The 227,196-nt window shown below is 61.3% G+C and carries 211 protein-coding genes, 5 tRNA genes, 3 rRNA genes, 2 pseudogenes and 1 riboswitch (2 of these 222 running past the window's edge); of the genes and pseudogenes, 128 read left to right on the forward strand and 93 right to left on the reverse strand.

Features of this window, described 5'->3' with window-relative positions; genetic code table 11:
* From GU3_RS02370 to GU3_RS02405, 8 genes are all read left to right on the forward strand, one after another.
* A 23S ribosomal RNA gene (locus GU3_RS02370) occupies positions 1-898 on the forward strand; it begins 1,994 nt to the left of the window's first position.
* A gap of 88 nt (positions 899-986) precedes the next feature.
* Positions 987-1,101 (forward strand): 5S ribosomal RNA (gene rrf, locus GU3_RS02375).
* A 10-nt stretch (positions 1,102-1,111) separates the two neighbouring features.
* Positions 1,112-1,187: transfer RNA gene (locus GU3_RS02380), tRNA-Thr, on the forward strand.
* A 7-nt stretch (positions 1,188-1,194) separates the two neighbouring features.
* A 5S ribosomal RNA gene (gene rrf / locus GU3_RS02385) occupies positions 1,195-1,309 on the forward strand.
* Between the two features lie 121 nt (positions 1,310-1,430).
* Positions 1,431-1,844 carry a Cu(I)-responsive transcriptional regulator gene (gene cueR / locus GU3_RS02390; RefSeq protein ID WP_014290959.1) on the forward strand — a complete coding sequence of 138 codons (414 nt, stop codon included), beginning with the start codon at positions 1,431-1,433 and terminating at the stop codon, positions 1,842-1,844.
* A gap of 131 nt (positions 1,845-1,975) precedes the next feature.
* Complete coding sequence (gene ccoG, locus GU3_RS02395; RefSeq protein WP_041542862.1) at positions 1,976-3,397, forward strand: cytochrome c oxidase accessory protein CcoG; 1,422 nt, start codon at positions 1,976-1,978, stop codon at positions 3,395-3,397.
* Positions 3,398-3,458: 61 nt separating this feature from the next.
* Positions 3,459-4,427 (forward strand): serine/threonine protein kinase, encoded by a 969-nt coding sequence (locus GU3_RS02400; protein WP_014290961.1) that lies wholly within the window; start codon positions 3,459-3,461, stop codon positions 4,425-4,427.
* 42 nt (positions 4,428-4,469) lie between these two features.
* A complete protein-coding gene (locus tag GU3_RS02405) occupies positions 4,470-5,072 on the forward strand; it encodes a thiol:disulfide interchange protein DsbA/DsbL (RefSeq protein ID WP_014290962.1) in 603 nt (200 codons plus the stop codon).
* Positions 5,073-5,115: 43 nt separating this feature from the next.
* Here GU3_RS02405 and GU3_RS02410 read toward each other — a convergent pair whose 3' ends face one another.
* Entirely contained in the window at positions 5,116-5,406 is a 291-nt protein-coding gene (locus tag GU3_RS02410) for a hypothetical protein (RefSeq protein ID WP_014290963.1), read from the reverse strand.
* 28 nt (positions 5,407-5,434) lie between these two features.
* Complete coding sequence (locus GU3_RS02415) at positions 5,435-6,946, reverse strand: YifB family Mg chelatase-like AAA ATPase (protein ID WP_014290964.1); 1,512 nt, start codon at positions 6,944-6,946, stop codon at positions 5,435-5,437.
* 378 nt (positions 6,947-7,324) lie between these two features.
* Between GU3_RS02415 and ilvG the strand changes: the two genes are divergently transcribed.
* The 7 genes from ilvG (at position 7,325) to GU3_RS02450 (ending at position 15,578) form a co-directional block, all read left to right on the forward strand.
* On the forward strand, positions 7,325-8,974 hold the full coding sequence (gene ilvG / locus GU3_RS02420; RefSeq protein WP_014290965.1) for an acetolactate synthase 2 catalytic subunit: 1,650 nt from the start codon (positions 7,325-7,327) through the stop codon (positions 8,972-8,974).
* Positions 8,971-9,231, forward strand: a complete 261-nt coding sequence (gene ilvM / locus GU3_RS02425; protein ID WP_014290966.1) for an acetolactate synthase 2 small subunit — start codon at positions 8,971-8,973, stop codon at positions 9,229-9,231. Before ilvG ends, ilvM begins: the two co-directional genes overlap by 4 nt.
* Before the next feature lie 11 nt (positions 9,232-9,242).
* Positions 9,243-10,166: a branched-chain amino acid transaminase gene (locus GU3_RS02430; protein ID WP_014290967.1), complete on the forward strand. Its 924-nt coding sequence runs from the start codon at positions 9,243-9,245 to the stop codon at positions 10,164-10,166.
* 66 nt (positions 10,167-10,232) lie between these two features.
* Entirely contained in the window at positions 10,233-12,083 is a 1,851-nt protein-coding gene (ilvD, locus tag GU3_RS02435) for a dihydroxy-acid dehydratase (RefSeq protein ID WP_014290968.1), read from the forward strand.
* A gap of 3 nt (positions 12,084-12,086) precedes the next feature.
* Positions 12,087-13,643 carry a threonine ammonia-lyase, biosynthetic gene (gene ilvA, locus GU3_RS02440; RefSeq protein WP_050899352.1) on the forward strand — a complete coding sequence of 519 codons (1,557 nt, stop codon included), beginning with the start codon at positions 12,087-12,089 and terminating at the stop codon, positions 13,641-13,643.
* Between the two features lie 226 nt (positions 13,644-13,869).
* Positions 13,870-14,712, forward strand: coding sequence for an urea transporter (locus GU3_RS02445; RefSeq protein ID WP_014290970.1), 843 nt, complete (start codon positions 13,870-13,872; stop codon positions 14,710-14,712).
* A complete protein-coding gene (locus tag GU3_RS02450) occupies positions 14,709-15,578 on the forward strand; it encodes an NAD(P)-dependent oxidoreductase (RefSeq protein ID WP_014290971.1) in 870 nt (289 codons plus the stop codon). Before GU3_RS02445 ends, GU3_RS02450 begins: the two co-directional genes overlap by 4 nt.
* A 348-nt stretch (positions 15,579-15,926) precedes the next feature.
* On the opposite strand, the gene GU3_RS02455 is transcribed toward GU3_RS02450, so the two are convergent.
* Genes GU3_RS02455 through hemC form a run of 4 tightly spaced genes read right to left on the reverse strand, consistent with a single transcriptional unit; the run spans position 15,927 to position 19,889 of the window.
* A complete protein-coding gene (locus tag GU3_RS02455; RefSeq protein ID WP_014290972.1) occupies positions 15,927-17,105 on the reverse strand; it encodes a heme biosynthesis HemY N-terminal domain-containing protein in 1,179 nt (392 codons plus the stop codon).
* A 9-nt stretch (positions 17,106-17,114) separates the two neighbouring features.
* Positions 17,115-18,221, reverse strand: coding sequence for a uroporphyrinogen-III C-methyltransferase (locus tag GU3_RS02460; RefSeq protein ID WP_014290973.1), 1,107 nt, complete (start codon positions 18,219-18,221; stop codon positions 17,115-17,117).
* Positions 18,208-18,963, reverse strand: coding sequence for a uroporphyrinogen-III synthase (locus tag GU3_RS02465; RefSeq protein WP_014290974.1), 756 nt, complete (start codon positions 18,961-18,963; stop codon positions 18,208-18,210). The genes GU3_RS02460 and GU3_RS02465 overlap by 14 nt, the downstream gene beginning before the upstream one ends.
* Positions 18,960-19,889: a hydroxymethylbilane synthase gene (gene hemC / locus GU3_RS02470; protein WP_014290975.1), complete on the reverse strand. Its 930-nt coding sequence runs from the start codon at positions 19,887-19,889 to the stop codon at positions 18,960-18,962. Before hemC ends, GU3_RS02465 begins: the two co-directional genes overlap by 4 nt.
* A 196-nt stretch (positions 19,890-20,085) precedes the next feature.
* Here hemC and GU3_RS02475 point away from each other — a divergent pair, with 196 nt between their 5' ends.
* Positions 20,086-22,596 carry a class I adenylate cyclase gene (locus GU3_RS02475; protein WP_041542864.1) on the forward strand — a complete coding sequence of 837 codons (2,511 nt, stop codon included), beginning with the start codon at positions 20,086-20,088 and terminating at the stop codon, positions 22,594-22,596.
* Positions 22,597-22,621: 25 nt separating this feature from the next.
* On the opposite strand, the gene cyaY is transcribed toward GU3_RS02475, so the two are convergent.
* Positions 22,622-22,933, reverse strand: coding sequence for an iron donor protein CyaY (gene cyaY, locus GU3_RS02480; RefSeq protein ID WP_014290977.1), 312 nt, complete (start codon positions 22,931-22,933; stop codon positions 22,622-22,624).
* Between the two features lie 71 nt (positions 22,934-23,004).
* On the opposite strand from cyaY, the gene GU3_RS16965 reads away from it, so the two are divergent.
* The 8 genes from GU3_RS16965 to GU3_RS02515 all read left to right on the forward strand — a co-directional run bounded on the left by GU3_RS16965 (position 23,005) and on the right by GU3_RS02515 (position 30,657).
* Positions 23,005-23,127, forward strand: a complete 123-nt coding sequence (locus GU3_RS16965; RefSeq protein WP_148265836.1) for a lipoprotein — start codon at positions 23,005-23,007, stop codon at positions 23,125-23,127.
* An 11-nt stretch (positions 23,128-23,138) separates the two neighbouring features.
* Positions 23,139-24,395: a diaminopimelate decarboxylase gene (gene lysA / locus GU3_RS02485; protein ID WP_014290979.1), complete on the forward strand. Its 1,257-nt coding sequence runs from the start codon at positions 23,139-23,141 to the stop codon at positions 24,393-24,395.
* A gap of 3 nt (positions 24,396-24,398) precedes the next feature.
* Positions 24,399-25,232, forward strand: coding sequence for a diaminopimelate epimerase (gene dapF / locus GU3_RS02490; RefSeq protein WP_083829432.1), 834 nt, complete (start codon positions 24,399-24,401; stop codon positions 25,230-25,232).
* Entirely contained in the window at positions 25,229-25,912 is a 684-nt protein-coding gene (locus GU3_RS02495; RefSeq protein ID WP_014290981.1) for a DUF484 family protein, read from the forward strand. The genes dapF and GU3_RS02495 overlap by 4 nt, the downstream gene beginning before the upstream one ends.
* Positions 25,899-26,813 (forward strand): tyrosine recombinase XerC, encoded by a 915-nt coding sequence (xerC, locus tag GU3_RS02500; protein WP_014290982.1) that lies wholly within the window; start codon positions 25,899-25,901, stop codon positions 26,811-26,813. Before GU3_RS02495 ends, xerC begins: the two co-directional genes overlap by 14 nt.
* Positions 26,814-26,901: 88 nt before the next feature.
* The gene (locus tag GU3_RS02505; RefSeq protein WP_014290983.1) at positions 26,902-27,609 is read left to right on the forward strand and encodes an HAD-IA family hydrolase; all 708 of its coding nucleotides are present in this window, start codon (positions 26,902-26,904) and stop codon (positions 27,607-27,609) included.
* A 35-nt stretch (positions 27,610-27,644) separates the two neighbouring features.
* Complete coding sequence (gene uvrD, locus GU3_RS02510) at positions 27,645-29,813, forward strand: DNA helicase II (RefSeq protein WP_014290984.1); 2,169 nt, start codon at positions 27,645-27,647, stop codon at positions 29,811-29,813.
* Between the two features lie 103 nt (positions 29,814-29,916).
* Positions 29,917-30,657, forward strand: a complete 741-nt coding sequence (locus GU3_RS02515) for a complement resistance protein TraT (protein ID WP_014290985.1) — start codon at positions 29,917-29,919, stop codon at positions 30,655-30,657.
* A 142-nt stretch (positions 30,658-30,799) separates the two neighbouring features.
* Here the strand turns inward: GU3_RS02515 and rarD are convergent, their stop codons facing one another.
* Positions 30,800-31,702 (reverse strand): EamA family transporter RarD, encoded by a 903-nt coding sequence (rarD, locus tag GU3_RS02520; protein ID WP_014290986.1) that lies wholly within the window; start codon positions 31,700-31,702, stop codon positions 30,800-30,802.
* Positions 31,703-31,852: 150 nt separating this feature from the next.
* On the opposite strand from rarD, the gene recQ reads away from it, so the two are divergent.
* Positions 31,853-33,679 (forward strand): DNA helicase RecQ, encoded by a 1,827-nt coding sequence (gene recQ / locus GU3_RS02525; protein ID WP_014290987.1) that lies wholly within the window; start codon positions 31,853-31,855, stop codon positions 33,677-33,679.
* Positions 33,680-33,730: 51 nt separating this feature from the next.
* Here the strand turns inward: recQ and GU3_RS02530 are convergent, their stop codons facing one another.
* Positions 33,731-34,030 carry a c-type cytochrome gene (locus tag GU3_RS02530; protein ID WP_014290988.1) on the reverse strand — a complete coding sequence of 100 codons (300 nt, stop codon included), beginning with the start codon at positions 34,028-34,030 and terminating at the stop codon, positions 33,731-33,733.
* 119 nt (positions 34,031-34,149) lie between these two features.
* Between GU3_RS02530 and GU3_RS02535 the strand changes: the two genes are divergently transcribed.
* The 3 genes from GU3_RS02535 (at position 34,150) to GU3_RS02545 (ending at position 36,616) form a co-directional block, all read left to right on the forward strand.
* Positions 34,150-35,583 (forward strand): YdiU family protein, encoded by a 1,434-nt coding sequence (locus GU3_RS02535; protein WP_041542866.1) that lies wholly within the window; start codon positions 34,150-34,152, stop codon positions 35,581-35,583.
* A gap of 2 nt (positions 35,584-35,585) precedes the next feature.
* The gene (locus GU3_RS02540) at positions 35,586-35,843 is read left to right on the forward strand and encodes a DUF3630 family protein (protein ID WP_237711163.1); all 258 of its coding nucleotides are present in this window, start codon (positions 35,586-35,588) and stop codon (positions 35,841-35,843) included.
* Positions 35,844-35,956: 113 nt separating this feature from the next.
* Positions 35,957-36,616 carry a 7-cyano-7-deazaguanine/7-aminomethyl-7-deazaguanine transporter gene (locus GU3_RS02545; protein WP_014290991.1) on the forward strand — a complete coding sequence of 220 codons (660 nt, stop codon included), beginning with the start codon at positions 35,957-35,959 and terminating at the stop codon, positions 36,614-36,616.
* A gap of 93 nt (positions 36,617-36,709) precedes the next feature.
* Here GU3_RS02545 and GU3_RS02550 read toward each other — a convergent pair whose 3' ends face one another.
* A complete protein-coding gene (locus tag GU3_RS02550) occupies positions 36,710-37,291 on the reverse strand; it encodes a hypothetical protein (protein ID WP_148265837.1) in 582 nt (193 codons plus the stop codon).
* 396 nt (positions 37,292-37,687) lie between these two features.
* Positions 37,688-38,335, reverse strand: a complete 648-nt coding sequence (gene elbB, locus GU3_RS02555) for an isoprenoid biosynthesis glyoxalase ElbB (RefSeq protein WP_014290993.1) — start codon at positions 38,333-38,335, stop codon at positions 37,688-37,690.
* 312 nt (positions 38,336-38,647) lie between these two features.
* Here elbB and polA point away from each other — a divergent pair, with 312 nt between their 5' ends.
* The 9 genes from polA to mnhG all read left to right on the forward strand — a co-directional run bounded on the left by polA (position 38,648) and on the right by mnhG (position 48,517).
* Positions 38,648-41,383 carry a DNA polymerase I gene (polA, locus tag GU3_RS02560; protein WP_014290994.1) on the forward strand — a complete coding sequence of 912 codons (2,736 nt, stop codon included), beginning with the start codon at positions 38,648-38,650 and terminating at the stop codon, positions 41,381-41,383.
* 300 nt (positions 41,384-41,683) lie between these two features.
* Positions 41,684-41,786: riboswitch (TPP riboswitch) on the forward strand.
* A 35-nt stretch (positions 41,787-41,821) separates the two neighbouring features.
* Positions 41,822-42,628 (forward strand): bifunctional hydroxymethylpyrimidine kinase/phosphomethylpyrimidine kinase, encoded by an 807-nt coding sequence (thiD, locus tag GU3_RS02565; protein WP_148265838.1) that lies wholly within the window; start codon positions 41,822-41,824, stop codon positions 42,626-42,628.
* A gap of 202 nt (positions 42,629-42,830) precedes the next feature.
* Positions 42,831-45,128: a putative monovalent cation/H+ antiporter subunit A gene (locus GU3_RS02570; protein WP_014290996.1), complete on the forward strand. Its 2,298-nt coding sequence runs from the start codon at positions 42,831-42,833 to the stop codon at positions 45,126-45,128.
* Positions 45,125-45,556: a Na+/H+ antiporter subunit B gene (locus GU3_RS02575; RefSeq protein ID WP_014290997.1), complete on the forward strand. Its 432-nt coding sequence runs from the start codon at positions 45,125-45,127 to the stop codon at positions 45,554-45,556. Before GU3_RS02570 ends, GU3_RS02575 begins: the two co-directional genes overlap by 4 nt.
* Positions 45,557-45,904, forward strand: a complete 348-nt coding sequence (locus GU3_RS02580; protein WP_014290998.1) for a Na+/H+ antiporter subunit C — start codon at positions 45,557-45,559, stop codon at positions 45,902-45,904.
* Positions 45,901-47,403, forward strand: coding sequence for a Na+/H+ antiporter subunit D (locus GU3_RS02585; protein ID WP_014290999.1), 1,503 nt, complete (start codon positions 45,901-45,903; stop codon positions 47,401-47,403). The genes GU3_RS02580 and GU3_RS02585 overlap by 4 nt, the downstream gene beginning before the upstream one ends.
* The gene (locus tag GU3_RS02590; protein ID WP_014291000.1) at positions 47,400-47,873 is read left to right on the forward strand and encodes a Na+/H+ antiporter subunit E; all 474 of its coding nucleotides are present in this window, start codon (positions 47,400-47,402) and stop codon (positions 47,871-47,873) included. Before GU3_RS02585 ends, GU3_RS02590 begins: the two co-directional genes overlap by 4 nt.
* Positions 47,874-47,877: 4 nt before the next feature.
* Entirely contained in the window at positions 47,878-48,153 is a 276-nt protein-coding gene (locus tag GU3_RS02595; protein WP_014291001.1) for a monovalent cation/H+ antiporter complex subunit F, read from the forward strand.
* The gene (gene mnhG, locus GU3_RS02600) at positions 48,143-48,517 is read left to right on the forward strand and encodes a monovalent cation/H(+) antiporter subunit G (RefSeq protein WP_014291002.1); all 375 of its coding nucleotides are present in this window, start codon (positions 48,143-48,145) and stop codon (positions 48,515-48,517) included. The genes GU3_RS02595 and mnhG overlap by 11 nt, the downstream gene beginning before the upstream one ends.
* Before the next feature lie 53 nt (positions 48,518-48,570).
* Here the strand turns inward: mnhG and GU3_RS02605 are convergent, their stop codons facing one another.
* Genes GU3_RS02605 through GU3_RS02615 form a run of 3 tightly spaced genes read right to left on the reverse strand, consistent with a single transcriptional unit; the run spans position 48,571 to position 51,818 of the window.
* Positions 48,571-48,966, reverse strand: a complete 396-nt coding sequence (locus GU3_RS02605; RefSeq protein WP_014291003.1) for a response regulator — start codon at positions 48,964-48,966, stop codon at positions 48,571-48,573.
* Between the two features lie 27 nt (positions 48,967-48,993).
* Positions 48,994-50,151: a response regulator gene (locus tag GU3_RS02610; RefSeq protein WP_014291004.1), complete on the reverse strand. Its 1,158-nt coding sequence runs from the start codon at positions 50,149-50,151 to the stop codon at positions 48,994-48,996.
* Between the two features lie 8 nt (positions 50,152-50,159).
* Positions 50,160-51,818: a diguanylate cyclase gene (locus GU3_RS02615; RefSeq protein ID WP_014291005.1), complete on the reverse strand. Its 1,659-nt coding sequence runs from the start codon at positions 51,816-51,818 to the stop codon at positions 50,160-50,162.
* Between the two features lie 146 nt (positions 51,819-51,964).
* On the opposite strand from GU3_RS02615, the gene GU3_RS02620 reads away from it, so the two are divergent.
* Positions 51,965-53,749: an ATP-binding protein gene (locus GU3_RS02620; RefSeq protein WP_014291006.1), complete on the forward strand. Its 1,785-nt coding sequence runs from the start codon at positions 51,965-51,967 to the stop codon at positions 53,747-53,749.
* Entirely contained in the window at positions 53,749-56,583 is a 2,835-nt protein-coding gene (locus GU3_RS02625) for a PAS domain S-box protein (protein ID WP_014291007.1), read from the forward strand. The genes GU3_RS02620 and GU3_RS02625 overlap by 1 nt, the downstream gene beginning before the upstream one ends.
* A 76-nt stretch (positions 56,584-56,659) precedes the next feature.
* On the opposite strand, the gene GU3_RS02630 is transcribed toward GU3_RS02625, so the two are convergent.
* Positions 56,660-57,661 carry a 4-hydroxyproline epimerase gene (locus GU3_RS02630; RefSeq protein ID WP_014291008.1) on the reverse strand — a complete coding sequence of 334 codons (1,002 nt, stop codon included), beginning with the start codon at positions 57,659-57,661 and terminating at the stop codon, positions 56,660-56,662.
* 137 nt (positions 57,662-57,798) lie between these two features.
* Between GU3_RS02630 and GU3_RS02635 the strand changes: the two genes are divergently transcribed.
* From GU3_RS02635 to GU3_RS02670, 8 genes are all read left to right on the forward strand, one after another.
* On the forward strand, positions 57,799-59,109 hold the full coding sequence (locus GU3_RS02635) for an FAD-binding oxidoreductase (RefSeq protein ID WP_014291009.1): 1,311 nt from the start codon (positions 57,799-57,801) through the stop codon (positions 59,107-59,109).
* Positions 59,110-59,140: 31 nt separating this feature from the next.
* Complete coding sequence (gene nhaC / locus GU3_RS02640; RefSeq protein WP_014291010.1) at positions 59,141-60,604, forward strand: Na+/H+ antiporter NhaC; 1,464 nt, start codon at positions 59,141-59,143, stop codon at positions 60,602-60,604.
* Positions 60,605-60,671: 67 nt separating this feature from the next.
* Positions 60,672-61,547: a dihydrodipicolinate synthase family protein gene (locus GU3_RS02645; protein ID WP_014291011.1), complete on the forward strand. Its 876-nt coding sequence runs from the start codon at positions 60,672-60,674 to the stop codon at positions 61,545-61,547.
* Positions 61,548-61,557: 10 nt separating this feature from the next.
* Positions 61,558-63,042: an aldehyde dehydrogenase gene (locus GU3_RS02650; RefSeq protein ID WP_014291012.1), complete on the forward strand. Its 1,485-nt coding sequence runs from the start codon at positions 61,558-61,560 to the stop codon at positions 63,040-63,042.
* 146 nt (positions 63,043-63,188) lie between these two features.
* Positions 63,189-64,250 carry a TRAP transporter substrate-binding protein DctP gene (gene dctP, locus GU3_RS02655; RefSeq protein ID WP_148265839.1) on the forward strand — a complete coding sequence of 354 codons (1,062 nt, stop codon included), beginning with the start codon at positions 63,189-63,191 and terminating at the stop codon, positions 64,248-64,250.
* 147 nt (positions 64,251-64,397) lie between these two features.
* Positions 64,398-64,874 (forward strand): TRAP transporter small permease subunit, encoded by a 477-nt coding sequence (locus GU3_RS02660; RefSeq protein ID WP_050899353.1) that lies wholly within the window; start codon positions 64,398-64,400, stop codon positions 64,872-64,874.
* Complete coding sequence (locus GU3_RS02665) at positions 64,867-66,180, forward strand: TRAP transporter large permease subunit (protein WP_041542872.1); 1,314 nt, start codon at positions 64,867-64,869, stop codon at positions 66,178-66,180. Before GU3_RS02660 ends, GU3_RS02665 begins: the two co-directional genes overlap by 8 nt.
* Positions 66,181-66,207: 27 nt before the next feature.
* Positions 66,208-67,767 carry an L-serine ammonia-lyase, iron-sulfur-dependent, subunit alpha gene (locus tag GU3_RS02670; RefSeq protein ID WP_041542875.1) on the forward strand — a complete coding sequence of 520 codons (1,560 nt, stop codon included), beginning with the start codon at positions 66,208-66,210 and terminating at the stop codon, positions 67,765-67,767.
* Positions 67,768-67,830: 63 nt separating this feature from the next.
* Here GU3_RS02670 and rsuA read toward each other — a convergent pair whose 3' ends face one another.
* From rsuA to yihA, 3 genes are read right to left on the reverse strand one after another with little or no spacing between them, the layout of a single operon-like run.
* Positions 67,831-68,517 (reverse strand): 16S rRNA pseudouridine(516) synthase RsuA, encoded by a 687-nt coding sequence (gene rsuA / locus GU3_RS02675; RefSeq protein WP_014291017.1) that lies wholly within the window; start codon positions 68,515-68,517, stop codon positions 67,831-67,833.
* A gap of 16 nt (positions 68,518-68,533) precedes the next feature.
* Positions 68,534-69,190 (reverse strand): GntR family transcriptional regulator, encoded by a 657-nt coding sequence (locus tag GU3_RS02680; protein ID WP_148265840.1) that lies wholly within the window; start codon positions 69,188-69,190, stop codon positions 68,534-68,536.
* Between the two features lie 37 nt (positions 69,191-69,227).
* Positions 69,228-69,863 carry a ribosome biogenesis GTP-binding protein YihA/YsxC gene (yihA, locus tag GU3_RS02685; protein ID WP_014291019.1) on the reverse strand — a complete coding sequence of 212 codons (636 nt, stop codon included), beginning with the start codon at positions 69,861-69,863 and terminating at the stop codon, positions 69,228-69,230.
* A gap of 142 nt (positions 69,864-70,005) precedes the next feature.
* Here yihA and GU3_RS02690 point away from each other — a divergent pair, with 142 nt between their 5' ends.
* The 5 genes from GU3_RS02690 (at position 70,006) to hemN (ending at position 73,705) form a co-directional block, all read left to right on the forward strand.
* Positions 70,006-70,623, forward strand: coding sequence for a cytochrome c (locus GU3_RS02690; protein ID WP_014291020.1), 618 nt, complete (start codon positions 70,006-70,008; stop codon positions 70,621-70,623).
* Positions 70,624-70,780: 157 nt separating this feature from the next.
* On the forward strand, positions 70,781-71,326 hold the full coding sequence (locus GU3_RS02695; protein ID WP_237711164.1) for a class I SAM-dependent methyltransferase: 546 nt from the start codon (positions 70,781-70,783) through the stop codon (positions 71,324-71,326).
* Positions 71,323-71,868 (forward strand): Der GTPase-activating protein YihI, encoded by a 546-nt coding sequence (yihI, locus tag GU3_RS02700; RefSeq protein ID WP_014291022.1) that lies wholly within the window; start codon positions 71,323-71,325, stop codon positions 71,866-71,868. The genes GU3_RS02695 and yihI overlap by 4 nt, the downstream gene beginning before the upstream one ends.
* An 11-nt stretch (positions 71,869-71,879) precedes the next feature.
* A complete protein-coding gene (locus tag GU3_RS02705) occupies positions 71,880-72,323 on the forward strand; it encodes a DUF2489 domain-containing protein (protein WP_193372545.1) in 444 nt (147 codons plus the stop codon).
* Between the two features lie 14 nt (positions 72,324-72,337).
* On the forward strand, positions 72,338-73,705 hold the full coding sequence (gene hemN / locus GU3_RS02710; protein WP_014291024.1) for an oxygen-independent coproporphyrinogen III oxidase: 1,368 nt from the start codon (positions 72,338-72,340) through the stop codon (positions 73,703-73,705).
* Between the two features lie 55 nt (positions 73,706-73,760).
* On the opposite strand, the gene add is transcribed toward hemN, so the two are convergent.
* From add to glnL, 3 genes are read right to left on the reverse strand one after another with little or no spacing between them, the layout of a single operon-like run.
* Positions 73,761-74,765 carry an adenosine deaminase gene (gene add, locus GU3_RS02715; protein WP_014291025.1) on the reverse strand — a complete coding sequence of 335 codons (1,005 nt, stop codon included), beginning with the start codon at positions 74,763-74,765 and terminating at the stop codon, positions 73,761-73,763.
* 33 nt (positions 74,766-74,798) lie between these two features.
* A complete protein-coding gene (gene glnG, locus GU3_RS02720; RefSeq protein ID WP_014291026.1) occupies positions 74,799-76,232 on the reverse strand; it encodes a nitrogen regulation protein NR(I) in 1,434 nt (477 codons plus the stop codon).
* 9 nt (positions 76,233-76,241) lie between these two features.
* The gene (gene glnL, locus GU3_RS02725) at positions 76,242-77,291 is read right to left on the reverse strand and encodes a nitrogen regulation protein NR(II) (protein ID WP_014291027.1); all 1,050 of its coding nucleotides are present in this window, start codon (positions 77,289-77,291) and stop codon (positions 76,242-76,244) included.
* A gap of 218 nt (positions 77,292-77,509) precedes the next feature.
* Between glnL and slyA the strand changes: the two genes are divergently transcribed.
* Genes slyA through GU3_RS02740 form a run of 3 tightly spaced genes read left to right on the forward strand, consistent with a single transcriptional unit; the run spans position 77,510 to position 80,035 of the window.
* The gene (gene slyA / locus GU3_RS02730) at positions 77,510-77,962 is read left to right on the forward strand and encodes a transcriptional regulator SlyA (RefSeq protein WP_014291028.1); all 453 of its coding nucleotides are present in this window, start codon (positions 77,510-77,512) and stop codon (positions 77,960-77,962) included.
* Positions 77,959-79,008, forward strand: a complete 1,050-nt coding sequence (locus GU3_RS02735; protein ID WP_014291029.1) for an HlyD family secretion protein — start codon at positions 77,959-77,961, stop codon at positions 79,006-79,008. The genes slyA and GU3_RS02735 overlap by 4 nt, the downstream gene beginning before the upstream one ends.
* A gap of 13 nt (positions 79,009-79,021) precedes the next feature.
* Complete coding sequence (locus GU3_RS02740; RefSeq protein ID WP_014291030.1) at positions 79,022-80,035, forward strand: DUF2955 domain-containing protein; 1,014 nt, start codon at positions 79,022-79,024, stop codon at positions 80,033-80,035.
* Between the two features lie 104 nt (positions 80,036-80,139).
* Here the strand turns inward: GU3_RS02740 and glnA are convergent, their stop codons facing one another.
* Positions 80,140-81,549, reverse strand: coding sequence for a glutamate--ammonia ligase (gene glnA, locus GU3_RS02745; protein ID WP_014291031.1), 1,410 nt, complete (start codon positions 81,547-81,549; stop codon positions 80,140-80,142).
* A 519-nt stretch (positions 81,550-82,068) separates the two neighbouring features.
* On the opposite strand from glnA, the gene typA reads away from it, so the two are divergent.
* The 7 genes from typA to GU3_RS02780 all read left to right on the forward strand — a co-directional run bounded on the left by typA (position 82,069) and on the right by GU3_RS02780 (position 88,677).
* Positions 82,069-83,904: a translational GTPase TypA gene (gene typA / locus GU3_RS02750; protein WP_014291032.1), complete on the forward strand. Its 1,836-nt coding sequence runs from the start codon at positions 82,069-82,071 to the stop codon at positions 83,902-83,904.
* Positions 83,905-84,119: 215 nt separating this feature from the next.
* Entirely contained in the window at positions 84,120-84,620 is a 501-nt protein-coding gene (locus tag GU3_RS02755; RefSeq protein WP_148265841.1) for a cytochrome b, read from the forward strand.
* A 25-nt stretch (positions 84,621-84,645) separates the two neighbouring features.
* Positions 84,646-85,224: a YceI family protein gene (locus GU3_RS02760; RefSeq protein ID WP_014291034.1), complete on the forward strand. Its 579-nt coding sequence runs from the start codon at positions 84,646-84,648 to the stop codon at positions 85,222-85,224.
* Between the two features lie 149 nt (positions 85,225-85,373).
* The gene (locus GU3_RS02765) at positions 85,374-86,270 is read left to right on the forward strand and encodes a virulence factor BrkB family protein (RefSeq protein ID WP_014291035.1); all 897 of its coding nucleotides are present in this window, start codon (positions 85,374-85,376) and stop codon (positions 86,268-86,270) included.
* Positions 86,270-87,229 carry a prolyl aminopeptidase gene (gene pip / locus GU3_RS02770; protein WP_014291036.1) on the forward strand — a complete coding sequence of 320 codons (960 nt, stop codon included), beginning with the start codon at positions 86,270-86,272 and terminating at the stop codon, positions 87,227-87,229. The genes GU3_RS02765 and pip overlap by 1 nt, the downstream gene beginning before the upstream one ends.
* Positions 87,226-87,663 (forward strand): D-aminoacyl-tRNA deacylase, encoded by a 438-nt coding sequence (gene dtd / locus GU3_RS02775; RefSeq protein WP_014291037.1) that lies wholly within the window; start codon positions 87,226-87,228, stop codon positions 87,661-87,663. The genes pip and dtd overlap by 4 nt, the downstream gene beginning before the upstream one ends.
* Before the next feature lie 123 nt (positions 87,664-87,786).
* On the forward strand, positions 87,787-88,677 hold the full coding sequence (locus tag GU3_RS02780) for a bifunctional GNAT family N-acetyltransferase/hotdog fold thioesterase (RefSeq protein WP_014291038.1): 891 nt from the start codon (positions 87,787-87,789) through the stop codon (positions 88,675-88,677).
* Positions 88,678-88,715: 38 nt separating this feature from the next.
* Here the strand turns inward: GU3_RS02780 and GU3_RS02785 are convergent, their stop codons facing one another.
* From GU3_RS02785 to GU3_RS02830, 10 genes are all read right to left on the reverse strand, one after another.
* Complete coding sequence (locus tag GU3_RS02785; protein WP_014291039.1) at positions 88,716-90,758, reverse strand: AsmA-like C-terminal region-containing protein; 2,043 nt, start codon at positions 90,756-90,758, stop codon at positions 88,716-88,718.
* A gap of 117 nt (positions 90,759-90,875) precedes the next feature.
* Positions 90,876-92,948 carry an ATP-dependent DNA helicase RecG gene (recG, locus tag GU3_RS02790; RefSeq protein ID WP_014291040.1) on the reverse strand — a complete coding sequence of 691 codons (2,073 nt, stop codon included), beginning with the start codon at positions 92,946-92,948 and terminating at the stop codon, positions 90,876-90,878.
* Positions 92,949-93,085: 137 nt separating this feature from the next.
* Positions 93,086-94,435, reverse strand: coding sequence for a CDP-diacylglycerol--serine O-phosphatidyltransferase (pssA, locus tag GU3_RS02795; protein ID WP_014291041.1), 1,350 nt, complete (start codon positions 94,433-94,435; stop codon positions 93,086-93,088).
* A gap of 187 nt (positions 94,436-94,622) precedes the next feature.
* Positions 94,623-96,413: an aminopeptidase P family protein gene (locus tag GU3_RS02800; protein WP_014291042.1), complete on the reverse strand. Its 1,791-nt coding sequence runs from the start codon at positions 96,411-96,413 to the stop codon at positions 94,623-94,625.
* Between the two features lie 9 nt (positions 96,414-96,422).
* Positions 96,423-97,082, reverse strand: coding sequence for a GntR family transcriptional regulator (locus GU3_RS02805; protein WP_014291043.1), 660 nt, complete (start codon positions 97,080-97,082; stop codon positions 96,423-96,425).
* 33 nt (positions 97,083-97,115) lie between these two features.
* On the reverse strand, positions 97,116-98,024 hold the full coding sequence (locus GU3_RS02810) for a DMT family transporter (protein ID WP_014291044.1): 909 nt from the start codon (positions 98,022-98,024) through the stop codon (positions 97,116-97,118).
* A 65-nt stretch (positions 98,025-98,089) separates the two neighbouring features.
* Positions 98,090-98,278 (reverse strand): hypothetical protein, encoded by a 189-nt coding sequence (locus GU3_RS02815; RefSeq protein ID WP_014291045.1) that lies wholly within the window; start codon positions 98,276-98,278, stop codon positions 98,090-98,092.
* 279 nt (positions 98,279-98,557) lie between these two features.
* A complete protein-coding gene (locus GU3_RS02820; protein ID WP_014291046.1) occupies positions 98,558-101,635 on the reverse strand; it encodes a multidrug efflux RND transporter permease subunit in 3,078 nt (1,025 codons plus the stop codon).
* Between the two features lie 12 nt (positions 101,636-101,647).
* A complete protein-coding gene (locus GU3_RS02825) occupies positions 101,648-102,769 on the reverse strand; it encodes an efflux RND transporter periplasmic adaptor subunit (RefSeq protein WP_014291047.1) in 1,122 nt (373 codons plus the stop codon).
* Positions 102,770-102,794: 25 nt separating this feature from the next.
* Complete coding sequence (locus tag GU3_RS02830) at positions 102,795-103,361, reverse strand: TetR/AcrR family transcriptional regulator (protein WP_014291048.1); 567 nt, start codon at positions 103,359-103,361, stop codon at positions 102,795-102,797.
* 225 nt (positions 103,362-103,586) lie between these two features.
* Between GU3_RS02830 and GU3_RS02835 the strand changes: the two genes are divergently transcribed.
* The 5 genes from GU3_RS02835 (at position 103,587) to GU3_RS02855 (ending at position 106,537) form a co-directional block, all read left to right on the forward strand.
* Positions 103,587-103,663, forward strand: a tRNA-Arg gene (locus GU3_RS02835).
* Between the two features lie 26 nt (positions 103,664-103,689).
* Positions 103,690-103,765 (forward strand) — tRNA-His (locus GU3_RS02840).
* A 32-nt stretch (positions 103,766-103,797) separates the two neighbouring features.
* Positions 103,798-103,883, forward strand: a tRNA-Leu gene (locus GU3_RS02845).
* 33 nt (positions 103,884-103,916) lie between these two features.
* A tRNA-Pro gene (locus tag GU3_RS02850) sits at positions 103,917-103,993 on the forward strand.
* Between the two features lie 1,092 nt (positions 103,994-105,085).
* On the forward strand, positions 105,086-106,537 hold the full coding sequence (locus GU3_RS02855; protein WP_202798269.1) for a YfcC family protein: 1,452 nt from the start codon (positions 105,086-105,088) through the stop codon (positions 106,535-106,537).
* Between the two features lie 83 nt (positions 106,538-106,620).
* Here the strand turns inward: GU3_RS02855 and GU3_RS02860 are convergent, their stop codons facing one another.
* A complete protein-coding gene (locus tag GU3_RS02860) occupies positions 106,621-108,225 on the reverse strand; it encodes a gamma-glutamyltransferase family protein (protein WP_014291050.1) in 1,605 nt (534 codons plus the stop codon).
* 296 nt (positions 108,226-108,521) lie between these two features.
* On the opposite strand from GU3_RS02860, the gene GU3_RS02865 reads away from it, so the two are divergent.
* Positions 108,522-109,340 (forward strand): IclR family transcriptional regulator, encoded by an 819-nt coding sequence (locus GU3_RS02865; RefSeq protein ID WP_041542882.1) that lies wholly within the window; start codon positions 108,522-108,524, stop codon positions 109,338-109,340.
* A 402-nt stretch (positions 109,341-109,742) separates the two neighbouring features.
* Here the strand turns inward: GU3_RS02865 and GU3_RS02870 are convergent, their stop codons facing one another.
* From GU3_RS02870 to gcl, 6 genes and pseudogenes are all read right to left on the reverse strand, one after another.
* The gene (locus GU3_RS02870; protein WP_014291052.1) at positions 109,743-110,981 is read right to left on the reverse strand and encodes a saccharopine dehydrogenase family protein; all 1,239 of its coding nucleotides are present in this window, start codon (positions 110,979-110,981) and stop codon (positions 109,743-109,745) included.
* Between the two features lie 51 nt (positions 110,982-111,032).
* Positions 111,033-112,145, reverse strand: a complete 1,113-nt coding sequence (locus GU3_RS02875) for a carboxynorspermidine decarboxylase (RefSeq protein ID WP_237711165.1) — start codon at positions 112,143-112,145, stop codon at positions 111,033-111,035.
* A gap of 204 nt (positions 112,146-112,349) precedes the next feature.
* Complete coding sequence (locus GU3_RS02880) at positions 112,350-113,618, reverse strand: glycerate kinase (protein ID WP_014291054.1); 1,269 nt, start codon at positions 113,616-113,618, stop codon at positions 112,350-112,352.
* 186 nt (positions 113,619-113,804) lie between these two features.
* A pseudogene (locus tag GU3_RS02885) lies at positions 113,805-114,716 on the reverse strand (2-hydroxy-3-oxopropionate reductase); the annotation flags it as partial.
* A 45-nt stretch (positions 114,717-114,761) separates the two neighbouring features.
* Positions 114,762-115,544 (reverse strand): hydroxypyruvate isomerase, encoded by a 783-nt coding sequence (gene hyi / locus GU3_RS02890; RefSeq protein ID WP_014291056.1) that lies wholly within the window; start codon positions 115,542-115,544, stop codon positions 114,762-114,764.
* Positions 115,545-115,605: 61 nt separating this feature from the next.
* Positions 115,606-117,381: a glyoxylate carboligase gene (gcl, locus tag GU3_RS02895; RefSeq protein ID WP_014291057.1), complete on the reverse strand. Its 1,776-nt coding sequence runs from the start codon at positions 117,379-117,381 to the stop codon at positions 115,606-115,608.
* A 676-nt stretch (positions 117,382-118,057) separates the two neighbouring features.
* On the opposite strand from gcl, the gene GU3_RS02900 reads away from it, so the two are divergent.
* Both GU3_RS02900 and GU3_RS02905 read left to right on the forward strand, forming a co-directional pair.
* Complete coding sequence (locus GU3_RS02900; RefSeq protein ID WP_014291058.1) at positions 118,058-118,702, forward strand: phasin family protein; 645 nt, start codon at positions 118,058-118,060, stop codon at positions 118,700-118,702.
* Positions 118,703-118,837: 135 nt separating this feature from the next.
* Entirely contained in the window at positions 118,838-119,320 is a 483-nt protein-coding gene (locus GU3_RS02905) for a peptidylprolyl isomerase (RefSeq protein ID WP_014291059.1), read from the forward strand.
* A 133-nt stretch (positions 119,321-119,453) separates the two neighbouring features.
* Here GU3_RS02905 and phaR read toward each other — a convergent pair whose 3' ends face one another.
* The 16 genes from phaR to gorA all read right to left on the reverse strand — a co-directional run bounded on the left by phaR (position 119,454) and on the right by gorA (position 135,362).
* Positions 119,454-119,978: a polyhydroxyalkanoate synthesis repressor PhaR gene (gene phaR, locus GU3_RS02910; RefSeq protein ID WP_014291060.1), complete on the reverse strand. Its 525-nt coding sequence runs from the start codon at positions 119,976-119,978 to the stop codon at positions 119,454-119,456.
* 57 nt (positions 119,979-120,035) lie between these two features.
* On the reverse strand, positions 120,036-121,436 hold the full coding sequence (locus GU3_RS02915; RefSeq protein ID WP_014291061.1) for an ATP-binding protein: 1,401 nt from the start codon (positions 121,434-121,436) through the stop codon (positions 120,036-120,038).
* Entirely contained in the window at positions 121,436-122,101 is a 666-nt protein-coding gene (locus GU3_RS02920) for a response regulator (RefSeq protein ID WP_014291062.1), read from the reverse strand. Before GU3_RS02920 ends, GU3_RS02915 begins: the two co-directional genes overlap by 1 nt.
* Positions 122,102-122,135: 34 nt before the next feature.
* Entirely contained in the window at positions 122,136-122,747 is a 612-nt protein-coding gene (locus tag GU3_RS02925) for a tetratricopeptide repeat protein (RefSeq protein ID WP_014291063.1), read from the reverse strand.
* Positions 122,744-123,553, reverse strand: a complete 810-nt coding sequence (locus tag GU3_RS02930) for an SDR family oxidoreductase (RefSeq protein WP_014291064.1) — start codon at positions 123,551-123,553, stop codon at positions 122,744-122,746. The genes GU3_RS02925 and GU3_RS02930 overlap by 4 nt, the downstream gene beginning before the upstream one ends.
* Positions 123,540-124,202 (reverse strand): TenA family transcriptional regulator, encoded by a 663-nt coding sequence (locus GU3_RS02935; protein ID WP_014291065.1) that lies wholly within the window; start codon positions 124,200-124,202, stop codon positions 123,540-123,542. Before GU3_RS02935 ends, GU3_RS02930 begins: the two co-directional genes overlap by 14 nt.
* The gene (locus GU3_RS02940) at positions 124,199-125,644 is read right to left on the reverse strand and encodes an AMP-binding protein (RefSeq protein WP_014291066.1); all 1,446 of its coding nucleotides are present in this window, start codon (positions 125,642-125,644) and stop codon (positions 124,199-124,201) included. The genes GU3_RS02935 and GU3_RS02940 overlap by 4 nt, the downstream gene beginning before the upstream one ends.
* Positions 125,641-126,285 (reverse strand): thermostable hemolysin, encoded by a 645-nt coding sequence (locus GU3_RS02945; RefSeq protein ID WP_014291067.1) that lies wholly within the window; start codon positions 126,283-126,285, stop codon positions 125,641-125,643. The genes GU3_RS02940 and GU3_RS02945 overlap by 4 nt, the downstream gene beginning before the upstream one ends.
* A gap of 94 nt (positions 126,286-126,379) precedes the next feature.
* Positions 126,380-126,658: a DUF2218 domain-containing protein gene (locus GU3_RS02950; RefSeq protein ID WP_014291068.1), complete on the reverse strand. Its 279-nt coding sequence runs from the start codon at positions 126,656-126,658 to the stop codon at positions 126,380-126,382.
* Positions 126,651-127,445 carry an ABC transporter ATP-binding protein gene (locus GU3_RS02955; protein ID WP_014291069.1) on the reverse strand — a complete coding sequence of 265 codons (795 nt, stop codon included), beginning with the start codon at positions 127,443-127,445 and terminating at the stop codon, positions 126,651-126,653. The genes GU3_RS02950 and GU3_RS02955 overlap by 8 nt, the downstream gene beginning before the upstream one ends.
* The gene (locus GU3_RS02960; protein ID WP_014291070.1) at positions 127,446-128,528 is read right to left on the reverse strand and encodes an iron ABC transporter permease; all 1,083 of its coding nucleotides are present in this window, start codon (positions 128,526-128,528) and stop codon (positions 127,446-127,448) included.
* Between the two features lies 1 nt (position 128,529).
* Positions 128,530-129,672, reverse strand: coding sequence for an ABC transporter substrate-binding protein (locus GU3_RS02965; RefSeq protein WP_014291071.1), 1,143 nt, complete (start codon positions 129,670-129,672; stop codon positions 128,530-128,532).
* 54 nt (positions 129,673-129,726) lie between these two features.
* The gene (locus GU3_RS02970; RefSeq protein WP_202798270.1) at positions 129,727-131,712 is read right to left on the reverse strand and encodes a TonB-dependent receptor domain-containing protein; all 1,986 of its coding nucleotides are present in this window, start codon (positions 131,710-131,712) and stop codon (positions 129,727-129,729) included.
* 95 nt (positions 131,713-131,807) lie between these two features.
* Positions 131,808-133,178, reverse strand: a complete 1,371-nt coding sequence (locus tag GU3_RS02975; protein WP_014291073.1) for a cell wall metabolism sensor histidine kinase WalK — start codon at positions 133,176-133,178, stop codon at positions 131,808-131,810.
* Positions 133,175-133,867, reverse strand: coding sequence for a response regulator transcription factor (locus GU3_RS02980; protein ID WP_014291074.1), 693 nt, complete (start codon positions 133,865-133,867; stop codon positions 133,175-133,177). Before GU3_RS02980 ends, GU3_RS02975 begins: the two co-directional genes overlap by 4 nt.
* A 142-nt stretch (positions 133,868-134,009) precedes the next feature.
* Positions 134,010-135,362, reverse strand: coding sequence for a glutathione-disulfide reductase (gene gorA / locus GU3_RS02985; protein WP_014291075.1), 1,353 nt, complete (start codon positions 135,360-135,362; stop codon positions 134,010-134,012).
* A gap of 217 nt (positions 135,363-135,579) precedes the next feature.
* On the opposite strand from gorA, the gene prlC reads away from it, so the two are divergent.
* The 4 genes from prlC (at position 135,580) to GU3_RS03005 (ending at position 141,816) form a co-directional block, all read left to right on the forward strand.
* The gene (gene prlC, locus GU3_RS02990; RefSeq protein ID WP_014291076.1) at positions 135,580-137,622 is read left to right on the forward strand and encodes an oligopeptidase A; all 2,043 of its coding nucleotides are present in this window, start codon (positions 135,580-135,582) and stop codon (positions 137,620-137,622) included.
* 114 nt (positions 137,623-137,736) lie between these two features.
* On the forward strand, positions 137,737-140,139 hold the full coding sequence (locus GU3_RS02995) for a bifunctional diguanylate cyclase/phosphodiesterase (RefSeq protein WP_014291077.1): 2,403 nt from the start codon (positions 137,737-137,739) through the stop codon (positions 140,137-140,139).
* Positions 140,108-140,866 (forward strand): class I SAM-dependent methyltransferase, encoded by a 759-nt coding sequence (locus GU3_RS03000; RefSeq protein WP_014291078.1) that lies wholly within the window; start codon positions 140,108-140,110, stop codon positions 140,864-140,866. Before GU3_RS02995 ends, GU3_RS03000 begins: the two co-directional genes overlap by 32 nt.
* Before the next feature lie 83 nt (positions 140,867-140,949).
* The gene (locus tag GU3_RS03005; protein WP_014291079.1) at positions 140,950-141,816 is read left to right on the forward strand and encodes an MBL fold metallo-hydrolase; all 867 of its coding nucleotides are present in this window, start codon (positions 140,950-140,952) and stop codon (positions 141,814-141,816) included.
* Here GU3_RS03005 and GU3_RS03010 read toward each other — a convergent pair.
* From GU3_RS03010 to GU3_RS16970, 5 genes are all read right to left on the reverse strand, one after another.
* Positions 141,807-143,726: a methyl-accepting chemotaxis protein gene (locus tag GU3_RS03010; RefSeq protein ID WP_014291080.1), complete on the reverse strand. Its 1,920-nt coding sequence runs from the start codon at positions 143,724-143,726 to the stop codon at positions 141,807-141,809. The two genes, GU3_RS03005 and GU3_RS03010, sit on opposite strands and share 10 nt — an antisense overlap.
* Before the next feature lie 57 nt (positions 143,727-143,783).
* Complete coding sequence (locus tag GU3_RS03015; protein ID WP_014291081.1) at positions 143,784-144,782, reverse strand: GTP-binding protein; 999 nt, start codon at positions 144,780-144,782, stop codon at positions 143,784-143,786.
* Positions 144,783-145,044: 262 nt separating this feature from the next.
* Positions 145,045-146,019 (reverse strand): MDR family oxidoreductase, encoded by a 975-nt coding sequence (locus tag GU3_RS03020; protein ID WP_014291082.1) that lies wholly within the window; start codon positions 146,017-146,019, stop codon positions 145,045-145,047.
* Positions 146,020-146,120: 101 nt separating this feature from the next.
* Positions 146,121-146,987 (reverse strand): carboxylate/amino acid/amine transporter, encoded by an 867-nt coding sequence (locus tag GU3_RS03025; RefSeq protein ID WP_014291083.1) that lies wholly within the window; start codon positions 146,985-146,987, stop codon positions 146,121-146,123.
* A 204-nt stretch (positions 146,988-147,191) separates the two neighbouring features.
* Positions 147,192-147,404: a hypothetical protein gene (locus tag GU3_RS16970; RefSeq protein ID WP_014291084.1), complete on the reverse strand. Its 213-nt coding sequence runs from the start codon at positions 147,402-147,404 to the stop codon at positions 147,192-147,194.
* 19 nt (positions 147,405-147,423) lie between these two features.
* Between GU3_RS16970 and GU3_RS03030 the strand changes: the two genes are divergently transcribed.
* A complete protein-coding gene (locus tag GU3_RS03030) occupies positions 147,424-148,332 on the forward strand; it encodes a LysR family transcriptional regulator (RefSeq protein ID WP_014291085.1) in 909 nt (302 codons plus the stop codon).
* Positions 148,333-148,349: 17 nt separating this feature from the next.
* On the opposite strand, the gene GU3_RS03035 is transcribed toward GU3_RS03030, so the two are convergent.
* From GU3_RS03035 to GU3_RS03045, 3 genes are all read right to left on the reverse strand, one after another.
* A complete protein-coding gene (locus GU3_RS03035) occupies positions 148,350-148,790 on the reverse strand; it encodes a universal stress protein (RefSeq protein WP_014291086.1) in 441 nt (146 codons plus the stop codon).
* Positions 148,791-148,935: 145 nt separating this feature from the next.
* Positions 148,936-149,724: an ion transporter gene (locus tag GU3_RS03040; RefSeq protein WP_014291087.1), complete on the reverse strand. Its 789-nt coding sequence runs from the start codon at positions 149,722-149,724 to the stop codon at positions 148,936-148,938.
* 21 nt (positions 149,725-149,745) lie between these two features.
* On the reverse strand, positions 149,746-150,918 hold the full coding sequence (locus tag GU3_RS03045) for a methyltransferase (RefSeq protein ID WP_014291088.1): 1,173 nt from the start codon (positions 150,916-150,918) through the stop codon (positions 149,746-149,748).
* A gap of 99 nt (positions 150,919-151,017) precedes the next feature.
* Between GU3_RS03045 and GU3_RS03050 the strand changes: the two genes are divergently transcribed.
* Positions 151,018-152,190 (forward strand): NAD(P)/FAD-dependent oxidoreductase, encoded by a 1,173-nt coding sequence (locus GU3_RS03050; protein WP_014291089.1) that lies wholly within the window; start codon positions 151,018-151,020, stop codon positions 152,188-152,190.
* 36 nt (positions 152,191-152,226) lie between these two features.
* Here GU3_RS03050 and trpB read toward each other — a convergent pair whose 3' ends face one another.
* Positions 152,227-153,405, reverse strand: coding sequence for a tryptophan synthase subunit beta (trpB, locus tag GU3_RS03055; protein WP_041543475.1), 1,179 nt, complete (start codon positions 153,403-153,405; stop codon positions 152,227-152,229).
* Between the two features lie 134 nt (positions 153,406-153,539).
* A complete protein-coding gene (locus GU3_RS03060) occupies positions 153,540-154,463 on the reverse strand; it encodes a LysR substrate-binding domain-containing protein (protein WP_014291091.1) in 924 nt (307 codons plus the stop codon).
* Positions 154,464-154,640: 177 nt separating this feature from the next.
* Between GU3_RS03060 and GU3_RS03065 the strand changes: the two genes are divergently transcribed.
* The 9 genes from GU3_RS03065 (at position 154,641) to GU3_RS03105 (ending at position 163,442) form a co-directional block, all read left to right on the forward strand.
* Complete coding sequence (locus tag GU3_RS03065) at positions 154,641-155,342, forward strand: fumarylacetoacetate hydrolase family protein (protein WP_014291092.1); 702 nt, start codon at positions 154,641-154,643, stop codon at positions 155,340-155,342.
* A gap of 10 nt (positions 155,343-155,352) precedes the next feature.
* Positions 155,353-155,994 (forward strand): maleylacetoacetate isomerase, encoded by a 642-nt coding sequence (gene maiA, locus GU3_RS03070; protein WP_014291093.1) that lies wholly within the window; start codon positions 155,353-155,355, stop codon positions 155,992-155,994.
* A gap of 28 nt (positions 155,995-156,022) precedes the next feature.
* Positions 156,023-157,231, forward strand: coding sequence for a 3-hydroxybenzoate 6-monooxygenase (locus GU3_RS03075; protein ID WP_014291094.1), 1,209 nt, complete (start codon positions 156,023-156,025; stop codon positions 157,229-157,231).
* 46 nt (positions 157,232-157,277) lie between these two features.
* Positions 157,278-158,309, forward strand: coding sequence for a cupin domain-containing protein (locus GU3_RS03080; protein ID WP_014291095.1), 1,032 nt, complete (start codon positions 157,278-157,280; stop codon positions 158,307-158,309).
* Between the two features lie 16 nt (positions 158,310-158,325).
* A complete protein-coding gene (locus GU3_RS03085) occupies positions 158,326-159,027 on the forward strand; it encodes a fumarylacetoacetate hydrolase family protein (protein WP_014291096.1) in 702 nt (233 codons plus the stop codon).
* Positions 159,028-159,149: 122 nt separating this feature from the next.
* On the forward strand, positions 159,150-160,121 hold the full coding sequence (locus GU3_RS03090) for a TRAP transporter substrate-binding protein (protein ID WP_014291097.1): 972 nt from the start codon (positions 159,150-159,152) through the stop codon (positions 160,119-160,121).
* 45 nt (positions 160,122-160,166) lie between these two features.
* Positions 160,167-160,667: a TRAP transporter small permease gene (locus GU3_RS03095; protein ID WP_014291098.1), complete on the forward strand. Its 501-nt coding sequence runs from the start codon at positions 160,167-160,169 to the stop codon at positions 160,665-160,667.
* The gene (locus GU3_RS03100) at positions 160,664-161,932 is read left to right on the forward strand and encodes a TRAP transporter large permease (RefSeq protein WP_014291099.1); all 1,269 of its coding nucleotides are present in this window, start codon (positions 160,664-160,666) and stop codon (positions 161,930-161,932) included. Before GU3_RS03095 ends, GU3_RS03100 begins: the two co-directional genes overlap by 4 nt.
* 301 nt (positions 161,933-162,233) lie before the next feature.
* Positions 162,234-163,442, forward strand: coding sequence for a DcaP family trimeric outer membrane transporter (locus tag GU3_RS03105; RefSeq protein ID WP_014291100.1), 1,209 nt, complete (start codon positions 162,234-162,236; stop codon positions 163,440-163,442).
* Positions 163,443-163,506: 64 nt separating this feature from the next.
* Here the strand turns inward: GU3_RS03105 and GU3_RS03110 are convergent, their stop codons facing one another.
* A complete protein-coding gene (locus GU3_RS03110) occupies positions 163,507-164,385 on the reverse strand; it encodes an aldo/keto reductase (protein WP_014291101.1) in 879 nt (292 codons plus the stop codon).
* 141 nt (positions 164,386-164,526) lie between these two features.
* Here GU3_RS03110 and GU3_RS03115 point away from each other — a divergent pair, with 141 nt between their 5' ends.
* On the forward strand, positions 164,527-164,856 hold the full coding sequence (locus GU3_RS03115) for a hypothetical protein (RefSeq protein ID WP_014291102.1): 330 nt from the start codon (positions 164,527-164,529) through the stop codon (positions 164,854-164,856).
* On the opposite strand, the gene murQ is transcribed toward GU3_RS03115, so the two are convergent.
* Genes murQ through GU3_RS03130 form a run of 3 tightly spaced genes read right to left on the reverse strand, consistent with a single transcriptional unit; the run spans position 164,853 to position 167,052 of the window.
* Entirely contained in the window at positions 164,853-165,764 is a 912-nt protein-coding gene (murQ, locus tag GU3_RS03120) for an N-acetylmuramic acid 6-phosphate etherase (RefSeq protein ID WP_014291103.1), read from the reverse strand. The two genes, GU3_RS03115 and murQ, sit on opposite strands and share 4 nt — an antisense overlap.
* An 11-nt stretch (positions 165,765-165,775) precedes the next feature.
* Positions 165,776-166,873, reverse strand: coding sequence for an anhydro-N-acetylmuramic acid kinase (locus GU3_RS03125; protein WP_014291104.1), 1,098 nt, complete (start codon positions 166,871-166,873; stop codon positions 165,776-165,778).
* Positions 166,867-167,052: a hypothetical protein gene (locus GU3_RS03130; protein WP_014291105.1), complete on the reverse strand. Its 186-nt coding sequence runs from the start codon at positions 167,050-167,052 to the stop codon at positions 166,867-166,869. The genes GU3_RS03125 and GU3_RS03130 overlap by 7 nt, the downstream gene beginning before the upstream one ends.
* Before the next feature lie 100 nt (positions 167,053-167,152).
* On the opposite strand from GU3_RS03130, the gene GU3_RS03135 reads away from it, so the two are divergent.
* Complete coding sequence (locus tag GU3_RS03135) at positions 167,153-167,605, forward strand: EVE domain-containing protein (protein ID WP_014291106.1); 453 nt, start codon at positions 167,153-167,155, stop codon at positions 167,603-167,605.
* Here the strand turns inward: GU3_RS03135 and GU3_RS03140 are convergent.
* The 5 genes from GU3_RS03140 to gmk form a co-directional block, all read right to left on the reverse strand.
* Positions 167,602-168,396, reverse strand: a complete 795-nt coding sequence (locus GU3_RS03140; protein ID WP_014291107.1) for a Cof-type HAD-IIB family hydrolase — start codon at positions 168,394-168,396, stop codon at positions 167,602-167,604. The two genes, GU3_RS03135 and GU3_RS03140, sit on opposite strands and share 4 nt — an antisense overlap.
* A 17-nt stretch (positions 168,397-168,413) precedes the next feature.
* Positions 168,414-169,454 carry an alpha/beta fold hydrolase gene (locus GU3_RS03145; RefSeq protein WP_014291108.1) on the reverse strand — a complete coding sequence of 347 codons (1,041 nt, stop codon included), beginning with the start codon at positions 169,452-169,454 and terminating at the stop codon, positions 168,414-168,416.
* Positions 169,455-169,579: 125 nt separating this feature from the next.
* On the reverse strand, positions 169,580-171,688 hold the full coding sequence (gene spoT, locus GU3_RS03150; RefSeq protein WP_014291109.1) for a bifunctional GTP diphosphokinase/guanosine-3',5'-bis pyrophosphate 3'-pyrophosphohydrolase: 2,109 nt from the start codon (positions 171,686-171,688) through the stop codon (positions 169,580-169,582).
* A 92-nt stretch (positions 171,689-171,780) separates the two neighbouring features.
* Entirely contained in the window at positions 171,781-172,056 is a 276-nt protein-coding gene (gene rpoZ / locus GU3_RS03155) for a DNA-directed RNA polymerase subunit omega (RefSeq protein WP_014291110.1), read from the reverse strand.
* Between the two features lie 49 nt (positions 172,057-172,105).
* Entirely contained in the window at positions 172,106-172,735 is a 630-nt protein-coding gene (gmk, locus tag GU3_RS03160) for a guanylate kinase (protein WP_014291111.1), read from the reverse strand.
* 321 nt (positions 172,736-173,056) lie between these two features.
* Here gmk and GU3_RS03165 point away from each other — a divergent pair, with 321 nt between their 5' ends.
* On the forward strand, positions 173,057-173,371 hold the full coding sequence (locus tag GU3_RS03165; protein WP_014291112.1) for a DUF6482 family protein: 315 nt from the start codon (positions 173,057-173,059) through the stop codon (positions 173,369-173,371).
* On the opposite strand, the gene GU3_RS03170 is transcribed toward GU3_RS03165, so the two are convergent.
* A complete protein-coding gene (locus GU3_RS03170) occupies positions 173,362-175,320 on the reverse strand; it encodes a methyl-accepting chemotaxis protein (RefSeq protein ID WP_014291113.1) in 1,959 nt (652 codons plus the stop codon). The genes GU3_RS03165 and GU3_RS03170 overlap by 10 nt on opposite strands.
* A gap of 341 nt (positions 175,321-175,661) precedes the next feature.
* Between GU3_RS03170 and GU3_RS03175 the strand changes: the two genes are divergently transcribed.
* Positions 175,662-176,789 (forward strand): cytochrome P450, encoded by a 1,128-nt coding sequence (locus tag GU3_RS03175; RefSeq protein ID WP_014291114.1) that lies wholly within the window; start codon positions 175,662-175,664, stop codon positions 176,787-176,789.
* A 7-nt stretch (positions 176,790-176,796) separates the two neighbouring features.
* On the opposite strand, the gene GU3_RS03180 is transcribed toward GU3_RS03175, so the two are convergent.
* On the reverse strand, positions 176,797-177,603 hold the full coding sequence (locus tag GU3_RS03180) for a glycosyltransferase family 32 protein (protein ID WP_014291115.1): 807 nt from the start codon (positions 177,601-177,603) through the stop codon (positions 176,797-176,799).
* 166 nt (positions 177,604-177,769) lie between these two features.
* On the opposite strand from GU3_RS03180, the gene GU3_RS03185 reads away from it, so the two are divergent.
* Positions 177,770-178,696, forward strand: a complete 927-nt coding sequence (locus GU3_RS03185; protein WP_014291116.1) for a ketopantoate reductase family protein — start codon at positions 177,770-177,772, stop codon at positions 178,694-178,696.
* A 99-nt stretch (positions 178,697-178,795) separates the two neighbouring features.
* On the opposite strand, the gene GU3_RS03190 is transcribed toward GU3_RS03185, so the two are convergent.
* A complete protein-coding gene (locus tag GU3_RS03190; protein ID WP_014291117.1) occupies positions 178,796-179,659 on the reverse strand; it encodes a YicC/YloC family endoribonuclease in 864 nt (287 codons plus the stop codon).
* Between the two features lie 153 nt (positions 179,660-179,812).
* Here GU3_RS03190 and rph point away from each other — a divergent pair, with 153 nt between their 5' ends.
* Both rph and pyrE read left to right on the forward strand, forming a co-directional pair.
* A complete protein-coding gene (gene rph, locus GU3_RS03195) occupies positions 179,813-180,535 on the forward strand; it encodes a ribonuclease PH (RefSeq protein WP_014291118.1) in 723 nt (240 codons plus the stop codon).
* A gap of 51 nt (positions 180,536-180,586) precedes the next feature.
* Complete coding sequence (gene pyrE / locus GU3_RS03200; RefSeq protein WP_014291119.1) at positions 180,587-181,228, forward strand: orotate phosphoribosyltransferase; 642 nt, start codon at positions 180,587-180,589, stop codon at positions 181,226-181,228.
* A gap of 225 nt (positions 181,229-181,453) precedes the next feature.
* Here pyrE and mscS read toward each other — a convergent pair whose 3' ends face one another.
* Genes mscS through coaBC form a run of 4 tightly spaced genes read right to left on the reverse strand, consistent with a single transcriptional unit; the run spans position 181,454 to position 184,617 of the window.
* Complete coding sequence (gene mscS, locus GU3_RS03205) at positions 181,454-182,308, reverse strand: small-conductance mechanosensitive channel MscS (protein WP_014291120.1); 855 nt, start codon at positions 182,306-182,308, stop codon at positions 181,454-181,456.
* Between the two features lie 42 nt (positions 182,309-182,350).
* On the reverse strand, positions 182,351-182,950 hold the full coding sequence (gene slmA, locus GU3_RS03210; RefSeq protein WP_014291121.1) for a nucleoid occlusion factor SlmA: 600 nt from the start codon (positions 182,948-182,950) through the stop codon (positions 182,351-182,353).
* A 16-nt stretch (positions 182,951-182,966) separates the two neighbouring features.
* A complete protein-coding gene (gene dut, locus GU3_RS03215; RefSeq protein ID WP_041543480.1) occupies positions 182,967-183,425 on the reverse strand; it encodes a dUTP diphosphatase in 459 nt (152 codons plus the stop codon).
* Positions 183,409-184,617 carry a bifunctional phosphopantothenoylcysteine decarboxylase/phosphopantothenate--cysteine ligase CoaBC gene (gene coaBC, locus GU3_RS03220; RefSeq protein ID WP_014291123.1) on the reverse strand — a complete coding sequence of 403 codons (1,209 nt, stop codon included), beginning with the start codon at positions 184,615-184,617 and terminating at the stop codon, positions 183,409-183,411. The genes dut and coaBC overlap by 17 nt, the downstream gene beginning before the upstream one ends.
* Before the next feature lie 109 nt (positions 184,618-184,726).
* On the opposite strand from coaBC, the gene radC reads away from it, so the two are divergent.
* The 4 genes from radC to mutM all read left to right on the forward strand — a co-directional run bounded on the left by radC (position 184,727) and on the right by mutM (position 186,855).
* Positions 184,727-185,401 (forward strand): DNA repair protein RadC, encoded by a 675-nt coding sequence (radC, locus tag GU3_RS03225; RefSeq protein WP_014291124.1) that lies wholly within the window; start codon positions 184,727-184,729, stop codon positions 185,399-185,401.
* Positions 185,402-185,530: 129 nt separating this feature from the next.
* Positions 185,531-185,767, forward strand: a complete 237-nt coding sequence (gene rpmB / locus GU3_RS03230) for a 50S ribosomal protein L28 (protein ID WP_014291125.1) — start codon at positions 185,531-185,533, stop codon at positions 185,765-185,767.
* 11 nt (positions 185,768-185,778) lie between these two features.
* Complete coding sequence (gene rpmG / locus GU3_RS03235) at positions 185,779-185,949, forward strand: 50S ribosomal protein L33 (RefSeq protein WP_014291126.1); 171 nt, start codon at positions 185,779-185,781, stop codon at positions 185,947-185,949.
* Positions 185,950-186,042: 93 nt separating this feature from the next.
* On the forward strand, positions 186,043-186,855 hold the full coding sequence (gene mutM / locus GU3_RS03240; protein WP_014291127.1) for a bifunctional DNA-formamidopyrimidine glycosylase/DNA-(apurinic or apyrimidinic site) lyase: 813 nt from the start codon (positions 186,043-186,045) through the stop codon (positions 186,853-186,855).
* A 346-nt stretch (positions 186,856-187,201) separates the two neighbouring features.
* Here mutM and coaD read toward each other — a convergent pair whose 3' ends face one another.
* Entirely contained in the window at positions 187,202-187,687 is a 486-nt protein-coding gene (coaD, locus tag GU3_RS03245) for a pantetheine-phosphate adenylyltransferase (protein WP_014291128.1), read from the reverse strand.
* Between the two features lie 78 nt (positions 187,688-187,765).
* Here coaD and GU3_RS03250 point away from each other — a divergent pair, with 78 nt between their 5' ends.
* The gene (locus GU3_RS03250) at positions 187,766-188,785 is read left to right on the forward strand and encodes a glycosyltransferase family 9 protein (RefSeq protein WP_014291129.1); all 1,020 of its coding nucleotides are present in this window, start codon (positions 187,766-187,768) and stop codon (positions 188,783-188,785) included.
* On the opposite strand, the gene GU3_RS03255 is transcribed toward GU3_RS03250, so the two are convergent.
* Positions 188,754-189,530 (reverse strand): glycosyltransferase family 2 protein, encoded by a 777-nt coding sequence (locus GU3_RS03255; protein WP_014291130.1) that lies wholly within the window; start codon positions 189,528-189,530, stop codon positions 188,754-188,756. The genes GU3_RS03250 and GU3_RS03255 overlap by 32 nt on opposite strands.
* Positions 189,527-190,588, reverse strand: coding sequence for a glycosyltransferase family 9 protein (locus tag GU3_RS03260; RefSeq protein WP_014291131.1), 1,062 nt, complete (start codon positions 190,586-190,588; stop codon positions 189,527-189,529). The genes GU3_RS03255 and GU3_RS03260 overlap by 4 nt, the downstream gene beginning before the upstream one ends.
* An 86-nt stretch (positions 190,589-190,674) precedes the next feature.
* Between GU3_RS03260 and GU3_RS03265 the strand changes: the two genes are divergently transcribed.
* Both GU3_RS03265 and GU3_RS03270 read left to right on the forward strand, forming a co-directional pair.
* Positions 190,675-191,385: a 3-deoxy-D-manno-octulosonic acid kinase gene (locus GU3_RS03265; protein WP_014291132.1), complete on the forward strand. Its 711-nt coding sequence runs from the start codon at positions 190,675-190,677 to the stop codon at positions 191,383-191,385.
* 77 nt (positions 191,386-191,462) lie between these two features.
* On the forward strand, positions 191,463-193,493 hold the full coding sequence (locus GU3_RS03270; protein WP_050899392.1) for an acyltransferase family protein: 2,031 nt from the start codon (positions 191,463-191,465) through the stop codon (positions 193,491-193,493).
* 36 nt (positions 193,494-193,529) lie between these two features.
* On the opposite strand, the gene waaA is transcribed toward GU3_RS03270, so the two are convergent.
* Together waaA and waaF are read right to left on the reverse strand one after the other, a co-directional pair.
* Positions 193,530-194,789 (reverse strand): lipid IV(A) 3-deoxy-D-manno-octulosonic acid transferase, encoded by a 1,260-nt coding sequence (gene waaA, locus GU3_RS03275; RefSeq protein ID WP_041543484.1) that lies wholly within the window; start codon positions 194,787-194,789, stop codon positions 193,530-193,532.
* 2 nt (positions 194,790-194,791) lie between these two features.
* A complete protein-coding gene (waaF, locus tag GU3_RS03280; protein WP_041542889.1) occupies positions 194,792-195,823 on the reverse strand; it encodes a lipopolysaccharide heptosyltransferase II in 1,032 nt (343 codons plus the stop codon).
* Positions 195,824-195,895: 72 nt separating this feature from the next.
* On the opposite strand from waaF, the gene GU3_RS03285 reads away from it, so the two are divergent.
* Positions 195,896-196,975, forward strand: coding sequence for a glycosyltransferase family 9 protein (locus GU3_RS03285; protein ID WP_014291136.1), 1,080 nt, complete (start codon positions 195,896-195,898; stop codon positions 196,973-196,975).
* 21 nt (positions 196,976-196,996) lie between these two features.
* Here GU3_RS03285 and GU3_RS16690 read toward each other — a convergent pair whose 3' ends face one another.
* From GU3_RS16690 to rfaD, 3 genes are read right to left on the reverse strand one after another with little or no spacing between them, the layout of a single operon-like run.
* A complete protein-coding gene (locus GU3_RS16690) occupies positions 196,997-197,557 on the reverse strand; it encodes an acyltransferase (RefSeq protein WP_014291137.1) in 561 nt (186 codons plus the stop codon).
* A 36-nt stretch (positions 197,558-197,593) separates the two neighbouring features.
* Positions 197,594-199,363, reverse strand: a complete 1,770-nt coding sequence (locus GU3_RS03290) for a polysaccharide deacetylase family protein (protein WP_014291138.1) — start codon at positions 199,361-199,363, stop codon at positions 197,594-197,596.
* An 8-nt stretch (positions 199,364-199,371) separates the two neighbouring features.
* On the reverse strand, positions 199,372-200,325 hold the full coding sequence (gene rfaD, locus GU3_RS03295) for an ADP-glyceromanno-heptose 6-epimerase (RefSeq protein ID WP_014291139.1): 954 nt from the start codon (positions 200,323-200,325) through the stop codon (positions 199,372-199,374).
* A 403-nt stretch (positions 200,326-200,728) separates the two neighbouring features.
* Here rfaD and GU3_RS03300 point away from each other — a divergent pair, with 403 nt between their 5' ends.
* From GU3_RS03300 to glpG, 10 genes and pseudogenes are all read left to right on the forward strand, one after another.
* Positions 200,729-201,919: a glycine C-acetyltransferase gene (locus GU3_RS03300; RefSeq protein WP_014291140.1), complete on the forward strand. Its 1,191-nt coding sequence runs from the start codon at positions 200,729-200,731 to the stop codon at positions 201,917-201,919.
* Positions 201,920-201,930: 11 nt separating this feature from the next.
* Positions 201,931-202,956, forward strand: coding sequence for an L-threonine 3-dehydrogenase (gene tdh, locus GU3_RS03305; RefSeq protein ID WP_014291141.1), 1,026 nt, complete (start codon positions 201,931-201,933; stop codon positions 202,954-202,956).
* A gap of 246 nt (positions 202,957-203,202) precedes the next feature.
* Positions 203,203-204,379, forward strand: a pseudogene (locus GU3_RS03315) (IS3 family transposase).
* A gap of 206 nt (positions 204,380-204,585) precedes the next feature.
* Positions 204,586-205,701 (forward strand): branched-chain amino acid ABC transporter substrate-binding protein, encoded by a 1,116-nt coding sequence (locus GU3_RS03320; RefSeq protein ID WP_041542891.1) that lies wholly within the window; start codon positions 204,586-204,588, stop codon positions 205,699-205,701.
* An 86-nt stretch (positions 205,702-205,787) separates the two neighbouring features.
* Positions 205,788-206,711, forward strand: a complete 924-nt coding sequence (gene livH, locus GU3_RS03325; protein WP_014291146.1) for a high-affinity branched-chain amino acid ABC transporter permease LivH — start codon at positions 205,788-205,790, stop codon at positions 206,709-206,711.
* Positions 206,708-207,949: a high-affinity branched-chain amino acid ABC transporter permease LivM gene (locus GU3_RS03330; RefSeq protein WP_014291147.1), complete on the forward strand. Its 1,242-nt coding sequence runs from the start codon at positions 206,708-206,710 to the stop codon at positions 207,947-207,949. Before livH ends, GU3_RS03330 begins: the two co-directional genes overlap by 4 nt.
* The gene (livG, locus tag GU3_RS03335) at positions 207,946-208,710 is read left to right on the forward strand and encodes a high-affinity branched-chain amino acid ABC transporter ATP-binding protein LivG (RefSeq protein WP_014291148.1); all 765 of its coding nucleotides are present in this window, start codon (positions 207,946-207,948) and stop codon (positions 208,708-208,710) included. Before GU3_RS03330 ends, livG begins: the two co-directional genes overlap by 4 nt.
* Complete coding sequence (locus tag GU3_RS03340) at positions 208,710-209,414, forward strand: ABC transporter ATP-binding protein (RefSeq protein WP_014291149.1); 705 nt, start codon at positions 208,710-208,712, stop codon at positions 209,412-209,414. Before livG ends, GU3_RS03340 begins: the two co-directional genes overlap by 1 nt.
* Positions 209,415-209,459: 45 nt before the next feature.
* On the forward strand, positions 209,460-209,780 hold the full coding sequence (glpE, locus tag GU3_RS03345) for a thiosulfate sulfurtransferase GlpE (RefSeq protein WP_014291150.1): 321 nt from the start codon (positions 209,460-209,462) through the stop codon (positions 209,778-209,780).
* Positions 209,777-210,616, forward strand: coding sequence for a rhomboid family intramembrane serine protease GlpG (glpG, locus tag GU3_RS03350; protein ID WP_014291151.1), 840 nt, complete (start codon positions 209,777-209,779; stop codon positions 210,614-210,616). Before glpE ends, glpG begins: the two co-directional genes overlap by 4 nt.
* Here the strand turns inward: glpG and GU3_RS03355 are convergent.
* Positions 210,610-211,011, reverse strand: a complete 402-nt coding sequence (locus tag GU3_RS03355; RefSeq protein ID WP_014291152.1) for a flagellar basal body-associated FliL family protein — start codon at positions 211,009-211,011, stop codon at positions 210,610-210,612. The two genes, glpG and GU3_RS03355, sit on opposite strands and share 7 nt — an antisense overlap.
* A 136-nt stretch (positions 211,012-211,147) precedes the next feature.
* On the opposite strand from GU3_RS03355, the gene GU3_RS03360 reads away from it, so the two are divergent.
* The 7 genes from GU3_RS03360 (at position 211,148) to GU3_RS03390 (ending at position 217,757) form a co-directional block, all read left to right on the forward strand.
* Positions 211,148-211,726: a chorismate lyase gene (locus GU3_RS03360; RefSeq protein ID WP_083829436.1), complete on the forward strand. Its 579-nt coding sequence runs from the start codon at positions 211,148-211,150 to the stop codon at positions 211,724-211,726.
* Positions 211,723-212,595: a 4-hydroxybenzoate octaprenyltransferase gene (ubiA, locus tag GU3_RS03365; RefSeq protein WP_014291154.1), complete on the forward strand. Its 873-nt coding sequence runs from the start codon at positions 211,723-211,725 to the stop codon at positions 212,593-212,595. Before GU3_RS03360 ends, ubiA begins: the two co-directional genes overlap by 4 nt.
* A 167-nt stretch (positions 212,596-212,762) precedes the next feature.
* The gene (gene lexA, locus GU3_RS03370; protein ID WP_014291155.1) at positions 212,763-213,377 is read left to right on the forward strand and encodes a transcriptional repressor LexA; all 615 of its coding nucleotides are present in this window, start codon (positions 212,763-212,765) and stop codon (positions 213,375-213,377) included.
* A gap of 237 nt (positions 213,378-213,614) precedes the next feature.
* Entirely contained in the window at positions 213,615-214,736 is a 1,122-nt protein-coding gene (coxB, locus tag GU3_RS03375) for a cytochrome c oxidase subunit II (RefSeq protein WP_237711166.1), read from the forward strand.
* Positions 214,737-214,754: 18 nt separating this feature from the next.
* Entirely contained in the window at positions 214,755-216,347 is a 1,593-nt protein-coding gene (gene ctaD, locus GU3_RS03380; RefSeq protein WP_014291157.1) for a cytochrome c oxidase subunit I, read from the forward strand.
* Positions 216,347-216,874 carry a cytochrome c oxidase assembly protein gene (locus GU3_RS03385; protein ID WP_014291158.1) on the forward strand — a complete coding sequence of 176 codons (528 nt, stop codon included), beginning with the start codon at positions 216,347-216,349 and terminating at the stop codon, positions 216,872-216,874. The genes ctaD and GU3_RS03385 overlap by 1 nt, the downstream gene beginning before the upstream one ends.
* A gap of 13 nt (positions 216,875-216,887) precedes the next feature.
* Entirely contained in the window at positions 216,888-217,757 is an 870-nt protein-coding gene (locus GU3_RS03390; RefSeq protein ID WP_014291159.1) for a cytochrome c oxidase subunit 3, read from the forward strand.
* An 18-nt stretch (positions 217,758-217,775) separates the two neighbouring features.
* Here the strand turns inward: GU3_RS03390 and GU3_RS03395 are convergent, their stop codons facing one another.
* Positions 217,776-217,991 (reverse strand): DUF2909 family protein, encoded by a 216-nt coding sequence (locus GU3_RS03395; protein ID WP_014291160.1) that lies wholly within the window; start codon positions 217,989-217,991, stop codon positions 217,776-217,778.
* A 9-nt stretch (positions 217,992-218,000) separates the two neighbouring features.
* Between GU3_RS03395 and GU3_RS03400 the strand changes: the two genes are divergently transcribed.
* The 11 genes from GU3_RS03400 to GU3_RS03450 all read left to right on the forward strand — a co-directional run bounded on the left by GU3_RS03400 (position 218,001) and on the right by GU3_RS03450 (position 226,027).
* Positions 218,001-218,684 (forward strand): SURF1 family protein, encoded by a 684-nt coding sequence (locus GU3_RS03400; RefSeq protein WP_371245753.1) that lies wholly within the window; start codon positions 218,001-218,003, stop codon positions 218,682-218,684.
* Positions 218,681-219,112: a hypothetical protein gene (locus GU3_RS03405; RefSeq protein WP_014291162.1), complete on the forward strand. Its 432-nt coding sequence runs from the start codon at positions 218,681-218,683 to the stop codon at positions 219,110-219,112. The genes GU3_RS03400 and GU3_RS03405 overlap by 4 nt, the downstream gene beginning before the upstream one ends.
* An 8-nt stretch (positions 219,113-219,120) precedes the next feature.
* Positions 219,121-220,152, forward strand: coding sequence for a heme A synthase (locus tag GU3_RS03410; protein ID WP_014291163.1), 1,032 nt, complete (start codon positions 219,121-219,123; stop codon positions 220,150-220,152).
* Positions 220,089-220,985 (forward strand): heme o synthase, encoded by an 897-nt coding sequence (gene cyoE, locus GU3_RS03415; RefSeq protein ID WP_041542896.1) that lies wholly within the window; start codon positions 220,089-220,091, stop codon positions 220,983-220,985. Before GU3_RS03410 ends, cyoE begins: the two co-directional genes overlap by 64 nt.
* Positions 220,978-221,625 (forward strand): SCO family protein, encoded by a 648-nt coding sequence (locus GU3_RS03420; RefSeq protein WP_014291165.1) that lies wholly within the window; start codon positions 220,978-220,980, stop codon positions 221,623-221,625. Before cyoE ends, GU3_RS03420 begins: the two co-directional genes overlap by 8 nt.
* 27 nt (positions 221,626-221,652) lie before the next feature.
* Positions 221,653-223,026, forward strand: a complete 1,374-nt coding sequence (dinF, locus tag GU3_RS03425) for an MATE family efflux transporter DinF (RefSeq protein ID WP_014291166.1) — start codon at positions 221,653-221,655, stop codon at positions 223,024-223,026.
* On the forward strand, positions 223,019-223,495 hold the full coding sequence (locus tag GU3_RS03430; protein ID WP_014291167.1) for a tRNA (cytidine(34)-2'-O)-methyltransferase: 477 nt from the start codon (positions 223,019-223,021) through the stop codon (positions 223,493-223,495). Before dinF ends, GU3_RS03430 begins: the two co-directional genes overlap by 8 nt.
* A 91-nt stretch (positions 223,496-223,586) precedes the next feature.
* Positions 223,587-223,880 (forward strand): hypothetical protein, encoded by a 294-nt coding sequence (locus GU3_RS03435; protein ID WP_148265845.1) that lies wholly within the window; start codon positions 223,587-223,589, stop codon positions 223,878-223,880.
* Between the two features lie 83 nt (positions 223,881-223,963).
* Positions 223,964-224,866 (forward strand): cation diffusion facilitator family transporter, encoded by a 903-nt coding sequence (locus GU3_RS03440; protein ID WP_371245758.1) that lies wholly within the window; start codon positions 223,964-223,966, stop codon positions 224,864-224,866.
* 27 nt (positions 224,867-224,893) lie between these two features.
* The gene (gene cysE / locus GU3_RS03445) at positions 224,894-225,676 is read left to right on the forward strand and encodes a serine O-acetyltransferase (protein WP_014291170.1); all 783 of its coding nucleotides are present in this window, start codon (positions 224,894-224,896) and stop codon (positions 225,674-225,676) included.
* A gap of 141 nt (positions 225,677-225,817) precedes the next feature.
* On the forward strand, positions 225,818-226,027 hold the full coding sequence (locus GU3_RS03450) for a cell division protein ZapB (RefSeq protein ID WP_014291171.1): 210 nt from the start codon (positions 225,818-225,820) through the stop codon (positions 226,025-226,027).
* Between the two features lie 73 nt (positions 226,028-226,100).
* On the opposite strand, the gene rraA is transcribed toward GU3_RS03450, so the two are convergent.
* Complete coding sequence (gene rraA / locus GU3_RS03455; protein WP_014291172.1) at positions 226,101-226,586, reverse strand: ribonuclease E activity regulator RraA; 486 nt, start codon at positions 226,584-226,586, stop codon at positions 226,101-226,103.
* A gap of 96 nt (positions 226,587-226,682) precedes the next feature.
* On the reverse strand, positions 226,683-227,196 hold the 3' portion of the coding sequence (gene hslU / locus GU3_RS03460) for an HslU--HslV peptidase ATPase subunit (protein ID WP_014291173.1). 815 nt of this gene lie beyond the right edge of the window; only the last 514 of its 1,329 coding nucleotides appear in the window; its start codon lies beyond the right edge, outside the window; the stop codon is at positions 226,683-226,685.

The raw sequence follows: 227,196 nt of genomic DNA on the forward strand, positions 1-227,196 counted from the left end.
TCAGTGAAATTGAAATCGCCGTGAAGATGCGGTGTACCCGCGGCTAGACGGAAAGACCCCGTGAACCTTTACTATAGCTTGGCACTGAACATTGACCCTACATGTGTAGGATAGGTGGGAGGCTGTGAAGCGGTGACGCCAGTTGCCGTGGAGCCGACCTTGAAATACCACCCTTGTATGTTTGATGTTCTAACTTAGCCCCCTTATCGGGGGTGAGGACAGTGCCTGGTGGGTAGTTTGACTGGGGCGGTCTCCTCCCAAAGTGTAACGGAGGAGCACGAAGGTTGGCTAAGTACGGTCGGACATCGTACGGTTAGTGCAATGGCATAAGCCAGCTTAACTGCGAGACGGACAGGTCGAGCAGGTGCGAAAGCAGGTCATAGTGATCCGGTGGTTCTGAATGGAAGGGCCATCGCTCAACGGATAAAAGGTACTCCGGGGATAACAGGCTGATACCGCCCAAGAGTTCATATCGACGGCGGTGTTTGGCACCTCGATGTCGGCTCATCACATCCTGGGGCTGAAGTCGGTCCCAAGGGTATGGCTGTTCGCCATTTAAAGTGGTACGCGAGCTGGGTTCAGAACGTCGTGAGACAGTTCGGTCCCTATCTGCCGTGGGCGTTGGATGATTGAGAGGGGCTGCTCCTAGTACGAGAGGACCGGAGTGGACGAACCTCTGGTGTTCGGGTTGTCACGCCAGTGGCACTGCCCGGTAGCTAAGTTCGGAATCGATAACCGCTGAAAGCATCTAAGCGGGAAGCGAGCCTCGAGATGAGTCATCCCCAGGCACTTGATGCCTCTAAAGGGCCGTCCGAGACCAGGACGTTGATAGGCAGGGTGTGGAAGCGCTGTGAGGCGTGCAGCTAACCTGTACTAATGACCCGTGCGGCTTAACCATACAACACCCAAGAAGTGTGAGGCCTTGCAGGCTCAAGAGCACAACCAAATTCATCATCAAAAAGCTTTTTTCGAATTACGATTTTATGCCTGGCGGCCATAGCGTTGTGGAACCACCTGATTCCATGCCGAACTCAGCAGTGAAACGCAACCGCGCCGATGATAGTGTGGCAGCTGCCATGTGAAAGTAGGTCACTGCCAGGCACCCAATTCCGCTGATATAGCTCAGATGGTAGAGCGCACCCTTGGTAAGGGTGAGGTCCCCAGTTCGATTCTGGGTATCAGCACCAGAATTTGTTTGACTGCCATAGCGTTGTGGAACCACCTGACCCCATGCCGAACTCAGAAGTGAAACGCAACCGCGCCGATGATAGTGTGGCAGCTGCCATGTGAAAGTAGGTCACAGTCAAACACTCTATTCCGATAAGCCCGATACTGATGTATCGGGCTTTTTCGTATGGGCTGAATAACCGGCTTGACCTTGCCCAGGGGGGAAAGGTTATGGTGGTACTTTGCCGCTTACGGAGTCGGGCATGAATATCAGCAAAGTGGCCGAGTTGACCGGGCTGACCAGCAAAACCCTTCGTTACTACGAGGCTATCGGCCTTATTCCCAGCCCCGAACGGGGCGAAAATGGTTACCGCAGTTACAGTGACGCCTTGATCCGTCGTATTCGTTTTGTGAAAAACGCCCGGGAGGCGGGGTTCAACCTGGACGAATGCCGGGAACTGCTGGCGTTGCAGGATAAAGAGAGTCGGACCAGTGCCGAAGTCAAGGCACTGACGCTGGCCAAGATCAACGATATCGAGCAACGCATTGCTCATATGCAGATGATGCTGCAGGGTTTACGCCGTTTGGCTGATCAATGTCATGGAGACGCCAAGCCGGAGTGCCCTATTATGGAAGCACTGGGCGGACCCGCCGTCGCCCCTTCGGCAAAAGAGTGATTTGGATCACCTTTTCCGTTTCGCTTTTGGCGCAGAATGCGCCATAAGTCGTATTTTATCTGCATGTTAACAAGGGGTTACATCTTGTAGGCAGATTCAGGCAGCAACCAGAGCAAAGATTGTGAGCATCAATGAACGATAAAAAAAGCAGAATAGACGTCAAGGACGTTACTCCAAAACCGCGTTCTCACCGGCCCGCCGATGACGGTCATATTTACGTTAGGGCACAAACCGGAAGATGGCAGCGCCTGCGCAAGCAGATGGGCTGGCTGCTGATGCTGGTATTCCTGCTGGGTCCCTGGATCCAGTGGAACGGCAATCAGGCCATTCTGCTCAATGTGGAGCAGCAGCGCTTTCATGTGTTCGGTACCACCCTGTGGCCCCAGGATCTGACCCTGCTGGCCCTGCTGTTTATGGTGGCGGCCTTTGCCCTGTTTTTTCTGACCACCTTTCTGGGGCGGGTATGGTGCGGCTACCTGTGTCCGCAGACGGTATGGACCTTTATCTTTATCTGGTTTGAGGAAAAGTTTGAGGGCAGTGCCAACAAGCGCCGCCAGCTCGACAAGGCGCCCTGGAGTTTCAACAAGATCTGGCGCAAGGCCGCCAAACATACCGGCTGGCTGGCGGTATCGCTGCTGACCGGTTTTACCTTCATTGCCTACTTTATTCCCGCCCAAGAGCTGGCCTGGGGACTGCTGACCTTTTCCGCCAGTTTCTGGGCCGGCTTCTGGGTGCTGTTTTTTGCCTTCTGCACCTACGGCAACGCCGGCTTTATGCGCACCATAATGTGCACCCATATGTGTCCTTATTCCCGTTTCCAGTCGGCCATGTTCGACAAGGACACCTATATCGTCAGTTACGATGCCGAACGGGGTGAAACCCGTGGACCCCGTCCCCGCAAAAAGGATCCGAAGGAGTTGGGCCTGGGGGACTGCATCGACTGCGACATGTGTGTGCAGGTGTGCCCGGCCGGCATCGATATTCGCGATGGCCTGCAGTATGAGTGCATCAACTGTGGCGCCTGTATCGATGCCTGTGATCAGACCATGGAGCGCATGGGTTATGAGCCGGGTTTGATCAGCTATACCACCGAGCACAAGCTGGTGCACAAAGAGACCCATGTGGCTCGCCCTAAGCTGATTGGCTACGGCATCGTCATGGTGATCATGCTGGCGGCCTTTGCCTTTATGGCCACCCGCATCATGCCCATGGGGCTGGAGGTGATTCGGGATCGCAACCAGCTTTACCGGGAAACCGCCGAGGGCCTGGTGGAAAACACCTATACCCTGAAGCTGCTGAACAAGACTCTGGCGCCGGCCACCTACCAGCTGAGTGTGGAAGGCATGGACGACGCCGAGTGGATTGGCCCGGCGGAAGTCAGCATTGATGGCGGCGAGGTGCTGAGCCTGCCGGTCAGCCTGTCCGCAGATCCCTACCTGCTGGATTCACCGGTGCGGGACATTACCTTTGTGATGCGTCGCAAGGGCGCGAATGCCGACGAGGCCAAGTCTTCGGTACGTACCGAGAGCAAGTTCTTCAGCGCCCTGCGCTGACGTCCGGTAAAGCATGCTAGAGTAAGCCGCAGCGACCCTGCGGCTTTTTTATTGGAGATCTATGGATTACTACCAACTGACCCCGGACGTGATCGCCGATGCCCTGGCCAGCGTGGGCATTTATGTGGATCGTGGGCTGATGGCCCTGAACAGTTACGAGAACCGGGTATATCGCTTTCAGTCCGAGGACGACGGCACCCTGGTGGCCAAGTTCTATCGTCCCGGCCGCTGGAGCCGTGCCCAGGTGGAGCAGGAGTTGTCCTTTGTGTCCGCCGCCGCCGCCCAGGGCGTGCGGGTGGCCGAGCCGCTGCAGCGGGACGGTCACAGCCTGTTTGAATACCAGGGCCTGTTGTTTTCCGTATGGCGCTCGGTGCCGGCCCGCGCCTTTGAACCGGACAACCTGGAGCAGCTGGAGGCCCTGGGGGAGCAACTGGCCCGGCTGCACTGCGTGGGGGAAACCCTGTCGCTGGATCTGCGCCCGGTATTGGATCCGGCGACAGAGCTTGCTCGTTCCCGCAGCGTGCTGGAACGGCAGGCCCGCATTCCCGCGGCATTGCGACAGGGGTTGTTCAGCGCTCTGGAGCGGCTGATTGACGGGGTAAGCGAACATTACCGGAGCGCTACCCTTATCGGTATTCACGGCGATTGCCACGGCGGCAACCTGTTGTGGCATCAGGGGCCCTGGCTGCTTGACTTCGATGACTGCCGGCGCGGCCCGGCGGTGCAGGACTTGTGGATGATGCTGAGCGGCTCCCGCCAGGAGCAGCTGGTGCAGCTCGATACCCTGCTCGCGGGCTATGAAACCGTGCGGGAGTTCAATGCCGCCGAACTGGCGCTGATCGAGCCGCTGCGGGCCACCCGCATGGTCAACTACATGGCCTGGCTGGCGGCGCGCTGGGATGATCCGGCTTTTCCGGCCGCCTTTCCCTGGTTTAACAGCGAGGATTACTGGCAGCAGCAGATACGTGCACTGACGGAGCAGGCCCAGAGCCTTTCGGCACCGCCGTTGTCCTTGACCTCATGGAGCTGATTCCTTAACTTGGGTCAGCCTTAAACAAACGGGATTCACCCTATGAAAACGCTGATTTTTGCCTTTGTGACAATGTTGCTGGTACCCCTGGCTCAGGCCGCTTCCGAGTTTCAGGAAGGGGTGGAATACACCGTGGTTGCCGAGGTGCCCAGCAGCAAGCCGGAAGTAACCGAATTTTTCTCTTACGTGTGCCCCCATTGCTACAGCTTTGAGCCGCTGATGGACAAGCTGGCCGAGCGTCTGCCCGAGGCCGACATTAACAAGGTGCCGGTGGCGTTCCTTGGCCGGGACATGGGGCCGGTGCTGCAGCGTGCCTACGGTGCCGCCCTGCTGCTGAAGGTGGAAGACAAGTTGACACCGGTGATGTTTGACCGTATTCACCGCCAGAAGAAGATGCCGGCGTCTCTTGAGGACGTGAAAGAGGTGTTTGTGGCCAATGGTGTGGACGCCAAGGACTTCGATGGAGTGATCAACAGCTTTGCCCTGAATGGCATGATCGCCAAGTACGACAAGCTCACCGAGAAGTACAATGTGCGCGGCACGCCCACCGTTATCGTGCGTGGCAAATACCAGCTGAACATGGGTGAAATTGGCTCGGAAGAGCGTTTTTACCGCGTGGTGGAATACCTGCTTTCCGCCAACTGAGCACCCACACAATGACCAGGCGGCCGGTGATCACCGGCCGTTTTTATTGCTCGCCGGGTGAGTCATGGCTGAGCGGCAGGTCGATATCGTCGTGGCCCAGGGCCCGCCAGTGGGTGCTGGGCAGGTGGAACAGGTAGAACTTTTCCCGGTGGGTGTCGGTCACAAAGCCCATGCCCAGCAGGCTCAGCTCAAAGTGTACGTCCGACACGAATTGCTGGTTGAAACGCTGTCGACCCGACAGTTCGGCAATGTCGCTTCGGGTCAGGTATACCCCTTCCTGATGCCGGCCAAAACGCTCCTGCAGCCATTCGGCAAATTCCCTGGCGCTTTTCATCGCTAGCTCCTTGTCGGTTGAGAGACGGTTATTGCCGCAGCCGGGCCAGCAGCCGGTCCATGGCCCGGTAACCCAGGGCTTCCATCAGGTGAGGCCGGCCGATATGGGGCTCGCCGGCCAGATCGGCGATGGTGCGGGCTACCCGGATCAGTTTATGCCAGGCTCGAATGGACAGCTTCATGCGATGCAGTGCCTGCTCCAGGAAGGCGGCATCGTCGGCACTCAGCGGGCACAGCCGGTCGAGATCGGCAGCACCCAGGCGTGCGTTGGGTTTGCCGGCCCGGGCCTGTTGGCGTTGCCGCGCAGCCAGCACCCGGGCGCGAACCTCGGCCGTGCTGGCGGACTTTTGCCGTGGCCGGCTCAGCTCGCCCGGTGGCAGCAGGGGAATTTCCACCGACAGATCGAAACGGTCGACAAAGGGGCCGGATATCTTGCCGAGATAACGCAATATCTGCTCCGGCGAGCTGCGGCTCAGGCCGTCCTGATAGTGGCCACAAGGACTGGGGTTCATGGCGCCGATCAACTGAAAGCGGGCCGGAAAGGTCACGCTGTGGGCGGCCCGGGAAATGCTGATGGTACCGGTTTCCAGCGGTTCGCGCAGGGCATCCAGCACTCGGCGTTCAAACTCGGTGAGTTCGTCGAGAAACAGCACCCCGCGGTGGGCGAGGGATATCTCCCCCGGTCTGGGATGGCTGCCGCCCCCTACCAGGGCGGCAGCCGAGGAAGAGTGGTGAGGCTGGCGAAAGGCTCGCTGCCGCCAGTGCTCGGGGTCAAGGGGCTGGCCGCTGATGGAACGAATGGCGGCCGCCTCCAGTGCTTCGGTTTCGGTCATGGGTGGCAGCAGGCCCGGCAGGCGTGCCGCCAGCATGGTCTTGCCGGTACCGGGCGGACCGAGAAACAACAGGTTATGTTCGCCGGCGGCGGCAATCTCCAGCGCCCGTTTGCCGGTTTCCTGGCCGATCACCTCACTCAGACAGGGGGTGATGGCATCCTCATGAATGGGCACAGGCTCGGGGTGGGCCAGCTCGCCCTGCTGTTGCAACCAGGCGGTAATGGCCAGCAGGTGGGGAGCCAGCAGGGCCGGGCAGGGAGTAATTAGCCCGGCTTCGCGGCCGTTGGCGGCGGGCATGATCAGCCGGCGATCGCTGGCGCGGGCGGCCAGCACCGCCGGCAGGGTCCCCTTGATGCCGCGCAGTTCACCGGTCAGTGCCAGCTCTCCGAGGAACTCCAGGCCGTCCAGGGACGAGGCCGGGATCTGCTCCGAGGCGGCGAGAATGGCCATGGCGATGGGCAGGTCGAAGCGACCGCCGTCCTTGGGCAGATCCGCCGGCGCCAGGTTGACGGTAATGCGCCGGGCGGGAAATTCAAAGCCGGCGTTGATCAGGGCACTGCGTACCCGATCCCGGGCTTCCTTGACCGTGGTTTCGGGCAAACCGACGATGTTGAAGGCCGGCAGGCCGTTGGCCAGGTGAGCTTCTACCGTCACCAGGGGGGCGGTCACGCCCAGGCTGGCCCGTGCAAACACAACGGCAAGTGACATGGCATCATCCTTGGTTTTTTGTTTTACATTTAATTTTTTTTGCAGTTTTTATTGCTGTCAGGATACGGCGGCTGACCGGCTTTTTTTGTGATCCGGGTTTAAGAAAGTCTTGAGTAGTGTAGAACACTATGCTAGTTCTATAGGCCAGCCGCGCCGGGGACCCCGGCACACAGCACATATTTTTGGGTCGGTTTTATGAATTCCATCGTACGCATCGTCAACATTATCGTGGTCCTAGTGGTGATTATTAAATCTCCGCTCGGGGCACTGTGGTCTGACGATAGCCGATAACCGGCCGACAACAACACACAAACCCCCGAGCAAGCTCGGGGGTTTTTTTTTACATCATTTTGGCAGCAATACAGGGACAGCAAACACATGAATGGCGCACAGTACATTGTCCAGGCACTGAAACAACAAGGGGTAACCCAGATCTTCGGCTACCCCGGCGGCGCCATCATGCCGCTTTACGACGCCCTCTACGACGGCGGTGTGGACCATTTGCTGTGCCGGCACGAGCAGGCTGCCGCCCTGGGCGCAGTGGGTTATGCCAGAGCCAGTGGTCAGGTAGGGGTGTGCATGGCCACCTCCGGCCCCGGTGCCACCAACCTGATCACCGGTCTGGCCGATGCCATGCTCGACTCCATTCCGGTGGTGGCCATCACCGGCCAGGTGCCCATGGCCGCCATCGGCACCGATGCCTTTCAGGAAGTGGACGTGCTGGGCATGTCGCTGTCCTGCACCAAACACTCCTATCTGGTCGAGAACGTGGAAGATCTTGGCGATATCATCGCCGAAGCCTTTGAAGTGGCCCGAACCGGCCGCCCCGGACCGGTGCTGATCGACGTGCCCAAGAACGTGCAGGTGGCCCTGGTGGAGCCGCGTCCGGCCGTGCCCTGCACCACGGCACCCAGTACCCTCGACGAGGCCGCCCTGGCCGAAGCCAGGGCCCTGCTGGCCGAAGCGCGGCAGCCGGTGCTCTACGTGGGCGGTGGCGTCGGCATGGCCAACGCCGAGGCAGAATTACGTGCTTTTGCCGAGCAAAGCGGCATTCCTGCGGTGACCACCCTGAAGGGAATCGGCACCCTGGATCCGGACCATGAGCTGTTTTTGGGCATGCTGGGCATGCACGGAACAAAAGCGGCCAACCTGGCCGTTCAGCAGAGTGATCTGCTGATGGTGGTGGGCGCCCGTTTTGACGACAGGGTCACCGGCAAGCTGGATGCCTTCGCGGTCAATGCCAAGGTCATTCACCTGGACAAGGACGCCGCCGAATTCGGCAAGGTACGCCGGGCCCAGGTGGGTATCGACGCCGAGCTGAAAGACGTCCTGCCGCGGCTCACCGGCGAGCGCCTGGCCATCGACGCCTGGCGTGAACAGTGCAAGGCGCTCAAGGCCGAGCATCAGTGGCGCTACGATCACCCGGGCGAGGCCATTTACGCCCCGCTGATGCTCAGGCAACTGAGCGACGCTCTGGCAGACACCGCCATGGTCAGCTGTGACGTGGGTCAGCACCAAATGTGGGTGGCCCAGCACATGCGCTTTACCAGCCCGCGCAATCACCTCAGTAGCGCCGGCCTGGGCACCATGGGTTTTGGCCTGCCCGCCGCCATCGGTGCCAAGCTGGCCCGGCCCGAGCACGAGTCGGTGCTGGTCTCCGGCGACGGCTCCTTCATGATGAACGTACAGGAGCTGGGCACCCTCAAGCGCGCCCAGCTGCCGGTGAAGATGGTGCTGCTCGACAACCAGCGCCTGGGCATGGTGCGCCAGTGGCAGGAACTGTTCTTTGACGGCCGCTTCAGTGAAACCATTCTCACCGACAACCCGGACTTTGTGGCCATGGCCGCCGCCTTTGGCATTCCGGGCGAAACCATTACCCGTAAGGAGCAGGTGCAGCCCGCCATCGCGCGCATGCTGCAGTCCGACAGCGCCTACCTGCTGCACGTGCGTATTTCAGAGGAAGAGAACGTCTGGCCCCTGGTGCCGCCGGGCGTTGCCAACGATCAGATGATGGAGAGCAAAGCATGAACCAGCACAGTTTGCAGATAGAAGCCCAGTTTCGCCCGGAAGTGCTTGAGCGGGTACTGCGCATGACCCGCCACCGCGGCTTTCGCGTGGACGACATGGAAATGTCCACCTCCGCCGATTGTCAAAACCTGAGCATCAGGGTTACTGTCAGCAGTGAACGTCCCATTCAGCTGCTGAGCCGCCAGCTCGAAAAACTGATGAACGTGACCCGCGTTGAGACGCACATCATGGAGCAACCGCTGAAAAAATCGGCCTGAGGATAACAACAATGTCTACCGCCAAGTACATCTGGTTTAATGGAGATCTGGTGCCCTGGGACAAGGCCCAGGTGCATGTGATGACCCACGCCCTGCATTACGGTTCGTCGGTGTTTGAGGGCATTCGCGCCTACAACACCCCCAAGGGGCCGGTGGTGTTCCGGCTGGAAGAGCACGTGCAGCGGCTGTTCGATTCCGCCAAGATCTACCGGATGAACATTCCCTTTACCAAGGCGGAGCTGATGGATGCCTGCCGAGCGGCGGTAGCCAAGAACGACCTCGACAGCGCCTACCTGCGCCCGCTGGTGTTTATCGGCAATGTGGGCATGGGGCTGAATGCCCCGAAGGACGTGCCCTGTGAAGTGATCATCGCCGCCATTCCCTGGGGCGCCTACCTGGGCGAGGAAGGGCTGGAAAACGGCGTCGACGTCTGCGTCACCTCCTGGAACCGTCTGGCCCCCAACACCATGCCCACCGGCGCCAAGGCGGGGGGCAACTACCTGTCGTCCCAGCTGATTTCCGGCGAGGCCAAGCGCCACGGCTACAGCGAGGGCATTTCCCTCGATGTGCACGGCCACCTCAGTGAAGGCGCCGGTGAAAACCTGTTTCTGATCAAGAACGGTGTGCTCTACACGCCGCCGGTCACCGCCTGCATACTGCCGGGTATCACCCGTGATACCCTGATGACCCTGGCGCGGGACGCCGGTTATGAGGTGCGGGAAGAAGCCATTGCCCGGGAAGCCCTGTACCTGGCCGACGAAATGTTCATGACCGGCACCGCCGCCGAGGTCACCCCGGTGCGCAGCGTGGACGGCATCACTCTTGGGGAAGGCAAGCGGGGCCCCATCACCAAGGAGCTGCAGCAGGCGTTTTTCGGCCTGTTTGACGGCACCACCCAGGACAAGTGGGGCTGGCTCACCCCGGTCAAAGACTAATTTAACTTATCGAGATGGGGCGCGCTTGCGCCCCGTTGTTCTCACGCAATATCAGGAGTAAAAGGAATGCCAAGGTATCGTTCAGCCACCACCACCCACGGCCGCAACATGGCCGGCGCCCGCGCTCTGTGGCGCGCCACCGGCATGACCGAAGCGGATTTCGGCAAGCCGATTATCGCCGTGGTGAACTCCTTCACCCAGTTTGTGCCCGGCCATGTGCACCTGAAAGACATGGGTCAGCTGGTGGCCCGGGAAATTGAAGCCGCCGGCGGTGTGGCCAAGGAATTCAACACCATAGCGGTGGATGACGGTATCGCCATGGGTCATGGCGGCATGCTTTACTCCCTGCCCAGCCGGGAGCTGATCGCAGACTCGGTTGAGTACATGGTCAATGCCCACTGTGCCGACGCCATGGTGTGCATCTCCAACTGCGACAAGATCACCCCCGGCATGCTGATGGCCGCCCTGCGGGTCAATATTCCGGTGATCTTCGTCTCCGGCGGCCCGATGGAAGCGGGCAAGACCAAGCTGTCCGATCAGCTGATCAAGCTGGATCTGGTGGACGCCATGATTCAAGGGGCCGATCCCACCGTGTCCGACGCCCAGAGCGAACAGGTGGAGCGCAGCGCCTGCCCCACCTGCGGTTCCTGCTCCGGCATGTTTACCGCCAACTCCATGAATTGCCTGACCGAGGCCCTGGGCCTGTCCCAGCCCGGCAACGGCTCCCTGCTGGCCACCCACGCCGACCGTGAAGCACTGTTCAAGACCGCCGGCCACCGCATCGTCGAGCTGACCAAGCGTTACTATGAAGGTGAAGACGCCGCCGTGCTGCCGCGCAACATCGCCACCAAGGCCGCGTTTGAGAACGCCATGGTGCTGGACATCGCCATGGGCGGCTCCACCAATACCGTGCTGCACCTGCTGGCCGCCGCTCAGGAAGCGGACGTGGACTTCACCATGGACGACATCGACGCCCTGTCGCGCCGAGTGCCCCAGCTGTGCAAGGTGGCGCCGTCCACCCAGAAGTACCACATGGAAGACGTGCACCGTGCCGGGGGCGTGATGGGCATTCTGGCCGAGCTGGCCCGGGCCGGCCTGCTCAACACCGAGGTGAATACCGTGCTGGGCATGACCCTGGCCGAGCAGCTGGCCCGCTACGACATCATGGTGACCGACGACGAGGCGGTGAAAACCATGTTCCGCGCCGGTCCGGCGGGCATTCGCACCACCAAGGCATTCAGCCAGGACTGCCGCTGGGACACCCTGGATGACGACCGCGCCGAGGGCTGTATTCGCAGCATCGACAACGCCTACAGTCTGGAAGGCGGCCTGGCGGTGCTGGCCGGCAATCTGGCCATCGACGGCTGTATCGTCAAGACCGCCGGCGTGGCCGACGACAACCTGACCTTCCGCGGCCCGGCCCGGGTGTTCGAGAGCCAGGACACCGCGGTGGCCGGCATTCTCGGCGGCGAGGTCAAGGCCGGCGAAGTGGTGGTGATCCGCTACGAAGGTCCCAAGGGTGGCCCGGGCATGCAGGAAATGCTGTATCCCACCACTTACCTCAAGTCCATGGGGCTGGGCACCCAGTGCGCCCTGATCACCGACGGTCGTTTCTCCGGCGGTACCTCCGGCCTGTCCATCGGCCATGTGTCTCCCGAGGCGGCCAACGGCGGCACCATCGGCCTGGTGCAGAATGGCGATCTCATCCACATCGACATTCCGGCCCGCAAGATCGAGCTGGAGGTGTCCGATGCCGAGCTGGCGGCCCGCCGGGAAGCCATGGAGGCCAAAGGTGAACAGGCCTGGCGCCCGGTAGACCGCGAGCGCGAAGTGTCCTTTGCCCTGCGTGCCTACGCCTCCCTGGCCACCAGTGCCGACAAGGGCGCGGTGCGCGATCGCAGCAAACTGGGAGGCTGAGCCATGGCACAACCGGCATTGAAGGAAGCAAAAAGCACGCCCCGCTCGGCTACCGAGTACCTGCGCCACATTCTGTTGTCGCCGGTGTACGAGGCTGCCCGGGTGACGCCACTGACCCCACTCAAGAAGATTTCCGAGCGGTTGGGGCACCCGGTGTCGCTCAAGCGGGAAGACATGCAGCCGGTGCATTCTTTCAAGTTGCGGGGTGCCTACAACAAGATTGCCCAGCTCACCCCCGAGCAGCAGCAGCGGGGGGTCATTGCCGCCTCCGCTGGCAACCATGCTCAAGGGGTGGCGCTGTCAGCGGCCAAGCTGGGCATTGACGCCACCATCGTCATGCCCACCGTGACGCCCGATATCAAGGTGGAATCGGTGCGCCGCTTTGGCGGCAAGGTGGTGTTGCACGGCAACAATTTCGACGAGGCCTACGCCCGTTGCCTGGAGCTGGCGCAGCAGAAGGGCGCCACCCTGATACCGCCGTTCGATGACGAGGACGTGATCGCCGGTCAGGGCACGGTGGGCCGCGAGCTGTTGGAGCAGGACACCCGCCTGACCCACGTGTTCGTGCCTGTGGGTGGCGGCGGTCTGGCCGCCGGGGTGGCGGTGTACATCAAGCAGCTGCTGCCTCAGGTCAAGGTGATCGGGGTCGAGGCCGAGGGCTCCGCCTGCCTCAAGGCGGCGCTCAACGCCGGTGAACTGGTCACCCTCGACCGGGTCAGCATGTTTGCCGACGGGGTGGCGGTGAAGCGCATGGGCGTAGAGACCTTTCGTCTGTGCCGGGAATACCTGGACGGCGTGATCACCGTCACCACCGACGAGATCTGTGCCGCCCTCAAGGATATCTTTGAAGATACCCGGGCCATCGCCGAGCCCTCGGGGGCGCTGTCGCTGGCCGGGCTGAAGAAATACAGTCAGGCCGGAGACTATGCCCACGCCCGCATGGCGGCGGTGCTGAGCGGCGCCAACGTCAACTTCCATTCCCTGCGCTACGTGTCTGAGCGGTGCGAGCTGGGGGAAAAGCGGGAAGGGGTGCTGGCGGTGACGATCCCTGAGCGCAAGGGCGCCTTTCTGCAGTTTTGCGAGGTGCTCGGCAACCGCATGGTGACCGAGTTCAACTACCGCTATTCCTCGGAAGACAAGGCGGCGCTGCTGGTGTCGGTGCGGTTGACCGACGGCGATCGGGAGCTGGCGCAGATCATGGCGGAGCTGGAGCAGGCCGGGTACCCGGTGGCCAACATGACCGACAACGATCTGGCCAAGTCCCATGTGCGCTACATGGTGGGCGGCCGGCCGCCCAAGCCGCTGCAGGAACGGCTGTACGGTTTCCAGTTTCCGGAGCAGCCCGGTGCCCTGATGCGCTTTTTGCACACGCTTGGGACCCACTGGAACATCAGCCTGTTCCATTACCGCAACCACGGCGCCGAATATGGCCGGGTACTCTGTGCCTTTGAACTGCCCGACGCAGATCTGGCATCGTTCGAGCGCCATCTGGCGGAGCTGGGCTACACTTGGTACGACGTCACTCAGGATCCGGCTTACCGCTTTTTCCTGGCCCACTGACCGGGCGCCACGGTTCAACGATCAAGGCCGGGCTTGTCCCGGCTTTTTTTTGCCTGGGTGGAAGGCGAATAACGGATTAACATCATCACAACATGAGGGTTTTCTATTGAAACCCTGATAACGCGGATACAACACTGTTCACAATTATATATTGACCAGTTTTCGCTCTGCTGGTCTAATCGCGCCGTTCTCTGTGTTTCTTGCCCTTGGTACAGGAGTGTCTTTCGTGGCGCTGTTGTCTTCCCTGCTGGCCGCCATCGGCCAGATATATTTTGTAAACAACCGCCTGGCCGGTGCCCTGATTGCACTGGGGGTGCTCTGGGTGTCTCCCTGGATGGCCGCCACCATGATGCTGGCCACCCTTGCCGCTACCCTGCTGGCGCAGCTCGGCAAATGGGAGCCGGACGCCTGGCGCGACGGCCTGTTTGGTTTTAACGCCGCCCTGGTGGGGCTGGCCTTTGGCCTGTTTGCCGAGCACACGCCGTTCTGGCTGCTGATGTCGGCGCTGGGCGGCATGCTTTCTGCCTGGCTGTATTACCGGCTGCGCCGGCTGGCCGCCATTCCCTGGTATACCCTGCCGTTTAACCTGGTGGTGCTGCCCTGGCTGTATTTTGTGGGCCAGCGGGTGGCCGACGAGGTGCCTCAGGGCTACAACTTTTCGCTGTCGGCCATCGGACAGGTGGTATTTCTGCCCGATACGGTGCCGGCGGTGCTGATCTGCGCCGCCCTGCTGCTGGCCGGCATCGGCATGCTGGGCTGGGCCTTTGTGGGCGCCCTGGTATCCAGTGGCGCGGCGCTGCTGCTGCTGGTCAATCCGGATTACATCAACTTTGGCCTCACCGGCTATAACGGCGTACTGGCGGCCATCGCCATGTTCTGGCACGGCAGCAGACAGGTCTGGATGCTGCTGGCCGCGGCCTTGGCCGGGTTGATGACGGCGGTGATGCTCAAGCTGGGCCTGCCCATGCTGACCATGCCTTTTGTGCTCAGTTGCTGGCTGTGCCTGGCAATGCAAAAGGGCCTGTGTTATTACCGGGCGGCACACATGACTGACAGGGAGAAAGTATGAAACTGGGATTTATCGGCATCGGCCTGATGGGCAAACCCATGGCCGAGCGACTGCTGGCCGCCGGTTATGATGTCACCGTATGGAACCGTAGCACCGATAAGCTGGCCGAGGTGGCTGCCGCCGGCGCGCGGGTGGCCGGCAGCATCGGTGAGCTGACCGAGCAGGTGGATCTGGTGCTGCTGTGCCTGGCCAACACCGCCGTGGTGGAAAGCGTGGTGTTCGGCAAGGGCGGCGTGATCGAGCATGGCCGGGCCGGCCAGTTGCTGGTGGACTTCTCCAGCTCCGACCCGGACGCCACCCGCGATTATGCCGCCCGTTTGCAAGCCGCCTGCGGCATGGGCTGGGTCGACTCGCCGGTGTCCGGCGGTGTGGCCGGTGCTGAGGCCGGCACCCTGGCCATTATGTGCGGTGGTGAGGAAGCCGATATCGAGCGCATTCGCCCGGTGTTGGCGCCCCTGTCCCAGCGGGTGACCCGCATGGGCGGCGTGGGCGCCGGCCAGGTCACCAAGGTGTGCAACCAGATGATCGTGGGCTGCAACCTGATGGTGCTGGCGGAAATGATGGCCCTGGCCAAGGCCTGCGGGGTGGATGCCGAGCAGATCCCTACGGCACTTGCCGGCGGTTTTGCCGACTCCAAACCCATGCAGATCACCGGTCCCTTGATGGCGGAAGAGTCCGATCCTGATCCCAAGTGGCATGTGCGCACTTTGCTTAAAGATCTGGATATGGCGGTGGCCCAAAGTCTGCGCGCCGGCAGCGCGACTCCCATGTCGGGCCTGGCGGCTCAGCTGATGCGCCAGCACGGCAGCAAGGGCTTTCTGGAGCGGGATCCGGCGACCCTGATCAAGCTGTATAAAGACGTCTGATCCGCAATGTGAAGCAACAGCAGGGTTGCCTCCACCGACACGCTCCAAGCCCATCCTTGGGACGCTCGGCAAATGCCGTCCTTGGCATTTGACGGTCGGTTCCGGCAAACCCTGCTGCTGCTTCCTGAAATATCGGTTCCGTTAGCTGGTCACTGATAGACAATTCAGTTCGTGATCAGGAGGGCAAAGGGCACTGCTTCGTCGTGCCCTCTGCGCCACGGATGGCGCAGCGGAGCCCCCATGGATGGGTTCACGGCGTGCCGAAGAAGCAGTGCCCTTTGACCGACGAAAGTGCACGATCAAAAAAAGAGGAGCCTAGGCTCCTCTTTTTGCGTTTATGGCTGTGGCTCAGGCCGTGCCCAGGGCCAGACTGTGTTTGTAGTAGTCGTTGGCCTTGCTCAGATCCTTGCGTTTTTCCGCCAGCTCGGCGAGCAGCACATAATCCTGCGCGTCGGGCTTTTGCGCCACCGCCTGTTGCAGTTGCTGCTCGGCCTGGTCGTGCTTGCCGTCCTTCAGATACAACCTGCCCAGGGCCGAATGCAGCTCGGGCAGGTTTTCCTTCTTCGCCTTTTTCTCCAGCACGCTCAGTAGCGGATGGTAGTCGCTCAGCTGCAGCCGGGTGGCGCACAGCAGCAAGCCGGCATCGGTTTTCTTGTCGAGGCCTTCCAGCAGCAGCTGCTGGGCTTCCTTGTGGGCCTTGAGGCCGATCAGCCGATCGCACAGAGGCAGCAGCAATTCGGGGTGGTACTTGTCCTTGCGCGGCAGTGCCTGCCACACCTTGATCAGACCATCGCTGCCTTCATCGTGGGCGGCCTGGTCAAAGCGACCAATCCAGCATTGCCGATGCAGCGCGTCCTTTTCGTCGGCGTCGATCAGGCCCTTGTTGCTCAGGCTGTCGAGAATGCCGAGCAGGGCTTGCCATTGACCGGTAGCCACATACACGTCCTTTTGCAGCTTGAGCAGGGCCGGCTGATGACCATAGCTGGCTTCCAGCGCCTGCACGCCCGCCAGGGCCTGCTCGAACTGGCCCTGCTGGTACTGCAGCCGGGCCTGGGTAATGCCCACCGCCAGGCTGGCGGCCGGGTGCTGCTCCTGGGCCTGGCGCAGGTAGTCGTCACGTTTTTCTTCATTGCCCTGGGCCTGGGCCGCGCTGGCGGCGTTCAGGTAGTTGAGCAGGGCCAGATCGTTGCCCTTGGTGCCCTTGAGCAGCATTTTTTCGGCGGTGGCATAGTCTTCCGCCACCAGCGCCTGCATGCCGCTCTGGGTATAGTTCAGGGCCTTGCGCCGGCGCCGGCCCATAAACCAGCCGCGGGTGCGGTGGCTGAGGCCGAACACCCGGCCCAGCAGCCATTCGATAAACAGCAGCAGCAGGTAGAACAGCACGGCGGCCACCAAAAACACGGTAACCGTGGTTTCAATGGTGTAGTTGCCGGCGGCCACCAGTACATAGCCCTGACGGCCCATGAATTCGGGGCCCGCCACCAGGCCGGCGGCCAGAATGGCGATGATAATCGCAAGACGTATCATGAGTCCCCCTTACAGGCCGGTGAGCAGGCGTTGCAGCCGGTCATCCAGCAGCTGTTGCAGGCGCTCCTGAGCGGCGAACTGCTCCGGATAGTCCACGTTGATCTGCTGGCCTTCGAGCTGATTGATTTGCTCCAGCATAAACTGGCGCACGCTGTCGTCGGCAAAGTAGTCCTGCAGCCATTGTTCGGACTGGGCCAGGGCGCTGTCGAAGACTTCCTGCTGCTCCCGGTACACCGCCAGCTGGGCCTGCAGCAGCTTGCCCTTGAGGTTCTCGCTCAGGTACCAGTGCTGCTGGGGCGAGAGCAGGGCTTCCACGTTACCGTCGCGGCGGCGCACGGTCACGAAGTCGTCGGTAAAGCTGGCCCAGCTCTTTTTCAGGTTTTCCTTCCAGTCGCTCACCGACTCGGACACGGTAAAGTCGGGCTCTTCGGCCCGGGCCATGATCACCCCGGCGAGCTTAAGCTTGTCGACCTGATCGTTGATGCTGTTGAGCTTGATCACCAGGCCCTCGCGGTCGACCTTTTTCACCGACTTGATGCTGGCAATGTCGTCGGCCAGGGCCTTGCGGATGGGCACCAGGGTGGGATCGTTGAGGGCGGCCAGGCGTTCGTCGGCGTTGGCCAGCATCATGGCGGCGGACACGGCGTCATGCTCCAGCCACAGCTTGCGGCCGGCCATGCGCACCAGGTATTCGGCTTCGGCCAGCATCCAGTCGTTGGGACGTTTGCTGTCGAGATCCAGCACCTTGCGCGACAGCCCTTCCACCTGCTCGGTGACGCTGCTCTGGGCGCTTTCCAGCTGGCCGAGGGTGGCGCTCTGTTCGCGCTTGAGGGCATCCAGGCTGGCCTGCTGCTGGGCCAGGCGGGCTTCCATGGCCGCGAGCTGGCCGGCCTGGGCCACGCCCTGCTGATGGCCGTGCCAGTACAGACCGCCGGTCAGTACCACCGCCAGCACAATGGCCACCGTGGCCAGTCCCTTGCCGGAAGAAGGTTGTTTTTCCTTGGCCGGCGCCGCGGCCTGTGCCGGCTGGGCCTCGGTTACCGGGGCTTGCGCTTGGGTATCGGCGGTGTCGGCCACTTGCTTGTCGTCCTGTTGATCTTGTTTATTGTCTGTCATTCCTTTTCCTCTCATCCAGGGCGCTGAGCAACGCCGGGTTGGATGCACCTTTGGCATTGATGATATGAGTGAAGCCCAAGGCCTTCGCCTGTTCGGTCACGCGAATGCTGGGCACAATCAATAAACGGCTTAGCAGCCAGTCCTTTGCGCTGTCGGCCGCAAGCTGAAACAGGTGCTGCAGCAGGCCGCCACTGGTGATGATAATACTGTCCACCCCCTGGCGTTGCCACTCTTTCACCAGTTGTTCACCGGCATCATCACGATAGCAGCGCCGGTAGACTTCGCAGTAGGCCACCTGAGCCCCCCGCTGTGTCAGGGTGGGGGCCATCATGTCCCGGCCGCCGTCGCCGCGCAGGATCAAGACGCGGCATCCGGCCGGGTTCTGCAGCTCGGGCAGGGCCGCCATGCCCTCGGAGCGGGGGTCGTCCGGCACCAGTGCATGGGGCACGCCCACGGCGGCCAACGCCCGGCCGGTGGCTTCACCCACCGCCACATAGGTGACGTCGGGCCAGGGCTGTCCGCGCGTTTTGAGGGCATTATCGGCGAAATTCACCGCCGCTACGCTGACCGCAATCACATAATCCCGGCTGCCGAGCTCCCCCAGCAGACGGGGCGCCTGCGCCAGCTCGGCGCCGGGGGCAAAGCTCAGCAGGGGCGTGGCCACCGGCTGGTGGCCGGCCTGGCGCAGGGCCTCGCACAGGCGGTGGTTTTGCGGCTCGGGACGCACCACCAGCGGGATCACGACGAATAGACCTCGGCCAGGATTTTGTCGGCGCCGGCGGCCAGCAGGCGTTTGGCCAGTTCGGCGCCCAGGGCCTTGCCCTGCTCGGCGGGGCCACGGACTTCATCAAACAGTACTTCGGTGCCGTCGGGGCGGCCCACCAGGCCACGCAGCCAGAGCTGGTCGCCTTCCAGTAGGGCGTAGGAGCCAATAGGCACCTGGCAGCCGCCCTGCAGGCCCTGGTTCATGGCCCGCTCCGCTTCCACCCGCAGCCGGGTGTCGCGATCGTCCAGCGGCGCCAGCAGTTCCAGCAGCTCGGCGTCCTCGAGCCGGCATTCAATGCCCACGGCGCCCTGGCCGTTGGCGGGCAGGCTGTCTTCCGGGCTCAGCAGGCCGGCGATGCGCTCCTCAAGCGCCAGCCGCTTGAGGCCGGCGGCGGCCAGAATAATGGCATCGTATTCGCCGTCATCCAGCTTGCGCAGCCGGGTCTGTACGTTGCCGCGCAGGGTTTTGACCACCAGGTCGGGGCGACGGGCGCGGATCTGGCATTCCCGGCGCAGGCTGGCGGTGCCCACCACGGCGCCGGCGGGCAGTTCGTCCAGGCTTTGGTAATGATTGGAGACAAAGGCATCGCGGGGATCTTCCCGTTCGCAGATCACCGTCAGCCCCAGCCCCTCGGGGAACTCCACCGGCACGTCTTTCATGGAGTGCACGGCGATGTCGGCGCGGCCGTCGAGCATGGCCTGCTCCAGCTCCTTGATGAACAGCCCCTTGCCGCCGATCTTGGACAGGGGGGTGTCGAGTAGCACGTCACCCTGGGTGGTCATGGGCACCAGTTCGACGGTGACATCCTCATGCAGCGCTTCCAGCCGATCCTTGACATAATGGGCCTGCCACAGGGCCAGCAGACTTTTGCGGGTGGCGATACGAATGATGCGATTTGCCATATGAATCTCGTTGTTTGTCGACTATTGCTGAGAATGTTATCACTCTCGGGGGGCCATTTCAGGGGGGAAAGCGGCCGCGGCGGCATGTTACGACAATGTACACGGCGGATATTGTTCATTTACTGACTAATTGTTACCATGATCACACTTTTTGACCCGCTAGGGTCTGTGTCGGTCCAACGAAGGCCTGAACTCATTGCACGCTAATTTTCATCGGCTCGTCGAGCGGTGTGAGCAATTCAACCAGCAGAAACAAGCGCGCGCTCTGGCGGTGATGAGTCGCTATGGCCAGCAGGTGTTTCAGCTGCTGCCGGTCTTGCTGCACTACCACCACCCCCTGCTGCCGGGTTATGTGCCCGGTGACGTGCCGGCGGGCATCTGCCAGTTCACCCCCAATGGCTGCCAGCGGGAGTTTATCGACGAGTTGTGCCGGGCGGCCAACGGCCATCAGGGACTGGTGCAGCAGCAGTGCGAGATCCTGGGGCTCTATGCCATGGGCAGCACCTCGTCCATTGGCCAGTGCCGCGGCTCCGATCTGGATATCTGGGTGTGCTATTCCCATCATATGGCCCCCGAACGGGTGGAGCGGCTGCAACAGAAATGCCTGCTGATTTCCAAATGGGCCGAGCAGCGCCGGGTCGAGCTCAACCTGTTTCTGATCCCCGACAACAAGTTCCGCACCGACAACCAGCAATGGGTGGAGGGAGAAAGCTGCGGTAGTGCCCAGCATCTGTTGTTGCTGGACGAATTCTATCGCAGCCATCTGCGCATTGCCGGCAAGCGGCTGGTGTGGATGTTTGCCCCCGGCAAGCTGGGCCCCGACTACGACCGTTTTGTGGCCGAGCAGTTTGCCAACGGCACCCTCAATCACGACGAATGGCTGGATCTGGGCGGCTTCGCCCGCATTCCGGCGGAAGAGTACTTCGGCTCCGCCCTGTGGCAGCTGTATAAAAGCATCGATTCCCCCTACAAGGCGGTGCTGAAAACCGTGCTGATGGAAGCCTATTCCCACGAATACCCCGACACCCAGTTGCTGTGCCGCCAGTTAAAGAGCGTCTTTCAGAGCGCCGAACAACTGGACGGACGGCAGGATCACTATGTGCTGATGCTGGAAAAGGTGACCGATTACCTGAAATCCATCAACGATCACAAGCGCCTCGACCTGGTGCGGCGCTGTTTCTACCTCAAGGTGTCGGAAGGGCTGGATCCGGAGCAGCGTGACGGCGCCCAGTTCGCCTGGCGCCGTGACATCATGGAACGGCTGATCGGCATCTGGAGCTGGCCGGCGGAAAAGCTGGCCTGGCTGGACAACAGGGCCAACTGGAAGGTGGATGAGGTCAAGGCCGCCTACGGCGAATTGCTCGAGGCGCTGATGCAGAGCTACCGCAGCCTGATCCAGTTTGCCCGGCGCAACAACATCAGCGAGTCCATCAACCCGGAAGACATCGGCATACTGTCGCGCAAGCTGTATGCCGCCTTTGAAAACCTGCCGGGCAAGGTACAGCTCATCAACCTGCGCATCGCCCCGGATCTGAGCGAGCCCGACATCAGCCTGGTGCAGGTGCCCGAAGGCAGAACCAACCAGGCCGGCTGGTATCTGTACAAGTATGGCCTGGCGCCGGCCGACATCATTGGTCGCCGGCCATTGGAGCACAGCGGCTATGCCGCCCAGCTGGTGGCCTGGGCCCACTTTAACGGCCTGCTGACCGAGCACAGCCGCTGGCACCTGTTTAACCAGAGCACCGATCTGGAATTGCGCCAGTTGCAGGAATGCAGCCGGGATCTGGCGCGGGTGTTTCCGGTGCGCATGCCGTCTCCCACCAACCTGGCCCTGAGCCGGCCCTGCGAGGTGCGCAACCTGGCCATTTTCCTCAACCTGGAGCGGGATCCCACCGCCCTGCGGCGGGAGCGCACCATCGAATTTGGCGCCGGCACCAGTGATCCCTTCAGCTTTGGTCGTCAGCGGGAAAACCTGGCGGGCTCGGTGGACATCATTTACCGCAATTCCTGGGACGAAATCCGCACCCTGCATTTTGACGGCGACACCGCCGTGGTCGACGCCCTCACCGCCATGCTGGGCAAGATGCACCAGGGCTCCAGCCCGCCCGATACCCTGGATGTGTTCTGTTACAGCCGTCATTTTCGCAGCCTGCTGCGCACCCGCTTTGAGCAGCTGGTCAAGGAATGCATTCGGCTGCGACTGGAGCCCATTCAGGGGCATCAGCTAAAACGACTGACCCTGGGCACCGAGAAGGTTGGCATTTTCTTTGAGCGGCGGGGGGTCAGCGTGCAGCGCATGGAGGGCGAGCCGGACAGCCGGCGTCCGGCGTCCGGGCAGTCGTTTCATGCCCTGCGTCTGGAGCGGCACCAGCGCCAGCCGGTGCCCGAGGTGGTGGACACCTACGCCAGCGAGGGCCTGATGCAGTTTTTCTTTGAGAACAGCGGCGAGGGTTACAACCTCTATATTCTGGACGAAGCCAACCGCACCGAGGTCTATCACCAGATTGCCGGCAGTAAGGACGAGCTGGTGCAGAGCATCAATCGCTTTTATACCGCCAACCAGGAGCAGGAAAACGGGCAAAGCCATTTCAGCCACTTCAACCTGCCCCAGTATTACGAAATTGTGCGGGTGGACGGCGAGGTACAGGTATTGACCTACCGCACCAGCAAGGACGACCGGGACCCGCTGCGGGCGGGCCCGGCCTGAGGCCCGGGTCAACAGACCCCGACGGTTATAGCGCCAGCTCCACGCCACCCTGGCGCTTGGCCTGCAGGCTGAGCCAGCTCAGCAGCTCAACTCCCTGGCGGTTGTCGATCCATTTATCGCCCTGCAGGGCGAAGTGGTGGCCGTTTTCACGGGTAGCCAGCCAGATCTGGTGCAGCGGCTCCTGGCGGTTAATCACGAACTTGACCCCGTTCTCAAAGGTCAGGTTCATCACGCCGCCCACGGTTTCACATTCAATGTCTTCGCCGCTGTCGTCGATACGTGCCTCGATATGCTCGTAAATGGCGTCCGCCAGAGCGTGGAATTCGCTGTCGTTCATACCCGCTTCCTATTGCTTTTGAGAATGTGAATGCGATTATAAGAGCCCTGAACCATATTCACAGTCATACGATGAACAAATTCAAGCTGACCGCACTGGTTGCGCTGGTTCTGGGCCTGTCGGCCTGCGGCCTCAAAGGTCCGCTGACCCTGCCCGAGCCCGAACAGCAACCCACTCAGGTTGAGCAGTCGTAAAGGAAACAACCTTGGATTATTTCAATTATCAGGATGATGGCCGCCTGTACGGTGAAGCCTGCGATCTTTCCCGCCTGGCCGAACAATACGGCACCCCGCTCTACGTCTACTCCCGGGCCACCCTGGAGCGCCACTGGCATGCCTTTGACCGGGCCGCCGGCGAGGTAGACCACCTGGTGTGCTACGCGGTCAAGGCCAATTCCAACCTGGCGGTGCTCAATGTGCTGGCGCGGCTGGGCTCGGGCTTTGACATCGTCTCCGGCGGTGAGCTGAGCCGGGTGATTGCCGCCGGCGGCGACCCGAAAAAGGTGGTCTTTTCCGGCGTTGGCAAGCGCGATGATGAAATCCGCTTTGCCCTGGAGCAGGGGATTTTCTGCTTTAACGTGGAATCGGTGGCGGAGCTGGAGCGCATCAACCGGGTGGCAGGCAGCATGGGCATGAAAGCCCCGGTGTCCATTCGAGTGAACCCGGATATTGACGCTGGCACCCACCCCTACATCTCCACCGGCCTGAAGGAAAATAAGTTCGGCATTCCCATCGAGCAGGCCCGGAGCATCTACCGCCAGGCCGCGGCCCTGGGCAACCTAGAAATCCACGGCGTGGACTGCCACATCGGCTCCCAGCTCACCGAACTGTCGCCCTTTCTGGAAGCGGTGGACAAACTGCTGGCGCTGATTGACCAGCTGGCCGCCGACGGCATTCATATTCGCCACCTGGACGTGGGCGGCGGTCTGGGCGTGCGCTACGACGACGAAACCCCGCCGGAGCCGAGCCATTACGCCGAAGAGCTGAAAAAGCGCCTGCAGGGCCGCCACCTGACCCTGGTGTTTGAGCCGGGCCGGGCCATTGCCGCCAACGCCGGCGTGCTGCTGACCAAAGTCGAGCACCTCAAGCCCGGCGAAGCCAAGAACTTCGCCATTGTCGACGCCGCCATGAACGATTTGATTCGTCCTGCGCTTTATAGTGCCTGGCAGGCCATTATTCCGGTGGACAAGACCCTTGAGCGTGACGCCGCCGTTTATGACATCGTGGGCCCCATCTGCGAGACCGGCGACTTTATCGGCAAGGACCGTACACTTTCGATCACCGAAGGGGATCTGCTGGCGGTGCGCTCTGCCGGTGCCTATGGCTTTGTGATGGCGTCCAACTACAACAGCCGCCCCCGCGCCGCCGAGGTGATGGTGGACGGCGACCAGGCCTATGTGGTGCGCGAGCGCGAGCAGCTGGCGGATCTGTGGCGGGGCGAGCACCTGCTGCCCGAGGCCTGAGCCATGAGCACGCTTCATTTCTCCAAGATGCAGGGGCTGGGCAACGACTTCATGGTGGTGGACGGCGTCACCCAGAAGGTCTTTTTCAATCCCGAGGTGATCCGCCAGCTGGCGGATCGTCACTTTGGCGTGGGCTTTGACCAGCTGCTGCTGGTGGAGCCGCCCTATGATCCCGAGCTCGACTTTCACTACCGCATCTTCAATGCCGACGGCTCCGAGGTGGAGCAGTGTGGCAACGGCGCCCGCTGCTTTGCCCGTTTTGTGCGGCTCAAGGGCCTGACCAACAAGGACCGTATTGCCGTCAGCACTCAAAAGGGCAATATCGTGCTGCAGCTGGAAAAGGACGATCAGGTCACCGTTAACATGGGGGTGCCCGAGTTCGATCCGGCGCATATTCCGTTCAAGGCCCAGAAGGCGGAAAAAACCTACCTGGTGCGCGCTCAGGAGCAGACGGTGCTGTGCGGCGCCGTGTCCATGGGCAACCCCCACTGTGTGGTGGAAGTGGACGACATCAACACCGATATGGTGGCGACTCTTGGGCCGGAGCTGGAAAATCACGAGCGTTTTCCGGCCCGGGTGAACGTGGGCTTTATGCAGATCGTCAATGCCCGGGAAATCAAACTCCGGGTGCACGAGCGCGGCGCCGGTGAAACCCTGGCCTGCGGTACCGGCGCCTGTGCGGCGGCGGTGATGGGCATGAGCTGGGGCAAGCTGGCGGAGCGGGTGAAGGTACAACTGCCCGGCGGCACGCTCACCATCGCCTGGCAGGGGCCGGGCAAGCCGGTGTTCATGACCGGCCCGGCCAAGCACGTGTTTGACGGACAGATCAGCCTATGACCGACAAAAGCGCCCTGGCCGAGGCCGGGCTCGATGAAAGCCAGCTGGCCGATTACCTGGCCAGCCAGCCGGACTTTTTTGTTCGCCACCCGCAACTGCTGGACGCCTTGCGCCTGCCCCACGAGCAGCGGGGCAGCGTGTCGCTGGTAGAGGCCCGCATGGAGCGCCAGCGCCAGCGCATTCATCAGCTGGAAGAGGAAATCACCCAGCTGATGACGGTGGCCGGCGAGAACGAGCGCATTTTCCGCGTTTACCTGGATTTGTACCCGCGCTTGTTTGACTGCCGGACCCCGGCGGAGCTGGAGCAGCGCATTGCCCATGCCCTGAGGGAGCGCCTGCGGGTGACGGCGGTGCGGCTGGTGCCGGACGCGCGCTGGTGCGACCTGCCCCGGGCGCTGCCGGGCGAGCAGCTGGACAAGCTGTACCGGGAGCGCATGGCGGGCCAGGACGTGTACCTGGGGCGCCTGGGCCGGGAAGAAAAGCAGCGGCTGTTCGGCGATACGCTGGTCAACTCCTGCGCCCTGATCCGCATCGGGGCCAGGGGAGAAATGGGCCTGCTGGCCTTTGGCAGCGCCGACAGCAGCCACTACCGCTCGGGCATGGACACCCTGATCATTCGCCAGCTCGCCGGGTTTCTTGCCCTGCTGCTGCCGCGCATGGTGGACGATGACCACGCCTGAGCTGGCCGAGACGGTGGCCGACTTTCTCGACTACCTGCGGGTGGAGCGCCAGCTCAGCCCCCATACCCTGGATAACTACCGTCGCCACCTGAGCGCCATGGGCGAACAGCTGGCCGAGCTTCACCTGGCCGACTGGCGGCAATTGTCGGTCAGTCATGCCCGGGGCCTGGCTACCCGCCTGCACAAACAGGGGCTGTCGCCCCGTTCCATCGCCGCCAAACTCAGCGCCCTGCGCAGCTTCTGCGACTGGCTGGTGCTGACCGGCCGGCTGGACGCCAATCCCGCCAAGGGGGTGAGTGCCCCCAAACAGGGGCGGCCCCTGCCCAAAAACCTGGATGTGGACGAGCTGCACCAGCTGATGAATCTGGACGAAACTGATCCATTGGCGGTGCGGGACAGGGCCATGATGGAGCTGATGTATTCTTCCGGCCTGCGCCTGGCGGAGCTGGTGGCCCTTAATCTGGGGGATGTGCAGTTCGCCGAGCGGCAGGTGCGGGTGCTCGGCAAGGGCAACAAGGAGCGCATTCTGCCGGTGGGGCGCATGGCGCTGGACTGGCTGCAAAAATGGCTGAGCGTGCGCGGCGAGCTGGCCGGCCCCGACGAGCCGGCGCTGTTCGTGAGCCAGCAGCGCCGGCGCATCACCCCCCGCAGCGTGCAGCTGCGCCTGAGCAAGCGGGGCCGGCAGCAGGCGCTGGCCGGTCATGTGCACCCCCACAAGCTGCGTCACTCCTTTGCCACTCACATGCTGGAGTCGAGCGGCGACCTGCGGGCGGTGCAGGAGCTGCTGGGCCATGCCGATCTGGCCACCACCCAGATCTACACCCACCTCGACTTTCAGCACCTGGCCAACGCCTATGATCAGGCCCATCCGCGCGCCAAGCGGCGCAAGGATGAGGAGTAAGACCCGTCCCTAATCCCCAGTCCCGGGATTTTTCCCCGGTTTTACGGTTAGAATGCATTCACTTCAGGCTCAAAACCGGAATTCATGGATGCGCTTTTACAAACGAATGGCACCGATCAGCGTGCTCAGCTTTGATCTGGACGATACCCTCTACGACAACGTGCCGGTGATGGCGGCGGCCGAACACTGGCTGCTGCGGGCGCTGCGCGATGATTATCCCGAGTCCACCCTGCTGGGAGCGGACAACCTGGCGGCCATCAAACGCCGGTTGATCGCCGAACATCCCATGCTTGCCCACGACGTCAGCGCCTGCCGCCGGCGCGTGCTGACCGAGGGCCTGCGGCAGCAGGGGGTGGCCCCGGCGCGGGCCGGGGAGCTGGCCGAGCGTTTCTACCAGGGCTTTATCGAGCAGCGCGGCAAGATAGTGGTGCCCGACGCCACTCATCGTGTGCTCTCGACCCTGAAACAGAAATACCGGCTGGCGGTGATCACCAACGGCAACATGCCGCTGGAGCGCACCGAGCTGGCGCCCTATTTCGAGATTGTGCTCAAGGCCGGGCCCGACGGCCGCATGAAGCCGGCGCCGGATCTGTTTCAGCGGCTGGCGGAGCGAGCCGGAGTGAGTCTGAATGAGATCCTGCATATCGGTGATCACATTAACACCGATGTGGCCGGCGCCGTGCACAGTGGCTGCCAGGCGGTGTGGCTGAACGACAACGGCCGCACCGAAGCAGACCTGCAGTGCCTGCCCCAGGTGACCCTGACGCGGTTGGAGCAGCTGCTCGAGCTGTTATAATCGCCGTCATACTGTAAATATTCCCAGGAGTTGTGATGGATGTATCCAGCCTGCTTGACGGCATGAACGACAAGCAACGCGAGGCGGTGGCCGCCCCTTCCCAGAACATGCTGGTGCTGGCGGGTGCCGGCAGCGGCAAGACCCGGGTGCTGGTGCATCGCATCGCCTGGCTGATGCAGGTGGAGCAGGTGCCGGCCTCGGGCATACTGGCGGTGACCTTTACCAACAAGGCCGCCGCCGAAATGCGCCGCCGGGTAGAGCAACTGCTGGGCGGCCGGCTGTTCGGCCTTTGGCTCGGCACCTTTCACGGTCTGGCGCATCGCCTGCTGCGGGCCCACCACCTGGACGCCAACCTGCCCCAGGACTTTCAGATCCTCGACTCGGACGACCAGCTGCGCCTGCTCAAACGCATTCTCAAAAGCCTGAACCTGGACGAGAAGCAGTGGCCGCCGCGCCAGGTGGCCGGCTACATCAATGGCCGCAAGGACGAGGGCCTGCGCCCGGGCGATATTCAGGTGCTTAACGATCCGCTGCAAAAGACCTACCGGCAGATCTACCAAGTGTATCAGGACACCTGCGACCGGGCTGGCCTGGTGGACTTCGCCGAGCTGTTGCTGCGCGCCCATGAGCTGTGGCTGCACAAGCCGCACATTCTGGCGCACTACCAGCAGCGCTTTCAGCACATTTTGGTGGACGAGTTTCAGGACACCAACAGCATTCAGTACGCCTGGCTGCGCATGCTGGCCGGCGACAGCGCCCGGGTGATGATAGTGGGGGACGATGACCAGTCCATCTACGGCTGGCGCGGTGCCCGGGTAGAAAACATCGCCCGGTTTCTGGCCGACTTTCCCGGCGCCGAGACGGTACGCCTGGAACAGAACTACCGCTCCACCGGCACCATTCTCAAGGCCGCCAACCAGCTCATTGCCAACAACGCCGAACGCATGGGCAAGGAGCTGTGGACCCAGGGCACCGAGGGCGAGCCCATTGCCGTGTACAGCGCCTTCAACGAAGTGGACGAGGCCCGTTTTGTGGTGGAGCGCATCAAGCAGTGGCGCCAGCAGGACGGCAGCCTGAGCGATAGCGCCATTCTCTATCGCAACAATGCCCAGTCCCGGGTACTGGAAGAAGCGCTCATTCAGGAGCGTATTCCCTACCGCATTTACGGCGGCCTGCGCTTTTTTGAACGACAGGAAATCAAGGACGCCCTGGGCTACCTCAGGCTGATTAACAACAGAGGCGACGAGGCCTCGTTTGAGCGTATCGTCAACACGCCTACACGAGGCATTGGCGAGCGTACGCTGGGGTTAATCCGCGAGGCAGCCCGGGATCGGGAAGTTACCCTGTGGCGGGCGGCCTGGGCGCTGGTGGAAGACAAGGTGCTTACCGGCAGAGCCGCGGCGGCGGTGAGCCGGTTCATTAACCTTATCAATCAGCTGGAAGACGACACCCGCGAGCTGCCGCTCCATGTGCAGACCGACCGGGTGATCGAGCTGTCCGGGCTCAAGGCCATGTATCAGGCAGAAAAAGGCGAAAAGGCCCAGTCCCGGGTGGAAAACCTGGAGGAACTGGTGTCCGCCACTCGGCAGTTCACTCCGTCGGAAGAAGAAGACATGTCGCCGCTGTCGGCGTTTTTGTCCCACGCCGCCCTGGAGGCGGGCGAGGGCCAGGCGGATCAGTTTGACGACGCCGTGCAGCTGATGACCCTGCACTCCGCCAAGGGCCTGGAGTTCCCACTGGTGTTCATGGTGGGGGTGGAAGAGGGCATGTTTCCCAGCCAGTTGTCGGCGGAAGAAAGCCGCCGGCTGGAGGAAGAACGCCGGCTGGCCTATGTGGGCATGACCCGGGCCATGGAAAAGCTCTATCTCACCCATGCCGAGAGCCGCCGGCTCTACGGCCGGGAAATGTTCCACCGGCCCAGCCGCTTCATCAAGGAGCTGCCCGCCGACTGCCTGGAGGAAATCCGCTTAAAGGCCAAGGTCACCCGGGCCATTCCCAACGGCCGCTTCAGCCAGGACAGGGTGCAGGACACCTTTAACCAGACCGGCTTTCGCCTGGGGCAGCGGGTGCTGCATCCCAAGTTCGGCGAGGGCATAGTGCTTAACTTCGAGGGCGCCGGCGCCCAGAGCCGGGTCCAGGTCAACTTCGACGACGGCGGCGCCAAGTGGCTGGTCACCGCCTATGCCCGGCTGGAAGCGCTTTAGTACTATTCATCTTGTGCAAATTTGAATTTTATAATGCAAAAGGGTTGCATCGTTCGAGTCCGATCGGACAAAATCTGACGCTCTATCAAAAAGGAGCGAAGGGATGAAAAGCGGAATGAAAAAAATCGTTGGTATCAGCTTGCTGGCCTCAATACTGGCCTTGAGTGGTTGCTCTGCCATGCACACAGCGATAAAAAAGCGTGATCTGGAAGTGAAAACCCAGATGAGTGACACCATCTGGCTGGATCCGGTTTCCGGTAGTGCAAAGACGGTTTATCTGCAAATCCGCAATACCAGCGACAAGGATGTACAGATTGCAGAAAAGCTGCGTCAGAACTTTGAACAGAAAGGTTATACCGTTACCACAGATGCCAACAGTGCTTACTACTGGGTTCAAATGAATGTACTCAAAGTCGACAAGATGGATTTGCGCGAAGCCAATAGCTACCTGTCCAGCGGTTATGGTGCCGGGTTAACCGGCGCGGCAGCCGGTGCTCTGGCTGCCGGCTATGGGTATAACTCATCAGGTGCTGCTGTGGCTGGTGGTATTGTTGGCGGTATTATTGGAATTGCGGCTGATGCCATGGTTGAAGACGTGAATTATACCATGATTACTGATTTGCAGATTTCTGAAAAAGTAAACGGTAAGGTCAGCGTTAATAGTCAGGGAGCTCTGGCACAGGGTAATGCCGGTCGCACTAACGTCTCTTACAGTAAGGAAAGCAACCGTATGCGCTACCAGACTCGTGTAGTGAGCACAGCAAACAAGGTTAACCTTGAGTTTGAAGAGGCCAGAGTGGCACTTGAGGATAACCTGGCCCGTTCAGTGGGCGGAATTTTATAAACAAAAGGGCCTCATAAGAGGCCTTTTGTTATCGGTCGTCAACCCGGCTTTTCGTATTCCCACGTTCTGTGTGGGAATGCGTAGTCTGTTCAGCCCTGCGCTTTGCCTGACGTGATTGCACGGCCAAACATACCCGCTGGCTTCACCCCTCACCCCTCACCCGCTTGACCCGCCGTCGCTGGCGCAGGCCGTCGGCAGAGTAGATGGCCAGTGCGGTCCAGATCAGGGCAAAGGTAATGGCCTTGTCGGTGGTAAAGGCTTCTTCGTAGACCAGCACCCCCAGCAGCAGCGCCAGGCTGGGGGCCAGGTACTGAAAAAAGCCCAGGGTCGACAGCCGCAGCCGGCTGGCGGCGCCGGCGAACAACAGCAAGGGAACCGTGGTCACCAGGCCGGCCGCCAGCAGCAGCAGATTCAGGCCGGCGGGGTTGGTGGTCAGGTTGCCGGTCATGGAGTCCAGTCCCCACAGCCACCACAGGGCGGGCACCAGCAGCACAGCCGTTTCCAGCAGCAGGCCGGTAAAGGGATCCACCGGCACCTGCTTGCGAATAAGCCCATAGGTGCCGAACGACAGCGCCAGCACCAGCGCCACCCAGGGCAGGCGGCCAAACACCAGCAACTGCACCAGCACCCCCAGCGCCGCCAGCCCCACCGCCAGCCATTGCAATGGGCGGTAACGCTCCTTCAGGAACACCATGCCCAGCACGATATTGAGCAGCGGGTTGATGTAATAACCCAGGCTGGCATCGAGAATGTGGTTGTTGTTTACCGCCCAGATAAACACCAGCCAGTTGGTGCCGATCACCAGCGACGAGACCAGCAGTAGCAGCAATAACGCTGGACGGCGCAGCAGGGCCCGTACGCGGGTCCAGTAACCCAGGGCGGTGATAAGCATAAGCAGCAACAGGCAGGACCACACCACCCGGTGGGCTAGAATTTCCGGTGCCGGCACCGCGAGCAACTGCTTGAAATACACCGGGGCCAGGCCCCACAGCAAATAGGCGCACAGGGCGAGCAGGGCGCCGCGGGCGGATTGATCCTGTTCCATATTGGCTAATCAAAAGCGGGAAAAATGCAGTGTAAGCCCTGCGACCGGTACTCATCCAGTAACAGATGCAACTTTACCGGTCGGAGCCGCGGTTTATTGTTGTCGTCCCCTGTCTTACAATGCCCGTTCATTTTTGCCCGGCTGACCGAGATGAATCCCGAAACCGACGACATCGCTTCCGTTCCCATTCCCGACACTCCCCATGGCGTGCTGCAGCAGGTGTTCGGCTATCAGGACTTTCGGGATGGTCAGCTGGAAATCGTGGAAGCGGCGGTGGCCGGACGCGATGCCATGGTGATCATGCCCACCGGCGGCGGCAAGTCGCTGTGCTATCAGATCCCGGCATTGCTGCGGCCCGGCCTGACGGTGGTGGTGTCGCCGCTGATCTCGCTGATGAAGGATCAAGTAGACACTCTGGTGGCCAACGGTGTGGCGGCGGCCTACATCAACAGCTCCCTCAGCCGGGACACCATGCTGCGTCATTTCACCGCCCTGCGCCGGGGCGAGATCAAGCTGCTCTATGTGTCGCCGGAGCGGCTGCTGCAGCACGAGTTCATGGAGCGGCTGGGGGAGCTGGAGTTGGGGCTGTTCGCCATCGACGAGGCCCACTGCATCTCCCAGTGGGGCCATGATTTTCGCCCCGAATACGCCGAGCTGGGCCGGCTCAAGCAGTGGTTTCCCCATATTCCGGTGATGGCGCTCACCGCCACCGCCGACGAGGCCACCCGCCAGGACATGCTGGGCCGGCTCAACCTCACCGCGCCGCTCATTCATATTGCCAGTTTCGACCGGCCCAACATTCGCTACACCCTGGTGGAAAAGTTCAAGGGGCTGGATCAACTGGTGCGGTACGTGGCCGAGCAGAACGGTCAGTGCGGCATTGTCTACTGTTCCAGCCGCAAGCGGGTGGAAGAGGTGGCCGAGCGGCTGCTGGCCAAAGGCCACAGGGCCGCCAGCTACCATGCCGGCCTGCCCCTGGAGCTGCGCCAATCGGTGCAGGAGCGCTTTATTCGGGACGATCTCGACATCGTGGTGGCTACGGTGGCCTTTGGCATGGGCATCGACAAGCCCAATGTGCGCTATGTGGTGCACTACGACATTCCCAAGAACATCGAGTCCTACTATCAGGAAACCGGCCGGGGCGGGCGTGACGGCCTGCCGTCGGAAGCGCTGCTGCTCTACGACCCGGGCGACGTGGGCCGGGTGCGACGGCTGCTGGAAAACAGCGACAACGAGCAACAGTTGCAGGTGGAGCTGTACAAGCTCAACGTGATGGCGGCCTTTGCCGAATCCCTCACCTGCCGTCGCCAGGTGCTGCTCAACTACTTCGGCGAATACCAGCGCGAGCCCTGCGGCAACTGCGATATCTGTCTGGATCCGCCCAAGCGTTACGACGGCACCGAGGACGCGCAAAAGGCGCTGTCCTGCGTGTATCGCACCGGTCAGCGCTTTGGCGTGCTGTACGTGGTGGAAGTGCTGCGCGGCGCCGACACCCAGCGGGTACGCGAGCACGGTCATGACAAACTCTCGACCTACGGCATCGGCAAAGACAAAAGCCAGGAGCACTGGGTGAGCGTGCTGCGCCAGCTCATTCACTCCGGCCTGCTGACCCAGAACATTACCCGCAACATGGTGTTGCAGCTCACCGAGGCGGCCCGGCCGGTGCTGCGCGGTGACGTCGCCCTGGAGCTGGCCGAACCCCGGCTGGTGCGGGTAAAGCAGAAGGACAAGGCGGAAAGCGGCCTGACCCGCGCCGAAGATCGGGCCCTGTTCAAGGCGCTGCGGCAGTTGCGAAAACAGCTGGCCGAAGAGGCCGATGTGCCGCCCTATGTGGTGTTCAACGACGCCACCCTCACCGAGCTGGCCCGTTACCGGCCCAAAACCGAAGCGGAGTTGCTGGGCATCAACGGCGTGGGGGTGCGCAAGCTGGAGCGTTTTGGCGAGGCGTTTCTGGAGTTGCTGCGGCGGGAAGGCTGACGGCGTCAGCCTCTGGCGGAGTAAAGGTCCGCCGGGGCGGACCCTTCAGCCTTACAGGCTGGCGTAGTAGGCCGCCAGGTCTTCCATGTCCTGATCGGACAGGGGCATGGCCATGGGCGCCATGATGGGATCGTTACGCTCACCGGCCTTGAACGCTTTCAGTTGTTTGACCAGGTAGGCGGCTTTCTGGCCGGCCAGGTTGGGGTAGATGTCCATGGGGGAAATGCCATCGGCGCCGTGGCAGGCCGCGCAGGCGGCAGACTTGGCCTTGCCGGCGTCGGCATCGCCGGCGGCAAAGGCAGGAGTGCCGAACATGGCCACGAGGGCGGCGGCTGTCATCAATTTCTTCATTATTGAACTCCGTTGTTATCGAATTGCTAGTTGCTTCCGAGCTCAGCTTTTGAGCTGTCGCAGTATAAGTTAAGCTGTGCTTAAAAAGGAAACCCGCATGCGAGCTTCAGGGTGATAATGTGTTATTAGACAATCAATATGCAAGTTTCAATTGGGCAGGATCTTTGGTCGAACCCACTCCCCTCGATTCGCCCAGTCTGCTGCTCGTGAATTATGACCTTGCCGAGTCGCTGGGCATTTCACTGGATGATCGCCAGTGGCTGGAGATCACCAGTGGTCACCGGCTGCTGCCGGGCATGACGCCCTTTGCCCAGGTGTATGCCGGTCACCAGTTTGGCGGTTTCAGCCCGCGGCTGGGAGACGGGCGCGCCCTGCTGCTGGGGGAAGTCGTCGCCCCGGGCGGTGCGCGCTGGGATCTGCACCTCAAGGGCGCGGGCAAGACCCCTTATTCCCGCTTTGGTGACGGCCGGGCGGTATTGCGTTCTTCCCTCAGGGAATACCTGGCGTCGGAGGCCCTGCATTATCTGGGGATCCCCACCACTCGGGCATTGTGCCTGGTGGGCAGTGGCGAGCCGGTGTACCGGGAACAGGTGGAGCCCGGCGCCGCCCTGCTGCGCGCCGCTCCCAGCCATCTGCGCTTTGGTCATTTCGAATACTTTTATTACAGCGGCCAGCCCGAACACATCCCCGCCCTGCTGGACTACCTGATCGACACCCAGTGGCCGGATCTGGAGAAGGGGCCGCAGGGCTACGGGGCCCTGTTTGAGCGGGTGGTCACGCGCACCGCCGAGCTGATTGCCCGGTGGCAGGCGGTGGGGTTTTGTCACGGCGTGATGAACACCGACAACATGTCGATGCTGGGCCTGACCCTGGACTATGGCCCCTACGGGTTTCTCGATGCCTACGATCCCGGCCATATCTGCAACCACTCCGATCCGGCCGGCCGCTACGCCTACGATCAGCAGCCGGCGGTGGGGCTGTGGAACCTGCAACGACTGGCCCAGGCGCTGTCGGGTCACATTGAACTGGACGCGCTGCAGCAGTCGCTGGGGCAATATGAGCACCAGTTGCTGACCGCCTATTCCGAGCATATGCGCCAAAAACTGGGGCTTGAGCAGTGGCACGAGCAGGATCCGGCGCTGTTCCGGGACATGTTCAGCCTGCTGGCCGAGCACGGGGTGGACTACAGCTGCTGGTTCCGCCGGCTGGCCCTGCTTGACGCCGAAGGCGACCTGCCGGCTCCCCTGGCCGCGCTGCTGCCCAAACCCGATGCCTGGCACGACTGGTTTGCCCGTTACCGGGCCCGGCTGGTGCTGGAAAGCCGTACTCAGGCCGAGCGCCGGGCGGCCATGGATGCGGTCAACCCCAACTACGTATTGCGCAACCACCTGGCCCAGCGTGCCATTGAACGGGCCGAGCAGGGCGACATGGCCGAGGCCGATACCCTGCTGCAACTGCTGGCACGGCCCTTTGACGATCGGCCCGAGTTTAATGATTATGCCGAGCCGGCCCCGGCGTGGGCGGCATCCCTTTGTATTTCCTGTAGTTCATGACCATGACCCCCTTAAAGAGCCAACCACCGCTTACCCTTGACCGTTTTCCCGACTGGGCCAATGAGCTGGCTCAGGCGCTGGAGCTGACCGTGCTGGAGCGGGAGCAAGGCGCCGACTATCACCAGTGGCTGGTGGATTTTGAAGGCAGTCGGCTGCTGCTGTGTTTTCAGCACTATGCCGACTGCGCCTGGCTGCAACCCATGAGCGGGCAGGATGAGGACGTGGCCGCCTGGCTGACCGCACAATGGAACCGACGCTGAACGAAAATTTCACTTCACGTGAAGACAAGTGGTCGAAAAACGACTAGAATAGCGCCGTTTTTTATTGCTAACCCTCATGGGTTCCCTCACCCCATTCATCAAAAAGGTGATGCATGATTTCCTCTGAACAATACCGTACGGCGCTGATCCGCCTGTCGTTGTTTCATATTGCGGTGATCGCCGCCAGTAACTATCTGGTGCAGTTGCCCTTTACCCTGTTTGGTTTTCATACCACCTGGGGCGCGCTCAGTTTTCCCTTTATCTACCTGGCCACGGATCTGACGGTGCGCATCTTTGGCGCCGGACTGGCCCGGCGCATCATTTTTGCGGTGATGCTGCCGGCCCTGGCCAGCTCCTATGTGCTGTCAGTGCTGTTTTTTGAGGCCAGCTACCAGGGCCTGGGGGCGCTGTCTGAATTCAACCTGTTCGTGGCCCGCATCGCTCTGGCCAGTTTTATGGCTTATGTGCTGGGGCAGATCATGGATGTATCGGTATTCAACCGGCTGCGTCAGATCAAGGCCTGGTGGGTGGCGCCCACCTGCTCCACCATTTTCGGCAATCTGGTCGATACCCTGGCCTTTTTCAGCCTGGCGTTCTGGCGCTCGCCGGATCCCTTTATGGCCGAGCACTGGGTGGAGATCGCCTGGGTGGATTACGGTTTCAAGCTGGTGTTCAGCTTAGGCCTGTTTGTGCCCGCCTACGGCCTGCTGCTGAAATACCTGAGCCGCAAGATGCTGGGCGAGGAGCAGGCGGCGCTGCAAACCAGCCGCTAAAAATGTTTGAGGTGAGACGTTGGATGTAAAAATCTCACGTCTCACGTCTCACGTCTCACGTCTCACGTCTCACGTCTCACGTCTCACCGGCCATCACAGCGCCGACAGGGCTGCCACATCCAGGGCGCCGGCGTAGGCTTCCAGTTCGTCCATGGTGAGCTCGCTGCCGCTTCCGCTCAGCTGCACCAGGGTGGTGTTGGCCACCAGCATCATCAGCTCCTTGCTGTTGCCCTCTTCCTTGACCATGGCGGTCTGCTCATGGATACGTCGGATCTTGTAGCCACTCATGGTGGCCATGCTGGGATTGGTGAACAGCATGGCCATGGTCTGCAGCAGGGGCGAGTTTTTGGTGATGGTCATCTCCAGCCGGGCATTGTCTTTACGGTAGTGCCGGGAGGCGTGAATACCGCCGCCAAAGAGGGCGGCACCGCCGGCCTGGGTATTGGCCTCGTCGGCCTGCCAGCCGGGCAGGGGCTCGGGAAACAGCTCCCCGAGCTGGCCGGCCTGCAACTGGCGCACCAGGGTGGCGGCATAGTCAAGCTGGGCGGCGGCCCGGGACCATTCTCCGGCCTCGTAGGCCTGGGTGCCTTCCTCAATGGCCCGGCGAATTTCGGCATCATCGGCCCACAGCAGGCCTGGCAGCAGCAGGCTCATCCATAACCACGGTTTGTGCATGGGGTGCTCTCCGGTAGGGGATGGTTTCAGTGTAGCCAAGGGGCGGGGAAAGACGGCAGGGGAAAAAATGATCGAAATCGGAGCGACAGGGGTTGCAATAATAAATGATAACGATTATCGTTAACTTGCTTTCCGAACAGTGCCGCCCATTCAGACGTTGGCGCAGGCAGCTTGCGAAGGCACGACATTGCTCACATTGCTTCCAGAGTTTTTCAGGCCGGCTTAATGCCGGCCCTTTTTTTGTGCTGACAAGCGAGCTGCTGCGCTCAGCCATGCGTCGTTGAAAAGCGGCTCAAAATGCTCATGTACTACAAGTACACTCCGCTTTTTCGCCACTTTTCGCCTCGCCTGGCTTTCGCTCGCGACGCTCGTGAAACACTGGCTGTGACTGAACTTTTACATCTCCAGCAGGCGTTTCACCAGTTTGCCGATGCCGGTGTCGGCCTCGGTAATGCGCTGGGCCAGCATGTAGGCGGGGGTGGAGATCACCTTGTAGTGCGCGTCTTCCACCACGTCGGTAACGGCGCAGCCAATGTGTTCGCCCCCCATGGCGGTAAAGGCCTCGGCGGTGGCGGCGTCTGTGCCTATGGTGCCCTTGACGCCGGCCGGGTAAATACGCGGGATCAGCACCGGTGCAATGCAGCAATAGCCGGCGGGTTTGCGGGCCTGGGCAAAGGCGTGGCAGGCGGCCAGCACCTCGTTGTCGACCTCGCATTCGGCCCCTTCAAAGGCAAAATTACACAGGTTTTTGGCCACGCCAAAACCGCCCGGCAGCAGCAGGGCGTCAAAATCACTGGCGTTGAGCGCCGACAACGGCTGAATGTCGCCCCGGGCAATGCGGGCGGCTTCGGTCAGCATATTGCGCTGCTCGTCGCTTTCCTGGCCGGTGCGGTGATCGATGACGTGATGCTGGGGCTGGTCGGGAGCAAAACACTGGTAGCGAGCTCCGTGGCGGTCCAGGTGTAACAGGCAGAGCACGGCCTCGTGAATTTCCGCGCCGTCATACACGCCGCAGCCGCTCAGAATAACGGCAACTTTTTTCATTTTGCGCTCCTTGTTCGAGGATCGGGGTTGGTGATCCGGGTCGGACTGAAGGGGTCAGCGTGTGCCAGGATCAGCTGTGGTTGATTTTTATGCAAGATTCCCTTGCTGTCGATTTTCCACAATACCGGATCCCTTATCAAGATCCGACATTAAAATATAAGTTAATGATATTTAAGTGTTATTTAATCCGCACTAGATCTTGATCGGATCGCTCTTTCACAGAGTTATCCACAGGCTGGTCATGGTGCCGCCGTGGAGTCCGCCGGCCCGCTGTGGCATGCTAGCGGCCAACGCATTAACGAGAACAACACCATGGTTGCCATTCCTGCCAAACCCCTGATCCTGGTTGATGGATCCTCCTATCTTTATCGTGCTTATTTTGCGTCCCAGCAAGCCGATCTGCGCACCAGCGACGGCCGGCCCACCGGCGCCATTCGCGTGGTGACCAACATGCTGCGCAGCCTGCACAAGCAGTTTCCCGAATCCAGGGTGGCGGTGGTGTTCGATGCCAAGGGCAAAACCTTTCGCGACGACATTTACCCGGAATACAAGGCGCACCGGCCGTCCATGCCGGACGATCTGCGCAGCCAGATACAGCCCATTCACGACATCATTCGCGCCATGGGGCTGCCGCTGCTGATCGAGGAAGGGGTGGAGGCGGACGACGTGATTGGCACCCTGGCCCGGCAGGCCACCGAGCAGCGGCTGGACGTGGTGATCAGCACCGGCGACAAGGACATGGCCCAGCTGGTGTCGGATCACGTGCTGCTGATGGACACCATGAAAAACAGCTTTCTCGATCGGGACGGCGTGGTGGAAAAATTCGGCGTGCCGCCGGAGTCGATTATCGATCTGCTGGCGCTGGTGGGCGACAAGGTAGACAACATTCCCGGCATGCCGGGGGTGGGCGAGAAAACCGCCCTGGCGTTGTTGCAGGGGCTGGGCTCCATCGACGACATCGCCGCCAACACCGACAAGATTGCCAGCCTCGGCTTTCGCGGCGCCAAGTCCTTTGCGCCCAAGTTCGTCGAGCACGAGGAGATGGTGCGGCTGTCCTACACCCTGGCCACCATCAAGACCGATGTGGCGCTGCATGTGGGCCCCGCGGATCTTCAGCAGACGGCGCCGGACACCGAGGCCCTGCGCGCCCTCTATCAGGAATTTGAATTCCGCAATCTGCTGGCGGAGCTGGAGTCGGACTCGGCCGGGGAAGCCGTACCGGCGGCACCGGCGCTGGAGACCGACTATCAGACCGTAACCGGCCAGGCCGAGCTGGATGAATGGATTGCCCGGCTCAAGGCGGCGCCCTATTTCGCCTTTGATACCGAGACCACCAGCCTCAGCTACCGGGATGCCCGGGTGGTGGGGGTGTCGTTTGCGGTGGAGGCGGGCCAGGCCGCCTATGTGCCCTTTGGCCACGATTACCTGGATGCCCCCGAGCAGCTGAGCGAAGCGCAGGTGCTCGGGGCCCTCAAGCCGTTGCTGGAGGATGAAAGCCGCATCAAGCTGGGCCAGAACCTCAAATACGACATCAACGTGCTGAAAAACCACGGTATTGCGCTGAAGGGCGCGCTGCTTGATACCATGCTGGAGTCCTATGTGCTCAATTCGGTACAGACCCGGCACGACATGGACAGCATGGCGGCCTTTTTCCTCAATCACAGCACCACATCCTTTGAGTCCATTGCCGGTAAGGGTGCCAAACAGCTCACCTTTAACCAGATCCCTCTGGAGCAGGCGGGGCCCTATGCGGCGGAAGACGCCGACATTACCCTGCGGCTGCATCACCATCTGAGCGAAAAACTGGCTGCCGAGCCGGTGCTGGAAAGCGTGTTCAATGATATTGAGATGCCGTTGGTGCCGATTCTGGCCCAGATGGAATACACCGGCGTGCGCATCGACAGCCAGCTGCTGGCCATGCAGAGTGAGGAAATAGCCAAGCGGCTGAAGGAGCTGGAGCGGGAGGCGTTTGAGCTGGCCGGTGAGCCCTTTAACCTGAGCTCCACCAAGCAGCTCGGCGAGATCCTGTTCACCAAACTGGCACTGCCGGTGATCAAGAAGACCCCCAAGGGAGCGCCGTCCACCGCCGAAGAAGTGCTGCAGGAGCTGGCGCTGGATTACCCGCTGCCCAAACTGCTGATGGAATACCGGGGCCTGAGCAAGCTCAAGTCCACCTACACCGACAAGCTGCCGCTGATGGTGAATGAGCACAGCGGGCGCATTCATACCTCCTACCACCAGGCTAACACCGCCACCGGCCGGCTGTCGTCGTCGGATCCCAATCTGCAGAACATTCCCATCCGCACGCCGGAAGGGCGGCGCATTCGCCAGGCTTTTGTGGCCGAGCCCGGCTACAAACTGGTGGCGGCGGACTACTCCCAGATCGAGCTGCGCATCATGGCGCACCTGTCCCAGGATCAGGGGCTGCTGGACGCCTTTGCCCACGGCCAGGACATTCACAAGGCCACCGCCGCCGAGGTGTTCGGGGTGGCGGTGGAGCAGGTGTCTGCCGAGCAGCGCCGCCGGGCCAAGGCCATCAATTTTGGCCTGATCTACGGCATGAGTGCCTTTGGTCTGGCGCGCCAGCTGGGCATTGGCCGCAACGAGGCCCAGGACTACATGAACATCTACTTTGAACGCTACCCCGGGGTGCTGCGCTACATGGAGACCACCCGGGAGCAGGCCAGTGAACAGGGCTATGTTTCCACCCTGTTCGGCCGCCGGCTCTACCTGCCGGAAATCAAATCCAAGAACGGCGCCCGGCGCAAGGGTGCCGAGCGGGCCGCCATCAACGCGCCCATGCAGGGCACTGCCGCCGACATCATCAAGCAGGCCATGATTCGAGTGAATGACTGGCTGGGTGAGCTGCCCGAGGGCGAGGTACGCATGCTGATGCAGGTGCACGACGAACTGGTGTTTGAAATTCGTGAAGACAAGGTAGACGCCCACCGGGAAACCATCTGCGCGCTGATGCAGCAGGCCGCCAGTCTGGATGTGCCCCTGCTGGTGGAAGCCGGGGTGGGTGACAACTGGGATCAGGCTCACTAATCTGACAACAAAATAACGATAATGAAATAATATTACGTATCTCGACTTTTCTCTGCTTTCCTTCGGGAGTAGAGTGTCATCAGGTACAGAGGCAGGGTAAATCACCCTGTCACGCTTTTTGCATTTACTTCATATGCTGCTCAGGCCGCCTTCAGCCAGAATGCTGAAGGCGTTTTTTTATGCCCGCTGTTCGGCTGTACACAGGTGTTGTATACAATCCAACTCCATTTTTGTTGTTAAGTTACATTTTTGTGAGTGAATGCGTCGACTGGCATTTGGCCAGTGGGCTGGGTATTATCGTGCGATTGGTCGGGGAGCCGAAAGGCCGAGACGGCAGTGATATGCCGAACCCGTTGAACCTGATCCAGTTAACACTGGCGTAGGGAACCGATGGCCGATGGCCTTGTGGTTTTCACGCCTTACAAGGACCATAAGGACATGCACAGCAGCAAAGCCATTATTCTTTCCATTGCCGGCTCCGACAGCGGCGGCGGCGCCGGTATTCAGGCCGACATCAAGGCCATCTCCGCCACCGGCGGCTACGCCTGCTCGGTGATCACCGCCATTACCGCCCAGAACACGCAGCGGGTGACCGCCGTGCACCCGGTACCCCAGGAGATCATTCGTGCCCAGCTCGACGCCGTGTTCAGCGATCTGCCGGTCATGGCGGTGAAGGTGGGCATGCTGGGGGATACCGACACCATCAATACCGTGGCCGACGCCCTGGAACAATACCGGCCACAACACCTGGTGGTGGATCCGGTGATGGTCAGCGCCAACGGCGACATGCTGCTGGCCCCCGAGGCGGTGGATTGCCTCAAGCAGCGGTTGCTGCCGCTGGCGGACGTGATCACCCCCAACCTGCCGGAAGCCGCCTGCCTGGTGGAACGGCCGGTGCCGGCGTCACTGCGTGAGGTAGAGCCCCTGCTCACCGCCCTTAATGAGCTGGAGTGCCGGGCGGTGCTGCTCAAGGGCGGCTTTCTGCAACAGGAGCCGCGCAGTCCCGACTGGCTGCTGCACCATGGCGAGGTGCGCTGTTTCGACACCCCCAGAGTGATCACCGCCAACACCCACGGCACCGGCTGTACCCTGTCCGGGGTGCTGGCTTCCTACCTGGCGCAGGGCCTGACACTGGAGCTGGCGGTGGCCTCGGCCAAGCACTATATCGAGCGGGCCATCGAGGCCGGTGCTCACTTGAAAATCGGCCAGGGCCGGGGCCCGGTGGAGCACTTTTTCGCCCGCTGATCCCGGCATTAGTGTCCCGGTTTGCTTGCGTCCGGCCGGGGCGGCTTGTAGTATGCGTATCGCTAATAATCAATAAAAAATGGATTAACTTCCTGATAGTTAATCCAATTATGTTCACTGCTATAGTCTGCATTCAGAGTCTCTCCTTTCATCTTCGCCGATCCTGACGCCCCGTTCACGGGCATGAAAAGGAGCCTTGCGTATGCTTGTTGCCGTATTGGCAGGTTTTGTTCTGGCCGCCCTGGTGCCGCTGTTAAGTCCCCGCCTCGGTCGGCATATCGGCGGGTTTCTGGCGGTGTTGCCGGCGGCGCTGTTCGGTTATTTCGCCAGCTTCTGGCCCCGGGTCACCGGCGGTGAAGCGGTGCAGTTTCACTACGACTGGATCCCCAGCCTCAATATCAGCCTGAGCTTTCTGCTGGATGGCCTTGGCCTGATGTTCGCCCTGCTGATCACCGGCATCGGCACCTTCATTCTCATCTACGGCGGCCGCTACCTGGAAGGCAACAAGGACAGGCACAAGCTGCTGATGTACCTGCTGGCCTTTATGAGCGCCATGCTGGGGGTGGTGCTGTGCAGCAACCTGATTGGCCTGTTCGTGTTCTGGGAACTCACCAGCATCACCTCCTACCTGCTGATCGGTTTTAACCACGAGCAGGAAAAGGCCCGCAAGGCGGCGCTGCAGGGACTGTTCGTCACCATGGGCGGTGGCCTGGCACTGATGACCGGGCTGATTATGCTGGGCTGGATGGCCGGCAGTTTTGAGCTGACCGAGGTGTTGACGCAAGGGCCGGCACTGCAGCAGCACCCGCTGTTCCTGCCGATGATGGGCCTGGTGTTGCTGGGCACCTTTACCAAGTCGGCCCAGTTTCCGTTCCATTTCTGGCTGCCCAATGCCATGGCCGCGCCCACCCCGGTGAGCGCCTATCTGCATTCGGCCACCATGGTCAAGGCCGGGGTGTTTCTGATGGCCCGGCTGCAACCGGTGATGGCGGGCAGCGAGGCCTGGCTGCTGACGCTGTCGGCGGTGGGCGCCCTGACCATGACGGTGGGCGCCGTGATGTCGGTGTGCAGCACGGATCTCAAGCGCATTCTGGCCTTTTCCACCATCATGGCCCTGGGCACCCTGACCTTGCTGATTGGCATCGGCACCCCGGTGGCGCTGAAGGCGGCCATGGTGTTCCTGCTGGCCCATGCCCTGTACAAGGGGGCGCTGTTTATGGCCGCCGGCACCCTGGATCACGCCACCGGCACCAAGGACGTGCGCGAGCTGGGCGGACTGCGCCCCCACATGCCGCAGACGGCGCTGTTTTTGTGGGTGGCGGCGCTGTCCCTGGCCGGCATTCCGCCGCTGTTCGGCTTTATCGCCAAGGAGCTGATGTTTGAGGCGGCCCTGGGGGCCAGCGCCCTGTCCACCCTGCTGGTGGTACTGGCGATGATCACCGCCGTGTGCATTGTCGCCGCCAGCGCCCTGGTGGCCATCAAACCCTTCTGGGGTGACCACAAACCCACACCCAAAACGCCCCATGAGGCGCCGGCGGCCATGCGCCTGGGCTTCAGCGTGCTGGCAGTCTTGAGCCTGGTGCTGGGGCTGGTGCCCGGGCTGGCCGAGCCGCTGCTGGCGGCGGCGGTCACCGCCATTAGTGGTGCGCCGGCCGCCGACCTGGATCTGGCGCTGTGGCACGGCATCAATCTGCCGCTGCTGTTCAGCGCGGTGGCACTGGTGGCCGGTGGCTTGCTGTATCGCCGCTGGAACCGGGTGTATCAGCCGCTGGGTAACGCCATTTATCCTCTGGCTTACGGCCCCGAACGGGGTTATGAGCACATGATGGACGGCCTGGTGCGGCTGGCCCGCTGGCAGACAAAGCTGCTGCAGAACGGCTACATGACCAATTACATTCTGACCATACTGATCACCGCCATCGGCCTGCTGGTGTATGCCTTCTGGGCCCACGACGCCTTTGTGTATTCCCTGTCGTTCGAGGGGGTGTATTTCTACGAGGTGATGATTGGCCTGCTGATGCTGGTGGCGGTGGTGTATGCCAGCGCCACCCATCTGCGGCTGGGCTCGGTGGCGGCGGTGGGCGTGCTGGGCTTTGCCATGGCGCTGATCTACGTCTTCTACAGCGCCCCGGATCTGGCCATTACCCAGATGCTGGTGGAAACCTTGACGGTGATCCTGCTGGTGCTGGTGCTGTTCCGCCTGCCCGGTTTTCAGGATTTGTCGAGCCCCGGGATACGCTGGCGTGATGCCGCCGTGGCCGGGACCTTTGGCGTGCTGGTTACCATGATGGTGCTGACCGTCAACCAGTCTTCCCTGGGCGGGGGCATCAGCGACTACCTGGTGGCCAACAGCTACGCCGTGGCCCAGGGCCGCAATATTGTCAACGTGATCCTGGTGGACTACCGGGCCCTGGATACCCTGGGGGAAATTTTCGTACTGGCCCTGGCGGCCATTGGGGTCAGTGCCATGATCCGCTTTCGCTGGGAGGACTACCGATGATGTCCGGCTCTTCGCTGATCCTGCAGACCGCCACCCGTTTTCTGGTGCCGCTGCTGTTTCTGTTTGCGGTGTTTTTGCTGCTGCGCGGCCATAACGAGCCGGGGGGCGGCTTTATTGCCGGCCTGGTGGCGTCGGGGGCCTTTGCCCTGCACCTGTTTGCCTTCGATGCCAGCAGCACCCGCAAGCTGATGGGGGTGGACAGCCAGCTCTTGATGGGCTGTGGCCTGTTGCTGGCGCTGGCGAGCGGCGTGGTGGGCATGGTGCTCAACGGCCAGCCGTTCCTGTCCAGCCAGTGGTGGACCCTGTATGTGCCCGGTATCGGTGAGCTCAAGCTGAGCACGCCGCTGTTTTTCGATATCGGCGTATTCCTGGTGGTGATCGGTGTGGTCACCACCATCATGCTGTCCCTGGCCAAGGTGGAGGAATAAATGGAAAACCTGTTTGCCTTTGTGGTGGGCGGCCTTTATGCCACCGCCCTGTTTATGATGCTCAGGCGCAGCGTGGTCAAACTGCTGATCGGCCTGATTATTCTGTCGAACGCCGCCAACCTGCTGATTTTTACCAGCGGCGGCCTGGTGCGGGGCGCGCCGCCGCTGATTCCGGAAGGGCTTTACCAGCCTGCCGGGGTGATTGCCGATCCGCTGCCGCAGGCGCTGATCCTGACCGCCATCGTGATCAGTTTTGGGGTGCTGGCCTTTGCGGTGGTGCTGATCCACCGGGCTTATGAAGTGATTGGCGCCGACGATGTCAACGAAATGAAGAGCACCGATTCGTGAACGCAGAAGTGATTATTCCCATCCTCATTCCCATGCTGGCCGGCGCCCTGTGTCTGGCCTGCTGGCGCTGGCGGCTGGTACAGCGCTGGATTTCCGTGCTGTCCGGCGCCGGCCTGCTGGCGGCCTCCCTGGTGCTGCTGCATCAGGTGCAGACCCAGGGCATTCAGGTGGCCTACATGGGTGCCTGGCCCGCTCCTTACGGCATTACCCTGGTGGCGGATCTGCTCAGCGCCATCATGGTGGTGGTGACCGGTATCATCGGGCTGGCGGTGGCGGTGTATTCGCTCGCCACCATGTCTCGCAGTCACGAGGCCTTTGGCTACTACCCGCTGTTGCACCTGATGCTGGCGGGGGTGGCCGGGGCCTTTTTGACCGGCGATATCTTCAATCTCTATGTCTGGTTCGAGATATTGCTCATCGCCTCCTTCGGCCTGATGATTCTGGGGGGCGAACGGGCCCAGATGGAGGGGGCGATCAAGTACGTGACCCTCAACCTGATCTCTTCGGCCATGTTCCTCACCGCCGTGGGCCTGCTGTACGGCCATGCCGGCACCCTCAACATGGCGGATCTGGCGGTGAAGCTGAACGGCGCCGAGCAGGCCGGGCTGGTCACGGTGATCGCCATGCTGTTTCTGGTGGCCTTTGGCATCAAGGCGGCGGCGTTTCCGCTGTTCTTCTGGCTGCCGGCGTCCTACCACACGCCGCCGGTGGCCATTTCGGCGGTGTTTGCCGGCCTGCTCACCAAGGTGGGGGTCTATGCCCTGTACCGGGTATTCAGCCTGATCTTCGTGCAGGACACCGGCTTTACCCACGGCACCGTGCTGATGGCCATGGGCATTTTCACCATGGTCACCGGGGTGCTGGGGGCGGCGGCCCAGTTCGAGGTGCGGCGCATTCTGTCCTTTCACATCATCAGTCAGATCGGCTACATGCTGGTGGGGCTGGCGCTGTTCACGCCGCTGGCGGTGGCCGGCGGGGTGTTCTACATCTTTCATCACATTATCGTGAAGACCAACCTGTTCCTGGTGAGCGGGGTCATGTACCGCTACCACGGCAGCTATGATCTGGCGCACCTGGGCGGCCTTTATCGCTCGGCGCCCTGGCTGGCGGCCCTGTTCATGATCCCGGCCATGTCGCTGGCGGGGCTGCCGCCGCTGTCGGGCTTTTTCGCCAAGTTCACGGTGATCAAGGCGGGCGTGCTTGAAGGCCACTGGCTGATGGTGGCGATGGCGCTGATCGTGGGTCTGCTGACCCTGTATTCGATGATCAAGATCTGGGCCGAGGCATTCTGGAAGGGGCTGCCCGAAGACGCCAAGCCCATGCGGGGCCAGCAGGATCCGCACCTTTACGTGTTGTATGCGCCCATCGCCGGACTGGCGCTGATCACCCTGACCATCGGTTTTGGCGCCGAGTGGTTTGTGCAGCTGGCCATGGCCACGGCGGAACAACTGCTGTCGCCGGCGGGTTATATCGACGCCGTACTGGGAGAAAGCCGATGAAAGCCTTTGGATGGAACATGCTGCTGGCCCTGGCCTGGGTGGTGCTGTCGGGCACCTACAGCATCAGCAACCTGGTGGTGGGTATTTTGCTCAGTTACCTGGTGCTGGCCTACGTGGGCCGGGACAAGCCCACCTTCGCCCGTTATTTCGGCAAGGCACCGCGCATCGTCAGTTTTGTACTGTTCTTTATCTGGGATCTGATCAAGTCCAACGCCCGGGTGGCGTACGACGTGCTGACCCCGACCCACCTGATGCGCCCCGGGGTGATCGCCATTCCGCTGGACTTAAAGGACGAGGGCGGCATCACCATCCTCGCCAACCTGATCACCGCCACCCCCGGCTCCCTGACCCTGGACGTGTCGAGCGATCGCAAGGTGCTGTACGTGCACCTGATGTACCTGGAAGACGAGTCCCGCCAGCTGGCGGAATTCAAGGCCCTGGAGGCCCGTGTTATCGATTTGCTGGGGTGAATCCATGTTTGACCTTGTTCTTACTCTGTCGTTTGTATTTCTGAGCCTGGGGCTGGTGCTGGCCACCATTCGGCTGCTGATTGGCCCGACCCTGCCGGACCGGGTGGTGGCACTGGAGGTCATCGCCTCCATGACCATGGGCTTTATTCTGCTGTACAGCGTGGCCTTTGACACCCCGGTGTTGATCGATGTGGTGATCGTGCTGGCGCTCACTTCCTTTATGGCGGCGGTGGGCTTTGCCCGCTACCTGGAGCAGGGAGGCCAGCGCGATGATGACTGAACTCATTACCAGCCTGTTTTTGCTGCTGGGCTCCTTTCTGATGCTATTGGCCGGCATCGGCATTATTCGCATGCCGGATCTGCTGACCCGCATGCACGCCACCAGCAAGGCCGGCGCTCTTGGGGCCGGGCTGATGGCCTGTGGTTTTGCCGTGTATTTTCCCGAGGCCAGCCTGGTGGTGCGGGCGATGGCGGTGGTGGTGTTTGTGATCATGACGGCGCCGGTGGCCGCCCATGTGCTGGCCCGGGCCGGCTATTTCGTGGGCATCAGACTTTGGGAAGGCACGGTCAAGGACGTGATCAAGGAGCGTTACGATCTCAAGACCCACAAGCTGGGCAGTTCCGCCCGCAAGCGGGATGACTGATAAAGCGCTGGCAGCGCCAATGCTGGCGAGCCGGCTGCGCTCCGGCGGGTGGCTTAGGCCACTGCCTTGCGCCAGATAGTCCGTATTTGCTCCGGCAGAGTCATGGGATCAAAGGGTTTGGCGATTACATCCGTCGCGCCCATTTCCTTGTAGGTGGCAATTTCCTGAGGCTGTATTTTGGCGGTCATAAAGGCCACTGGCGTATGGCTGACCGCCGGCTGCCGGCGTAGGGCGGCGAGGGTGGACGGGCCGTCCATGCCCGGCATCATCACGTCCAGCAGTATGATGTCGGGATTAAAAGCGGTAGCACTGGCCACGGCTTGTTCGCCCGACGCACACAGCATCACCTCAAATCCGCCCACCAGCTCCAGCGCCAGTCGGGCGATTTCACGAATGTCTTCGTCGTCTTCCACATAGAGTATGCGCTTGGGCTCGGTGCTCGGTTGCATGTGCAGTCCTTGGTGTCATGGTGTGAGTCAGGCCGGCGTATCCAGCCATTTTGCCGGATCCAGCCCGGCGCGGCGTAGCAGGCGTTCGGCGTCGGGGCCATGCAGTTTCGAGGCTACTCGTAGCCCGGCCAGATGCATGATAAGCAAGGTCTTGCGAGGGGCGTGAGACGGCATCATGTGTACGGCGCCGGCCAGTTCTCGCAGAGGAATGGGTAGGCCCCACTGAATCTTCAGGCGGTTGCCGTAGCGGGGGCCCCACTCGCGCAGCAGGGCGTCGAGGCTGGCTTCGTCGGGCTGGCCGCCCCTATCGACATAGGCTTGCAGGGTGCGCAGCACTGCCAACTCGCCGCAGCGGCTGAGCAGGCCGGCGGCGTGGCAGCTGGCGCCGTCCAGGTTCAGGCTGATGGCCATGGCCCGGGCAATGGCGGCTACCTGCTCGCAATGGGTCTGGTAGTTTCTGGCGCGGGCTTGCAGGGCGGGCGTGCTCAGACTGCCGGTAATGTTCAGCGCCATGGCCATGGCGCAGTTAAGGGCCATGGGTATGCCCAGCAGAGCGATGGCTTCACTCGGCTTTGAGAGCGGCTGGCCGCTGCGCTTGAGGGAAATGTTGTTGGCCAGTTGCAGCAACCGGGCGGTCAGGGCAGTGTGGTTTTTCCACTGGCTGGCCAACTCCACCGCGGTCAGCTCTTCGGCGCGGCCCAGCAGCGGCAGTACCTGATCGGCGGCGAGCTCGCCCGGCAGTTGTAGCCGCTCACTCAGGGCCTGCTCCAGCCATTGCTCCAGGGGCGGTACCGAGGGCCCATTGGCCTGGTTTTGCTGGTGTATTTGGTGCAGCACTGGTTGCAGCCGCTGGTGCAGGGTGGTCACCTCAAAGGGCTTGGCGATAAAGTCGGTAATGCCTTGGTGCAGGGCCAGTCTGACGTGCTCCCGGTCGGAGCGGGCGCTGATGATGATGATGGGGGTATGTTTGTCATCATGGCGAATAAGACGCACCAGCTCGAGCCCGGAGCCGTCGGGCAGGTTCCAGTCGCACAGCGCCAGATCGGCACCCTGCCGTTGCCAGGCGTGACGGGCAGCGGTGAGGGTGGTGGCGTGAGTAACGCGAATGTTCGGGTTCAGCCCGGTGACCACGGTTTCCACCAGATCGGCGATCAGTTCATCGTCTTCAAGCAGCAGTATATTCACTGAAATACCTACTCATTTGATTCCGGAAGACAGAGTTCAGCATAGTCGGTTACGCCATTCCGGCCGCCTCGTTTGCGCTGGTACAGCGCCTCGTCAGCGGCGTTCAGTCCCTGCTCGGCACTGGTGAAGTCGTTGAGCCGGGCCAGGCCCACACTGACGGTGACATGAAACGCCTGCTGCGGCCCGCGAAAGCCGAGGGCGGCAAAGTCCCGGCACAGCTGTTTAAACAAGGCGCGGGCCTGCTCTGGCTCACAGTCGGGCAGTACCGCCACAAACTCCTCGCCGCCGTAGCGGCCCAGGCTGTCGGTATGGCGCAGGCGCCGTTTCAGCAGGTGGGCCAGAGTGCGGATCACCAGATCACCGGTGGCATGGCCGTGGGTGTCGTTGACTTGCTTGAAATGATCCAGATCGAGCATGGCCAGCATGGTGGTATGTCCCAGCCGCCGTACTCGGGCGTGTTCCTGGACCAGTGCCTGCTTGATGTGAGGGTGGTTGAGCAGGCCGGTGAGGCCATCACAGGACAGCAGCTGAGCCAGTTGGCGGGCACGATGGCAGAGAATGCTAACGGTACGGATCAGCCGCTGATCGGAAATGGGTTTGGTGATAAATTCGTCGGCTCCCTGGGCCAGGGCGTTGAGCTGACGGTCCCGATCCTGCTCGGAAGACAGGTAAACGATGGGCAGGCTCAGCCATTGGGGGTCAAAACGAACCATGCGCGCCAGGGTGGTGCCTGACCAGGGCGGCATATGAATGTCCATCAGCAAAATATCGGGACGGAATTCGGCCAGCATTGTCATCAGGGTCTCGGGGCAATTCAGCACCCGTATCTCCATGCCGGCATCGGTCAGAACCAGGCGGTAACGCTCGGCCAGATCCTCGTCGTCATCCAGCAGCAGCACTCGGGCCCTGCCGGTTTCGAGACGCTCCTGGCGCAGCCGTTCGATGCGCGCCACCAGTTCGGGCACGTCCGCCGGCAGGGTAAACAGGCCATCTACCCCCAGCTTGGCCAGTTGGTAACGGCTGGCAAAGTCGGTGCCGGCACCGGCGCATAGCAGGGGCGCCGGCTGGCGGGCGGCTCGGGCAGCCTGTTGCCGGTTCCAGTCAGAGACCGTCTGTAACTGGTCATCGTCGGTGAGAATGATCAGGTTGTGGTGCCAGTCCGCGGCCTGTAAGTGGCCGGCGTCGCTAATCTCACTTAACGCAAAGCCATAATGGTGCAGGGCGCCGGCCAGGGCGCCAAGCCGCTTGCCCAGTACCAGCAATTCGCTGCCGATCGTGGCGGGTGTGGCAGAGGGCTGGGGGTGAGGAATGGGCACCGGCTGCGGGGACGGCTGTAGCAGGCTCACCAGCAGGGTCATATCCTGCCGCGCTTGATCGAGCAGGGCGGCGGCCTCTTCGCCAGCTGTCTCTCCCTGAGCCAGCCGGGCTTTGAGCGCCAGCTCCTGAGCGGCGGCTTGCCGGCCCAGCTCGTTCAGGCCAAAGGTGCCGGACGAACCGGCCAGCCGGTGCTGCAGCTGGTTTACTTCCTCCAGCAGCGGCCGGGGCGGTTGCGCCGGCTGCCAGGTACTGAGCCGTTCCAGCTGTGCCCGTAGCTGGTGCAGGGTTCGCTCGGTAAAGCGTTCCCGCAGCAGCGCAAGCTGTTGTTCCAGCGGCGTGGTGTCGAACATTGGCGGCTCCCGGGAAATTAATTGAAAATGACGCAGAACCTGTTCCGCATGGCCATAGCCAGTATATGTTGATAAGGTTTCTTACGGGACCATTTTGCAGAAAGTGGGTTCCATTTTTCCTCGCCATTGCACAAGGAAAGGGCCGAATGAGATTATCTCTCAAGGGGCGTATCGCCCTGATCATGCTGGCCGGTGCCCTGCTCACCGTGCTCGGCGTGCTGGCCACTGCCTATCACTCACTGGTGGACGATTTTGAACAGCTATACAGTCAGCGTCAGTTCAATGCAACCGTGCGTGCCGCCGAGCAGGTGGAAGAAACCCTGGCGTTGCGGCTGAATACCCTGGAAAGCCTGTCTCCACAGTTGTCAAATGGCACTAACCTGTATCCGGTCACACAGCTGCTGACCAAGCTGGAGCGTCAACCCGCGCTGCGCCGGCTGTTTCCCGATGGCCTCATGGTGTTTGACGCCACCGCCACCGCCATTGCCGAAACCACCCTGGTGCCGGGCCGGCTGGGTACCAATTATGCCGACCGACCCCATTTCAGGAAGCTGATACGCAGCCGTAAGCCGGTGATCAGTCATCCCATTATCGGTCGGACCACCGGCACGCCATTGGTGTCCTTTTTGAGTCCAATTTTGTCCGATGACGGCGACCTGCTGGGCATGTTGGGGGGCGTGCTCAATCTGGCCACCACCTCCATTCTGCCCGAGCAACGACTGAGCGAGGCGCGCCTGGAAGGGGTCAGTTTCAGGATCCTCGATACCAAGAACCGGGTATATGTGTATAACGGCCAGGCTCTGGCGGGCGCGCTGCAGCCGCTGCCGGCACCGGGAGAGGATCCCCTGATTGATGCTGCCCTGACCGGCCAGCACCTGGGCGTGCTCGAGCACAATGGCGAAAAACAATGGGTTTACGCCACCACCCACCTGCAGCAGCTGGGCTGGCTGTTTGTGCGCGCCCTGCCGCACAAGCAGGTGGTGGCGCCGGCCCGGGCCTTTTTTATGCGGTTTGCCGGCATCAGCCTGGTGATCGGCGGAGGACTGTCGCTGATTGCCTTCTGGATGGCCTGGAGCGCCATGCGGCCGCTGGAGGCCATGACCCGGCGTATTCACACCATGGCGTCCCGAGCCGGCAATGAGCAACCGCTGCCGGAAACCGGCGTGCCCGAGCTGGCGCGCCTGGCCCGGGCCTTTAACCGGCTGACCGCCGAGCGGCGGGCCCTGAGTCAGGTAAAGGACGACTTCTTGGCTGTGGTCAGCCATGAGCTGCGTACGCCGCTAACCTCCATCAACGGTGCCCTGCGACTTTTGGATTCCGGCGTATCTGGTTCGCTGTCGGAGAAAACCGGCGAGCTGGTGAGGCTGGCCCTGCGCAACGGTGAGCGGTTGCAGCATCTGATCAACGATCTGCTGGATTTCAGCAAGCTCAGTGCCGGCAAGCTGGAGCTGGCGCCGGTGCCCTGCTGTCTCAATGCCCTCATCGACGAAGCCATCAGCGGTAATGGCCCTATGGCCCAAGAGTATCGAGTGACCTTGCGCAATGGTTACGGTCGTTCCCTGCCGGTGGTGCTGGACCCGCTGCGGATGCGCCAGTTGCTGGATAACCTGATCAGCAATGCCATCAAGTTTTCCCCCGCCGGCGGCCGGGTGACCATATCGGTAGAGCGGACCGGGCCGGACTGGCTGCGGTTGACCGTCAGCGATCAGGGCGACGGCATTCCCGCGGCCTTTGCCGACCGGCTGTTTGATCGCTTCGCCCAGGCCGAGCACGGCACCATGCGTGCGGTCAGCGGCACTGGTCTGGGGCTGGCCATCTGTAAGGAGCTGGTGGAGCTGATGGGGGGACACATCGGTTTTTACAATCAAAGCGGCGCCCACCTGTGGATTGAATTGCCGGCCGAAACCGGCCCAATCGAAGGTAGCCCTTGATGAAAACCCCAGACCTGCCTTTTGATGAGCTACAACGGCTAGAGGCATTGCGGCGTACCGGTCTGCTCGACACGCCACCCGAAGCCCGTTTTGACCGGCTGACCCGCATTGCTCAACAAAGCTTTGGCGTCGATATCGCCCTGGTGTCGCTGGTGGACAGCGAACGCCAGTGGTTCAAGTCGACCCAGGGCCTGGATGCCTGTGAAACTCGCCGAGACATTTCCTTTTGCGGCCACGCCATTCTCGACAGCCGGGTTTTTGTGGTGGAAGACGCGCTGCAGGACGAACGCTTTGCCGATAACCCCCTGGTGACAGCGGCGCCCCATATTCGCTTCTATGCCGGCGCCCCCCTGCACAGCATCGAGGGCTTTCGCATCGGTACCCTGTGCGTGATCGACAGCCGCCCCCGCCGTTTTGACGAGCAGGACGGCGAGCTGTTGCGCAATCTGGCCGATTGTGTGGAAGAGCAGCTCAGCCGGCAGCGGCTGGACGAGTTGCGCAAAAGCCTGGCCGAGAGCGAATACCGGGCCCGGCTGATCATCGAGGGGGCCAATATCGGCACTTGGCAGTGCGACATGCAGACGGGCCAGTGCCGCTTCAACGACCGCTGGGCCGAGATGCTGGGTTGGCGGCTGGACGAGCTGGGTGATACCAATATCGATACTTGGAAAAGCCGGGTACATTCAGAGGATCTGGCGCCGGCCGAGGCCATGCTGGAGCGCCATATTCAAGGGCTGGAGCCGGTCTACGAATGCCGAATAAGAATGCGGCACAAAGACGGCCACTGGGTCTGGGTGCACAGCCGAGGCCGCCTGCTCGATTGCGGTGCCGATGGCAAGCCGGGCATCATCTACGGCACCCATATCGACACCAGTGCCGAGCAAGAGGCGCTGGCCCAGCTGGAGCGGCGCAACCGGGCGCTGGCCATGCTCAACCGCATGGCCTTCAAGCTGACTGGCTCGGTCGACGAGCGGATTACCCAGGCGCTGGCGCTGGGCCGGGAATTTCTGCAGCTGGATGTGGCCATTGCCAGCGAGATCATCGGCGATGTGTATGTGGTGCGCTGGGTGTCGGTGCCCGGCGAGGCCAGCATCGCTCCCGGCCTGCAGTTTAAGGTGGATCAGACCTATTGCCGGCTGATGCTGGCCCAGGACGGGGTGATGGCCATCAACCACATGGGCCGATCGGAGTATTCCGATACTGCCTGTTATCGCACCATGGGGCTGGAGTCCTATATCGCCACCCGGCTGCTGGTGGACGGCGAGCTGTTCGGTACCCTCAACTTTTCTTCCGCCGGCGTGCGGGATACGCCGTTTGACGACACCGACCGCATGTTCCTGGCGCTGATGGCTCGCTGGCTGGGCGACCAGCTCAGCCGCCAGCGTCAGCAGGCCCGGCTCGACAAGCTGGCCACCCAGTTGCCCGGCATGATCTACCAATACCGGCGTTGGCCCGACGGCCGTAGCGCCTTTCCCTACAGCAGTGCCGGCATCGAGCAGGTATACCGGCTCGATGCCGAGGTGGTACGGAACAATGCTGAGGCGGTGTTTGAACGTATTTATCCGCCGGATCTCGAGGCGGTGGCCGAGAGCATTGTCCGTTCCGAACAGGGGCTGTCGGACTGGCATGCCCAGTATCGGGTGCTGCAGGCCGATGGCGGTACGCACTGGGTGGAAGGCCGGGCCAGGCCCGAACGACTGGAAGACGGCAGTACCATCTGGCATGGCTACCTCACCGATATCGAGCACGAGAAACAGGCGGAGCTGGCCCTGGTCGTCAGCGAGCAACGATTGCGGGGGCTGTTTGAGCTGTCGTCCATCGGTATTGCCCTGAGCGATGCCGGCAGTGGTCGCATTCTGGATGTTAACCGGGCCCTGCTGGAAGCCAGCGGTTACGGCAAGACCGAACTGCTGGGCCTGACGCTGCCGGCGCTGACGCCGACGGAGCATCAGCCGCATGATGCTGTCGCTCAGGCCACCCTGAACGAGGCTGGTCGTTATGCCCCCTTTGAAAAGGAACTGCTGCACCGCAGCGGTGCCCGTTTCCCGGTGCGCCAGCAGGGCATGCTGATTAGGGATGCGGGAGGCCGGCAACTGGTGTGGACCCTGATAGAAGATATCACCGAGCTGAAAAAGGTGGAGCGGATGCAAAAGGAATTTGTGTCCACGGTCAGCCACGAGTTGCGCACGCCGCTCACCGCCATCAGTGGCGCCCTTGGCTTGCTGTCACAGGGCGCCATGGGCGAGTTGGCGCCTTCGGCGTTGCGGCTGGTGGCGCTGGCCCATGCCAACAGCCAGCGGCTTAACCTGCTGATCAACGACCTGCTCGACATGGAAAAACTGGTGGCTGGAAAGATGCAGTTTGATGTGCAGCCTCTGGCGTTGCATGAGTTGGTGCAGGACGCCGTGGAAGGCCACCGCCCGCTGGGCGAGAGCAGAGGCGTGAGGCTGACGCTGGGCGCTCAGCTGGACGGGGACCGGGTGCTGGCAGATCGGGATCGGCTGTTTCAGGCGTTGGCCAATTTGCTCTCCAATGCGGTCAAGTTTTCCCCCGACGGCGGCGAGGTGCGCATCAGCACCGAAAGCGCCGGTAACGGCCGAGTGCGGCTCAGAGTACAGGATCAGGGTGAGGGGGTGCCTGAGGCGTTCCGGGGGCGGATTTTCGAGAAATTCGCTCAGGCCGACAGCTCCGACACCCGCAAAAAAGGCGGCACCGGGCTGGGGCTGGCCATTACGCGGGAGCTGATGGAGCGAATGAACGGTGCCGTGGGTTTTGAGTCAACCGAAGGCGAGGGCGCCTGCTTCTGGCTGGATATTCTTGTAGCCAAATACTAATGGAAACCGCCCAGTGGGTGCTGCACTGAATATATGCTGACTGATTGGCTGGGCGGTTTGAGTACAGTGTTATTTTTTATTTAACTTCAAAGCCATAGGCATAAGGGTCCTCGCTGTCTACCCATATGGTATTGTGACCGGTGACCCGGGCCCAGCCCTGAATGCTGGGCATGATGGCCGGATAGTTTCCGACGCTGGATTCACTTTCTACCCGGCCAACAAACAGGCTGCCGATAATGCTTTCGTGCACGAATTCCTCGCCAATGCCGAGCTTGCCTCTGGCCACCCACTGGGCCATGCGAGCGCTGGTACCGGTACCACAGGGTGAGCGATCGATCGCCCTGTCACCATAAAATACCGCGTTACGGGCATGAGCACCGGGCTGAGTTGGCTTACCGGTCCACATTACATGGCTGGCGCCGCGAACGGTTGGATCCAGAGGGTGGACGCAATCTACCACCTTGTTGATGGCTTCCCGGACTTTGGGTGAATAATGCAGAACCTGATCGGCAGTGAATGATTCCAGGCCAGGAAAGTTGGCCTGGGGATCGACGATAGTGTAGTAATTGCCGCCATAAGAGACATCCACGGTCAGTTCGCCCAGTCCTTCCACCGCTATGGTGACATCCCTGTGCGCCAGATAGCTGGCGACGTTATAGATGCGCACCTTCTCCACTTTGCTGCCGTTTTGCTCATAGTCGATACGGATCTGCCCGGCGGGCACATCCAGGATCAGCTTGCCCGGGGTTTTGGGTTTGAGCAGGCCGTGCTCTATGGCGCTGGTGACGGTGCCAATGGTGCCGTGGCCGCACATGGGCAGGCAACCACTGGTCTCTATAAACAGGATGGAGGCATCGGCCTGCTCACTGCAAGGGGGGTAGAGAATAGAGCCAGACATCATCGAATGGCCACGCGGTTCAAACATCAATGCCTGACGTATCCAGTCGTGATGGGCCAGGAAGTCCTGTCGCTTCTCACTCATGTTGCTTCCTTGTAGTGCAGGGTAACCACCTGCAACCAGACGAACAGGATTCCCACATGTATGGGCATCTATACAGAAAAAAGTGCCTTCTCTCATTTAATTGTTCTCCTTGTGGTTGTTTATTCTATTGAGATCTAGATCATGTTTTTACAAGTATTTAACTATCATCTCTGGCGTTTAGGTATAGGTTGTATATTTTATACAATCAAGATGTTTGGGAAAGGGATATCCAGATGCAAGACCTGAATCACGATTTGGTAGTGATTGGTGGTGGAATTATCGGGGTCACCTGCGGCTGGCAGCTGACCCAGGCCGGTTACAAGGTGCTGTTACTGGAAAAAAGCGAGATCGGGCAGGGCGCTTCCTTCGGCAATGCAGGCCATATTGCCACCGAGCAGGTGCTGCCGCTGGCTTCTCCCGCCATACTGCGGCAGCTACCCCGCATGCTGCTGGATCCACTTGGCCCTTTACGTCTGGACTGGCGTTATTTACCTCGCATAGTTCCCTGGTTATTAAGGTTGGTTGTAAACATGCGTTCTCAGGCCCAGTGCGCCAGCAGTGCCGGATTGCGCTCTCTCAACGAGGCCAGCCTGTCGGCCTGGCAGCAATTATTGAAACAGGCTGGATTGAGCCACTTGCTGAAAGAAGATGGTTCCCTGCTGGTATGCGAAAGTGATGCTGCCTTTGCCGAGCTGCTTCATCATATTGAGACGCTTAAGCAACTCGGTGTTCAGGGTGAACCCTGGTCTGCATCACTCTTGCATCAACGGATCCCCGGTCTGGCTCCGGCGATAAGCGGGGGAATATTTTTTCCTGCCACGGGCCATGTGCTTGATCCCTACCAACTGGTTATTCAGCTTTTTACCCAGGCACAGGCGGCCGGGCTGGTGCACATGCAGGCCGAGGTATACGGCGGCCGCTGCCTGGATGATGGCATCGAGCTGAATACCTGCAAAGGCAAGCTGCTCGCCAAACGGGTGCTGGTTGCCGCCGGAGCCTGGGCTAAACCTCTGGTCCGGGAACTGGCCGGAATTAATATCCCGCTGGATACCGAGCGGGGATATCACCTGATGCTGCCAGCCGAGCCCGATCGTCTTCCTATGGCGATCAGCTCTCTGGAGCGCCGCTTCATTATGACTCCGATGGCAGGAGGGCTGCGTCTGGCAGGAACGGTAGAATTTGCCGGCCTGCACAAGGCGCCGGATTACCGTCGGGCCCAGGGGCTGCTGCGTCATGCGGATGCGTTGTTTGAACGGCAGCTGGATACCGAAGGGGCGAGCCCCTGGATGGGCTGCCGCCCTTCACTACCAGATTCATTACCGGTCATCGACAGGGTTGGCCCGCAAGGACGCCTGTTGCTGGCGTTGGGCCATCATCACCTGGGGCTGACGCAAGCTGCGATCACCGCCCAACTTATTCAGAGCCTGTTGTCGGGAACACCGTCCGGGCTCGATACCACCCCTTACCGCTTGGCGCGGTTTGGGCAACTACCCCCCACGCATAACTTTAACAACAGTGTTTGCCTGCCCGGCTCAGAAGGTTGACCGGGTTCGTATTATCACAGGGAGAACATATATGGATATCAAGCAGTCAACCCCGGCGGATCGGATCCGCCTGCCCAGCAGTTTTGAAGTTCTGGGTTTGCTGGCGGCCTTTATCGGCGTCATGTATTTGTTTTTGAATGTATGGGCTCTGCCCATACAGCTGGCCCTGTTCGTGTCCTGGTTCCTGGTGATCGGACTAGGTATTCGTTTGGGTCTGTGTTATGAAACCATCCAGAAAGGCTTGTTGAAAGGGATCCACAACGGTATGGAAGCCGTGCTGGTGCTGATCACCGTGGGTGCGCTGATCGGGACCTGGATTGCAGGTGGAATTGTGCCCAGCATCATCTATTACGGCCTGTCGGTGATGAGTCCCAGCATCTTTCTGTTTGCGGCCTTTATCATCTGTGCCCTGACCTCGCTGGCGACTGGCACTTCGTTCGGTACCGCGGGTACCGCCGGCATCGCCATGATGGGCATAGGCCACAGCTTCGGCATTCCGATGCCGCTGGTGGCCGGCGCGGTTATTTCCGGCGCCTATGTGGGGGACAAGCTGTCTCCCCTGTCCGACACCACAGTGATGACCGCCTCCCTGTGCCGGGTTGATCTGATCGACCACATCAAGTCCATGTTGCATGTCAGTGCTCCTTCCGCCCTGATTGCCAGCCTGCTGTTCCTGGGTGTGGGCTATTTCTATGTCGACGGAGCCGTTGACACCAGCCGGGCAGATGCAGCCATGGTGGCCTTGGCCGAGCAGTTCAATATCAGCTGGTATCTGTTGTTGCCGACGGTGGCGGTGATCGCCTTGCTGGCCATGCGCAAGCCGTCCATTCCGGTGATCAGCTTCGGTGCCGTACTGGGCATTATTTGTGCCGTGCTGTTCCAGGATATGGCGACGCTGGATGCGGTCAACACCGCCTATTTCGGCAATGCCATGAGCTCCGAGGTGGATTTCCTCAATACCCTGCTGAATCGCGGCGGTATCGAGTCCATGTTCGGTGTTATCGCCCTGGTGCTGTTTGCGCTTGGACTGGGTGGGCTGATGGATCGCATTGGTATTCTGACCGTTATCTGTAACGGTTTCCTGTCCTGGGCCAACAATGCCGGCAGACTGACCTTGTCGACCCTGCTGGGTGGTTTCTTCGGCAACTTCTTCGGTGGCGCGGCCTATGTTTCGCTGATCACCGCCAGCACCATCACCGAGAAAAACTATGACAAGCAGGGTATCGACCGTCGGGTGCTGTCCCGCAATGCCGAGGCCGGCGGTACCGTCACCACACCCATGGTGCCCTGGTCCGATGGCGGTGTCTTTATGGCCACCACTCTGGGAGTGAGCACCCTCAGCTATCTGCCGTTCCTCTGGTTCCATTTTCTGGTGCTGATCATCTCGCTGATTTACGGCTACGCCAACATTGCGGTCTGGCGCACCGCGCCGGCCTGCCCGCAGCCTACCACTGAATCCGAAGACAGTCTGGCGCTGGCAAAGGCGTCTTCATAACCTCTTTTTTGTCACTCACTTTTCGGGCCTGTGCTCAGGCCCTTTTATCACGATAAGGATATGCATAATGAAAATTGAAGGTGTAATGGTTCCGGTTGTTACTCCGTTCGCTCAGAACGGTCAGATCGATTACCCGGCGCTGGCGGCGCTGCTGGCCCACCAACTGGACGCCGGCGTTACTGGTATCGTCGCCTGCGGCACCACTGGCGAGTATTACGCCCTGAGCCAGGCCGAGCGCCGTGAGCTGATGGCCTTTATCGCCAGGGAAGTGGGTGACAAGGCGCTGCTGGTCGCCGGTGTCAATGACACCCACTCGGCGGGATCCATTGCCAAGGCGCAGGAGGCGAAGGAGCTGGGCTATCAGGCGCTGATGCTGGCTCCCCCCATCTATTGTCTGCCGGAGCAGGACGAAATTATCGCCCATTACCAGACCGTGAGCCGTGAAGTGGACATGCCCATCATCATGTACAACTTCCCGGCCCGCTCCGGCGTGGAGATTGGCATCGAGGCGGTCAAGGTACTGGCCAGGGATCCCAATATTGTTGGCATCAAGGAAAGCAGTGGCGATTTCACCCGTGCTGTCACCCTGCTCAACCTGGGGCTGGAAGACTTTGAAGTGGTCTGTGGCTCCGATGACCAGGGAGCCGATTACCTGTTCTGGGGCGCCCGCTCCTGGATCGGTGGTGGCGCCAACTATCTGGCCGCCGATCACGTCAACATGATCGAAGCGGCCAAGGCCGGCGACTGGCAGCAGGTAAGGAGCATCATGGCCCGTATTCTGCCCGTGCTGCAGAACATGGAATCCGGTGGTTATAACCAGAAAGCGAAGCTGGGCTGTGGCCATATCGGTTATCCGGTGGGTCCGGTCAGGGCGCCCCTGTACCCGGTGAGCCAGCAGGATGAAGAGGACTTTCTGGCTCTGCTGACCCAGGCGCTGAAATAAGGAGACAGACATGTCAGTACAAGTGCAAAACGTCTTTGCCAGGGCCAGGCAGGGAGAACTGCGGGCCGAGGCCATTATCGTTGGCTATACCCCCGGCAATCAGACCCTGGAGACCCGGGATCCCTTTGATGAATCGGTTATTGGTCAGGTTGAAGCCTGTACCGAAGCGCAGGTGAACCTGGCGGTGGCTGCCGCTCGGACCAGCTTCGAGCGGGGCGAGTGGCGCAAGCTGGCCCCGGCCGAGCGCAAGCAACGGATGCAGGCCTGGATCGCGCTGCTGGAGCAACATCAGGAAGAGCTGGCGGCACTGGATTGTGTCGATGGCGGCAAGCCGATCACCGAATGCCTGAATACCGACATTCCGGAAACCATCAATACCCTGGCCTGGTACGCAGAAGCGGTAGACAAGGTGTTCGGCAAGGTAGCACCGACCGGGGATGACACCTTGGGGCTGGTGGTCAACGAGCCCATCGGTGTGGTAGCTGCCGTGCTGCCGTGGAACTTTCCGGCGCAGATGTTCGCCTGGAAGGTGGGGCCGGCTCTGGTGACCGGTAACTCGGTGATAGTGAAACCGGCCGAACAGACCTCCCTGAGCGCCTGGCGCATGGTGCAGCTGGCCCATCAGGCGGGGATTCCGGAGGGAGTGCTGCAGCTGGTAACCGGTCTGGGTGAGCAGACCGGTATGCCGCTGGGCCTGCATCCGGATGTGGATATGGTGTCTTTCACCGGTTCAACCGAGGTTGGCCGTCTGTTTCTGCAGTACTCGGCTCAGAGCAACCTGAAAGAAGTGGTGCTGGAATGTGGTGGCAAGAGCCCGCAGCTGGTGTTCGATGACGTGGAAGACCTGGATGCCATCGTCGACGATGTGCTGGCGGCGGCCTTTTGGAATATGGGTGAAAACTGCAGTTGCGGATCCCGCCTGCTGGTGCAGAAGGGCATGAAGGAACCGCTGCTGGACAAGCTGTGTTCTCGTTTGTCCGGCTGGAAGCTGGGTGATCCCAAGGATTCAGACACCATGGTCGGCCCCATGGTAGAGCCGGTGCACTTCAGCAAGGTGAAGGCCATGGTTGAGCAGGCCAGAGAGCAGGGTGCCCGATTGCGTTACGGCGGCAATACCCCCGACCTTGGTGCCGGCCTGTTTGTGGAGCCGACCATTTTCGATGATGTCCGGCCCGACATGACCCTGTTCCGGGACGAGGTCTTTGGTCCGGTACTGGCGGTAACCGAATTCACCAGCGAAGAAGAGGCAGTGTCCCTGGCAAACCAGACCCAGTATGGTCTGGCCGCCTCCCTCTATACCAGCAATATCGGGCGGGCCCACCGGGTTTCCCGGGCCCTGAGGGCGGGCACCGTTTCCATCAACTGCTTCAGCGAAGGTGATATTACCACCCCCTTCGGCGGCTACGGTCAGTCCGGTTTTGGCGGTAGAGACAATGGCCTGGAGGCCATGGAGCAATATCTGCAAAAGAAAACTATCTGGTATAACCAGGCCTGAATGAATTAATGATGATATGGCGCTAGCAGTTTGTCTGGCGTCATATTTTCATGAAGCTGTGCCGAATAAAATAAATATTCTCTTTCTTCGGCGTTGGTGTTTACTCCCATGAATGGGGGAGTGTTAATTTTTCAAAGGAGATGAAAATGAAACTCGCCAGCTCTTGTGGTGCAATTTTTGCTGCCTGCGCTATTTTTGTAGCACCTATTTCAGCGGCTAAAGAAGTAATTTGGAAGGTCCCAACATCTGTCCCTGAAGGATCTTTTTTCTACAATAACTTCCTGCAACGTTTCAGTGAGCATCTAAAAGTATATACAGAAGGGGAATTAAAGTTGAGAACCTTCGGTGCCGGTGTTGTGGTACCGGCATTTCAGGTATATGAAGCGGTTCAGGATGGTATTGTAGAAGCAGGACATTCAACCCCGTCTTATCTGGTCAACCAGGATCCGGCCAATGCCATTTTCGCCGGTTTTCCGGGCGGCATGTCGCCCGAGGCCACCATTACCTGGCTGTATGAGGGGAGCGGGTTGGAAAGCCTGCAGCAGTACCGGCAGGAAACCATGGGCCTGCATACCATGGTAGTTGGGCTGGGTACATCGGAAATACTGGCGCATGCCAATAAACCGATTAACAGCATCGCCGATTTTGAAAATCTCAAATACCGGACCTCCGGCGCCTGGGCCGGGGTATTGAAGAACTACCTGAAGGGGGTGCCCACGGTCGTGCCTCCCGGAGAGATTTATACGCTGCTGCAACGCAAGGGGGTCGATGCGGTGGAATGGGCGACCCCGGGTTCAAATATCATGGAGGGATTCCATGAGGTTGCGCCCTACATCATCACTCCGGGCATTCATCAGCCGACCTTTGTATGGGAGTTCTTTGTCAAACAGGAAACCTGGGATGCCCTGTCTCCCGAGCTGCAGGGGCGCATCGAAGATGCTGCCCGCCTGACCACCCTGGAGTCTTATCTGCATTTCGCCCATGAAGATATGCAGGCCATGGACAAATACAAGGAATACGGCACCCAGGTGATTACCCTGGACCAGGAGGTCATCGCACAGGTGCGGGAATACGGTCACCAATGGATGCAGGAGCAAGCCAGGGAGCAGGCAGAGCAAGGCAACAAGAAGATGCAGGGGCTGCTCAAGGACTATCAGGATTACCAGAACCGCTGGGCGCGAAATTCATCCGTCCTGGTAAGGGACTGAGCCATCCTGGCTTGTCATTTCTGGTGATGAGCATTGTCTGAAAGTGATAAATGGCGCCCTGGGGTGCCATTTATTAATGGGGTATAACCTATGAATGCTTTTTTAGCTCGGCTCGATAGTCTCTCCGATTATCTGGCAAGGATTTCCATGGCCATGGTGGTGGCGCTGGTGCTGTCCATACTGTATGAAGTGGTCTCCCGCTACGTATTTGGTGCGCCGACATTATGGTCATTTGATATATCTTATATGCTAAATGGTGCCTTGTTTTTACTGGCGAGTGCATACTCGCTTAAGGTAGAAGCGCATGTAAGAATTGATTTTCTTTCTTCGAAACTTTCCTTGCGATACCAACAGTATATAAACCTGTTTTTTTATTTGCTCTTGATTGGGCCGTCATTTTTCTTTCTGAGCTATGTCGCTGGAGAGAAAGCCATCAGTGCATGGGTTACGGGTGAGGTAGAAAGTGTCAGTCCCTGGTCTCCCCTTGTTTGGCCGTTCTATGGTGCCATCACCATTGGTTTGGCGGCGTTTACCCTACAGGTATATATAGACGGTTTCAGATATTTAAAGGGGATTAAAACCCCGGGCGAGTCGGTTACTAAGGATGAAGTGAGCCATGGCTGAATTAATTCCATTATGGATGTTTATCATCCTGTTTATATTCGTGTTTCTCGGTATCCCCGTGGCTATGTCATTGATAGTCACCTCGGTAATCTTCGGGTTTTTCACCTTTGGCGAACTGCTGTTTAGTCAGCTTTATGGTGCAATACTGCATACCGCATCAAACTTTACGCTGTCGTCCATTCCGTTATTTATTTTAATGGGGGCTATCTTGGAGAAAACGGGCCTGGCACTCAGGTTGTTTCAGGCCCTGCAGTTGTGGTTTGGCCGCCTTCCCGGTGGCTTGGCACTGTCGACTATAGTGATGTGCGCCATCTTTGCCGCCGCCTCGGGGGTGGTGGGAGCGGTGGAAATCGTGGTGGGCATGATGGCCCTGCCCGCCATGGCGAAGTACAAATACAACAAGGGGCTGATGGCGGGCACCGTCTGTGCCGGCGGTTCGCTCGGTACCATCATTCCGCCTTCCATTGTGGTGGTGGTTTACGCCTCCATGGCCCAGCTGTCGATCGGCCAGCTGTTTGCGGCCAGCCTGATACCTGGGATCATGATGGTGGTTTTTTTCATGGTCTATATGTTGGTTGCCTGCCGTTTCAAGAAGGATTTGGGGCCGGCGGTGATCCTGGAGCAGGAGGTGGCCCTGTCCGAGAAGCTGCTGATTACCGCCAAGGCCATCCTGCCGCCGCTGTTGCTGATCAGCTCGGTGCTGGGCTCCCTGCTGCTGGGCATAGCATCGCCGACAGAAGCCGCTGCGGTGGGCGCCGCCGGTGCAGCACTGGTGGCTTTGGTCTTCCGTGAGTTGTCCTGGCCCAGTTTTGTTGGTGCTCTGAAGACGACCATACAGATCACCGCCATGATCATGATGATTGTGGTCGGCGGTACCATGTTTACCAGTATCTTTGCGGTCTCCGGTGGCAGCTGGATGATAGTCGATGTGATTAACAGCCTGGATATTGGTGTTTATCAACTTACCTTTATCCTGATGGCGGTTATCTTTCTGGCCGGCTTCGTGCTGGACTGGATCTCAATTGTGCTGATCTTTGTGCCTATCTTTACGCCGCTGATCAAAACGGCCGGCATCGATCCCATTTGGTTTGCTGTGATGTTTATGGTGGTGATTCAGACCTCTTATCTTACTCCACCGATGGCTCCGTCGATTTTTTATCTGAAGTCTATAGCACCGGAGGACATGACCTACAGGCACATGTATCAGGGAGTAATGCCCTTCGTTATTTTGCAATTGCTTGTCTTGCTGTCGGTGGTTATGTTTCCAATGGCGGCTACCTACCTACCGAGTTTGATATCTAATTGAAATTATTGAATTCAGAAGAGGTTGATTATGGCTGTTTCAAGTATTTTTAATGACGTTATTGGCCCGGTCATGCGTGGTCCCTCCAGCTCTCATAGTGCAGCAGCATGCAGGATAGGTTTGTTGCTACGAGACTTAATTGATGGCGATATCAAAGACGTCATAATTGATTATGATCCTAATGGTTCCTTGGTGACAACTCATGAAAGCCAGGGTGCCGACATGGGTTTATATGGTGGGATATTAGGCTGGCAGGCCAATGACGAGAGGATGCCAGAATATCGAAAGAGTGTGGAAGCATCGGGTATCAATATAAAAGTCAATTACATTGACTATGATGCTCAGCATCCCAACACCTACCGTTTTGTGGTTTCAAATGATGCTTTTTTTCATACCATGATGGCGATCTCGACCGGTGGCGGCATGATTGAGGTACAGGAGATAGATGGTGCCTGCGTCGAGATAAATGGCGACTTTCACGAGTTGCTTGTTTATGGCCAAAGTTGTCAGGTGCTTGAGCAGGCACTGCCTGCATCGCTTAACTTTGACTTTATGGAGTATCACCAGCAGCAAAGATGCTTTATTGAGATAAAGAGCAGCACCGCATTTTCAGAGCAGGATATCGAGAAAATAAAGAATCATGCCAATGTCGATTTTGTGCGTTATTTAAAGCCAGTATTGCCTGTGCTGTCACGCAAAAATATTGAAGTACCTTTTACCTACTGTGACGAACTGCTCGAGTTGGGAGAAAGAGAACAGTTGCAGCTCTGGGAACTGGCAGTACGTTATGAAAGTATGCGAGGAAATATTTCTGCCGAGCAGGTCATGCAGAAAATGCGTGACATTGTAAGGGTGATGGATCATTCCATTCAACTCGGACTGAAAGGCACCTATTATGAAGACCGTATACTGCCATGTCAGTCGGTCGGGTTTAGAAACAGTATGGAGAGTGGTAACCTGCTGAATGGTGGTTTGCTCAATACCATAGTCATGTACGTGAGCGCCATGATGGAAGTGAAAAGCTCATTAGGCGTTATCGTCGCGGCGCCGACCGCCGGCTCCTGTGGTGCTTTGCCCGGCAGTCTGATCGGCGCAGCAAAGGTAATGGGCAAGTCGGAGGATGCAGTGGTCAAGGCTATGCTGGCAGCCGGTGTTATCGGCATCTTTATTTCCGAGCATTCATCCTTCTCTGCCGAAGTTGGAGGCTGTCAGGCAGAGTGTGGCGCTGGATCGTCGATGGCGGCGGCCGGCCTGGTCACGTTGGCGGGCGGCAGCCTTCGGCAGGCGATTACCGCTGCCTCGCTAGCATTGCAAAACTCTCTGGGCATGATCTGTGATCCTATTGCTAACCGTGTGGAGGCTCCTTGTCTGGGTCGTAATGTGATGGCTGCTTCTAATGCGTTGTCTTGTGCCAATATGGCGCTGGCTGATTATGATCCGGTTGTTACTTACGATGAGGTCGTAAGAACCATGTTCGATGTGGGCAAGAGTATTGCGCATGAATTGCGTTGCACCGCCCTGGGGGGACTATCCATCACTGAAAGCTCTAAAAAGGTGGAGCAGCGATTGAAGCAGTTTAAATGCTGCTGAGTCAGCTATCGGGTATTGTGAATAAAAATGGCGCTAACACGCGCCATTTTTATCAATTGATACTTATATACTGGCGATTTCTTCTGCGGTTAGGTGTCGCCACTCGCCCGGGGCCAGGCTGTTATCCAGCACTATTTCCCCGATTTGCAGCCGGTGCAGGCCTATGACATGGTTGCCGACGGCGGCAAACATCCGTTTCACCTGGTGGTATTTACCTTCCTGTATGGTCAGTAGTACACGAGTGGGGGTGAGCACTTCCAGAGTGGCTGGCAGGGTAGCCTTGTCTTCGCCGTGCAGCTTCACGCCCTCGGCGAAGCGCTCGACAACATCATCTGTCAGCGGCTCGGCTAGGTCGACCCGGTAGACCTTGTTACAGGCTTTTTTCGGCGAACGCAGGCGGTGCGACCACTTTCCATCGTCAGTCAGCAGCAGTAGGCCCATGGTATCCACATCGAGTCGGCCGGCACACTGCAGACCGGCGGCCCACTCGGCAGGCAGCAGTTGCAGCACGCAGGGGTGCACTTCTTCCTTGGTAGCACTGATATAGCCCTGGGGCTTGTGCAGCATAATGTAGCGGGGCGGCTGCAGGCCGAGGTAGCGCCCTTCCCAGCACACCTGCTGGTGGGCAATTTTTATATCGCCCTTTTTAACTACATTGCCATCTACTGTGATCTCACCCCGTGATAATGCCTTTTTGGCGAGGGAGCGGGTAAGGCCGCTGGCTTCCGAAAGAAATCTGTCGAGACGCATTGGACCTCTCATGTTATCAGCGAGCCTGCTGTTGTTGATGCAGGAGCGCAACGATATCTTCGGCCGCAGCCAGAATGTGGCGTCGCAGCAGGTCGCAGGCGGCAGTAATGTCGCCATTACGACATAGCTCCAGCAGTTCCCTGTGCTCGGCCTCGGCTTTCTTGATGCCTGCGGCATGCAGTAAATGAATACGGATATAACGATCCGACTGGGTGTTCAGATGAGTGATCAGAGCCATGGTTTCTGGTTTATCGGCGGCTTCATACAGTGCCTTGTGAAAGGCGAAGTTATGATCGCTCCAGTGATCGATCTGGCTTGAAGTGTCCAGAAGATGATCCAGCTCCAGTAACAGGGATTCGGCATTGTCCAGTTGCTCTCGAGTCATTTTCGGAATGGCTTCCGCCAGAATATGGCATTCCAGCAAGACCCGCAGTTCAAACAACTCCAGAATTTTGGGGGCCGAGAGCTCGGTAGCATAGGCGCCCTTGTGGGCCTCGAATTCCACCAACCCTTCAGCTTCCAGGGTCAGCAGTGCCTCTCGAACTGGGATCCGACTGACATCGAATTCTTTGGCTAGGGCATCCTGACGCAGAGCTGAGCCACCTTTTATCTCTCCCTTCAGAATCTTGTTTCTGATGGCGTCGGCTACAAATTGAGTTCGGGTCTTATGCATGTGATCGTCTGACAAAAGTGGAATGTGTGGGCATGGTTTAATCGCTCTCAGAGCTGCTATCTTGAGTATCCTGCAACAGCCACTCGGTCAGCACTTCCTTGGCCTGATCCACCCCCAGCCCCTTGAGTGAGCTGAACGCCTCGACCCGAATGTTGCCGCCAAAGATGGCCACCGCCTCGCGCACCCGCAGCACTTCGGCCTTGCGGGCGCCGGATTTAAGCTTGTCGCACTTGGTGAGCAGCGCCAGTACCGGCAGCTCACAGTCGCTGGCCCATTGCAGCAGCTGCTGGTCAATGTCTTTCAGCGGATGGCGAATGTCCATCAGCACCACCAGCCCCTTGAGGCTGGTGCGCTGCTGCAGGTATTCCGACAGCGCCTCCTGCCATTTCAGCTTCATTTCTTCCGGCACCTTGGCATAGCCATAGCCGGGCAGGTCGATCAGGCGCTTGCCCTCGCTCAGCTCGAACACGTTGATAAGCTGGGTGCGGCCCGGGGTTTTACTGGTGCGGGCCAGGGATTTCTGCTGGGTAATGGTGTTCAGCGCCGAGGATTTGCCGGCGTTGGAGCGGCCGGCAAAGGCGATCTCCACTCCGGTGTCGGCGGGCATCTGCCGTATGTTGGGCGCACTGGTAATAAAGTGGGCGGCGTTAAAGTTTATCTTGTTGTTGTTCAATGTGAATTCCCCGAGGTTATGAAGCCGCCCTGATTACTTTCCGGCAAAATTGTGTAGAATAGTGCGGTTTTTTAAATCGCATTGTAACATGCCCTTGCAGGTATGTGATCTGGAAGCTCTAACAACGAGAAGTCGGAACGTCATGAAAAAAATTGTTTTCACGCTAGCCTTAATGCTCGGAGTGGCCGGTACCGCACAGGCCCAGGGTGATGTTGAAGCCGGTAAGGCCAAATCCGCCACCTGTGTTGCCTGTCACGGCAGCGACGGTAACAGCCCGACCGACATGTACCCCAAAATTGCCGGACAGCACGCTTCCTACATTGAAAAGCAGCTGGCCGAGTTCAAGGCCGCCGCCACCGGTGGCACCGGCCGCGCCAACGCCATCATGGGCGGCATGGCCATGCCGTTGTCTGAGCAGGACATGGCCGATCTGGCCGCCTACTACGCCAGCCAGGCCATCACGCCGGTACCGGTTGCCGACGACGTGGTCGAGCGCGGCGCGGCCCTGTATCAGGGTGGCGACATCGAGCGTGGCATCACCGCCTGTATCGCCTGTCACGGCCCGCGGGGCGAAGGGCTTGAGTCCGCCAAGTTCCCCAGCCTGAGCGGTCAGCATCCGGCCTACATCAAGGCTCAGCTGGAAATGTTCCGCAGCGGCGAGCGCAACAACGATCCCAACGGCATGATGCGTGACATCGCCACCAAGCTGAGCGACGACGACATTGCCGTGCTGTCCCAGTACGTGGCCGGCCTGCACTGATAGCTCAAGGGGGGCCTTGCCCCCCGCTTAACCCGGTTTGTTGATGTCCTCTTTTTCGCCCTCCTTCTGTTGTCCGCTCTGCGACTGCCCCGATCATGCACTGTTTCACCAGGATTGCCGCCGTTACCAACGTTGCGGGCAATGCGGGTTGATCTTTGTGGAGCCCGGGCAGCGGCTGGCTGCCGAGGCGGAAAAAGCCGAGTATGATCTGCATCAGAATGACACTGAGGATGCGGGCTACCGGCGGTTTCTGCATCGCCTGGCCGGACCGTTAACGGCCCGGCTGGCACCGGGAAGCAGTGGGCTGGATTTTGGTTGCGGTCCCGGGCCGGCATTGGCGGCTATGCTGAACGAGGCCGGTTTTGCGGTCACCACCTATGACCCTTACTATGCAAATTATCCCGAGCGGTTGCAGCGCCAGTACGATTTTGTAACCTGTACCGAGGCGATTGAGCATTTTTATTTTCCCGGGCGGGAATGGCGGCGCTTGCTGGCCATGCTCAGGCCCGGTGGCTGGCTGGGACTGATGACCAAGCTGGCCCGGGATCAGGCGGCTTTTGCCACCTGGCACTACAAACAGGATCCCACCCATGTCTGCTTTTTCAGCCGCGAGACCTTTCGCTGGCTGGCAGCACGGGACGGGCTCGGCATCGAATTTATCGGTGCCGATGTCATTCTTCTGCACAAACCGGAGTCGTTATGACACGTATCAAGAAGGCCCGTACCCCGGGTCGCATCGGTGCCCGCAAGGAAAATCGGGAAACCGCCGAGCAGGGCAGGGAACGCAAGCGCAAGGCCAGACGCAAGGGCCTGACCCCCGGTTCCCGCCACAATGTGGGCGGCGGCAACCAGGGCGGTAAAGAGCAAAAAGCGGCGAAGGATCCGCGGCTGGGTTCCCGCAAGCCCGTGGCCCTGGTGCAGGAAGACGCGGACCGTGATGTGGCTGCCGTGCCCCGGGTCAAACCGGTGGTGAAGAAAGCGCTGACCCCCGAACAGGAACTGGAGCAGCTCGAAAACGACGAGCGCCTCAATACCCTGCTCGACCGGGTGGAAGCGGGCGACAAGCTGGATAAGGCCGACAAGGTCTGGCTCGACCGCACCCTGGCCCGCCATCAGCAACTGCTGGAACAGCTTGGCCTGCTGGATGAAGACGACGACGAGGAGCCCGGCGACGATCTCTGGGATCGCTTTATGGATGCCGAGCTTGATCCTGCTCAATACCGTGACGAGGAAGACAAGTCATGATCTCCCCCTGGCTGATGGCCGCCCTGGTGGGCGGCGTCATCATAGTGGGTCTGGCCGTCTATGCGGGCATGCTGCTGGCGAAACTGCGCCGGCAGACACAACACCGGCAACAGGCCATTGCCAAACGCAACGACCGTATTCTGGAAAGTGTGCGGGTCATTGCCCAGGCGGTGCGCGACGATCAGTGCAATCTGTCGGAAGGGGCCATCCGCCTGACCAATCTGCTGAATGCCCTGCAGTTCGACCAGCCCAGAAACTTTGCCGTCGACTATCCTGGCCTCTACGATCTCTATGACAGAGTGAAAGAAATGCCGACTCACGACGCCCGCAAGCAGCTGAAACGCAACGAACTCATGCGTCTGGACCTGGAACGGGCCGGCCATGAAGGCGAGCTGGAAGCCACCATCAAAATTGAGGTCGAGCGCCTGGTTAGTCTGGAACTGCCCGGTCGCTGACCGGGGAGGAGACAATGTCAGCGATTGAGTGGGATCAGACCCTCATCGAAAAATACAATTACTCGGGGCCGCGGTATACCTCTTATCCTACCGCCCTCGAGTTCACCGGCGACTTCGGCATGGCCGAGTTTGACGCCGCTGCCGCCCGCTACCCCGAGCGTCCGCTGTCGCTCTATGTGCACATTCCCTTCTGCCACAAGCTCTGCTACTACTGTGGCTGCAACAAGGTGATCACGCGCCATCAGGGCAAGGCCGACATCTACCTGGACTACCTGGAGCGGGAAATCGAGGCCATGGCGCCACGCTTTGCCGGCCGCACCGTCACCCAGCTGCACTGGGGCGGCGGCACCCCCACCTTTCTGACTGCACCGCAAATTCAGCGGCTGAACGGCCTGCTGCGCCGGCATTTCCACTTTGCCGCCGAGGGGGAATTCAGCATCGAGATCGATCCCCGCCGCATTGAGCTGGAGCTGCTTGAGGTGCTGAAGGCGGAAGGCTTCAACCGCATCAGTCTGGGTGTGCAGGACTTCAACAAGGACGTGCAGAAGGTCGTTAACCGGGAGCAGGACAACGACTTTATCAAGGCGCTGGTGGCCCGGGCCAATGAGCTTGGCTTTGTTTCCACCAACCTGGACCTGATCTACGGCCTGCCGCTGCAGACCCAGGAAAGCTTTCACCATACCCTGGAGCAGGTGGTGGCCATGAAGCCGGCCCGGCTGTCGGTGTTCAACTATGCCCACCTGCCCAGCCGTTTCTCCGCCCAGCGCAAGCTGAAGGACGAAGACATGCCGGCGCCGGCGGTGAAGCTGGCCATGCTGCAGGACAGCATTGGCTACCTCACCGGCCAGGGTTACCAGTTTATCGGCATGGATCATTTTGCCCTGCCCGACGACAGCCTGGCGGTGGCCCAGCGCCACGGCGAGCTGCACCGCAACTTTCAGGGCTACACCACCCAGGGGGAGTGCGATTTGCTGGGGCTGGGCGTGTCTTCCATCAGCATGATCGGCGATGCCTACTCCCAGAACCACAAGGATCTAAAAGAGTATTACGCTCAGCTCGACGAACTGGGTCATGCCCAGACCGTGGGCTATGCCCTGAACGAGGATGACTGCTTGCGCCGGGATCTGATCAAGACCCTGATCTGTAACTTTGAGCTGGACTTCGCGCCCCTTGAGCAGCAATACGGCATCGTCTTCAACGACTACTTCGCCGAGGATTTCGAGCTGTTGCAAACCTTTGTGGACGACGGGCTGGTGATCCGGGAAGCGGATCGCATCAGCGTGACGCTCAAGGGGCGGCTGCTGATCCGCAACATCTGCATGTGCTTTGATGTGCATTCGCGCCAGCAGGCCCGCCGCCAGCAGTTTTCACGGGTGATTTGATTTAAGGGACTGGGGAGCAGGGACTCGGTTTATCATTTCCCAGTCCCCGATTCAGTCACTCCCGCTCGGCGCAGGCCAGCAGCAGGGCCGCCCGCTCCTGTGAGCTGATAAAGGCCATGTTAAGGGCGTTTTCCTGGCACTGGCGCGTTTGCTGCGGCGTGAGGCCGGCGGCCTCGGCGGCGCCGGTGTATTCGTGGCGCAGCTCCATGCCCTGCACCGCCGGATCGTCGGTGTTCAGGCAAACGGGAATCCCTTTTTCCAGAAAGCGGTGCACCGGGTGCCGGCGAAGGTCGGTCACCGTGCTGGTCTGCAGGTTGGAGGTCAGGCAGGACTCGATGCCGATGTGGTGTTCGGCCAGGTAATCGAGCAGGCGCTCGTCTTCCACCGCCCGCACGCCGTGGCCGATGCGCACGGCGCCCAGCTCCCGCACCGCCTGCCAGACACTGGCGCTGCCGGCGGCCTCGCCGGCATGCACGGTCACCGCCAGCCCCGCTTCCCGCACCCGGCGAAAATGCCCGGTGAACCGCTCGCCGGGAAAGCCGGCTTCGTCCCCGGCCAGATCCATGGCCACCAGCCTGTGGCGGTAGGCCAGGCAGGCATTCAGCTCTTGTTCACAGGCGGCTTCGCCAAAGGTGCGGCTCATGATGCCGATGAGTTTGACCGGCACACCGAAGTCGCGGCTGCCGGCGGCCACGCCGTCGAGCACCGCTTCCACCACTCCTTCCGGTTCAAGCTCATGGTTCATGGCCATGTAGCCCGGGCTGAAGCGCAGCTCGGCGTAGTCGATGCCGGCCTGCAGCAGATCTTCCACGTTTTCATAGGCCACCCGGCGGCAGGCGTCATAATTGCCCAGCACCCTGACGCCCCAGTCGAGCCGGGCGAGAAAGGACAGCAGGTCCGGGGTGTTGTCCTGCACTCGTATATGGGGCAGCAGTTCGCTCAGATTCTCGGCGGGCAGGGCCAGATGAAAGGCCCGGCCCAGCTCCAGTATGGTGGCCGGTCGAATGTTGCCGTCCAGATGGCGGTGCAGGTCGAGCAGGGGCAGGCTGGGGTCGATCATGAAAGCTCCCGTTGAAAGATGGCACCGTAAAGCTTACTCTTTTGTGGCCGATTCTTCCGGCTGCAGTTCCTTTAGTTTGCGGGTCAGGGTGTTGCGGCCCCAGCCCAGCAGCCGGGCGGCTTCCTGCTTGTGACCCTGACTCTGGGTCAGGGCGCAGTCGAGCAGAATGCGCTCAAACTCGGGCAGGGCCTCGGCCAGCAGATCCTTGCGCCCCCGGGCCAGCTCGTCGCTGGCCCAGCTTTTCAGCGCTCGACGCCAGTCTGAGGGCTGGCCGGTAGCGGCCGGCTCGGACTCGGGTTCCCGCTTCAGCAGCTCGGGGGGCAGGTCGGAGACCAGCACTTCCTGGCCCGAGGCCATCACCGTCAGCCAGCGGCAGACGTTTTCCAGCTGGCGCACGTTGCCAGGCCAGGGCAGGGACTGTAGCAGGGCTTGAGTGTCGGGATGCAGGGTCTTGACGTCCACGCTCAGCTCCCGGGCGGCCAGCCCCAGAAAATGACGGGCCAGCTTGGGAATGTCTTCCCGCCGCTCCTTGAGCGCCGGCATATGAATGCGAATGACGTTGAGGCGGTGGAACAAGTCTTCGCGAAAGTCGCCGTCGGTGACCTTCTTTTCCAGATCCTGATGCGTGGCGGCGATGATACGCACGTCCACCTTGATGGGCTGATGGCCGCCCACCCGGTAAAACTGGCCGTCGGCCAGCACCCGCAGCAGCCGGGTCTGAATGTCCAGCGGCATGTCGCCGATTTCGTCGAGAAACAGGGTGCCGCCGTCGGCCTGTTCAAAGCGGCCCCGACGCACATTGTTAGCACCGGTAAAGGCGCCCTTTTCGTGGCCGAACAGTTCCGACTCGATCAGATCCTTGGGAATGGCCGCCATGTTAAGGGCGATAAAGGGCTGCTGGGCCCGCGGGCTGTGCTTGTGCAGGGCGTGGGCCACCAGCTCCTTGCCGGTACCGCTCTGGCCGTTGATCAGCACCGAAATGGAGGAACGGGCCAGCCGGCCGATGGCGCGGAATACTTCCTGCATGGCCGGCGCTTCACCGATGATCTCCGGTGTGCGCACCGCTTCCTGCTGCTCGCCCGGGGCCTTGCGCCGGCTTTCCTTGACAAAGGCCACGGCCCGCTGCACCAGGGCCACGGCGTCGTCGATGTCAAAGGGCTTGGGCAGGTATTCAAAGGCGCCGCGCTGGTAGGCGCTGACCGCGCTGTCGAGATCCGAGTGGGCGGTCATGATGATCACCGGCAGCTCGGGCACCCGCTGGTGAATGGCGCCCAGCAGGGTCAGGCCGTCCATGCCGCCCATGCGAATGTCGGAGATCACCACGGCGGGGCGCGCCTCGGTGAGGGCGTGAAGCACGCTTTCGCCGTCTTCAAAGCTGCGGCAGCGAAAGCCGGCCTGGGCCAGGGCCCGTTCCAGTACCCAGCGAATGGAGCTGTCGTCGTCGACGACCCAAATCAGTTCAGCCATAAAGTGCTCCTATCGTCGTAGCGGCAGATAAACAATGAATTCGGTATGGCCCGGGCGGCTCTGGCACTCGATGCGACCCTGGTGCTGGTGGATCAGCTCCTGGGCAATGGACAGCCCAAGGCCGGTGCCGCCCTCCCGGCCGGTGACCATGGGGTAGAACAGGGTGTCGTGCAGGGCGGCGGGAATGCCCGGGCCGTCATCGATAATGCGCACTTCGGCCGCCAGCCGGTAGCGCTTGCCCTGCAGCATCACCTGAAAGGCGGTGCGGGTACGAATGGTGATATGGCCGTGATCGCCCAGTACCTCCACCGCGTTGCGCACCACGTTGAGAAAGGCCTGCTGCAGCTGTTCCGGATCCATTTCCAGATCGGGAATGCTGGGATCGTAGTCCCGGTTCAGGCTGATGCCGGGGGGGATGTCCATGCTCACCAGCCGGCGTACCTGCTCCAGCACCGAGTGCAGGTTGATCACCTCCCGCTGGCCCGGGCGCTGGGGGCCGAGCAGCCGGTCCACCAGATTACGCAGCCGGTCGGCCTGGGCGATGATGAGATGGGTGAATTCCTTCAGCTCTTCCTTTTCCAGCTCCCGTTCCAGCAGTTGGGCCGCACCGCGCAGGCCGCCGAGGGGATTCTTGATCTCGTGGGCCAGGCCGCGCACCAGCTCCCGGGCCGCCTGTTGCTGGGCCCGTTGCTGCAGCTCCTGGCTGATCTTCTTTTGCTGGTCGATAAGCCTGAGCTCCATCAGCGCCAGGGTGCGTTTTTCCAGGGTAAAGGCGGTGACGCTCACGTCTACCCAGCGGGGCAGGCCGTCGATCACCACCTGCACCTCGCTGTTGGTAAAGCCCTGCTCCAGCTCGATGCAGCGCTGAATGCGGCGCATGTCGAGGGAGATGTCTTCCACCACCTGATCCAGCCGGGCATCCTGCAGCCGGCGCTTGCTCAGGGTCAGCAATTGTTCGGCGGCGGTGTTGGCAAAGTGCACCACCAGGTCGCCGTCCACCACCAGTACGGCCGTGAGCTGACTGTCGATGATGGTCTGAATGTTGATCCGGCTTTTCACGTGTGACGTCCCCTCATGGACAGTTGCACCAATATAGTGCAATCAGTGTAACCCTAACCCCGTAAATTGCCACATCATGGTGCAAGTCTTTGTGCTTTTACTGAAGCCCGAGGCCTGATGATGACCTCTGCAAGAATCTTGCCTGTCAGACCGCAATCCTTTACTTAATATTAGTAGCGAGAATATAATTAGCTAGCTAACTAAAAGTGGAGGGCAACATGAAAACATTGGGCATGGCGCTGGCCACCCTGGTGCGGCAGTGGCGGCTGATCAACGATGAGCGCCTCAAACCCCTGGGGCTGACCCAGAGCCGCTGGATCACCCTGAGCCATCTCAAGCAGGAAGACGGCATTCAGCAACACCGGCTGGCGCGCCGGGTAGGGGTGGAAAGTCCGTCGCTGGTGCGCACCCTCGACGGCCTGGAGCAGCTGGGGCTGGTCGAACGCCGGCCCTGCGCCAACGATCGCCGGGGCAAAACGGTGCACCTGACCCCGGCGGTACAGCCGCTGCTGTCGGAAATGGACGCCGTGCTGGATCAGACCCGGCAGCAGGTGCTGGAAGGGCTCAGTGAAACGGAGCTGGCCGAGCTGGAACGCATGGTGCGTCATATCGGTGCCAACCTACAGAAAATGAGCGCCCAACTGGGCGATGGCAAAGAGGGCGAACGATGAGCGCGGAGCAGAGTTTCAGTCGCTGGGTGCGCCTGGCCCTGGTCGCTTTTGGCGTGCTGCTGGTGTATTTCGTGCTGATCGACAATTACGCCCCCATGACGCCCCAGGCCCAGGCGCACCGGCCGGTGCTGGCGGTGGCCCCCAGAGTGGCGGGTCAGGTGGCCCGGGTGGCGGTCACCAATGATCAGCGGGTGGCAGCGGGCGAGCTGCTGTTTGAACTGGACGACACCGATTACCGGCTGGCGCTGGCCCGGGCCGAATTGCAGCAACAACTGGCCGCCGCCGAGATGGAGCGCCAGCAGGCGGCGCTGCAGGCCGTCCAGGCGGAGGCCGCCCAGGCCCGCCTGAAAGCCGAAGAATTGGCCCGGGAAGCGGCGCGCCTGGAGCGGCTGCATCGTCTGGGCCACATGTCGGTGCAGCAGGCGGAGCAGGCCCGCAACCAGGCGCAACAGGCCCACAGTGCCCTGCAGGCGGTGGAAGCCCGGCAGCAGGAAGCCGACCAAACGCGGGCGGCATCAACGCTTTCGTACCAGCAGGCCAGCAATGCCGTTGAGCAGGCCCGGCTGGCGCTGCAGCGCACCCGGGTGAGGGCCGAAGTGGCCGGGCGCATCGGCAATCTGCAGTTGCAGGAAGGCACTCAGGCCCGGGCCGGCGAACCCCTGCTGGCGCTGATCACCAGCGAGCTGACGGTGCTTGCGGATCTGCGGGAAAAAAGCCTGCGCCACGTGACCACGGCGACCGACGCCGGGGTGGTGTTCGACGCCCTGCCGGGGCACATATTCAAGGGCCATGTGAGCAGCATCGACAGTGGTGTGCGTCAGGGCCAGCAGCCGGCCGATGGTCAGTTGGTGCAGCCGGAGCATTCCGATCGCTGGGTGCGGGACGCCCAGCGACTCAGGGTGCATATCACCCTCGACGAGCCGGTGCCGGCCCTGGCCACCGGTGCCCGGGCCACGGTGCAGCTGTTTCCCGAGGCCGGCCGCTGGCTGCATGGGCTGGGTCGGGCTCAGCTGTGGCTGGTGAGCCAGTTCCGTTATCTCTATTGATGAGCCCACGGCCATGACCTTTACCGACGACAGACTGCGCGGCTGCCTGCGCATTGCCCTGGGCAGTACCGCCGGCATGCTCACTGCCAAGGTGATGGACTGGCAGATGGGGGTGTTTTTTACCGTGTATCCCATGCTGCTGCTGGGCATGGTGCCGGTGCTCAACCGCTTTGTGGTGCTGCAGTTTATCGGCTCATCGGTGCTGACTTCGCTGGAGGTGATGCTGCTGCCGGGCCTGCTCGGGCACTGGCCGCCGGCCTACACGGTGGTGGTGTTTGTGCTGTTTCTGTGGCGGTTTTACCTGATGGCGAAAGGGCCGCTGATGCTGTTTGGCGCCAGTGGCTGCGTCAGCCTCAGCATCATGCTGCACTTTGCCAGCTATCCCCAGTATCACCTGGCGGACATGGCCGCCAGCAACCTGGTGGCGTCCTGCCTGTCGGTGGCGGCGGCGGCGCTGCTCTATGCCCTGTTGCCCAACCGTGAGCCGCCGGTGGCCCGGGCGCTGCCGGAGAAAAGCGACCATGTGCTGCGCCACCAGACCCTGCTGGGCGCCATCGTCGCCACCCTCAGTTTTGTGGTGTTTCAGACGGTGGATCTGGTGGACTCGCTGTCGGCCCAGGTGGCCACCGTGCTGGTGCTGTTTCCCATGAGTTTCGCCGGTGCCCTGGTGTCGGGCCGGGCCCGCTGCATCGGCACCCTGCTGGGCTGTTCGGCGGGGCTGTTGTTCCAGCTGGTGCTGTACGATCACTACCACAACCTGCTGCTGCTGGGGCTGGCGTTCTGGATTTGCGCCATGGTGTTTGCCCGCCTGCATGCGCTGGAACCCATGCCCGGGGTGGGCTTCGCCGGCCTGACGACCGTGGGCATCTTGTTTGGCCAGTATGTGTCGCCGGAGCACGATCTGGTGTTCAGCGCCCTTTACCGCATGAGCTCAATGACGGTGGCCATTCTGGTCACCCTGTGTTGCGTGTATCTGGTGCACAAGCTGCTCAACCTGTTTCCGTCCACTCGCCATCAGATTCTTTGAGCGGGAAGCTTGAAGCTGAAAGCCGGAAGGAAAAAACAAAAAAAGCCCGTGTTTCCACGGGCTTTTCACTTCTAGCTTCCAGCTTTTGGCTTCAAGCTGTCAGTTTATACGGAGTAGTACAGGTCAAACTCCAGCGGGTGAACCGCCATGTTGATGACCTCGGTTTCCTTACGCTTGTGCTTGATGTAGGCATCGATGAACTCGTCGGAGAACACGCCGCCACGGGTCAGGAACTCGCGGTCCTTGTCCAGGTTGTCCAGGGCGTCGTCCAGCGAGGTGGCCACGGTCGGGATCTCGGCGGCTTCTTCGGCCGGCAGGTCGTACAGGTCCTTGTCCATGGCATCGCCCGGATGGATCTTGTTCTGAATGCCGTCCAGGCCGGCCATCAGCAGGGCGGCGAAGCACAGGTAGGGGTTGGCAGCCGGATCCGGGAAGCGGGTCTCGATGCGGCGGGCCTTGGGCGAACCCACCAGCGGAATGCGGATGGAGGCGGAACGGTTGCGGGCGGAGTAGGCCAGCATCACCGGGGCTTCAAAGCCGGGCACCAGACGACGGTAGGAGTTGGTGGCCGGATTGGTGATGGCGTTCAGGGCGCGGGCGTGCTTGATGATGCCGCCGATGTAGTACAGCGCCATTTCGGACAGGCCGCCGTACAGGTCGCCGGCGAACAGGTTTTCACCGTTCTTGCCCAGGGACTGGTGCACGTGCATACCGGAACCGTTGTCGCCCACCAGCGGCTTAGGCATGAAGGTGGCGGTCTTGTTAAAGGCGTGGGCCACGTTGTGAACCACGTACTTGTAGATCTGGATTTCGTCGGCTTTCTTGGTCAGGGTGTTGAATTTGCAGGCAATTTCGTTCTGACCAGCGGTGGCCACCTCGTGGTGGTGAGCTTCCACCACCAGACCCATCTCTTCCATGATCAGGCACATGGCGGAGCGGATGTCGTGAGAAGAGTCGATGGGGGCAACCGGGAAGTAGCCGCCCTTCACGCCCGGACGGTGGCCCTTGTTGCCTTCGGCGTAGTCACGGCCTGAGTTCCATTTGGCTTCGGAATCATCAACCTTGAAAAAGCTGCCGGACATGTCGGTATGGAAACGCACGTCGTCGAACATGAAGAATTCCGGCTCGGGACCGATCAGCACGGTGTCGGCGATGCCGGTGGACACCAGGTATTCCTCGGCGCGGCGGGCGATGGAGCGCGGATCCCGGTCGTAGCCCTGCATGGTGGCAGGCTCCAGCACGTCACAGCGAATGTTCAGGGTGGCGTCTTCGGTAAAGGGGTCCATGACGGCGGTAGACGGATCGGGCATCAGCACCATGTCGGACTCGTGAATGGTCTTCCATGCGCTCATGGATGAGCCGTCAAACATCTTGCCTTCTTCAAAAAAGTCATCGTTGATCTGGTTGACCGGAAGGCTGATGTGCTGCTCTTTACCCTTGATATCGGTAAAGCGCAGATCGACGAATTTGACATCGTGTTCCTTGATCATGTCCATTACGGTTTCGATTGACATGGATTTCGACCTCCAAAAATAAGCATCCAGGGTCTGATGAACAAATTCATCAGTTGCCATCTACTAAGCTAAAACCGTGCCATGTTGGTAAATCGCTGTTATTAAAGCGAATTACCAACCGGCAAGCGAACCGGTTGTTCTGGCTGCGCACCAGTTTGGTGCGTTGCTGAATCCTTTTGGTGCACCCTGGGCGGTGCGCTCCGTCAAGGTGCAGGGGTTGGCTTGCGCAGCCGGTTGTGGCCTGGGTGCATAATATCATTCATGCCGGGACGGGGGATCGATCCGACTTCTTTTAATTTGCGGCAGAAGTCCACCATGACCGGCTCTTGAGCTCGGCCTCCGCCTGCTCAGGGGGCCGGCGGCAGGAAACACAATAAATTAATATATTGAAGCGGCTAAAGCGTGTACAATTTCCAGCCCTTTTTATTTGGTTCCGCTGCAATACCGGCGACGGACACCCCCTGAGAGCGGCTGCGCCGGCGGGCGCCTGCCTCGAAAATATGCGAGCGAAAGAAATTAATGTCATCTGAAATCAATAACTTGAGAAACATCGCCATCATAGCGCACGTTGACCACGGTAAAACCACCCTGGTCGACAAGCTGCTGCAGCAGTCCGGTACCCTGGAAAGCCGCGGCGATGCCGAAGAGCGGGTCATGGACTCCAACGATATCGAGCGCGAGCGCGGCATCACCATTCTGGCCAAGAACACCGCCATTCGCTGGACCTCTCCCGAAGGTCAGGAATACCGCATCAATATCGTGGACACCCCCGGACACGCCGACTTCGGTGGCGAGGTAGAGCGGGTCATGTCAATGGTGGATTCGGTGCTGCTGCTGGTGGACGCTCAGGAAGGCCCCATGCCGCAGACCCGCTTCGTAACCCAGAAGGCGTTTGCTCAGGGCCTCAAGCCCATTGTCATCATCAACAAGGTGGACAAGCCCGGCGCCCGTCCCGACTGGGTGATGGATCAGGTGTTTGATCTGTTCGACAACCTGGGTGCCACCGATGATCAGCTGGACTTCCAGGTGGTGTACGCCTCCGGCCTGAACGGCTGGGCCTCGCTCGACGCCGATGAACCGGCCGAGGACATGACCGCCCTGTTCCAGACAATAGTGGATCAGGTGCCGGTGCCCGATGCGGATCCGGAAGGTTCCCTGCAGATGCAGATCTCCCAGCTGGATTACTCCTCTTATGTAGGCGTTATTGGTGTGGGCCGCATCAAGCGCGGTACCGTCAGGGTTAACCAGCAGGTGACCGTGATCGGTGCCGACGGCAAGACCCGCAACGGCAAGGTAGGCCAGGTCATGGGTTACCTGGGCCTGCAGCGTCACGATGTGACCGAAGCCAGCGCCGGCGACATCGTCGCCATCACCGGTCTGGGTGAGCTGAAAATCTCCGACACCGTTTGCGCCGCCGGTGCGGTGGAAGCGCTGCCGCCGCTGTCGGTGGACGAGCCCACCGTCACCATGACCTTCCAGGTCAACACCTCACCCTTCGCCGGCCAGGACGGCAAGTTCGTGACGTCGCGCAACATTCTGGAGCGCCTGAAGCAGGAGCTGGTGCACAACGTGGCCCTGCGGGTGGAAGAAACCGGCGATCCCGACAAGTTCCGCGTCTCCGGCCGGGGTGAACTGCACCTGGGCATTCTGATCGAGAACATGCGTCGTGAAGGCTTTGAACTGGCGGTGTCCCGCCCCGAGGTGATTCTGCGGGAAGAGAACGGCGAGCTGCAAGAGCCCTTCGAAACCCTGACCGTGGACGTGGAAGAAAGCAGCCAGGGCTCCGTGATGGAGAAGCTGGGTGAGCGCAAGGCCGAAATGACCAACATGGTACCGGACGGCAAGGGCCGGGTGCGCATCGACTTCATGGTGCCGGCGCGCGGCCTGATCGGCTTCCAGACCGAGTTCATGACCCTGACCTCCGGCTCCGGCCTGATGTACCACACCTTTGACCACTACGGTCCGCACAAGGGTGGCAACATCGGTCAGCGCAACAACGGCGTGCTGATCTCCAACGCCACCGGCAAGGCCCTGGCCTATGCCCTGTTCAACCTGCAGGAGCGTGGCCGCTTGTTTATTGAGCATGCCACCGAAGTGTATGAAGGCATGGTGATCGGCATCCATAACCGCTCCAACGACCTGACCGTCAACTGCCTCAAGGGCAAGCAGCTGACCAACATTCGGGCCGCCGGTACCGATGAGGCGCTGACCCTGGTACCGCCGATCAAGATGAGCCTGGAGCGGGCGCTGGAGTTCATTGATGACGACGAGCTGGTGGAAGTGACCCCCAACCACATTCGGGTTCGCAAGAAACTGCTGACCGAAAACGATCGCAAGCGCGCCAGCCGCGCCTGATCGAGGTAGTGAGCAGTATCAAGGGGCGCTTCGGCGCCCCTTTTGTTTATCCGGTCACCGTTTGTTCAAATTATTTGAATCTTTAAGCCAGTATTCGTTGCTTTGATTCGCCGATAAAGCCATTAGACTGGTGGCCAACAATAATGCACAGTTGAATGCGCTGCCTTTTTACGCAGGCAGAGGAGGGCCGGGTCATGCAGAAATATTCAATCACAATGCGCCTTTTACACTGGAGCACCGCCTTGCTGGTGTTCGGGCTGTTTGGCGTCGGGCTGTGGATGCGCAACCTGGGCTACTATGACCCGCTCTATCAGGTGCTGCCCTACTGGCACAAAAGCGTCGGTTTTCTGCTGGCCGGCCTGGTGGTGTTGCGGCTGCTGAGCCGCTGGTGGCTTGCCCAGCCGGGGCCGCTGGCCAGCCATCGGCTTTGGGAGCGGCGGCTGGCTCACCTGATGCACCTGGTGATTTACGGGCTGCTGTTCGGGCTCTTTGCCAGCGGTTACCTGATCGCCACCGCCGACAACAGGCCCGCCTCCTTTTTTGGCTGGTTCGACATTCCGGTGTTGTTCACCGCCGTTGAAAATCAGGAGGATATGGCCGGCCTGATCCACGAAATTTGCGCCTGGTCGCTGATTGGCCTAGTGGTGCTGCACGCCCTGGCCGCCCTCAAGCACCACTGGTTTGACCGGGACCATACCCTGAAACGCATGCTGTGATTTTTTCTCAACAAGGAGAGATGCCATGAAAAAGACCCTGATCGCCACCGCCCTGCTGGCGGTATCCGCCTCACCGGCCTTTGCCGCCGTGGAAAACTACACCGTTGACACTCAGGGCATGCATGCCTCGGTCAATTTCAAAATCAACCACCTGGGCTACAGCTGGATCGTGGGCCGCTTTAACGACTTCAACGGCAGCTTTGCCTTTGATGAGGAAAACGCCGCCAACAACAGCGTGGCAGTGACCGTCAATACCGCCAGCATCGACACCAACCACGGTGAGCGGGACCGCCACCTACGCAGCGACGATTTTCTCGATGTGAGCAAGTTTCCCGAAGCCAGCTTCAAAAGCACCAGCGTGACCCAGGACGATGACGAGGGTGAATACCTGGTGAAAGGCGACCTCACCCTGCACGGCGTCACCAAGCCGGTGGAGTTTGAAATCGAGCAGGTGGGTGCCGGCCAGGATCCCTGGGGCGGTTTCCGTCGTGGTTTTGAAGGCGAGCTGGAGCTGAAACTGGCCGACTTTGGTATCGACTACGATCTGGGTCCGGCGGCCGCCACCGTGTACCTGGAAATTCATCTGGAAGGGGTGCGTCAGTAAGTCAGTCTGACTGGCCGCACGTCAGTACCGCCCGGTCCGCAAGGCCGGGCGGTTTTTCGTTTGAAACCGGTTGTTTGCGCACATCGCTGGCCGGGCAGGTGTGAAATTTGCCACAATAAACATTCACTTGCCGCAAAACAGGATGTGCCATGACCCAGATTGTCGCCCGTATCGGGCATCGTCTGCGCTTTATTCGTGAGCATGGCGTGGACTTCGCCCGCTTTGTACTGAAACGCATGCACCAGGACCGGCTCAAGATCACCGCCGGTTACCTGACCTACATCAGCCTGCTGTCGCTGGTGCCCATGCTGGCGGTGGTGTTTGCCATGATGTCGGCCTTTCCCATGTTTGCCGAACTGCGCGAAACCATTCAGAACTTTGTGTTCAGCAACTTCGTGCCGGCGGCGGGGGACGTGGTGCAGAAGAACATTCAGGGCTTTATCGACAACGCCTCCAAGACCACCGCCATCGGGGTGGCGGCGCTGGCGGTGACCGCCATGCTGTTGATCTCGGCCATCGACGAAAACTTCAACCATATCTGGCGGGTCAGTCAGAAGCGGCGCTGGTCGGTGGCTTTTTCTACCTACTGGATGATCCTCACCCTGGGGCCCATTCTGGCCGGGGCCAGCCTGGCGGTGACCTCCTACGTGACCTCGATGCGCATTTTTCAGGGTGACAGTTTTTTCGGGGTGGGCGCCGTGCTGCTCGGCATGTTGCCGTTTTTGCTGTCCACCCTGATGTTCGTGGTGTTCTACATGGTGGTGCCCAACAAGCGGGTGCGCTTTGGCCATGCCATTGTCGGCGGCCTGGTGGCGGCGCTGCTGTTTGAACTCGCCAAGCGCGGCTTTGCCTTTTACATCACCCAGTTTCCGTCTTATGAGGCCATTTATGGCGCCCTGGCCACCGTGCCCATCCTGTTTGTGTGGGTCTACCTGAGCTGGATGATCGCCCTGTTCGGAGCCGAGCTGACCGCCAGTCTGGGCGATTACGAGCACAGTCACGGGCTAAGCTTTGAGAACGACGACCACGACGAGGATCCGGCCTGATGCGCACCCTTTATCCGGCAATCAATGCCAACCGGCAGCAGTGGCTGCCCGTTTCCGAGCTGCACCAGATCTATGCGGAAGAAAGCGGCAACCCCCTCGGCATTCCGGTGGTGCTGGTGCATGGCGGGCCCGGGGCCGGCATCAGCCCCGAGCACCGGCGTTTTTTTGATCCGGAGCGCTATCGCATCATTCTGTTTGATCAGCGCGGTGCCGGCCAGTCAACGCCCCATGCGGAGCTGGCCGACAACAGCACGCAAGGCCTGATCGCCGACATGGAGCACATCCGCACTTACCTTGGCATTGAGCGCTGGCTGGTGTTTGGCGGCTCCTGGGGCGCCACCCTGGGGCTGTGTTATGCCATTGAACACCCCGAACGCGTGCTGGGGCTGGTGCTGCGCGGCCTGTTTCTGGGGCGCCGGCAGGATCTGGACTGGCTGTATGGTCCCGACGGCGGTGCCGCCCAGCTGTTTCCCGATTATTACCGGGAGTATCTCGCCCCCCTTGAGGGCGAGGCCAGTGATCTGCTCAACCGCTATTACCAGTTGCTTACCAGCGACAACGAGCTGGCCCGGCTCAATGCCGCCCGGGCCTGGGCCATCTGGGAGGGGCGCATTTCCACCCTGCTGCCCAGAAATGATGCAGAGGGCCACTTCGGCGAGGCCCACAGCGCCCTGGCGCTGGCCCGGCTGGAGTGTCATTACTTCGTTAATCACTGTTTTATAAAAGAAAATCATATTATCGAACGGATAGGCCGGCTGCGCTCGCTGCCGGCCATTCTGGTGCACGGCCGTTACGACGCCATCTGCAAACCCGCCGCCGCCACGGCGCTTGCCGGGCACTGGCCCGAACTGCGGCTGCAAATTGTGCCCGGGGCCGGACATTCGGCCTTTGAACCGGGTATCATTGACGCTTTGGTCAAGGCCACCGATCAGATGGCAAGGGAGCTGAACAACACATGATAGCCCTGATACAAAGAGTCACCGAGGCGAGCGTGACCGTGGCCGGCGAACGGGTGGGCGCCATCGGCCCCGGCTTGCTGGTGCTGCTGGGCGTGGAGCGGGATGACGACAAGAGCAAGGCCGACAAGTTGCTGGCCAAGGTGCTGGGCTATCGGGTATTTGCCGATGAACATGGTAAAATGAACCTCAATCTGCGCCAGGCCGGCGGCAGCCTGCTGGTGGTGTCCCAGTTTACCCTGGCCGCCGATACCAACAGCGGCCTGCGGCCCAGCTTTTCCCGTGGCGCGGCCCCGGCCGACGCCGAGCGCTGGTATGACTATTTCGTCATGGCGGCGCGGGATCAGGGCATCGTCACCGAAGCCGGTCGCTTTGCCGCCGACATGCAGGTCAGCCTGACCAACGACGGCCCCGTTACCTTCTGGCTACAGGTTTAGCCGTCCTCACATTCGGGTCGTTATGATTGCCGGAGCCCGAAAACGGGCACCGGCATTCCTTCAATTGCACTCTGCTGCCGGGCGCGGCAGGATAGTCACAGATCATCAGCACAGGAGCAGACCATGTATCGTGTGGTCACCCCGCAAACGGAAGCGGAACTGGAAGCCTACTATCAGCTGCGCTGGCAGCTGCTGCGCAAGCCCTGGCAGCAACCCAAGGGCTCGGAGCGGGACGAATTCGACGAATATGCCCATCATCGCATGATGGTGGATGATAACGGCAAGCTGGTGGCGGTGGGCCGCCTGTACGTGAGCGGAGACGAAGCCCAGATCCGCTTTATGGCGGTGATCCCCGAGTGCCGCGGCAAGGGGCTGGGCTCGCGCATGGTGCAGGCGCTGGAGCAGGTGGCGCGTCAGCAGGGGGTACGCCGCCTGGTGATGAACGCCCGGGAAGAAGCGGTGGCCTTTTACAGCCAGTGCGGCTTTACCGTGGTGGGCGAGGGCCCCATCAGTTTTGGCAAAATTCCCCACCGGCAGATGATCAAGGCGCTGACCTCCATTCATCAGATCAGCCACCGGCCCGAGCTGTGCGATGAGCTGCAGCGCCAGTGGCACCGACGCATTCCCATCAGCGAAAAGATGGGCGTCAAGATCATTCAGTACACCGGCAGCAAGCTCAGAACCCAGGCCAACCTTAACGCCAACCTCAACCTGCATGAGTCCATGTTTGCCGGCAGCATTTACAGTCAGTGTGTGCTCACCGGATGGGGACTGATCTGGCTGCAGATGCAGGAATACGGCCTGAGTGGCGACATTGTGCAGAGCAGCGGCGACATCAAGTACCTGACGCCGGTATGGGACGAGCCCACCGCCGAGGTGCAGGGCCGGCTGCGGGACCAGCTGCAACCCCTGGCCCGGGGCGAACGGGTCAAGGTGGAGCTCAGTGTCACCCTGTACAGCGGCGGCACCCGTGCCGCCCTGTTCACCGGCCGCTATGTGATCCTGAGCCACTGAGCCACTGAGCCACTGAGCCGATGCGCTCGGCGGCTGAGTTAGTGCTCGGGTGACGCCTTTGGCAGCGCCCGCACCGCCTCGATTAGCTTGCCGGGCAGGCCGGCGGCGGGGTAGGGCACCGGTCCTGCATACCAGGGTTTGCAGGGGGTGGCCAGTGCCGGCTGGTGCAGCCGCAGGCGGGGGGCGTGCCAGTCGCCGGCAAGCCGAATGGCCAGTTCCCGGCAGCCGGCGTCGTTAATGGCACCCAGGTCAAGGTCGAGGGCGCCGGCGACATCAATATTACCCCGCAGGGCCAGCAGATGGCGCACGCTCTGCACCGCGCTGCCGTCGAGGCGCCAGCGGCCGTCACGCACCGGGCCGTGCAGTGCCAGCCGGTACAGAAAGCCGTCGTGCTGCTTCATGTCCAGCGCTGCCAGGGCGGTGTCGACCTGTTTGGGCTCGGCGTAGTCCTCACCCAGGCGGTTGCGCAGCCAGGGATCCAGCCCCAGTTGTTCCACAAAAATATCCTGCCCGTCGAGGGCGAGCTCCCCCTGCCAGCTGGCGGGAGCATCCGGCTCGCCGGTGAGGTTGGCGGTGACACTCAGCTCGCCGGCAAAGCCCTGGTCGGCCCGCAGCCAGTTGCTGAGATGGCGCAACTGCCAGCGTTCACCAGTGAGCTCAAGCTGGGTGGTATGGGGGGCATAGAGTGCCATCTTGCCCTTGAGTTGCACCTTGCCATCCAGCCAGTCGCCGCTGAGGTTGTCGAGCAGCCATTGCTCGTCGGTCAGCCGGGCGCTGAAGCGGGCGGTGCGGGCGATCAGGCTGTTCCAGGCCAGCTCACCGACGCTGCCTTCGAGCCGGGCCTGCTCGCTCAAGGGGCGCCACAGCCCTGCCGACCAGGCCAGATCGGTGATGAAGAGACTGCCGTCCAGCAGCGACAGCGGCAGCTCATCGTCGAGGGACAGCAGCTCGGTGCGGCTCAGGTTGAGTTTGTGAATGCGTACCTCGGGCAGGGGCCAGGCCATGTCGGGTTGCCACACCAGCTTGTTGCCGAGCAGTTGCAGCTCGTCGATATCGAGCCGCCCCTGGGCCGGATACCAGCCCAGCTCGGCTTCGATACTGCCTTCCCAGGCCTGGCCGTTCAGGGTCATGCTCTGACGTTCGCTGTCCCCCAGCCAGCCGAGCCGGTGACGGTCCAGGCGTAGCCAGTCGAGGGTGGCTTCCTCCGCCTGCCAGTCGCCCCGGCCTTCGGGCAGATCTGCGCCGTTCCATTCCAGATCCCGGATTTCACCGCGCATGCCGTTCACGGTGAGCTTTGGCGTGGTCAGGCTGACGTCGTCGAGCCCGGCCCGGCTCAGCAGCAGCCGCCAGCCTTCGGGCAGGGCAGGAGTGTCGGTCAGCTGTAATTTGACCTGGCTGAATTGCGGTTGTTCAAGGCGCAGCTCCCGGCGGGCCGGGTCCAGTTCCAGTCGGCCGCTGAGCAGGCCGCCGGCCAGCCGGCCGCGCAGATCCTCGAGCTCCAGCCGGCCTTGGCGCACCTGGCCGCTGACGTCCAGCCGCGACAGCTCCAGTGCCGGGTGAGACAGCTGGCGCACCCGGCCGCTGAGGCTGGTGTCGGCCCACCATTGCCACTGGCCTTGCCGCCGGGGTTGCCAGTCCCGAAGGGTGATCCCGATGCCGCCGGCCTCCCAGCCGGCACCGGCCAGGCTGAGGTTGCGGGTGTTGAGTTCGGTGATGGCTATATCGGCCAGGTTGGCGGGCAGCTCGGGCACCTGGGCCTGTTCGAGGTTGAGTTTGCCGTCGATGATGTCGAGAATGGCCACCTGGGTGCGGCCGGCCAGGGGCGCCAGCTGCTCCAGCTCCAGGTAGATTTGCCGGGCGCTGAACCAGTCGCCCAGGCGCACCTCTTCGGCCAGCAGCTTGTAGGGCGACAGCGGATTGAACTCCAGCCGACCCACACTGAGATCCAGCTCGGTGTTGTCGTTCAGCCAGGTCAGCACCGGCTTTTTCAGCCGGTTAACGTCCAGCAAATTCAGCAGCAACCAGCCGCCGAGCAACAGTACCAGCAGCCCAACCAAACCCCTTCTGGCCAGCTTTTTCATGAGATTATCCCTTTAAAATCCGCTGCTTGTATCATACCTGCGCAGGGCTGTACCGGAAACATGTGAGGAGTGAGGTGTGAGGGGGATTGGCGCTGGGCACCGCACCCCTCACATCGATTAAACTTTACCGTAGTGATCCCGGGTGCCGAGCCAGCGGCGGATCAGCGGCTGCACGCAGTCGGGGTGGCGGTCGGCGAGATAGCGGGCCAGCCGTTGGACTTCCGGCAGCAACGCCTGATCCCGCACCAGATCGGCGATTTTCAGATCCGCCAGACCGGTCTGGCGAGTGCCGAGCAGCTCCCCCGGGCCGCGGATCTCCAGATCTTTCTGGGCGATGATAAAGCCGTCGTTGGTATCCCGCAGCACGCCCAGTCGCTGGGTGGCGGTTTTCGACAGCGGCGCGTGATAAAGCAGCACACAGTGGGACGCGGTGGCGCCCCGGCCCACCCGGCCGCGCAGCTGGTGCAGCTGGGCCAGACCCAGGCGCTCGGGGTTTTCGATGATCATCAGCGAGGCGTTGGGCACGTCTACCCCCACTTCAATCACGGTGGTGGCCACCAGCAAGTCCAGCTGGCCGTCCTTGAAACCGGCCATCACCGCCTGCTTTTCCGCCGCCTTCATGCGGCCGTGCACCAGCCCCACCCTGAGCTCCGGCAGCCGTTCCGAGAGGGCGGTGGCGGTGTCTTCCGCCGCCTGGCATTCGAGCACGTCCGACTCGTCGATCAGGGTACACACCCAGTAGGCCTGGCGGCCCTGCTCTCGGCACACCTGTCGCACCCGCTCAATGACCTCGTCCCGGCGGGTGTCGGGAATGGCGACCGTGGTGACCGGGGTGCGCCCGGGAGGCAGTTCGTCGATGATGGAGGTGTCGAGATCCGCGTAGGCGGTCATGGCCAGGGTACGGGGTATGGGAGTGGCGGTCATGATCAGCTGGTGCGGGTAGTAGTCGCCCTGGCTGCCTTTCTCCCGCAGGGCCAGCCGCTGGTGCACCCCAAAGCGGTGCTGCTCGTCGATGATCACCAGCTCGAGGGCGTTGAACTGCACCTGCTCCTGAAACAGCGCATGGGTGCCGACAATCATCGCCAGCTCGCCGCTGGCGAGACGCTCCAGCTGTTCGGCCCGGGCCTTGCCCTTGACCTTGCCCGCCAGCCAGCCCACCTGTATGCCCAGAGGCGCCAGCCAGGCGGCAAAGTTGGTGGCATGCTGCTCCGCCAGCAGCTCGGTGGGGGCCATCAGCGCCACCTGGCCCTGGTTGCCGATCACCTGCAGTGCCGCCAGCGCCGCCACCAGGGTTTTGCCCGAACCCACGTCTCCTTGTACCAGCCGCATCATGGGCACATGTTTGTGCAAGTCTGCGCCGATTTCCGCTACCACCCGCTGCTGGGCACCGGTGGGCGAAAACGGCAGCCGGGCCAGAAAATCGCGCACCAGCGCCTCGGCCGGTGGCAGGGCACGGGCCCGGTGCGACTGGCTTTGTTCCCGTACTCGCAATACCGACAGGTTGTGGGCCAGCAACTCTTCCATTACCAGTCGCTGCTGGGCCGGGTGTGTGCCCAGCTCCAGCTGATCCAACGCCACGTCGGGGGGCGGCCGGTGCAGCAGGCGCACGGCGTCGTTCAGCGGCAACTGCTGGCGGTAGAGGCCGGGGGGCAGTAGCTCGGTAAGCGGGGTTTCATCCAGCAGGGCCAAGGCCTGATCGGTGAGCTGGCGCAGGCTGATCTGGCGCAGGCCTTCGGTGGTGCCATACACCGGGGTCAGGCTGGTTTCCGTACTGACGGGGGAGTCGCCCTGCAGCAGGGTGTATTCGGGGTGAATGATCTCCAGGCCGTGGTGGCCGGGGCGAATTTCACCAAAGGCGCGCAGCCGGGTGCCGGCAGTGAGGCTGTTTTTCTGGGCGGCGGCGAAATTGAAAAAACGCAGGGTAAGGGTGCCGCTGTGATCCCGCAGCCGGCACAGCAGCATGCGCTTGCGGCCATAGCTGATATGGCTGTCGACCACGTCCCCCACCACCGACACATGCATGCCGGGCCGCAGCTCGGCCACCGGGCAGATGTGAGTACGGTCCTCGTAGCGCAGCGGCAGGTGAAACAGCAGATCCTGCACCGTGTCCAGCCCCAGCCGGTGCAGCTTTTCCTGCATTTTGTCGCCCACGCCCTTGAGCAGGCTGAGGGGCATTTTGTCCAGCTTCATGGCGGCCCTTCACTGTAAATATGTACAGAGAATAGCAAAGCCGGGATCAAAATGGGACTGGGGACTGGGGACTGGGGACTGGGGACTGGGGACTGGGGACTGGGGACCGTCATTCCCTAATCCTTCGTCCCTGTTTTTCAGAGCAAGCGCTTCAGCAGCACATTGGCCTGGGTGCGCTGCACCCGTTTCAGCAGGCGTTGTACCGGCTCCGGATAGTCGCTGAGCTGCTCGATTTCGGTGAAGTGGCCCAGCCGCCGGCAGTGCTGCAAAATGTTGGCTTTTTCGGCCTCAAAGGCAGCCTGCAGCTTGTGTTCCGGATCCTGCAACAGCAGGCCGTTTTCCAGATCCAGCCCCCAGGCGCGGGGATTGAGGTTGCTGCCGGTGATCATGGCCAGATCGTCATCCACGAACAGCCCCTTGAGGTGGTAGGAGTTGCGATCGTGGTGCCAGAGCATGATGTTGAGCTTGCCCTGATAAATAAAGGTCTGATTGGCCCGGGCAAAGCGGCGCAGGTTGGCTTCATACAGGTAGGGCAGCCCGCCGATGGTGCGGAACGGCTCGTCGGGCGGAATGTAGAAATCGTTGGCGGTCTTGTCGCCGATCACCAGGGTAACTTCCCGCCCTTTCTTGAGCTGGCTGCGAATGTCCCGGGCCAGGGATTTGGGCAGATTGAAATAGGGGGTACAGACGAACAGTTTCTCCTTGGTGCCGCGCACCAGGGTACGAATGGCCCGGTTGAGCCTGTTGCCGTACTTGCCCAGCCCCGCCAGCGGCGTGATCGCCACCTCGCCGGGGCGGCGCGGCTGGTGCTCAAACTGGTACTGACCCCGGCGCAGCTGCTGGCGGAACTGGCGAATGGAATTGCGCAGCCGGCGGGCGGTGGGAATGTCGGGCTGGTTCAGGGCCGGCACCGCGGGGTTGCGGGCAAACAGCCGGTCCGCATAGTCGAACATGGTGTCGGCGAGGTCGGCGTCGGTGATCTCGTGGTAGCGATCGAAGCGGTAGCGGCCGTTCTGGTGCAGATAGATATCGTTGAGGCTGGCGCCGGAATAGAGCAGGGTGTCGTCAAACACAAAGCCCTTGAGGTGCAGCACGCCCAGCAGCTCCCGGCCCTTGACCGGCACCCCGTGAACGGCGATGGGGTGTGCATAGCGTTCGGCGAACTCCTGATACATCAGATGGTTGCCGCCCTGGCCCTGGTGGCCGATGAGCCCCCGCTGGGCCCGGTGAAAGTCCACATAAAGGCGCACGTCCAGCGCCGGGTTGGCCTGCTTGGCCTCGTGCAGGGCAGTCATTATCTCTCGGCCGGCGTCGTCATCCTGCAGGTAGAGGGCCACCAGGCAGATGCGGGTCCGGGCCGTGGCGATGAGCGCAAGCAGCCGCTCCTTGAAGGCGGCGGCGGAATGCAGCACCCGCACCTGTTCGGCATTCACCGACAGGGCGGGCAGGCGCTGCAGCAGGCTGCGGTAATAGTTGGCTAGTTGCATAATGAACCTGATTGATGGCGTGCCGCTTAAGACCATACTCAAACGACAAGATTCGGTGCAGTTTACCGAATTAGGGCAAAGGGCGGCAAACGCCGAAAGATCGCAATGCGAAGTGACAGCGCGGTTGCGCTACGCCGACACGGTCGGCTACGGCAATCCCCGCTGTCACTTCGTTAAGCTTCCGGCTTTAAAGCGGTCGGGTCGCCTGTTCCAGCCAGGTGAGATCCTCGCCGGCCAGCCTCGGGCTGATTTTTTCCCACACGCCGGCGTGGTAGTCGTTCAGCCACTCAATGTGTCTGGCTTCCAGCCAGGCGGAGTCGATCAGGCGGCGGTCAAAGGGCACCTGGGTCAGGTGCTCGAATGCAAACACCGGAATGTCGCCGTCGGTGTCGGCGGGCTGCACCACTTCCAGGTTTTCACAGCGAATGCCAAAGGCGTTTTCCCGGTAATAGCCGGGCTCGTTGGAGACGATCATGCCGGTGGTCAGCGGCACTGTGCTGCCCTTGGGCGAGATGCGCTGAGGGCCTTCGTGCACGCTGAGATAATGGCCCACGCCGTGGCCGGTGCCGTGATCGAAGTTGTAGCCCTGCTGCCACAGCGGCATGCGCGCCAGGGCATCCAGTTGCAGGCCGCCGGTACCGGCGGGAAAGCGGGCAGAGGCCAGATCGATATGGCCGCGCAGCACCAGGGTGAACAGCTTGCGCATTTCCTCGGTGGGCGCGCCCACCGCCACGGTACGGGTGATGTCGGTGGTGCCGTCCAGATACTGGCCGCCGGAGTCCACCAGATAGATGGCATCCTGGCCGAGTGTGCGCGGCGTGCCGTTACCGTGGTGGTAATGGCACATGGCGGCATTGGGGCCCAGGGCCGAGATGGTACTGAAGCTGGGCTCCACAAACTCAGGGTGTTCGGCCCGCAGCGCCTGCAGTTTATCGGCCAGGGTGCCTTCGTCTTCCAGTTCCGGGTTTGGCTGTGCCAGCCGGCGATCCAACCAGGCCAGAAAGCGGCACACGGCGGCGCCGTCGCGCAGATGGGCGGCGCGGCTGCCCTGCACTTCCACCGGGTTCTTGCAGGCCTTGGGCAGCATGCAGGGATCCTCGGCAAACACCAGTTCGGCACCGGCCTGCTCCAGTACCAGGCTGCTCCAGGCGTTGGCGGTGGCGGGGTCGAGCTGCACGCGGGCGCCTTGCTGGCCCAGTGCACGCAGGGCGCCTTCCAGCTCGTTTACCGGCGCCAGGGTTACGTTAAAGCCGCTGTGGCCGGACAGATCCAGGTCGTCAAACTTGGCGGGGTCGGTAAACAGCTGCACGCTGCCGTCCTGGTACAACAGGGCAAACCCCAGTACCACCGGCAGGCAGGGAATGTCGCGGCCGCGAATATTCAGCAGCCAGTTGATGGGCTCGGCCTGGGTCAGCAGCTGGGCGTCAATGTGGTTGGCGGCCAACTGCTCGGCAATGCGATGGCGTTTGGCCTCGCTGTGCTGGCCGCTGTAGTCCTGGCTCAGCAGCAGGGCCGGGTGAATTTCCGGCTCTGGCTGGTCGTGCCAGTGCCGGTCAATGGGGTTGCTCTCTACCGGCACCAGCTCCAGGCTCTTGGCGGCCAGTTTCTTTTTGGCGGCATTAAACCAGCCCCGGCTGTGCAGGCGCGGATCAATGCCCACCCGGGCGCCGGCGGTCAGCTCGCTCAACAGATAGTCGAGCACCGGCTGCTCGATGAGGTGGCGGTAGTCAAACAGCGCACTGTCGCACTGGTGGCGCACCTGCACCGTATAACGGCCATCCACAAACACCGCCGCCTTGCCGGCCAGCACCACGGCGGCGCCGGCGGAGCCGGTAAAGCCGGTGAGCCAGGCCAGCCGCTCGGCATGGGGGGGAATGTATTCCCCCAGGTGCTCGTCGTCGTGGGGCACGATAAAGGCGTCCAGCTGCTGTTGCTGCAGGTCGTCACGCACACTGGCAAGGCGTTGGGCATGGGTCATGGCGATTCCTTAACGGGAGTTGAGCAGGTGTTTGATGGAGCGGCCCGCTGATTCGATATGCTGGCGCAGCAGGGCGGCGGCCTCGAACTTGCGCCGCTGGCGGCACAGGGCCAGCAACTGGGTGTGCTCCCGCTCGGCGGTGATGATGCCCTGCCGGGAATGCAGCAGCTCCACCTGAATGTAGCGGTCGCAACTGAGGTTGATCTGATCCACCAGCGCCAGGGTGCGCGGGCGTCTGGCCGGGCCGTACAGGGTGGTATGAAAGCGCCGGTTGAGTTCGCTCCAGCGGTCGATCTGGTCGCCGGTTTCCAGCATTTGATCGAACTCGGCAAGAATGGCCTCGGCCTGGCTCAGGTGCTCTTCGGTGAGCTGGTCAAAGGCCTGAAACAGCAGATCGCTTTCCAGCATGGCGCGCAGGTAGAACAGCTCGTCAATGGCCTCGGCATCCAGCTCGGTGACCACGGCGCCGCGGTGGGCTTCGAATTTCACCAGCCCCTGGGCTTCCAGCTGCATCAGTGCCTCGCGCACCGGCACCCGGCTGACGTTCAGCTCCTGAGCCAGGGTGTCCTGGCGCAGGGGGGCGCCGGCCTTGAATTCACCCTTGAGAATACGTGACCGCAGGGTTTCGACCACCGACTGGGTCAGGGTTTTGTAGGGGGCTCGGCTCATGAAAAATCGTATACGTTTTGAGTACTGCCCACTCTACTCCGCCCCCGGGCGCTTGGCAAACCGCCCTTTGGGGCGCCATTGCTGGATCAGCAGGGCGGTGACGATCATCACCAGCCCCACCAGGGTGGCGGGGTAGATTTGTTCACCCACCAGCAGCCGCAGCAACAGCAGGGAGGCAAAGGGCGAGATAAAAATCAGGTTGGAAATACGGGCGGTGTTTTCCGCATGGCGCAGGGCCAACAGCCACATCACGAAAGCAAAGCCCATTTCAAACAGGCCGACGTAAATGGCACCTACCCAGCCTTGCCAGGCGGTCAGGGCAAAGTCCGACAGCCAGGCGGTGGCCAGCACCACCACCGGCAGCCCCAGCAGAAAACTTAAGGTAAGGGCCACCAATGGGTCGGCCTGATTGCGGGCGTTGAGGATCCAGTAGCCGGCCCACAGCAGGGTAGAGCCCAGCGCCAGCGCCACCCCCAGCGGGCTGTCAAAGTTCAGGCTGAGCAGATCGCCCCGGGTGGCGATGACCATGGCGCCCGCGTAGCCGAGCACGATGGCGACCCAGTCCTGGCGCCGAATGGTCTGCCCCAGAAAGGGCACCGCCAGCAGGGTGAGGGTAATGGCCCAGGTGTAGTTGAGGGTCTGGGCCTGCTGAGCCGGCAGCAGGTCGTAAGCCTGAAACAGCACCAGATAGTAGAGCGCCGGATTGAGCAGTCCCAGCAGGGCGTAATAACCCGGGCGCTGTTTAAAGGTGCGTCCCAGCAGATGCAGCTTGCCCTGACGGGCCAGCAGGACAAGCAACAGCAGCAGCGAGCTGACCGTCGCCACCAGCAGCAGCTGGGCCGGTTCGAAATAACCCAGCGAGAGCTTGAAGGCGCTGGCCACGGTGGACCAGCAGGCCACCGCGCCCAGCCCGTAAAGATAGGCTTTTTTCTGGTTCTTCATATGTTTGCCCCGTGCAATAAGACGGGCAGTGTAGGCAGCCGATCACGCGTGAGCAAGGGGGGCCGTCACAGCTCCTCAAAGGGGCGGCGTTTTTCCTGCTCCAGCAGCAGCTTCTCCAGCGTCGTGATCCGTTCCAACAACCGGCGCTGCTCCGCTTCCAGTTGCTCGACCCGGGTTTCCAGCTCGTTCTGGGCCCGGCTCTGGCTGAGCACCAGCACCAGACCAATGCCCAGCGCCAGCAAAATCCATAGCATATTGTTCTCCTTGTCGCTGATGTGAAGGTGCACTTTCGTCAGTCAAAGGGCAGACGATGCCCTGTCTGCGCGAAGCGGCAGCGAGGATTGCCGTAGCCGACCGTCACATGCCAGGGAAGGCATGTGCCGAGCGTCCCATGGAGGGGCTTGCAGCGTGTCGGCGGAGCGCAACCGCGTTGCAGCTTCCCATGACGAACGTATCAGGCTGCCCTGTTACAGCATGGCTCAAAAATAAAAAGGGCTGCACGAGGCAGCCCTTATCGGTTATGGCAAAACGGCTTAGTGGCCGGCCAGTGCCTTGGGCGCCTGGCTTTCGTCAAACTCCGGCAGCGGCCGGTGGCGTGACGCCAGGAAGGTGTAGATCACCGGCAGCACGAACAGGGTGAACAGGGTACCAATGCTCAGCCCCGACACGATCACAATGCCCATGCCAAAGCGCGAGAAGGCGCCGGCGCCCACCGCAAACAGCAGCGGAATCAGGCCCGCCACCATGGCGGCGGTGGTCATCAGAATGGCGCGCAGACGAATGCGGGCCGCCACCCGAATGGCCTCGGTGCGATCCCGGCCCCGGTGCAGCTGCTCCTCCTTGGCCACCTCACACATCAGAATGCCGTGCTTGGTGATGATACCCACCAGGGTGATCAGCCCCACCTGGGTATAGATGTTCATGGTCGCCAGGCCCCAGGCCAGGGCCACCAGGGCGCCGGAAATGGCCAGCGGCACCGACACCATGATCACCAGCGGGTCGCGCACACTCTCAAACTGGGACGCCAGCACCAGGAAGATAATGAACAGCGCCAGCAGGAAGGTCATGTACAGCGCATTGCCCTCGGTCACGAACTGGCGGGCGGCGCCCAGGTAGTCGTGGTTGTAGCCGTTGGGCAACTCGGCGGTGACATTCTGCTCCAGAAAGCCGATGGCATCACCCATGGACACCCCCGGCGTGAGCACGGCACCGATGGTGGCCGAGTTCAGCTGGTTGTAGTGGGGCAGGGCGCGGGGCTGGGCCACCATGGTGATGGACACCAGGTTGGCCAGGGGCACCATGTCGCCGTTATGGGCGCGCACGTAATAGTCCTTGATGGAGTCCGGGTTCAGCCGGTCGGCCCGGGCCACCTGGGGGATCACCTCATAGCTGCGGCCGTCCAGATCCACCCGGTTGACGTAGCCGTCGCTCATCATGGTGGACAGGGTGAGGGCGATGTCCTGCATGGTCACGCCGTAGGCACCGGCCTTGTCCCGGTTCACCTGAATCTTCATGGTGCCCGAGTCAAAGGCCAGATCCAGCTCGCTGTACACAAACAGCGGGCTCTGGCTGACCTTCTTCAGCACCTCGGCGGCCACTTCATAGAGGCTTTCGAAGTTGTTGGGGGTGGTCAGCACATACTGGACCGGCAGGCCGCTGGAGGCGCCGGGCAGCTCGGGAAATTCAAAGGCACTGATGGCCACCGCCGGAATCCCCTGCAGCGGCGGCGTGAGCCGCTCGATCACCGCTTTCTGGGCATCGCGCTGGCTCCAGGGCTTGAGCACCGCTACCGCCAGCCCCTGGTTGGCGTTGGGCACGCCGGCAATGGTCAGGGAGGTGGACAGGGCGTCGTCCTGGTTCAGCACCTCCACCGCCTTGCGCATGTTGTTCTCGATGTAATCGAGGTTGGCGGTGTTGGGGGCCTTGGCCATCATCAGGAAGGCGCCCTTGTCTTCGCTCGGCGCCAGCTCGCTGGGAATAAAGCTGAACAGCACCGGCATGGAGCCAAACACCAGCAGGGCAAAGGCGATCACCACGGCGCGCTTGGCCAGCACCGCATCCAGCATACGAGCATAGCCGTCGGTGAGGCGATCCAGGGTGTTTTCCACCCCCTGCTCAAAGCGGTTGGGGTTGTCGTGAGGCTTGAGCAGCTTGGAGCACATCATGGGTGACAGGGTCAGAGCCACCACCCCGGAGATAAACACGGCGCCGGCCAGAGTGAGGGCAAACTCCTTGAACAGGGAGCCGGTAATGCCGCCCATCAGGGCGATGGGGGCATACACCGCCGCCAGGGTGATGGTCATGGTAATGACCGGCACGGCGATTTCCCGGGTGCCGAGAATGGCGGCCCGGTAGGGCGACTCCCCGGCCTTGATATGCCGGTCGACGTTTTCCACCACCACGATGGCGTCGTCCACCACCAGGCCGATGGCCAGCACCATGGCCAGCAGCGTCATCAGGTTGATGCTGAAGCCGAACAGGCTCATCAGAATGGCCACACCAATCAGCGACAGCGGAATGGTGATGATGGGGATCAGCACCGCCCGGAACGAGCCCAGGAACAGGGTGATCACCACCACCACGATCAGCGAGGCTTCCAGAATGGTTTTCACCACCTCGTAAATGGACTCGTTGATGGCGTCGGTGGCGTCATACAGCAGTTCCATCTTGATGGTGTCGGGCATGTTGCGCTCAAGGTCGGGCAGCATGGTGCGCACGTTCTCGGCCACGGTCAGCGGGTTGGCCGACGGCGTGGGGTCGACCCCGATGATCACCGCCGACTGGCCATCGGCCAGGGCACGCACCACGTCGTGACTCTTTTCCAGCGACACCCTGGCCACATCGCGCAGGCGCACCACGGCGTCGTTGCGGGTGGCGATCACCAGCGACTCCAGCTCCTCGGCGGTTTCAATCTGAGTGTTGATATCGCTGTTATAGAGCATGTAGTAGCCGGTGGCCTGACCGGCGGCGGCCTGGTAGTTGTTGGCCTGCAGCACCGACAGCACCTCGGGGGCGGTCAGCTGCTGGGCCGCCAGGCGCAGCGGATCGATCCAGATGCGCAGGGCGAATTTGGCTCCGCCGAACAGGTTGATTTTGGCCACCCCGTCCACCGAGTAGAACTGGGGCCGCACCACCCGCTCCAGATAGTCGTTGATCTGGGGCGAGTTCAGCTGCTCACTGCTGAAGGCGATGTACATGATGGAGGTAGAGGCCCCCGTGGTCATCTCCAGGCTGGGATCTTCCGCTTCCCGGGGCAGCTGGGAGCGCACCGAGTTGACCCGCGCCAGTATGTCCGACAAGGCCGCGTTGGAGTCGGTGTTGAGCTTCATCTGCACCGTGATCTTGGAGCTGCCGTTGCTGCTCGACGAGGTCATGAAGTCGATGTTGTCGGCCTGGGCTATGGCCTGCTCCAGGGGTTGGGTAATAAAGCCCTGAATGAGATCGGCGCTGGCGCCGTAATAACCGGTACTGACCGTGATCACAGTGTTGGTCATTTCCGGATATTCACGCACCTGCATTTTTTGCAGGGCCTGCAGCCCCAGCAGCACGATCAGCAGGCTGATCGAGACGGCCAGTACCGGCCGTTTGATGAAAATATCGGTAAAACGCATGGAATTCTCCGCTTACAGCAGGGGGGCCGACTCGGGGGTGTCGAGGGCGTCGCTTTCCACCGGCTTGACCCGGCTGCCGTTGGACAGCCGCACCTGGCCCGAGGTGACGATGGTTTCTCCCGCCTCCAGGCCCTTCACTACCCGGGCGTAGTCGGCTTCCCGCTCGGCCACTTCCACCACTCGCTGGCTGGCGACCTGCACGGTGTCGCCGTTTTCGGTCTGCTCTTCCTTCACCACGTAGACGGTCTGGCCGTAGAGGGTGAAGTTGATGGCGTGCTGGGGCACCAGGATCTGGTCGTTCAGCACCGGCAGTTGCACATCCAGCTTGGCAAACATGCCGGAGCGCAGCCGGCCTTCCTTGTTGGGAATGCTGGCCTGTACCTGCACCACGCCCGACTCGGGGTTAATCTGGGGCTCGATGGCGGTAATTTGCCCTTCAAAGGGCGTGTCCGGGTAGGCGTCCACCAGAATGTTCAGGGCCTGGCCGACTTCAATGTCGGCGATGCGGGTCTGGGGAATGGTGAAGCGAATGCGGAACTGGCTGATGTCTTCCAGCCGGGCGATGTCGGTGCCGGCATTCAGGTACTGGCCGAGAAAGGCGTTGCGAATGCCCATGATGCCGTCAAAGGGCGCGCGAATGGTACGCCGCTCTATGGTCGCCTTGAGGGAGTCAATCTGGCCCAGCAGCTCCCGGTAGTTGGCATCTGCTTCATCAAGCTGGCCCTTGGACACCGAGCCGCGCTGGAACAGCTGGCGCATCCGCTCCAGATTGGCCTGCACCGCCGGCAGCCGGCCCTCGGCGCTGCGCAGGTTGGCTTTTTCCACGTCGGCATCCAGCTCCACCAGCACTTCGCCGGCCTTCACCTGCTGGCCGGACTCGAAGTGAATGGCGCGTACTATGCCGGCAGACTCGTTGCTGACATTGATGCCCTGTATTGGCTCGATAAAGCCGATGGCGGCGATGCGCGGGGTCCAGTTGACCGGAGCGACTTCGGCCACGGTGACCGGAAAGCTGGGCACCGGCTGATTGGCAAAGTACTGCGCCATCATGTTTTGCTTGAACAGATTAAAGCCTATGACACTGCCGAAGATCAGGATCACCAGCAGCAGCATGGACAGGGTCCACTTTTTCATTGAAGTCACTCCCGCGACGTGGTTGTTAGTGTTTTAAAATGGCGTTCCAGGCGGCATTCATCAGCTCATCAAAAATGGCCTCGTTCAGCTGAAGGCAGCCCCGGGCGTGTTTCTGGGTCAACAGCATCAGGTTTTCCAGCGCCAGAAAACCGAGCAGCGGTGCCGGCAGATCCCGAAACAGGCCGGCTTCCCGGCCCTGTTCAAAAAACTCGAACACCGGTTTGAAATAGCGTTCATCCATGCGTTCTTCCTCTTCCCGGCTGAACAGGGGCGAGGCCTCGTACTGCACCCGGTACAGCAGGCAGTCGGCGTTGCCGAGCAGATAGTGCAGGCAGTTCTGCCACAGCACGCGAAACTGCTCAAAGCAGGGGTTGTGGGTGTCGACCCCCTTCAGCAGGGCCAGCGAGGCTTCCTGCAGCCGCTCCTCGTGCACGCAGCGCAGCAGGCTTTCCTTGTCCCTGAAGTAGCGGTAAATGGTGCCGGTGGCCACCTCAGCCTCCTGCGCAACCAGTTGCATCGACACACCCTGAAAGCCACGATGGGCAATCAGGTGTTCCGCCGCATTGAGAATGCGCTCGCGTTTATTTGCCATGGTGTTCTGTCCGGAGTTTGAATTGCGAATGAATGAACGTTCATTCCTGTTGGCTGATTCTAGGGGTTTGGCGCCCCAAGTCAATTGCCGGCGGGGGCTCACTCCTTCACTTTAGTTAAAAAAAACGCCACTTTGCCGACAAAATCGGCAGACGCACTCGGCGGGCAAAAAAGTACTGGACAAGGGAAGGGGCTGACCTTAGTATTCGCAGCGTCCAATTATAGAGCGCCCGTAGCTCAGCTGGATAGAGCGCTGCCCTCCGGAGGCAGAGGTCACAGGTTCGAATCCTGTCGGGCGCGCCATTCGGTAAGTGGACAAAGTAGTATTGGTGACCGTAGCTCAGTTGGTAGAGTCCCGGATTGTGATTCCGGTTGTCGCGGGTTCGAGCCCCGTCGGTCACCCCAGTTTCAGGCCACGGCCTGAAAGCAGTAAAAACGCGAGGGTGGCGGAATTGGTAGACGCGCTAGCTTCAGGTGTTAGTGTCCTTCGGACGTGGGGGTTCAAGTCCCCCCCTTCGCACCACTGCTTTCAAACGAATTCGAAAGAGAAAAGTCACGGCGTTTAGCGCAGCCTGGTAGCGCATCTGGTTTGGGACCAGAGGGTCGCAGGTTCGAATCCTGCAACGCCGACCAGAATTACCGACCTCAGTGTCGGTTTTTTTGTGTCTGCAATTCGGGAATGGCGCAGCCTGGTAGCGCATCCGTGTTTTTGAGTATGAGTGGGACCAGAGTGTTTCGCAGGTTCGAATCCTGCAACGCCGACCAGAATTACCGACCTCAGTGTCGGTTTTTTTGTGTCTGCAATTTATGATTGGCCCGTAAAACAGAACCCCTACGGCCTTGAGTCAGGCGGTGATGTTTTCACAGGCTTATCTTCTTCATTCCAAGCAGAAGAAATCGACCTCTCAGCGTCGGTTTTTTTGTCACAGGATCTCAGTGGCTCAAAGAGCTCTTGCCGCTGCTCTTGTATACCGTGATTCCTGACCAGTCTTATTTCTTGTCAATATTTTTGTTTATGTATTTTCCAAATATCAGGAATAGACTTCTTTTTAACAATAAAGGTAACCGGAATAACTCATTAAAAATGACTATATATAAGTGAGTGATGCGGCCTTTAGTTGGAATGTGGCGTAGCCGAGTGTTTTGATTAGGTGATCTATTTTATTGCATCGACGTCTAAGAGATAGGCGGTTATTTTTGGATAAGTATTTTCACAGGAAATTTTCACCGTAATAAACGCCATGGACTTGAATCATGGATCGATGGGAGGGGGTAATAGATAGGTGATTTCAGGTGTTATACACTTCGAGGTGTAAAAATTTCATATGAAGATTGATGTTTTGTTCTTAAGTTAATATTGAACTTTAAAATTTCACGAAAAGTTTACTTTAATGTTCTTTTTTGTGTTTTTTGGATACTGATTAAATGTATTTTTAATTGTGTGCAATTTTGGTTTTTGTTTTTATTGTAATATTTACAATGGCTTATGTTTTAATTTAGAGCGCCTCCTGCCTTGTTGATTATCTGCCTTGATATGAAGGTTTCCATCTGGTGGAATTGGTTTCTAAAAAACGTTGAATATTGGTTAATGGATGGTTGATAATGATTTCGAGGTCAGTCAGGTCAGCTCATACGAATCTCCATTGAGAAGTGATGCCGCCGGCCTTGGAAAAGACGCCCCCGGCGTAAATGGACTTAATCAGTTGTTGTAATGAGGGAGAGGTCATGAGTCTCATGTCTAAAACTAATGGAATTTCTTCTGCTAATGCAGGCAGGAAGAAGAAGTCATTTGAGATGCCACATATTTATGTCATCTTGTTTATATTCAGTGCCATTGCGGCCGTACTGACTTATATTGTTCCGGCCGGGCAATATGATCGAGTTCCCGGTCCTAATGGCCGTACCACGATTGATCCTAATTCCTATCAAGTGGTCGAATCCACTCCGGTCGGACCTGTTGACTTTATGCTCGCCATTCCCAAGGGGCTGATGGATGCGGGTACCGTTGTTTTCTTCACCTTTATTATCGGTGGCATGTTCATGGTGCTGCGTCGTACCGGCATCATCGAGATTGGTGTCGACAAGCTGACACGACGTTTTGCCCATAACACCATTGTTATCGTTCCTGTATTGATGACCACCTTTGCGGTGATTGCCACGCTGATAGGCACTCAGGAGCTTGCACTGGTTTATGTTCCCGTGATTTTGCCCCTGATGTTGGCCCTTCGTTTTGACTCTGTGACGGCCGCTGCGGTGGCGCTGTGTGCGACCACGGCTGGTTTTACCGCAGGTGTGCTCAACCCCATCAACACCGGCCTGGGTCAGCAACTGGCCGACTTGCCTGTTTATTCGGGAATGGGGCTGCGCGTACTGGCATTTGCCGCCATTCTGCTGAGTGGTATTTTCTATGTCACCCGTTATGCCCTGAAAGTTAAAAACAATCCTGCTCTGAGCCTGATGGAAGGGGATGCCAAGGAGCTGGAAAAGCGCAAGCACTATCAGCATGCCGACGATGAAGGCGCCCTGACTGCCACCTCCCGTCAGAAGTGGGCGTCTCTTGCGGCCTTTGGTTTCTTCGCCACTCTGGTATGGGGGGTGATGACGCAAGGCTGGTTCATGATGGAAATGGCGGGTCTGTTTATCATCATGGGTGTGGTCGTGGGCCTGATTGCGGGCCTGAAGACCTCAGACATTTGCGATGGTTTTAACGAAGGTTTCCGTGACGTACTGGTGGGTGCCATGATCTGTGGTATTGCCCGTGCCGTTGCCGTGGTGCTGGAAGAAGGCCAGATTATGGATACCCTGGTATTCGGCCTTGGCAACCTGGTTGGTGAGTTCCCGGCGATCTTCTCTGCCATCGGTATGTACCTTGCTCAGCTGGGCTTCAACTTTGTTGTGCCGTCAGGCAGTGGCCAGGCCCTGGTGACCATGCCCATCATGGCACCACTGGCGGATCTGGTGGGAGTGACGCGCCAGACTGCAGTGCTGGCATACCAGCTGGGCGATGGCATCGGTAACATTCTGTATCCTACTTCGGGTTACTTTATGGCTACCCTGGCCCTGGCGGGTGTCAGCTGGAACAAGTGGGTCAAGTTCTTCCTGCCTTTGTTCGCGACCTGGGTAGCCATCTCCATGGGCTTCCTAATCTTCGCCCAGTTCACTCAGTGGACCGGCTAACTGCCCGACAAGCCGTTGAAACCGATAAAGAGCCTCCTTCGGGAGGCTCTTTTTTTCTGGCCTGCTTTCGGGCCGGCGTCAGTTCAGTAGCCGGCGGCGGAGCCATCTGCCCTGGGCTCGGTGCCGGCCAGCAGGGTGCCGTGGGTGGCGTCGCGCAGAATGATCTGTCCGCGGCCAAAGGTCAGCGAATCGGCACTGACGGTCACCGCGTGGCCCCGATCCCTGAGGGCCTGAACCAGATGTGGCGAAAAGCCGGCTTCGACTTCTATTCGTCGATCCGACGTCCATTTCCATCTCGGCGCGTCCAGTGCGGCCTGGGGATTCAACCCGTCGTCCAGCATGCTGGTGATCAGCTGCACATGCCCCTGGGGCTGCATGTAACCACCCATCATGCCAAAGGGCCCCACGGCACGCCCCTGGTGCGTGATAAAGCCGGGAATAATGGTGTGGTAGGGGCGCTTGCCCGGTTGCAGGCAGTTGACGTGGCCGGGGTCGAGGGAAAAGCCGCTGCCCCGGTTCTGTAGGCTGATGCCGGTGCCCGGTACCACTATGCCCGAGCCAAAGCCGTGAAAGTTGCTCTGAATGAAGGACACCATGTTGCCTTCGTCGTCCGCCGTGGCTAGGTAGACGGTACCTCCCAGGGTAGGATGGCCCGGCGTGGGTAGTATGGCCCGGTTGCCGATTCGGCGACTGCGGGCTCGAGCGTATGTCGGGGACAATAATTGCTCTGTGGTGACCCGCATGTGGCTGGGCTCGGTCAGGTGGTGCAGCCCGTCCGCATAAGCCAGCTTGGTTGCTTCTATGCGCTGATGCAGCCGGGTCGACGCATCCTGGGCCGGCTCCAGCTCTTTCAGTATGTTCAGCGCCATCAGGGCAATCATGCCGGAGCCGTTGGGGGGCAGCTCCCAGATGTCGTACCCCCGGTAATCGACGTGAACGGGATCCACCCATTCCGGCGCAAAGGCGGCCATATCGGTGCGGCGCAGCAGGCCGTCCTGCTCCAGGGCGTATCGTTCCATGCGCGCGGCCAGCTCTCCCTCATAGAAGTCCCGGGCCTCGCTGTCCGCAATCGCCTGCAGGGTGCGCGCGTGATCCACGGAGTGCCACTGCGCCCCCACTTGCGGTGGCACGCCCTCGGGGCAAAAAGTGTCGAACCAGGGCCGAAACAGCCCGTGCCGGTCCACCTGGTAGCGGCCGGCGGCGGTCTGCCATAGCTGCTGCACCGTCGGCGTGACCGCAAATCCGTCCCGGGCGATGTCGATGGCGGGGGCAAGCAGTTGTGTGAACGGCAGTCGGCCGAAGCGTCGGGACAGCGCGGCCCAGGCTGCGGGGGCGCCGGGCACGGTCACCGGCAGCCATCCGTGTAAGGGTATCTGTTGATGCCCGCGGGCGCGAATGGCCTCCACGGTCATGGCGTGAGGTGCAGGACCGCTGGCGTTCAGCCCGTGCAGCCGGCCTTGCGTCCAGACCAGGGCAAAGGCGTCGCCGCCGATGCCGTTGGAGGTGGGCTCGACCACGGTGAGGGTGGCGGCGGTGGCGATGGCCGCATCGATGGCATTGCCACCCTGTTTGAGTATGTCCAGCCCGACCTGAGCGGCCAGGGCCTGGGAAGTGGCGACTACGCCCCGGCGGGCACAGGTGACGGTGCGTCGTGAAGTATGGGGGTAGTGCAGCAGATCGTGATGCATGGGGTGTATTCCCGTGCCGGAAAATACCCCCATGATAGGGGCATTGCAGAATCCTTGACCACAAGGGTCGGCCAGAACTGGGGCAGAGGTCAGGGTTTTGTATCGCACGAATTCCGCATGGCGCTTGATGAGGTCGCAATTGATGAGGAATGGGTCGGTTATAGGAAGGTAGTTTTGGGTAAATCATGACCACCGGGATACGCGATAAGGTCATTTTTTTACCCGGATTAGGCGGGACTTAACCAGCAACACACAATACAATGAGCCTTTGTATTCAAGAACTGCTCAGGTTTTTCATGATCGAGCCAATCAAACAGCAAAAGGCGAAATCCGCCAAACCGGCCGGTGTCTCCCAGGTACAGTCCCTGTCCCGGGCGCTGCTGCTGCTGGAGCGGCTGGCCGCCTCCGACATGGGCATGTCGCTGACCGACGTCGCCGGCAGCCTGGGGCTGGCGCCGTCTACCGCCCATCGCCTGCTCAACAGTTTGCGCAGTCATGATTTTGTGGATCTGGACGATACCCAGGGGTTGTGGAGCATTGGCGTCAATGCCTTCTCCATCGGCAACGCCTACCTGAAAAAGCGCGACTTTATTGCCCAGGCTCGGCCCCACATGAAACGGTTAGTGGCGGAAACCGGCGAAACCTCCAACCTGGCCATTCTGGAGCAGGGCAGCGTGGTGTACGTGGGCCAGGTGGAATCGCCCCAGACCATGCGCATGGTGGTGTCGCTGGGCAGCCGCTCGCCGGTGCATGCGTCCGGCGTGGGCAAGGCGCTGTTGTCGGCGCTGCCGCTGAGGGAGTCGCTGGAGCTGGTGCGCAAGGGCGGCATGAAAGCCTATACCGAGCACACCATTATCAACCCCAGCCAGTTCGAGCAGGAGCTGGTCAAAATCGCCCAGCAGGGGTACTCCCTCGACGACGAAGAGCAGTTTGAAGGCCTGCGCTGTATCGCCGCCAATATCTACAACGAATACGGCGAGGCGGTGGCCGCCATTTCCATCTCCGGTCCGGCGGTACGAGTAAAGTGGGAGCGCATTCCCCAGCTCAGCGCCCTGGTGATGGACGCCGCAAAGGAAGTCACCCAGGCCATCGGCGGAAAAACGCCCAGGGCCTGACCTAGAGTCAAAAACTGCCTGAATGCCAATCGGCAATGCGAAGCAGTAGCAAGGTTGCACTCCGCCGACACGCTTCAAGCCCATCCGTGGGGCGCTCGGCACATGCCTTCCTTGGCATGTGACGGTCGGCTACGGCAATCCCCGCTGCTGCTTCGTGATGTTGTGGCATTGTCTGTGAATACCGACAGTTGGCTCTGTACTTGGCACAGGAGGGCAAAGGGTGTCCGCTTCGCCGTGCCCTCTGCGCCAGGGAAGGCGCTGTGGAGCCCCCATGGAGGGGTTCACGGCGAGCCTTCGAGCTGTGCGCTTTGACCGACGAAAGGGCACGGCCATGCATACGGTAAAATCGCCAACAAAAAAGGCCAGTCTGTCGACTGGCCTTTTGCATGCGCTAACTTAAGCTCAGAAGCTCAGCGGGCGGTCGCCCTGCTCGTCCTTGATGCGGGTCGGCAGACCCATTTCGTTGAGCAGGTTGATGAAGGGCTTGGGATCCAGCTCTTCCACGTTGGCCATGTGCTTCACGTCCCACTCGCCGCTGGCGATCAGCAGGGCGGCGGCCACCGGCGGCACACCGGCGGTGTAGGAAATGCCCTGGCTGCCCACTTCGGCATAGGCGTCGGCGTGGTCGGCCACGTTGTAGATGAACACTTCCTTGTCCTTGCCGTCCTTCTTGCCCTTCACCTGGTCACCGATGCAGGTCTTGCCGGTGTAGTCGGGGGCCAGGGAGGAGGGGTCGGGCAGCACGGCCTTGACCACCTTGAGCGGCACCACTTCCAGGCCTTCGGCGGTTTTTACCGGCTGCTCGGACAGCAGGCCCAGGTTCTTCAGCACGGTAAACACATTGATGTAGTGTTCGCCAAAGCCCATCCAGAAACGCACGTTGGGCACGCCCAGGTTCTGGGACAGGGAGTGCACCTCGTCGTGGCCAGTCATGTAGCTGGTCTGGCTGCCCACCACCGGCAGATCGTCGGTGCGCTTGTGCTCGAACATTTGGTTCTGCACCCACTCGTTGTTCTGCCAGGACCAGACCCGGCCGGTGAACTCGCGGAAGTTGATTTCCGGATCGAAGTTGGTGGCGAAGTAACGGCCGTGGCTGCCGGCGTTGATGTCGATGATGTCGATGGAGTCGACGCTGTCGAAGTACTCGTTCACCGCCACGGCGGCGTAGGCGTTGACCACGCCCGGGTCGAAACCGACGCCCAGAATGGCGGTAATGCCCTTCTCTTCACAGATGGCCTTGCGCTTCCACTCGTAGTTGGCATACCAGGGCGGATTTTCACAGATTTTGGCCGGATCTTCGTGAATGGCGGTGTCGAGGTAGGCGGCGCCGGTCTCGATACAGGCCTGCAGCACCGACATATTGATGAAAGCCGATCCGACATTGATCACCAGTTGCGACTGTGTTTTGTCAATCAATGCCTTGGTGGCGTCGATATCGAGCGCATCCAGGGCATGGGCTTGCAATTCACCGGCAACCTTCAGGCTGCCCTTTTCCCGCACGCTGTCGACGATTTGCTGACATTTCTCGACAGTACGCGAGGCGATGTGAATGTTACCCAGTACATCGTTATGTTGCGCACATTTGTGGGCAACGACCTGGGCAACACCACCGGCACCAATAATCAGAACGTTCTTCTTCATCTTTTTCCTCTAGAGCCTCCTTGAAAGGCTGCGTTGTGGTTACTCCATGCCTCAGGAGAGGCTGTTTACAAAGTCGTCAAAGGTAAATTCCCTGACCAGATTTACGCTGCCGTCGAGCTCGCGCACGGCAATGGCCGGCATTTGCACGCCGTTGAACCAGTTTTTCTTCACCATGGTGTAGCCGGCGGCATCGATAAAGGATAGCCGATCCCCTACTCGCAGCGGCTGCTCGAAGCTGAACTCGCCGAAGATGTCGCCGGCCAGGCAGGACTTGCCGCACACCATGTACTGATGCTCGCCGTCGTTCGGCGCCATCTTGGCGGTTTCCCGGTAGATCAGCAAATCGAGCATGTGGGCCTCGATGGAGCTGTCGACAATGGCCAGCTGCTTGCCGTTGAACAGGGTGTCGAGCACGGTCACTTCCAGGGAGGTGCTCATGGTGATGGAGGCTTCGCCGGGCTCCAGGTAGACCTGTACGCCAAAGCGCTCGGAGAAGGCTTTGAGCCGGGCGCAGAAGCGGTCCACCGGGTAGCCGTCGCCGGTAAAGTGAATGCCGCCGCCCAGGCTGACCCAGGTGATCTGCGGCTGGTCCAGCAGAGCGCCGAACTTGTGTTCGATTTCGCCCAGCATGCGGTCAAACAGCTCGAAGTCGCTGTTTTCGCAATTGTTGTGAATCATGAAGCCGGAGATCTTGTCCATCACCCGCAGCACTTTGTCCGCATCCCATTCGCCCAGACGGCTGAAGGGGCGAGACGGATCGGCAATGATGAACTCGGAGCTGGACACGCCCGGGTTCAGGCGCAGGCCGCGTACATGGCGGGCGGAGTCGGCCTCAAAACGCTCGAGCTGGCCGATGGTGTTGAAGATGATTTTGTCGGAGTGGGCCAGCACTTCTTCAATTTCGTCGTCGGCATAGGCCACGCTGTAGGCATGGGTTTCGCCGCCGAACTTCTGCTTGCCGAGCTTCACTTCGTTGAGCGAGGAAGAGGTGGTGCCGTCCATATACTGGCTCATCAGGTCGAATACCGACCAGGTGGCAAAGCATTTCAGGGCCAGCAGCGCCTTGGCGCCGGAGTGCTCGCGCACATAGGCGATTTTCTCCATGTTGCGCAGCAGCTTGGTCTTGTCGATAAGATAGTAAGGCGTCTTGATCACTCGGGTCATACCTCCAGGCTGTGAACACCACCCGCGTCCGGGAATTTTAAAGCGCGTGATTATAGAGGAAAGGTGGTCATGCTTCGAGCAAAAAGTGCGGAAGCGGGGCTGCCGGCCAGGCAAAAAAAGACCGGCACGCCGGCCGGTCTCGCTGAGAAAAGAGAGGGAGCCGCTCAAGGCGGCTCAAAATATTGTTGTTGTTCGAATTCGGTTTTACTTCGGCAGCACCAGAATGGCGCGGAAGTCATTCACGTTGGTGCGGGTCGGGCCGGTTTCCACCAGGGCATTCAGCTGGGAGAAGAAACCGTAGCTGTCGTTGTTGGCCAGGTAATCTTCGGCCTTGAGGCCGGCCGCTTCCGCCTGGGCGAACAGCTCGGGGGTGATCATGGCGCCGGCGTTGTCTTCCACGCCGTCAATGCCGTCGGTGTCGGCGGCCAGGGCATAGACGCCGGCCTGTCCCTTGAGCTCGTTAAACAGGCTCAGCATGAACTCGCTGTTGCGGCCGCCGCGGCCGTTGCCCTTGATGGTGACCGTGGTTTCACCGCCGGACAGGATCACGCAGGGGGCCTGCACGGGCTGGCCGCACTTGAGGATCTGCTTGGCGATGGCGGCGTGTACCTTGGCCACTTCCCGGGACTCACCCTCAATGCAGTCACCCAGTACCAGCGGCGCCAGACCCTTGGAGCGGGCCAGGTGCGCGGCGGCGTCCAGCGCATCCTGGGGGGTGGCGATCATGTGGAACTCGGCCTTGCTCAGGCGCTCGTCACCGGGCTTGACGGTTTCGGACTCGGGGCTTTCCAGCCAGGCGCGCACGTGGGCGCCTACTTCGATGCCGTAGCTGTCGAGAATGGCCAGGGCCTGGGCGGAGGTGGTCGGATCCGCCACGGTGGGGCCGGAGGCAATCACGGTGGCCTCATCGCCGGGCACGTCGGAGATGCCCAGCGCAATCAGCCGGGCCGGGTAGGCGGCGGCAGCCAGACGGCCACCCTTGATGCCGGACAGGTGCTTGCGCACGCAGTTCATTTCATCAATGGCGGCGCCGGACTTGAGCAGGGCCTTGTTGATGGCCTGCTTGTCGGACAGGGTCAGGCCCGGGGCCGGCAGGCTCAGCAGCGAGGAGCCGCCGCCGGACAGCAGGCAGATCACCAGGTCGTCTTCGCCCAGGCCTTGCACCAGCTCCAGAATGCGGCGGCCCACGCGCTCACCGGCATCATCCGGCACTGGGTGAGCGGCTTCGATCACTTCAATGCGCTCGCAGGGGGCACCGTGGTCGTAGCGGGTGACCACCACGCCGGACAGTTCCCCTTCCCAGATGGCATCCAGCTCGGCGGCCATGGAGGCGGCAGCCTTGCCGGCACCAATAACAACGGCTTTTTGACGAGTATCCTTGGGCAGGTATTCGGCCAGGTTACCCTTGGGCAGGGCGGCGGCCACGGCGCTGTCAAATAACTGCTGTAACAACTCCTTGGGTTGGATATCCATTGCAAATACTCCTGAAAAAACGGCTGTCTGGGTGCTGTTGTGGATTCAATAACAGGGTGGGGCAGGCATGCGGTGGCCAGTGTCTAACACAAAGCCCCCTGAGTGAAAGTCAGCTTGTCACCGACGTCTGCCCCGAGGTGTACCGAACAGCGGCTGAAGCCTCAACACCGCTATTCGGTTCAGGACTTACTCGCCCCGAATGTTGTGGTTGGCCAGGTGCTCCAGCGCCTTGACCAGGCCGGAGTGATCCCAGCCGGCACCGCCGAGGGCGTTGCAGGTGTTGAACAGCTCCTGGGCGCTGGCGGTGTTGGGCAGGGAGACGCCCAGCTCACGGGCACCGCTCAGGGCCAGGTTCAGGTCTTTCTGATGCAGGGCAATACGGAAGCCCGGATCGAAGGTGCCTTTCACCATGCGCTCGCCGTGTACTTCCAGGATCTTGGAAGAGGCGAAACCACCCATCAGGGCCTCACGGACCTTGGCCGGATCGGCACCCGCCTTGGAGGCAAATACCAGGGCTTCGGCCACGGCTTCAATGTTCAGGGCCACGATGATCTGGTTGGCTACCTTGGTGGTCTGGCCGTCGCCGTTACCGCCTACCAGGGTGATGTTCTTGCCCATGATTTCGAACAGCGGCTTGATCTTGTCGAACACCGCCTGGTCGCCGCCCACCATGATGGTCAGGGTGGCGTTGATGGCGCCCACTTCACCGCCGGATACCGGGGCATCCAGGAAGTCGGCACCGGTTTCTTTCACGCGCTTGGCGATTTCCTTGGTGGCGATGGGAGAGATGGAAGACATGTCCACCACTACCTTGCCGGCAGACAGGCCTTCGGCCACACCGTTGGCGGAAAACAGCACGTCTTCAACCTGGGGAGTATCGGGCACCATGGTGATGATCACTTCGGCGGCTTCGGCCACGGCCTTGGGAGTGGCCAGGGCGATGCCGTTGTCACCCAGCAGGTCGGCCGGCGCCTTGTTGAAGTGCTCGGAGAAATACAGGGTGTGACCGGCTTTCTGCAGGTTCTGAGCCATGGGCTTGCCCATGATACCGGTGCCAATGAAACCAATTTTCATGTTCGTCATCCTTTTGTCTGAAGACGCCGGCGGGCCGGCGTCGTGGAAAACCGCGTTAAGAGAAAAACCTTAAACCACACCGTGAGTCTTCAGCCAGCCCAGGCCGGCTTCGGTGGTGGTGGCCGGCTTGTACTCGGCACCGATCCAGCCGTCGTAGCCAATCTTGTCCAGGAAGGCGAAGATGTTGTGGTAGTTCAGCTCGCCGGTGCCCGGCTCGTGACGACCCGGGTTGTCGGCCAGCTGAATGTGGTTGATGATGCTCAGGTTCTTCTCGATGGTCGGGATGATGTCCCCTTCCATGATCTGCATGTGGTAGATGTCATACTGGAACGCCAGGTTGTCGGAACCCACTTTCTCGATGATATCCAGCGCCTGCTTGGTGTTGTTCAGGAAGAAGCCGGGAATGTCACGGGTGTTGATGGCTTCGGCGATCAGCTTGATGCCGGCGGCCTTCAGTTTCTCGGCGGCGTACTTCAGGTTGGCCACGAAGGTCGCTTCCGCTTCTTCGTAAGCCACACCGGCAGGCTGAATACCGGCCAGGCAGTTCACCTGGGTATTGCCCAGTACCTTGGCGTATTCGATGGCCTTGTCGACGCCGGCCTTGAATTCTTCCACCCGGTCCGGGTGACAGGCGATACCGCGCTCGCCACCGTTCCAGTCACCGGCGGGCAGGTTGAACAGCACCTGGGTCAGGCCGTTGGCATCCAGTTTTGCCTTGATCTCGTCAGCGGCGAAATCATAGGGAAACAGGTATTCAACACCCTTGAAACCGGCCTTGGCGGCGGCGTCGAAACGATCCAGGAAGTCGACTTCGGTAAACAGCATCGACAGGTTGGCAGCTAATTTCGGCATTGCGATGTCCTTTGTTCAGTTGGGGGCAACATCAGGATGGGGCCCGTAAGCCCCATCACTGTCAGTCCAGCAGAGAGATAGCAGTAGGGGCGTCGGCACCCTTCTCGGCCAGCTCTTCGAACTCGTTGACGGCGTCAATTTCAACGCCCATGGAGATGTTGGTCACGCGCTCCAGGATGACTTCAACCACCACCGGCACGGAGAATTCGGCCATCAGCTTCTTGGCTTCTTCCAAGGCCGGGGCAATGTCTTCCGGCTTGAATACGCGGATGGCCTTACAGCCCAGGCCTTCTACCACGGCCTTGTGATCCACACCGTACTCGCCCAGCTCCGGCGCGTTGATGTTCTCGAAGGACAGCTGTACGCAGTAGTCCATGTCGAAGCCGCGCTGAGACTGACGGATCAGACCCAGGTAGGAGTTGTTCACCAGTACGTGAATGTAGGGCAGCTTGAACTGGGCGCCAACGGCCAGCTCTTCAATCATGAACTGGAAGTCGTAGTCACCGGACAGGGCAACAACCTGGCGGCCCGGCTCGGCGGCGCACACACCCAGGGCGGCCGGAATGGTCCAGCCCAGAGGGCCGGCCTGACCACAGTTGATCCAGTTGCGTGCCTTGTACACGTGCAGGAACTGGGCGGCAGCGATCTGGGACAGACCGATGGTGGACACATAGGTGGTGTCGCGGCCAAAGGCCTTGTTCATTTCTTCGTAAACGCGCTGCGGCTTGACCGGGGTGTTCTCGAAGTGGGTCTTGCGCTGCAGGGTGCGCTTGCGCTCCTGACACTCGGCAACCCAGGCGCTGCGGTCTTTCAGTTTGCCGGCGGCTTTCCACTCTTTGGCCACTTCAATGAACAGCTCCAGGGCGGCCTTGGCGTCGGACACGATGCCCAGATCCGGACCGAATACACGACCAATCTGGGTCGGCTCGATGTCCACGTGCACGAACTTGCGGCCCTTGGTGTACACCTCTACGGAGCCGGTGTGACGGTTGGCCCAGCGGTTACCCATGCCCAGCACGAAGTCGGAGGCCAGCAGGTTGGCGTTGCCGTAACGGTGAGAGGTCTGCAGACCGCACATGCCGGCCATCAGCTCGTGATCGTCCGGAATGGTGCCCCAGCCCATCAGGGTCGGAATCACCGGTACGTTCAGCACTTCGGCGAACTCGGTCAGCAGGTCGGCGGCGTCGGCGTTGATCACACCACCACCGGATACCAGCAGCGGCTTGTCGGCGTCGTTCAGCATGGTCAGGGCTTTTTCAACCTGAATGCGGGTGGCGGCCGGCTTGTAGGGCGTCATCGGCTGATAGGCTTCCGGATCGAATTCGATCTCGGCCATCTGTACGTCGAAGGGCAGGTCGATCAGCACGGGGCCCGGACGGCCGGAGCGCATGATGTGGAAGGCCTGCTGGAATACACCGGGAACCTGACCCGGCTCCAGTACGGTAACGGCCCACTTGGAGACCGGCTTGGCGATGGACTCGATGTCCACGGCCTGGAAGTCTTCCTTGTGCATACGGGCACGGGGCGCCTGGCCGGTGATGCACAGGATCGGAATGGAGTCGGCAGAAGCGGAGTACAGACCGGTGATCATGTCGGTGCCGGCAGGGCCGGAGGTACCGATACAGACACCGATGTTGCCCGGGTTGGCACGGGTGTAGCCTTCGGCCATGTGAGACGCGCCTTCAACGTGGCGGGCCAGCACGTGGCTGATGGAGCCGAGACCCTTCAGCGCCGCGTAGAAGGGGTTGATGGCGGCGCCGGGAACGCCAAAGGCTTTGGTGACACCTTCCAGCTCCAGGATTTTAGCGGCCGCTTCGATTGCTTTCATTTTAGCCATGATGTGTATCCATTCATCTGAGGTGCTCTCGGCACCGTGTTGTTGTTTGTCGAAATGACAGTGGTGCGCAGCCACGTCTGGTGAGGACGCTTAACATCTACGCAACCCATACTCCGATGATACGAAAAAAAATGTGACGATCAACAAGTTTTGGAAATGATTTTTATAATGTGGAAATGCCAGTGCAGGCAGTGGCCGGGTTCGGCGCCGAGGTGAGAATGGCAAGATATTGTTTTTCATAACATATAGCCATCAGTCGCAGCCGCCTTGGTGATTACTGAAAAACGGCCTTCTTTTATGGAATGGCTTTCCTTCTTTGCCTGAAGAGGGTGCCGGTGGCGGATCGCCGCCCAGAGGAGCAGGCATCCGCAGTGCAGAAGTATAGTACAACTTTGTTGTTATATTGTATTCACTGATCAAGAACAAATGACGATCGATGTTGCGCCGCACCGTCACGTTAGTGAGCCGGACTCATCAGGTAACAGTGCCACCGCCGCGGCTCCGTCAAGACCTGGGCCGGCAAGGAAAAGGGTGGATTTTGCGCTGCACAAAAAAGTCCTTGAAAAAGATTTTTGTGCGGTGCAGTATTGGTCCTGCGCGCCAAATACAAGTGGTAGTGGGTTTTGCTGGCGTGCCGGACCACGGGTCCATACTCATTCATCAGGAGACGCCAACTATGTCATGGTTTGATATTGCAAAACTGCAGAAAGCGCAACAGGACAACCTCGCTCTGGTTCAGAGCCTCGGCACCAGCCTGCTGGCGGGAGCGGAAAAACTGGGTCAGCTGCAACTGAAAGCGCTGACCGATCTCAGCACCACCCAGTTCGACTACGCCGGCAAGCTGCTGGCGGTACGTGATGCCAAGGCCCTGGCCGAGCTCAATCATGCCGTATTTGGCCCCAGCGCCCTGCTGGAGCGCCAGCTCGACTTCAACCGTGAGGTTTTCGCGCTGATGGCCGATGCCCAGCAGCAGCTCGGCAACTATGGCGAACAGCAGTGGGCCGCCGGCAGCAAGCAGGTGGACGAGTGGGTTGAGCAGTTTGCCGCCCATGCCCCGGCCGGCTCCGAGCCCGCCGTCAGTGCCATCAAGCAGGCGGTGAGCCAGGCCAATGAAGCCCGCGAAGGCGCCCAGAAGGCCGCCAAAGACGCCGCCGACATCGCCGACAAGGTGATCAAGCAGGCCGCCGAGCAGTCCGAAAAGGCCGCCCGTCAGGTGGCCGAAGCCACCGAAAAGGGCATCAGTGCCGTGACGGCCGCGGCCAACAACACCGCCGCCGCTGCCGCCAAGAGCAATGCCCGCGGTGCTGCCAAGGCAAACTGAGACGAAGACCAATAACAGAGCTGTTATCTCGTTTGGACGGCAGGGGCGACCCTGCCGTCTTTTTCTGTTTTATGGGCCTGCCGGGGGCTTCTGTTATGATGCGCGGGTTTCTAGACACGAGTAACAGGACAACCCATGCAAATTGCAAACGATACCGTGGTGCAGTTCAACTACACCCTGAAGGACGAACAGGGCGAGGTGATGGACACCAACGAGGGCAAGGCCCCGCTGGCCTATCTGCACGGCCACAACAACATGCTGGAAGGGCTGGAAAAGGCGCTGGCCGGCAAAAATGAAGGCGACCGCTTCAGCGTGACCCTGGCACCGGCCGAGGCCTATGGGGAGCGGGACGAGAGCCTGATCCAGCGGGTGTCCGTTCGTCACCTGCAGGGCGCCAAGCGCTGGGAGCCGGGCATGGTGGCCCTGGTGCACACCGAGAACGGCCCGCGCCAGGTGGTGGTGGTGAAGGTGGGTCGCTTTATGGCCGACGTGGATCTCAACCACCTGCTGGCCGGTCGCACCCTGACCTTTGATCTGGAGATCGTCTCGGTACGCGCCGCCACCGAAGAAGAGCGGGAGCATGGCCATGCTCACGGCGAAGGCGGTCACCAGCACTGAGTTGACTTATGGAGCGCGGGCAGCTTGCCCGCAAATTGCCGCGTAGCGGCAAAAATAAAGAGGCCGTCGGGCGCTGATGCAGGCTGGCAGCCTGCGCTCCACTGAAGCCAGGCAAGCCTGAAGACGGCGGGGGTTATTCCTCGCCGTCTTTTTTGTCCTTGTCGTGCGGCTCCGGGCTGCCGCCCAGGCCGCCGAACAGGCCGAACATGTTCTGGGTATTGAGGTAAAGCTGGCGGGACTGCTCCACATACTGGCGCATCATTTCCTGCATCATGGGCACCTGGCCCTGCATGAAGTCGGTCCAGGCCTTGGTGGACTGCATGCCGGCCTGGGTCTGCACCTCAATCATCGACTGAATGCTTTCGTCCAGGTAACTGCCCAGCACGCCCTGAAAGGGGCCGTAGAAACGAATGATGTTCTTCAGCATGTCGCTGGAAAAGATGGGGTCACCGCCGCTTTCCGCTTCCTGAATAATCTGCAGCAAAATGCTGCGGGTAATGTCTTCGCCGGTCTTGGCGTCCACCACCTGAAAGGGCTCTTCTTCCTGCACCAGCCGGCGAATGTCGGCCAGGGTGACGTGGCTGCTGGTGTGGCTGTCATACAGGCGGCGGTTGGGGTATTTCTTGATGGTGCGAAGACTGTCTTGGGATTTTGACATGCGACACGGGCCCTGAAAAAAGAATAACGGTCAGTGTATCCCAATCGTGCAGGGGGCTCAATTTGGCGGGCGGGGCAGCCACACCTCGGCTTCCAGTCCGCCGTCGGGATGATTGTGCAGCCTTACCCGGCCCCGGTGCAGGTTCGCCGCCCGGCGTACGATGGCCAGCCCCAGTCCGGCGCCGTCGCCCTGTTGCGGGTTGCCCCGGTAAAAGCGTTGCCACAGCCGGGGCAGCTGTTCGGGCGCAATGCCGGGGCCGCTGTCGTGAATGCAGACCCGGTAGTGATCCTCGTCGCCGTTAAGGCTCACGGCGATGGTGCCCCCGGGTGGGGTATAGCGAATGGCGTTGTCGAGCAGGTTGCCAAACAGCAGGCCAAGCAGCACCGGCTGGCCTTCAAAGGGCGCTTCGAACTCGGCATGCAGGCTCAGGGTCTGGTGTTTTTCCAGTGCCAGCGGGGTCAGCTCGGCCAGGGTGTCGCGCAGCAGCCGGTCCAGACGCAGGGGCGCGCGCTCAATGTCCTGCTGGTTGTCCAGCCGGGCCTGGGTGAGCAGTTGCTGCACCAGCCGGTCGCTGCGTCTCAGCGCCCGCAGCGCCTTGTGCAGGGACTGATCCCGCTGGGTGTCATCGCGGGCATTGAGGGCGTTTTCCACGTGAATGCGCAGCACCGCCAGCGGGGTTTTCAGCTCGTGGGCGGCCTCGTTGGTGAACTGCTGCTCCCGCTCCAGGGCGTCGGCCAGGGCCCGCATCAGCCGGTTCAGCTCGGTCGTCAGCGGGCTCAGCTCCTCCACTTGAACGCCGGGCAACGGGCTCAAATTGGCCGGGTGACGCCGGCCGATATCCTGGGTCAGCCGGCGCAGCGGACGCAGCCCTCGGCGCACCAGCCCCCACAGCAACAACAGCAGCAGCGGCAGCGCCACCAGCGGCGGCAGAATGGCACGCAGCGCCAGCTTGCTGGCCAGCTCGCCGCGCACATCGTCGCGCTCGGCCACCACCAGCCAGCGGGCGGTCTGGCCGTCCTGCAGGGTAAAGGTGCGCCAGTCGTGATCCTGATCCCGGCCGCCGGCAAAGCCGGGTTGCAGCGCCACCAGCTGAACGGGCGGCGCTTCCGGCGAGCGCAGCAGCAAGCGGCCGTCGCCATCAAACAGCTGGAAATAGAGCTTGCCCTCATACTCGTGGCCGAGGGGGGTGGCTTCGTCGTCTTGAGCCACCGGGAGCACCGCCGGCAGATTGCCGTGCCAGTCCGGATAGACGGCGTCGCCGTCCGGCGGTACCTCGCTGTGTTGCAGGTAGTCGTTCAGCAGCCGCTGGGTAATGCGGGCGGACTGGGCCAGGCGGGCGTCGAACAGTTCTTCCAGCTCATGGCTGGCGTCCAGATAGCCCACCAGGGCGCCGGCGGCCAGCACTGTGCTCACCACCAGCAGCACCCCGGCCAGCAAAAAACGGCGAATGGAGCGCATCAGTTGCCGGCCCGTTCAATGAGGTAGCCGACGCCGCGAATATTGCGAATGAGCCCTGAGTCTATTTTTTTGCGCAGGTGGTGAATGTGCACCTCCACCGCATTACTGGCGGCCCCGGGCTCCCAGCCATACAGGCGTTGTTCCAGCTGCTCCTTGCTGAACACCCGGCCGGCGCCGAGCACCAGCTCCTGCAGCAGCTTGTATTCGTGGGGCGTGAGCCGCACCGGTTCACCCCGCCAGCGGGCCTCGCGGGCATCGGGGAACAGCTCCAGTTCGCCGTGGCGCACCACCGGCTGCATCTGGCCCTGGTGGCGCCGGGTCAGGGCGCGCAGCCGGGCGTTCAGCTCCTGCAGGGCGAAGGGCTTGACCAAATAGTCGTCGGCGCCGCCGTCCAGCCCGCGCACCCGGTCGTCCAGGGCATCCCGGGCGGTCAGGATCAGCACCGGCAGACCGTGGCCGGCCCGGCGCAGCCGTTGCAGCAGTTGCTGGCCGTCGATGTCGGGCAGGTTCAGATCCAGTACCAGGGCGGCGAACTCCTCGTTGCGCAAGGCGTCCAGGGCCGGCAGGCCGGTGGTTAGCCAGTCCACCGTGTAGCCGGCGGCACGCAAGGCATCCACCAGGCCGTCGCCCAGCATGAGATCGTCTTCCACCAGCAATATGCGCATTCGGCGTGCTTCCTTGGCCTTTGATGGAGTTACGTTAAAGCCTGCCGAGCCGCGCTTCAATCTCTTTGCGCCGGCCCGCATCCGCCAGCTCCCGGCCCGGACGGGCCGGCGCCTGCAGCGCTTTTTCCAGATAGCGGCGGGCCTCGGCCTTGTTACCCTGATCCAGCAAAAAGTCGCCGTAGAAGAAATTGGGATCTATGCCGTCGGGGTTGATGGCCAGCGCCTTGCGCAGCAGCTCGCCGGCCTTGTCGTCGTCGCCAAAGCCCACCGGCCAGCCCGGCACCTGGTAGTAGAGCGAGCCCAGGCTGGTGTAGGCGGAGCCGTCGAGGGCGCCCTCGTCCATGGTCAGCGCCTTTTCCAGCCGGCTGCGGGCATCCTTCACCAGCGGAAGCGCCCCCAGGCCTCCTTTGGCGCCGGCCCAGGTGCTCTTGACGATGGCCGACCAGATAAGCAGATCGGTGCGCTCCGGGTTGGCAGAACTGGCCAGATCCGCCTGGATGCTGAGGGCCTTCAGGCAGCTTTCACGTTCGGCGTCGGCCACCCGGTACTGGCATTCGGCCCACCGGTGCTGAATCGGCTCCAGCCGGTCGGCGGCATGGGCCGCGGGCAGGGTGAACAGGGCAATCAGCAGCATGGCTTTGTTCATGAGGGTATCTCCTTGTCGGGCGAGTGCCCGGCAAAACGGGCAATGGTGGCCTGCTGACGGGCCAGGGCGCGGTCCAGCAGGCCGGGAAACAGGGCATTGAGGCGGACCAGCAGACACTCGGGCCAGCCCAGCCAGCGGCGTTTTTGCCGGCGTTGCAGGGCGATCAGTGCCTGCTCGGCGACCCATTCCGGGCTGTCGGTGTGGTTGCCGAGGGCGGCGTTGAGCTCGACGGTTGCCGGGCTGTTGAATTCGGTGCGGGTGGCCCGCGGGGCGAAATAGAGCACGGCCAGTCCGCTGCCGGCCAGCTCCCGGCCCAGGGCCTCGCTGAAGCCGCGCAGCCCGGCCTTGCCGGCGCAGTACACGCTGTAGCCGGGGTAGCCGATGGCGCCATAGGCCGAGCCCATGTTCAGGATCACGCCGGGTCGGCGCAGCCAGGGCAGCAGCTCGCGGGTGAGCAGCACCGGCACCGTCAGGTTGAGGGCAAGCTGCTCGGTCACGGCGGCCGCGCTCTGATCGGTCAGCCAGGCAAAGCGGCTGGTGCCGGCGTTGTGGATCAGCACATCGAGGCCGCCCAGCTGCCGCACCTGCTGAACCAGCGCCCGGCGCTCCTCCGGGTTAAGCAGATCCGCCGCCAGTACCCGGTGTCGTTCGGTGTGGGGTAACTCGGCCAGCAGCCGGTTGAGCCGGGTGCGGTCCCGGCCCTGCAGCAACAGGCGAGCGCCGGCCAGGGCCAGCCGGTGCGCCAGGGCCGAGCCGATGCCGCCGCTGGCGCCGGTGAGCAGCACGGTTTGGTTATTCAGCGTCATGTTCGCCCTCCAGGCCGCGCAGCATGTCGCCGTAGAGGCGATACACCACCCTGGCCGCGTGCACGATGGCGGCCTGATCTGCCGGCTCGGCGACCCTGTCCATCAGCCCTTCAAAAAAGCGCAGGTGTTCCTTATCCAGGGCGCCGTGGGAGCTCAGGTAACTCATGGCCTGCGCGGGCAGTTGCAGCCCCTGTTGCAGTTGTTCGGCCACGGTCAGGGCGATGGCCACGCTGGTGCCTTCCAGCACCTGCACCATGCCGAACAGCGCCATGGGGTTGTGACGGTCAATCTGGTGATAGAGAAAGGCCACCATCAGCTCGATGCTTCGCCCCGGGCTGCCATGGCGCACCGCCTCGGCATCGCCGCCGCAGGCGCGAATGTCGTTCAGAATCCACTCCTGATGGCCGTATTCCTCGTCTATGTATTCCGCCAGGGCGCCGCGCACCCACTCGTGGCTGTCGGGCAGGCGGGCGCCGGCGGCCATCAATAGCGGCACCGTATGGCGCACATGGTGGTAGGCCTGGGTGAGAAAGGCGATGTACTGGGTCCGCGAAATCTCGCCCCGCTGGCAGGCGGCAATGATGGGGGCACTGAGCAGGTATTCCCGATCGGCGGCGGTGTGCTGTTGCAGGCGCTGGTAAAAGCTCATGGGCGTACTCCGGTGAGGTGGTGAATGTGGTCGGCATAGGCCTGGCGAATGGCCTCGCGCCGCGGGCGACCGTTGGCGGTGAGCAGGCCGGCCTCGGCCAGGCCGGGGGAGGGCACCAGCCAGTGATGAATACGGGCGTAATCGGGCAGTTTGGCATTGAGCGCGGCAATCTGGCCGGGCAGGGCGTTTTCCCGCCCCGGCAGCGGCTGCACCAGCGCCAGGTTGGCGGGCAGGCCGTCGCCGATGATCACCAGCCGCTCGATGGCGGAGCAGCCTTGAGCCTCGGCCTCCACCCATTCGGGGGAAAAATTGCGGCCAAAGGCGGTGATCTGCACGTGCTTGCGGCGCCCGGTGATATACAGAAAGCCGTCATTATCGAGCCGGCCCAGATCGCCGGTGGCGATGTCCGCTGGCGCTGCCGGTCCGCCCAGGTAGCCGAGCATGGCGCCGCCGCGCACATGAATTTCACCGTCTTCGGCGATGTGCACGGCAAGGTGATCCAGGGGGCGTCCCACGCTGCCGGGGCGAGAGCACTCGGGGGTGTTCAGTGCCACCACCGAGCCGCATTCCGACAGGCCATAGCCTTCCACCGCCGGAATGCCCACCGCCTGTGCCCGGCGCAGCAAATCCGACGCCACATGACCGCCACCCACCGCCACCAGCCGCAGCGAGGTGGTCAGCTCGGGTTGTTGCAGGCACAGGCCGGTGAGCAGACGCAGCAGCTCGGGCACCAGCACCAGGCTGTGGGGCCGCCAGTGAGCCAGGGCAGCGGCCAGCACGGCGGGGTCGAGCCGGCTGGAGCCGGTAAAGCCCACCTCGGCCAGCCCGGGCAGGGTGGCGGTGGCCCCCAGCCACAGCGGCAGATACAACCCGGCCAGGTTTTCCAGCAGGGTACTCAGGGGCAGCAGGGTCAGATGGCGTTCTACCGGCGTACCCGCCAGCCTCTCGGCCAGGGCGCGCACCGTGGTGATTTGCTGGGCCAGGCTCAGGCACACGCCCTTGGGGCGGCCGGTGGTGCCCGAGGTATAGGTGATTTTGGCGGTGCCCGCGGGCAGGGCCACCGGCGAAGCCACCTCGCGGCGCCAGCCGCTGAGGCCGTGGGCCAGTTCGAGCGGCTGCCAACCGTCGGTGGCCGGGCCTATCAAAGTGTCGGCGCCGCTGCTGTCGAGCAACCATTGGCGCTGTTCGGCACTGAAAAATCCGGGCACCGGCACCACCACCAGCCCGGTCTGGGCGCAGGCCAGATCACACAGCGCCCAGTCGATGCCGTTGTCCAGCTGCAGCGCCAGCCGCCGGGTGCCGGCGCGCTGCAAGGCATCGGCCAGCTCATGGATGCGGGCCGGCAGCTCCCGGTAGCGGATCTGTGCCCTGGTGCTTTGCAGGGCGATGGCATCCTCCCGTTGTTGGGCGTGTTCGGCCAGCCGGCGGAAAAGAGTGGTCACAGGCGCGCCTCCCGAGCCGGTGAAAACATCGCGGGGCCCGGGTCAAGCAGCGACAGCAGCAGACTGTTGCCGGCCAGAATGCGGTGGCCCTCGGCCAGCTCGCCGGCCATGACCCTGGGCTGATGCTGGTAGTAACGGCCCCAGTGTTCGGCGTCTTCGCCGACCCGGGCGGGGTCGGCGGGGGCCAGTTCCAGCGGCGACAGGTGCAGCCGGTGAAAGCTGTTGAGCAGGGTCTGGGTGGCGGTGAACACCACCCACTGCTGGCCCTGCCGATACAGCTGGCGGCACACGGCGGCGAACATCAGCCGGCCGTTGCCGGGGGCACTGGTGGCCAGGTTGCCGATTTCCACCAGCCCGGCGCGGTGTACCGGCTGTGGGTGATGCTTGCCCAGCAGCCGTTCTATGGGCTGATCCAGGTACTGCTCCAGATAGAGCGGCGCCGTGCCGGCCAGTTGCAGACCGCAGGCCGCCACCAGCTCGCCATCGGCCCGGTACAGGCCAACCAGGACGGGCAGAAAGTGAGGAATGCGGGCATCAAAGGCACGCCGGTAGGCGGACTGAATAAAGTCCTGCAACCGGCGCCGATCCTGGCCGTTGATGGCGGGCCGTAACTGATAGGGAGGGTGAAGAAGCTTGCTCATCATGATCTCCGTTGGACATGATAAGCAAGCCTAAAGGGCGAAGCTTAAGCCAGGCTTAAGCTCCCCCAAAAACCGGTATTTATTCGGTGTTTTTTCAGTCCCAGTGCAGTACCAGCCGGTCGCGCACCGCGAAACGGTCGAAGTGGGATTTGACGGTGTCGGCCACCAGTTGCAGGTCGTGGTCGTTGTCGGCACGGCAGCGTACCGCCAGCTGGCCGTCGGTGGCGCTGAGCTCGCAACGCCCCATGGCGAACTGCACATAGCCGCTGTGATCCTGCCAGTCGGCTTCCACCTTCTGGGCGAAGTGAATGCAGAGCTTTTTGAGGTAGCCAAGCCCGTTGGAGGTGGCGATAACCGCTGAACAATCAGCCATGATGTTCTCCTTGATAAGTTGAATGAGGCAGGGCCTGATCGCACAGCACCATGGGCAGGCCGCGGGAGCAGGTTTCGACCCGTCCTTCCACGCCGTAGGCGGCGCGCAGCACCTCTGGGGTCAGCACGTCCCGGGCCGGCCCCTGGGCCAGCAGCCGGCCCTCGCCCACCACCCAGAGGATGTCGCAAAATCGCAGCGCCAGGTTGATGTCGTGAATGGCCACCAGTGACAACGTGCCCCGCTCGCGGCTGAACTGCTGCACGCATTGCAGCACGTTGAGTTGCCAGTGCAGATCCAGGGCGCTGGTGGGCTCGTCCAGCAGCAGCAGGCCCGGCTGGCGCACCAGCACCTGGGCCAGGCCGATCATCTGGCGTTGGCCGCCGGAGAGCTGATCCAGCCGGCGCAGGGCCAGCTCGCGAATGCCCAGGCGGTTGAACACAGCGTCTATGTTGCGCTCCAGCTGGTCCCGGCCGAGGCCGCCGTGCACCGCCCGGCAGGCGCTGTAGACAGTCTCATAGGCCAGCAGCGAGCTGGTCTGGGGCAGGCTCTGGGGCAGGTAGCCGAGGGTGCGGGCACGCAGGCGCGGGCTCAGGGGTTCGCCGTTGAAGTGCACCAGCCCCCGGCCGGGCAACAGGCCGGCAAGGGTTTTCATCAGGGTGGACTTGCCGGCGCCGTTGCGGCCAATCACGCCTACCAGGGTGCCGGACGGCACCGGGGTTGGGCTCAGGTCGTGCAGCACGGTGCGGCGGCGATAGCCCACGTTCAGGTGTTCGATACGCAGTGTCATTTATTGCTCCCGTCCGCGGCTGATGATCAGGGCGATAAACAGTGGAATGCCCACCAGGGCGGTGACCATGCCCACCGGCAGCAGAATGCCCGGCACCAGGGTCTTGCTGGCGATGGACGACAGCGACAGCAGCAGGGCGCCGGCCAGGGCGCTGCCGGGCAGCAGCAGGCGGTGATCCTCGCCCAGCAGCAGGCGGGCAATATGGGGGCCGACCAGGCCGATAAAGCCGATCTCACCCACAAAGGCCATGGCGGTGGCGGTGAGCAGACTCACCCGCAACAGCACCAGAAATCGCAGCCGTTCCACCTTGATGCCCAGGCTGCGGGCTTGTTCCTCACCGCTGCGCAGGGTGGTCATGGCCCAGGCCTGGCGCAGGGAAAGCGGCAGGCACAATGCCAGCACCAGCGCCACCATGGCCACTTGCTGCAAGTCTGCCCGGGCCAGGCTGCCCATGGTCCAGAACACGATCTGCTGCAGTGAGTCGAAGTCGGCCACGTACTGCAGCAGCCCCACCAGGGCGTTGAAGCCAAACAGCAGGGCGATGCCGAACAGCACCACCGTATGCACGCCGGCGCCGAAACGGCGGGACAGCAGCAGGATCAGCAGGGCGGCACCGGCGGCGAACACAAAGGCCATCAGCGGCAGGGTGAGCGCTGCACCGACCAGCGGCAGGCTGATCTTGAACACGATGGCGAAGGAGGCGCCCAGGGTGGCGGCGGCGCCCACCCCCAGGGTGTAGGGACTGGCCAGGGGGTTGTTCAGTACCGTCTGCATCTCGGCCCCGGCCAGCCCCAGGCTGGCGCCCACCACCAGCGCCATCAGGGCATAGGGCAGGCGCACCTCGTGAATAATGACCCGAGTGCCGGCGTCCAGGGTGTCGGGGTGAAGCAGGCCGTTCAGCACTGCCAGCGGACCCAGCGCCGCCGGGCCGGTGGCGATGTCCCACAGAAAGGAAGTGACCAGCGCCACCGCCAGCACCAGCAGCAGGGTCAGCCGGCGCCAGATAAAGCGACGGTAGGCCCGAGCCAGCACCGGTGCGGTTGCCGCTTCGGTGATCTCGGCATGGAGGGTGGTGTCGTTCATCTCAGCCTCCGATCCAGTAGGTGCCGCTCAACGGAATCGGCTGAAAGCGTTGATACAGGGTGGCCAGGGTGTGTCGCGGATCCAGATCGGCAAAGGTGTCCGGGTAGAGCCAGCGGGCAAACACCTGTACCGCCACCAGGTTGAGGGGGGAATTGTAAAAATGGTGCCAGATGGCAAAAGCGTGCCGGTGCTGCACCGCGCTGAGTTGTGCCAGCCCGGTATCACTCAGCACATGGCGCAGGCTGGCCTCGGCCTGCTCGGCCGACACCCCGGCCCCCAGGGCGATAATGCCCGGGTGACTGTCGAGGGTATCGGTCGAGCCCACGGCGGTGGCAATGTAAATGTCGGGCTGCTCCAGCAGCAGGTATTCCAGGTTGAACATGCCGGACACGCCAGGCACCCGTTCGGTGGCGATATTATCGGCGTTGAGCAGGGTCAGAAAGCGGCCCAGCATGCCGTTGGTCATGGTTTCGCAACAGGCGTCCTGCAAGCCCACCCGGCTGTGCAGAAACACGCGGGGAACATCGTCGGGCCCCAGGCTTTCCAGCCCGGTTTTCACTCGCTCAAGCTCGGTCCGGTAGAAGTCGGTGAATGCCTCGGCCTCGTGTTCACGGCTCAGGGCGCGGCCCAGCAGTTCCATGCTTTTCAGGGTGTGGTTCAGGGGATCCTGACGAAAATCGATAAACAGCACCGTTACGCCGGCCCGTTCCAGCCGGCCGATCAGGGTGGCATCCCGGGCAGTGGGGCCGTGACCTTCCAGCCCGAACACGGCCAGGTTGGCGCCCAGCCCCAGGGCCTGCTCGATGCTGAAGCTGTCGGCGGTGCTGCGACCCAGCCGAGGCACTGTGTTCAGTTCGGGAAAGGCCTCGGCATACTGGCGGTAACCGGCCGGATCCGCCAGTTCAAAGTCGGGCATGATGCCCGCCAGCCGTTCGGTGAGCCGCTCGCCTTCCAGAATGGCCAGGGCCGGCAGATAGCGCCCTTCGCCCAAAATGATGCCGGTGACTTTTTCGGGCAGTTCCACCTCGCGGCCGGCCAGATCGATAACGGTTTCGGCTGAGGCTGGCATGGCCAGCAACAGCCACAACAAGGCGCCGGCAACGCGACGCAGGGAAGCAAGGTTTTGAATAAGAGAAGTAATCATTATCTTTTCTCGTTCATGGAAACGCAAAAGGGGGCCGAAGCCCCCCTTGAATCATCAGAACTTGTAGCTGGCACTGACGCGGATATCCCGGCCGGGTTCGTATTGGCCCGCGACCGCTCCCCAACCCTTTCCATTTCCTGTGAAGTCGGCCACGCTGGCAGAATCACGGTACTGCTTGTCAAGCAGGTTCAGCACACTCAGGTTCAGGGTCAGGGTGTCCTGGCCCAGCGGCAGCCATTCCACATAGACGTCGTGTACCGCATAGCCGGATTTGTCCACATCGCCCACACTGGTTTTCAGGTTCTCGATGCCTTCCACAAACCGGCCGCTCCAGCCCACGGTAATGGCGTCGTTGAAGGCATAGTCCAGGCTGGCTACCCAGGTATCGCCAATGGAGTTACCTGTCAGGTTGTGATCGTAGCCGTTGAGGTCAAGCTCCCCCACACGGGAATCGTTGTGATGAAAGCTCAGACCGGCATGGAGCTTGTTCCATTGAGTACCGGCGCTCAGCTGGAAACCTTCAGACTCAAGCGTTCCCTGGTTTCTGTAAGTTTTAAACCAGTCAGAAGTATCACCTCCGATGACATCTTTGATGCGGGTTCGGTATACCTTGCCGGTGAAGTAGAAGGGACCGGGATGGTAATCAAAGCCCGCCTCGGTATTGCTGGCCTGCTCCGGCTTCAGGTCGGGGTCATTTTTGGTGCCCGGTATTTTCAAGGCATCACGGCCCATGACGCCACGAAAGGCCTCGGCATAGCCGGCAAACAGGTTCAGATCCTGGATCACCTCATAGTTCAGGCCGACGTTGGGGCTGAAGCCGTCATCCTTAAACTCCTGCTGAGCGTTATCGGTGAGTTCATAGCTGTCGTAGCGCAGGCCGGCGCTCAGGGTCAGGGCATCGGTAACCTTGAGATCATCCTGCACATAAATCCCCAGCACGCTGCCATCGTCCACGCTTTCGTTGGGGTCAATAACGTAGCCGGCATTGGTTTTGTCCTTGCGATAATCAACGCCGTAGGTCAGCTCGTTGCGGGCAAAGCGGCTGGTATTGCGCAGATCCAGGCCGGTGCTTCGAGTTTCACCAATGTAAACATTGCCTTTAGTGGGTTCGCTTGAGTCAGGCACATTCAGATCTGTGCGAGTGTGGTAGAGGGTGGTTTCAATATCCACCAGCTCATCACCGGGGTTCCATTCATGGTTCAGGGTCAGGGTTTCACGATCCTGCTCCATCCTACGGAAGTCGTTTGCGCCAGATCCAAGGTTAAATTGCCACTGAGGTTTCTGTAGGGCATCGCCGGCCTCGGTGCGGCGATCATAGCTCAGGCGCAGGGTCTGGGCATCGGTGAGCTGACCCACCACCTTGGCCAGGCCAACCTGCTGGCGGCTGTCGGAGCCAAGGATGTCATCACCGTTGCCATCGTTCAGAGTGTCCTGATCCTTGTGAACGAAAGAGGCCATGGCGCTCCAGTCGTCGGTGACATTGCCATAGAGGGTGGTGGACGCTTTGTAGCCGTCGCCGTTGCTGAAGTAACCGGCCTTGAGCAGGGCACCAAAGTCCTGGCCTGGGCGCAGCAGATCGGTGGGATCCTTGGTTTCAAAGCGCAGGGCGCCACCCAGGGCCCCGGCCCCGGCGGTGGCCTTGCCGGCGCCGGCTTGTACTTCCACTCGCTTGAGCAGCTCGGGTTCAATGGAGATACCACCGTTATGGTGGAACACGCGGCCACCCTGCACGGCGCCGTCGATGGTGATGTTCTGCTTGGCGTCTTCAAGGCCACGGGTATACAACTTCTGACCAAAACCCACCGAGCCACCCACGGAAATCTCAGGTTGCTTGCGGAATACCTCCTCCAGATCATTGGCCTGTCGACGATCCAGCTCTTGGGAGTCGATTATATTGACGTTGTCGTCAAGACGGCTGTCGGTCACCACCACGGAATCAAGGGTAATGATGTCTTCGGCGGCCAGGGGCGCGGAGATAATGCTCGCAATGGCGAGGGCCAGCAGGCTGGGCCGGCCGGGCATGGGGTTGCTGCTACGCACTGTGTGTCTACCTTCTTAAACAAGAATTATTATCAAATGATTAGGGTTCGTATTCTTGTTTAAGAAAGCGGCAAAGGGAAACGGTTTTACAACCGTTACATTTGGCGGGTGATGCTGCGTTCGGTGCCGTTCAGGGGCAGCCGAATGCTCATGCGCAGGCCGCCTTCGGCACGGTTGCTGGCTTTCACACGGCCACCGGTGGCTTCCAGTTGCCGGCGAGCCAGCGCCAGCCCCAGGCCAAAGCCGCTGGTCTCATCGCGGCGGGCGGCATCGAGGCGGAAAAAGGGCTGAAAAATATGGTCCAGATGTTCATCGGGAACCCCCGGCCCCTGATCGTCAATGGTGAGGCAATAGCCGCCGCTTTGGGGCTGCAGAGCCAGGGTCACCTGTTTGCCCGGTGGCGTATGGTGAAGGGCGTTGCGCAGTATGTTCTCAATCGCCTGGCCCAGGGCCCGCTGGCTGCTGTTGTGCAGGGGCGCCTCGGGGGGCAGCTGCGCCAGAATGTGGTGCTCGGGAAATTCGAAGCGGGCGTCGTCCAGCAGGCTGTCGAGCAGGTCGGTCAGATCCAGATTGTCGCCGTCCAGCCGGGGGCGTTCGGTTTCCAGCCAGGCCAGGGTCAGGGTGTCTTCCGCCAGTTGCCGCATCAGGGCGCCCTCGCGACGAATACGTGTCAGTGCTTCGGCGTTGTCCGGTACCTGCTCGGCCCGATCGATCGCCATTTCGATGCGGGTGAGGGGGGTACGTAATTCGTGGGAAAGATCGGCAATCAGGTGGCGCTGGGACTGGATCAGCCCTTCGGTGCGTTCGGCCATGTGATCAAAGGTGTCGGCCAGCCGGGCCAGCTCGTCGTTGCGCTTGCCAAGCGACGCCCGCACCCGCACCTGGTGATCCCCCTCGCTGAAGCGGCGGGTGGCTTTTTCCAGCTGGCGCAGGGGCTGCATCAGGTGGCGATAGAGCACCAGGCTCAGCAGGATCAGCAACAACAGCGGCAGGGCCAGCTGCAGCAGCAGACGAGTGTGGGGCTGGTAGCCGCCGGGGCGCATGCGCTGAGGCAGCTGGATCAGGAAGTGGGTATGGCCCCCGGCAAAGGTGACTTCCATGATGGGGTTTTCGGTGAAATAAAGATGGATCATCCAGTCCACGCTGCGTCCCAGGCGAAAGCCTTCCTGAAAGCGGGGAGTAATGACGCTGCCGGCCACCGGCTCCAGGCGGGAGCGGAGCACCGCGGCCCAGGTGTTTTCCCGTTGCTGCAGATCACGCAGCCAGCGGCTGAGGGCGGCCTCGTCGCCGGCATGGTAAAGCCGCTCTGCCTCGGCACCGTAGTCCAGCAGGGTTTGCCGGTGCTCCGGGGCGATATGACTCATGCTGGTTTCGGTGTGCTCCATCAGGTAGTTGAGCAGCGAGAACAGCGCCACCGTGCCCAGGGCGATGGTGGCGCAGAGCTTCCACAGCAGGCGGCGGTTCATTTGAACAGGTATCCGGTACCGTGCACGGTTTGCAGGCAGGTGGCGCCCATACCGGCCTCGATGAGCTTGCGCCTGACCCGGCTCAGGTGCATATCAAGGCTGCGATCGTAGCGGCTGAACTCCCGTTCCAGCACCTGCTGGTAAAGAAAGGGCTTGCTCAGGACTTCTCCCCGGTTTTGCATCAGGGTCCACAGCAGTTTGAACTGAATGGGGGTCAGCTCCAGTCGTGTCTGGCGAAAGCCGGCCTGCTGCTGCCGGCGGTCCAGCCACAGCTCCTGGTACTCCAGCTGAACGGCATCGGCAACCGCCGTGACCTGCCCTCGGGCGCGGCGCAACAGGGCCTCGATGCGCAGCACCAGTTCGGTAAAACTGAACGGTTTGGCCAGGTAATCGTCGGCGCCCTGGCTGAACCCCTTGATGCGTTCTTCTTCTGCGCCGCGGGCGGTGAGCATGATCACCGGTGTCTGCTGGCTCTGGCGCAGCAGCTTGAGCAGGGAAAACCCATTCCGGACCGGCAGCATCACGTCGAGCAGGATCAGGTCAACCGAGGGGGCCAGGGCGGCGAGCAGGCCCTGCTCGCCATCAAAGCACTGGCTGACGGTGTAACCCCGGCCCTGCAGTAACTCGGTCAGCTGATCGTTGAGGGCGACATCGTCTTCGATCACCAGAATACGGGCAGTACAGTCCATGGCGTGTTCTCGTTAAATCCGTCAATTGAGAATGAGTCGCAGTATGATATTGGTTTGAGGTAAGAAAATAAACAGGGAATGTGAACGGCATCACGCATAAAAAAGCCGGGGCAAGCCCCGGCCGGTTATTGTTGCCATCGCCTCAGCGCATGGTAACGAATTCCTCCGCCGCGGTCGGATGAATGGCCACGCAGGCGTCGAAGTCGGCCTTGGTAGCGCCCATCTTCACCGCCACCGCAAAGCCTTGCAGTATCTCGTCCATGCCAAAGCCGATGCCGTGAATGCCCACCACTTTTTCATCCTCGCCGGCGCACACCAGCTTCATTTTGCAGGGCTGGCGGTGTTGGGTCACGGCGGTGTACATGGCGGTGAAGGAGGAGGTGTACACCTTGACGTTGTCGTCGCCAAAGCGCTCTTTGGCTTGCGGCTCGGTCAGGCCCATGGTGCCGATGGGCGGATGGCTGAACACCACGGTGGGCACCAGCTCATAGTCCATTTTGGCGTCGGGCTTGTTGTTGAACAGCCGCTCGGAGAGCTGGCGCCCGGCCTTCACCGCCACCGGGGTCAGCTCCACGTAGCCGATGTTGTCGCCCACCGCGTACACCCCTTTGGCCGAGGTGTTCTGGTATTCGTCCACCTTGATGTAGCCCTTGTCGTCCAGCTCGACGCCGGCGCTTTCCAGGTTGAGGTTGCCGGTCAGCGGGCGGCGGCCGATGGCCCAGATCAGGCAGTCGACGGTGAGCGCGTCGCCGTTTTCCAGGTGCAGGGTCAGGCTGCCGTCGGCGTGTTTTTCCACGTTTTTGGGCACGGAATGGGTATGCAGGGTGGGGCCGTCTTCGGCCATCACTTCCACCAGGGTGTCGGTGAGCAGGGGGTCGAAGTTGCGCAGCGGCGCGTGCTTGCGCACCAGCAGGTGGGTCTCGCTGCCCAGGCTGTGCAGCACCCCGGCCAGCTCTACCGCAATGTAGCCGGCGCCGACCACCGCCACCCGTTTGGGTTGCTCGGTCAGGGCAAAAAAGCCGTTGGAGTCGATGCCGTGCTCGGCACCCGGAATGTGCGGAATAATGGGCTCGCCGCCGGTGGCGATAAGAATGTGGTCGGCGGTGACTTCCTCGCCGTTCACTTCCACGGTGTGGGCGTCCTTGAAGCGGGCAAAGCCCTTGATCACCGTGACCTTATTGTTGCCCAGCACCCGGTCGTAGGACTGATGAATGCGGCCGATGTAGGCCTGGCGGCTTGCCACCAGGGTGCCCCAGTCGTGGCCCTTGAGCTCCACGTCAAAGCCGTAGTCGGCGGCATAGAGCTTGATGGCCTCGGCCACCTGGGCGCCGTGCCACATCACCTTCTTGGGCACGCAGCCCACGTTGACGCAGGTGCCGCCCAGATCTTTGGCCTCGATCAGGGCTACTTTCTTGCCGTACATGGCCGCCCGGTTGGCAGAGGCAATGCCGCCGCTGCCGCCGCCGATGGCGATATAGTCGAAATGCTGTGCCATAAGTTTGCTCCGTGGATGAAGGTTCATTCAAAGCCGTTTGCCGATTGTACCCCAAGTGATGCCGGTGAGGCTGGTCAACAAATCGCCGGTTCGCCGGTCAAGTGCAGGGTGAGGGCAGTAAAGGCTTGAACATTATCGTCATTATCACCATGTTAGGGGGTATTCCCTCGGCTGCCGGGTGCAGCACGACGGCCAAAACAACAAGAGGTAAAGGATCATGACAAATCCGCTTCTCACCATGGACGGCCTGCCGCCGTTCAGCCAAATCAAGCCGGAACACGTAAAGCCGGCCGTGGAGCACGCCATTGCGGATTGTAAAAAGCGGGTGGAAACCGTATTGGCCCGGAACGAAGAGTTCACCTGGGACAACCTGGTGGCGCCGCTGGAAGAAGTGAACGATCACCTCAGCCGCATCTGGTCGCCGGTGAGCCACCTCAACAGCGTGATGAACAGCGAGGAGCTGCGTCAGGCCTATGAGTCCTGCCTGCCGCTGCTGTCGGAATACCACACCTGGATGGGCCAGCATCAGGGGCTGTTTGAAGCCTATCAAAGCCTGGCCGACCGGGATGATTTCAAAAAGCTGAGCCTGGCCCAGCAAAAGGAAGTGGCCAATACCCTGCGCGACTTCCGGCTGTCGGGCATCGCCCTGGAAGCGGAGCAGAAACGCCGCTTTGGCGAAATCCAGGCGCGGCTGTCGGAGCTGTCCTCCACCTTTGCCAACCGGGTGCTCGACGCCACCCAGGCCTGGCACAAGCACATTACCGACCAAACCGAGCTGGCCGGCCTGCCCGAGTCGGCACTGGCCGCCGCCGCGGCCCAGGCCAAAGCCCGAGAGCTGGACGGCTGGGTGTTTACCCTCGACATTCCGTCCTATTTGCCGGTGATGATGTACGCCGACAACGCCGCCCTGCGCGAGGAAATGTATTACGCCTTCACCACCCGCGCCTCCGATCAGGGCCCCAATGCCGGCCAGTTCGACAACACCGCCATCATCGAGGAAACCCTGGCGCTCAAGCAGGAGCTGGCCGGGCTGCTCGGGTATGACAACTACGCCCAGGTGTCCCTGGCCACCAAGATGGCGGACAGCGAGCAGCAGGTGCTGGACTTTCTTGAGCAGCTGGCCGATCGCAGCCGCCCCCAGGGCCAGGCCGAGCTGGCGGAGCTGCGCGACTTTGCCCGGGATCAGCACGGCGTCACCGAGCTCAACGCCTGGGATCTCAGCTACTACGGCGAAAAGCTCAAGCAACACAAATACACCATCTCCGACGAGGAACTGCGGCCTTATTTCCCCGAGCATCGTGTGGTACACGGCCTGTTCGAGACCGTAAAGCGGTTGTTTGGCATCAAGGTGGTGGAGCGCTTCGGGGTCGAGGAATGGCACCCGGACGTACGCTTTTTCGATATTTTCGATGAAACCGGCGAGCTGCGCGGCAGCTTCTACCTGGATCTCTACGCCCGTGCCAACAAGCGCGGCGGCGCCTGGATGGACGACTGCATTGGCCGGCGCTACCGGGAAGACGGCAGCCTGCAAAAGCCGGTGGCTTACCTCACCTGCAACTTCAACGGCCCGGTGGGGGACAAGCCCGCCCTGTTCACCCACAACGAGGTGCTGACCCTGTTCCATGAATTCGGTCACGGCATTCATCACCTGCTCACCAAGGTGGACGTGGCCGGGGTGGCCGGCATCAACGGGGTGGCCTGGGACGCGGTGGAGCTGCCCAGCCAGTTTCTGGAAAACTGGTGCTGGCAGCCCGAGGCACTGGCCTTTATCTCCGGCCATTATGAAACCGGCGAGCCGCTGCCCGCGGAGCTGCTGGAGCGCATGCTGGCGGCGCGCAACTACCATTCGGCGCTGACCATGCTGCGCCAGCTGGAGTTCGCCCTGTTCGACTTCCGTCTGCACATGGATGACCAGGCCGCCGAGCCGGGCCGGGTGCAGGCGGTGCTGGACGAGGTGCGCCGCCAGGTGGCGGTGCTGACCCCGCCCGCCTTCAACCGTTTTCAGCACGGTTTCTCCCACATCTTCGCCGGCGGTTACGCGGCGGGCTACTATAGCTATAAGTGGGCCGAGGTGCTGTCGAGCGATGCCTTCTCCCGTTTCGAGGAGGAAGGGGTGTTCTCGGCGAAGACCGGCCGCGACTTTTTGCATGCGGTGCTGGAGCAGGGCGGCTCAAAAGAGCCGATGGAGCTGTTCCGGCAGTTCCGTGGCCGGGAGCCGAACATCGACGCCCTGCTGCGGCATTCGGGCATTGCCGCCTGAGTGTGGTTGTGTAAAAGGTGGCTGCGGCCACCTTTTTTCATCCCGGATTCAGGGTAGAGCCGGTGTCCATATGCAGGCACAATGGGAAAGGCATTTACGAACGAGCGGCAACACATGGAATACGGGGTATTCTCCTGGTTTAACCTCTGGTGCCTGAGCCAGTTGGTGGAGCAGCGCCTGGCCGACGGCGCCTTGCTGTGTCGGCGCCGGGGTGAGCATTGGCAGCCGTTGCTGGCGGCCGGCATGGGCGTGCCCGAACACCCGCTCACCGGCCTGGGTGAACGTCCCTTTCAGCGCCTGACCTACCCGTTGTGCCGGGCCCTGCACATGGGCTCCGGTCAGTTTCTGTCGTTGTCGGCCCTGTACCCGGATCATGCCTTGCTGTTGTTCCGGCGCCAGCGCCATGTCCGCCTGCCCAAGGGCGCCTGGCTGGGCTTTTTCGCCTCGGTGTTCACCCATCCTGACCGAGCGCAACGGGCGGTGTCGGTGCTGCCGCTGTTCGAGTTCTTTCCGCTGCCGCTGGTGCGGGCCACCCCCGATGGGGTGGTGGAATGGACCAACCGGGCGGTGCAGCGCCTGTCCGGGCACCATGCCCCCGCCATGCAGGGGCGCTCCCTGCGCGAGTTCAGTCTGGGGGAAGACTGGCCGGAAACCCGACGTCTGTATCGCCGGCTGGCGGACGAGCCGGAGCTGGGCATGGTGGTGATGGAAAAGCATTACCTGCACGCCAGTGGCCAGTTGCTGTTGGGAGAGACCCAGCTGACCCTGGTTCGGGACGACGCGGGCGCGCCCTGGTGCCTGATGGGCACCCTGGCCAGCTTGCGGCCCCGGAACGGCCATTCCCAGGGCCTGAGCCTGCGTTTTATTCCCGCCCCGGAGCAGCCCGAAAGCGTGATGATCTGCGATGGCCACAGCCGTATTGAGCAGGTCAGCCCGGCCTTTGAGCGACTCACCGGTTACCGTGAAGCCGAGGTGCGGGGCCGGTCTCCGTCGCTGCTGCGCTCGGGCCTGCACAGCCGGGAATTTTACCGCCGCATGAACCGGGCCCTGAGCGAACAGGGGCGCTGGCAGGGAGAAGTGTGGAACCGGCGCAGCAACGGCCAGGCCTATCCGGAGCGGCTGCGCATCAGCTCGCTGTACGGACCGGGGGGCGGAGTGCACTATGTGGCGGTGTTCAGCGACATGGGCCAGCCCGATCCCCTGGATCAGGGGGTGCCCCCAGAAGACAAGGACGGCCTCACCGGGCTGGCTAACCGGGCCAGCTTTCACCAGCGGCTGGCCCGTCATTGCCGACTGAGCGAACCTTTTGCCCTGATGATCCTCGACATCAACAACTTTCGCCTGTTCAACAACGCCATGAACCACAGGGTGGGAGACCGAGTGCTGCAGGAGGTGGCGGCGCGGCTGCGCGGCCGGCTGCGCAGCGGCGACTACCTGGCCCGCATCGGCAGCGACGAGTTTGCCCTGCTGGTGCCGGGCATAGTGCATCATCGCCAGGCGCGGATTTTCGGCCGCCATGTGCTGAGCGCCCTGGCTCGCCCCCTGCATCTGGCGGATCAGCAGCTGTACGTGGACGCCACCCTCGGCGGAGCACTCTGGCCTGGCATCGACGAGAAAGATGCCGAAAGCCTGCTGCAACATGCAGAGCAGGCGCTGTTTGGTGCCAAGCAAAAGCGTGAGCCGCTGGCGTTGTATGACGATCAGCTCAACCGCAGCCAGAGCCGGCGTATTCGCCTGCAGCACGATCTGACCGAGGCCATTCGCCAAGGCGGTCTACGCCTGCATTATCAGCCCATCGTTGACACCGCCACCGGCCGGGTGAGCAAGCTGGAGGCCCTGGTGCGCTGGCAGCACCCGGAGCTGGGGGCTATTTCCCCCATGGAGTTTGTGCCGGTGGCGGAAGAAAGCGGCATGGTGCAGGCCCTGGGCGACTGGGTGCTGAACCGCGCCTGTGGCGATTTGCGCCGGCTGCAGCAGGCGGGTTATCGCCTGGACATGGCCATCAACCGTTCCAGCCTGGAGTTTCAGAGCCTGGGGCTGGATGGTGACGAGTGGCTGTCGATGATCGAGCGGCACGGGCTTTCGCCCCGGCAGATTATTTTCGAGATCACCGAATCCCTGTTTATGCAGGGCAACGAGCATCATCTGGAGCGCATCGGTGCCCTGCGCCAGGCCGGCTGCCGCATTGCCATCGACGATTTCGGCACCGGCTATTCGGCCCTCAACTACCTGCGCGCCTTTCCCATCGACATGGTCAAGATCGACAAAAGCTTTATCGATTACCTGCCCGGCAATCAAAAAGACGGCTTGCTGCTGGAAGGCATTTTGCGCATCATCGGCGACCTTGGCATGAAAGTGGTGATCGAAGGCATGGAAACCCCGGCCCAGGCCGCCTACCTGTCTACCCAGCCCTGTCATTTTCTGCAGGGTTATCTGATCGCCAAACCCATGCCCCTTCGTGAGCTGCTGATTTTTCTGGAGTCCTATGCCGGACACACGCTACCCGCTGCAGATTGAGCTGCAGGATCCCACCCTGGCCGCCGAGGCCGAGCGCCTGCGCGCCCACTTGCACGGCCTGACCGCCGCCGCCCCCTTTGCCCTGGTGTTCACCGAGGGCCGGCTGGAACTGCGCAAACTGGATGAGCCCAAACTGGGGGCGGTGTATGTGGATTTTGTGGCCGGCGCGGCGGCGCACCGGCGCAAGTTTGGCGGCGGCCGGGGCCAGACCATTGCCAGGGCGGTGGGGCTCAAGCACGGCCATAACCCCAGGGTGGTGGACGGCACCGCGGGCCTGGGCCGGGACGCCTTTGTGCTGGCCTCATTGGGCTGCACCCTGATCCTGTGCGAACGCCACCCGGTGGTGCACGCCCTGCTGGAAGACGGCCTGCGCCGGGCCGCCGCGGATCCGGAGATCGGCCATTGGGTGCGGGAGCGGCTGCAACTGCTGCCTTTTGGCCATACCCTGGCCGACATCGCCCCGCCGCCGGATGTGGTCTACCTGGATCCCATGTTTCCCCACAAGAAGAAGACGGCGCTGGTAAAAAAGGAAATGCGGGTGTTTCATTCCCTGGTGGGCGCCGACGAAGACGCCGATGCCCTGCTGGCACCGGCGCTCAGCCTGGCCCGGGCCCGGGTGGTGGTGAAGCGGCCCGACTACGCCGGCTTTCTCGCCGGCGTTCAGCCCTCGGCGCAGATCGCCAGCAAGAACAACCGCTTCGACCTTTATGTCAAGGAGGCGCTGTAGGCGGGCAAAAAGTGGTCTCCTGCCCGCGTGCATGCTATATATTAGTTTAATCTAATGTTTTGTAAGCATAACGGGAGATAACCATGAACCAGCCTCAAGTACAGGCCTTTCTAGATCAGGACAGCGAAACCTTCAGCTACGTGATCTACGACCAGCCCGGTGGCCGGGCGGCGGTGATCGATCCGGTGCTGGACTTCAACTATCACTCCGGCCGCACCGGCACCACCACCGCCCAGCGGCTGGTGGACTTTGTGCGCGAACAGAAACTGACCCTGGACTGGATCCTGGAAACCCACGCCCACGCCGATCACCTGTCGGCGGCGCCCTTTATCAAGGCGCAGCTGGGCGGGCGCATCGCCATCGGCGAGCACATTCGCGAGGTGCAGGGCATTTTTCAGCGTGTGTTCGGGCTGGAAAAGGAATTGCTGCCCGACGGCAGCCAGTTTGATCACCTGTTTGCCGACGGCGAGCAGTTTGCGGTGGGCGAGCTGAGCATACGGGTGCTGCACGTGCCCGGCCATACCCCGGCGGACATTGCCTATGTGGTGAACGAGCAGGCGGTGTTTGTGGGCGATACCCTGTTTATGCCCGATTTGGGCACCGCCCGCTGCGACTTTCCCGGCGGCAGCGCCGAGCGGCTGTATCAGTCCATTCAGCGGCTGCTGGCGCTGCCCGAAGGCACCGACGTCTATGTGTGTCACGACTACCCGCCGGCGGGCCGGGAGCATGAATGCCGCACCACGGTGGCGGCCCAGAAACAGGGCAACCTTCATGTGCGCGACGGCATCAGTCAGGCCGCCTTTGTCAGAATGCGTACCGAGCGCGATGCCACCCTGGCGGTGCCGCGGCTGATTTTGCCGTCCATTCAGGTCAATATTCGCGCCGGCGCCCTGCCGAAGGCGGACGAGCAGGGCCGCCGTTACCTGAAGATCCCCCTGGATCAGCTCTGAGCCGGACCCAGCAACTGAGTGATGGCGCCGGCCTGGTGACGAATATGGCCGGTGACCTGCTCGGCCCGCGCCGACACTTCCGCCGAGCGGGCCTTGAGCTCGTCCATCAGCGTCATAAAGCGGCCCAGCTCGTCGGCCTGGCTGTCGGCGTGGCCGGCGCCCCGCTCCGCCACCGAGGTGGTGGCGCGGGAGGTTTCGCTGACCTGCTCGGTCACTTCCAGCAGGGTCTGGGCCTGGGTGTGCTGTTCTTCCGCCGCCTGCATCATGCGGTCGATGGTGCCGCCCAGCTCGTCACTCGACAGCCGGAGCCGGTCCATGATGCTGGCGATTTCCTCCAGTGACCCTTGAGTGTGCCCCGATAATTTACGCACCTCGTCGGCCACCACCGCAAAGCCCCGGCCGTGATCGCCGGCCCGGGCCGCTTCAATGGCGGCATTGAGTGCCAGCAGGTTGGTCTGCTCGGCGATTTGCCGGATCACCCCGATAATGGCGGCGGCGTCGTCCACCGAACGACCCAGGCTGGCCAGCGCCTCCCGCCCGGTGAGGGCGGCCTGACGACTGTCGCCGGCGCTGTGAGCCAGTTGCTCCACCTGCTTGCGGCTGATGTCCATGGCCTGCAGGTTGTCCCGGGCGGTGTGGGCGATGTCGTCGCTGGCCCGGCGCATTTGCTCGGTGAGTTGATTGAGCTCGTCGACCATGGTCAGGCTGCCCTGCAGGGTACCGTCGTTGCTTTGGGTGTGGCGGTGAATGTCCTGAACTTCCTCTATCATGCCTTCCAGCGCCGCCGACACCTGCTGCAACTGAGTGGCCCGCTGTTCCTGCTGCTGCTGCAACCGCGCCAGCAGGCCGTTGAAGCTGGTGGCGATCTGGCCCAGCTCGCTGTGGGGGTGGGTGACCGGCAGGCTGGTCAGCCGGCCGTCCTGCAACAGTTGGCGAAAGGCGTTGCGCAGCTGGTCAAGCCGGCGGACCACCAGCCCGCGCTGAAACAGGTAGCTGAGCAGGGCAAACAGCATGAGCGCCGAACACAGTGCCAGCAGCAACAGGCTGAGCCGGTGGTAGCTGTGCTGGCGGGCCGCTTCGCGGCTGGCCACCAGGGCGTCGAGCCGCTGTTCGATATCACGGAGGCCGGCACTCAGGGCGGCGGCGGCCTGAGTGCGTTGCTCCCGCCCGGCCTGAGTATTGGCCAGCTCCTTGGGGTAGCGGCGCAGCAGGCTTTGCAGCTCCCGTCTGGGCGCCTCGCCCATCTCCACCGGCTTGGGCTGGCGCAGGGCAAACTCGTCCGCCTCCGGAGTCTGGTAGACGCCGAGCAGGGGCAGGGCCTGTAATTGATCGGCAAGCGTGTTCAGTTCGGTGAGCTGAAAGTCGAGGCTTTGCTTGAGCTTGTCGTCACCCTTGCTCATGTAGTCCTGGCGCAGGTGGATCAGGCGGGGCAGGGAGGCCAGCATTTCCGCCACCAGCGACTGGTAGCGGGGGGCCAGGCTGTGTTCGGTGTCGGCGTAGCGGGCCAGGGCGCGCAGCTGGTCGGCCAGCTCCTGCTCGGCGTGTTGCAGCAGTTGCTGGCTGTTGCCGGCGAGCTTGCCCGCCTCGCGGAAGTCGTGGGTCAGTTGCCGGTGCAGGGTGTTGACCGCCGTTTGCGCGGGCTCGCCGCCCTCAATGTGGGAGAGCGCCCCGGCCATGGCGGTCAGCTGCTGCCCGGCCTCGGTCAGCAGGCTGGCGTCGCCCTCGGTGAGGTAGGCGGAAATGGTGCGGTAGAGGTCAATGTTGGCATCGCGGCGCAGCTGTTCCAGCCCGGCCCGGCTGTGCTCGCCCTGCTTGAGCTGCCGGTCACCCAGATAGAAGGCGCCGGCCAGCAATAACGCCAGCAACAGCAGCCCCAGTGACGACAACAACGAAAACAGCGATATCCTCATTCGACCCATCCCTCACCCTGGTAAAGGACGGCAGATTAAGACATGGCGGTGACAGTTTTATGAAGTTGGCAATGAAATCACGGTTTTCATCAGTTGTTCATGCAGGGGCCGCATGGCCAGCGGTGAAGCGGCGATCAATTCCAGCCGGCTTTCGGGCTGAGGAGCGAGGCGGTAGCTGCTGAGACGGTCGGTTTGGTTAAAGGCCCACCAGCCGTCGTCGGTGTGTAGCACCGCCTTGAGCCGGGCCACCTTTTGCGCCTCGCAAAAGGCACGGACGGCGGCGAGATCAAAAATCACTTCGTCGAGAAAGCGCCAGCCCAGGGAAAAGTGATCGTCGCCATGGTTGGCATAGCGCCGCCAGGGCTGTCCCCGGCTGAGCCTGGGCTCGGGGGCGGCGATGGCCGGGCGGCCGGCCTGACCGGCATGGGCCTGAGGATGGGCCGCCCGGCGGCCGTCATGGTGGGGGTGCTGCAACCAGGCCGGATCCAGCTGCCCCTGGCAGGTTTCTACCAGTGCCTGCTGCGGCGCCGGGCCCTGCGCGATGTCGTCGCGCAGCCGGGCCAGCTCGGCCTCGCTGCACATATCGGTCTTGTTGGCCACCACCACGTCGGCCAGGGACAGCTGATCCTGATAGGTCTCGTGCTCCCGGTAGCGGGCATCGCTCCACTGGCGCGGGTCAATCAGGCAAAAGGCGGCGGCCGGGCGCAGAATATCCCGGTAATGTTCGTTGGTGAGAATGTCCATCACCCGGCTGGGATGGCCGAGGCCGGTGGGCTCGATCAGCAGCCGGTCGGGCCTGGCCTTGTGCAGCAGGGCGTTCAGGCCAATCTGGAACGGCAGCCCCGCCACACAGCACAGGCAGCCGCCGGGAATTTCCTTGACCAACGCCCCCTGATCACTGAGCAGGGCGCCGTCGATGCCCACTTCGCCAAACTCGTTGACCAGAATGGCCCAGCGTTCGTGCTCGGGCTTGTGGGCCAGCAGATGGCGCAGCAGGGTGGTCTTGCCGGTGCCGAGAAAGCCCATGATGAGATGGGTGGGAATGGCGGTGTTCATAAGGCGTTCACAATGACTGAGTTTGTTACTTTATAACATTTTTTGCCAGGCTTGAGTATGGCCATCAAAAAGAGCCCGGGTGGGCTCTTTGAATAGGTCGCTGTCATGCCCGCGAAGGCGGGGCGTGAATCAAAAATAATCTCCGTCATGCCCGTGCAGTGAGCATCCAGGGCATGGTGCACTTGTCCGAAGACTTAATATTGCCTGAAGGTAGGCATGGACTCCCGCTTTCGCGGGAGTGACCATCAGACTTCACCCATCATCAGGGCTGGATCACCACCCGGCCCACCGGCTTGCCGGCGATCATGTCGTGGGCGGCGTCAATCGCCTGCTCCAGGGTCAGCTCTTTCACCTCGTTTTCAAAATGCACCGGCAGGCTTTCGTGAACCCGTTGCCAGGCGGCGATGCGTTGCTCTTTGGGAATGTGTACCGAGTTGATGCCGAGCAGCTGCACGCCCCGCAGAATAAAGGGCATGACGGTGGTGTTGAGGGCCACGCCGCCGGTCAGGCCACAGGCGGCCACGGCGCCGTACATTTTGGTCTGGCTGAGAATGCGGGCCAGGGTGCGGCCGCCCACGGCGTCGATGGCGCCGGCCCAGTGCTGGGACTCCAGCGCCGCCGGCTCCTGATCGAGCTGAATGCGGTCGATGATGGTGTGGGCGCCCAGGCGTTTCAGCCAGTCGGTGTGCTCGGGGCGACCGGTGGAGGCGTGCACCTCGTAACCGGCTCCCGCCAGCAGCCGCACCGCGATGGAGCCCACGCCGCCGGTGGCGCCGGTCACCAGCACCGGGCCCTGGCCCGGCTTGACCCCGGCCTGCTCCAGTGCCATGACACCCAGCATGGCGGTAAAGCCGGCGGTGCCGATGGCCATGGCGCGCTTGGCGCTCATGCCCGCGGGCAGGGGAATAAGCCAGTCGGCCTTGACGCTGGCCTTCTCCGCCAGGCCGCCCCAGGTTTGTTCGCCCACGCCCCAGCCGGTGAGCAGCACTTCATCACCAATGCGGTAGGCGGGGTTGTCCGAGGACAGCACGGTACCGGCAAAGTCGATGCCGGGCACCATGGGCCAGTTGCGCACGATTTTGCCCTTGCCGGTAATGGCCAGGGCGTCCTTGTAGTTAAGGGTGGAGTAATCCACCTTCACCAGTACGTCGCCGGTGGTGAGCTGGTGCTCATTCAGGCGTTGCAGGCTGGCGTGAGTCTGTTTGCCGGCTTCTTCCAGTAATATGCCCTTGAACATGATGCTCTCCTCGCACGTTTTTATGTCAGTCAGTGTAAGGGGGCTGTTGCCAAATGCCATGGTTCAAGGGGCGGCAAATGTTGATTTTGTGACCGTGAGCCTTACTCACTCGGTGCCGGTCTGGAAACCTTGATCCAGGCCTCGTTCAGCCACAGTGACGCCAGCAGGATGGCGCCGCCCAGGGCCAGCCGGGGCAGGTCTGCATCCCGGTTCCAGATCAGCAGGTTGACCAGCAGGCCGGCGGGCACCAGGGCGTTGTTCATGATCGCCAGGGCGCCGGCGTTGACCAGGGTGGCGCCCTTGTTCCACAAAAAATACCCCAGCCCCGAGGCGCCCAGCCCCAGCCACAGCAAAATGCCCCACTGCAGCGGCGTGGCGGGATACTGCTCGCCGCCCAGCCCCAGCCAGGCCGGCGTGACCACCAGCAGGGCCCCCAGATAGAAGTAGCCAAAGCGTTTGTGCTGGGGCTCGGTGGACGGGTAGCGCTCCAGCAGCACCTTGTAACCCACCTGACCCAGGGCAAAGCAGAGGTTGGCGCCCTGCACCACCGCAAAGCCGAGCAGGTAGTCGTCGGTGAGGGCGTCAAAGCGAATGACCAGCGCCCCCAGTACCGCCAGCACGGCGGTAAACAGGTAGCCGGGATTAAAGCGCCGGTGCAGCAGATCGTATACCAGGGTGACGTACACCGGCGTGAGCACGGTGAAGATCAGCACTTCCGGCACCGTCAGCAGCAGGAACGACTGGTAATAAAACAGGTACATAATGCCCAGTTGCAGGGCCCCGCACAGCATCAGCCCGGCGGCCAGCCGGGGCGGCTGACGCCAGCGCAGCAGGGGAGCAAACAGCAGGGCGGCCAGGGCAATGCGGGTCAGCACCGAGAAATAGCTGTCCACGGCGCCGGCCAGGTAAACCCCAATCAGGCTGAACGAAAAGGCCCACAACAGGGTGACAAAAACCAGGTAAGGCATGGATGAAGGATGACCAGTGGTAAAGGAATGGGCGTCATGATGGCGTAAAGCCGGCCATAAAAAAAGCCGGCGCAATGCGCCGGCCCGGGACCAATAGCAGGTTTGTCATAAAGGAGAGAATGACGTCCCCAAACAAAAAGTGGTTTAACACCACACGCAGAACAGGCTCGGCACATGGTCCGAAGACATGGCCCGAAAAGGTTGTCAGCGTGGCAAATCGCATTGCCCGGTCATGAACCGTTCGTTTTTCGTGCCGCTTGCGCGACCCGAGACAGGCAGTACCCCCCATGATGCCACCATGCCCAAACGCTGTTCGACCGAGCTGCCATCAAGACGCTTAATCACCACGCCGACGATAAACTCGATGGCCGGCATTCTATGACCGATGTGCTTATGGTAAAAATGAATTGTCATCATAAAGGTATGGTTGCTATCGATGGATAATGCGTTTCAACGGCTGGATCTGAACCTGCTCAGGGTGTTCGATGTGCTGATGCAAAGCCGCAATGTGACCCGGACGGCGGAGCAGCTCAGCCTGTCCCAGTCCACGGTCAGCCACGCCCTGGGGCGGTTGCGCCTGGCCTTGGACGATCCGCTGTTCGTCATGACCCGCAAGGAAATGCGGCCCACCCACCGTGCCCAGGCCCTGGCCACTCCGGTGCGCCAGGCCCTGGCCCTGCTGGAGCAGGGGGTGCGCCGGTCGGCGGGCTTTGAGCCGGCCAGCTCAACGCGCACCTTTCGGCTGGCGGTGCCCTCATCCATTGAGCACGGCGTGGTGCCGCAACTGGTGGAGCTGCTGCACCGCAAGGCCCCGGGCTGCCGGCTGGCGGTGAGCGAGCTGATCAATGCCGACTATGAAGACCCCCTGGCCCGGGCCGAGTTGGATATGGTGGTGAGCTTTGCCGGCGCCGATCACCTGTCGGCGCGGTTGTTGACCGACACCTGGTTTCACAACCCCATGGTGTGCCTGTCGGCCGCCGGCAGCGGGTTGCCCGAGGTGATTGAACCGGCGCAACTGGTGAGCTGGAGCCATGTGTCCACTTCCAACTGGGGCCATAACCAGACCCTGGTGGAGGGCTGGCTGAGCGAAAAGGGGCTGGCGCGGCATATCGGGGTCTGGGTGCCGAGTTTTGAGGCCTTGCCGAGACTGCTGGCCACCGGCCGTTACCTGGCGGTGGTGCCGGAGCTGATTGGCCGGGATCTGTGTTACTACTACCCGTTGCAGGCTCATAACTTAAGCGAGCCGCTGCACAGCACCTATGTGCTGGCCCAGCACCCGCTGACCGAGTTCGATCCGGCGCTGGTGTGGTTCAGAACGCAGTTGGAGGAGGTGGGTGGCCGGTAGCGGGCCACCCGTAAGCATTAATTCTTGGGCAGGGGCACGACCAGCAGGTCGCAGGGCACGGTATTCATCAGCTGGCGGGCAGAGGAGGTGAGCAGGCTCCAGAAGCTTTGCTCATGGCCGCAGATCAGCAGGTCGACCCCGTGCTGCTCTACCGCTTCGTTCACTTTCAGCGTGAGATCACCGCAGATCACCAGTTTTTTCTCGATGGGGTAATCCACACCGGCCAGGTACTCTTCCAACCGCTGCTTGGCGTCGGCCACCACCTGATCCTGAATGTTGTCGATGTCGATGTCGATCATCTCGGTGTAGAGGTCCTTGAGGTCGACGTCCACGTGAATAACCGACAGCTTGGCGTTATTGGCCCGGGCCCGATCCACCGCCTTGGCGATGACCTTGCGGTTTTTCTCGGTCATGTCGACCGCCGCCAGGATATGTTGATACTGATACGGCTCAGTCATGACAAATCTCCTTTTTTATCAACTCTATCAATCCGTTAGTAAACAAACCGTGAGCTGCTCGAAAGTTTTTGCAACCTTGCCAGCATAGGTCAGACGGCGGGCCGGGTACAAGTATCATAAAGTCTATAACCGGTTGGCGGCGGCGTCAGGGGCGATGTTGATCGAGCCCGGCCCGCAGCGCGTGAATTTCTTCCCTGAGCGAGGCCATTTCCGCCCGCAAGGCCCCCAGCTGCCGGTGCGTTTCCTGCTCTTCGCTTTCCACCGCCTGCTCCATGGCTTCCTGCTGCTCCTCGGCCCTGGGGCTCAGTACCGCCGAGGCCACCAGTCCGGAAATGCCGGCAAACAGCGACACCCCGGCAAAAATCACCACCGACGAAATCACCCGCCCGGCGGTGGTTACCGGATAGTAATCGCCATAGCCCACGGTGGAAATGGTAACCAGCGCCCACCAGAGGGCGTCTTCGGCGGTTTCGATATTGGAGTCGGGGTGGCCGGCCTCGGTCATCAGAATGGCAATGGCGCTGCCGCTGATCACCACCACCAGGATCAGCAACATGGTGGCCATCATGGTGCTGCCGCTGTTGTGCAGCAGATGGCGAATGACCTGGTTGGCCACCCGCAGCATGCGCAGCACCCGCAATACCTGGAAAATACGACCATAGCGCAGCACGTCGATGGCCGGAATGGAGGCGATAAAGTCGATCCAGTGCACCTTGAGGTAGCGGGTCTTGTTGCGGGCCCGAAACAGCCCGTAGAAAAAATGACTGAGCAGGATCACGCAGATACTGGTGTCGAGATAGAGCAGCAGCTCTTTTTCCGCGGCGTTAAAGGGGCCGAACTGGTGCAGCACTATGGCCACCAGCGAGACGATGGACAGCACCATCATCAGCAGCTCAAAGGCGGTGGGGGGAATAAAGCGTACCGGGGTTGACATGAAGGTCTCCTGTCCTGGGTGTCAGGGGCGGTGGGCCTGAATAAGGTAGCGGCGGGGGGTGTTGAGCGGGGCGGTAAAGGTGCCCAGCGTCACCCGGTAGCCCTGCTCCTCCAGGAACAGGGCCCGGTCCAGCAGCAGCCACCGCTCCAGGGGCTGGCGGTACAGGTGGCGCACCAGTTCGATGCGCTTGACCAGCAACCGGCGTTCATCGCCCCGTGCCAGCCAGTGCTCGCTGTTGAAGATGGCGGGCAGGGCCAGTCCTTTTTTCTCGCAGGCCCAGCGGGCAAAGGTTGTGAAGTCGCCGCTTAGCAACTGCTTGGGAAAGGCCGGCAGCGGCAGATAGTCATCGTTCCCGGTCAGCTCCCGTTGCAGCGCGTCAAAGGCCAGCCGCCAGGTGAGCTCGGTATGGCGCAGCCGGCGCACCCGCTCGCCGCCGGTCACCTGCTGTTGCAGCGGCAGGCGCAGATCGTGGCGGCTGAGCGCCAGGCCGGCGGCTTGTCCGGCCGTCGACAGCGGCGCATAGTGCTCGCCGTCGATCAGGTGATAGCAGCAGGGTGACAGTGCCAGCGCCCGGGTGCCGGCGGCGCTGGCGTGCCGTAAAAAACGCAGGTGCAGCTCGCCGCAGGCATGCAGCGCCACTGCCTGTTGTTCCTGCGTAAAGAGGTTGGCGGCCTCGGGGGCCAGGGCGTCCCCGCAGTGAAAATGATGATCCAGACCGAGCCGGCCGGCCAGCTCTTCCCCCTGCCGGCACAGATCGGCGCTCCATTCCAGGCTGGTCACCGGCTGACCCTGCTCCAGCGCCAACAGCCGGCCCAGGTGGCCCTTGCCGGCGCACCATTCCAGAATGGGGTGAACGGCGCTGATATTGGCGGCAAAATCCCGTATCTGCGCCCATTTCCGGCCGGGAATGCCGCTGCTCCAGCGGGGGGTGGCGTAATCATGGGCTCTGTGCAGTTCGGCCATTGGCCCGTGCTGAACGGCCATAATGTCGGGGCGAAAGGGGGCCAGCAAGGCCAGGGCCGCTGGCGGCTCGGCTTCCAGGGCGTCGAGCTCGGCCTCAGAAAGGCGGTTCAGCACCGGCGCCAGCTCGGGCCAGGGCAGTTCACAACAGGCAAAGGGCAGCCGCTGCCAGTCGCTACGGTGGCGTGCCAGCAGGTTGCTTAATTGTTCGAAATGGGGGGCGAAGTCGCTCATGGAGCAATTATACCCACAGCCGCCGGGGCCGGCATAGCCGGGCGGCGGTGGGGCGGGTAGAATGCGCCTTTTGACCGTTGTTATTGTTGAGGGGACGCCATGCAGGCCTGGGATGTAATCGTGATCGGTGCCGGCGCTGCCGGCCTGATGTGTGCCGCCGAGGCCGGCCAGCGCGGCCGGCGGGTGCTGGTGCTGGACCACGGCAAGCGCATCGGCCGCAAGATCCTGATGTCCGGCGGCGGGCGCTGCAACTTCACCAACTACCATGTGGAGCCCGGCGCTTATCTGTGCGCCAACCCCCATTTCGTGAAATCGGCCCTGGCCCGCTACACCCAGTGGGACTTTATCGCCCTGGTAAACAAACATGGCATCCCCTACCACGAAAAGACCCTGGGGCAGCTGTTTTGCGACAATTCGGCCCAGGATATCGTCGATGTGCTGGTAAGCGAATGCGATGCCGCCGGCGTAACCATACGCCTGCGGACCGAGATCCTGGCGGTAGACCGGCTGGGGGACGGTTTTTGCGTGGCCACCGCCGGCGAGGAAGTCAGTTGCCGGTCGCTGGTGGTAGCCAGCGGCGGCCTGTCGATGCCCAAGATTGGCGCCTCGCCCTTTGGCTACCGGCTGGCGGAGCAGTTTGGCCTCAAGGTGCTGCCCACCCGCGCCGGCCTGGTGCCCTTTACCCTGCAACCGGAAGACAAGCAGACCCTGGAACCCCTGGCCGGCGTCAGCCTGCCGGTGGTGGCCGAAAGTGAAGACGGCACCCGCTTCGCCGAAAACCTGCTGTTTACCCACCGCGGCGTGTCCGGTCCGGCGGTGTTGCAGATCTCCTCCTACTGGCAGCCCGGCGAGCGGGTGACCTTCGAGCTGCTGCCGGCGGGCAGCCTGGCGCAAGCGGTGGCCGAAAGTCCCAATCAGGAGCTGAAAACCTGGCTGGCCCGCCACCTGCCCAAGCGGCTGGTGGAGGCCCTGCTGGCCCGGGGCGAGCTTTCCAGCAAACCGCTCAAGCAGTACACCCCCAGGGAGCTGGCAACCGTCGAGGCGCTGCTGGCCGCCTGGCCGTTGCAACCCGGCGGCACCGAGGGTTACCGCACCGCCGAGGTGACCCTGGGCGGGGTGGATACCAATGAGCTGTCGTCCAAGACCATGGAAGCCAAGAAGGTGCCCAATCTGTATTTCATCGGTGAGGTGATGGACGTGACCGGCTGGCTGGGGGGCTACAACTTCCAGTGGGCCTGGAGCTCCGGCTGGGTGGCCGGCCAGGTGGTGTGATGCAGGCCGGCGAGCACCGGCCTGTCAATGGCTTGCTTACAGCCCCAGCTTGCGGCAGACGAAGTCCAGATCCTTGTCGCCCCGGCCACTGAGGTTGACCAGGATCACCTGGTCCGGCCCCAGGGTCGGTGCCAGCTTGATGGCCTGGGCCACGGCGTGGGCGCTTTCCAGTGCCGGAATAATGCCCTCGGTACGGGACAAAGTCATAAAGGCGTCCAGGCATTCCTCATCGGTGATGCTGGTGTATTCCACCCGGCCCATTTCCTTCAGGTAGCTGTGCTGGGGGCCCACGCCCGGGTAATCCAGGCCGGAGGCGATGGAGTGCACTGGCAGCGGCTCGCCGTTGGTATCTTGCAGCAGGTGGCAGCGAAAACCGTGGATCACGCCAGGCGTCCCCAGGCTCATGGTGGCGGCGTGATCCGGGGTGTCGAGGCCGCGCCCGCCGGGCTCCACCCCCAGAATGCGCACCGAGTCGTCGTTAAGGAAGGCGTCGAACAGCCCCATGGCATTGGAGCCGCCGCCCACACAGGCCATGATCACGTCCGGCAGGCCGCCGGTCAGTGCTTGCACCTGGGCGCGGGCTTCCTGGCCGATCACCTTCTGAAAATCCCGCACCATCATGGGGAAGGGGTGAGGCCCCACCACAGAGCCGATGGCATAGATGTAATCGGCGGGGTTTTTCAGGTATTCCTCAAAGGCGCTGTCCACCGCGTCCTTCAGGGTGGCGGTACCGCGGGTCACCGGCACCAGGGTGCAGCCCAGGATCTTCATGCGCATCACGTTGGGATGCTCTTTTTCGATGTCCACCTGACCCATGTGAATTTCACAGGGAATGCCCACCAGGGCGCAGGCGGTGGCCAGGGCCACGCCGTGCTGGCCGGCGCCGGTTTCGGCGATCACCTTTTTCTTGCCCATAAAGCGGGCCAGCAGGGCCTCGCCCAGGCAGTGGTTGATCTTGTGGGCGCCGGTGTGGTTGAGATCTTCCCGCTTCAGGTAGATTTGCGCGCCGCCCAGCTGTGCGCTCAGGCGCTCGCAGTGATACACCGGGCTGGGGCGGCCGACGAAGTGGGTCAGCAGCCGCTGCAGCTCCTGCTGAAAATCCTGACGCTGACAGATTTCGTGATAGGCCCGAGTGATGTCATCCATGGCCTGCTGGAGCGCGGGCGGTATCTCGGAGCCGCCGAATTCGCCGAAATAGCCCTCGGCATCGGGCATGTTTTGCTGGTAGTCCACACTGCTTCCTTATGCGGTCAAGGGGCCGGAATGGCCGCCGTAGCGGGAAGGGCAGCATAACAGCGGCCAAGCGGTGAATCCATTAGCCACAAGTCGGAAAGGCTGGAACCCGGTGGTTATGGCTCCCCGGTGACCGTGGCCGCCCTCAGGGAGTGCAGCAGATCCGTGATGATGGGATCGGGGTCCGGCTCGTCGCGCCAGCACATGCCCACATACCCCTCGCCGCTGTTCAGTGGCATGTTCAGCGGCACCAGCAGGCCGCGGCCGGTAAAGTGCCGGGCCACCCGCTCCGAGCTCACCGAGAGCATGTCGCTGTGCTGCAGCAGCCAGAGATTGCTTACCTGGGAGGACGACTCCACCCGGTAGGGCGGCGGCTTGTGACCGGCCATGGTCAGGGCCATGTCCAGCTTGCTGCGAATGGGGGTGCCCTGGGGCCAGACTATCCAGTCGTATTCACACAGTTCATGCCAGTCGAGCTGCGGCCGGCCGGCCAGGGGGTGATCGGGGCGGGCCACGATGCGCAGTGGCTCTTCATAGAGCATTTCACTCTTCAGGCTGGTCCGGGGCTGGTAGTTGTCGAGCCGGCCCACCACCACGTCCAGCTTGCCCAGCTCCAGCTTGTCCAGCAGCGAATTCATGGTGCTTTCCTGCACTTCCACCCGTGCTCTGGGGTGCAGCGCAATAAACTTCATGATCGCCGCCGGCACAAAGCTGGGAGCCGAGGCCGGTGAGGTGCCCACCGCCACGGTGCGGTCGCTGCCTTCCTGCAGGGCTTCCAGGTTGTGCTGGGCCCGGGCCATCTCGGTCACCATGCGCCGGGCGTGATTTGCCAGCAGCCGGCCCATGGCGGTGGGCCTGAGGCCGCGGGCATGGCGTTCGAACAGCGGCGCCCCGATGTCTTCCTCCAGCTCTTTCAGCCATTTCGACAGGCCCGGCTGGGTAGTGTGCATGATGCGGGCGGTGTCACTCAGGCTGCCGGTATCGGTGAGATTGATCAGCAGGTGCAGGTGCTGAAGGCGCAGGCGGCGGGTCCAGGTCATCAGATATACCCTAAATAGTATGCATACATCTCAAAATATCATTATTCGATATGGCTTTCAGCGGAAATAATGTTGCCTAAACGTTAAGAGTCCGTGGGCGGTAGGTTGTTGTGATGCTATCGCCGGGCCGCAACCGGGCGCCAACCCAGGCTGCTCAAACTGTCAGGAGAGTGTCACGTGAGTTATGTCGTAGAACCCCAAGCCGTTACCAGCATTCCCGTCGCCGGCCATGCTGACCAGCAGTTCCCGGTACGCCGCGTTTACTGCGTCGGTCGCAACTATGCCGCCCACGCCCGGGAAATGGGCTTCGATCCGGATCGGGAGCCGCCCTTCTTCTTCTGCAAGCCGGCCGATGCCGTGGTGGCCGTCGCCGACGGTGACACCCTGGCGCTGCCCTACCCGAGCGAAACCGGCAACTACCATTATGAAATCGAGCTGGTGGTGGCCATCGGCAAGGGCGGCAGCAATATTCCCCTGGAAGAGGCCAACAGCCACGTCTGGGGCTATGCCGTGGGCCTGGACATGACCCGCCGTGACCTGCAGATGAAAATGCGCGAAATGGGCCGCCCCTGGGAAATTGGCAAGGCCTTTGATGCGTCGGCCCCGGTGGGCCCGCTGTACCCGGCCAGCCAGGTTGGCCATCCGGCGCAGGCCGCCATCTGGTTGCAGGTAGACGGCGAGGACCGCCAGCGCAGCGACATCGACAAGCTAATCTGGTCGGTACCCGAGATCATCAGTTACCTGTCCCGTTTCTTTGAGCTGCAGCCGGGGGATCTGATCATGACCGGCACGCCGGAAGGGGTGGGCGCGGTGAAACCGGGCGAGCTGATGGTCGGCGGTGTCGACGGCCTGGGCGAACTGCACGTACGAGTGGTGTAAGGAGGGCGTCATGCAGCTTTACAGTTTTTTCAACAGTTCCACCTCTTACCGGGCGCGTATCGCCCTGGCCCTGAAGGGCCTGGACTACGACTACCAGGGAGTGAACATTCGCGTGGGTGAGCAACGGGCCGACCAGTACCGGGCGCTGAATCCCTGCCAGAGCGTGCCGCTGCTGGTGGAGGACGATGGCACCGCCCTGAGCCAGTCGCTGGCGATCATCGACTACCTGGACGCCACCCACCCGGAGCCCCGGCTGCTGCCCGCCGAGCCCCTGGCCCGGGCCCGGGTGCTGGAGCTGGCCAACGCCATTGCCTGCGACATGCACCCGGTCAACAACCTGCGCATTCTGGGTTACCTGAAGAACAAGCTGGGGGTGACCGAGGAGCAGAAAACAGAGTGGTACCACCACTGGGTGGCCGAAGGGTTTACCGCGGTGGAAGCCCTGCTTGAACGCCATGGCCACGGCCCCTACTGCTTTGGCGAGGCGCCCACCCTGGCCGACTGCTGCCTGGTGCCCCAGGTGGCCAACGCCGAGCGCATGGGCTGCGATCTGAGCCCTTACCCCAGGGTGATGGCGGTGTATGCCCACTGCCAGCAACAGCCGGCTTTTCAGCAGGCCGCCCCGTCCCGCCAGCCGGACTTTATCGCCTGAGCGCGGTACCACAGACAGGAGAATGGAAATGGACAAGCAACAGACTGAGCAAAAAGTCATCGTCGTCGGCGGCGGCATCGGCGGCCTGGCCGCGGCCCTGGCCCTGGTACGCCGCGGCTTTCGAGTACAGGTGCTGGAGCAGGCGCCGGAAATCGGTGAGATCGGCGCCGGCATTCAGCTTGGGCCCAATGCCTTTCACGCCTTCGACGCCCTCGGCGTGGGTGACAAGGCGCGCAGCCGCTCGGTGTTCACCGACTTTATGGTGATGCACGACGCCATCGACGAATATCAGGTAGGCAAGATCGAAACCGGTGAGGCCTTTCGCCAGCGTTTCGGCAACCCCTATGCGGTGATCCACCGGGTGGACGTACACCTGTCGTTACTGGAAGGCGCCCAGGAAACCGGCCGGGTGGAATTCAAGACCGACACCCAGATCCAGCGGGTGGAGCAGGATGACAACGGCGTGGCCGTTTACGACCAGCACGGCAACGTCTACCGGGGTGTGGCTCTGATTGGCGCCGACGGCGTCAAGTCGGTGGTGCGTCAGACCTATGTTCAGGATCCGGCCCGGGTCACCGGCCATGTGGTGTACCGCGCCGTGGTGGAAAAGGAAGACTTCCCCGAGGAGCTGCGCTGGAACGCCGCCAGCCTGTGGGCCGGCCCCAACTGCCACCTGGTGCACTATCCGCTGCGCGGCGGCGAGCAGTACAACGTGGTGGTGACCTTTCACAGCCGTGAGCAGGAAGAGTGGGGCGTGACCGAAGGCAGCAAGGAAGAGGTACAAAGCTACTTCCAGGGCATCTGCCCCAAGGCGCGCCAGCTGATCGACCTGCCCAAGAGCTGGAAACGCTGGGCCACCGCCGACCGGGAACCCATCGAGCAGTGGACCTACGGCCGCGCCACCCTGCTGGGCGACGCCGCTCACCCCACCACCCAGTACATGGCTCAGGGCGCCTGCATGGCGATCGAGGATGCCGTGACCCTGGGCGAGGCCCTGCGGGTGCACGACAACGACTGGGACAAGGCCCTGGATCTGTACCAGCGCTCTCGGGTTGCCCGCACCGCCCGCATCGTGCTGTCCAGCCGGGAAATGGGACGCATCTATCACGCCAAGGGCGTGGAGCGGTTGATCCGCAACGACCTGTGGAAAAGCCGCAGCCAGGAACGTTTCTACGACGCCATCGAGTGGCTGTACGGCTGGAACGTGACCAACTGCCTGAAAGACGACAACCGTTAACCGTATCGCGCGCCGGCTCAGCCGGCGCCTCAAGGAGACAGAGAAGATGCATCAACTCGGAACCCTGGAAGACCTGCCCGAAAGCTACCGCAACGAGCTGACCGAACAGAACCTGGTGCCGCTGTGGCCCAACATGCGCGCCGTGCTGCCGCCCAAGGTGCCCAGCCGCAAGACTCGCACTCTGCGCTGGGATTACGAGGTGGTTCGCCCGCTGCTGCTGCAGGCCGGCGAACTGACCCCGATGGAAAAGGCCGAGCGCCGGGTGCTGGTGCTGGCCAACCCGGGCCACGGGTTGAACAACATGCAGGCCACCCCCAGCATCTACATGGGGCTGCAGCTGATCCTGCCCGGTGAAACCGCGCCCAACCACCGCCATACCCCCAACGCGGTGCGCATTATCATCGAGGGTGAAGGCGCCTACACCACCGTTAACGGCGAACCCTGCCGCATGGAGCGGGGCGATCTGATCCTCACCCCCTCCGGCAAGTGGCACGAGCACCACCACGAAGGAGATGGCCCCATCGTCTGGCTGGACATCCTCGATCTGCCGCTGATCTACCAGCTGGAAGGCTCCTGGGCGGTGGAAGGCCAGCCCCAGCAGACCACCCTGAGCCGGGACAAGTCGTTCGCTGACTACAGTGCCGCCGGCGTGGTACCCAACCTCAACTTCCAGCGGGGCACCGCCGACTCGCCCATGCTGCGCTACCCCTGGGCCAAGACCCGCGCCTGCCTGGTGGAAATGGCCGAGCATTACCAAGACGGTTTACTGCAGGTGAGCTATGTCAACCCGGAAACCGGCGCCAGCCTGTTCCCCAGCATCGGCTTTGGCGCCCTGATGCTGCGCCCGGGCGAAACCGTCACCCTGCCCAAGCGCACCACCGCCTGTGTGTTCCACGCCGTGGAAGGCTCTGGCCAGCTGAGCGTGGACGGCGGCGATCCCCTGACCTGGAACGACAAGGACACCCTGTCGGCCCCGGGGTACACCGACATTACCCTGAGCAACGGCTCGGCCGATAAGCCGGCCTTTATGATCACCGCCGACGAAGCCCCGCTGCATCGTTATCTCGGCATTTACTGAGTCAAGGTTGAACAAGATGAGCGAAAATCTGTTATTTCCCCTGAAGGCGCCGTCCCTGGCCGCCGTGGCCGGCACCGACCAGCTGTTTCCGGTGCACCGCATCTTCTGTGTCGGCCGCAACTACCATGCCCATGCCGCCGAAATGGGCGTGAGCGTGGACAAGAGCAGCCAGGAGCCCTTTTACTTCACCAAGCACCCAAGCAGCCTGATCCCTTCGGGCAGCGAAATCGCCTATCCGCCGCAAACCGCCAATTACCATTATGAAATGGAGTTTGTGGTGGCCATCGGTCAGGCCGGTTTCGAGGTGAGCGAGGCCGAGGCCAACGAGCTGGTGTTCGGCTACGCCGCCGGCCTGGACATGACCCGCCGGGATCTGCAGCTGAAGGCGCGGGAAACCGGCCGGCCCTGGGATCTGGGCAAGGACTTCGAGGAGTCGGCGGTACTCGGCCCCATCGTGCGCAAGGAAGAAACCGGCATCGTCGACAGCGGGGTGATCACCCTGAGCGTGAACGGCGAGGTTAAGCAGAACTCGGATTTGACCAAGCTTATCTGGAACGTGCCGGAGATCATCGCCCACCTGTCCCGCTTCTACCACCTGCAGCCGGGAGATCTGATCTACACCGGCACGCCGGATGGTGTGGGCCCGGTGGTGGCCGGCGATCATATCCTCGGCTCGGTGGCCGGGGTGGGTGACGTGGAACTGCGTATCGCCCAATAACCGTAAGGCCGGGTCCAGGACCCGGCCGACCCCGTTGTGGATGAAAACGGATGTCAGGCCACATGGCCGCAATGGTGGGGGAACACCCCCGAACTCAAGGATTACAGGGAGCTAGACTCGTCATGGTAATTTTCAAAAAACTCTTGGCGGTCACCGCCATCGCCTCGGCGCTGATCTTCAGCCTGTCTGCCAGTGCGGAGCGGCTGCGTCTGGGTCATGTGACCCCGCCCAGCCACATCTGGCACCAGGTGGCCGAGCGCTTCAACGACAACCTGAAGGAAGCCTCCGGCGGCAAGCATTCCATCATGATTTTCCCGCTGTCCAAGCTGGGCGGCGACGATCAGATGATTGACCTGCTGCAGTCCGGCGGCATGCAGCTGGCGGTGCTGACCGCGGGCAGCCTGTCGAACCGGGCCGAAGACATGAACGCCTGGTTCCTGCCCTATCTCTTTGATGACGTGACCGACGCCGCTGAAGCCAGCCAGCACCCCGCCGCCCGGGAAATGCTGGACAACCTCAAGCAGCACAAGCTGGTGGGCCTGGGTTACACCTTTGCCGGCATGCGCCACATTCTTTCCACCAAGCCGATGACCACGGTGGAAGACTTTGAAAACAAGAAGATTCGCTCCTTCCCCAACAAGCTGTTCAACGACTGGTGGCAGCAGCTGGGCGCGGCGCCCACCGCCCTGGCCATCGGCGACGTATCTTCGGCGCTGACCACCAACCTGCTGGACGCGGTGGACGTGGATCTGGACATCGTCGTGGGCCTCAAGATGTATCAGCAGGCGCCCTACCTGACCCTGACCAACCACATGGCCTTCCCCGGCGTGGTGGTGGCCTCCGAGGTGTGGTGGAACCGGCTGTCCGAGGAAGACCGGACGCTGGTGCTGAATGCCTTCAGGGAAGCCGAGGAATGGGGGTTCAAAAAGCAGGCCGAGGCCGAAATCAGCAACCTGGAACTGCTCAAGGGCGAGGGCGTGACCATCAACGCGTTTGATGCCACCCAGTTGCAACCGGCCGCCGAGGTGGTGGTCGAGAAATACCGTGCTGCCAGTGAGGGCATCGATGCCTTCTACCTGCAGCAGACCCAGTAATCAAGATACCAGGGCGGACCCCGGCGTCCGCCCGCAGAGGTGATTATGTTCAACATCATCAAGACATTGGACAGACTGCTCGGCAGGCTCGAATACGGCCTGCTGGTGCTGCTGACGGCGGCGCTGACCCTGATCCTCTCGGCCCAGGTGATACTCCGCTATTTCTTCAGCAGCCCCTTGTTCTGGGCCGAAGAGGTCGCGGTGCAGATCCTGATTTCCGCTTCCTTTATCGGCGTCAGCTATTTGCTGTTCAGCAACAAGCTGGTGCGGGTGGACTTTATTCTGGAAAACCTGGGCAAGCCTTGGGGGAACTGGCTGCATAAGGGGCTGCAGTTGCTGTCCCTGCTGGTGCTGCTGGTGCTGTGCTATTTTGCCACCGACTGGATACTGCGCCCGGAGATCAAGGCGGATGTGTCGCCGACCACTCAGCTGCCCCGCTGGTACAACTACGCGGTACTGGTGGTGTCCTTCTATTGCATGGCCTGGCACCAGCTGATCAATCTCATTACGCCCAACGGTCAGGTTCATAGCGAGACGGCATTATGATCACCTCTGTTACTTTTTTCATTGCCCTGCTGCTGGGGCTGCCCATCTTCATTACCCTGCTGCTGGGCACCCTGGTGTTCCTGTGGCAAACCGATCTCACCGTGCTGATGAGCTCGCTGCCGATCCAGCTGTACGGCTCCCTTAATCAGAACGGCCTGCTGGCCATTCCGCTGTTTATGCTGGTGGGCGAGCTGATGAACAAGGGCGGGCTGACCTCCCGGCTGATGGACGCCGCCGATGTGTTCGTGGGCGGTTTCAAGGGCGGCCTGGCCTACGTCAACCTGCTGACCAACGCCATGGCCGCCTCCATCCTCGGCTCGGCCACCGCCCAGATTGCGGTGATGAGCCGGCTGATGGTGCCCACCATGGTGGAAAAGGGCTACAAGAAGGAATTCTCGGCCGCCGTCACCATGGCCGGTGGCCTGCTCGGGCCCATTATTCCGCCCTCCATGCTGATGATCATTTACGGGGTGGTGGCCTATCAGCCGATCTCCGCCCTGTTTATCGCCGGCATTTTGCCGGGGCTGCTGATCATCGCCGGTTTCGCCCTGGTGATCTTCCTCACCGGCCTGTTTGCCGGCCTGCCCTCGGGGGAGCACCTCAAGCACAAAAACATTCGCCGGGAGCTGGTGAACGGCTTGTTGCCCGGTACCATTCCGCTGGTGGTGATCGTCTGTATTATTTCGGGAGTGATGACCCCCACCGAGGCCGGAGCCATCGCCTCCATCATGGCCTTTCTTATCGGCGCCTTCGTTTACAAGACCATCAACCTGAAGGAGCTGCCGGAAGTGTTCGCCTCGGTGGCGGTCAATACCGCCACCATTACCGGGCTGATTGCCACCGCCTCGGTATTTGGCTGGGCACTGTCGTTCGAGGCGGTGCCGGACATGCTGGTGGAGTGGATCAGCGGCATTACCACCTCGCCGCTGCTGTTCCTGATGCTGGTGTATGTGCTGGTGATCCTGCTCGGCATGTTCCTGGAAAGCATCAGTGTGATGATAGTAATAGTGCCGATCATTCTGCCGGCGGCCGTTTCCTTTGGCATCGATCCCATCCACTTTGGTGTGATCATCAGCCTGGCCACCCTGATCGGCCTGGTGACGCCGCCGGTGGGGCCTGGGCTCTATATCGCCATGACCTCCGCCAACCTGCCGATGGGCGCCCTGTTCAAGGCCATGATCCCCTTCCTGGTCTCCATGCTGGTGTGCATGCTCATTATTGCCGTGTTCCCGGCCATTTCCCTGTGGTTACCCAGCCTGTTGTAGTTGATGTAGCTGGTTAGATAGCCTCATCCTTTGCCACTTCCCCCGGGGAGTGGCTTTTTTTGTCCGGCTCATGGCCAGCCGTGAGCCGGGCTGAGTGTGCCGTCGGACTGATATACGAAAAAAGGTATGGGTCTATCTCAAGATATCATTGTTCCACATGCCTACCCATGGTGAAAAATGTTTCCGAAACGTGAAGGTTTTGTTGGTTAAAAGGGCGTCGCTGGTCCTTGGGCGGCGGCATTCTGTTCGACCAATAAGGAAATGTGAATTGCATGAATAACAACCATGGAGTGAGTTGAACATGAAAAAAACCAAAGTGGCGTTGTCTGTGTTTCTGGCGACCGGCATGTTGAGCGGCACCGCCCTGGCCATGCCGGTGGTGGAAGCGGGCCAGCCCATCGTCACGGGCGAGCCGAGCCGGGTGGGGCCACCCTGGAACCATCGCACCACCATCAATATTCCGGGCACCCAAACCGATTTCGCCTTTGGCGGCTACGTCAAGCTGGACATGCTCTACGACGCCGATTATGACCTGGGCGACGCCACCAGTCCGTTCAACCTGCTCAATCCGGATGCCAATGCCACCGACGGTCGCACCGACTTTACCGCCTGGGAAAGCCGGCTCAACTTCCGCACCCATAGCCAGACCGACTACGGCAAGCTGAATACCTTCCTGGAGGTGCATTTCCTGCCCGACGGCAAGCTCAACCTGCGCCATGCCTACGGCGAGCTGGGCGGCTTTCTGGCCGGCCAGACCTGGACCAACTTCATGAGCTTTGTGGGCACCACCCGCACTTTGGCCCTGGGGGATCCCATCGGCTACAACATGGAGCGCCAGGGCCAGGTGCGCTACACCCACCGGCTGGGTGAGGGCGCCCTGTCGGTGGCATTGGAAGATCCCGATACCGTGATCGCCCGGCCCGACAGTGGCACCGCCAAAGAGGAAAGCCGGCTGCCGGACCTGACCCTGCGTTATGAATATCAGCGTATGCTGGCGCTGTCGGGCGTGGTGCGCGAGCTGTCCACCAACGACAATGCCATCGGCAATACCGTGGACGACAAGGCCACCGGCTACGGGCTACAGGCCCAGTTCAGTCTGCCGCTGCTGGAGCGCACCAGCCTCAAGGGCAGCTACACCATCGGCTCCGGCATCGGTAACTACATGGGCAACCCGGGCAACGTGGGTCACAAGAGTGCCCCCGATGTCTATGTGAATAATGGCAAGCTGGAAACCGTGGATCTGCAGGGGGGCGGCGTGTCGCTGAACCATAACTGGAACCCGCAATGGTTCAGCTCGGTCGGTTATTCCTGGCTGGAGCAGGATCTGCCCGACAGCGGTAATTACGACGGTCATTTCGATAATCTGAATTACACCTATGCCAACCTGCTGTGGGATATCACCGAGCGGCTGATGGTGGGGGCCGAATACCAGTTGGTGGATCTGGAAACCATCGGCGGCGACAGCCGGGATGCCAGCCGAGTGCAACTGAGCGCCCAGTACCAGTTCTGATGGTTCAGTGAGGGTGGTTCCTTCCGTATTGCCCGCCGGGTTCGGCGGGCTTTTTTATGTCCGGCTACACAATATCCAGCGGCGTTTTACGGGTGGGCGCGGCAAAGGCGGCGTCTAGCCGGGTCAGTACCTCGTCGTCCAGGTGCAGTTGCAGCGCCTCGGCGTTTTGCTGCACATGGGCGGGCTGCACCGCCTTGGGAATGGCGATGACATCCCGCTGGCCGTTGACCGGGCGGATGGCCCAGGCCAGCAGCAGCTGGGCCACGGTCACCCCCAGATCGCCGGCCATGGCCTGCAGTTCGGGGTGGCCGAACAGCTCCCGGCGCAGCCGGCCGCCCTGAGCCAGCGGGCAGTAGGCCATGGTGGGCAGGCCCCGTTCGCGCTGCCAGGGCAGCAGGGCATATTCAATGCCGCGGGAGCCCAGGTGGTACAGCACCTGGTTGACCGCGCACTGATCACCGCCCGGAGTGTCAGCCAGCTCCTGCATTTCGCTCAGGTCGCAGTTGGACACGCCAAACCGCCGGATTTTGCCGTCCGCCTGCAGTTGCTCAAAGGCGTCCAGGGTTTCGTCCAGGGGTATGCTGCCGGGCCAGTGCAACAGATAGAGGTCGAGATAATCGGTGCCCAGCCGCTTGAGGCTGGCTTCACAGGCGGCGATGGCGCTGCGGCGGCCGGCGTTCCAGGGATAGACCTTGGACACCAGAAAGGCCTGGTCCCGGCGCCCCTTGAGTGCGTCACCGACCACTTCCTCGGCGCCGCCATCGGCATACATCTCGGCGGTGTCGATAAGCCGCAGGCCGAGATCCAGCCCTTGCTGCAGCGCCTTGATCTCGGCCTGACGGGGGTTGAGTCCTTCGCCCATGTACCAGGTGCCCTGGCCGATGGCCGGCAGTTCAACGGCGGGCAGGCCGGCGGTGGCCCTGAGGGTAACGGTGGAGTCCATGTGTGCCTCTCATTAATTTGAAAACGATTTCCACAATATGGTGAAACAGCCGGTCGGTCATTGCAACCGGCGGCCTTGCGTTTGCACCGGCTTTGCTCTTAACTCGGTCTGACCCGAATTATCCACGCACAGGAGCGGCACATGACCTCGAATTCGGACATCGACGACCGGGCCCTGGTCCGGCGCCACCTCAAGCTGGATCACATGAATCAGCTGCAGATTGAAAAGCTGGCGCGGGTGTTTGACGCCGAGCCGGGGGTGGCCAAGGTGGTGGTGCGCAAGCACTGGCTGGACATTGACTACGACGCCGCCGTACTGACCCTGGACCGGGTGATCGCCCTGCTGGAGGCGTACGGCGGCGAGTTGTCCCACGACTGGTGGACGGCGTTCAAGGCCCACTGGTACCGCCGGCGGGAAGAAAAACTGCGGGCCCGTCTGGCCCGTGAAGATGAGGAGTCTGACGAGCCCTAATCTTCCAGTGCCTGGCGCAGCACGCCCTGGCCCCGTTGCAGCCGGGCGCGGGCCTCGGTTTTGTTCAACCCCGACAGCAGCATCAGTATCGCCAGCTTCACCTCGCTGTCCGCCGCCGCCAGGGCGTCGGCGGCGGTGGCTTCGTCCGTGCCGGTGGCCTGCATCACGATGCGGATGGCGCGGGCCTCCAGCTTTTGGTTGCTGGCGTGCAAATCCACCATCAGGTTCTGATAGACCTTGCCCAGCCTGATCATGGCGGCGGTGCTCAGCATATTGAGCACCAGTTTCTGGGCGGTGCCCGCCTTCAGCCGGGTGGAACCGGTGATCACCTCGGGCCCCACTTCGGGCTCGATGGCGATGTCCGCCTCCCGGCCGATGGCCGAGCCGGGATTGCAGGCCAGCGCCACCGTGCCGGCACCCAGACTGCGGGCGTAGCGCAGGCCGCCAAGCACATAGGGGGTGCGACCGCTGGCGGCGATGCCCACCACCACGTCGTTGTCAGTGAGGTTGATATTGCGCAGATCCTGCTCGCCTTGCCGCTCATTGTCTTCCGCCCCTTCCTGAGCCTGGAACATGGCCGCCTCGCCGCCGGCGATCAGTCCCACCACCAGACCATGAGGCACGCTGAAGGTGGGCGGGCATTCGGAGGCATCCAGCACCCCCAGCCGGCCGCTGGTGCCGGCGCCGGTGTAGATCAGCCGGCCGCCCCGGCGCAGGGCAGATTCAATCATGTCCACAGCGGCGGCGATGGCGGGCAGCACCTTTTCCACCGCCGCCGGCACCTGCTTGTCCTGGGCGTTGATGGCGGTGACGATGTCCAGGGCGCTTTGGGTATCGATGTCGAGGGTATCCGGGTTGCGGCCTTCCGAGGTGAGGCGGGCCAGATCCTGAAGCAGCGGGTTGTTCATGGTGGTTCTCGTCAGTCGGGAAAATGCACGGCACCGAGCACGGCGGGGCGCCGGGCGCCGGTCACCTCTGGCAGGTTGCCGGGCAAATGGTGCAGGGTCTGGTGGGCCAGCCAGGCAAAGGCCATGGCCTCCATGGCGTCCATGTCGACGCCGGCGGCGTTGGTGGTGTTCACCCGCCAGTCAGGCAGCAGGGCGGTGAGGCGCGCCATCAGCAGCGGATTGTGGCCGCCGCCGCCACACACCAGCAGCTCGCCCGCCGGCCATTGTTGCGCCTGCCGGACAATGGCGGTGGCGGTAAATTCGGTTAACGTGGCCTGCACGTCGGCGATGGCTTCGTCGCCGGCGAGGTGCCGCTCGAGCCAGGCATCGTTAAACAGCTCCCGGCCGGTGCTCTTGGGTGCCGGCAGCGCCAGCCAGGGCTCACTCAGCAGGCGCGCCAGTAAGTCGGGCAGCACCCTGCCCTGGCGGCCAAGAGCGGCGTCGCGATCAAAAGGGGCACCGGTATGGCGCCGGCACCAAAGGTCCAGCAGCATGTTGCCCGGGCCCACGTCATGGCCCCGCACCGGGTGGCCCGGGGCCAGCACCGAAATATTGGCGATGCCGCCGATGTTGACCACGATACGCAGCCGCTCGGAGTGGGCCAGCACACACTGGTGAAAGGCGGGCACCAGGGGCGCGCCCTGGCCGCCCAGGGCCATGTCCTTACGGCGAAAATCGGTGACCGTGGTGATGCCGGTCTCCGCCGCCAGCCGGTTGCCATCCCCCAGTTGCAGCGAGAACGGCAGTTCGCCATCGGGCTGGTGCCACACCGTCTGGCCGTGGCAGCCGATGGCACGCACCTGTGCCGCGCTGATGCCGGTGTCGGCCAGCAGTTGCCGGGTAATGTCGGCATAGGCCCGGCCCAGGGCGGCGTCGAGCTCGCCCCATTGTTGGGCGGTCACGGCGCCGCCGCCGGCGATGGCCAGCAGCCGCTCGCGCAGGTCAGACGCCATGGGCGCGCTGGTACGGCCTTTCAGCTCGATGTGGCGGCCGTCGGTGGTCACCAGCACGGCGTCGATGCCGTCCAGGCTGGTGCCGGACATGATGCCGATGTAATGGGCCATCACCATTCCTGAGGCAGCTCCTGCAGCGGGCTGACCGGCACGCTGATCACCTCGTTTTCAAAGGGCTGGGGGCCGGCGGGCTGCTCGGCCTTGACCTCGGGGCGAGGCTCGGGGGCCGGCGGCGGCGGGGGGGTGCCGCAGGCGGTCAGCAGCAGCGACGGGATCAGCCACAGGGGGGTACGCATTGCGAATTTCTCCGGGTCGGGTCAGTATGGCGATCATCAAGGTTGCCACAGGGCAACGCCGGCCGCCAGCGGGTGGCACAACAAAAAATGAGGAGACGTCATGGCCTGCTGGCTGTTCAAAACCGAGCCCGATACCTTTTCCATCGACGATCTGGCCCGGGCCAATACCCTGTGGGAAGGGGTGCGCAATTACCAGGCGCGCAATTTTCTCAGGGATGAGGTCAAGGAAGGCGATGAGGTGTTTATCTACCACTCCAGCTGCAGCAAGGTGGGCATTGCCGGTCTGGCACGGGTGGTGCGCGCCGGCGTGCCAGACCCCTTTGCCTTTGACCCCGACAGCCCCTATTTCGACCCCAAATCAGACCCGACAAAGCCGCGCTGGTATGCGGTGGAGCTGACCTTTGAACGCAAACTGCCGCTGCTGCCCCTGGCGGCACTCAAGACCAACCCGGCCCTCGCTGACATGCCATTGGTGAAAAAAGGCAACCGGCTGTCGGTGATGCCGGTTACCGAGGCCGAGCGGCGAGCCATTCTGGAAATGGTGCAGGGTTAGAGTTCAAACACCCGGGCCAGGTAGCGGGCCACGCCGTCGTCATCGGCGCTGTGGGTGCGCTCATGGTGGGGCAGGGCGTCCTGCAGCCGAGTGTGGGCGTTGGCCATCACCACGCCGGTACCGGCCCGGCGCAGCATTTCGTAATCGTTCATGCCGTCGCCAAAGGCGATCACCCGCGCCAGTGGCGTGTTTCTGAGTGCCGCCAGCGAGGCCACCGCCGAGCCCTTGTTGACGCTGCCGTGCATCACTTCCAGGCAGATGGGCAATGAAAAGGTGATGTTGAGCCGGTCGCCGAAATGGGCCAGCAGCAGGTCTTCCATCTTTTCCAGCTGGGCGTGGCTGCCGGCGTAGAACACCTTGTCCACGCCGTCTGCGGGCAGCTGCCGGAGATCGGTCACCCGGTAGCGAAACGGGCTGTCGGGGCAGAAGTCGAGCAGGGCGGGCAGGGGCTCTTCCACCAGCCAGTGATCCCCCTGATAAAGGTTGAGGTGCACTTCCGGCAGGCGAAAGCGAAACAGCAGCTCTTCCACCATGTCGGCGGGAATGCTCTGGTTGTGGAGCAAGTTGTCATCGGCATCGTGAATGCGGGCGCCGTTGCTGGTGATCAGGCTCACGTTCAGCCCCAGCTGGTCGCGAATGGCGCGCACGTCCACATGGTGGCGGCCGGTGGCCACGATAAATTCCACGCCCCGGCGGGTCAGCTCGTGCAGCACCTCCCGGGTATAGCCGGAAATACGGTGCTGGCTGTTCAGCAGGGTGCCGTCCAGATCGGAGACGATCACGTCGTACATGGCGGTGTTTCCGTGCATCAGGGGTGTTTTTCAAAAAAGTCGAATACGGCGTTCAGCGCCTGCCGACGGTACTTGTCCTGTTCGATAAACAGCTCGTGGGAGGCGCCCTTGATGCGCTTGGGCCCGCCTCCCTCGCAGTGGCTCAAGGTCTGGCAAAAGGCATTTTGCGCCTCGTTGTCCACCACCACGTCCCGGCTGGCCTGCAATACCAGCAGCGGGGTGGTAATCAGCCGGGCCCGGGCAATGGTGCGGTCGCCGGCGGCCAGGCTTTCTCCCAGCCAGTGCAGGCTGACCCCGCCCAGCTGCAGCTCGGGGCGGACGCGGTACAGCTCACGGAACAGCCGGTAGCGCAGCTCGCTGTGGGTGAGCTCGTTGTCGGCAAAGGGGGTTTCCTCGTAGCCACCCTGGCCGGGCGCGTAGCAGGCGTCATGACCCAGCCAGCGGCAGCCGGTGCCCAGTACGGCGACCAGGCCGTCGGCCAGCCAGCGCGGCATGGGGCCGAGGTAGATGCCCATCATGGGTGAAGACAGGGCCGCTGCCTGTATGCGCACTTGCGTCTGGCTCAGCCACAGCGCCGAGATGGTGCCACCCATGGAATGGGCCAGCAGGTAGACCGGTTGCGGGCCGGCAGGCAGCACCACCTGCTGCATGAACTGCTCCAGATCCTGCACATAGTCGTTAAAGTCCGCCACATGGCCCATCAGCGGATCGGCGCCGAGCCGGGGGGCCAGGCCCTGGCCCCGGTGATCATAGAGATAGACGTTGTAGCCGTTTTCAAACAGATCCCGCGCCAGCTCCTGGTACTTGAGGTAGGACTCGGTGCGGCCGTTGACGATCACCAGGGTACTGCCGTGTTCGGGGTTGCGCAGGGCGGCCCAGGGCAGGGCCAGATCATTCTGGCCGGTAAAGTGGCCTTCAATGGCGTGGGCCTGCCAGTATTGCTGCAGGCCGCCGAGGCCCAGCTCGGCCAGCTCGGTTTCGGTGGTCAGGCGCGGGGTTTGGGCGACGGCGGTGTTCATGGCAAGGCAGATCCCGAGCAGGAACAGGCGGGCGAGCATGGTGTGGCTCCGGTCGGTTCATGAGTGGACAAGATAGGCCCAGTGTAGCGTGAAAGCCGGGCGGTGAGGAGTGAGGGGGAGGTGACTGTCTCCTCACCCCTCACGCGTTTCCTCTCCCCCAAAGATCATTTGCGTTGGCGGTACACCTTGAGCACGTTGGGGGTCACCCGGATCTTGCGCATGATGTCGGCCAGATGAATGCGGCTGCGGGTGGTGATCAGCAGATCCACCACGTACACCCGGCCGTCCTTTTCCTCGGTGGCGATGCTGTGAATATTGGCGCCGGTGGCGGCGATCACATTGGCCAGCTCCGCCAGGGCGCCCTGATGGTTGATGATCTCGATGCCGATCTCGGTTTTGAACTCGTAATCGAAATCCTGCTCCATGTCCCACTGCACCGCCAGGTACTTGTCGGGCTCCTTGCCATAGCCGCGAATGTTCTTGCACGACTCCAGGTGCACCACCAGTCCCTTGCCGGGGCTGATGTGCGCCACGATGGGGTCGCCGGGAATGGGCCGGCAGCAGTTGGCGAAGTTGAGCAGCATGTCGTCGGCACCGCGGATCGGCATTTTCTTGACCGTCTTTGAGCGCTCGCTGGGGGCGTCGTCCAGCAGCCGGCGGGCCACCACCACGCTCATGGCGTTGCCCAGGCCGATGTCGGCCAGCAGGTTTTGAATGGAGCCGTGCTTGGTGTCTTTCAGCACCTGCTCCACCCGTTCGACCGGAATGTCTTCCAGGTTTTTGGATCCAAGAGCGTGGTTGAGCAGGCGCCGGCCCAGCAGCACCGATTCCTCGGTGCGCAGATTTTTGAGAAATTGCCGTATTTTTGTGCGGGCGCGGGAGGTAACCACAAAGTTGAGCCAGGCGGCGTTGGGCCGGGCGCTGGGGGCGGTGATGATCTCCACGGTCTGGCCCGAGTGCAGCGGCTGGCTGAGCGGATAGGGCTGGCGGTCGACCCGGGCGCCCACGCAGGCATGGCCGATGTCGGTGTGCACGGCGTAGGCGAAGTCAACGGCGGTGGCGCCGGACGGCAGCTCCAGGATGCGGCCTTCGGGGGTGAACACGTAGATTTCGTCGGGGAACAGGTCAGTCTTGACCCCTTCGATAAATTCAAAGGAGGAGCCGGCGCTTTGCTGCAGTTCCAGCAGGCTCTGCATCCAGCGCTGGGCCCGCACCTGGGCGGTGGTGCCGGAGGCTTCGCCGTCCTGCTTGTAGGCCCAGTGAGCGGCAACCCCCTTGTCGGCCATCTGATCCATGTATTCGGTGCGGATCTGCACTTCCACCGGCACCCCGTGGGGGCCCACCAGGGAGGTGTGCAGCGACTGGTAGCCGTTGGTCTTGGGAATGGCGATATAGTCCTTGAACCGGCCCGGACGGGGTTTGAACAGGGTGTGCATCTGGCCCAGCACCCGGTAGCAGGTGTCGATGTCCTTCACGATCACGCGAAAGGCGTAGATGTCCATCACCTCGTGGAACTGCAGCTCCTTTTTCACCATCTTGTTGTAGATGGAAAACAGGTTCTTTTCCCGCCCCTTGACCTGGGCCTCGATGTGGGCATCCTCGAGCCGGCCCTTGATCTCGGCCAGGATCGACTCGATGATTTCACGCCGGTTGCCCCGGGCCCGGCGCACCGACTCCCGCAGTACCCGAGTGCGCATGGGGTAGAGGGCTTCCAGCCCCAGCTCTTCCAGTTCGTTCTTGATGCTGTGAATGCCCAGGCGGTTGGCGATGGGGGCATAGATTTCCAGGGTTTCCCGGGCGATGCGCCGGCGCTTGTCGGGACGCAGGGCGCCCAGGGTGCGCATGTTGTGGGTGCGGTCGGCCAGCTTGATCAGAATGACCCGAATATCCTGGGTCATGGCCAGCACCATCTTGCGGAAGTTCTCGGTCTGGGCTTCCTTGCGGTTGCGGAACTTGAGCTTGTCGAGCTTGGACACGCCGTCCACCAGCTCGGCCACGGCATGGCCGAACTGCTGCTCCAGCCCTTCCCGGGTCACGGGGGTATCTTCAATGGTGTCGTGCAGCAGCGCCGCCATCAGGGTTTCCTGATCCAGGTGCATTTCACACAGAATGCGGGCCACGGCCACCGGATGAGTGATGTAGGGCTCGCCACTGGAGCGGGTCTGGCCCTGATGGGCATCGCGGGCGACGATATAGGCGGCTTTGAGTTGCTCCATCTGCTCGGGCGGCAGATAGGTGACGGCGAGTTCTTTCAGCGGTTCGAACAGATACAAGAGATACCCCGACAATCAATGCCGTTTACACGCGATTGAAGAGCAAAGGGCCCGTGAATCACGGGCCCGCTGGCACAGCAGAAAGGCTCGGGTCAGCCGCGGCCTTCGGTAATGGCGGCCACGGCAGCCAGCTCGGCGGCTTCCATTTCCTGCTGCTCCTGGCGATCCTGGGCGTCCATCACGGCATGGTTGACCAGGCCATCCTCGATTTCGCGCAGGGCGATCACGGTCGGCTTGTCGTTCTCTTCATCGACCAGGGCGTCTTTGCCCTGAGTGGCCAGCTGGCGGGCACGGCGGGCTGCCACCAGCACCAGATCAAAACGGTTGCCAACCTGTTCTACGGCATCTTCAACGGTAACGCGGGCCATAACAGACTCCAATGATTAAAAAAGGTGCAAAATTCTAATGGATATTAGCTTATTCCGCCAGTAGCCGGGAAAGCAAGTCGTGATAGCGGACTGTCTGCTTGCTTGTGTTGGCGCGCTCGGCCTCGATAATGGCGCTGAGCTGATTGAGGGCATGGTCAAAGCTGTCGTTGACCAGCAGGTAGTCGTACTCGTCATAGTGGGACATTTCCGATACCGCCTTGGCCATGCGCCCCTGAATCACCTCGGCGCTGTCCTGCTGGCGGGCATTGAGCCGGCGTTCCAGCTCTTCCCGGCTGGGGGGCAGAATAAAGATGGACTTGGCGCTGGGGGACTGTTCGCGGATCTGACGGGCGCCCTGCCAATCGATGTCGAGCAGAATATCGATACCCTGAGCCAGTTGCTGATCGATCCACTCCCGGGAGGTGCCGTAGTAGTTGCCGAACACCTCGGCCCATTCGTAAAAGGCGCCTCTGTCTATCAGCCGCTGGAACTTGGCTCGGTCGACAAAGTGGTAGTGCACACCGTTTTCTTCGCCCGGGCGGGCATCGCGGGTGGTGTGGGAGACGGAAACCTGCAGCCGGCCATCGGCACTGGGGCGGTCGAGCAGGGCCCGGATCAGGCTGGATTTGCCCGCGCCGCTGGGAGAGGAAATAATGAATAGGGTACCGATGTGCGCCATAGTGTTTGCCCGTTCGTGATAGCTCCGCCAAGCCGCCGGCTGGGAGCAGGGGCGGCCAATCCTACCAGAAAGCCGGAAATAAAAAAATGGCCGCTGCAGTTGCAACGGCCAGTCAAAAATAACTATAGCTTGCTGCGGAAGTGCCCTCCACGCAGATTGCATTATGATCAGCACCTCGCTTCGGCTCTATCAGATTTTTCCTGCCAAAAACTTCGTAAATTCCGAGTTATTTTTTACTTTCCTTCGTTTTCGCAAGGGTTGTGTGTTCATCCCGGTCCCACTGACATGTCTTTAAATGGCCACACAACAAGGAGCCGCGCCATGTGGGAAATTCGCACCCTGCTGCAGCAACACACCCCCATCGACACCCTGTTCATTCATGCCCACGACATGAGCCTGTATACGATAGAGGCGGCGATTGGCGATGAACGCCGGCCGCTGGCGGACGGGGACAAGGTACTGGCCTTTCGCAGCATTGAACATGCCCGGGAGCGGCTGGCGGCACTGAAGGTGGCGCGCTGCCTGCTGGTGCACCATTCTCCCTACCAGGAAATGGTGGGACTGGCGGCGCAAACCGCGCCGCCCATGGAGCTGGAGCTGAGCTGGCCCGGCTGGCAGGCCGAGTCTCAGCACTGAAAGATCATGACTTTTTCCCGCAGCCGGGCCACCTGATGGCTGAGGTGCTGACTGGCGCCAGCGGCCTGCTGCACCATGGTGCTGGCCCGGCTGCCCTGTTCGGCCAGGTGCTGCAGGCCGTCGTGGATCTGGCTGATGGCCTGCTGTTGCGACTGAGTGCTGGTGCTCATGCGGTTGTTGATGGCGAACACGTCCTCCATTTGTACGCTCATGTGGTGCAGCTGCTCTCGAGTGCTGGTGAGGCTGGCCAGCCCCTGCTGGCTGCTGCCGGCACTGATGTCCATTTGCTCGGCCACCTGTAGGCTGGCGCTACGCAGGTTGTCGATCATGCTCTGAATCTCCGTGGTGGAGCTCTGGGTGCGCTGGGCCAGCTGGCGGACCTCGTCGGCCACCACCGCAAAGCCCCGGCCGTGCTCGCCGGCCCGGGCCGCCTCAATGGCGGCGTTCAGGGCCAGCAGGTTGGTCTGATCCGAGATGCTGCGAATGACTTCCAGCACGTGCAGAATGTCGTCACTGTGGCGACGCAGTGCCTCCATGCGGCTTTTAGCATCCAGCATGTCCTGCTCCAGCCGGCCAATGGCGACATAACTCTGCTCCAGCTGCTGCTCGGCGGCCTTCAGCACGGCGCTGCCCTGTTCCGAGTAGCGCCCGGCCTGGCCGGCGTTGCCGGCCACCTCGGCCACCTGGGTGGTGATGTTGTGCATGGCCTGGGTAATCTGCTCCAGCGCCGTCTGTTGTTGATGAAAGGAATCGCTGGCCTCGCGGGCGCCGCCGTGCAGCTGGGTGACCACGGCTTCGGTTTCATCGCTGACATGGTGCACCTCGCTGAGGGTTTGCCGCAGCCGGGCGAGCAGCCGGTTCAGCTGCTCACACAGCTCGCCGATTTCGGCCCGATCCCGAGTCTGAAAGCGGGTTTTCAGATCGAGATGACCGGCAATGTCGCTGATCTGACTGCGCAGCACCAGCAGGGGAGCGATCAGGGCGCCGGCCATGGGATACAACAAGGCCAGGCCGGCCGCCAGCAGCACGGCGGCAATGCCCATGGTCACCAGCTGATTCCGGCGGATTTCACCGTAGATATCGGCCGTGGGTACCTCGGCCAGCAAAAAACGCTGCAGGGCGGGAATCCACAGGGCGCCGACGAACATGTCCTGGCCCTGCCGTTCAAGGCGAATGATGCGGCCCTGCTCGCTGGGAGTGGTCAGCAGGGTTTTCAGCGCCGGCTGACGGCTCAGATCCAGCTTGCCGGCCCGGCTCATGTCGGGATGAATGTCCACCAGGCCGGACGGACGCACCAGCATCACCAGCCCCTCGGCGCCGATTCGAAATTCCCGGATCAGGCCCGCCAGCTGGGTCATGTTCATGGCGCCGCCGGCCACGTTCAGCGGCTGCCCCTGAGCATTTTCGGCCTTGCTGCGGTAGTTCACGAACATCAGCAACTGTTCGTCACTGAAGGCGTTGGTGTCCAGGTTCAGCTCAAAGGGCTGTCTGCTTTTCAGGTAATCAAAATACCAGTTGTCGTCGGCATTGCCCGCCGACATGGTGCGCCAGTGCAGCTTGCCGTCTTCATAATGATGATACCGGACCTCGCCGCCGCTGTTGGTTGCCATAAACACGGCACTGGCCTGCAAGGCGTCCAGCGTCTGGGCCATGGCCGCCTCCATTTGCGGCAGGCCGTCGGCCGGGGTGCCGGCGTTGATCCAGTCGAGAATAAAGGGGTTGTTGACCAGCGCCTGGGAGCCGGTGATGGCGATGTTGAGCCGGGACTGGATCTGGGCGGCAATGGCCGCCAGGGCGGTGGGCAGCTCGTCGCTTTGCAGGCGGGACAGGCGGTCGCGGCTGTTGAACGAAGATTGCAGTATGACCACCAGTAAAATCAGTACGGCCAGCAACAGGGCCGTGGCGGTAAACAGACGGGTGCGCATGCTGAGGCGGTGCCAGCGATTCATGTGGTTCTCCCTGAAATACACCGGCATGCCTTGCCGGCGGTGCTCGTTATGCTTGTTGTTGGCATGGCGCCGGTACAGACACAGGCGGATGGCATTGTGTGTACGCAGCTTAGTGCTAATTTGAGTCCTTTTTTGTGACAAGTACAGGCGGGGCCGTAAATAAAAATCACCATGGCCATGAGGGAATGGCGATGGGCCGGAATAACGGATCATCACAATTGTTGTATTCGTAATATTTGTTTTGTGTGATCCGGATCAAGGGATAAAACAGCTTAGTGTGCGGCAATGGGGCGTCACTCGATCCGGCCGGTGCGACCGGCCCGCCATGATAAGGAGCCGCCATGAGCTCAAAGCTGCATCAGTGGGATCCTGCCGGTGAGCAGGATTTAATTGAAGCCTGTGATCGGCTGCGTCCTCGTTGCCCGCTGGCCCACCATGATGCTCTGCACTGGTCCGTGCTGCGTCAGCAGGAAGCCCGGCAAGTGCTGAGCGATCACGCTACCTTCAGCAATGCGGTATCCCGGCATCTGTCGGTGCCCAATGGCATGGACCCGCCCGAGCACGGACCATATCGCCGGCTGATCGCGCCCTATTTCAGCCCAGAACGCATGGCCGAATTTGAACCCCGCTGCCGGGCCATTATCGAAGCGCTAGCCACAGGGCTGCGGGGCGAGCTGGAGCTGGTGCAAGCCTTTGCCGAGCCCTTGTCGCTGCAACTGCAATGCGCCTTTATGGGCTGGCCCGAGACGCTGCACGGGCCGCTGCGGGACTGGACCAGACAACAGCATCAGGCCACCCGCAGCGGTGACCACGCGGCCCTGCAGGCCCTGGCAAACACCTTTGATGGTTACATTCGCGAGCAACTGGAAGGGCGCCGGTGCGCCCAGGCTCCCGACGATATCACCACCCGACTGTTGGCCGAGCGGGTGAACGACCGGCCCCTGACCGACGAAGAGCTGATCAGCCTGATCCGGAACTGGACGGTGGGCGAGCTGGGCACCATTACCGCCTGTGTCGCCATTCTGGCCCACTATCTGGCGGCCCATCAGGAGGTGCAGGAACTGCTGCGGCAAACCCCGGAGGTGCGTGGCGCGGCCATTGACGAGATATTGCGCATTCATCCGCCCCTGCTCAGCAACCGGCGCATCACCACTCAGGACGTGACGCTGGGCGGGCAGAGTCTGCCGGCGGGCAGCCGTCTGTCCATTCTCTGGGCCTCGGTCAACCGGGATGAAGGCGTCTTCGGCGATCCAGACGAATTCCGGCTGGATCGCAACCCCGAGCACAACCTGCTTTACGGTGCCGGCATTCATCGGTGCCCGGGAGCGCCGCTGGCCCGCATGGAGCTTGAGCTGGCGCTCGACGCCATGCTGAGCGCCGGCCGGCTGACTCTGGTGCCCGGCAAGCCCCCGGTCAAAGCCCGCTACCCCACCGGCGGCTTCAGCGAGCTGTGGCTGCGGCTGGAATAAGCCCAGGTCAGTCGTTGGCCGGCTTGTCTTCTGCCGGCGGATCCCGGCGCACCACGTCCACCTTGTGCTGCTCCTTGGTCCATTTGCCCTGGGGCTTGTCGATGTACTGAAAATACTCGTTGGTAAAGCTGCCCTGGCTGCAGGTGTGGCGATACCAGGTGGTGGGCACCTGCTGGTAGTCCAGTACGCTGTTGAACACGCCCGGGCCGGTCAGGTTGTACACGCCCTGAATGGTGTTTTCCCGAATATTGGTGAGCACCTGCTCAATCAGTTTTTCCAGATTGGGGTTATCGGGCTTGCTGGCAATAAAGTAGTTGGTGAGCTCATTGCCTTTGCGAAGGATGTACAGCTCTTCATGCTTCGGGCCAATGGTGTAACCCAGCGGCCATACTGCGTGGGCATCGATGTCGAGATAGACACCGCCGTGTTTCTGCAGCACCAGTAGCCGCCAGAAGTCCGCCTGGGCGGCGCCGATCTGCAGCCGGGAATAAGCCTCGAAAATCGCCGGTGAATAGTTGGCCTGGATAAATTCGGCCCGGGCTTCGGTGATCATGAAGCGGTACTCAAAGGTGGGCGACATGATGCGGTTGAACAGGTAGTTGAGGTACACCGGCAGGGTAGCCTTGTCGGTGTAGTTGGTCTGCCAGATGATGCGCGGAATGGGTCTGTCCGCCGCTTTGAGCAGGGCCCCGGAGCGGGCCGGCAGGGTAAAACGCTTGTTGGGCAGAACATAGTGAAAACCGTAGCTCAGCACCTTGGTAATGTTGGCAACAAGCTTGATTAACCGGCTGGCAAGAACGATGTGCGCCTTCACGGGGGCTCCTGGGATGATTTCTGGCATTAAAAGTGGTCGTATTCTAGCATGCTGATTTCGCGTGCCGACCCTCAATGCGGGTCAGGGCATGATTTTTCCGGACAGCCTGCCGCGCCGGTGCACGGCGCGCAGGCCGAGGGCAAAGGCAGACAAGGGACAATCCAGTATGAAAATTCTCATCGTGGGCATGGGCGCCGTGGGCGGCCTGTTTGGAGGCTTGTTGCACCGGCACGGCAGTGATATCCGTTTTCTGGTCCGGCCGGCGCGCCAGCGGCAACTGGAGAGCAGGGCGATGACCCTGGCCCTGGCCTCCGGTGGTTTTCAGTTCCATCCCCGGCTGGTGACCGCCGGGGAGCTGGACAACGATTACGATGTGATTGTGCTGAGCAACAAGGCCTATGCCCTGGACGGCGTGATCAGCGACATCCGCCCCGCCGTGGGGGAGTCGACCATGATACTGCCGCTGCTCAACGGCATGCGGCACCTGGAACGGCTCGACCGGCAATTTGGCCAGCAGCGGGTGCTGGGAGGCATTGCCAAGACCATCGCCACCCTGGCCAACCCGACCACCATTGAGGTCAGCAATCCCCACTGCAGCCTGACCCTGGGTGCCCGGCTCTCCGCCCAGCAGGCGATGGCCCGGCAGGTGGCCGAACTGATGGCGGAGGCGGGCATTGCGGTGGAGCTCAGCGAGGATATCGCCGGCGCCATGTGGGATAAATTCTGCCGAATGGCCGCCCTGGGTGCCGCCAACTGCCTGCTGCAGGGCACCGTCGGGGAATATATGCAAAGCCGGGCGGGGGGAGAGATAGCGCTGCAGCTGTTTCAAGAATGCACCGACACCGCCGCTGCCCATGGCCATCCGTTAACGGCGGAGGCCATCGGCGGGTTTCAGCGGGCCCTGACCAAGCCGGGGTCGACGTTTAACTCGTCCATGTACCGGGACATGCAGCAAGGACTGCCCATCGAGGGCGAACACCTGGTGGGTGACATGCTGGTACGGGCCGCACAGGCCGGCGTGCCGGCGCCGATGCTGTCGGTCGCCAATGCGGTGCTGCAAACCTACAGCGCCCGGCAGGGGACCGGCGGCTGATTGAGGGGGCAAACTCCCGCATGATGAAGCGGGGTTGTCATTCGTCTCTCTCATGCCAATCCCCTCCAGCGCGGGTGATGGTTCAGTGCAATATCACTATCACTCGATGTTCTGGATCTGCTCGCGCATCTGTTCGATGAGCACCTTCAGCTCCACGGCGCTGGCGGTGATGTCGGCGTTGATGGACTTGGACCCAAGCGTGTTCGACTCCCGGTTGAACTCCTGCATCATAAAGTCCAGGCGCCGACCGCAGGGGCCGCCTTTCTTGAGGATCTTGCGGGTTTCGGTGATATGGGCGGTGAGCCGGTCCAGCTCTTCGGCCACGTCCACCTTCTGGGCCAGCAGCACCATTTCCTGCTCCAGGCGCTGGGCGTCCAGTTCAATCTTGGCTTCTTCAAAGCGATCCCGCAGGCGCTGGCGCTGCCATTCCATGATGGCGGGCATTTGCGCGGAGACCTTGGCCACTTCCTGCTCAATGCCGGCAAGACGTTGTTCGATCAGCACCTTCAGCTTGTCGCCTTCGCTGGCTCGGGCGGCGAGAAAGTCCTCGATCACCGCGTCCAGGCCCGCAAGCAGGGCGCTGCTGATCGCGTCCATGTCCTGAGCCTGGGCTTCCATCACCCCGGGCCAGCGCAGAATGTCCACCGGGTTCAGGGTGCCCTGACCGGCCTGCTCCATCACCCAGGTGGCGCCTTCAATCAGCTGCTCGGCCAGGGCCTTGTTGATGTGCAGCTCGCCCTGGTTGGCCAGGTTACTTTCAAAGCGCAGGGCGCATTCTACCTTGCCCCGTTGCAGCCGGGCGCGCAGTTTTTCCCGCACCATGGGCTCCAGGCCGCGAAACTGCTCGGGCAGCCGGGTGTAGGTTTCCAGGTAGCGCTGGTTGACCGAGCGCAGCTCCCATACGGCGGTGCCCCAGTCCTGTTTGAATTCCTGCCGGGCAAAGGCGGTCATGCTGTGGATCATGTGGTTTCCATTGTCTCTCAAAAAGTAATTCCAAAGTGTGACACAGCCGGGCCCGGGCGCCAACGTTGGGCGGCATGCATTGCGCCGGCGCTTTCTTTATAATGCCCCGGTTTGCCCGCCGGGCAGCGCCACCTTGACCAACAGGAGAACACCATGACCGAACGAGCTTCAGGCCGGGCGGCGGACGAAATTCGCCCCGTGACCATCACCCCGAACTATACCCGTCATGCGGAAGGCTCCGTGCTGGTGGAATTTGGCCACACCAAGGTGCTGTGCACCGCCTCGGTGGAAAAGGGCGTGCCGCGTTTTCTGCGCGGCAAGGGCCAGGGCTGGGTCACCGCGGAATACGGCATGCTGCCGCGCTCCACCCACAGTCGCATGGACCGGGAAGCGGCCCGGGGCAAGCAGGGCGGCCGCACCATGGAAATTCAGCGGCTGATCGGCCGCTCGCTGCGTGCCGCCATGGATCTGGACAAGCTGGGTGAATACACCATTACCGTGGACTGCGACGTGATCCAGGCCGACGGCGGCACCCGCACCGCCGCCATCACCGGTGCCTGCGTGGCCCTGGCCCATGCCCTGAACTGGATGAAGGCCGAGGGCATGATCATGCATAACCCGCTCAAGACCCTGGTGGCGGCCATTTCGGTGGGCATGGTGGATGGTCAGGCGGTGGCGGATCTGGAATACACCGAAGACGCCAGGGCAGAAACCGACATGAACGTGGTGATGACCGCCGAAGGCAACATGATTGAGGTGCAGGGCACCGCCGAAGCCGCTCCCTTCAGCCACGACGAGCTGTTGGCCATGCTGGCGCTGGCGCGCAAGGCGGTGAACGAACTGGTGGACCACCAGCGCCGGGTGATTGCCGGCTGATCGGGACAGATCGCTTCAAGTTACTGAATATACGAGATTGCGGAGAGCAGAATGAAAGCCTACCAGCGTGAGTTTATCGAGTTCGCCATGGCCAAACAGGTGCTGAAGTTTGGCGAATTTACCCTGAAATCCGGGCGTAAGAGCCCTTATTTCTTTAATGCCGGCCTGTTCAACAGCGGCCGCGATCTGGCCCGGCTGGGCCGGTTTTACGCCGCCGCCCTGGTGGATGCGGGCGTGCAGTACGACGTGCTGTTTGGCCCGGCCTACAAGGGCATTCCCATCGCCAGCGCCACTGCGGTGCAGCTGGCGGAAGTGCACGATCAGGACGTGCCCTACTGCTTTAACCGTAAGGAAGCCAAGGATCACGGCGAGGGCGGCAACCTGGTAGGCAGCCCCCTGGCCGGCCGCATCATGCTGGTGGACGACGTGATCACCGCCGGCACTGCTATCCGTGAATCCATGGACATCATTCAGGCCAACGGCGCTACGCTTGCGGGCGTGCTGATCGCCCTGGACCGGCAGGAAAAGGGCAAGGGCGAGCTGTCCGCCATTCAGGAAGTGGAGCGCGACTACCACGCCCAGGTGACCGCCATCATTACCCTGGGCGATCTGATCGACTACCTGAGCGAGCAGCCGGCCATGGCCGAACACCTGGCGCGGGTGCGGGCCTACCGGGAGCAGTTCGGTATCTGAATAGAATTTCGTTAAGTCCTTTCAGGCGATGCTGAGAGGGGAGGACAAAGGGAGCTGCTTCGCGACCGATCAAATGCCATGGATGGCATTTGCCGAGCGTTACATGGAAGTACTTGAAGCGTGTCGCAAAGCAATTCCTTTGGCCGACCTATGCGGAAACGACAGTCGACATTGTTTAATAAAAAAGCCGCTTTTAAGCGGCTTTTTTGTGGGTCAGTGCGGCGGTCAGGCCTTGTCCTGCCGGAACAGGTGCACGTCCATCTGGGGGAAGGGAATACCGATGTTGTTGGCGTCCAGCTCGTTCTTGATCTGCTCCAGCAGATCGAACTTCAGATTCCAGTAGTCTTCGGCCTTGACCCAGGGGCGCACGATAAAGTCCACCGAGGAGGCGCCCAGATTGCTGACCGCAATGCGGCACTCGGGCTCCTTGAGTACCCGCGGCTCCTGCTTGATGATGCGGGTCAGCACGTCCCGGGTGAGCTTGAGATCCGCGTTGTAGGCCACGCCAATTACCAGATCGAGACGGCGGGTGCTCTCCTTGGAGTAGTTGACGATGCTGTCGTTGAGGATCTTGGAATTGGGCACCACTATCATGCGGTTGTCGGGGGTCATCAGAATGGTGGTGAAAATCTGCACCGAATGCACGGTGCCGGCGGTGCCCCCCGCCTCGATGTAGTCACCGGCCTTGAAGAAGCGAAAACCGATCAGCAGCACGCCGGCGGCAAAGTTGGACAGGGAACCCTGCAGCGCCAGGCCAATGGCCAGACCGGCGGCACCCACCACGGCCACGAAGGACGCGGTTTGTACCCCCACCCGGCTGAGGGCGGCGATGATCACGAAGGCCAGTAGGCCGTATTTAATCAGGCTGGTTACAAAGTCGGAAATGGTGTTGTCGACCTTGCGCGCCTTGAGCACCCGGTTCATTCCGCCGGTGAGCATGCCCACGGCGATAAAGCCGATCACCAGGGTAAGCAGGGCGGCGGCCATGTTCACCGCGTAGCGAATGATCAGCTCCTGGTTGTTCACTACCCAGCTCTGGGCGTCCTGCAGAAACTGGGTGTTGAGAAGTTCGGTTTCCATGCTCTCTTGCCTCTTTCGGTGGTGGTTGTGAAAGGGGGACCCTTACACCGCTGCCAGCTGCCGGTGCAGCAACTGCCAGTGGCTGTCGAAGTTGTGGGTGGGCTTTTGCCGGAACTGGCTGCGCACATACTGGTTGATGCGGCCCTCCACATAGGCCAGCAACAGGTTGGCCAGCACGGTTTCGTGTTCGGCAAAGCCTTCGCCCTCGTACAGGCGGCGCTCGCGCATGATTTGCTTGAGCTGGGTTTCCAGCCGGTCAAACAGCTGATTGATGCGCGCCAGCAAGCGTTCGTGCTCGCCCTGCAGGGCATCGCCGTTCAGCAGCCGGGTAATGCCCGGGTTGCGTTCGCAAAAACCCAGCACCAGTTGCAGCAGGTAGCGCAGGCGCAGGCTGCTGTCCTTTTCATCCTGCAAAATCAGGTTGATACGGGAAAACAGCGACTCTTCGATAAAGTCGATCAAGCCCTCAAACATGCGTGCCTTGCTGGGAAAATGCCGGTACAGGGCGGCTTCCGACACGCCCACCGCCGCGGCCAGCTTGGCGGTGGTAATGCGTTGGCCGGGGCTGGTTTCCAGCATGTGGGCCAGGGCCTGAAGGATCTGTTCCCGGCGGTTTTTCCTGTTCTGGTTATTATTGGCCATGCCTGTGTCCGGTTGGTTAATGACGACCGGAAGAGCCGAACCCGCCTTCTCCCCGCTCGCTTTGGTCAAAGTCGTCCACCAGGGTGAACTCGGCCTGCACCACCGGCAGTATCACCAGTTGGGCAATGCGCTCGCCGGGCATGATGGTGAAGCTGTCCTTGCCACGGTTCCAGCAGGATACCATCAGCTGGCCCTGATAGTCAGAGTCGATCAGCCCCACCAGGTTGCCCAGCACGATACCGTGCTTATGGCCCAGGCCGGAGCGGGGCAGTATGGTGGCGCAAAGGCCGGGATCCTGAATATGAATGGCGATGCCGGTGGGCAACAGTTGGGTGTCGCCCGGCGCCAGTTCCAGCGGGGTGTCCAGGCAGGCACGCAAATCCAGGCCGGCGGAGCCGGGGGTGGCGTAGGCGGGCAGGGGAAAGTCGGTGCCGACCCTGGGGTCGAGAATTTTCAGCTCAATGGGTTTCATGATATCGGTTCGCAATTAATGTCAGTAACTGTTCGGCCAGCTCGTTTTTGCCGGCAAGGGATAAATGCTGATGGCCGCCGGGCCAGAATACGCTCAGGGCATTCTGATCGCTGTTAAAGCCACGATCGCTGCCGGATACGTCGTTGGCGGCGATCATGTCGAGGTTTTTACGCGCGAGTTTGTCGAGGGCGTATTTTTCCACATCTTGAGTTTCGGCGGCAAACCCCACGGTAAAGGGCTTTTGTTGCAGCGCCGCGACCGAGGCCACGATGTCGGGGTTTTTCACCAGCTCCACCACCATATTATCGGCCTGAGTCTTCTTGATCTTGTGCGCTGCCGCTATTTTTGGCGCATAGTCGGCCACGGCGGCACAGGCGATGAAGATCTGCTGCTCGCCGATGCCGTCCATCACGGCATCAAACATGTTCCGGGCACTTTCCACGTTGACCCGCGTTACCCCGGCGGGGGTGGCGAGGTGCACCGGACCGCTCACCAGGGTCACCTCGGCGCCGAGCGCCACGGCGGCAGCGGCCAGGGCAAAGCCCATTTTGCCCGAGCTGTGGTTGGAGATGTAACGCACCGGATCCAGCGGCTCGCGAGTGGGGCCGGCGGTCAGCATGAGTTTGAGGCCGGCCAGGGGGCGGGCTTTGGGGGCAAAATGCCGCTCGACCAGGGCCACCACTTCCATGGCCTCCAGCATGCGGCCGGGGCCCACGTCGCCACAGGCCTGCTCGCCCTGCGCCGGGCCCCAGAGCTGGACGCCACGGGCCCGCAGGGTGGCCAGGTTGGCTTGCGTGGCTGGGTGGCGGTACATCTGCTGGTTCATGGCCGGGGCCACCGCCAGCGGCGCCGCCGTGGCCAACGCGACGGTGGTGAGCAGATCGTCGGCCAAACCGGCGGCGAGCCGGCCAAGGGTATGGGCGCTGGCGGGAGCGATGAGCAGCAGATCGGCCCATTTGGCCAGTTCTATGTGGCCCATGCCGGCCTCGGCCGCCGGGTCGAGCAGGGCGCTGGACACCGGCTCGCCCGATACCGCCTGCAGGGTCAGCGGCGTAATAAATTCCTGGGCGGAGGCGGTCATGATCACGCGCACCTCGGCGCCCCGCTCCTTGAGCCGGCGCACCAGCTCGGGCACCTTGTAGGCGGCAATGCCCCCGGTGATGCCGATGACAATGCGTTTTCCTGCAACAGACATGCGGTGTTCTCCTCGTGTACAGCCGGCAAGATTATCACAATCATTTCCCGGTGTGGCCTAGGCTTAAGCTTCCAGACTCAATCGCACTTGGGACAGGGAGGGCATTGCCATGAGCATCAAGGACTGGCCGGAAGACGAGCGTCCGCGGGAAAAACTGCTGAGCCGGGGGGCGGCCAGCCTGTCGGACGCCGAGTTACTGGCCATTTTTCTGCGCACCGGCGCCAAAGGCATGGACGCCGTTACCCTGGCCCGGGTACTGCTTGAGCAGTTTGGTTCGCTGCGCGGCCTGATGCAGGCGGAAGCGCGCCAGTTTTGCGAAGGGCCCGGCCTGGGCCTGGCCAAGTTTGTGCAGTTGCAAGCCTGCATGGAGCTGATGCGCCGCTTTCTGGACGAGCGGCTGAAGCGGGAGCATGCCCTGACCAGCCCGGATCTGACCCGGGCGTTTCTGCAGTTGCGGCTTCGGGATCAGCCCCGGGAGGTGTTCGCCCTGCTGCTGCTCGACAACCAGCACCGGGTGATTGAATTTCACGAGCTGTTCTTTGGCACCCTGGATGCGGCGGCGGTGTACCCGCGGGAAATCGTCGCCCTGGCGTTGAAGCAGGGTGCCGCTGCGGTGATTTTGGTGCATAATCACCCGTCCGGAGTGGCCGAGCCCAGCCGGGCGGATCGCATGATCACCGAGCGTATACAGGCCGCCCTGGGGCTGCTGGATATTCGCGTGCTGGACCATCTGGTTGTAGGCGATGGCGAAACCGTATCCTTTGCCGAGCGTGGCTGGCTGTGATGCCGGGCGTTTGGCTTGTTGTTGATCTCGAGCGGGATTTGCTGTATAAATTGCCGCCTTATTTTGCCCCGACTGACGGCCAACGGGGTATCATTGCTCGAGCAAAAGTAAGTTTTGGAGAAGACTGACATGTCTAAAGTATGCCAAGTAACTGGTAAGCGGCCAGCTGTTGGTAACAACCGCTCTCACGCGAACAACGCCACCAAGCGTCGCTTCCTGCCCAACCTGCAAACTCACCGTTTCTGGGTTGAGAGCGAAAAGCGTTTTGTAAAACTGCGTATCACCACCAAGGGTATGCGTATTATCGACAAGAAAGGTATCGACAGTGTCCTGGCTGACCTGCGTGCCCGTGGCGAAAAGGTCTAAGGAGATAACTCATGGCTGCTAAAGGTATTCGCGAGAAGATCCGCCTGAACTCCAGCGCCGGTACTGGTCACTTCTATACCACTACCAAGAACAAGCGCAACATGCCCGAAAAAATGGAGATCAAAAAGTTTGATCCTGTGATTCGTCAGCATGTGATCTACAAGGAAGGGAAAATCAAGTAAGATTTTGCCTTCTCAAAAAACCCGGCTTCGGCCGGGTTTTTTTATGGACGCGACCTTGGCTATACTGCCGCCTCACTGCCGCAGGAGGGCGATATGCCGGAGTTACCAGAAGTCGAAGTCAGTCGTTTGGGCATTACCCCCCACTTGCTGGGAGAGTCGGTGATGCGGGTGGTGGTGCGTAACCCCAGTCTGCGCTGGCCGGTGCCGGCGGAGATCCAGGAGCTGACCGGGCTGACCCTGACCGGAATCCGCCGCCGGGCCAAGTACCTGTTGCTGGAAACTGACTGGGGCACCGCCATTCTGCACCTGGGCATGTCCGGCAACCTCAAGGTGCTGCCTCACGGCACCCCGGCGGGCAAGCACGATCATGTAGACATCGAATTTGCCAACGGCAAGCTGCTGCGGCTGAACGACCCCCGTCGTTTTGGCTGCCTGCTGTGGACACGGGAAGCCGTAGAGCAGCACCCGCTGCTGGCCCGGCTGGGGCCGGAGCCGCTGACCGACGCCTTTGACGGCGATTACCTTTACCAGCGCAGCCGAGGCCGCAAGACCGCCATCAAGCAGTTCATCATGGACAATCAGGTGGTGGTGGGGGTGGGCAACATCTACGCCAACGAGTCGCTGTTTGACGCCGGCATTCACCCTCAGCGAGAAGCGGGCAGCATCAGCCGGGCGCGTTATTTGAAACTGGCCGAGGAAATCAAAACCGTGCTGGCCCGGGCCATCGGCCAGGGCGGCACCACCCTGAAGGACTTTACCGGCAGCGACGGCAAGCCGGGGTATTTTGTGCAGGAGCTGCAGGTCTACGGCCGGGCGGAGCAGCCTTGTGTGCGCTGTGGCGGCCTGCTGAAGGAAGTGCGCATGAACGGCCGCAGCACGGTGTTTTGCGGCCGCTGCCAGCGGTGAAAACCCGTTACTGTCTGCTAGAGCCTGCACACTCGTCGGTCAAAGCGCACTACTTCGCCGGCACGCCGTAAACCCTTCCATGGGGGCTCCGTTGCGCCATCCCTGGCGCAAAGGGCGCGGCGAAGCAGACACCCATTGCCCTCCTCAGGTGAGCAATACGTCGACTGTTGTTGGTCTTCGACGGTCGGCGCAGGCGTTTCTCAAAGCGGCAGCGGGGATTGCCGTAGCCGACCGTCAAATGCCACGGATGGCATTTGCCGAGCGTCCCAAGGATGGGCTTGAAGCGTGTCGGCGGAGTGCAACCGCGCTGCCGCTTTGCATTCCAGGGGCGTTCAAAAACAGAGGATCACACCAGCTTCTGCGCGATAGCCTTACGAACGGCCTCGGGCACGAACTGGCTGATATCGCCGCCGTGAATGGCCACTTCTTTTACCAGGGTGGAGGAGATAAAGGAGTTTTCCTCGGCCGGAGTGAGAAACACGCTTTCCAGCTCCGGCATCAGCCGCCGGTTCATATTGGCCAGCTGAAACTCATACTCAAAGTCCGACACCGCCCGCAGGCCCCGCACCAGCACGGTGGCCTGGTATTCCCTGGCAAAGTCCACCAGCAGGCCGGAAAAGCCCACCACGGTCACATTGCTCAGCTGCTCGTGCTCAATCACTTCCTTGACCAGCGCCACCCGTTCTTCCAGCTCGAACATGGGCCGCTTGCTGGGGCTGAAGGCCACGCCCACGATCACCTCATCGAACAGCTGTGATGCACGCTCAATCAAGTCCAGATGGCCATTGGTAATGGGATCGAAGGTGCCGGGGTAGATGACCCTGATGCTCATGACGGTTCCTTATTAACAAAAGACAGGAAAAGACTTTAAGGTAGAATACCGCAGCACTGATGCAAGCGGGAGAGCGGAATGAAGCGAATACTGGTGGTACGCAACGACAAGATCGGCGATTTTATGCTGGCCTGGCCGGCCTTTGCCCTGCTGAAGGCGTCCCTCGACTGCCATATCACCGCCCTGGTGCCGGGCTATACGCGACCGCTGGCCGAGCTGTGCCCGAGCATCGACGCCGTGCTGGCCGACCCGGGCAAGCATGCCGGTGCCGCCGAGCAAGAAGCCTTGCTGAAACAGATTAAATCCGGTCATTTCGATGCCGTTATCTGTCTGTTCTCCAACTTTCGTAACGCCAAGCTGATGTGGCAGGCGGGCATTGCTCAGCGTTGGGCGCCGGCCACCAAGCTGGCCCAGGTGTTTTACAACCACAGGGTGAAACAGCGCCGCTCTGCGTCCGCCAAGCCGGAGTACGAATACAACCTGGATCTGGTGCGGGCCTTTCTTGCCCACAATGGCATTGCGCCGGCAGAGCCGAAACCACCCTACCTGAGCTTTGATGCCGAAGCACTGGCGGAATTTCGCCGGCAGCAGGCCGAGCGGCTGGGCATGGATGCCGGCCGGCCCTGGCTGCTGGTGCACGCGGGCAGCGGCGGCTCGGCCAATAACCTGAGCGCAACCCAGTATGCCGCGCTGATCAAGGGGTTGGTCGCGGACTTTCCTGCCGTCCAGGTGGTACTGACCGCCGGGCCGGGGGAAGAGGCCCTGGCCAACGAGGTGGCGACCATGGCCGGCGGGCAGGCGGTGGTGGCCGGCGGCCTGCCGTTGCCGGACTTTTGCCGGCTGCTGGCCTGTGGCCAGTTGTTTGTGGCCGGCAGCACCGGGCCGCTGCATATTGCCGCCGCCCTGGATGTGCCCACGGTGGGCTTTTTTCCCCTGCGCCGTTCCGCCACGCCGCTGCGCTGGCGCCCGCTCAACAGCGAGGGGCGCCATCTGGCCTTTCATCCCCCCGAGGGGGCCGAGGCAGAGGACATGAGCAGCGTGGAGGTGAGCCAGGTAACTGAAAAAGTCACTCCCTGGGCGGCTGGGTTTCTGTCTTGATCCAAAGATCGGCGTATTTCACAAAGGTGGAATGGGCCGACAGCAGGCTGAGCAGCAGGCCCTGTTTGCCGTCGAGGAAACCGGCCTTGAGTACATACATTTTCATAAAACAGCCGATACCGTGCAGCAGGCCCTGGGCGAGGGAGCCTTTCTTGCCTCGTTGTTGGCGCTGTTCGGCCCAGGCGGCGGCATAACCCGCCGATTTCACCAGGTAATGCTGCAAGTCCCGGTAGGTGTAATGCAGCAGATCGCCCTTCAGTGGCGCTGTGCTGATGCCGGGGCCAATCTCCACCTTTTCATGCACCAGCGCCTCGTTGTAGCCGGTGAGCGCCTTTGGATAAAGCCGCAACACGCGATCCGGATACCAGCCGCAATGGCGAATAAAGCGACCAAACACCCAGGACAGGCGCGGCAGGGAGTAAACGGTGTTGGCGGCAGGATGGGCCAGCACCGTTTCTATGCTGGCCCGCAGCTCGGGGGTGACCCGCTCGTCCGCATCCACCCACAGCACCCAGTCGGAGTTGACCTTGCTCTGGGCCAGGCGGCGCTGGGGGCCAAAGCCAGGCCACTGCTCGTTGACAAAAAAGCGGGCGCCGGCGGCCTCGGCTACGGCCTGGGTGGCGTCCGTGCTGCCCGAGTCCATCACCACAATTTCATCCACCCAGTTCAGGGTGGCGAGGCAGTCGGCCAGGTTGTCGGCCTCGTTCTTGACGATCAGCACGGCGGCAAGGGTAGGGCGGCTCATAAAGGCTCCTGTAACAGATGGAAATCCCGGCAGATGCGGTCGAATTGTGTGGTGACCTGATCGAGAGTAATACGCTCCATGGCGCGGGCATCCTTGACCCGGGTACGCCAGGGTAGCTGCTCCGGGGTTTTGCCGGTTTCTGCCAGCAACGCCTCGGCATAGGCACTGACCACATAGTCCCGGCAATGATAGGGTCCGGTACGGGCCGGGTTATGATGGGCATAGAGCCCCAGCACCGGGGTGTTGGTCAGGGTGGCCATGTGCGCCGGACCGGTATCCGGCGCCACCACCAGGCTGGCGGTATGAATGAGTGCCATCAGCTCGGGCAGGGTGGTTCGGCCTACCAGGTTTTCATCGATATGAGCGGTGCGTTGCTGAATGTTCGCCGCCAGATCCCGCTCCATCTTCGCCGGGCTGCCGATCAGCATGACTTTCATGCCTTTGTGATGGGCGTGATCGGCCAAGGCGGCATAGCCTTCGGCGGTCCAGTTCTTGTAGGCCTTGCTGGCGGCCGGGCAGATCAGCAACAGCGGACGTCCGTCCCGGTGCCGGGCGGCCTGTGCCTGCGCGCCGGGGGAGACGGGCCAGTCCCAGCGGGGCGTGGTGTCCGCTAATCCCAGTGCCTGGCCAAAGCCCATAAAGCCGTCGGCCACGTGCTCACCGGCGGCGGCCACCTTGAGGTTGGTGAACAGCCACTGGCCGTCCTTGGCCCGCTCCCGTTCAAAACCGAGCCTATATTTGGCGCGAACACCCAGGCTGGCGATGCTGGCGCGAATCGCCGCCTGCATATGCAGCAGGGCATCAAACCGGCGACCGCGCAACTGCCGCCACAGCTGGCGGTAGGCCAGCCAGCCGGCGCCTTTGTCGAACACCAGGATCTCGACGCTGGGCAGCTGGCCCAGCAACTGGGCCTCGATTTTGCCGGTGATCCAGGTAATGCGGGTGGTTGGCCACTGGCGTTGTATGGCCTGCACCAGTGCCACCGCGTGGCAGCAGTCGCCAATGGCGGACAGGCGCAGCAAACACAGGGACTCGGGAGCCGAGGTGAACAGTGCCATAAGGAAACTCTTGTGGAATTGGAGTCCGGCATTATGCAAAGCCTTTTCGGCCATGTAAAATTCGGCTTTTCGCTGGGGGGATGGTAATGGAACGCATTGAGCACGGCTCCGAAATTATCTGGTACGATCCGGAATGCTTTGGTGACTTTCACCGGGACTTTTTTGAAATCGACTACTGGCGTGAGCACAACGCCATTCGCGGCAAGTCGGTAGGGCGCAACACCACCTGGTTTGTGGAAGACGAGGTGGGCCAGAAGGTACTGCGCCACTACTACCGGGGGGGCATGATTGGCCGAGTGATGGAAGACACCTTTCTGCACGTGGCCGAGTCCAAAAGCCGGGCCATGGCCGAGTTCACCGTGCTGGCCAAGCTGTACCGCAAGGGCTTGCCGGTGCCGCGCCCCTGTGCGGCGCGCATGATCCGTTCCAACTTTGTTTATCGTGCCGATATTATCCTTACCCGCATAGAAGGGGCACAGGATCTGGTGGCCATCCTGAAAGAACGCGAGCTGAACGCAGAACAATGGCAAAGCATTGGTCAGACCATTCGCCGTTTTCATAATGCCGGCCTGTATCATGCCGATCTCAACAGCCACAATATCTTGCTGGATGACAAGGGGAAAAGCTGGCTGATTGATTTTGACAAATGCCATTTCCGCCAGCCCGGCAGCTGGTCCCGGGAAAACATGGAGCGACTGTTACGTTCCTTTCGCAAGGAACGCAACCTGCACCAGGAGTTCCACTGGGAAGAACAGGACTGGAAAGCCCTGCTGCAGGGGTATTACAAGGGCAGCTGACGATTATTTTTTGAATATAATAATGACTTAACTTGCCGGGTCATGATAATGACTCGGTGTTTGCTTTGGGAAAAATAGTGGCATTTACAACTTACAGGCCCGATATCGACGGATTAAGGGCTATTGCCGTATTAACGGTGATGCTGTTTCACTTCAATAATCAGTGGTTGCCGGGAGGCTTTATTGGAGTGGATGTGTTCTTTGTTATTTCCGGATACATTATCACTCGCATTATCTATGCAGGAATGACGGATAATAATTTTTCCTTTTCACAATTTTACATCAAACGGATCAAGCGCATACTCCCATTGTTTTATCTGGTGTCGGTATCCAGCCTGTTGGTCTCGTGGCTGATCCTTACACCTGATGATTTGGTCAGGCTGGCAGATAGTATACGTTATGCCAGTGTATTTATTGCTAATGTCCATTTTGAAAAAAACTCCGGTTACTTTGCTCCAGCAGCAGAAAGTATGCCTTTATTGCATATGTGGTCCCTTTCGGTAGAAGAGCAGTTCTATTTTGTCTGGCCATTGCTACTGTTACTGTCCATCAAGTTTCTTTCTCCAGCCAGCCGGAAATGGGTGTTTTTTGTGGTGATGCTGATATTGGTGGGGCTGTCAGAATATGCAGCTCGCACTAATGAGGGAGCGGCGTATTATCTTATCCAATATCGGGGCAGCGAGTTGCTGGTGGGAGCATTGCTGAGCATATTGGTACATGACAGAGGTCATTCCCTCTTTGTACATGAGTCGGTTATTGCTCTTTTGGGCATGGCAAGTGCACTGATATTGGTGTGGTTCTTTTGGGCACTTGACAAGGAAGCTGTGTTTCCCGGGCTGAATGCGTTTATGGTTTCAGTCGCCAGTGCGCTGATTATTTTAAATGGGGAACTGAGAAAAGGATTGCTTTATCGCTTGCTCAGTGCAAGAGGCTTGGCGTTGCTCGGAAGACTGTCCTTCTCCCTGTACCTTTGGCACTGGCCGGTGTTGGTGCTTTACCGTTATTACTTCAACGAAATTAAGGGCTTTGACTATATCTTATGTGCCTCACTGACGTTACTGCTTTCCTTTCTTTCCTGGAAGTATGTTGAAAAGCCTTGCAGATACCTGAAGGTTAAAGGCAGATGGGTGTGGCTGGGTTATTTTGTTATTCCGGTTATTGCCTTGGTGCTGATCGCAAAAGACATCAAGAAAAATGAAGGTTACCAGCAAAGAATGCCTGAGCAGGCATTGGCGTTGTATGAAATTTCCGTCTCAAGTTTTAATGATGTAGTCAAGGCTGTTGCAGCCGATGCGAGTTATCAGCCTTTTGAACTGACACCTATTGGTGATGAAAGCCTTTTGCCTGCTAAACCTGCGGCCTTGCTGTGGGGAGATTCCCATGCGGGACACTTTCGGCCCTTTATGGATATGCTGGGTAAAGACAATGGTTTTTATGCGTTGTATGGTGGTGCTGGTGGGTGTCCTCCCTTTATTGGGGTGGATTTGATCAAGCATGGTCGTCCGGAAGCCGAGTGTACCGACAGAAACAACGCTTTGTTCGAGACGATAAAATCGTCCGAAGCCCCTTGGGTCTTTATGGCTGGTCGTTGGGCCATGTACACGGAAACCACCCGCTCCGAAGGAGAGAAGGGCAGTCGAGTATTTCTTGGAGACAGCAGTGATTACACCGAGTCGGTAGAAAACAGCCGGCGGGCTTTTCGCAAGGGCATGGAAACCACTATCAAAGGCCTGATCGACAGCAACAAGCAACCGGTGCTCTTTGAACAGATACCTTCCTATTCATTTGAGCCTAGTAATTGTCTGGTGAAAAAGGCCAGATATGCTTGGATGAGCGCTATTGATTGCGATATGGACAAGGCCGATGTCGAGCAGCGACAGGCTTATGCCAATCGTGTCATTAAGGAAATGGAGGCCAAATACCCGCAATTGCTGGTCATTCGGCTGAACGGTCTAGTTTGCATGAATGGCAAGTGTGTTAGCCAGTTGAATGGAATTCCGCTGTACTCTGATAATGACCATCTTAATGCTAGAGGCAGTGAACTGCTTTACCAGCAGTATCGGGAGCACGATAACTATCGAACCCTGCAAAGACTGTTGCATCAGTAGAATGTGAACCGAGCGGCCGGTTAGCCGCTCAGTATTTCAAAGTAATGATTGAAGAGGGGTCATCGTTTTAACGATGGCCCCTTTGTTGTTTTCGACAACCTGTTTGGCATTTTGACCGAGAGCAAGACGGTGCATTTCGTCTTCCATTAACGCGATCAGGGTTTGACCGAGAGAATCTGAGTCATTCACAGTAATAAGCGCATTCTTACTATCAAGGCGCTGATAAATATCGCTGAAGTTGAATACAGAGGGGCCGGTCAGCACCGGCTTGCCCAGGGCCGCCGGCTCCAGCAGGTTGTGGCCGCCGCGCTCGATCAGGCTACCGCCCACAAAGGCGACATCGGCTGCCGCCAGCATGAGCGGGAGCTCGCCCATGGTATCTCCCAGATACACCTGAGGCTCCGTGACGGTTTCATCCTGGGTGCGGCGATGCAGAGTGAAACCCTCTTTCTGTATCAGAGCGGCGACCTGTTCAAAGCGCTGGGGATGGCGGGGCACCAGCATCAGCAGGGCATCGGGGAAACGTTGCAAAAGGATTCGGTGGGCGTTCAGCAGCTGTTCGTCTTCCCCTTCATGAGTCGAGGCGGCTATCCAGACCGGGCGTTTGCTTCCCAGTTGTGCCCGCAGCGCTGCTCCCTGCCGACGAACTTCATCGTCGTAGTCAATATCAAACTTGATGGAACCGGTGACGCTCAGCCTGCTTTCCGGTACACCGAGAGCGGCAAAGCGGTCTGCATCGTCCTGGTACTGACAGGCGATATGGGTAATGTTGTTTGATAACAGCCGGAAAATGCCGTGAAAACGCCGGTATTTTTCGGCAGATCGTGCTGATAACCGGGCATTGAGTACCATTACCGGCAGCGTGCGCTGACCGCAGGCAGTCAGCCAGTTGGGCCAGAGCTCGGTTTCCATAATGAGCAGTGCCCGGGGCTGAATGCGGCGCATAAACAAGGCCACCGCCCAGGGAAAGTCCAGCGGGGCATAGCGGTGTTCAACCAGAGCTCCCAATTTAGCGACCTGATCGGAGCCGGTTCGCGTGGTCGTGGTGACCAGTACCGGCAGATCCGGGTATGCGGCTTTCAGGGCCTTGAGCAGTGGTGTGGCCGCCACCACTTCCCCCACGCTGACCGCATGCAACCATACCGGCCGTTTTCCCCTGGGAGAAGGGACCAGCCCCATATGCTCCGGCCAGCGCCGGCCAAAGCCGGGCTTGCCTTTTTTCGGCCAGTACAGCAGCGCCAGCAACAGCGGGCTGAACAGGTGGATAAGCAGGTTGTAGGCCAGTCGATAGAGCATGGTCATAAGCCGGTCAGCTGAGTGAGGGCATCAATCACCCGCTGGGGCGGCAGCTCTTTCAGGCACTTGAGATGCCCCAGCGGACATTCCCGCTTGAAACAGGGACGGCATTCGATCTCGGTGTGCACCACGGCCACGGCTTGCGCCAGTGGCGGTGTATATTGCGGCGAGGTAGAGCCATACACGCCGACCAGGGGGCGCTGCAGGGCGGCGGCGATATGCATCAGCCCGGAATCGTTGGAAACCACTGCGGTGCTCAGTGCCATTAAATCGATCGCCTGGTGCAGGGAGGTTTTACCCGCCAGCACCTGGCAGTGTTGTTGAAGCTGGCTGGGCAAATGGTGCCTGATGGCTTCCGCCACCGGAATATCCTTGGCGGAGCCGAAGATCCATACCTGCCGGCCCTGCTCGATCTGGTGCCGGGCGACCTCGGCGTAGTACTGCTCGGGCCAGCGTTTGGCCGGGCCGAACTCGGCGCCCGGGCACAGGCTTAGAATGGATCTGTCTGTGGTCAGTCCCAGCTCAATCAGCGTCTGTTGCTGGTTCTGCGGATCGACCCGCAGTGCGGGCCAGGGCAGTGCCGGGAGGCAGTGGTTATCCTTCATCTGCTCCCTGGGGTAGGCCAGCGAGACGTAGCGTTCCACCATCAACGGGAAATCGGTCTTGTTACGGCGTAGATCATTGAGCAGGCCATAGCGGGATTCGCCCTTCCAGCCGGTGCGTTTTTTGATACCGGCAAACAGCGGGATCAACGCCGATTTGAGCGAATTGGGCTGAATAATGGCCCAGTCGTAGCCTGTTGTTGCCAGCTGCCGGCCCAGCCGAAAGCGCTCGGCCAGCTTCAAGTCACCATGGCCCAGCGGCATCACAATGGCCTTGTCCACTTCGGGCATGCGCTCCAGCAGAGCGCAGCACCAGGCCGGTGCCATCACATGCAGCTCGGCATCGGGATGCTGTTTTTTCAGGGTGATGTACAGGCTCTGAGACATCACCATGTCTCCGACCCAGGATGGGCCTATTACCAGAATTTTCATGATGTTGGCACTTTGTCTTTGATGGCATGGGATTATACAATCGGCGGCTGGTCCTCTCCATGGTAACGCGTAGTGTTTAGACGATTCATCTCCCGATCACAGTTATTCAGAGATCAGCTGCGCCGCAAACTGGGTAAACTGTGGTTCGACCGGCCCTCTCGGGGAGCTGATCTTGCTCAGGTGAAGCGGGTTTTGCTGGTTCGCTGGGACGCCAAGATTGGTGACTCAATTGTCTCCTCGTTCTTTTTTAGGGAGTTGCGGCGGTTTCGTCGGGATATTCAAATTGATGTGATCACGGCTCCTCATATGGCATCGCTTTACCAGGAACATTTTGGTGTGGATCATGTCATCTGCTGCAAGAAACGGCCGAGTTATACCGAGCTGAAAAAACTGGCATTCGAAACAGGGCCGGTGGATCTGGTGATCCATCTCGGTAAACACTTGAAAATGAAGGATATCTATTTTCTTCGCTGCCTCGATGCCGACAATGTAATGGGGCTGGATGATGAGCTTGAGCTCATTAATCTGAAACTGGGAAATGCCACTGCAGGCCAGCATTTTTCCGACAAGTTCGCTCATGCGCTTGAACTGCTGGGGGCTTCTGAATATGACCGGGAATATATTATTCCTGAAGACGTGGCCCGGCGTCAGCATGTTCTGCTGGAGTGGCCTGATGCACCTGTTGTGGCATTGAATCCGTATGGGAGCGGCAGCAGCCGGCGCCTGAATTTTGACTCGGTATCCATGCTGGTGACGCTAATCTCCGATTATTTTCCTCACTGGAAGGTATGCCTGATGTCGACACCCGACACCAAGCAACAGACAGAAGAGTGGTGCGACCTTCTTGGAAGAGAATGGGTATTTACGGTCAAATGTAGCGAAACCATTCAAGATGCGATTGAAATCATTCGACTCTCGAAAGCCGTTATCTCTGTTGATACCGCTATAGTGCATATTGCCAGTGGTCTGAAAAAGCCACTACTTGGCCTTTATAATGAGGACAGAGAAAATTTCTCTGAGTGGAACCCAGGTACTAACCTCGCTAGTGTTGTGTTTGCTCGGTTAGATAGTAACGAGATTCAGGATATTAATAATCTTGACCCAATAGCTTGCCGTGAAGCCTTAAAATCATTGTCCGGAGCGAGTGTTTAAGTAAATTTACTGAAGCTGACATTAAAATGTCAGCTTCTCATTCCATGAAATATTATCTTTTATTTTTCTGGCGGGAATGCCCGCTGCAATAGTGTTTCTTTTATGCTTTCCGGTGACAACTGAATTGGCACCTATAACACATTCCTGTTCTATTTCGGCGCCTTTAAGAACCATGACATTTTCTGAAATCCAAACGTGATTACCTATGGTAATGTTCTCAGCATGATTGATTCGCTGACCATTTTCATAAATATCATGCCCGTCACTGGTCAGCATCATTACGTTATGAGCAAGAAGGCAATCTCTGCCAATGGTCAGTGTGGTTCCTCTTTCTCTACAAGATAACTTGCAACTTCCGGTATTGACTGTTCCCGCCCCAATATGAATAGTGCAGTCCTCGCCGAGGATCTCAATTTTCATGTTCCTTAAATTACAGTTTTCACCAATGAATAGAGAGTTGTTTTTTCCTTTGATAAAGATTTCACATCCCCTGATTCTTGTGGAAGAATGAATTTCTAAACGGTTGTCAGGCTGAATTTTTATTTTGTTCCTGAACCAGCGCTTTATTTTTTTAATGTTCATTAAATCCCATCATAAAGTACTGAATATCGTTAAGAGTCATTTTTTAGCTTTCCTGAACACATAATCCCCCTTGATCTTTCGCCACAGACCGAACACGTCGGTGCGGGGAAAGATGGCGATACGGCGGATCTGGTAGGGATCTTCGTGCATGGCCAGGGGGCCGCTGTTGGTGGCTACGGCAAAGGGGTAACCCAGCTCTTCGGCCAGTTGCTTGCTGTCGTTGTTGTGAATGCCGAAGGGATAGGCGAACGAGTGGAGCCTGTGTCCCAGTAACTGCTCCAGCTGGGCCTTGTTGTCGGCTATTTCGCTGCGTTGTTGGTCGCGGTCGAGCCGGTCCAGCTTGGGGTGGGTCAGGGTATGACCGCCAAATTCCACCAGGCCGGAATCAGCCATTTCCTTGATCTGGGCCGGGGTCATCAGCTCCACGGCTTTTTCCGGATTATCGGGGTTTTCCACGTCCCAGCGGTTAAAGGTTTCACCGGTCACGGCGTAGATCACCGCCTTGAAGCCGTACTTTTTCAGCAGCGGAAACAGCAGTTCATAGTTGTCCTTGTAGCCGTCGTCCACCGTGATGATGATGTATTTCTTGCCGGCTTCCAGCCGGCTGGCCAGTCCTTTATCGGCGAGATCGGCAAAGGTGAGGGTCTCGTAGCCCAGTCGCTTCAGCAACTTGAAATGCTTTTCCAGCATGTTCACCTGAAGATAGGTGCCGTGTACGCCCTTTTCGCTGTCATCCCGAATAAAGCGGTGATACATGATGATGGGCACTTCCCGCCGCAGCCGGTGCACGATCACGCTCTGATAATGATGTTCCAGCTCGGTGGCCACCGCCTGCAGGTCGTAGGCGGCCTTGACGGTTTCGGCCAGCGTAGTTTGGTCAAACTCGGTTGTCAGCGCGGAGGCAATACGGCCGGGCAAGGCGGCAAAGTCGATATCCAGGTCCTTTGGCCCAATATCACCGAAGTTGCTCGCCATGGCAGCGTCGATGTTGTCGGGAGTCACCAGCCCCACGGCCTCGGCCTCGCCCACGGCGAACACCGGGCGTTGCATCAGGATGGCTTCCATGGCCACCCGGCCGGCGCCAATCACCAGATCGGACCGGGCCATCAGCGCGGGCACGTCCTGCACATAACCAAGAAATTCCACCTGGTTGCGAAAGCGCTCAAACCGCTCGGGGATCTGCGATCCTGAGGCGATTTGTACCCGGTAGCGCTCCAGGTCCAGACACTGATCCAGCAGCCGGTAGCACAGTTCGCCCTTGGGGCCGGTGAGCCGGCCGATAATGCTGACTACCGGCCTGTCGTTGGCGGGTGCCGGAACCGGCCGGTAATGCTCGGTATTGATGCCGTTGCGGCCAATGGCAATCAGCTCAGGCTGCACACCCAGCCCGGTAACCAGTTGATCCCGCACCGCCTCGCACACCGCCAGGGCGCGATCGCCCAGGGCATGAAACTTCTTGCGCGAGGCATGCACCGGCTGGCGGCCATGCACCGTGGTGATCATGGGAGTGCCGGTGAGCTTGCAGGCCACGTAGCAGCTCCAGCTTGAGGCGCGGCTGTGGGCATGCACCAGCTGAATACGGTGTTTTTTAATCAGGTAAACCAGGTAGCCCACATGCCAGAAGCGGCGGGGAATGCTGCGCTTGTTAAAGCGCAGTTTGAAAAAGGCTCCCCGGTGCGGCTTGGTCAGGGTGTCGGAGACATAAAACACTCGGTGGCCGCGTGCGGTTAGCGCATCGCCCACCGTGGTGGCGTATACCTCTGCGCCGGTCACCTCGAGCTGAGACAACGCCATCAAAATGTTCATGGTGTGCCTTATTTATTCAGCCAGGCCATGTAGTCGGCCACCCCTTCCGCCACGGTTTTGAACTCGTGGGGGTAGCCGGCGGCGCGCAGCTTGGTGAGATCCGCTTCGGTAAAGCTCTGATAGCGGCCCTTCAGGTGGTCGGGGAAGGGGATGTATTCGATTTCACCCTTGCCGTGAAAGTGAATCACCGCCTCGGCCACGTTCCGGAAGGGCTCGGCGCGGCCGGTGCCGCAGTTGAAGATGCCGGACACCTCGGGGTTCTGCCAGAACCAGAGGTTGACCTGGCACACGTCGCCCACGTAGATGAAGTCGCGCATCTGGCCGCCGTTGTCAAAACCGTCACAACCTTCAAACAGCTTGGGGTTTTCGCCCTTGTGCAGCTGGGTGTTGAGGTGGAAGGCCACGCTCGACATGCTGCCCTTGTGCTGCTCGCGGGGGCCGTACACGTTGAAGTACTTGAGGCCCACCACCTGGGAAGTGATCTCCGGCATCAGGCGGCGCACATACTGGTCGAACAACTGTTTGGAGTAGCCGTACACGTTGAGCGGCTGCTCGTATTGCGGCTCTTCGATGAAGTTGTCGTTGCGCCCGCCGTAGGTGGCGGCGGAAGAGGCGTAAATGAACGGAATTTCCCGCTCCAGGCAGTAGTGCAGCAGATCCTTGGAGTACTCGTAGTTGTTCTCCATCATGAACTTGCCGTCCCACTCGGTGGTGGCCGAGCAGGCACCTTCATGGAAGATCACTTCGATGCCGCCCCATTCCTCGAACTCGTCGCCGGACACGATGCGGTGCAGGAACTCGTCCTTGTCCAGGTAATCGGCGATGGTCAGGTCAACCAGGTTGACGAACTTGGTGCCGTCGGTCAGATCGTCGATCACCACCACGTCGGTGCGGCCTTGCTCGTTCAGGGTTTTTACCAGGTTGCTGCCGATAAAGCCGGCACCGCCAGTTACAATGATCATCGCAGTCTGCCTCTTGCTGGCCGAACCGAATGTTCGGCTGTTCGAACAAAAATTGCCGCCAGTTTACCACGCCTCAGCCGCGAAAAACTAACCCGAAGGACGGGTGGCGCTGACCGTTGCCGGCAGGCTCGGGCACGGAACCCCTTCTATTATTCGAGTGTCACTGTGGTAGGGCCTGGAGAAGCCTTTCCGGTGCATCAGTGTTGCACACCACCCATCAGCCCCGGGGAAAGGACTCGAGTTGAACCAGATCCTGGCACATTATCGGGTTCTGGCGGTCGAACCCGGTGATCCCTTTCACAAATAGTGTGAACTGGTGGAATAAATTATGAGTATCCCGGGGTGAGGTAGTAAAATGGTCTGAATTAAACCCAGATAGCCACATGGAAAACGGGAGTTTGTTATGTCGTCGGCATTTTATGCTCACTTAAGCGAGCAGCTGGAAAACACCAAAGCGGAAGGACTCTATAAAAAGGAAAGGGTGATTACGTCTCCCCAGAGCGCCGCCATTCACGTGGGCGAGCAGGAGGTGATTAACTTCTGCGCCAACAACTACCTGGGCCTGGCCAATCATCCGGCACTGGTCGAGGCGGCGCAGCAGGGCCTGCAAAGCCATGGTTTCGGCATGGCCTCGGTCCGCTTTATCTGCGGTACCCAGGATCTGCACAAGCAGCTGGAAGCCGAACTGTCGTCCTTTCTCGGCATGGAGGACACCATTCTTTATACCTCCTGTTTCGATGCCAATGCCGGCCTGTTTGAAACCCTGCTGGGTCCGGAAGACGCCATTATTTCCGATGCACTGAACCATGCCTCCATCATCGACGGCGTGCGCCTGTGCAAGGCCAAACGCTACCGCTACGCCAACAACAACATGGCCGAGCTTGAAGCCTGCCTGCAACAGGCCGAGGCCGATGGTGCCCGTTTCAAGCTGATCGCCACCGATGGCGTCTTCTCCATGGACGGTGTGATCGCCAACCTCAAGGCCATCTGCGATCTGGCGGACCAGTACAATGCGCTGGTGATGGTGGACGACTCCCACGCCGTGGGCTTTGTCGGCGAGCAGGGGCGGGGCACCCATGAATACTGTGAGGTTATGGGCCGGGTCGATATCATCACCGGCACCCTTGGCAAGGCCCTGGGCGGCGCGTCCGGCGGTTATACCTCGGGCAAAAGGGAAGTGATCGACTGGCTGCGCCAGCGCTCCCGGCCTTACCTGTTTTCCAACTCGGTGGCCCCGGCCATTGTTGCCGCTTCCATCAAGGTGCTGGAAATGCTGAAAAACGGCGACGATCTGCGGCAGAAGGTACGGGAAAACAGCGATTACTTCAGAGAGAGAATGACCGCCGCCGGCTTTACGCTGGCCGGTCAGGATCACGCCATTATTCCGGTGATGTTGGGCGATGCGGCCCTGGCCTCGCAAATGGCCGACAAGTTGCTGGAAAAGGGCATTTACGTTATCGGCTTTTCCTTTCCGGTGGTGCCCAAGGGCCAGGCTCGCATTCGCACCCAGATGTCGGCGGCCCACAGCCGTGAGCAACTGGACCGGGCCATTGCGGCCTTCACCGACGTTGGCCGTGAACTGGGCGTGATTTGAGGAGACATACCATGAAAGCACTGGCAAAACTGAAGGCCGAGCCCGGCATCTGGATGACCGACGTGCCCGAGCCGGAGCTGGGTCATAACGATCTGCTGATCAAAATCCGCAAAACCGCCATCTGTGGTACCGATATCCACATTTACAACTGGGACGACTGGTCCCGAAAGACCATTCCGGTGCCCATGGTGGTGGGCCACGAATACGTGGGTGAGGTGGTGGCCATCGGCCAGGAAGTGCGTGGTTTCGAGATCGGTGACCGGGTTTCCGGTGAAGGCCACATCACCTGTGGCCACTGCCGTAACTGCCGGGCCGGCCGCACCCACCTGTGCCGCAATACCGTGGGCGTAGGCGTAAACCGGGAGGGGGCTTTTGCCGAATACTTGGTGATCCCGGCCTTTAACGCCTTCAAGCTGCCCGACGAAGTGTCTGACGATCTGGCCGCCATTTTCGACCCCTTTGGCAACGCCGTGCACACCGCGCTGTCGTTCGATCTGGTGGGCGAAGACGTGCTGATCACCGGCGCCGGCCCCATCGGCATCATGGCCGCCGCCGTGGCCCGCCATGTGGGCGCGCGCCATGTGGTGATCACCGACGTGAATGACTACCGCCTGGAGCTGGCCCGCAGCATGGGGGTGACCCGGGCGGTGAACGTGGCCAACGAAAGCCTGAATGATGTCATGGCTGAGCTGGGCATGACGGAAGGGTTTGATGTGGGCCTGGAAATGTCCGGGGTGCCGGCAGCGTTCCAGGACATGCTGGCCAAGATGAACCACGGCGGCAAGGTCGCCATGCTGGGCATTCCGCCTTCCGACATGGCCATCGACTGGAATCAGGTGATCTTCAAGGGGCTGGTGCTCAAGGGCATTTACGGCCGGGAAATGTTTGAAACCTGGTACAAAATGGCCAGCCTGATCCAGTCGGGTCTGGATCTGACTCCCATCATCACCCATCACTTCAAGGTGGACGACTTCCAGCAAGGGTTTGACATCATGCGCTCCGGCCAGTCCGGCAAGGTGATCCTTGACTGGCAGTAAGCTGATGGTGCCTGTTATCCCGCAGTAAGTCGGCTAAAGGGTCTGTTTCACGACACGCTTCGAGCACATCCATGTGTCGCTCGGTAAATGCTATCCCTGGCATTTGATCGGTCGTGAAACAGCTCCCTTTAGTCTCTTTGTCAGCAAAAGTTTGTCCTGCATATGCTGTCCTCTGCCCATCACCCATCACCCATCACCTGGACTGGCCCGAAAAAAGTAGACACCTTCATTTAATGAGAAGGTGTTATGAAGTACAAACCCCACCGTCACTTTAGCGATGCATTCAAACGTGAGGCCGTCGAGGCCTCGCTATCCACCACAGAGACACAAGCTCAGCTTGCTGGCAGACTCGGGATCCATCCTAACCAATTGAGTCGCTGGCGCAGAGAGTGGATCATGACCAAGAAATCATCTGACAAAGCAGTTGAAAACATCGGACCAGAAAAAAGTTTGCAGGATCTGGAGCGTGAAAATGCTCGACTGAAGAAGCTGCTTGAACGAAAAGAGCTGGAGAACGAAATCCTAAAAAAGGCGCAAGAGTACTTCGCCAAGCACAGCAAGTAAGGTTTGCCTTTATCGAGGCTCACCGAAGTCAACGCTGGCGGGTCTCGATAATGTGTGAAGTACTCAATGTGTCACGAGCGGGATATTATCGTTGGCGAGCACGTCAGCATGCTCCGGGAGAACGTGTCATCAAGCGACAAACTCTGAAAACCTTCCTGCTCGAGCGAGCCAGGCAACAGAAGAATGTGCCGGGTTATCGCAAGCTGTGGCTGGAAGCACGGGATGCCGGGTTCTGCTGCGGCAAGAACCAGGTTCAGCGCTTGCTGAGAGACGCTGGTTACCATTCATGCACGGCTCTTAAAGCAGGGTATCAAAAGCCGACATCATTCTTGCCTGTGCTACCGAACTTGCTGAATCGCCGCTTCTCGGTTGGTGCGGCAAATCGAGTCTGGGTATCAGATATTACTCAAATCCGGTGCCACGAAGGCTGGCTCTACATCGCAGTAGTCCTGGACCTGGGTACACGTCGCGTGGTGAGCCGAGCCATGGGTGCCATCAATAGCGCCCAGCTGGTGCTGGAGGCCCTTGAGCAGGCATGGCAACATCAGCGGCCAGATGGGACACAGTTGTTGTTCCACTCTGACCAGGGGAGTCAGTATCGCAGCGAAGAGGTGATGAGATGGCTCACTACACGGGGAATCACCATCAGCATGTCTCGGCGAGGTAACTGCTGGGATAACGCCTGTTCGGAAAGCTTCTTCGCGCTGCTCAAGAAGGAATGGACACATCCATTAGGAATGCTCGAAGAGACGAAATGGCAGATGAAGTCCGGTATTATACGGACGAGTATTACCCGAAAGTGCGGCGCCACATGGCGCTGGGAGGAATAACTCCCAATGCCTACGCAGCTGCCGCTTAACTTAAGTGTCTACTTTATCGGGGCCACTCCAACCCATCACCCATCACCCATCACCCCTCACCCCTCACTCCCGAGTCCCCGGCCTCAATCTGCCCCCGGTCCCATTCGAAGCATTTTCCCCTTGTGCTAATTTCGTACAAGGGTTAGAACTGATGACGACGGCCGGAGCCGTTCCGGCTACCCCTGTTCGAATAGAGGATGTTCGTATGGTGACAAGGAATAAAAAGGTGGTCGCAATGGCGGTGTTCGCGGCCCTGGGATACGGCGCGGCGTTTTCCGCTCAGGCCGAGACCATCAAGATTGCCATTGCCGGCCCCATTACCGGTCCGGTCGCCCAGTATGGCGACATGCAATTTACCGGCGGGCGCATGGCGGTGGAGCTGCTCAACAAGTCCGGCAAACTGGGGGAGCATACCCTGGAAGCGGTGGAATACGACGACGCCTGTGATCCCAAGCAGGCGGTGGCGGTGGCCAACCGCATCGTCAACGACGGCATTCAGTTCGTGGCCGGCCATCTGTGCTCCGACAGCACCCTGCCGGCGTCCGATGTCTACGACGACGAAGGCATTCTGATGGTGACCCCGGCGTCAACCAATCCGGTGATCACCGAGCGCGGGCTGGAATTCGTGATGCGTACCATCGGCCTCGACAGTGATCAGGGCCCGACCGCTGCCCATTATATCGTGGAGCAGATCAAGCCCGAGCGCATCGCCATCATTCACGACAAGAAGCAATACGGTGAAGGCCTGGCCTCCAGCGTGCGCGATGCACTCAAGGAAGCCGGCGCCAACGTGGTGGCCTATGAAGGCATTACCTCCGGCGACAAGGACTTCTCGGCGCTGATCGCCAAGCTGCAGCGGGAGCAGGTGGACTTCGTCTATTACGGTGGCTACCACCCGGAGCTGGGGCTGATTTTGCGCCAGTCTGCCGAGAAAGGCTTCAAGGCCCGCTTTATGGGGCCGGAAGGCGTGGGCCATAAAGACATTACCTCCATTGCCGGCGACGCTTCTGAAGGCCTGCTGGTGACCCTGCCCAAGAAATACGATCTGGATCCGGCCAACGCCGATATCGTGGCGGCCATTCAGGCCAAAGGAGAAGATCCCACCGGTCCCTTTGTGTGGACCACCTATGCCGCGATAGAGGCCATTGCCGAGGGCATCAAGCGGGCCGGCACCGATCCGGAAGCGGTGGCCACGGCCCTGCGGGCCGAGCCGGTCGACACCGTGATGGGCCCGCTGTCCTGGGATGAAAAAGGCGATCTCAAGGGCTTTGAGTTCGGTGTATTCGCCTGGCACAAGGACGGCACCTCCACCCAGCTGTAACGGCCTACAACACCATCATCGTCACCAGGCGGGGATTACCCGCCTGCATCGACGGCGCTCATTGTGCTACGACAAGGAAAGGTTGTATGTCCGAGCCCATACTCTATTTTATTCAGCAGCTGCTTAACGGCCTGACCATCGGCAGCACCTATGCCCTGATCGCCATCGGTTACACCATGGTGTATGGCATTATCGGCATGATCAACTTCGCCCATGGCGAGGTGTACATGATCGGGGCCTATGCGGCCTTTATGGTGATGACGGCGCTGACCATGCTCGGCATCGACAGTACCGCCCTGCTGCTGTGTACCGCCTTTCTGGTGAGCATTGTGCTGACCAGTGTGTACGGTTATTCCATCGAGCGGGTGGCCTACCGGCCGCTGCGCCATAGCAAACGGCTGATTGCGCTGATCTCCGCCATCGGCATGTCCATCTTTTTGCAGAACATGATGCGTCTGGCGCAGGGCTCCCGGGATATCGCCATCCCTTCGCTGTTGCCCGGTGGCTGGAGCTTTGGCAATGAGGGCTTTCAGGCCACCCTGTCCTACATGCAGCTGATCATCTTTGTGGTGACCTTTATCACCATGACGGTGCTGTCGCTGTTTATCTCCCGCTCGCGCATGGGCCGGGCCTGCCGCGCCTGTGCCGAGGATCTGAAAATGGCCAACCTGCTCGGTATCAACAGCAACAGCATCATTGCCTTGACCTTTGTGATTGGCGCGGCGCTGGCGGCGGTGGCCGGGGTACTGCTGGGCTCTTATTACGGCGTGATCAACCCCTACATCGGCTTTATTGCCGGGCTCAAGGCCTTTACCGCCGCCGTGCTCGGCGGCATTGGCAGCATTCCCGGCGCCGTACTCGGCGGCTTGCTGCTGGGCGTGACCGAAGCCATGACCGGCGCCTACTTCAGCACCGAATACAAGGACGTGGTGTCCTTCGGCCTGCTGATCTTCGTGCTGCTGTTCATGCCCACCGGCATTCTGGGCAAACCGGAGGTGGAAAAGGTATGAGCCGACTCAAACCCTCTCTGATTGCCGTCGGACTGTTTCTGCTGCTGGCGGGCTGGCTGCTGGGATTCCGCCTGGAAACCGAGGGCACCCGGCTGGTGGTGTCCAACCGGCTCGACGCCAGCTGGCAGTGGCTGGCGCTGGGCGCCGGTCTGGTGTTTCTGGCTCAGCTGTTTACGGAGCAGTGGCGCAAGCCCTTTCGTTATCTCTCGGACCGCAAGGGCAACTTCGCCCTGCCGGCCCCCGAGGAGCAGCCCTGGCTGTACCGCATCGTCACCGTGCTGGTGCTGGCCGCCCTGCTGGTGTGGCCCTTTATGGGCTCGCGCGGCGCCGTGGATCTGGCCACGCTTACGCTGATCTACGTCATGCTGGGGCTGGGGCTCAACGTGGTGGTGGGTCTGGCCGGCCTGCTCGATCTGGGCTATGTCGCCTTTTACGCCGTGGGCGCCTACAGCTACGCCCTGCTCAACGCCTACTTCGGTTTCGATTTCTGGACCTGCCTGCTGATTGGCGGCGCCCTGGCGGCCACCTTCGGTTTTTTGCTGGGCTTTCCGGTGCTGCGGCTGCGGGGGGACTACCTGGCCATCGTGACCCTGGGCTTTGGCGAGATCATCCGCATTCTGCTCAACAACATGACCGAGCTGACCGGCGGCCCCAACGGCATTGCCGGCATACCCAAACCCACCCTGTTCGGGCTGGAGTTCGAGCGCCGGGGGGACAACACCTTTCACGAGTTTTTCGGCATTGCCTACAACTCCGGACACAAGGTGATCTTTTTGTACCTGCTGGCACTGGTGCTGGTGGTATTGACCATCTTTATCATCAACCGCCTGCTGCGCATGCCGCTCGGGCGGGCCTGGGAGGCGCTGCGCGAGGACGAAATCGCCTGCCGCTCCCTCGGGCTCAACCCGACGCTTATCAAGCTCAGCGCCTTTACTATCGGCGCCGCTTTTGCCGGTTTTGCCGGCTGCTTCTTTGCCGCCCGCCAGGGTTTTATCAGCCCCGAGTCGTTTGTGTTCATTGAGTCGGCCATCATTCTCGCCATTGTGGTGCTGGGGGGCATGGGCTCGCAGATTGGGGTGGTGCTGGCGGCGGTCATCATGACCATATTGCCCGAGCTGACCCGGGAGTTTAACGAGTACCGCATGTTGCTGTTTGGCCTGCTGATGGTGCTGATGATGATCTGGCGGCCTCAAGGGTTGCTGCCCATGCATCGCCCCCACCTGGAGCTGAAATCATGAGCGAGTTGCTGAAGGTATCCGGTCTCACCATGCGCTTTGGCGGCCTGGTGGCGGTGGACGGGGTGGCGCTCGCCATGGACGAGCGGCAAATCGTTTCCATCATTGGCCCTAACGGCGCCGGCAAGACCACGGTGTTCAACTGCCTGTCGGGCTTTTACCGGCCCAGTGGTGGCACGGTGCGCTTTCGCGGTCAGACCATCGCCGGTCAGCCGGGCCACAAAATTGCCCGGTTAGGGATGGTGCGTACCTTTCAGCACGTGCGCCTGTTCAAGGAAATGACGGTGCTGGAGAACCTGCTGGTGGCCCAGCATGCTCATCTGAATACCCATTTTCTCGCCGGCCTGCTGAAAACCCCCGGTTTTCGCCGGGCCGAGCGGGAAGGGCTGCAGCGGGCCCATTACTGGCTGGAAAAGGTCAACCTCACCGACTTTGCCAACCGCGCCGCCGGTAACCTGGCCTATGGCCAGCAACGACGGCTGGAGATCGCCCGCTGCATGGCGGCCCGGCCGGCGTTGCTGATGCTGGACGAGCCGGCGGCCGGGCTCAATCCCTTTGAAACCCAGGAGTTGAACCGGCTGATCCGGGATCTGCGGGACAATGAAGGGGTCAGCGTGCTGCTGATCGAGCACGACATGAAGCTGGTGATGGACATTTCCGATCATATCTACGTGGTCAACCAGGGCCGGCCCCTGGCCGACGGCAGCCCCGAGGCGGTGCGCAGCCATCCCGACGTGATCAACGCCTACCTGGGAGAAGCCTGATGCTGCATGTCGATAATATCTGCGCCCATTACGGCAAGATACAGGCGCTGGAAGACGTGACGGTGCATATCGAGCAGGGGGAGATCGTGACGCTGATCGGCGCCAACGGCGCCGGCAAGACCACCCTGATGATGTCCATTTGTGGCGATCCCCGGCCGTCCCGGGGCCGGGTGGTGTTTGAGGGGCAGGATCTGTCCGGGCTGGATACCGCCGCCATCATGCGCCGGGACATCGCCATTGTGCCGGAAGGGCGGCGTATCTTCGCCCGGCTCACGGTGGAGGAAAACCTGCACATGGGCGCCTTTTTCGTGGACAGGCGCGAGCATGCCGGCCTGATGGCCGAGGTGTTTGCCATGTTTCCCCGGCTGAAGGAGCGGCGCCACCAGCGTGCCGGCACCATGTCCGGGGGCGAGCAGCAGATGCTGGCCATTGGCCGGGCGCTGATGAGCCGGCCCCGGCTGTTGCTGCTGGACGAGCCGTCCCTGGGGCTGGCGCCCATCATCATCAATCAGATCTTCGACACCATTGCCCGGCTGCGCAAAGAAAAGGGCATGACCATCTTCCTGGTGGAGCAAAACGCCAACCAGGCGTTGAAGCTGGCCGACCGGGGCTATGTGCTGGAAAACGGCCGGGTGGTGCTGGCCGACACCGGTGCCGCCCTGCTGGTGAACGAACGGGTGCGCAACGCCTATCTGGGCGGCTGAGGCTGAATTGGGTACACTGGCTGCCACATTATCGAGGAGGAATTCATGGATCAGTTTGCCCATATTTCGGTGGACGACGCCCACATCATGCTGAGCGAAGGCCGGGCCCGGCTGGTGGATATTCGCGACCCCCAGTCCTTTGCCCTGGCGCACGCCGAGGGTGCCTTTCACCTGACCAACGACAGCCTGGTGAGCTTTACCAATGAGGTGGATTACGACGTGCCGGTGATCGTGATGTGTTATCACGGCATCAGCAGTCAGGGCGCGGCCCAGTATCTGGTGAATCAGGGCTTTGAGGAAGTCTACAGCCTGGACGGCGGCTTTGAGGCCTGGCGCCGCAGTCAGCCGGTGGTTGGCCAGTCGTGAAGGCGCTGCTGGTGCTCGACGATCCGCGCCGGGCCCAGGCCTTTGTGGACTACCTGAGTGAGCTCGGTCTGCACTGCGAGCTCACTCAGGACGATAACGGTCATGTGCATATCTGGCTGGTAGACGAAGCCCGCTTTGAGGAGGCCCACCGGGAAGCGAAGCGCTTTCTGGCCGAGCCCTTTCACCCCCGCTATCAGGAAGCATCGTGGAAGCGGGGCGACAGCCACGCCCGCTTTGCCGACGGACCACCGCAACGCGGCTGGGCAAGCGACCTGCTGCGCCAGACCGGCCCGGTGAACCTGCTGGTGCTGCTGGCCTGCCTGCTGGTTTATGGCCTGAGCTGGCTGGGGTTGCCCATGTTCGGGGTGCTGTCCTTTCCGCCCCGGCTGGACGGGCTGCTGGGCGCGGAGTTCTGGCGTGTTTTTACCCCGGCGCTGATGCATTTTTCCCTGATGCACCTGGTGTTCAACCTGTTCTGGTGGTGGTACCTGGGCGGCATGGTGGAAAGGCGCCTCGGCAGCAGCAAGCTGCTGGTGCTGTTGCTGGTGGCGGCGGTGCTGCCCAACCTGCTGCAGTTCTGGGCCAGTGGTCCGCGCTTTGGTGGTTTGTCGGGGGTGGTGTATGCGCTGCTGGCCTACGTCTGGTTCAGCGGCCGGCTCAACCCGGCCCGGGGTATCGGCCTGCCCGACGGCATGGCGGTGTTTATGGTGGTATGGCTGGTATTGGGCTTTGCCGATCTGCTGGGGACGCCGGTGGCCAACATGGCTCACCTGGGCGGTGCCCTTATCGGCCTGCTGCAGGCCTGGCTCGATAACCGGCGCCGGGCGGCTTACTGATAGAGAAATTTGGTGAACAGCAGGCGGCGAATCGGGGTTTGCCCGGCTTCCTGCAACAGCAAATCGTTGAGCCGCTGCCGGCCCTCATCGGCCAGGGCGGTACGGGCCGGCAGGGAGCGGATTTCCTGCCGGTTTTTTTCCGCCAGCAGGTCGTTGAGCGCATCCCGCAGCAACGGCATATTGTTTTCCACCAGCGGCAGCTGCTCCGGCCGTTCCAGCATCAGATCCACCGCCACCCGCACATAGCCGAGGTTTTGTCCGGAATGCTGGTAGTTGGTAATAATGTCCGGCGTCATGGTGTAATATATGGGCCCGGCGGGCTCCGCCGCCTCTTCCTGTGCGCTGAGCGGGCCCGAGGCCGCCAGCAGCAGGCAGAAGGCAAGTAACCGAAACATATGAGTCTCCGACAAAGTGAGAGCGGGCATTGTTTAAATATTTGTCGGTCCGGTCAAGTCCATCGGCCGTTTTCTGTATCATGGCCCGAAAAAGCGGTGCTGGTGTTGCCGCCGAAGCAGGACCCAATACCTTGTTATGTCTTTGTCATTTCACCCCACAACCATGACGCCCAGCCTCGACAGTGACTGGCCATGGGGACATTCAGCGCCGGCGTCGCCCCTGTTGTGCGACTGGTTGTATGAACCGGGTTCGCTGACCCAGCGGCTGCGTCGTCACAGCAACGATTTTTGTGTGCGTGTGCTGGCGGAGGCGGTGCTGCGCCCGCTCACGCCGGATCAGGCGGCCCTGCTCCATACCGAACAGGGCTATTGCCGGGAGGTACTGCTGCTGTGTGACGGCGTGCCCTGGGTGTATGCCACCTCGCTGTATTCTTCTGCCACTCAGGCGGCGCTGCCGGCGCTGGGCGGGCTGGGCTCCCGGGCGCTGGGTGAGCTGATGTTCGAAGCGCCGGATCTGCAACGTACGCCGTTTGAGCTGGCGCGGCTCGACTCCAGGGCCTATCACCGTCTGGCGGCACGAGCCGGATTGACGACTGCTGCGCCCGCCACCGGCCCCTGGGCCCGCCGCTCCGCCCTCAGCACCGGCCTGGCCCGGGTGCTGGTGACCGAACTCTTTCTGCCGGCCTCGGCTCCCTATCAGGAAACCGTATCATGACCACGCTGACCTCTCCTTCCCGCCCGCGCTGGCGCGCCTATCTGGCCCTGGCCCGGCTCGACAAGCCCATTGGCACCCTGCTGCTGCTGTGGCCTACCTTGTGGGCACTGTGGATTGCCGCCGGTGGGTTGCCCTCTCCCTGGCTGCTGGTGGTGTTTGTGGCCGGGGTGTTTTCCATGCGCTCCGCCGGCTGCGTGATCAACGACTATGCCGATCGCCATATCGACGGTCACGTCAAGCGCACCCATGCTCGGCCGTTGCCGGCGGGTGAGCTCACCGAGCGTCAGGCGCTGAGCTTTTTTGCCCTGCTGGTGGGCCTTTCCTTTTTACTGGTGCTGACCACCAACGCACTCACCATTGGCCTGGCCTTTGCCGGCCTGTTCTGGGCGGCGCTTTACCCCTTTATGAAGCGCTTTACGCATCTGCCCCAGCTGTTTCTGGGCATCGCCTTCTCCTGGGCCATTCCCATGGCCTTTGCCGCCCAGGCCAACAGCCTGCCCGCCGGGCTCTGGCTGCTGTTTGGCGCCAACCTGACCTGGACCGTGGCCTATGACACCATGTATGCCATGGTGGACAGGGACGACGACCTCAAGATAGGAGTGAAGTCCACCGCCATTCTGTTTGGCCGGCGCGACAAGCTGATCGTCGGCCTGCTGCAGCTGGTTACCCTGCTGCTGCTGGTGGCCGCGGGCCGGGTATTTGAACTGGCCGCGCCCTTTTACTGGGGCCTGCTGGCGGCCGCCGGGCTGTTTGTGTATCAGCAGCGGCTGATCCGCGATCGGGAGCGCATGCCCTGTTTTCGTGCCTTTCTCAACAACAACTACGCCGGCATGGCGGTTTTCGCCGGCCTGGTGCTGGCGCTGTGGTAACCAGGCGGATAGGTGAGCCTGAACAGGGAGGTACTTGCAGCGTGTCGGGAAGTTGCCCCTTTATTCAACCTTCACTATGTCTGCAGACGGGGTGAGGCTTTGGGGCTTGCTCTGGACTCATTACTGGATATACTGACAGTTAACTGTATAAACAGACAGGTTTCATCATGAAGGCCCTTACTCCCCGCCAGTCTCAGGTGCTGGACATCATCAAGGAACACATTCAGCAAACCGGCATGCCCCCCACCCGGGTGGAAATTGCCAAGGTGCTGGGTTTCAAATCCGCCAATGCGGCGGAAGAGCACCTCAAGGCGCTGGCCAAAAAGGGCGTGATTGAAATCATGCCCGGCACCTCCCGGGGCATTCGCCTGGCCGGCGAGGAAGCGGAAGAAGAGCAGGGCCTGCCGCTGGTGGGCAGAGTGGCCGCCGGTGAGCCGATACTGGCCCAGCAGCACATTGAAAGCCATTACCGTCTCGATCCCGGCCTGTTTCACCCCTCGGCGGACTTTCTGCTGCGGGTACAGGGCATGAGCATGAAGAATATCGGCATCATGGACGGCGACCTGCTGGCGGTGCACAAGACCCAGGAGGCCCGCAACGGCCAGGTGGTGGTGGCGCGGCTCGACGACGAAGTGACCGTCAAACGCTTTCAACGCAAGGGCAGCAAGGTCAGCTTGCTTCCCGAGAACGAGGAATTGTCGCCCATCGAGGTGGATCTGCGCACCCAGGAGCTGATTATTGAAGGCCTGGCCGTGGGCGTCATCCGTAACGGCGATTTCTGAAAGAACCCCTTGTTCTGGCAGGCCGGCCCCTTCAGGCTGGCCTGCCAGTCCCCAGTCCCCAGTCCCCAGTCCCCAGTCCCCAGTCCCCAGTCCCCAGTCCCCATTTCTTTATATTTTACATTTCCTTAACTGCTGCTTTACTTAGAGTCAGCCGAATGGAAGGGATGCGGTCGTTCGGCTGATACCGATGCCCAATTCAAGTGCTCCGGTTTACAGGACGAAACGATGGGGGTGCACGTGAAGCCGATTTTGCTGCTGTTGTCCTTGCTGACAACCCTGCCCGTGGGGGCGCAAACCCGCCTCAACATGACCGAAGGGGTCACCGAAATCAGCCAGAAGGTGTATGGCCTGCACATGACCATTCTCACCATCTGTGCGGTGATCGGCCTGCTGGTATTCGGGGTCATGTTCTGGGCCATTATTCACCACCGCAAGTCCAAGGGGGCCCGGGCGGCCCAGTTTCACGAAAGCACCAAAGTTGAAATTCTCTGGACCCTGGTTCCCTTTCTGATCCTGATTGCCATGGCCATTCCCGCCACCAACACCCTGGTGGCGATGGAAGATGCCTCCGAGTCGGATCTGACTGTACAGATCACCGGCTCCCAGTGGAAATGGCATTACCGCTATTTTGACGAAGAGGTGGAGTTTTACAGCCTGCTGGCCACCCTGCCGCAACAAATCAGCGGCCAGGTGGGCAAGGGCGAAAACTACCTGCTGGAAGTGGATTATCCCCTGGTGCTGCCCACGGATCGCAAGGTGCGTTTTCTGATCACCTCCGACGACGTCATTCACTCCTGGTGGGTGCCGGCCTTTGCGGTGAAAAAGGATGCCATCCCCGGCTTTATTAACGAGGCCTGGACCCGCATTGATCAGCCCGGCCTGTATCGCGGCCAGTGCGCCGAGCTGTGCGGCAAGGATCATGGCTTTATGCCCATCGTGGTGGATGCCCGTACCCCCGAGGAGTTTGACGGCTGGCTGGCGCAGATCAAGGCCGAGCAGACCGCCGCCAAAGCCGCCGAGCAGGAACTGTTGGCCATGGACATGAGCATGGACGAGCTGATGAGCCTGGGTGAGCAGGTGTATCAACGGGCCTGTGCCGCCTGTCACCAAGCCAGTGGCGAAGGCATTCCCGGCGCCTTTCCGGGGCTCAAGGGCAGCGAAATGGTGCTGAACGACAGGGCGGCCCATATCGATATCGTGTTGCACGGCAAGGCGGGCACCGCCATGCAGAGCTTTGACAAGCAGCTGGCGCTCAAGGAGCTGGCGGCGGTGATCACCTATGAACGCAATGCCTGGGGCAACGATACCGGGGACCTGGTGCAACCCAGGGACATTCACCAGGCCAGACAGGGACAATAGGGGGCTGTGATGGCACAGATGGATCGCACGGAGACCGCGGACATTCACCTGGTGGAAGATCATCACCACGGCCCTGCCAGGGGCATTGGCCGCTGGCTGTTTACCACCAACCACAAGGACATCGGCACCCTGTATCTGCTGTTCAGCCTGACCATGTTCCTGCTGGGCGGCGCCATGGCCATGGTGATTCGGGCGGAACTGTTTCAGCCCGGGCTGCAACTGGTGGAGCCCAATTTCTTCAACCAGATGACCACCATGCACGGCCTGATCATGGTGTTCGGCGCCGTGATGCCGGCCTTTGTGGGGCTGGCCAACTGGATGATCCCCATGATGATCGGCGCCCCCGACATGGCGCTGCCGCGCATGAACAACTGGAGTTTCTGGATACTGCCCTTTGCCTTTGTGCTGATGCTGAGCTCGCTGTTTGTGCTCGGCGGCGGCCCCAACTTCGGCTGGACCTTCTATGCGCCGCTGTCCACCACCTATGGCCCCGACAGTACCGCCCTGTTCGTGTTCGCCATTCATATCATGGGCATCAGCTCCATCATGGGCGCGATCAACGTGATTGTTACCATCTGGAACCTTCGTGCGCCGGGCATGAGCTGGATGAAGCTGCCGCTGTTCTGCTGGACCTGGCTGATTACCGCCTTCTTGCTGATCGCGGTGATGCCGGTGCTGGCCGGCGCCGTGACCATGGTGCTGACCGACAAGTATTTCGGCACCAGCTTCTTTGAGGCGGCCGGGGGCGGGGATCCGGTGCTGTTCCAGCATATCTTCTGGTTCTTCGGCCACCCCGAGGTGTACATCATGATACTGCCGAGTTTCGGCATTATCTCGGCCATAGTGCCGGCCTTCAGCCGCAAGCGGCTGTTTGGTTATGCCTCCATGGTATACGCCACCGCCTCCATTGCCGGGCTCAGCTTTCTGGTGTGGGCCCACCACATGTTTACCGTGGGCATGCCGGTGGCGGCGGAGCTGTTTTTTATGTATTGCACCATGCTGATCTCGGTGCCCACCGGGGTCAAGGTGTTCAACTGGGTGGCCACCATGTGGCGGGGCTCGATCAGCTTTGAGGTGCCCATGCTGTTCGCCCTGGCCTTTATCGTGCTGTTTACCATCGGCGGTTTCAGCGGCCTGATGCTGGCCATTACCCCGGCCGACTTCCAGTATCACGACACCTACTTTGTGGTGGCCCACTTCCACTATGTGCTGGTGTCCGGCGCCATCTTTTCGATCATGGCAGCGGCCTATTACTGGATGCCCAAATGGACCGGCCACATGTTTGACGAGCGGCTGGCCAAGTGGCACTTCTGGTGCTCCTTGGTGTCGGTCAATGTGTTGTTCTTTCCCATGCATTTCCTAGGGCTGGGCGGTATGCCTCGGCGGATTCCCGACTATTCGCTGCAGTTTGCCGACATCAATGCCCTGGTCAGCCTCGGCGGCTTCGCCTTTGGTCTGTCCCAGCTGATTTTCGTGGTGGTGCTGGTGAAGTGCATTCGTGGCGGCGAGCGGGCCGAGGCCAAACCCTGGGACGGTGCCGAAGGGCTGGAGTGGACAGTGCCGTCGCCGGCGCCCTACCACACCTTTGAAACGCCCCCCGAGGTGAAATAATGGACGCCGTCCGAAAAGCCAGAAACCTGGGGCTGGTGGCGGTGGCCATGTTTGGCTTTGGTTTTGCGCTGGTGCCCCTGTATGACGTGTTTTGCGACATTACCGGGCTCAACGGCAAGACCGAGGGGACGGCGGCGGCGGCGGCTCAGAGCGTGGACCGGCAGCGGCAGGTCACGGTGGAGTTTGTCACTTACCAGCGGACCGGTCTGGGCGGCGAGTTTTCGCCCTCGGTGCGGCGGCTGCGGGTACACCCGGGAGAGATGCACCGGGTTGACTTCACCGTCACCAATCCGGGAGTGGACAGCCGGGTGCTGCGGGCCATTCCCTCGGTGTCGCCGGGACGGGCGGCGGGGTATCTGCGCAAGACCGAGTGTTTCTGCTTTGAGGAACAGCCGCTGGATGGCCGGGCGAGCGCGGTGATGCCGATGAGCTTTTACGTGGACGAGGCCCTGCCCGCCGACATTGAAGTGTTCACCCTGTCCTACACCCTTTACGACATCAGCGAGCAGGCGGCCGGGCAAGGCTGACAAGGAGGCGAGCATGGCGGTCAAAACGGAAAAATATTATGTGCCGGCACAAAGCCCCTGGCCCGTGGTGGGGGCGCTGGGGCTGTTTCTGCTGGCTGCGGGGGCGGGCATGTGGGCCGCGGGCATTGCCGGTATTGCCGGGCCCGTGGTGTTTGCCGCCGGCACCCTGGTGATGACCATCATGCTGTTCGGCTGGTTTTCCAACGTGATCAGCGAGTCCCATCAGGGCCTGTACAGCGACCAGATGGACCGCTCCTTTCGCCAGGGCATGACCTGGTTCATCTTCTCGGAAGTGATGTTCTTCGGCGCCTTTTTTGGCGCCCTGTTTTATGCCCGGGTGCTGGCGGTGCCCTGGCTCGGCGGCGCCGGCAACAACGCCATGACCCATGAAGTGCTGTGGCCCGAATTCAATGCGGTCTGGCCCCTGCTGACCACCCCGGGGGGCATGGAAACCACCGCCATGGGCTGGCTGGGACTGCCCCTGGTCAACACCATCATACTGCTGACCTCGTCGGTTACGGTGCATGCCGCTCATCTGGCGCTGTTGCAGGAGCAACGCGACCGGCTCAAGGTCTGGCTGGGGGCCACCGTGCTGCTGGGGCTGCTGTTCCTGTCATTGCAGATTTGGGAATACGTGCACGCCTATCAGGATCTGGGGCTGCGGCTCGATTCGGGCATTTACGGCAATACCTTCTTTCTGCTCACCGGTTTTCACGGTGCCCACGTGACCCTGGGCACCCTGATGTTGTTCATCATGTGGCTGCGCGTCAACAAGGGGCATTTTACCCCGGCCCAGCACTTCGGCTTTCAGGCCAGCAGTTGGTACTGGCACTTTGTAGACGTGGTGTGGCTGTGCCTGTTTGTGTTTGTCTATATTTTGTAAGGGCCTGAATGAGGCTCCTTATGGTGTTGGGTTGGGCGTCAGCAGGCCGGTGGCCAGGGCGAGGATCAGCAGCCCCACGATGATCGCGGCCAGCCAGAGGCGGCGGCCGATGTAACGGGCCATCAAGGCCGGGTCCTGCCGGTGCAGTATGGCCCGCAAGCCCAGCATCAGGTTCCCGATCATCAGCAATAACAGCAGCACTATCAGCAGTTTGAGCAGCATGGTTGAACGCATGACAGAAGGATGGACGCCTTGAGTATAGGTAAACGCGGCGGATTACTGGTGCTGACCGCAGTCATGACCGGCCTGATGGTGTTCATGGGCATGTGGCAGTTGTCTCGGGCCGATGAAAAACGCCGGTTGTTACAGGAGTGGAAGCAGCGCAGCCAGATCGAGCTGGAGTTGAAGGAAGCGCTGGCCATGCAAAGCCCTTTTGGCTACCGGCTGCGGGTGGGTGGCGTCTTTCTGGCCGGGGGCGAGCTGTTTCTCGACAATCAGATTGAACAGGGCCGGCCCGGTTACCGGCTGATCCGCCCGCTGCAGACGCCCCAGGGGTTGCTGGCGGTGGACTGGGGCTGGCTGCCGGCGGGTGAGGATCGCCGGCAGTTGCCGCAGGTTGAAATCCTTGATGACACCCCGGTGTTGGTGAGTGGCGCACTGGTGCGACCCTGGCAGCCGCCCCTGTCCCTGGGCGGTGGAGAGCCGGACCCTCAGTCCCGGCGTATTGCCAGCCTGGCCCCTGAACTGCTGGCCAGCCGCTGGGGGCAGCCGGTACTGCCCATGGTGCTGAAAACCGATATGGATACCGGTGGCTGGCAGCCGGTGGTGATGGGGCCGGAAAAGCACCTGGGCTACGCAGTGCAGTGGTTTGCAATGACCGCCGCCATTTGGCTGGCGGCCTGGTGGTGGAACGGGAGGCGGGAATGACACATAAACCGGTATGGGCATTACTGGGGGTTTTTCTGCTGCCACTGGCGCTGGCCTGGCTGGTGCTGGAGCAGGGCTGGTTCAGCGCCGGCACCCGGGGGCATGGCGAATGGGTGGAAGGGCATATCGACCCGGCAACCCAGTGGCGGCTGGTGCTGGCCACCGAAACAGACTGTGACTACTGCGGCCCGGCCGAGCAGCTGCTCAATAACCTGGACCTGGCCCTGGGCCGGGACGGAGAGCGGGTCAGTGTGGTGCAGCAGCCTGCCGCCGGGCCCCTGGAAGCGGGCTTTGTCTATATTGCCGATCCGCCGGGCCTGTTGATCATGCGTTACCCCCTGGCGGGGGATGAGCAGCAGAACGTCAATACCGGCAGATTGTTGCTGCAGGATCTGCGGCGCCTGCTCAAGTATTCCCGGGCCGGGTAGGGGGCAGCATGCAAAAGCTCTGCGCATTCGCCTTTGGGCTGACCCTGGTGGTGGTGGTGCTGGGCGCCTGGACCCGGCTGACCGACGCCGGCCTGGGCTGCCCCGACTGGCCCGGCTGCTACGGTTTTCATTATGTGCCCGCCACCGCCGGCGAGCATGCCCTGGCCGCCGAGCGCTTTCCCGATGCGCCGCTGGAAGTCACCAAGGCCCGCAATGAAATGATCCACCGTTACGCCGCCGGCACTCTGGGGGTAACCATACTGCTGATGGCGCTGTGCTCCCTTAAACCGGCGCACCGCCGGTACCGGTTGCCCGCCTTTTTGCTGCTGGCGCTGGTAATGGGCCAGGCGATACTGGGCATGCTGACCGTTACCCTCAACCTGATGCCGTTTGTGGTCATGGGCCACCTGCTGGGGGGCTTTACCATACTGTCGCTGCTGTTCTGGCTGTGGTGCCGGGGGCGGGCGTATTCCGGCACACGCCCCGATGGGCGTGGCCTGAGCGTGCTGTTCCGGCTGGCGCTGGTGGCACTGGTACTGCAAATTGCGCTGGGCGGCTGGACCGCCGCCAACTACGCGGCCATGGCCTGTACCGAGCTGCCGGTATGCCAGGGCGACTGGGCCAGCCAGTGGCAGTGGAGCGCTTTTCATCCTCATGGTATGCCGGCCGAGAACTACCAGTACGGTGTGCTGAGCCAGGCGGAGCGGGCCACCATTCATGCCGCTCACCGGCTGTGGGCTGTGGTCACGGCGGTGCTGCTGCTGACGCTGGCCTGGCGGCTGGGCCGACGGCCCGGGCTGCGGGGCTGGGGCCTGGCCATGGGGGTCATGGTATTGCTGCAGCTGGCGCTGGGCGTGGCCAATGTGGTGCTGTACCTGCCGCTGTGGGTGGCGGTGGCCCATAATGGGGGCGCCGCTGTGTTGCTGCTGATTTTAACGGGAACGGGAGAGCGCCTGGGGCGCCACAGGGAGGCAATATGGCACGGAGTCTGGCATTACCCGCGGCTGGAACACGAGTCTGGCGGGACTATTTCGCGCTGACCAAGCCCAAGGTGGTGGCACTGATCCTGCTTACCGCCGTGGTCGGCATGTTTCTTACCGAGGTATTGCCGTCCCCCCTGACGGTGGTGGCGGCCACCCTGGGGATCGGGCTGATGGCGGGGGGCGCGGCGGCCATTAATCATGTGCTGGACCGGCGCATTGACATCAAGATGGCGCGCACCCACCACAGGCCGGTGGCCCAGGGGCGGGTGGCCAGCGCGCCGGCACTGGCCTTTGCCTTGGCACTGTCGGCCTCGGGGCTGGCGGTGCTGTTGCTGCTGGTGAATGCCCTCACCGCCTGGCTGACCCTGGCGTCGTTGCTGGGCTACGCCGTGGTGTATACCGTCTGGCTGAAGCGGGCCACGCCGCAGAACATCGTCATTGGTGGCCTGGCCGGCGCCATGCCGCCCTTGCTGGGCTGGACGGCGGTCAGCGGTGAGTTTCATGGTCATGCCCTGTTGCTGGTGATGATCATTTTTACCTGGACGCCGCCCCATTTCTGGGCGCTGGCCATTCACCGGCGGGATGATTACGCCAAGGCGGAGATCCCTATGCTGCCGGTGACCCACGGCATTGAGTTCACCAAAACCTGCGTCTTGCTCTATACCCTGCTGCTGACCCTGGTGTGCCTGCTGCCCTGGGTGGTGGGCCTGTCCGGGCCGGCCTACCTGCTGGGCTCGCTGGCGCTCAACCTGCGCTTTGTGCAGTGGGCCTGGCGGCTCAAGTTTAGACCCGGGCCGCAAACCGCATTACAATGTTTCCGCTTTTCAATCAGTCATCTGATGTGGCTGTTTGTTCTTATTCTGGCGGATCACTGGATAGACTATGGCTAATACGAGCAAGCTGATTTGGTTACTGGCGCTGACCCTGCTGGTGGCGGGCACCCTGAGCGGCGTTGCCTGGTACAACAACCGGGCCGGTACCCTGACCGAGGCGGTGGTGGTCTACCCTGAACCCCGGCCACTCAAGCCCATGACGCTGACCGACGCCAATGGCCAGCCTTTTACCGAGCAGCATTTTCAGGAGCACTGGAGTCTGGTGTTCGTGGGGTATACCTTCTGCCCGGACATCTGCCCTACCACGCTGTCGGATCTGGCCCGCATCTACCCTGAGCTGATCCGGCTGAACGACAGCGTGCAGGTGGTGTTTGTCTCCGCCGACCCTGGCCGGGATACCCCCGAGCGGCTCAAGGCCTACACCGCGCACTTCAACCCGGCCTTTATCGCCGCCACCGCCAGCCACGACACCCTCATGCCGGCGGTGCAGCAACTGGGCCTCATCTACGGCGTGCACGAGCGCGGCGAACAGGATTACCTGGTGGATCACTCCGCCTCCATCGCCCTGGTAAACCCCAGGGGCGAGCTGCACGCCTCGTTCCGCCCGGTGTTTGACGAGGGCAGCGGCATTCCCCTGGTGGACGGCCGGCTGCTGCTGCAGGATCTCGAGCACATCATGACTCGCTGGCGCGGCTGATTTTTTCTCTGTTGTAGCGAGTCTTTCGTGAATATTTCCTTTTTCAATGCCGAACGGCATCGCCGGGTATTTGCCCTGGCGATGCCCATGGTGCTGTCCAATATCACGGTGCCGTTACTGGGGCTGGTCGATACCATGGTGATCGGCCACCTGGAGCAGGCGTATTATCTGGGCGGCGTGGCGGTGGGCGCGACCATCATCAGCCTGCTGTTCTTTCTGCTGGGCTTTTTGCGCATGTCCACCACCGGACTCACCGCTCAGGCTTTTGGTGCCCGAGACGAGCAGCGCCTGCTGAGCGTACTGGTCCGGGCCCTGCTGCTGGCCTGGGGACTGGCCCTGTTACTGTTGCTGCTGCAAGCTCCGATTATCGAACTGGCCTTCAGCCTGGCCGGGGCCAGCGCCGAGGTGGAACACTATGGCCGCCAGTACGTCAGTGTGCGTATCTGGAGTGCTCCGGCGGCGCTGACCAACCTGGTGCTGCTGGGCTGGCTGCTGGGCAACCAGAACGCCAGGGCGCCCATGTGGCTGCTGATCCTCGGTAACGGTGCCAATATTGTGCTCGATATCTGGTTCGTGATGGGCCTGGGCTGGCAGGTCAAGGGCGCCGCCGCCGCCTCTGTGCTGGCGGACTACGCAGCGGCCTTGTTCGGAGCCTGGCTGGTATGGCGCACTCTTGACCGGCGCGGGCTGCGCCCGGCGTTTGGCTTCTGGCGCGAGACCCTGAACGGTGACGCCTTTCGGCGCCTGCTGGGGCTGAACCGGGACATTTTCATGCGCGCCCTCTGCCTGCAGCTGGCCTTTGTGTTCATGACCTTCCAGGGCGCCCGGCTGGGCGACACCGTAGTGGCGGCCAACGCCGTGCTGATGAACTTTCTGATGTTTATTTCCTACGGCATGGACGGCTTTGCCTATGCTGCCGAAGCCATGGTGGGCAGGGCCATTGGCCGGGGCAGCCGAGCGCGGTTCCGGCTGGCCTGTGCCCTGAATCTGTTCTGGGGCGCCCTGATCGCGGTGTTGTTTACCCTGGTGTTCTGGCTGGCAGGCAACAGCCTTGTCGAGCGGATCACCAGCATTCCTGCCGTGCGCGAGCAGGCTTATGGGTTTCTGCCCTGGCTGGTGGCCATGCCGCTGGTGTCCTGCTGGTGTTTTGTGCTGGACGGCATTTTTATCGGCGCCACCCAGGGGCGGGCCATGCGCAACATGATGCTGGTGTCCACCCTGGGCGTCTTTTTCCCGGTATGGTGGCTGAGTCAGGGCTTGGGTAACCATGCCCTCTGGCTGGCCATGCTCTGCTTTATGGCGGCTCGCGGCCTGACCCTGGGCTGGGCCTGGTGGCAGCTGGATGGCCGCCGTGCCTTTGTTCCCGATGCGCTGCCTGCGGAGAAAAAATTTCATGTTTGACATCGCTCTGTATGAGCCGGAAATCGCCCCCAACACCGGCAACATCATGCGTCTGGTACGCAACAATGGCTGCCGGCTGCATTTGATTGAGCCGCTCGGTTTCAGCCTGGATGAAAAACGCCTGCGCCGGGCGGGGCTGGACTATGCCGATTACGACCAGATTCGCGTTCATGAAAACCATGCCGCCTTTGTACAGGCCTTGGCCGGGCGGCGCATTTTCGCCTGTACCACCAAGGGCAGCCGTCATTATCACGAGGTGAACTACCAGCCCGGCGATGTGCTGTTGTTCGGTCCCGAGACCCGGGGCCTGCCGGACGAGGTACTGGCCGATATCGAGCCTGGCCACCGCATTCGCATTCCCATGCAGCCCGACAGCCGCAGCCTCAACCTGTCCAACGCGGTGGCGGTAATAAGCTATGAGGCCTGGCGCCAGCAGGGCTTTGTCGGTGCCAGGTCGGCTTCGGGTTAAGGGAAGATGACACGGTCTTGGGTTGGTTGTTTATTGAACAGTCTGGCCTACACTTGGTGTCGGACAGTCGTCAACCAGGAGGATAATGGCCATGCTGAACAGACGATTTAGCTGTACCTTGGTGGATACCGAACACGCCACGGCCCAGATAGTGGTACATCCGGATGGTGAACTGGAGGTGGAGATTGCCGAGCGGCAACAGCACTTCTGCGTTCCGCTCGAGCAGGTGCTGTTTCGCCGAGGTGATCGCTGCATGGAACTGGTCTGTGAAGAACAGTCCGGAGTGCCCATTTGCCTGTCGCTGTTGCCTCAGGATGCCTTTGAGCTGTACCAGCTGATGGAGAATCGCCGTGAAGAGCTGGAAGAACTGATGAGTGATCTCTGAATCCACGCCGCTGATCTTTGCCCAGAAAACACTGACGGCCGTTGACTTGGCGTTATAATGACCCAAATGTTTCCACCGGCCGCATCATGACTCAACCCTATTCGCGCCTGGTAACCAGGGCGGCCATGGCGGCCACCCTGGTGGCCGGGTCGCTTATCATCGCCAAACTCATCGCCTGGTTCTACACCGGCTCCGCCAGCATGCTGGCCTCGCTCACCGACTCCCTGCTGGATATCAGCGCCTCGCTGATTAACCTCATGGCCATTCGCTACGCCCTGGTGCCTCCCGATGAGGATCACCGCTTTGGCCATGGCAAGGCGGAGTCCCTTGCCGGCCTGGCCCAATCGGCCTTTATCAGCGGCTCGGCGGTCTTCCTGGTGATCAACGGCATCTCCCGGCTGCTCAATGCGGAGCAGGTCAACCGGCCGGAAGCCGGCGTCTGGGTGATGCTGTTCTCGCTGGCCCTGACCGGCGCGCTGATCGCCTATCAGCAATATGTGATCCGCCGTACCCAGTCTCTGGCCATCAAGGCCGACCAGCTGCACTACCGGAGTGACATACTGCTCAACCTTGCCGTGTTGCTGGCCGTGGTCCTGTCCTGGTTCGGCTGGCACTGGGCCGACGGCCTGTTTGCGGTGCTGATCGGCGGCCATATTCTGCACGGGGCCCTGAAAATCGGCTACGACTCCGCTCAAATGTTGCTCGACAGACGGTTGCCCGATGAAGAGCAAAAGCGCATTATGGAGAGCTGTCTGGCGGTGAAAGGGGTGCAGGGGCTGCATGATCTGCGCACCCGGCGGTCGGGCCGGACCCGCTTCATTCAGCTGCACCTGGAGCTGGAAGATCACCTGCCTCTGGTGCGTGCCCACGGCATTGCCGACAGCGCCGAGCGGGAGCTGCGCCGCCAGTTTCCCGACGCCGATATCATCATCCATATGGATCCGGTGTCCGTGGTGCCTTTCAAGGCCCGGCTCGAAAACGAGTGAACATACATTTAAAACAAGGTTTTACCCATGGAAGACGGCATTCAATCCAGAACCTGGCAGCGCATTCGCGAAGAAGCCCAGTGCATGATCGCGGAAGAGCCCATGCTGGGCAGCTTTTTCTATTCGACCATTCTTAACCACGACACCCTCAAGTGCGCCCTGAGCTTTATTCTTGCCAACAAGCTGGAAAGTTCGGTGATGCCGGCCATTTCCCTGCGGGAGATCATCGAGGTCGCCCTCGACGAGGAGCCCGCCATTCTGGACATGGTGGCCACCGACATTTGTGCCGTGCAGGAGCGGGATCCGGCGGTTGAGCTGTTTTCCACGCCGCTGCTGTATCTCAAGGGGTTTCACGCCCTGCAGGGATACCGGATTTCCAACTGGCTGTGGCGTCATGGCCGGCGCGCCCTGGCCACGTACCTGCAGAACCAGATTTCGGTGGTGTTCGGGGTGGACGTCCACCCGGCGGCGCGCATCGGCAAGGGCATCATGTTTGACCATGCCACCGGCATCGTGGTGGGGGAAACCGCGGTAATCGAGGATGATGTTTCCATTCTGCAGGGCGTCACCCTGGGCGGCACCGGCAAGGAAAGCGGCGATCGCCACCCCAAAATTCGGGGCGGCGTGATGATCGGTGCCGGCGCCAAGATCCTGGGGAACATCGAAGTGGGGGCCGGCGCCAAGATAGGCTCCGGTAGTGTGGTGCTGGATCCGGTGCCGGCCCATACCACGGTGGCCGGGGTGCCGGCCCGGGTGGTGGGACGGCCGGGCTCCGACAAGCCGTCCCTCGACATGAGCCAGAATATCTGACGCAGCATTTGACCGTGCCGGCATAATTTTGCGGCAAACGGCCTTCCGCCCGGTGCGGCATCTTGTTGTCCGCGCGGGCCCAAGGTATGCTCGGGGCTGAGAGGCCGGTCGGCCGTCAACATGAATTACAGGGGTTAGCACATGTCTTTTGATGTACTGGAAAAGCTGGAAGCCAAGATCCAGACCGCGGTGGACACCATCTCTCTGCTGCAGATGGAAGTGGACGAGCTGAAAGAGCAGAATGGCAAGCTGGGCGACGAAAACCAGCAGCTGCGTCAGCAGCACCAGGCCTGGCAGGAGCGCCTGCAGGCACTGCTGGGCAAGATTGACCAGGTAGAAGAAAGCGTCTGATCCATCGCCGTTGCGGCCAGACAGAGATAAAAACGCCGGCTTGTCGCCGGCGTTTTTATGGGCAGCAAGGCGATTATTCGATATCCAGGGCTTCCGGCGACAGAATAATGCCGGTGGTGTCGGCGTAAAGGTGGTCTTCCGGCAGGAAGGTCACGCCGCCAAAGTTCACCGGCACTTCCATCTCGCCAATCTCGCTGTCGTCGGCACTGACCGGAATGGAGGCCAGCGCCTGAATGCCGATGTCGGTGTCTTCCAGCGCGTCCACTTCGCGCACACAGCCATAGCAGACAATGCCTTCCCAGCCATTTTCCGCCGCCGTTTCGGCGATTTCGGCATCGATCAGCGCCCGGCGCAGAGAGCCGCCGCCGTCGATCAGCAATACCCGGCCCACGCCGTTCTGCTTTACCGCCTCGAGGATAAGCCCGTTGGACTCAAAGCATTTGATGGTGGTGACCACGCCGCCAAAAGAGCTGCGTCCGCCAAAAGTGGAAAACATGGGTTCGACGACGTCGACCATGTCAATGTAGGTATCGCACAGTTCAGAGGTATTGTATTCCATGGGATCAGCCGCGCCTGAAGACAAGGTAACTTCAGTATAAAGAGGCGGGAGCGGTTTTCAATCACAATGATGTGACCGCTCCCGGAATCATATGAATCAGAGAATAAAGCGGCTCAGATCCTCGTCTTCCACCAGGTTCTTGAGGTAACGATCCACATAGTCGGCATCCACGATAATGGTTTCGCCGGATTTGTCCGACGCTTCGAACGACAGTTCGTCCAGCAGTCGTTCCATCACGGTGTGCAGGCGGCGGGCACCGATATTCTCGGTGGTCTCGTTAACCCGCCAGGCGGCCTCGGCCAAGCGGCGAATGCCTTCCTTGGTGAACTCCACATTGACGTTTTCGGTGGCCAGCAGCGCCTTGTACTGCTCGGTCAGCGAGGCGCTGGGCTCGGTGAGAATACGCTCGAAATCCTCGGTGTTGAGCGAGCCGAGTTCCACCCGAATGGGCAGACGACCCTGCAGCTCGGGGATCAGATCGGAAGGTCGGGCCACCTGAAAGGCGCCGGAAGCGATAAACAGCATGTGGTCGGTGCGCACCATGCCATGCTTGGTGTTGACGGTGCTGCCTTCAATCAGCGGCAGCAGATCCCGCTGCACCCCTTCCCGG

Source organism: Oceanimonas sp. GK1, assembly GCF_000243075.1.
GTDB lineage: Bacteria > Pseudomonadota > Gammaproteobacteria > Enterobacterales > Aeromonadaceae > Oceanimonas.

Bases quoted from the DNA above. Each gene is read 5' to 3' on its own strand.
- cueR (WP_014290959.1), top strand. From the start codon at position 1,431: ATGAATATCAGCAAAGTGGCCGAGTTGACCGGGCTGACCAGCAAAACC.
- ccoG (WP_041542862.1), top strand. From the start codon at position 1,976: ATGAACGATAAAAAAAGCAGAATAGACGTCAAGGACGTTACTCCAAAA.
- GU3_RS02400 (WP_014290961.1), top strand. From the start codon at position 3,459: ATGGATTACTACCAACTGACCCCGGACGTGATCGCCGATGCCCTGGCC.
- GU3_RS02405 (WP_014290962.1), top strand. From the start codon at position 4,470: ATGAAAACGCTGATTTTTGCCTTTGTGACAATGTTGCTGGTACCCCTG.
- GU3_RS02410 (WP_014290963.1), bottom strand. From the start codon at position 5,406: ATGAAAAGCGCCAGGGAATTTGCCGAATGGCTGCAGGAGCGTTTTGGC.
- GU3_RS02415 (WP_014290964.1), bottom strand. From the start codon at position 6,946: ATGTCACTTGCCGTTGTGTTTGCACGGGCCAGCCTGGGCGTGACCGCC.
- ilvG (WP_014290965.1), top strand. From the start codon at position 7,325: ATGAATGGCGCACAGTACATTGTCCAGGCACTGAAACAACAAGGGGTA.
- ilvM (WP_014290966.1), top strand. From the start codon at position 8,971: ATGAACCAGCACAGTTTGCAGATAGAAGCCCAGTTTCGCCCGGAAGTG.
- GU3_RS02430 (WP_014290967.1), top strand. From the start codon at position 9,243: ATGTCTACCGCCAAGTACATCTGGTTTAATGGAGATCTGGTGCCCTGG.
- ilvD (WP_014290968.1), top strand. From the start codon at position 10,233: ATGCCAAGGTATCGTTCAGCCACCACCACCCACGGCCGCAACATGGCC.
- ilvA (WP_050899352.1), top strand. From the start codon at position 12,087: ATGGCACAACCGGCATTGAAGGAAGCAAAAAGCACGCCCCGCTCGGCT.
- GU3_RS02450 (WP_014290971.1), top strand. From the start codon at position 14,709: ATGAAACTGGGATTTATCGGCATCGGCCTGATGGGCAAACCCATGGCC.
- GU3_RS02455 (WP_014290972.1), bottom strand. From the start codon at position 17,105: ATGATACGTCTTGCGATTATCATCGCCATTCTGGCCGCCGGCCTGGTG.
- GU3_RS02460 (WP_014290973.1), bottom strand. From the start codon at position 18,221: ATGACAGACAATAAACAAGATCAACAGGACGACAAGCAAGTGGCCGAC.
- hemC (WP_014290975.1), bottom strand. From the start codon at position 19,889: ATGGCAAATCGCATCATTCGTATCGCCACCCGCAAAAGTCTGCTGGCC.
- cyaY (WP_014290977.1), bottom strand. From the start codon at position 22,933: ATGAACGACAGCGAATTCCACGCTCTGGCGGACGCCATTTACGAGCAT.
- GU3_RS16965 (WP_148265836.1), top strand. From the start codon at position 23,005: ATGAACAAATTCAAGCTGACCGCACTGGTTGCGCTGGTTCTGGGCCTG.
- dapF (WP_083829432.1), top strand. From the start codon at position 24,399: ATGAGCACGCTTCATTTCTCCAAGATGCAGGGGCTGGGCAACGACTTC.
- GU3_RS02495 (WP_014290981.1), top strand. From the start codon at position 25,229: ATGACCGACAAAAGCGCCCTGGCCGAGGCCGGGCTCGATGAAAGCCAG.
- xerC (WP_014290982.1), top strand. From the start codon at position 25,899: ATGACCACGCCTGAGCTGGCCGAGACGGTGGCCGACTTTCTCGACTAC.
- GU3_RS02505 (WP_014290983.1), top strand. From the start codon at position 26,902: ATGCGCTTTTACAAACGAATGGCACCGATCAGCGTGCTCAGCTTTGAT.
- uvrD (WP_014290984.1), top strand. From the start codon at position 27,645: ATGGATGTATCCAGCCTGCTTGACGGCATGAACGACAAGCAACGCGAG.
- GU3_RS02515 (WP_014290985.1), top strand. From the start codon at position 29,917: ATGAAAAGCGGAATGAAAAAAATCGTTGGTATCAGCTTGCTGGCCTCA.
- rarD (WP_014290986.1), bottom strand. From the start codon at position 31,702: ATGGAACAGGATCAATCCGCCCGCGGCGCCCTGCTCGCCCTGTGCGCC.
- recQ (WP_014290987.1), top strand. From the start codon at position 31,853: ATGAATCCCGAAACCGACGACATCGCTTCCGTTCCCATTCCCGACACT.
- GU3_RS02530 (WP_014290988.1), bottom strand. From the start codon at position 34,030: ATGAAGAAATTGATGACAGCCGCCGCCCTCGTGGCCATGTTCGGCACT.
- GU3_RS02540 (WP_237711163.1), top strand. From the start codon at position 35,586: ATGACCCCCTTAAAGAGCCAACCACCGCTTACCCTTGACCGTTTTCCC.
- GU3_RS02545 (WP_014290991.1), top strand. From the start codon at position 35,957: ATGATTTCCTCTGAACAATACCGTACGGCGCTGATCCGCCTGTCGTTG.
- GU3_RS02550 (WP_148265837.1), bottom strand. From the start codon at position 37,291: ATGCACAAACCGTGGTTATGGATGAGCCTGCTGCTGCCAGGCCTGCTG.
- elbB (WP_014290993.1), bottom strand. From the start codon at position 38,335: ATGAAAAAAGTTGCCGTTATTCTGAGCGGCTGCGGCGTGTATGACGGC.
- polA (WP_014290994.1), top strand. From the start codon at position 38,648: ATGGTTGCCATTCCTGCCAAACCCCTGATCCTGGTTGATGGATCCTCC.
- thiD (WP_148265838.1), top strand. From the start codon at position 41,822: ATGCACAGCAGCAAAGCCATTATTCTTTCCATTGCCGGCTCCGACAGC.
- GU3_RS02570 (WP_014290996.1), top strand. From the start codon at position 42,831: ATGCTTGTTGCCGTATTGGCAGGTTTTGTTCTGGCCGCCCTGGTGCCG.
- GU3_RS02575 (WP_014290997.1), top strand. From the start codon at position 45,125: ATGATGTCCGGCTCTTCGCTGATCCTGCAGACCGCCACCCGTTTTCTG.
- GU3_RS02580 (WP_014290998.1), top strand. From the start codon at position 45,557: ATGGAAAACCTGTTTGCCTTTGTGGTGGGCGGCCTTTATGCCACCGCC.
- GU3_RS02590 (WP_014291000.1), top strand. From the start codon at position 47,400: ATGAAAGCCTTTGGATGGAACATGCTGCTGGCCCTGGCCTGGGTGGTG.
- GU3_RS02595 (WP_014291001.1), top strand. From the start codon at position 47,878: ATGTTTGACCTTGTTCTTACTCTGTCGTTTGTATTTCTGAGCCTGGGG.
- mnhG (WP_014291002.1), top strand. From the start codon at position 48,143: ATGATGACTGAACTCATTACCAGCCTGTTTTTGCTGCTGGGCTCCTTT.
- GU3_RS02605 (WP_014291003.1), bottom strand. From the start codon at position 48,966: ATGCAACCGAGCACCGAGCCCAAGCGCATACTCTATGTGGAAGACGAC.
- GU3_RS02615 (WP_014291005.1), bottom strand. From the start codon at position 51,818: ATGTTCGACACCACGCCGCTGGAACAACAGCTTGCGCTGCTGCGGGAA.
- GU3_RS02620 (WP_014291006.1), top strand. From the start codon at position 51,965: ATGAGATTATCTCTCAAGGGGCGTATCGCCCTGATCATGCTGGCCGGT.
- GU3_RS02625 (WP_014291007.1), top strand. From the start codon at position 53,749: ATGAAAACCCCAGACCTGCCTTTTGATGAGCTACAACGGCTAGAGGCA.
- GU3_RS02630 (WP_014291008.1), bottom strand. From the start codon at position 57,661: ATGAGAGAAGGCACTTTTTTCTGTATAGATGCCCATACATGTGGGAAT.
- GU3_RS02635 (WP_014291009.1), top strand. From the start codon at position 57,799: ATGCAAGACCTGAATCACGATTTGGTAGTGATTGGTGGTGGAATTATC.
- nhaC (WP_014291010.1), top strand. From the start codon at position 59,141: ATGGATATCAAGCAGTCAACCCCGGCGGATCGGATCCGCCTGCCCAGC.
- GU3_RS02645 (WP_014291011.1), top strand. From the start codon at position 60,672: ATGAAAATTGAAGGTGTAATGGTTCCGGTTGTTACTCCGTTCGCTCAG.
- GU3_RS02650 (WP_014291012.1), top strand. From the start codon at position 61,558: ATGTCAGTACAAGTGCAAAACGTCTTTGCCAGGGCCAGGCAGGGAGAA.
- dctP (WP_148265839.1), top strand. From the start codon at position 63,189: ATGAAACTCGCCAGCTCTTGTGGTGCAATTTTTGCTGCCTGCGCTATT.
- GU3_RS02660 (WP_050899353.1), top strand. From the start codon at position 64,398: ATGGCCATGGTGGTGGCGCTGGTGCTGTCCATACTGTATGAAGTGGTC.
- GU3_RS02665 (WP_041542872.1), top strand. From the start codon at position 64,867: ATGGCTGAATTAATTCCATTATGGATGTTTATCATCCTGTTTATATTC.
- GU3_RS02670 (WP_041542875.1), top strand. From the start codon at position 66,208: ATGGCTGTTTCAAGTATTTTTAATGACGTTATTGGCCCGGTCATGCGT.
- rsuA (WP_014291017.1), bottom strand. From the start codon at position 68,517: ATGCGTCTCGACAGATTTCTTTCGGAAGCCAGCGGCCTTACCCGCTCC.
- GU3_RS02680 (WP_148265840.1), bottom strand. From the start codon at position 69,190: ATGCATAAGACCCGAACTCAATTTGTAGCCGACGCCATCAGAAACAAG.
- GU3_RS02690 (WP_014291020.1), top strand. From the start codon at position 70,006: ATGAAAAAAATTGTTTTCACGCTAGCCTTAATGCTCGGAGTGGCCGGT.
- yihI (WP_014291022.1), top strand. From the start codon at position 71,323: ATGACACGTATCAAGAAGGCCCGTACCCCGGGTCGCATCGGTGCCCGC.
- hemN (WP_014291024.1), top strand. From the start codon at position 72,338: ATGTCAGCGATTGAGTGGGATCAGACCCTCATCGAAAAATACAATTAC.
- add (WP_014291025.1), bottom strand. From the start codon at position 74,765: ATGATCGACCCCAGCCTGCCCCTGCTCGACCTGCACCGCCATCTGGAC.
- glnG (WP_014291026.1), bottom strand. From the start codon at position 76,232: ATGGCTGAACTGATTTGGGTCGTCGACGACGACAGCTCCATTCGCTGG.
- slyA (WP_014291028.1), top strand. From the start codon at position 77,510: ATGAAAACATTGGGCATGGCGCTGGCCACCCTGGTGCGGCAGTGGCGG.
- GU3_RS02735 (WP_014291029.1), top strand. From the start codon at position 77,959: ATGAGCGCGGAGCAGAGTTTCAGTCGCTGGGTGCGCCTGGCCCTGGTC.
- GU3_RS02740 (WP_014291030.1), top strand. From the start codon at position 79,022: ATGACCTTTACCGACGACAGACTGCGCGGCTGCCTGCGCATTGCCCTG.
- glnA (WP_014291031.1), bottom strand. From the start codon at position 81,549: ATGTCAATCGAAACCGTAATGGACATGATCAAGGAACACGATGTCAAA.
- typA (WP_014291032.1), top strand. From the start codon at position 82,069: ATGTCATCTGAAATCAATAACTTGAGAAACATCGCCATCATAGCGCAC.
- GU3_RS02755 (WP_148265841.1), top strand. From the start codon at position 84,120: ATGCGCCTTTTACACTGGAGCACCGCCTTGCTGGTGTTCGGGCTGTTT.
- GU3_RS02760 (WP_014291034.1), top strand. From the start codon at position 84,646: ATGAAAAAGACCCTGATCGCCACCGCCCTGCTGGCGGTATCCGCCTCA.
- GU3_RS02765 (WP_014291035.1), top strand. From the start codon at position 85,374: ATGACCCAGATTGTCGCCCGTATCGGGCATCGTCTGCGCTTTATTCGT.
- pip (WP_014291036.1), top strand. From the start codon at position 86,270: ATGCGCACCCTTTATCCGGCAATCAATGCCAACCGGCAGCAGTGGCTG.
- dtd (WP_014291037.1), top strand. From the start codon at position 87,226: ATGATAGCCCTGATACAAAGAGTCACCGAGGCGAGCGTGACCGTGGCC.
- GU3_RS02780 (WP_014291038.1), top strand. From the start codon at position 87,787: ATGTATCGTGTGGTCACCCCGCAAACGGAAGCGGAACTGGAAGCCTAC.
- GU3_RS02785 (WP_014291039.1), bottom strand. From the start codon at position 90,758: ATGAAAAAGCTGGCCAGAAGGGGTTTGGTTGGGCTGCTGGTACTGTTG.
- recG (WP_014291040.1), bottom strand. From the start codon at position 92,948: ATGAAGCTGGACAAAATGCCCCTCAGCCTGCTCAAGGGCGTGGGCGAC.
- pssA (WP_014291041.1), bottom strand. From the start codon at position 94,435: ATGCAACTAGCCAACTATTACCGCAGCCTGCTGCAGCGCCTGCCCGCC.
- GU3_RS02800 (WP_014291042.1), bottom strand. From the start codon at position 96,413: ATGACCCATGCCCAACGCCTTGCCAGTGTGCGTGACGACCTGCAGCAA.
- GU3_RS02805 (WP_014291043.1), bottom strand. From the start codon at position 97,082: ATGAGCCGAGCCCCCTACAAAACCCTGACCCAGTCGGTGGTCGAAACC.
- GU3_RS02810 (WP_014291044.1), bottom strand. From the start codon at position 98,024: ATGAAGAACCAGAAAAAAGCCTATCTTTACGGGCTGGGCGCGGTGGCC.
- GU3_RS02815 (WP_014291045.1), bottom strand. From the start codon at position 98,278: ATGCTATGGATTTTGCTGGCGCTGGGCATTGGTCTGGTGCTGGTGCTC.
- GU3_RS02820 (WP_014291046.1), bottom strand. From the start codon at position 101,635: ATGCGTTTTACCGATATTTTCATCAAACGGCCGGTACTGGCCGTCTCG.
- GU3_RS02825 (WP_014291047.1), bottom strand. From the start codon at position 102,769: ATGAAAAAGTGGACCCTGTCCATGCTGCTGCTGGTGATCCTGATCTTC.
- GU3_RS02830 (WP_014291048.1), bottom strand. From the start codon at position 103,361: ATGGCAAATAAACGCGAGCGCATTCTCAATGCGGCGGAACACCTGATT.
- GU3_RS02855 (WP_202798269.1), top strand. From the start codon at position 105,086: ATGAGTCTCATGTCTAAAACTAATGGAATTTCTTCTGCTAATGCAGGC.
- GU3_RS02860 (WP_014291050.1), bottom strand. From the start codon at position 108,225: ATGCATCACGATCTGCTGCACTACCCCCATACTTCACGACGCACCGTC.
- GU3_RS02865 (WP_041542882.1), top strand. From the start codon at position 108,522: ATGATCGAGCCAATCAAACAGCAAAAGGCGAAATCCGCCAAACCGGCC.
- GU3_RS02870 (WP_014291052.1), bottom strand. From the start codon at position 110,981: ATGAAGAAGAACGTTCTGATTATTGGTGCCGGTGGTGTTGCCCAGGTC.
- GU3_RS02875 (WP_237711165.1), bottom strand. From the start codon at position 112,145: ATGACCCGAGTGATCAAGACGCCTTACTATCTTATCGACAAGACCAAG.
- GU3_RS02880 (WP_014291054.1), bottom strand. From the start codon at position 113,618: ATGGATATCCAACCCAAGGAGTTGTTACAGCAGTTATTTGACAGCGCC.
- hyi (WP_014291056.1), bottom strand. From the start codon at position 115,544: ATGCCGAAATTAGCTGCCAACCTGTCGATGCTGTTTACCGAAGTCGAC.
- gcl (WP_014291057.1), bottom strand. From the start codon at position 117,381: ATGGCTAAAATGAAAGCAATCGAAGCGGCCGCTAAAATCCTGGAGCTG.
- GU3_RS02900 (WP_014291058.1), top strand. From the start codon at position 118,058: ATGTCATGGTTTGATATTGCAAAACTGCAGAAAGCGCAACAGGACAAC.
- GU3_RS02905 (WP_014291059.1), top strand. From the start codon at position 118,838: ATGCAAATTGCAAACGATACCGTGGTGCAGTTCAACTACACCCTGAAG.
- phaR (WP_014291060.1), bottom strand. From the start codon at position 119,978: ATGTCAAAATCCCAAGACAGTCTTCGCACCATCAAGAAATACCCCAAC.
- GU3_RS02915 (WP_014291061.1), bottom strand. From the start codon at position 121,436: ATGCGCTCCATTCGCCGTTTTTTGCTGGCCGGGGTGCTGCTGGTGGTG.
- GU3_RS02920 (WP_014291062.1), bottom strand. From the start codon at position 122,101: ATGCGCATATTGCTGGTGGAAGACGATCTCATGCTGGGCGACGGCCTG.
- GU3_RS02925 (WP_014291063.1), bottom strand. From the start codon at position 122,747: ATGAACAAAGCCATGCTGCTGATTGCCCTGTTCACCCTGCCCGCGGCC.
- GU3_RS02930 (WP_014291064.1), bottom strand. From the start codon at position 123,553: ATGACGCTGAATAACCAAACCGTGCTGCTCACCGGCGCCAGCGGCGGC.
- GU3_RS02935 (WP_014291065.1), bottom strand. From the start codon at position 124,202: ATGAGCTTTTACCAGCGCCTGCAACAGCACACCGCCGCCGATCGGGAA.
- GU3_RS02945 (WP_014291067.1), bottom strand. From the start codon at position 126,285: ATGAGCAAGCTTCTTCACCCTCCCTATCAGTTACGGCCCGCCATCAAC.
- GU3_RS02950 (WP_014291068.1), bottom strand. From the start codon at position 126,658: ATGGCTGATTGTTCAGCGGTTATCGCCACCTCCAACGGGCTTGGCTAC.
- GU3_RS02955 (WP_014291069.1), bottom strand. From the start codon at position 127,445: ATGACACTGCGTATCGAACACCTGAACGTGGGCTATCGCCGCCGCACC.
- GU3_RS02960 (WP_014291070.1), bottom strand. From the start codon at position 128,528: ATGAACGACACCACCCTCCATGCCGAGATCACCGAAGCGGCAACCGCA.
- GU3_RS02965 (WP_014291071.1), bottom strand. From the start codon at position 129,672: ATGATTACTTCTCTTATTCAAAACCTTGCTTCCCTGCGTCGCGTTGCC.
- GU3_RS02975 (WP_014291073.1), bottom strand. From the start codon at position 133,178: ATGAACCGCCGCCTGCTGTGGAAGCTCTGCGCCACCATCGCCCTGGGC.
- GU3_RS02980 (WP_014291074.1), bottom strand. From the start codon at position 133,867: ATGGACTGTACTGCCCGTATTCTGGTGATCGAAGACGATGTCGCCCTC.
- gorA (WP_014291075.1), bottom strand. From the start codon at position 135,362: ATGGCACAGCATTTCGACTATATCGCCATCGGCGGCGGCAGCGGCGGC.
- prlC (WP_014291076.1), top strand. From the start codon at position 135,580: ATGACAAATCCGCTTCTCACCATGGACGGCCTGCCGCCGTTCAGCCAA.
- GU3_RS02995 (WP_014291077.1), top strand. From the start codon at position 137,737: ATGGAATACGGGGTATTCTCCTGGTTTAACCTCTGGTGCCTGAGCCAG.
- GU3_RS03000 (WP_014291078.1), top strand. From the start codon at position 140,108: ATGCCGGACACACGCTACCCGCTGCAGATTGAGCTGCAGGATCCCACC.
- GU3_RS03005 (WP_014291079.1), top strand. From the start codon at position 140,950: ATGAACCAGCCTCAAGTACAGGCCTTTCTAGATCAGGACAGCGAAACC.
- GU3_RS03010 (WP_014291080.1), bottom strand. From the start codon at position 143,726: ATGAGGATATCGCTGTTTTCGTTGTTGTCGTCACTGGGGCTGCTGTTG.
- GU3_RS03015 (WP_014291081.1), bottom strand. From the start codon at position 144,782: ATGAACACCGCCATTCCCACCCATCTCATCATGGGCTTTCTCGGCACC.
- GU3_RS03020 (WP_014291082.1), bottom strand. From the start codon at position 146,019: ATGTTCAAGGGCATATTACTGGAAGAAGCCGGCAAACAGACTCACGCC.
- GU3_RS03025 (WP_014291083.1), bottom strand. From the start codon at position 146,987: ATGCCTTACCTGGTTTTTGTCACCCTGTTGTGGGCCTTTTCGTTCAGC.
- GU3_RS16970 (WP_014291084.1), bottom strand. From the start codon at position 147,404: ATGATGACAATTCATTTTTACCATAAGCACATCGGTCATAGAATGCCG.
- GU3_RS03030 (WP_014291085.1), top strand. From the start codon at position 147,424: ATGGATAATGCGTTTCAACGGCTGGATCTGAACCTGCTCAGGGTGTTC.
- GU3_RS03035 (WP_014291086.1), bottom strand. From the start codon at position 148,790: ATGACTGAGCCGTATCAGTATCAACATATCCTGGCGGCGGTCGACATG.
- GU3_RS03040 (WP_014291087.1), bottom strand. From the start codon at position 149,724: ATGTCAACCCCGGTACGCTTTATTCCCCCCACCGCCTTTGAGCTGCTG.
- GU3_RS03045 (WP_014291088.1), bottom strand. From the start codon at position 150,918: ATGAGCGACTTCGCCCCCCATTTCGAACAATTAAGCAACCTGCTGGCA.
- GU3_RS03050 (WP_014291089.1), top strand. From the start codon at position 151,018: ATGCAGGCCTGGGATGTAATCGTGATCGGTGCCGGCGCTGCCGGCCTG.
- trpB (WP_041543475.1), bottom strand. From the start codon at position 153,405: ATGCCCGATGCCGAGGGCTATTTCGGCGAATTCGGCGGCTCCGAGATA.
- GU3_RS03060 (WP_014291091.1), bottom strand. From the start codon at position 154,463: ATGACCTGGACCCGCCGCCTGCGCCTTCAGCACCTGCACCTGCTGATC.
- maiA (WP_014291093.1), top strand. From the start codon at position 155,353: ATGCAGCTTTACAGTTTTTTCAACAGTTCCACCTCTTACCGGGCGCGT.
- GU3_RS03075 (WP_014291094.1), top strand. From the start codon at position 156,023: ATGGACAAGCAACAGACTGAGCAAAAAGTCATCGTCGTCGGCGGCGGC.
- GU3_RS03080 (WP_014291095.1), top strand. From the start codon at position 157,278: ATGCATCAACTCGGAACCCTGGAAGACCTGCCCGAAAGCTACCGCAAC.
- GU3_RS03085 (WP_014291096.1), top strand. From the start codon at position 158,326: ATGAGCGAAAATCTGTTATTTCCCCTGAAGGCGCCGTCCCTGGCCGCC.
- GU3_RS03090 (WP_014291097.1), top strand. From the start codon at position 159,150: ATGGTAATTTTCAAAAAACTCTTGGCGGTCACCGCCATCGCCTCGGCG.
- GU3_RS03095 (WP_014291098.1), top strand. From the start codon at position 160,167: ATGTTCAACATCATCAAGACATTGGACAGACTGCTCGGCAGGCTCGAA.
- GU3_RS03100 (WP_014291099.1), top strand. From the start codon at position 160,664: ATGATCACCTCTGTTACTTTTTTCATTGCCCTGCTGCTGGGGCTGCCC.
- GU3_RS03105 (WP_014291100.1), top strand. From the start codon at position 162,234: ATGAAAAAAACCAAAGTGGCGTTGTCTGTGTTTCTGGCGACCGGCATG.
- GU3_RS03110 (WP_014291101.1), bottom strand. From the start codon at position 164,385: ATGGACTCCACCGTTACCCTCAGGGCCACCGCCGGCCTGCCCGCCGTT.
- GU3_RS03115 (WP_014291102.1), top strand. From the start codon at position 164,527: ATGACCTCGAATTCGGACATCGACGACCGGGCCCTGGTCCGGCGCCAC.
- murQ (WP_014291103.1), bottom strand. From the start codon at position 165,764: ATGAACAACCCGCTGCTTCAGGATCTGGCCCGCCTCACCTCGGAAGGC.
- GU3_RS03125 (WP_014291104.1), bottom strand. From the start codon at position 166,873: ATGGTGATGGCCCATTACATCGGCATCATGTCCGGCACCAGCCTGGAC.
- GU3_RS03130 (WP_014291105.1), bottom strand. From the start codon at position 167,052: ATGCGTACCCCCCTGTGGCTGATCCCGTCGCTGCTGCTGACCGCCTGC.
- GU3_RS03135 (WP_014291106.1), top strand. From the start codon at position 167,153: ATGGCCTGCTGGCTGTTCAAAACCGAGCCCGATACCTTTTCCATCGAC.
- GU3_RS03140 (WP_014291107.1), bottom strand. From the start codon at position 168,396: ATGTACGACGTGATCGTCTCCGATCTGGACGGCACCCTGCTGAACAGC.
- GU3_RS03145 (WP_014291108.1), bottom strand. From the start codon at position 169,454: ATGCTCGCCCGCCTGTTCCTGCTCGGGATCTGCCTTGCCATGAACACC.
- rpoZ (WP_014291110.1), bottom strand. From the start codon at position 172,056: ATGGCCCGCGTTACCGTTGAAGATGCCGTAGAACAGGTTGGCAACCGT.
- gmk (WP_014291111.1), bottom strand. From the start codon at position 172,735: ATGGCGCACATCGGTACCCTATTCATTATTTCCTCTCCCAGCGGCGCG.
- GU3_RS03165 (WP_014291112.1), top strand. From the start codon at position 173,057: ATGTGGGAAATTCGCACCCTGCTGCAGCAACACACCCCCATCGACACC.
- GU3_RS03170 (WP_014291113.1), bottom strand. From the start codon at position 175,320: ATGAATCGCTGGCACCGCCTCAGCATGCGCACCCGTCTGTTTACCGCC.
- GU3_RS03175 (WP_014291114.1), top strand. From the start codon at position 175,662: ATGAGCTCAAAGCTGCATCAGTGGGATCCTGCCGGTGAGCAGGATTTA.
- GU3_RS03185 (WP_014291116.1), top strand. From the start codon at position 177,770: ATGAAAATTCTCATCGTGGGCATGGGCGCCGTGGGCGGCCTGTTTGGA.
- GU3_RS03190 (WP_014291117.1), bottom strand. From the start codon at position 179,659: ATGATCCACAGCATGACCGCCTTTGCCCGGCAGGAATTCAAACAGGAC.
- rph (WP_014291118.1), top strand. From the start codon at position 179,813: ATGACCGAACGAGCTTCAGGCCGGGCGGCGGACGAAATTCGCCCCGTG.
- pyrE (WP_014291119.1), top strand. From the start codon at position 180,587: ATGAAAGCCTACCAGCGTGAGTTTATCGAGTTCGCCATGGCCAAACAG.
- mscS (WP_014291120.1), bottom strand. From the start codon at position 182,308: ATGGAAACCGAACTTCTCAACACCCAGTTTCTGCAGGACGCCCAGAGC.
- slmA (WP_014291121.1), bottom strand. From the start codon at position 182,950: ATGGCCAATAATAACCAGAACAGGAAAAACCGCCGGGAACAGATCCTT.
- coaBC (WP_014291123.1), bottom strand. From the start codon at position 184,617: ATGTCTGTTGCAGGAAAACGCATTGTCATCGGCATCACCGGGGGCATT.
- radC (WP_014291124.1), top strand. From the start codon at position 184,727: ATGAGCATCAAGGACTGGCCGGAAGACGAGCGTCCGCGGGAAAAACTG.
- rpmB (WP_014291125.1), top strand. From the start codon at position 185,531: ATGTCTAAAGTATGCCAAGTAACTGGTAAGCGGCCAGCTGTTGGTAAC.
- rpmG (WP_014291126.1), top strand. From the start codon at position 185,779: ATGGCTGCTAAAGGTATTCGCGAGAAGATCCGCCTGAACTCCAGCGCC.
- mutM (WP_014291127.1), top strand. From the start codon at position 186,043: ATGCCGGAGTTACCAGAAGTCGAAGTCAGTCGTTTGGGCATTACCCCC.
- coaD (WP_014291128.1), bottom strand. From the start codon at position 187,687: ATGAGCATCAGGGTCATCTACCCCGGCACCTTCGATCCCATTACCAAT.
- GU3_RS03250 (WP_014291129.1), top strand. From the start codon at position 187,766: ATGAAGCGAATACTGGTGGTACGCAACGACAAGATCGGCGATTTTATG.
- GU3_RS03255 (WP_014291130.1), bottom strand. From the start codon at position 189,530: ATGAGCCGCCCTACCCTTGCCGCCGTGCTGATCGTCAAGAACGAGGCC.
- GU3_RS03260 (WP_014291131.1), bottom strand. From the start codon at position 190,588: ATGGCACTGTTCACCTCGGCTCCCGAGTCCCTGTGTTTGCTGCGCCTG.
- GU3_RS03265 (WP_014291132.1), top strand. From the start codon at position 190,675: ATGGAACGCATTGAGCACGGCTCCGAAATTATCTGGTACGATCCGGAA.
- waaA (WP_041543484.1), bottom strand. From the start codon at position 194,789: ATGCTCTATCGACTGGCCTACAACCTGCTTATCCACCTGTTCAGCCCG.
- waaF (WP_041542889.1), bottom strand. From the start codon at position 195,823: ATGAAAATTCTGGTAATAGGCCCATCCTGGGTCGGAGACATGGTGATG.
- GU3_RS16690 (WP_014291137.1), bottom strand. From the start codon at position 197,557: ATGAACATTAAAAAAATAAAGCGCTGGTTCAGGAACAAAATAAAAATT.
- GU3_RS03290 (WP_014291138.1), bottom strand. From the start codon at position 199,363: ATGAACATTTTGATGGCGTTGTCTCAGCTCGAGGTGACCGGCGCAGAG.
- rfaD (WP_014291139.1), bottom strand. From the start codon at position 200,325: ATGATCATTGTAACTGGCGGTGCCGGCTTTATCGGCAGCAACCTGGTA.
- GU3_RS03300 (WP_014291140.1), top strand. From the start codon at position 200,729: ATGTCGTCGGCATTTTATGCTCACTTAAGCGAGCAGCTGGAAAACACC.
- tdh (WP_014291141.1), top strand. From the start codon at position 201,931: ATGAAAGCACTGGCAAAACTGAAGGCCGAGCCCGGCATCTGGATGACC.
- GU3_RS03320 (WP_041542891.1), top strand. From the start codon at position 204,586: ATGGTGACAAGGAATAAAAAGGTGGTCGCAATGGCGGTGTTCGCGGCC.
- livH (WP_014291146.1), top strand. From the start codon at position 205,788: ATGTCCGAGCCCATACTCTATTTTATTCAGCAGCTGCTTAACGGCCTG.
- GU3_RS03330 (WP_014291147.1), top strand. From the start codon at position 206,708: ATGAGCCGACTCAAACCCTCTCTGATTGCCGTCGGACTGTTTCTGCTG.
- livG (WP_014291148.1), top strand. From the start codon at position 207,946: ATGAGCGAGTTGCTGAAGGTATCCGGTCTCACCATGCGCTTTGGCGGC.
- GU3_RS03340 (WP_014291149.1), top strand. From the start codon at position 208,710: ATGCTGCATGTCGATAATATCTGCGCCCATTACGGCAAGATACAGGCG.
- glpE (WP_014291150.1), top strand. From the start codon at position 209,460: ATGGATCAGTTTGCCCATATTTCGGTGGACGACGCCCACATCATGCTG.
- GU3_RS03355 (WP_014291152.1), bottom strand. From the start codon at position 211,011: ATGTTTCGGTTACTTGCCTTCTGCCTGCTGCTGGCGGCCTCGGGCCCG.
- GU3_RS03360 (WP_083829436.1), top strand. From the start codon at position 211,148: ATGTCTTTGTCATTTCACCCCACAACCATGACGCCCAGCCTCGACAGT.
- ubiA (WP_014291154.1), top strand. From the start codon at position 211,723: ATGACCACGCTGACCTCTCCTTCCCGCCCGCGCTGGCGCGCCTATCTG.
- lexA (WP_014291155.1), top strand. From the start codon at position 212,763: ATGAAGGCCCTTACTCCCCGCCAGTCTCAGGTGCTGGACATCATCAAG.
- ctaD (WP_014291157.1), top strand. From the start codon at position 214,755: ATGGATCGCACGGAGACCGCGGACATTCACCTGGTGGAAGATCATCAC.
- GU3_RS03385 (WP_014291158.1), top strand. From the start codon at position 216,347: ATGGACGCCGTCCGAAAAGCCAGAAACCTGGGGCTGGTGGCGGTGGCC.
- GU3_RS03390 (WP_014291159.1), top strand. From the start codon at position 216,888: ATGGCGGTCAAAACGGAAAAATATTATGTGCCGGCACAAAGCCCCTGG.
- GU3_RS03395 (WP_014291160.1), bottom strand. From the start codon at position 217,991: ATGCGTTCAACCATGCTGCTCAAACTGCTGATAGTGCTGCTGTTATTG.
- GU3_RS03400 (WP_371245753.1), top strand. From the start codon at position 218,001: ATGGACGCCTTGAGTATAGGTAAACGCGGCGGATTACTGGTGCTGACC.
- GU3_RS03405 (WP_014291162.1), top strand. From the start codon at position 218,681: ATGACACATAAACCGGTATGGGCATTACTGGGGGTTTTTCTGCTGCCA.
- GU3_RS03410 (WP_014291163.1), top strand. From the start codon at position 219,121: ATGCAAAAGCTCTGCGCATTCGCCTTTGGGCTGACCCTGGTGGTGGTG.
- cyoE (WP_041542896.1), top strand. From the start codon at position 220,089: ATGGCACGGAGTCTGGCATTACCCGCGGCTGGAACACGAGTCTGGCGG.
- GU3_RS03420 (WP_014291165.1), top strand. From the start codon at position 220,978: ATGGCTAATACGAGCAAGCTGATTTGGTTACTGGCGCTGACCCTGCTG.
- GU3_RS03430 (WP_014291167.1), top strand. From the start codon at position 223,019: ATGTTTGACATCGCTCTGTATGAGCCGGAAATCGCCCCCAACACCGGC.
- GU3_RS03435 (WP_148265845.1), top strand. From the start codon at position 223,587: ATGCTGAACAGACGATTTAGCTGTACCTTGGTGGATACCGAACACGCC.
- cysE (WP_014291170.1), top strand. From the start codon at position 224,894: ATGGAAGACGGCATTCAATCCAGAACCTGGCAGCGCATTCGCGAAGAA.
- GU3_RS03450 (WP_014291171.1), top strand. From the start codon at position 225,818: ATGTCTTTTGATGTACTGGAAAAGCTGGAAGCCAAGATCCAGACCGCG.
- rraA (WP_014291172.1), bottom strand. From the start codon at position 226,586: ATGGAATACAATACCTCTGAACTGTGCGATACCTACATTGACATGGTC.